The sequence below is a fragment of the Sphingomonas paucimobilis NBRC 13935 genome (assembly GCF_000739895.2).
GTDB classification, from domain to species: domain Bacteria; phylum Pseudomonadota; class Alphaproteobacteria; order Sphingomonadales; family Sphingomonadaceae; genus Sphingomonas; species Sphingomonas paucimobilis.
In genome coordinates, this window is record NZ_BBJS01000030.1 from 114166 (window position 1) to 344851 (window position 230686).

Here is a 230686-nt window from a genome sequence, read left to right on the forward strand (position 1 = left end):
CGCAGTTTCGTGCTGCGTGCGGCTAGCGATCCACGCTCGATGGCGGTCCTACGGGCAACGGTCGCGCTGGGGCACGAGCTGGGCGTCATTGCACATGCCGAAGGCGTCGAGACATCGGACCAACTCGCATTGTGTCGAGAAATTGGTTGCGACGCCGTGCAAGGGTATCACATCGGCCGTCCGCTCATCCCGCTGGTCGACATGGGTATGCCCCACTATGTCCACGCCGATAGGGTGGCTTGACGCGCGCCGAAGGCAATCCTGGGTGTAAACCGGCGATGCTTCAAAAGTGGGGTAGCCCAACTTGATTTTCGTAAGCATCCCGACATGCCCAATTTCATCTGCTGTGCCTGGGCATTACATACATGTCATAGATAATTGATTTACTTTGGTTTGTTACAAGGCGGATCCACTGGATGGATGGCCCCATGAAAAACATTTCAATCCCGAAAAAACTTGCGGTTGCGTTCCTTATCATCGCTACGGTCGTTTGCAGCGTAGCAGGTTTTTCGGCCATCCAAATCGGTAACATGAACACGGCCATCGGCTATGTGTCGAATGACCTCATGCCGAAGACAGTCGCCGCTCAGCAAATTGATACTGCGACGTCGGACTTTCGGATAGCGGAAGTGCAGCACATTCTGGCAACTCAGCCCGCTGATATGACGGCTGCCGAACAAAAGATCACCGCTGCGAGGAGCGTCGTAGAAAAAAATTACGCGGTGCTCGACCGAACCATAGTGCGGGCTGAGGCAAGGCAGCTTTTGATGGCATTCTACCAGAAGTGGAATGCCTATCTTCAGCAGCATCAGACAATCATTGCTCTGTCCCGTCTCAATCACAATGAAGAGGCGACCGCTATCATGCGGGGGCGAAGCGAGTTGCTGTTTGATGAACTGTCAGATCGTGTCAGTGCGCTCGTGTCCTTCGAAATGAAGCTGGCGACACAACAGCGTCAGGAGGCGTCCGACCTCCACTCGCACGTCGTTACCCTGCTCGCACTGGTCGTCGTGCTGGCATGCGCTGCCTTGGTCGGCATATTGCTTCTCCTGGTCCGGCAGATCGCACGTCCGGTGGACCAAGTGACTTCCGGTTTGACGGCTTTGGCCAGTGGCGACATGTCCATAACGTCGGTCGATCATGACCGCCGTGATGAAGTTGGGCGATTGGCGGGCGCCTTGAACAATTTGCGCGGGCAATTGCTTGCGGCCGATGAGGCCAAGGCAGCCCAGACGACATTGATCGTCGACAGCGTTGGGCGAGGACTGGGTGCGCTGGCCGACGGTGACCTGACCACGCGGATCGAAACCGATCTTACGGGGCCATTCGCCAAACTTCGAACGGACTTCAATCACGCCTTGGGTGCGATGAATGACGCGATGGCAGCGGTAACCGATGTGGCGAGCGGCATTAACAATGGCGCAGGCGACATCCGTCAGGCGTCCGACGACCTGTCACAGCGAACGGAGCAGCAGGCTGCCAGCCTGGAGGAAACGGCCGCTGCGATGCACGAGATCACCGAAACGGTTCGTGAGACGGCCGAGAATGCCAAGCGTGCGAATCAAGTCGTTACGGAAACCCGCACCGATGCCGACCAGTCCGCCGATGTCGTCCGCCAAGCTGTTGCGGCGATGCACGGTATCGAGCGATCGTCGAATGAGATCAGCGAGATCATCTCCGTAATCGACGGCATCGCCTTCCAGACGAATCTGCTGGCACTGAATGCAGGTGTCGAAGCCGCGCGTGCGGGAGACGCAGGAAAGGGCTTCGCAGTTGTCGCTTCGGAGGTCCGGGCACTCGCTCAGCGGTCGGCCGATGCGGCCAGGGACGTCAAGGAGCGTATTACCGCTTCGAGCCAGCAGGTCGATGCCGGGGTTCAATTGGTCGAGCAAGCGGGCAATGCACTGACCCGTATCACTGGACGGATCGGCGAGATCAATACGCTCGTCTCGGATATTGCCTCGGCCGCCGCCCAGCAAGCGACGGGGCTGCAGCAGGTCAATACCGCCGTTGCTGAGATGGACGGGGTCACCCAACAGAACGCCGCGATGGTCGAAGAGGCAACCGCTGCGGCGCGCACTCTATCGGCGGAGGCGGACGAGTTGTCCCGCCAGGTAAGGCGTTTTAAGGTTGCCAATGGTCGCCCGGCTTTGCCTGCCGTACATGAACTTCAAAAACGGGCTGTCAGTGCCGGCCGGAAGGTCGCTACTACAGCACCCGCACGTAATGCCGGCAAAGCCGCGCTTGCCGTGGTGCAGGACGATTGGTCAGAATTTTGACCTCAGTCTGACGGTTCGCATGGAAAAAGGGGGGCTCAAGTGTGCTCCCCTTTGTGTTTTCTCATTCCGGTGATTTGCCTGTTGCTCCTTCCTCTTCCATTCTGCGGTTCGCAGAGCAACATATTCTCGGAGGAATTGTACACGGCGCGGGCGGAAGCTGTGTTCGCCCCGCTCGATGGCCTCGATCCGGAACATCTCGAACGTTCGATGCGCTTCGCGCAATAGGCACCAGCCGACCAGCATCAGCGTGCGTGGACTGTAGGACATACCGAGCCGCAGGATCTGGCACTCGGTCCGCCGCCCGTTTGCGTCGCGATAGGCGATCCGGACGCTAAACTCCTCCCCGCAAGCTGTGCGGAGCAGATCGAGATCGAGATCGACGGCGACCCGCGAGCGAAGCGGATGCGTCCCCAAGGGCAGGCGCATTCGCACGGCGAAGCGCGACAGATATTCGCGTCTATTGAATTTATGAACGAACGTCCAAGGTCGGAAAATCGCATCACGCCCGGATGAGAAACCGGGGGATCGTCAGCTCGCCGAGTGTCCAAAAGTGGGTCTGGACGGGAGCTGGGGGCCAGGGCGTGTTTCGCCTTGGGCAGGACCCATTGATGGGAGAGTCGCGATCTGATTCAGGCTCTGCAAGCAGACCGGAATGAGCGACCTGTTTTGGCTGACGCACGAGCAGATGGCCCGGCTGCGGCCGTTCTTTCCCAAGAGCCACGGCAAGCCTCGAGTGGATGACCGGCGGGTGCTGAGCGGCATCGTGTTCGTCAACCGTAATGGGCTGCGCTGGCGAGATGCTCCCAGCGAGTACGGCCCGCACAAGACGCTGTACAATCGGTGGAAGCGTTGGGGCGAGGCCGGTGTGTTCACGCGAATGATGGAGGGGCTGGCGGCGAAAGGTGCCGAGCCGAATACGGTCATGATCGACGCGACTTACCTGAAGGCGCACCGCACGGCCTCGAGCCTGCGGGTTAAAAAGGGGATCTTGGCCGCCCGATCTGGCGCGCCAAAGGCGGCATGAACACCAAGCTCCACGCCGTCGCCGACGCGAACGGCCGGCCTTTGAGCTTCTTCATAACCGCTGGCCAGGTCAGCGACTACACCGGAGCGGCAGCGTTGCTCGACGACATGCCCAGGGCGCAGTGGCTACTTGGCAATCGCGGCTATGACGCCGACTGGTTCAGGGACGCTCTCCAGGCAAAGGGCATCCAGCCATGCATCCCGGGTCGGCGATCCCGCAACGAGCCGATCAGGTATGACAAGCGCCGCTACCGGCACCGCAGCCGCATCGAGATCATGTTCGGCGGCCTCAAGGATTGGCGGCGCATCGCCACCCGCTACGATCGCTACCCCACGGCCTTCTTCTCTGCCGTCGCCCTCGCTGCCACGGTCATCTTCTGGCTGTGAGCGACGAGTCCTGACCCTAGTCCAGACAGCATCCGCGAACCAAGTGAAGTCGTTCAAAGCTGTAACGCACGCAGCCAACATGAACGAGCGTCCGAAGGTGAGAAATGCCTTCGAGACCACAAACGTCCGCATTTGGGTCCAACCGTTCGGCCGTGTAAACGATCCTGTCCAGCGTGCGCCGCATAAGCCTGGTCCTGCGCTGTTGAGCGGCAGTGAGGAATGGGACGGACTGCCGCCCTATTGGATGGTAGCGGCAAGGACGTCATGACCCATTTTCGGCCATTCGCTGCTCGTATCCGGCTCTGCAATAGCGGACGTTGGTTCATTGGGCGCCACCTATCGCCAGAAGGCGCGATATACGGCACCGAGACGGCATGAGCCGCCCGGCCTTTCTTGCCCTTGCTCTGGCGGGGCTTTCCTGGGTCTTGGCTTTCCACTCGGCAAGTTAGGCACCGCGGGAACTCGACCCGGCGCATATGGTGCTGCTCCGCTTCATCGTTGCCAGCATCGACGCTTGTCCATTCGCCCTTGCCACGAACGAGACAAGAGCGCTGTTCCGTTCGCCGCCGGGACCGCAGATTTCCGAGGATATCGCCGACAGTAGCTGACGTGCCTCGGCTAGTGTTTCGAGGACCACTCCCTTTGCGTCCCGCGAAGGCGGTCAAGTCGCTTCGCGCCATACTGTCCCTAGACGCATGGTAACGTCATACCCGCTCCAGCATGAGGGCGATGCCCTGCCCCACGCCGATGCACATGAAGGCCATGGCGTAGCGGCCGCCGGTGCGGTGTAGTTCCTCCACTGCCGTCATCGTGATCCGCGCGCCCGACATGCCCAGCGGATGGCCGAAGGCAATCGCGCCACCGTTGCGGTTCACACGGGTATCATCAGGCGTAATGCCAAGGTCGCGCAAGGTGGCGATCGCCTGGGCGGCAAATGCTTCGTTCAACTCGATGACATCGATCTGATCCAAGGTGATCCCGGTGCTATGGCAGAGCCTGCGCGCCGCCTCGACCGGACCTGCGCCCATGATCCTCGGCGCGATGCCCGCCGCCGCCATGCCCAGGATACGCGCGCGGGGCGTAAGGCCGTGGCGGACGGCGGCGGCTTCGGTCGCGACCAGCATCGCCGCGGCGCCGTCGTTCAGACCGGACGCGTTGCCCGCCGTGACGGTGCCGTCCGCGCGCACGACGGGTTTCAGCTTCGCCAGCGCCTCCAGGCTGGTCGCGCGGGGGTGCTCGTCGCGGTCGAACAGCACGGGATCACCCTTGCGCTGGGGAATCGCCACCGGCACGATCTCCACCACCATCCGGCCGCTCGCCATTGCGGCAGCCGCCTTTTCCTGGCTGGCGAGCGCGAAGGCGTCTTGATCCTCTCGGCTGACGCCCCATTGGTCGGCGACATTCTCCGCCGTCTGCGGCATGGTGTCGACGCCGTAAGCGGCCCGCATCGCCGGGTTGACGAAGCGCCAGCCGAGCGTCGTATCCTCGATCTGCTGCCCCCGGTCAAAGGCCGTCGCGGCCTTGGCCATGACATAGGGCGCGCGGGTCATGCTCTCGACCCCGCCCGCGATCATCAGTTCGGCATCGCCGCTGCGGATCGCCTGCGCCGCGCTGCCGACCGCGTTCAGGCCGGAGCCGCATAGCCGGTTGACCGTTCCGCCAGGTACCGTCTCGGGCAGTCCGGCCAGCAGCACCGCCATGCGTGCGACGTTGCGGTTGTCCTCCCCCGCCTGGTTGGCACAGCCGAGCAGCACGTCGTCGACCGCTTGCCAGTCCACATTGGCGTTGCGCTCCATCAGGGCGCGCAACGGAATCGCGGCCAGGTCGTCGGCCCGGATCGTCGACAGCGCACCGTTCAGCTTGCCGATGGGCGTGCGGATCGCATCGCAGATAAAGGCGTGGGGCATCAGGCGTCCTGTTCCAGCATGTCGATGATCTTCTGCGCCTCGGCAAAACCGGTATTGGCGGCGGGTACGCCCGCATAAATGGCGGCCTGCATCAGCACTTCCTTCAGCTCGTCACGGGTGAAACCGCCCTGCGTCAGCCCGGCGCGGACATGGAGGGCGAACTCTTCCCAACGGCCCAGCGCGCAGGTGATGGCCAGAACGATCAGACGGCGCGTCCGGTCGTCGAGTCCGGGCCGCCCCCAGATTTCACCCCAGGCGATACGGGTGATCATCGCCTGGAAATCGGCCGTCAGAGAGGTGCGCCTGTCGAGACTACGCTCTACCCATGCATCGCCCAACACCCGGCGGCGGTTGACGAGCCCTGCCTCGAACAGCGTATCCGCTGCGGCCTCGACGGCCTCGTCCGCCCTCAGGAAGCGGCGGAGTGCCGTCGCCAATCCGTCGGGGGCCTCGATCGGCGGCAGATGGGCACCGTCGATCCCGACATGCCGCGCCCCTGGAATTGCTGCGATCAGATGCTCGCCATGCCCGGCATAGGGGGTCGACACATCGAGCATCGCGGTTACCACCAGCGTCGGTACCGCGATCGCAACGATGCGATCCACCAGTCCCATGTCACGGATTGCCGCCCCCGCCCCGGCATAGCCTGTATCGGCCTGCCGGACGATGCCGTCACGCAGCGAGTCCGCAACCTCCGGATGCCCTTCGGCGAAGCCGGGCGACAGGAACCGCCCGACCGCCATGTCGGCGATCGCCGCCGTACCCTGTTGCCGCACCGTGTCGATCCGCGCGGTCCACGCCGCCGGGTCCATCGTGGCGGAGGTGCAGATCAGCGCCAGCGCCGTCACACGCGCCGGATGGTTCAAGGCGATCTGCATCGCGACCATACCGCCCAGCGAAACGCCCGCCACCGCCGCATGAGGCAGGCCCGCATCATCCATGATCGCGACGACATCGGCGGCCAGCATGGCCAGGCTGTAATCGCCGTCCGGCGCATCCGACCCGCCATGCCCGCGGGCGTCGATCCGCAACAGGCGGAAGGCCGGCAGCAGGAGCGGCACGGTCCGGTCCCACAGGCCCATGTCGGTGCCGATCGAGTTGAGCAGCACCAGCACCGGCCGATCCGCCGCGCCCTCCAGCCGCCAGTGCAGACGGACGCCGTCACATAGGGTGAACGCCATGTCAGTCCTCTCCGATGCCGAGCAGTTCGGCGATGATCGCCGCGCTCTCCCCCATATCCTCGCCCATTCCGGCGGCGTCGCGATTGCGGGCGACGGCGTCTGCGTCCACGTCCAGCCCCTCGGCCACCACCGCCATGGCAGCGGCACTGCCCGAGGCAAGCAGGAACAGCTCGGCCAAGACCGGCCCTTCCGCCTGCCAGCCGCCCAGCCCGCGTTCCTGTTCCTGCGGAAGCCCGGCCAGCAGCGACGCCACCAGCCCCGGCGCACGGGTCGCTGCGGACAATGCGACCTGACAACCGGTGGGGTTGCGCTTGTGCGCCATGGCCGACGACCCGCCACGCCCGGCAATGACGGGTTCCTGTGCCTCGCCGATCGCATTCTGCGCCAGTAGCGAGACGTCGCGCGCCAGTTTGCCGAACGCGCCGATCAGCATGGCGACGCACGCCCCGATCGCCGCGACGCCGCCACGCCGCGCATGCCACGGGGGTCCCGTCATCAGGCCCAGCTCTTCCGCCATGCGGCGGGCGACGCATGCACCGTGTCCGCCCAAGCCTGCGCGTGTTCCCGCCGCGCCGCCAAACTGGATGATGGTATAGCGCGCCACGGCCGCATCGAGCTGGTCCAGCGCATCGGCGATACCCGCTGCGGCCTGCGCGAGTCGTAGCCCGAATGCGACCGGCATCGCATCCTGAAGCAGCGTGCGTCCGACCGCGGGGGTCGCCCGGTGCGCGATAGCGAGCCGCTTCAGCGCCGTGCGGACGCGGCGGGCGTCCTCGGCGATGATATGGTGGGCGGCGCGGACCTGCATCATCAGAACGCTGTCTGCCACGTCCTGGCTGGTCGCGCCGAAATGCAATGCCTGTGCCGCCGCCCCGCTCAGCGCGCTCCGCAAACGCGCGACCAGCGGAATGGCCAGCGTCCCCGCCAGTGCCACCTCATCAACCAGCTCGGCAGGTTCGATGCGCACTGCGGCGACGCCGGTCGCGATGGCGGCGGCGACATCTGGCGCGATCAACCCTTCCGCCGCCTGCGCGCAGGCCAGCGCGATCTCGAAGGCGCAGGCATGGGCGATGGTGGCGGTATCGTCGAACACCGCGATCATTGCGGGCGTGGCGACAGGGCGGCGGCGCAGCAGATCGCTCATAGTTCGAAGAACACCGTTTCGCCTTCGCCCTGCAGCACCAAATCCAGCGCCCAGCCACCCTCTTCCTGCGGCATGGCGATCAACGTGTCGCGGCGTTCGGGCGGCACCGATGCGAGCACCGGATCGTCGTCATTCCCGGCGGCCCCGTCGAAATACACCCTCGTCGCCAGTCGCTTGATGACGCCGCGCGCGAAGATTGACAGGGCGATGTGCGGTGCTTGCCGGGTGCCGCCCGGCCCCGGCACCCGCCCCGGCATGATCGTGCGAAAGCGATAGCGGCCATCCTCATCGGTCGCGGCGCGGCCGAAGCCCACGAAATGCGGATCGAGCGGCACATCCTCTCGCGCATCATCCACGCTGCGATAGCGACCCGCCGCATTGGCCTGCCAGATTTCGATCATCGCATCGGGCACGGCCAGCCCCTGTCCGTCGAACACCCGTCCGGTCAGTTCGATGACCTCGCCCTCGGGCGAGCCGGTGGGTGCGGACAGGTTCAGTACATAATGCGCTTCCGGCATCAGTTCGGGACGTGCGCCCATGTCGGACTGCCCAACCAGGTCCGCGCCGCCCTTCCAGGGTAGTCCGTAGTGAAAAAACGGCCCGACCGTCTGGCTGGGCGTCTGGCCGAACAGCGCCGGATCCTGATTGTCGGCCCGCGCTTCGGGACGGCGGTCGGCAGGATCAATGGTCATGATGATCGTCCTCGAACGGCGTCTGCTCTCGCCCTTTCAGCACCACGTCGAAGCGGTAGCCGAGCGCCCAATTGGCCTCGGTCACGTCCATGTCGAGCCGCGCGACCAGCCGCTGGCGGTACGGCATGGGCACCGCATTGGCGATCGGGTCGATCTCGATCAGCGGATCGTCGGGGAAATAGAGTTGCGTCACCAGCCTCGTTGCAAAAGCAGGCCCCAGCAGTGACAGATGGATATGCGCGGGGCGCCACGCATTCTTGTGGTTGCCCCAGGGATAGGCGCCCGGCCGCACCGTGACGAAGCGATAATGCCCCTCCGCATCGGTCACCACCCGGCCAGCACCGGTGAAATTGGGATCGTGCGGCGCGTCCCACTGATCCTTGGCATGGATATAGCGCCCGGCGGCATTCGCCTGCCAGATCTCCATGACCGTATCTGGTACCGCTCGCCCCTGTTCGTCGAGCACGCGCCCCGCGACGATGATCCGCTGGCCCAGCGGCTCGGCCTTGTGCTGCTTCGTCAGGTCGGCGAGCGCCGACCCCATCAGCCGGTCCCAGCAACCACCGGGCCCGGTGGTCTCGGTCAACGTCTGTGGTATCGCGATCGGCGGCTGAAGCGGCGCCCGCGCCATCGTGGAGCGATAGTCAGGCACCAGCAGCGAGGGCGAGCCGGCATCGTCCTTCGTATAGCCGATCATGCCAACTGCTCCGCAAACGGCGCACCCGTCTTCGCCCGCACCTCGTCGAGCGTCACGCCGGGTGCCAGTTCGATCAGCCGCAGGTCCGGCTTGTCGCAGGCCATGACGCACAGATCGGTGACGATCAGATCGACGCACGCCTTGCCGGTCAGGGGCAGCGTGCATTCGGGCAGGATCTTGGGGCTGCCCGTCTTGCTGGCATGGTCCATCACGACGACGATGCGCTGGACGCCCGCGACCAGGTCCATCGCGCCGCCCATGCCCTTCACCATCTTGCCGGGAATGGTCCAGTTGGCGATGTCGCCGCCTTCCGAAACCTCCATCGCGCCCAGCACCGCCATGTCGATATGGCCGCCCCGGATCATCGCGAAGCTGTCGGCGCTGGAGAAGAAGCTGGAGGTCGGCAGGGTCGTGACCGTCTGCTTGCCCGCATTGATCAGGTCGGGGTCCGCCTCCCCGTCATAGGGAAAGGGACCGATGCCGAGCAGACCGTTTTCGGACTGCAACGTCACATCGACGCCCTCGGGCACGTAATTGGCGACCAGCGTCGGAATGCCGATGCCGAGATTGACGTAGAAGCCGTCCTGCAGCTCGCGCGCGGCACGTGCCGCCATCTCATCACGGGTCCAGCTCATGCCGCATTCTCCCGTGCGCGGGTCGTCAGTTTCTCGATGCGCTTCTCGTTGATCGTCGAGCGGACGATCCGGTCGACGAAGATGCCCGGCGTATGGATGCCGTCGGGATCGAGCGCGCCTGCTTCCACGATCTCCTCGACCTCGACCACCGTCACCTTGCCGGCCGTCGCCATGTTGGGATTGAAGTTGCGCGCGGTCTTGCGGAACATGAGGTTGCCCGCCGGATCGGCCTTCCACGCCTTGATGATCGACAGGTCGGCGCGCAGCCAGGTTTCGCGGACATAGTCCTGCCCCTCGAAACGCTCGACGGGCTTGCCCTCCGCGACCACGGTGCCGACGCCGGTCTTGGTGTAGAAGGCCGGGATGCCCGCGCCGCCTGCCCGGATGCGCTCGGCCAGCGTGCCCTGCGGATTGAGTTCCAACTCCAGTTCGCCGGACAGATATTGCTGCTCGAACAGCTTGTTCTCCCCGACATAGGACGAGATCATCTTGGCGACCTGCCGGCTTTCCAGCAGCATCCACAGGCCGAAGCCGTCCGCCCCGGCATTGTTGGAGATGACGGTCAGCCCCTTCACCCCACTGGCCCGGATTTCCGGGATCAGGCTTTCAGGATTGCCCGACAGGCCAAATCCCCCCGACATGATCGTCATGCCGTCGAACAGCAGCCCAGCGAGCGCCGCGGAGGGGTTGTCGTAAATCTTGCTTTTCATGCCATCTCCAGGGGCAGGCCCACATAATTCTCGGCGAGCGTGCGCTGTGCGGCGGGCGAACCGCGCAGATAGTCGAGCTCGGCCATCTGGATGCGTCGGTCGAAGCCATCCATGGTCGGGAAACGGTGAGTCACCGACGTGAACCACCAGGAAAAGCGTTCCGCCTTCCACACCCGCGACAGGGCGCGCGCGGAATAATGGTCGATCCCGGCATTGGAACGCTCGCGATAATGTTCGGTCAGCGCGGCGCCCAGCATCGTCACGTCGGACACCGCCAGGTTCATGCCCTTGGCCCCCGTGGGCGGCACGATATGCGCTGCGTCCCCGGCCAGGAACAGCCGCCCCCATCGCATCGGCTCGGCGACGAAAGAGCGAAGCGGCGCGATCGCCTTTTCAAACGATGGGCCGCGCGTGACCTTCGAGGCCGTCTCCGGGCCCAGTCGAAGGCAGAGTTCGTCCCAGAAGCGATCGTCGGACCACTCCGCCAGGTCCGCGTCCAGCGCGCACTGGATATAATAGCGACTGCGCGTCGGCGACCGCATCGAGGCAAGCGCAAAGCCGCGCTCATGATTGGCATAGATTAGTTCGTGATCGGCGGGTGGCACGTCGGCCAGCACCCCCAGCCAGCCAAACGGATAGACCCGCTCGAAGACCCGCAAGACGTCGGCGGGAATGGCCGTGCGGCTGACGCCGTGATAGCCGTCACAGCCGACGACAAAGTCGCAATCGAGGTGTTGTTCCACGTCATCCTGCCACCAAGTCACACTCGGTCGCGCGCCGTCGAGCCCCGCGAGCACGACATCGCGCGCATTCCACGCGATCGACAGGCCCCGATCCTCAGCGGCATCGAACAGGTCGCGCATCACTTCCTGCTGGCCATAGACGGTGACGGTCGCCCCGCCGGTCAGCGCCGCCATGTCGATGCGGAAGACCTCGCCATCTAACGCCACATTGGTCCCACCATGGATCAGTCCCTCCCGCTCGAGCCGTGACGACAAGCCCAGGCGGCGCATCAGCGCGACCGTGCCTTGCTCCAATACGCCCGCGCGTACGCGGCCCTCGACATAATCGCGGTCTCGCCGTTCGATGACGACCGCGTCGATCCCCTCGGCGTGCAGCAAATGCGCGAGGAACATGCCCGCAGGCCCTGCCCCGACGATCGCCACCTGTGTCCGGTGCCTCATGCTATCCTCTCAACCCGACATTGTTCGCCGTATCGCCGGCATCATGCCTTGGCACACGCAGAGGGACGATGGACGACACGCGCAAAAAGTTGGACGATTCGATCGCACCGCGTTAGCCATGACCCATGGTGGCGGTGACGATTCCAAGCTTCTATCTCTACGGTGAGCCGCACCGGGCCGTGGAAGATGGGTTCGTTCATGCCGAGCGGCTGGACGATCGTTCCCGCCCGCACGAATGGACGATCCTTCCGCACGCCCATGCCGATCTGGTGCAGCTTTTTCTGCTGGAGCGGGGCGGCGGCGTGATGCGTGCCGAGGCGGACAGCTTTCCCGTCACCGCCCCCGCCCTGCTGATCGTCCCCGCCGGGATCGTCCATGGTTTCGACTGGTATCACGAATCCGAGGGCGCCGTCGTGACCTTGTCGGTGCGACATCTCGCGCTGCTCGACAGCCGCTATCCCGGACTTGCCGCAGTGTTCGATCGGGCGGGCGTGGTCTATCCGGACGAGGCGGCCATCGCGACGATCGGCGGGGGGATTGCGACACTGATGCGTGAACTGGGGTGGTCCGCACCGGGACATGGCGCGGCGGTGGATGCCGCGCTGCTGACGGTCCTGGTCGAGACATTGCGTGCTTCGGGCGTGATGCAGGGCGGCGCGCGGTCCGCACCCGGCCATCATCACAGCCTCGTCGCCCGCTTCCGGGCGCGGATCGACGAGCGTTTCCGACTGCGCGAACCGATCGCCGTCTATGCCGAAGCGCTCGGCACCAGCGAAAGCCGCCTGCGTGTCGCCTGTGCCCGGATCGCGGCATTATCGCCCGCCGCGATGCTCGACCAGCGCGCCATGCTCGATGCCAAGCGGGCGCTCCTCTACACCAACTTATCGGTGGCGGAGGTGGGCTATTCGATCGGCTTCTCCGACCCGGCCTATTTCACGCGGTTCTTTACCCGCCATGCGGGCGTGTCGCCGCGCGCCTATCGCCAAATGGACAACGCCTGATCCCACGGGCGATCAGATCGCGCGCTCAATTGCTACACGCAGTCCATAACCCTCCAGTCCGATCAGCGGGTGGCGGCTATTGGTCAACAGGATTGTTTCCCGTTCGCGATCCTCATCATTGACCAGAATGGGCAGGCCCCCGTTGCGCGCTTCGTCGAGGATCTCCCCAAGCGTCGACAGAAAGGCGTGGCCGCCGGTCATGCGCTGACGACGCGCTGGTCGATCGAACCGAATAGCGGACCGGCCCGCATCGTGACCCGATCACCGAAGGACAGGAACGGCGTGAGCGGCGCCCCGCCCTCGATCATCTCGATCGCCCGGCGCTCGGACAGGCAGGTGGAACCGACCCGCTGATGCTCGACGTTCGACACCGTGCCAGAGCCGATGATTGTCCCCGCGGGCAGATCACGAGTCCGCGCGGCATGTGCGATCAGTTCATGGAAGCCATAGGCCATCTCATCGCCCACCGGGTTTCCGAACCACGCGCCGTTGACCTCGACCGTCAGCGGCAGGCAGACCCGGCCATCGCGCCAATCATCGCCAAGCGCCTCGGGCGTGATCGCGAAAGGCGCGACGGAGCAGGCGGGTTTCGCCTGGACCCAGCCGAAGCCGGTCTTCATCTCGACCGGCGCAATCGCGCGCAACGACCAATCGTTGAGGAGCAAAACCAGTCGAACATGGCCGAGCGCCTCCTCTGGCCCACACCCCATCGGCACATCGCCCGTCACCACCGCGAATTCGCCCTCGAAGTCGATGCCGTCGGCCTCGCTGGGCAACGACACATCCTGCGTCGCCGATAGGAAGCGGTGCGACATACCTTGATACATCAGTGGCTTGTCGGTTTCGATCGGCGGCAGCTTGAACGCCTTCTGCATCAGTGCGCCGTGCGTCGGGAAGGCCGAGCCATCGAGCCATTGCCAGGCGCGAGGCAAGGGCGCCAGCAATGTGGCGCCGTTCAGCGTCTCGCCTTCCGCGTCGACCCGCCCGGCCAGCGCGCGCAGGGCAGGTTCGACGTGCGTCCAATCGTCCAGCGCCGCCTGCATCGACAAGCCTGCGGGCAAGCAGCGGCTGCCGTCGGTCGACACCACCACCAAGGCGCCATCCCGGCTGCCATCATCTCGGGTCGCAAGCCGCATCGCGATCAGCCCTCGAAGATGGCGACGGCGCGGCACCAGCCCGCCGACCCGCCCTTCACCTTGACCGGCAGGCAGGAGACGGTGAAGCCGGTGGACGGAAGCTCCTCCAGCCGGGTCAGCTTTTCCATATGGCAATAGCCGATCTCTCGCCCGGCCTTATGCCCTTCCCAGACCAGCGAATAGTCGCCCGTCTGGGCGACGCGTGCGGCGGTGTGGCTGAACGGCGCGTCCCAGCTCCAGGCATCGGTACCGGTCACGCGCACGCCGCGCTCCGTCAGGTACATGGTCGCCTCATAGCCCATGCCGCAACCGCGCCCGAGAAAATCGGGCTGGCCCAGCGCCGCGCCGGCGCCGGTGTTGACCAACACGATATCCAACGGTCGCAATTCGTGCCCGATCCGTGCCAGCTCCGCCTCGACCTCAGCCGCCGTCACGACATGGCCATCGGGCAGATGGCGGAAATCGAGCTTCACGCCGGGCTGGACGCACCATTCCAGCGGCACCTCGTCGATCGTGAGCGCTGGCCTACCACCACCGCCCAACGCCTCGTCCATCGTCGGATGGTAATGCCAAGGGGCATCGAGATGCGTGCCGTTATGCGTGCTGAGCGTCAGCATCTCCGAGGCCGCGAAGCCCTCACCCCCCGCCATGGCCTCGGCGGTGATGCCGGGGAAGAACATCGCGGCCTCCGCCACCGTCTCGCGATGGGTCTGGCGCGTGATGCTGGGGCGCATGAAGGGTGGGTCGGTGATGACCTCCGGGTCGATCGCGATCGACAGGTCGACGATGCGGCGCATCATGCCGTGTGCCCTCCCAATGTCTCGGCGAACCAGTCGGAAATCAGGTCGCGACCATATGCCATATTGTCGGCTCCGACATGCTCGACGCCGCCCTCACGCGACGTGAAGACGACCTTCTCGCGACGCGGCGAATTCACGAGCTGGTCGTAAAGGTCGTCGGCATATTTCACGTTGATCTGGCGGTCGTTCGCGCCGTGGGTGACGAGGAACGGCACCGCGATCCGGTCCATATGGCCGTTGAGGTTCATCGCCTCGGACTTGGCGAGAAAATCGTCCTGATCCTTCGCGCCGAACGCCCAGTGGACATGCGCCCAGTAATGCGGGACGGGGTTTTCGCCCTCCCGCGCCAGGCGCTTGTCCTGAACCTCGCGCCAATTATGGTTCGCCCCCCACACCGCGCCGCTGGCGAAGCGCGGCTCATAGGCGACGGCACGCGGCGCAAAGTGACCGCCCAGCGAAATGCCGGTCATGCCGATCCGCTTGGGGTCGACATCGGGCTGCTGCTCCAGCCAGTCGACCGCCGCGCTGGCCCAGTGTTCGCTGTGCGGGTCGACCGGCAGGCCTTGAAGCCGCAGGGCCTCGCCCGAGCCCGGCTGGTCGACGCACAGGGTCGAAATGCCACGGCGCGCGAGTTCGTGCGGCAGCCGCGTCCAATAGAGCAGTTCCTTGCAGCTATCGAGACCGTTGCAGAACACGACGACCGGCTTGCGACCGTCGCCCCGCGCGCGGGTGTAAAGGGCGGGCATGGTGCCCATCGCCAACGGGATCTCCACCCGCTCCCGGTTCAGTCGTCCCAGCGCCGTCGAACGATCGAACGCATCGCGCGCCCGTGCATAGGTTTCGCGGCGGCCCGGATGGCCATGCCCCTGCATCCGTTCGGCGGTGATGAGGTAGAGGCTTGCACGCTCCAGCTTGTTGGAAGCCGAAAAGGCCCGCCCCTTCGCCTCGTCCTCCGCGGCCAAGTCGATCAGCTTGTCGCCCATCGCCGCCCAGGCCTTCATGAACATCGGCGTTCCGGCATCGGCCCCGTTTGCCGCCGCGTCCTTGATCGGCTGGCACATATCGATGATCTCGCCGAGTTGCGCACCCGACTCCATCGCGATCGCGACCGACAGATTCCAGATATAGTTGGGAAAGGGTTCGTAGAGCGCCATCGGGGTTATACCGAAACCGGCTGGAACAGCCCGGCATCGGGCTTGGGATGCGGCATGGTCTGCGGACCGCCGACGCCGATGCCCCATTGGTCCATCGTGCCGGGACCGGGGACATGCACCTGATGCTCGTGCGTCTCGAAGTCGACATGCTCCAGTTCCGAGGTGTATTCGACCGCGAAACCGTTCGGCGTCGTGAAATAGCTGAAGGTGTTGTTGCCCGCCGTATGGCGGCCAGGGCCCCAGCGTATGTCGGTCCCCGCCTGCTTCAGTCGCCAGATGCCCGCCATCATGTCGTCGACGGTCAGCATGTCATAGGCGACATGGTTGAGGCAGGGCGGCCCCGGCAGGATCGCGAGGCGATGATGCGCCGAATTGCAGCGCAGGAAGCACATGAAATCACCCAGCCAGTCCGATACGCGAAAGCCCAGCACGTCGGTGAAGAAGGCCACCATCGCGCGGTGATCGGGCGAATGCAGCACGATATGGCTGATCTTCTGCGGGATGCCTTCCCAACGGCTGAGCGTGCGCGGCGTGCGGCGCTCAACATCCGCCGAAATTTCGAAAGGCAGACCGTCGGGCGAGAAGAACCGGAAGCCATAGCCGCCGCCCATCGTCGTCAGGTCACGAGGGGCGAAAATGACCCGGCAACCGGCGTCCACCACCTTGCCATGCAACGCATCGACATCGGCGCGCGTGTCGGCGGCGAGTGCTATGACGTCGATACGGTTGGCGTCGTCCTGCCGCAGGCGGACGACATAGGCCTCGTCATGCCCCTCGGCGGCGAAGTGATACAGGCCATCCTGCTCGCCCGCCTCCACCAGTTTCCAGTCGTCGCGATAAAAGGCGCGCTCGGCGTCCAGGTCGGCGACGCCGTAGCCGACGTAACGGATCTCGGTCACTCTTGCCATGTCATGCTCCAGGGGCTGGGTCGTTCCCCGGCGGTGGCGACACGCCCCGCCGGGGACAGTATCGTCAGAAGCGGAATGTGCCCTGCACGCCGTAGGTGCGCGGCTGGCCGAAATTCCAGTTATAGATGTTGATGCCGCCGCCGGTGAACCCGGCATAGGTCTTTACCCGATTGTCCTCGAGATTGCGGACATAGCCCTGAATGCTGAACCGGTTGTTCGGCATGTTCAGCTCGAGGCTGAGATCGGTGGTGGTGAACGCATCCACTTCGTCGCCCTTGTAGTTGAAGGCGGTGAGGAAATAGCGCGACTTGAACCGGCTGAAGCCGTTGGCGACTAGCTTGTACCCGTCACCGAGCTCGATCGTCTTGGTATAGTTGATACCGATCGTCCATTTCGGCGCCTGCGGCGCGACGTTGCCCGCCAGGTCCAGCGTCAGGCGCGGAACGTTCGCCGGAGGATTGGCCAGCGTCGGGGCCGGGATGCCCGCGAACTGTTGCAAACGCGCGTCGATATAGTTGACGATCAGGCTGACCCGATCATTGGGTGACAGCCGCACGGCGGTATCGGTCTCGATACCCCAGACCCGGCTCTTGCCCGCATTGAAGGTACGCGCACCGACCGTGGTGTCGATATAGACCTGAACCTGCTGGTCCTTATAGTCATAATAAAAGGCGCTGGCGTTGAATTCGAGCCGGTTGCCCATGAAGCGGTTCTTCGAGCCGACCTCATAGGCGGTCAGATTTTCCGCATTGAACGATCCGACCAGATCGAAGCCGCCGCTCTTATAGCCGGTGCTGACCTTCGCGTAGAGCAGGTTGTCGCGGGCGGGCTTGTATTCGACACCCGCTGTCCAGGTGATCTTGTCTTCCTTGTAGGTCGGATAGCGGATCACCGCCCCTGCCCCGCTGCCGTCAGCGGGCGGCCGCGCCATGGTCGGCGAGCGATAGAAGCCGTAATTGATGTATTTCGCGTCCTTCTTGTCATCGGTGTAGCGAATGCCGCCGGTGAAGCTCAGCGTGTCGGGCACGACCCAATAGGTCGCCTGGGCGAAGGCCGATTTCGAGTCCGACGTCACGTAAGGACGATAGAAGAAGTTGGCGAAGGCACCCGCCACGGGCAGATAGAGACCACGCTCGATGATCTGGTTCTCGTGGAAATAGAACCCGCCGACCTGCCAGACGAACTGACCCTGGGTTCCGCCGTTCAACCGCACTTCGTGGCTTTGCGTACGCGTGTCGTAGCGATCGTTATAGAAGGTGAACAACTCCGGCAGGAAGCCGTTCTGCGGGATGACCGCCTGATTATCGACATGCCGATAACCGCCGATATAGCTGAGCGTCGCGCCCCCGAAATCATAGGAGATGCGGCCGCGCACCGCATATTGCTGGCTCTTGAAGCTGCCCATCCGGCCGAGCGGGAAGCTCGCGGGATCGAAACCCTGAGGCACGTCGACAAAGGACGGGACCTGGCGCTGGGCGAGCGTGGTATAGGTCGTGGGCGGGGCGATTGAGGCGGGCAGTTCGGTTACACCCGGCGTCGACCCGTTGACCGCCAGACCATATTGCATCGGCCCGGTCTGGTCGATGTCGACATATTCACCGGCAAGATAGACCTCCAGTGCCCCCGGCGCGAACAGGATGCTGCCGCGAACCGCATCGACATTGGCATTGTCACCGCGGCCCGCCGGGCCGTTGTCGACATAACCGTCATGCTGATTGTGCAGCCCCGCCACACGGATCGCTACCGTGTCGCCCAACGGCACGTTGACCGCGCCCGTCGCGTAGATGGCGTCGTAATTGCCATACCCCGCTGTTGCCGAACCCTCGAAGCTCTGGAGCACCGGCTTGGCCGCCACGATGTTGAGCGCGCCCGCCGTCGAATTGCGCCCGAACAGCGTCCCTTGCGGCCCGCGCAGAACTTCGATCCGTTCCAGATCGAAGAAATTGGCGTTCAGGCCGACTGGGCGATTGATATATTCGCCATCGATCGAAACGGTCAGTGCGGGATCGGCGCTCTCCGAAATATCCTGGCTGGACACGCCGCGAATGGCGATCTTGGTGAACACGGAGTCCGGGGTGATACCCAGATCGGGAGCAAGACGCTGCAGCCCGCTGACGTCGGTGACCTGCGCCTTGGTCAGATCCGCACCACCGATGGCACGAATGGCGATCGGGGTATCCTGCAACCGGGTCTCGACCTTGGTTGCGGTAACGATGATATCCTCGGACTGAGCCGCATTATCGGGCGCTGCCGCCGTCGTCCTGTTGGCCGACGTCTGCGGCGTGGCACCCGCCGGATCAGCGACCTGCGCGAACGCGGGGTGAGCCACCCACATGGCGGTGGTGGTAAGCGCCGTGGTAGCGACGCGACGGAACCTCTTCATACGATCCCCTCTCCATGATCGGAGGCGTGTCCGCCTCTCGTTTAGAACTAGAATGATTGTTCTATTTATTATTCGAGTCAAGCGCTGATATGCGGTCGAACGCGATTAATTTGCGTCGCCGATCAGAACATGGGATGCGGATTGCGCGACGCCGTCGGCATCGGCTGGATGACGTCCCAATGCTCCACGATCTTTCCGCCCTTCAGGCGGTAGATATCGGCGACCGCGCCACCGGCCGAGGTCGGATCCGTGCGCCCATGCAAGTGTATGACCGCCATATCGCCATCGACGATGATCCGCTTCACGTCGAAGCGCGCACCCGGCATTGTAAATTTCGGAGCGAGCGCGGCCACCGCCGCATCCCGACCATCGGCCAGCCCCGGATTATGCTGGATATAGTCGGGCACGACATAGCGCTGAAACGCCCCCGCCACGTCGCGCCGAGTATAGAAGCGGTCGGCGAAATCGGTCATGATCGCGCGGTTGCGCTCGGTCAGCGTGGCGCCCGATCCGGCGATTGCCGCTGGAGCCAGGAAGGGCACCGTCAGGACAAACGCGTGAAACAGGGCCTTCATATCGTCACCTCGACGGTGAAGGGCAGGTCATCGCTGGCTCGACCAACCGCCACGACCGCACGATCGCCCGGACTCTGCCAGCCGTGATCCCCCCAGATACGGAACAGGCGCGGCTCGGGCGTCACGCGAACAGTCGCGCTTTCCCCCGCCGCCAGCGTGACCTTGGCGAACCCCACCAAAGCGAATTCGGGATTTTGACGATAGAGCTGCACGACTTCGCTTCCGACGCGATCGCCAGCATTGCGCAGTCGGACCAGGACATCGCCCCCCTCGGCCTCGACGCCCAGCCACTCGAAACGGGTATAACCCTGCCCAGCCCCAAAGGCGTAGAGTGGGGTCGTTCCCCGCGCTTGTAGGCCCCGATAGCCGATCAGCACACCATCGTCATAAGGCAGGTCGCCCTGCCCGTCCGGCTGAAGCGACAAAGCGGGATAGTCGCCCTCCCGCTTGGCCAGCGTCACCGGCAAACGGCCGCCGGGTTCGATGTCCCCCGCCAGCACCGCGGCCAGCGCCGGCCCGAAACCCTCGCCAGGATACCAGGCGGACATCAGCGCTGACGCCTGGTCGCTCCACGTCGCATCAAAGGCGTGGCCGATATTGGCAATGATCGCGGTGTTGGGGTTGGCCGCGCAGATCGCGTCGATCAGCGTGCGCTGCTCCGGCGCGATGGCGGTGTCGGGCCGATCCTTGCTCTCGACGCTGGAATCCGATGTTTCGCCGATCATCAGGATCACCGCGTCGGCACTGGTAGCGGCCTCGATCGCGCGCGCCAGCATCGCCTCTGCGCTGTCGGGGCCACGAACGCCATACCAGAGGCCGTGCACGCGGGCGCCGTCATAGTGGAAGTCGACCTCGACCAGCACCCGTTGCCCAGCGGCAAGCATCATCTCGGCGCTGTCGGCATCGCCCCGCTTGAGCGAGCCCATGACGTCGGACGCCGCCATCCGCTCGGGCTGTTCGATCAACGACTGGCCATCGACTTTGAGGGAGACCGCGCCGGTCGCGCCGACATAAAAGCGGTGCGCACCATCCGCGACGGCCGTGAACCAGCCACTGGCACGAATGGCGGCCGGACGGTCGAAGACGCCCTGATCGTGCACGCCGACGAACCATACAAGAGAGTTGGTGTCGCGCACCTCCTGCCCGATGGGCTGACCCGACAGATCGCCATCGGCGAAATATTCGACCGTCATGCCCGGCCCGTCGCCCCGCACGGGCTCGACGGGCATGGCGGGCAGCCGCGGTTGCGGATCGACGCCAGGTTCGTAGACGATGTCCGCCACCCCGGCATAACGCGCGGTGATCGCCTCCAGGGGACGCGCCGCATCCGGCGAGAGCGCGATCTTGGCGAAGGTCCCGCCCTGATAGCAGGGCGCGGCGGCATTCGGGCCGATCACAGCGATCCGGCGATGCCGGCCCGGCGTCATCGGCAACAGATCGCCCTCGTTGCGCAACAGCACCATGCCGGCCGCCGCCGCCTCGACCAACAAGGCATCGGCATCCTCGACAGGCGCCGATTTCGCACCGGACCAGCGGCGGGCCGCGCGTGCCACCCGCTCGGCAGCATCCGCCACCCGCTCGGTCGCGACCTCGCCCGCCTCGACCGCCGCGACGGCCTTGATACCGACAAAGCGGGCCGGCCCGGGCATCTCCAAGTCCAGCCCGCCGTTCAGGCTGCCCACGGTCGAATGCGTGCCGAACCAGTCGCTGATGAACGGGCCGTCAAAGCCCCATTCCCGCTTCACGATGGTTGAGATATGGCCATTCTCGGCGCACCAGTCGCCATTGACCCGATTATAGGCGGTCAACATCGCCCCCGCCCCGGCCGCCGCACACAGCTCGAACGGCAGCAGATAGATTTCGCGCAAAGTCCGCTCGTCCACCACCACGTTCATGCGGTCGCGATCGGTCTCGCTGTCGTTGCAGACCAGATGCTTGACGCAGGCGCCGACCCCGGTCGACTGGAGCCCGCGCGTCCATGCCGCTCCGGCCAGGCCCGTCAGCAGCGGGTCTTCGGAAAAATACTCGAACGCCCGTCCGGCAAGCGGACTGCGCGCCATGTTGACGTTGGGGGCGAGGACAAGATCGACCCCCATGCGGATCGCCTCACCACCGACCAGAGCCGCGACCCGCGCGATCAGCGCGACGTCGAAACTGGCCCCGAGCGCTGTTGCGCAAGGCGACAAGCGCGCGACGTCGCGTTCGTCGACCCGACCGCTGGCGATGCCCATCGGGCCGTCGCTCATATGCAGCGACGGAATACCCACCTCCGGGATCGCAACCGAGCGCCACATCGCCGCGCCGGCGGTCAGGCTCGCCTGCTGTGCGAGGGTCAGCGCCGTCATGCGACCGGCTCCAGACGGAAGGCCATGATCTGCTGCGCCTGGGTTGCGATCTGCGCCGCCACGCCTTCATCGATGATCGTGCCTTCGCCGTCGAACGGCTTCTGGGCGATCGAGTTGATCGCGATCCCCGCTGGGGTCGGCCAGCCTCGCATCGCATGGACGATCCCGCGCAGCGCCGCCAGCGTGACGCCGCCCGCCTGCCATCCCGCCGCCGAGACGATCAGCCCCACGGGCATGCCGTCGAAATAGATCCGCTCGTCCCCGCGCAGATCCTCGAGCAGGTCGATGGCGTTCTTCACCACACCCGAGACGCCGCCATGATAGCCGGGCGTGCCGATGACGAGACCGTCCGCCTCGCGCAGCGCGGCGACGAAGGCGGCCTCTTCCTCTGTGCGTTCGGGACGTTCCGGATTGAAGTGTGGCAATGCCGCCAGCGCCGGACCGTCGAACATAGTGGTTTTCGCCCCCATGCGCCCGCATTCTGCCAGGACCGAGCGGACCAGCATCTCGCTCGACGAACGGGGTCGGAAGGTGCCGCCAATCCCCACGATATGCCGCGCCATCGGATCAGGCCTTCTTGAACGCGGGCATGACCTTTTCGGACAGCAGCCGCAGTGTCTGGTCGCCTAGCCGCAGCCGCTCGTCGGTCAACGGCCCCGTGGTCGTGCCGCACAGGATATTGCCGATGCCCAGTTCCTCATAGGGCTTGAGATGCTCGATCACCGTCTCGGGCGAACCGTACAGGCACCAGGTGCCGATCCAGTCCTCGGTCAGCGCGTTGGGCGTGCGGTCGGTCTTCCTGTTGGCCTCGTTCGACTCGGCGCGGGCATTGAATTCGGCCTCGCGCTCGATGGCGTCCTGATAGGCGCGCAGGATGGTCATCATCTCGTCACGCGCCTGTTCGTCGGTGTCGGCCAGATGGACCAGCTGATAGGTATGGGTCGTCCAGTCGAGCGCGCGGGCGACCTTCTCCGGACTATGCCCGGCTTCGTCCAGCAAGGCGCGATAGATGCCAAAATATTTGGCGACGTGCTTCATCGGCTCGGTTCCGCCGATCTGCGGCGGGGTGAAGGCCGGGATGAAGGCGGGCCAGGCGTTTTCGGCAGCGCGGCGCGCGCTCGATTCCTTCATCGCCACCGGCATCAGGCGCGCATGTCCCTCGCTATAGGCCGCAGGCGCGATCCGTTGCAGCACCCGGCCCTGGTGCGGGCCGTTGTCGATCTCGACCGCCGGATCGTCCATCGTCTTGGCCCAGAGCTGTTCGGCCAAGGCGAGGTTCTTTTCCGAGATGGCGCCCGCATCACGGTAATCGACGCCGAAGCCGATCATCTCCTCGGGCGTGGTGCCTGAGCCGACACCCACCAGCAGCTTGCCGTCGGTCAGTTGGTCGAGGATGTTGATCCGCTCGACGAAGCGCACCGGGTGATGCAGCGGCACCGAGGTGACCGAAAAGCCGAAATGCATGTGCGGGAATTTGGCCGCCAGATAGGACGCGAACATATAGCTGTCGCTGGCGATCGGCATGTAACCGTTGAAATGGTGATCCGGCATGAAAAGCGCATCGAAACCAAGCGCCGCGGCACGCTCCGCGTGGCGGGTCAGGCCATGGATCAGCGCGCGATCCTCGTCGGGCGCCATCGACCGTGCATTGAGGAATACCGAGAAACGCATCCAACCTCTCCCTTTTATCATGCCCGCCGTGGCCCGGCGCGTTGCCGCATTGATGCGGTTCGTCTAAAATAAAATTAGAACTGCAATTCTGATATGACGGTCTCCTATGGGCTGTCAATGGGGTGGTGATGGATATCGAGACGATCTTGGCGAAGGCGCGCGCGCCGCAGCAGGGCCGCAGCAAAGCGAGTTTCGAGCGGATGCTGGCCACCGCCGAGGAATTGATGACCCAGCGCGGGTCGGACGAATTCACGCTGAACGAGGTCGCCAAGCACGGCAAAGTGTCGATCGGTTCGATCTATTGCCGCTTCGACAGCAAGGACGACCTGGTCCATGTCGTGCAGCTACGGGTGCTGGAACGAGTGGACGCCGACATGCTGGCCGTGATCGCAGAGCTGAATGCGCGCGGCGGCGGCCTGATCGACATGGTGCACGACTTGGTCGAATCGGTGGCCGAAGTGTTGCGGCGCTATGCCGACGTGATGCGCCCGCTGATGCTGCGCGCGAGCGCCGATCCGGTGATCGCCGCCATCGGCAAACGCAGCTACGGCCGCACGAGCGAGGCGGTGATCGCCGCGCTGCTGACCAATCGCGACTCGATCCGCCACCCCGATCCCGAGCACGCAGCCGATGCGGGCTTCCGCATTCTTTACGCCTCGATCGCACGCTATCTCGGCTTCGGCTCGTCGATCGACGCGGCCGGCGAAGGCGATTGGACGGAGTTGAAGGCCGATCTGGCCGACATGCTCGCCGCCTATCTGTCGACCAGTCCCAAGGCACGCCCTGCCCGCGCTTAGCGCTTGCGCCGCCTTCCGAATCGCCTTACTAGAATAATAGTTCTAATTACAGTCGCTGACAAAAGCGGCGTAGGCGAGGATGAGGCACGTCATGGCCGATACGGGCTTGGCTCGGCGCGAGATATTGGGAGGGGCGGCACTGTTCGCGATGGCGGTGGGCATTCCCGCCGCCGCCGTCCGATGGACCGACACGGCAGAGGTCGTCACCGACCGGCAACGTGCGCTTCTGCGCGATGTCGCCCAGCGCGTCCTGCCACGGACCACAACCCCCGGCGCGGGCGAGATCGGCGCGCATGACTTCGTCATCCTAGCGCTTGCCCATGGGCTGGACGGCACCCGCGCCCCCGCCGCCGGGGCGGCCCTGCCCGCGACGATCACCCGCCATCAACGCCGGGACGGAACGCTCGACTATCTCGACTGGCTCGAATGGCAGCTCGATGCCGGGACGCACGGCGACTATTTGGCCGTCCCCCCCGCCGGGCGGGAAGCGGCAGTCGCGGCGATCGACAAGGCGGCCTTTGCCGATGCCGGACCCGACGCGGTCGAATCCCCCTGGCGCAAACTGAAGGGTCTGATCCTCACCGCCTATTACACCTCCGAGGTCGGCGGCTCGCGCGAACTGCAATACGAACTCGTCCCCGGTCGGTGGGACGCCGACATCCCTTACATTCCCGGAAGCCGCGCCTGGTCGAGCGACTGGACCGCAGTGGAGTTCAGCTAATGGCGCAACATCCCGTTTTCGACGCCATCGTGGTGGGCTCGGGCATCACCGGCGGGCTGGCGGCCAAGGAACTGACCGAGGCCGGGCTCAAGGTGCTGATGATCGAGCGCGGGCCGATGATCGAGCATGGCAGCGGCTATACCCGCGAGACGCTGGCGCCCTGGGATCTGGAGTTTCGCGGGGTCGCCGACGCCGAACTCTACGACAAGGATTATGCCGTCCAGCGCAAGAACCGGCACTTTACCGAGTTCACCCAAGACCATTTCGTCAACGACCGTGAGAACCCCTACACCACCGAAGGCGAGACAGCGTTCAACTGGTGGCGCAGTTATCAGCTGGGCGGGCGATCACTGACCTGGGGACGGCAATGCTATCGCTGGTCGGATTACGACTTCGACGCCAATCGCCGCGATGGCCATGGTACCGATTGGCCGATCCGCTACGCCGATCTCGCGCCCTGGTATGACAAGGTCGAGGAGTTCATCGGGGTCGCGGGCATGGCGGAGGGCCTGCCCCAGCTTCCCGACGGGCGCTTTCAGCCGCCCATGGCGCTGAATGCCGTCGAGCAGCACACCCGCGAGGTGATCGGCCGCCAATGGCCCGGTCGTCGCCTGACCATCGGGCGCAACGCCAACCTGACCGAGGCCAAGCCCGATCAGGGGCGCGCGGCGTGCCAATATCGCTCGATCTGCGCGCGCGGCTGTTCCTATGGTGCCTATTTCTCGACGCAGAGCTCGACGCTGCCCGCCGCGCAGAAGACCGGCAATCTGACGCTCGTCACCGACGCGGTGGTCGAGGCGGTCGAGCAGGACCCGGCGACCGGCCGCGCCACCGGCGTGCGCTTCATCAACACCAAGGACGGCACGCGCCAGCGCGCTTATGCCCGGATCGTGTTCCTGAATGCCGGTTCGTTCAACAGCGTCGGCGTGCTGCTCCGCTCGGCGAACGAAGCCAATCCCCACGGTCTCGCCAATTCGAGCGGCGTGCTGGGCACCCACATCATGGATCATGCCCAATCGGTCGCCGGCATCGCGATCATGCCGGGGTTTGAAAGCCACACCTATTTCGGCAATCGCCCGACCGGGGTGGTCATCCCCCGCTTCCGCAACCTGGATACGATCGACGGCAAGGGGCATACGCGCGGCTTCTCCTATCAGGGCGGCGCATTCCGCGCGGCCTGGACCGGTGGCAAGCGCGCCGCCGGCGTCGGCAAGGATTACAAGGACAGCCTTCGCGACCCCGGCATGTGGCGTATGGTGCTGGTCGCCTTTGCGGACTCGATGCCGCGTGCGAGCAACCGCATCACGCTCGACCCGGCCGTCAAGGACGCCACCGGTCTTGCCGCCCTGCGCATCAACTTCGCGCACGGGGCGCAGGAACATGCCGCACTGGCCGATGCCAAGACGGAAGCGGCCGCGATGCTGACCGCTGCGGGGGGCCATGTCATCATGGGGATGGATACGCCCAATCCGGGGGGCTCGGCCATCCACGAGATGGGCGGCGCGCGCATGGGGCATGATCCCCGGACGAGCGTGCTCAACAAGTGGAGCCAGGCGCATGACGTGCCCAATCTGTTCGTCACCGACGGTGCGCAAATGTCGTCCTCGGCCTGCCAGAATCCCTCGCTGACCTATATGGCGCTGACCGCGCGGGCCTGCGCGAACGCGGTGTCAATGCTGAAGGAAGGCGCGATCTGATCCTCATCCGTCAGGTACGACGATGCTGGGGGCGGTCTTTGAATGAAAGGCCGCCCCTTTTGTTGGCGAAGATGAATGGGCTGGACAAAAGAAAGGGGCGGCTTCCCGATCGGAAGCCGCCCCCCTCATCCGCCGAACCGGCGTTCAGCGCAGCGTCAGCGTCTTGGCGTCCTTCGTCGTCGGCACGAACGGCAGGTAGGAGATGCGCATCGTCTCAGCCAGTTCGATCCGATGCTCGCCGGGCGCGAGCCCCCCGGCCCGCTTCACGCCCACCAGCGCCTTCTCGCCGAAGTTCCAGCGGTCGCCATATTCGGTTTCCATCTCGTCCAGCGTCCAGGTGCGCCCCCGCAGCGACACGGTGATGTCCTCGCGCGGTATCGCTTCCCCATCGACGCTGACCGCCACATTCTCGATCATCGACAGGCCCAGTCCCCGATAATAGGGCAACCGTGCCTCGATGGTGAAACCGCTATCGGTCGCCTTCAGGCTGTCTTCCACGATCATCTTGTTGTCGAACATCGGCAGGTCCTTCAGGCGGCGATGATGGTGTTGGCGGGCACGTCGATCAGTCGCTTCAGCATGTCCTGATGGCGGCGGACCTGCTCGACCGAGTCGACCTCATACGCGTCCTCGATCCAGCGATTGCCCTCATATTCCGAACAGATATAGCCGTCGTAATTCCCCTGCTTCAGCACCCGGACGATCTCGTCATAGGGGATGCTGGGTTCGACCAAATCCTCGTCCATCTGGTAGAATTTGCCGTGCACGTTGTGGATGCGGTGCATGTAATCGAGCATCCGCTTCGGCTCGAACGCGGCATTGTGCCGCAGTGTCTCCGCCATGGCGATCGACGGGCCAACGCCGCCCATCTCGCGCACGTTCAGGATGACGTACTCGCTGAGAACCCGGTCCTCATAGGCCTTGGTGATATAGTCGGCGATGTTCTGGGGCACGCCGTTACGGATGAAGCGCTCCTTCCATACCGGTGGGAACTGGAACAGGAACATGCCCATATCAGGCAGGAAGCCCAGCGCGTCGCTGCCGGACTTCTCGAAGGCCTCGGCATGACGGACGATCCAGGGATGGTCGAAGTGCAGCGGAGCATGCACCTCGATCAGGATCTTGATCCCCCTCTCCTCGGCATAAGGCGCGGCGGCGACCAGCACCTCGGGTGCGATCGCCACCAGCGCACGGACATATTTGACGCCCAGCCTTGCCGCGAATTCGATATCCTTCCGCACGCTCGCGACCTGCTCGTCGAACGGCATCTCACGGCCCTTGTAGCGCTTATAGTCGAGCATGAAGTCGTGACAGACCGGCACCGCTCCATATTTCCCGATGAGATGATGCCACTCGGCAATCTTCTCGTCGGCGACCCCGGCTTCGGGCCAACCCCAGAAGGTCTGTTCGCCGATGACCTCGATCCCGTCGGCTCCGAAGCCGACGGTGGTGCGGATGCAATCCTCCAGCGTCATTTTGCCGAGGAAGGTCTCGTTCTGATAGCTGTAGAGGCTGACGCCCCGCTTGATCGTCATGGCATATCGTCCTGAATGTAGGGAATGGGGTTCAGGCAGCGGCCGCAACGGCGGGCGTACCGCCGTCACGACGGGCTGCCGCGATAAGGAAGGCGGCCACCGCGCCGACGACTCCGGCGGCGCCCATGATCAGGAATGCCGCCTGCATCGTACCCGTCTGGGTCCGGAACATGGAGACCAGGAACGGGCTGGAAAATTGCCCAAAGAAGAAGCAGGCGGTCCACACACCCATGCCCCGACCGCGATGCTCGAAGGGCAGTTTGGTCTGCGCCCACGCGATCAACGTCGGCACCGCCATGCCCGCGCCGGTCTGCTGCACCACGAGGCCCGCGATCATCCAGCGCCAATCCGGTGCCAGCCCGATGGTCGCGAGCCCACCGCCGATCAGCGACAGGAAGATGCCGAGTTGCACCACCGGACGTGCCCGCCCCGTCGCCCAGAAGATCGCGGAACCCAGCATCACGAACAGGCTGGGAATGAAGGTCAGCTTGCTCAGTTCCTGCGACGACTGAATACCGACTTCGCGGAACGCCATGCCGCCGTTGATGATGAAGACGTAATATAGCGCCGAGGCGAACAGGGTCACGCCGCCGATCAAGGCGACCGACGCCATCGGGAACGGCGTGCGCGCGGGCGCCTGACCAATGCCCAGCATCTTGCGGGCCGTCGCATCGCTTTGCGGCTCATAGAGGAACTTCACCGCTGCGATGAAGATCGGAAAGGCGACCAGATAGATCAGGAATATCCCGTTCCAGCGCAGCCCGGTCAGAAAGCCCGATGCCAGGATTACCCCGCTGGCCAGGAACGGCCCAGCCAGTCCCTGCATGGTCAGCCAGTTGCGCCGCCCCTTCTCGTCCCAATAATCGCCGATCAGCGTATTGAGCGTGGTCAGGATCACCGCCTCCGACACGCCCAGCAGCAGCCGTGAGGCATAGATGCCATTCAGGCTGTCGAGGAAGAACGGTGCTGCGCCGAACAGCGCGTAGAGCAGGGTCGCGGCCAGCATCAGTTTGCGCCGCCCGAAGCGATCAACCAGGATCCCTGCAAACAGCGCGACCACCGCGATGGTCAGGCCCGGCGCCGAAACCATGGCGGGCACTTTCCACGAGGCGGACGGGTCGGCCGAGAAATGGTCGATGATCGACGGCACCGCCGGAAACAGCGAAGCAATGGCCAGGATCGGCAGAAAGCCGGCGGTGATGACCGTGATGCCCTGACCTATACCGGGTCGGCGCGCCTCGGGGCTTTCTGGCGTGATGGCCATCGGCTTCTCTCCCTATCGATTCGCCGTTCTTACGGCTTAATTAGAACTTGCATTCTGATACGTGGTATCGCCATGACATGCCGCTCTGTCAAGCAAGGATCATCACGGTGGCGACACGCACGGTTTCGGATCGGTTGAGCGAGCGGCAAAGGACGCTGGCGTTCGCGACGGTGCTCCTCGCCTTCGTCATGGACGTGGCGGACTCGACGATCGTCAACACCGCACTGCCCGCGATCCAGCAGGGATTGGGAGCCTCCGACCGCGCCATGCAATGGGTCGTATCAGGCTATTTCCTGACCTTCGCCGTGTTGCTGGTCGTGGGCGGCCGGCTGGGCGACCTGTTCGGCTATGCGCGGATGTTCGCCATCGGCGTGGCGGGGTTTTCCATCGCGTCGCTGGGATGCGGACTGGCACAGGACGCGACGACCCTTGCCATCGCGCGTTTGTCGCAAGGCGCCGCGGCCGCGATCATGGCGCCCCAAGGCGTTGCGTTGATCCAGCTTCTCTATTCGCCTAGCGAGCGGATCGGCCGATTGGCCGCCTTTGGCGTGGTCGGTGGGCTGGCGGCAATCGGCGGCCCGGTTCTTGGCGGTTTGCTGATCCAACTCAACCCGCTCGATCTCGGCTGGCGTAGCGTCTTTCTGATCAATTTGCCCTTCGGTGCGCTGGCCCTGATCGCGGGGCTGACACTGCTGCCGCCCGGACGCTCGGGCCATGCGCTGCGTATCGACGGACCGGGATCCCTGTTGTTGTTCCTTGCGCTCGGCACGCTGCTGCTCCCCCTGATCGAGGGACGCAGCGCGGGCTGGCCTGTGTGGACGGTCGGGCTAATATTGACGAGTGCCGGCCTATGGTGGGGATTCTGGCACTATGAGCGCTCGCGGCGTATCCGGCTGGGATCGGCGCTGATCGAACCGTCGCTGTTTCAGGATCGTAGTTTTCGGATCGGGCTGGCGGCGACGGGGGCCTTTGCGATCGCCTCGGGCGGATTCCTGCTGACCTTCAGCCTGACGCTGCAACAGGGACTCGGCTACAGCCCGGTGGATGTCGCGCTGCTCCACATACCTTTCGGGATCGGGGTCATGGCCGGGATCAGCCAGATCGGGCGCAAGGCCCTTCCCATCCATGGGCGGCGTGTGCCGATGACGGGCGCAATCCTGATGGCGCTGGCGTGTTCGGCCACGGGGCTCGCCGTGCACATCGCCCTGCCGAGCGTGGTCATCGGAGCGCTGCTGCTGGTCGCGGGGGTCGGCATGGGGACGCTTAGCGGTCCGCTGGGACCGATCACCCTGGCGAGGGTCGATCGCAATCATGCGGGTGTCGCAGGGGCCATGCACAAGACGATGCAGCAGATCGGCGGCGCGATGGGCACCGCGCTGATCGCCACCGTCTATTTCTCGATGACGGGCGACCATCGGCCGCCCGTGACCGCCTTTTTGATCGCGACATGGGTGGTGGCGGCGGATTTGCTGGCCATCGCGTTGCTGCTGACCCGCCTGCCCGAACGGCTCTTCGATTGAGGGGGCACTTGCGCCCCGCCCCTCAGTCGTAAATGGGCCGCAACTCCTTATCCAGATGGTATCGGGTCAGCGCCATCGACGCGAGCAGGTCCGGCGATCCATCATATTCGACCGACATCCAGCCCTTAAACTGATACATTTTCAACAGGTGATACAGGCCCTTCAGGTCCAGCTCCCCCAGGCCGGGCTCCCAGAACCAGCGAGTGCCATCGTCCGTGATCTCGGGGTCCTGAGCATAGCGTATTTCGTCGGGCAGGCGGATCGATGCCGCGTCTTTCAGGTGAAAAGTGCTGATCCGGTCGTGATAATCCTCATAGAAGGTCAACAGGTCCTCGCCCATGATCGCCACCTGCGCCGTATCGATGCAGTAGTGGACGAGTTTGGGGTCGGTGCTTTCGATGAATTCGCGGTGGTTGGGCAGGTTGATCGCGCAGAAAAACTCGTTGTGCAGACCGATCTTGACGCCATGGTCGGTCGCATAGCGACCGATTTCGTTGATCGTCCTGGCGCATTGCCGAACCTGTTCGCGCGTCAGCGGGCCCGACCCGTAATAGTTGTTCGTCGGACATGTGTTCATATAGGTTCCGCCGAACTTCACGATCGTATCCACGGCCTCCCGCCCCGACCGCACCGCTTCCTCGAAATGGTCGGCGGCATGAGAGGCATGGGCGCCATGGAACATCCCGATCACCTCGACGCCGCGCTCCTTTGCAAACGCGGTGAACGCCTCGGGCGAGCCGAACAGCGGCAGGATGTCGGCCAAGTCCCAGGGCGCGATCTCAATGCCGTCGAAGCCCAGCGCCGACTGGTATTTCAGGATCGTATCCCAGTCGGAATAATAGGCGGTGTTCGTCTTGTCCTCATAATAAAAGTCGCGGAAGTTCTCGATCTGCCGATAGGGGATCGCCTTCCAATGGCTCATATTGGCGTAGCGGATATTGGGCATCACAGGGAACTCCGTCCGGCCTGGTTCGGCAGTTGGTTGAGGAAGGCGCGGGTGCGCAGCAGGGCGCGGAACGGATCGCGTGTCTGGCGGGCGCTACAAACGACCGGTCCGTCATAGCCCAGGCGATCCAGCAACTGGGCGATCTGCGACAGATCGACCGATCCGGTTCCTGGATCGCGGAACACCTGCGTGGCGCGTCCGGCCGGGAATTCCGGGTTCGGGCTCTTCCATGTCTCGTCCGTGTCGATGAAATCGGTGTCGGTCAGGTGCACGCAGCCGATCCGGCCGATATGGGCGCTGATGAACTCGGCGGGTGAAACGCCCGCGATCGTCAAGGTCGCGGTATCGATGTCGAGCGTCACGCTTTCGGGCAAGGCGTCGAGCAGTTGGAGGACTCGCTCGCCCCGGAAAAGGCCCCAATATTCGTTCCGCAGCACCAGCGTCACACCCGCCTCTTGCGCCTTGGCGGCAAGGCCCTGAAGCAGTTCGGTGACACGCGCGGCGATGTCGTCCTTCTTCGCCTCTAGATCAGGGTGATAATGCGCCATCCGCCCGTAATAGGGCGAAGGGCTGATCGCGAGATAATCGGCACCGAGGTCGGCGGCATGGGCCAGTGCTTCGCCCGCGAAATCGCCGCTAGCGCCGAAGAAGAAGCCCAGATTGTCATTTCGCATGAACAGATTGGGATCGAAGGTGACACCGACGACCCGGTCGATGCCGCTCCGACGGAGCACGTCCCGATAGTTGGCGGCGCTGTCATACTTGGTGTCGATGCAATAGCGGTTCATGGGCACGCCGCTGCGACCGCCGAACTGCCAGACCGGCTCATAGGGAATTTCGATTGCGCGAAAGCCGCCCGCGCTGATCAGCGGATAAAGCTCCTCCCAGAAATACTTGCCTTCAAACCGGTTTCGGTTCGGTTCCTGATAATGCCGATTGATCAGATCCAGGCTTATCCCGATCGTATCTTTGTTCATGACGGTTTCCATCGTTTTCAAGGATGTGTCGCGGCGCGACATCCGAATGTGCGTGATTAGGGCCTGCCCTGTTCGGCCCGGGGCCAGCAGAGGACGACGAGCGTCTGGATCGCGAGCACCACCACCGCGCCGCCGCTATAGGTCCAGCGAATGGCCTCCCGCGCCGCGTCGCTGACATGGCCGGGGGCATAGTCGAACGCGCCCAGCACATAGGCGAAGCCCGCCGTACCCAGTGCCATGCCGAGCTTCGTCGAAAGGCTGATGCCCGCCGATAAAAGCCCTTCGCGACGGGCACCGAACTTCGCCTCGTGATAATTCACGGTTTCCGCGATCATCGCATAGGTCGAGGTGATCGTGATCGAAGTCGACAGGCAGCCCGCGATATAGAAGCCCAGAAACAGCGGCACATTGCCCTGAAGGAAGGGCAGCGCACCGAACAGCACCGCCGCGATGGCCAGCGCCGCCGCCGTGCCGTTGCGCAAGCCGGTGCGCGTCAGGATCGCCGGTGCGACGAAGGCGGACAGAAGCAGCATTCCGGCGACCGCGGGCAGCATGACCGAGATCATCCAGGGTCGCTGCATGACGTCGATGGCGAAATAGGCCGTGGCGGCCATCATCATGCCGAAGCGCGCGAAATAGAGCAGGCAATGGAAGAAGACGACCAACCAGGCACGGTTGCGCACCATCTCGCCGACGGCGGGAAGAATGGCGAAGCCCGGCGGGGCATCATCCTCATACCGCTCCTTGCAGTTGCGAAAGAGCGCCAGCGTGCAGATCAACCCCACACAGGCGAACAGCAGGGCGACGAGCGTGAAGCCGCGCTGTTGGTTCCCGCCGCCCAGCACACCGACCAATGGCATGACGGCCGCCGTTCCCAGCACGACACCGGTCGCAGTGCCGATCGAACGGAGGCCTGACAGCCGCAGCCGTTCCTTGCCGTCCAGCGTCATCATCGGCATCAACGCGGTATAGGGTATCGCCTGAAGCGACATGACGATGCCCAGCGCCTTGAAGGTGACGAAGGCGTAGACGAGCTGTGCGCCCTGGCTCCAGGCCGGCATCGAAAAGACGGCAACGGTCAACAGCGCATAGGGAATGGCCGTGACCAGGAAATAGACGCGGGTGCGTCCCCAGCGGGTGCGTGTCTTGTCGACCCCGATACCGACCAGGACATCGACCACGGCGTCCAGCAGCCGCGCGACCAGAAACACCGTGCCGACCGACGCAGCGGGCAAGCCCACGACATTGGTATAGTAGAACAGCAGGAAACCGCTGGCCATATTATAGGCCAGACTGGTTCCCATGTCGCCAAAGCCGTAACTCAGGCGCTCGACGAAGCCCAATTCGCTCTTTTGCATGACGATGACCCGTTCAGGACTTGGAGCAGCGGATGCGCGTCAGTCGGCCTCGGCCAACGCTTTTAGCGAAAGCGCGCGTGATTGCTCCATGGGCAGCGTCGGGAAATATTCGAGACCGATGGCGCCGGTATAGCCAAGGTCGCGCAGGGTCTGCGTTACCTCCTTCCAGTCGACGGTGCCGGTCCCCGGTTCGTTACGGTCGGGCATATCGGCGACCTGCACATGGGCGACCAGTTCGATACGCCCGGTGAGTACCGCGCGCATGTCCTCACCCATCACGGCGCTGTGCCAGACATCATATAGAAGGCGCAAATTCGGGCTGCCCACCGCCTCGACCAGATCGAGGCCGAGCGTGGTACTGACCAGATACATGGTGGCGAAAAGCCGGGTGTTGAGCGGCTCGAGCAGAAGCAGGACGCCTGCCTCCTCGGCCAAATCGGCGGCGGCACGCAATGCAGCCACGGCATGGTCGAAATGCTCCGCCTCGCTCATGCCCTCGACCCGGAAACCCGAGGCGACGATCAGGGCGGGCTTGCCGAGCTTGGCGGTGGCTGCGATGGTTTCGCGAACGGCGGCGACCATCTCCTCACGCTCGGCGGGATCGACGATCGAGCGGCGCGGATCGACGCACAGGCTGGTCAGCCGCATCCCCGTGTCGGAGAGCGCCGTCGCGAGCGCGTCGATAGGCTTGTCACGCCAAAGATGGAACTCGGCCAGTTCGAACCCGGCCGCCTTGGCGGCGCGAAGACGCGCATCCAGCGCACCGGCTTCGGCGAACTGCCATTCAATGCACGACGATAGTGAATAGACCGCAGACATAGGACCCTCTCCCATTCTACGGCCCCGTGGTGCGTTCGCACTCGTATGCCTGGCGGGTGGATCCCCGCTATTTTGTTTCCCGATTAGTCCCTCATTTGATCATCCAATGCAAGCCGAATGCGGCCCCGTTGACGGAAATGCGGCAAACACGCTTCAAATCGCCCATAATGGCCCCCACCCCGACCGTCCTTGCCATTCGCAACGGCACTTCACCTAGCTTATCATTTGGCGAAGCCGTGGCTTAAGTCCCTCTCGCCTGAGGATACTGGCCGTACCGCATGTCGTCGGGGGCATACGAGAGTGTAAGCCGTGTGCCCAGATCAATGGGCGAGCACCGCGATCCAGGAACTCTTCGGCCAGCTACCGGCTCGTTCGGATCTGGCAGTGAACGACCCAGATTGGGTATTCTCAAAACTCCATTCCAGTGGGAAAACCTCGGTGTCTTCTTGATGATTTCCCATCGGGAACGCCGGTCGGGGGCTAAGTCTTACGCGACTCCTCCACATTATAGACGCGCAGATCACGATCTCCGATTTCGAGGTTCGGCCAAGCGGCGCGCCACTCAGCGATGTGCGCCGATGCGAAATGACGATCGAGTGCTTGTTGGTCGGTCCACAACTCTTTGACGTGAATGAGGCCTGGGTCGAACAGGTCCTCCGCGTAACCATACTCGACGCAGCCATTCTCGGACCGGCTAGCGTCGACCATATGTTTCATAACTGGTCGGGCAGCATCCATATTTGCGGCCGGCAAGCGAACGGTTCCTACGATCAGCAACATTCTCCATCGTACCGTGGCAACCCTGTCGGGGAAAGGCGGCCGCTTACCTATTCGGGAGTATCGAGCATCGCACCGCGATCTGGATGAGGCGTTGTCTCACCTTCATCGCCGCAGCTACCGAGCCCCTCTCCCATTTCGCCATTTCCCGTAAGAACGGCGATCACCTCAGGGAGCATCCGGAGGCGACGGAGCGAACCACAAGCGAATCTATCCACACCAGAAAAACAGCTATTTCGTAATCCCCATTAATCCGATCGATATTCTTCGCGAGACAAAAACGAGAAGGATAAGGCATGAGCCAGACCCCCGATCCAATCCGTTTCGCCTACTGGGTCCCGAACGTCAGCGGTGGCCTCGTCGTCAGCAAGATCCAGCAGCGCACCAGTTGGGATCTCGACTACAACATCAAGCTAGCGCAAATCGCCGAGGCTGCCGGTTTCGATTACGCGCTCTCCCAGATCCGCTTCACCGCCGGCTACGGCGCCGAGTTCCAGCACGAGCCGGTTTCCTTCTCCCAGGCGCTACTGGGCGTGACGACACGGTTGAAGGTGATCGCGGCGCTGCTGCCGGGGCCGTGGAACCCGGCCGTGGCGGCCAAGCAAATCGCGACGATCGATCAGATCAGCGGCGGTAGGATCGCGGTCAATATCGTCAGCGGTTGGTTCAAGGGCGAGTTCACCGCGATCGGCGAACATTGGCTTGAACATGACGAGCGCTATCGTCGATCGGAGGAGTTCATCCGTGCGCTGAAAGGCATCTGGACGACCGACGCCTTCAGCTTCCGCGGCGACTTCTACCGTTTCACCAACTACACACTCAGTCCGAAACCGCTCCAGCGCCCCCATCCCGAGATTTTCCAGGGCGGCAGCTCGCGTGCCGCCCGCGACATGGCGGCGCGAGTGTCGGACTGGTATTTCACCAACGGCAACACGATCGACGGCGTGCGCGCGCAAGTGGAGGATTTGCGTGCCAAAGCGGCCATCGAGGGTCGCGAGGTGAAGGTCGCGGTCAACGCCTTCGTCATTGCACGCGAAAGTGAAGAGGAGGCGCGTGCCGTCCTCGACGAAATCATCGAAAAGGCCGATTTCGAAGCGGTGCAGGCCTTCGGGGCGGCGGTCAAACAGGCCGGCGCGGCTTCTCCGGAAGGGGAAGGCAATTGGGCGAAATCCACCTTTGCCGATCTCGTCCAGTATAATGACGGGTTCAAGACGAACCTGATCGGCACGCCGGACCAGATTGCAGAAAGGATTGTCGCCCTGAAGGCGGCGGGTGTCGACCTTGTGTTGTGCGCCTTCCTCCATTTCCAGGAGGAGGTCGCCTGGTTCGGCGAACATGTCCTGCCGCGCGTGCGTGCGCTTGAAGAAACGCACGTCCCCGAACCCGCCTGATCGCCCTTCCCTTTCAGCAGCGAGCAACGACATGGCGACAAACCCCAAATTCCCGGCTGCGCATGACGAAGGCGTGCCGGCGGTGCCGCGTCCAAGCGCACCGGCCCACATCATCCGCACCGATGCCGAGGCGATCGCCACGGCCGAAGCACTGGCCGCCGACTTCAAGATTGGCGCGGCGCAACGTGATCGCGAAAGGCTATGGCCGCTCGCCGAACTCGACGCCTTCTCGCAAAGCGGTCTGTGGTCGCTCAACGTGCCGCGCGCCTTTAATGGACCCGAGCTTTCGTATCGCACGATCGTGAAGGTCATCGAGATCATCTCGGCCGCGGACCCCTCGCTCGGCCAGATTCCCCAGAACCATATCGGCGTCGTGGCAGCGATCCGCACCACGTCGCCGCCCGAACAACAGGCTCTGCTCTTCGATCGTGTGCTGGCCGGCGAACGCTTCGGCAACGCCTTTTCCGAGTTCGGGACGAAGCGCGCGGCCGATTTCGCGACACGCTTTCAGGAGGATGGCGATCACGTCGTCGTCACCGGCCGCAAATTCTATGCGACGGGCGCACTGCTCGCCCATCTGGTGCCGATCGTCGCTGTGGATGGCGACGGGCGGGCGTGGTACGCGATCGCCGAACGTGATGCGCCGGGGCTGACCGTGATCGACGACTGGTCCGCCTTCGGCCAACGCACGACGTTGAGCGGTACGGTCGTGCTCGATGGCGTGCGCGTGCCCAAGACGCATCTCGTGCCCGGCTGGAAGGGGTATGAGAAGCCGACCGCCGACGGCCCGATCTTCCAGATCATTCAGGTCGCGGTCGATACCGGCATCGCCGCCGCGGCGATTGCCGACACCATCGAATTTGTCCGCACCAAGGCTCGGCCCTGGGTGGACGGCGGTGTCGATCACGCCTGGCAGGACCCTTATGTCATTCACGCTGTCGGCGATCTCGGCCTCAGGCTGAGCGCCACGCGCGCACTGCTCGATCGTGCCGCGATCGCGGTGGACGAGGCGGTCGCAGCGCCGAACGCGCAAACCGTTGCCGCCGCGCAGGTCGCCACTGCGGAAGCCAAGGTGCTCAGTACCGAACTTGCCATCGAGGCGTCGAATAAGCTGTTCGAGCTGTCCGGCGCGCGCTCCACGCTCGCCGAACATGGGTTTGATCGCCACTGGCGCAACGCCCGCACGCACACGCTGCACGATCCGGTGCGATGGAAATACGCGATACTCGGCAATTTCTACCTCAACGGCGAAAAGCCGCCCCTCCATGCCTGGAGCTGAACCATGAGCCAGACGGTTCCGTCCGCCATCAACGTCCTGTGGTTCCTGCCCACGCACGGCGACAGCCGCTACCTCGGCACGCAAGAGGGTGGCCGCGCGGTCGACCTGCCATATCTGAAACAGATCGCACAGGCCGCCGATACGCTGGGCTATTATGGCGTGCTGCTACCGACGGGACGGAGTTGCGAGGATAGCTGGGTGGTCGCCTCCGCGCTTGCCCCGCAGACCGAGCGGCTGCGCTTCCTGGTCGCGGTCAGGCCCGGGCTTCAGTCGCCCACGCTCGCCGCGCGCATGACGGCGACCCTTGACCGCATCTCGAACGGGCGACTGCTGATCAACGTCGTGACCGGCGGTGATCCGGTGGAGAATGGCGGCGACGGCATCTTCCTGTCCCACGACGAACGCTATGCCGTGACCGATGAGTTTCTGCGCATCTACACTGCCCTGCTGCGCGGCGAGACCGTCGAGCATGAGGGCGCGCATTTCCGCATCGAAGACGGACGGCTGCTGTTCCCGCCCGTGCAGTCGCCCTATCCGCCGCTCTATTTCGGTGGCTCGTCCGACGCGGGCAACAGGGTCGCCGCGACGCAGGTCGACAAATATCTGACCTGGGGCGAACCGCCCGCCGATGTGGCCACCAAGATCGCGACGCTCCGGCAGCTGGCGGCGGCGGAGGGCCGAGTGCTGTCATTCGGCATCCGCCTCCATGTCATCGTGCGCGAGACACGCGAAGAGGCATGGGCCGCAGCCGATCGCCTCATCAGCCGACTCGACGACGAGACGGTCGCCAGCGCGCAGAAGGTGTTCCAGCGCATGGATTCGGTCGGTCAGGCAAGGATGAGCCGGTTGCACAACGGCCGCCGTGACAAGTTGCAGATCAGCCGGGATCTATGGGCGGGCGTCGGCCTTGTGCGCGGCGGGGCAGGCACCGCGCTGGTCGGCGATCCCGAAACGGTCGCGGAGCGGATCGAAGAGTATCGAGCGCTCGGGATCGATAGCTTCATCCTCTCGGGCTATCCGCATCTTGAGGAGGCGTACCGTTTCGCCGAGCTGGTCATGCCGCGCCTGCCCCTCGCGCATCCGTTGCCCGGCCGGGGTGCGAGCAGCAATATGGGGCCGTTCGGTGAGACCATTGCTGGCGATCACCGCCCCGCACTGCGCGTCTCGCAATCTTGAGCGGCGGCTGTTCAGTCGCGATCGTCGGCGGCGGCTTCTCGGGGGCCGCCGTTGCGTTCCACCTCGCGCGCGGCGGCTGGGACGGGCCGATCACGGTCTTCGAGCCGCGCCCCTTGCTGGGCGCAGGGCTCGCCTATTCGACCATGGACCCTGCGCATCGCATCAACGTGCCGGCCACGCGGATGAGCCTGCTGCCCGACGAGTGGCCCGAGCAGTTCGCGGATTGGCTGCATGATCGACCGGAACTCGCCGCCGATCCGGCGGCCACCCTCCCGGACGGTCGCGTGTTCCCCGCGCGAAGCCTGTTCGGCCGCTATGTAGCGGACCATCTCGATCCCTTTGTCCGTATGGGAGCGATCGTCCATCGACGCGACGACGTGATCGATGCGAAGCCGGCCGGGAATGGCTGGCGCCTGCTGACGGGGCGCGGCGAACGTCATGCAGCCGATACGCTCGTCCTGGCGAACAGTCATCCACCACCCGCCGTCCCGCGCGCGCTGAATGGGCTCGTCGGCCATCCGGGCCTGATCGCCGATCCCTGGCAGGCCGATGCGCTTGCCGCCATCGAGCCGGATGCATCGCTATTGATCGTCGGCACCGGCCTGACGATGGCGGACGTCGTCGCGACACTCGATCGTCGCGGTCATCGCGGGCCGATCCTGGCCATCTCGCGCCGAGGGCAGCGATCGCGCGGCCACGGCGTCGGCACTGTCGAACCGGAGGGGGATTTCAGTGGCCAGGCCATTACGTCGGCGGCCGTGCTGCTGCGCCAAGTTCGTTCGGCCGTCGCCCACGCGAATGGCCACGGGCGAAGCTGGCATGGGGTGCTCGACCAGGTACGTGTACAGGGGCCGACGATCTGGCAGGCCCTGCCCGCACCACAAAAGGCGAGCCTCCTCCGCCATCTGCGCCCCTATTGGGATACGCATCGCTTTCGTATCGCCCCTCAGATCGAGAGTGCGATCATGCGTGCCATGGCGCGCGGGCAGTTGCGCATCGAGGCAGGCCGAGTGATGGCCGCGCGCGACGCTGGGCAGATACAGGTGGAGTTGGAAGGGCGGCGCGGCGCCTATGCGCATCGAATATTCGACACGGTCATCAATACGACCGGCCCGGGCCACGCGGAGATCGTCGGCACCAGCACGCTTCTCGGCAGCCTGGCCCGACAAGGAGCGATCCGCCCAGGCCCGCTTGGGTTGGGCTTGCTTGCCGATGGCGCCAGCCGTGCAATCAGTGGCGCAGAGCAACGCTTGCGACCATTCGTCGCCGGCCCCCTCGCGCGGGAATATTTCGGCGAGCTGATGGGCTTGCCCGAGGTTGCCCGCCATGCACAGTTGGTGGCTGACGGGGTGCAATTGGAAGGGCGGTCAAGAAACGCGCGCGCCTAATAGCAGCGGGCATGATTCCGTTCGGCCAAGGATCAGCGTTGCGGCTCCACCGCCCGCACTGGCAGATCAGATCGCCCCTATCCGGCACACATCATTCTGCTGTCTCCATTCCTATCGCTTGCCCTGGATGTTGCGACGGATCATGCTCTCGACACGAGCCATTTCGCAGCCGATCCGGAAGCGTAGGGGCGGATGTCGGTTAGGGTCGGACGCGCCCGACCACGCCGGTCGAGATGTTATCCGCCGACCAAGCGCTCGGACGAGGACAATGCCGTCACGCCTATATCCATGACGCCCCACCAAGGTGGCAGCAGCCTTGCCACCGAACGACATAATGCTGTAGTTTCCGCATGTAAGCGTCTTGGATACTCTTGGGCCGAACGGCATTTGACCATCGTCCGATGGCTTCGGTCTGCCGCGAGAAAGAGTGAAGGAGGGCATATGCCGGATCGATTGCAGACATACCGCAATCAGGTCAGTGATGCAGTGGATGCGTGGCAGGCCAATGTCTGCAACCCATACATCATCGCTTATAACACCGCCTACAAAAGCTATTTCGAAACCTTCAACAAGCAGAAGGACAGCGACAAGGCACGGGCCGAGCTGTTCGTCACCGCCGCCGCGATCCTACCCGGGTCGATCCTGATGGCCACCGCCGCCACCTCTTCGCTGCGCGTGATCGCGCACCGCTCGGCATTGCGCCTGCTGGCTGGGCGCAGCACCAGCCGGGCGCTCGGCGTCTATAATGCGGTGGCCAATAATGCGACCGCGACCTTCGCGATCGGCAAGGCGCTCGACATCGTCAAGGACGAGACGGGCAAGGCGATCAAGGATTCGGTGGTCAAGGCGATGAGCAACAGCCGCGACCTGCTGGCCACCGATCCGCTCAACCGGGACAAGCAGCTCAATTCCTGGCTGATCAATCACAAGTTGCTGGCGTTCGACGCCGCCGACGCGATCGAGCGAAGCCGTTCGATGAGCGAGCGCGACAAGGAACGCGCCTATGCCAGCCTGCGCGCCGCGCCGATCGCCAACAGGCCGAACGGCAAGATTGATCCGGCGCGGCTGTCGCCCAAGATCGAACTGGGCTTCTACATGGTCTGGCTGCTCGATTCGGACGAACTGTTCACCGAGACGGTACCTGCCGGCCCCTATGGCGGCGGCGGTCAAGCCACCGGCAAGCCGATCGACGTGCTGCCCAGTTCGAAGGACTATCCCCGGGGCAATACCGACCCCCGGCGCGGCCCGGTGCAATGGGTCGGCGTCACCCGTCCGGGCGGCGATGTCGAGGACCAGATCGACAAGCTGCACAAGCAGGTGCGCGGCAACGCCTTCTACAGTCCCGGCGGCTGGTTCGGCAAAAGCGATGCCGGCCATGCGCGGCTGAAGGAAGTGGCGGCAGCCGAACGTGTGCTCACCTGGCTGTCCGACATGACCCAGCCACTGGCGCCTCTGGGGCTGCGCACGTGACGCGCGCGCTGGTGGCGGGACTGGCACTGCTCGCGGCGTGTAGCGAGGGGGCAAGCGAGCCCAAGGTCTCCACCGATGGCGCGATCGCGCAGATCCGCGAGCAGGTCGAAGGGCAACGGCAATGCGCCCCCCTGCTGTCGGGCCGTTGGCCGATCGAATTCAGTGCCGATGCGCTACAGGGGCCCAAGGTCGATGCGCTGGTGGCGGCGGGGCTGGTGCAAAGGATCACGCTGCCCGCTCAGGGCGATCGCCCGCGCGTGCGGATCGAACCGACCGCGGCCGGCAAGCGCGATATCTGGCTGCGTCAACTGGACCCGGCGAGCCCCGCCGAACCACTGCTCTGCTTCGGTCGCAAGGCGGTGGTCGCGGTGCGAGAGGAAACCGCGCGGACCGGGGCGGAAACCGGCCCGGCTACCATGGGTCAGGTGCTCCGCTACGACTATCGCATAGTGCAGGCGCCCGCCTGGACCCAGCGCGCCGATGTACGCACGGCCTTTCCCTTCCTTTCCCAGGCGCTGGAGAAGGTGCATACGGCAGAACAGGTGGCAACGCAGGAACAGGGCCGGTGGAAGCTCGCAGGGGATACCGGGCCCGAGGCCAGCGCCGAACTGCCATCGGATCAGGGCTTCTTCCCGCAATAGGCCAAGGCTGAGGCAGGGCGTGGCGGGCGGGATCGTTCGTGCCCGCCATGCCCCTGATACTCAATCCTTCGCGTCGTCGACCGAGCGGAACCAGATCATGTCCGCCTGCCAGCCCCGCTCGGCCGCACGCTCGACAAATGTGGTGCGCCAGGCAGCGTCCCGTGCGCCCAGCGGTGGCGCGATGACCGAGGCATCGAACGGCCCTTTGCCGGTGATGAGCAACAGCCCCGACCAACCCTGATGATCCAGATCGAGTTGCAGGCGATAGCGGTCGCCGCCCAGATCGGTGATGGGGACACCGTTGCGCGACGCTCGCATCTGTTCCTCAAAGGCCGCGCGGTTGGGGATCAGCATGTCGATCGCTCCGGACGGCTCCAGCCCGACCAAGGCGAAGTCGAGCGACGGATTGCCGATCGTGATTCCGATAATGGCGTTCGCGGCGAGCTTGCCCGCATAGGCCGAGCCGGGCGGCTGGGTGCGCATCTCGAACCGGCGCTGCGGCACCGACAGTCGATTGCGGCCTGTGGCGCGGATTTGGCGATAGGCATCCAGGGCGGCACAGCCCGATTGGGTGATCGGCGACACATCGGCGAAATCGATCGCGCTGGCGGTCAGCCCCTGGGCCTGGAGCGTACGGACAATCTCCGATTGCGCCTGGGTCGGATTGCCCGCCACACCGGTCAGGGCGACCCGCGGGCCGGCGGCGCTCTGCGTCACCGCAACGATACGCAGCCAGGTACAGCTCACCGAGGGCAAGGCCGCATCGATCGCATCGCGCGCACGCGCCACCGGATCGCTGGTGACCGCAACCGGTGTGGATGACGGGGTGGCCGACGGCTTGCCCCGCAATATCAGCCAGCCGAGCAGGATCGCCAACACCAGCCCACCGACCAGCACCGCCGGCCACCAGCGCGGCCATCGCCCCCCGCTCGCCCCCGGAACCTCGGCCGCGTCGAGCGCCGCCAACACCGCGCCCATGGTCTGGAAACGGTCGGCCGGGTCCGGGCGGACCATGCCCGCCACCACCGATCGCAGCGGCTGCGGCACCGCAGAGAGATCGATGCCTGCGCGCCGCTTGTCGACCGCATCGACCAGCGTCCCGCCCAGCCCCAGATCGCTTCCCCGCGCCACGGCGGCGATCACAAGGCCAAGGCTGTAGACATCGGTCCACGGCCCCATGGCGCGGCCAAAATCCCCGAGTTGCTCGGGCGCGACATAGCCGAGCTTGCCCGCGAAGCCATCGCCGATCACCGTCGCGGTGCCGGGGTCCAGATCCTTGGCGATGCCGAAATCGATCAGCTTCGCTGCGGTCAGCCGACCGCCGGGCATCAGCACATTGTCGGGCGACACATCGCGGTGGATCGCGCCCAGCGCATGGGCGGCGGCGAGCCCCGATGCCAGCCGCCGGAGCAGCGCCCCCAGTTCCTGCGCACTGGGTTTCAGGCTGGACAGCACATCGGACAGGCTGGCCCCGTCGATATATTCGGTGACGATGTAGAGGACGCCGAGTTCCGGTTCCTGCGCCAGCACGCGATATTGCACCACCGCCTCGTGATGCAGCCGGGTCAGCGTCTGGGCCTCGCGCCGGAACAGAGTGATGACGTTGGGGTCGGCGGCCAGCGCAGGGAGCATCACCTTGATGGCGACCCGCTCGTCCGTGATGATATTGGCGCCGACGAAAACCTCGCCCATGCCGCCCCGCGCCAGGAAGCCGGTAACGGCGAACATGTGGTTCAGGACATCGCCGACCTTGATCGCGGTGCCGCCGGGGCGGGGCCTGGGTGCAGCGTCCCCCGCGCTTCCGGCGTCGAAGACGGTACGATCGGGATCGAAGACGGTCCGGTCGTCATCCCCCTCGTTCGGCGTCATGATCGTCCCCCACCCGCATCGGCGAAGGTCAGCCGCGTGGCTTCCTGCGCGGCGACGATGATGGCGGTCACATTGTCGGGCGCCCCGCGTGCGAGCGCCTGGGCGAGCAAGGCCTCGACCGCCTCGGACGGCGCATGCCGGACCAGCGACTGCCGCAGTTCCTCGTCCGCCACCGGCCCCGACAGACCGTCGCTGCACAACAGGAAGCGATCGCCCGGCTCGACATTGTCGGCCACCACATCGACCGCGATGCGCGCGCCCACCCCAATTGCCCGCGCCAGCACATGGCCGCGCGGATGATGCGCGGCCTCCTCCGGCGCGATCAGCCCACGATCGACCATTTCCTGCACCTGGCTGTGATCCCGGGTCAGCGGAACGAGCATATCATCACGCAACAGATAGGCCCGACTATCCCCGACCCACAAAGCCGCAAAGCGATCGCCACGGATCAGCAGCGCGACGACGGTCGAGCCCATCTGCTGCTCGCGGCGCTGCGCCTCAGCCCAGATGCGGCGATTGGCGCTGTGGACGCCGTCGGCCACCGTCTGCACTGCGGCATCGAAATCGGCGGGCAGCGCCACGCCCTCCAGCGCCTGCACCACCGCATGCGCCGCCCAATCGCCATGGGCATGGCCGCCCATGCCGTCTGCCACGACCCACAGGCCGTCCTCGGCACGCTCGCAATGGCGATCCTCATTGACCCGGCGAACCAGGCCGGGATGGGTGGTGGCGACGCTGACGAGGCGGAAGGGCATGTTCATGCGACCGCACTCGACAGCATCGCGGTGACGATATCGAGCGGATAGGCGTCGTCCCGTGCCATGCGCCCGTCCAGCGACGTCCAGCGGGTCACCGAGCCGGACGGCCCCGTCCCCATGGCCTCCATCACCCGATCGGCATCCCAGCGCTCGGCGATGGCCGCATAGACCAGATCGTCGAGCCCCTCGCTCTCTTCGCGCAACAGGATCAGCGGATAGCGCCGCCCCGCCATATCCTGCGACGCAGCGATGATTCCGCCCGCGCCCGGCCCCGTACCGATCCACGGATGTGCGCCATCGAACCGCTCGGCGAAGGCCGTGCCGAACCGTTGCTGAGCTTGCTCCATCGACGCGGTGAGCCAGGCATCGAGCCTCGCCCGTTCCTCACCCGAACACCCCCGCACGACGAAATCGCCATGAGCGGGCAGCTTGCCGAACAGCCGGGCCGTCATCACCATACCCTCACAGGCTGGCCGGGCAACGGAAGGACCACAGGCCCGCCCGGCTGAACGGATTGGCGGTACCCGGCAACTGGATCAGCAGAACGGTCCGCTGCGCACCTTCTCCAAAGGCCGCGCGGATCGCCTGCGCGCCCGCATTCTGTTTGTCTGCACGGTCCATCAGGCGGAACAGCGCCCAGGGCCCTTCAGTCTCGATCCGTGCCGCCTCGACGCCCGGCGCGGCGTCGGCATTGGCGACGGGTTGGGCAGCGCCAGGGCGGTAGAGCACGACCGAAGCCTCGGGCAGGCTGCCCGTTGCCGACCAGATCAGCGGCTTGGGCTTGTTGTCCCGCGGAGTGAAGCGATGGCGGGTGCCGCCGCTCGCCACTTCCACCGTGCCGATATCGCTGCCGAAGCTGGCGACCGATACCTTGATCGGCAGCCCCGCCGTGAGCAGATCGCGCAGCTTGACCGCGCGCGCCAGCGTTTCCGGCGTCGCGGGGTTCAGGGCCGCCGCCACCGGATCGCCCTCCCGCCAGCGCCAGACCGCGCCCGATGTGTCGATCATCGGCATCAGCCGTTGCTGGACGAAGCCATCGAACACCCCGCCCATGCCGAAGACGCGCAACGTGTCAGCCATGGGGGCATCCGCCTTGGCGCCCCCGAAAAAAGGGTAATGCTCCTGGGCAACCTCCCGACAGGCTGGCAACACGGTCTGCGCATAGGCGTCGCCGACCGCGCCGCTCGCCGCACCCACCTGTGCGCGGGTGCCGCCGCTGGCGGCGGCATTGACGAAGCCCTGCAATTGCGGAGGCGCGCCTGCCGCCGCCGCCCGAACCGAGGCGAGCGCCGCCGCCATCTGGGCCTGAGTGGTGTCGGAGCCCCCACCCCCGCCGACCGAGCGTGCGGCGATCACCGCCTGCCCCGCCGCCTTGATCCCCGCCACGAAATCATCGATCGGCGCACTGCCGCGTCCATCGCCGACATAGTCGTGGAGCGAGGCGAAATAGGCGGTGATCTCGTCGCCCGCATCGATGCCGCGCGCCCGGTCGCGGCCGATCTCGTCGGCGACGCGCCCCAGCCGCGAACGGTTCATGCCATAGCGCCCCGCCCGGGCCAGTCCGGCCTGCACGCCGCCGCTGAAGATCGTGTTCTTGCGCAGCTCCAACAGCACGCGTTTGAGTGGCGACGGGCTCTTGGTCAGCGCTCCGAAGGCGGCGGTGTCGGTGAAATAGGCCGCCGGCTTCATCGCCGCGACCACGCCTTCCCAGGCGGCGATATAGTCCTTGGCATAGAGCCCCGCGACGCCCGGTCGGACGTTGCTGAGCTCCTGTCCGACACCCGCCTCTTCCGCGCCGCCCAGCACCCACAGGTCGCGCTTCAAATCCTGCTGCACGGTGGCGAGGCCGGGCAGATAGGCTTTCTCATACCCCGCCCGCGTGAAGAAATAAGGAATGCGCATCGCCAGCAACTGATCGGGCGCGGTAAAGGCGAGCGCGTCCCCCTGCGACAGGACATTGGCGACTTCCCAGGCCGGGCCCGCCGAGGCCGCCTTCTGCTTCATCACGGCATAGGCCCGGTCGGCGAGGCTGAGCGTCTGGACGGCCGCCCGCGCACTGGCGACCAATTGCCCGTCGAGCGGCGGCTGGCGGTTGGGCCATACCGACGCCATGTCGCGATCCTCCAGCAGCGCGTCGAGATGTCGGGTCAGCGCCGCCCGCTCCGCCTGACTGTCCGCTCCCGGATACAATTCATTCGCCCAGTCCGTCGTCACCCAGGCGCGCACCGCCTTGGCGTCCATCGGCCCCTGCTGGCCCAGCATCAGATAGACTTTGAGCGGCTCGTACAGGCGCATCGGATCGCGCCCATCGGCCTTCATCACCGCCTCAAGCCGCAGCAGCAGGCGGGGCAGCATCACCCGGCGCAGCGCATCGCGATAGGTCTCTTCCGCCCGTTGGCTGAGCCCGCGCTGGTACAGTCCGAAGGTCATGGCCAGCGACGGCCCACCCCGGCGCCGTTCGGCATAGCCACGCGGCAGGTTGCGCAGGGTATCGAGCGCGGGGATGGCCGCGCGCAGGTCGGCATCGTCCTCGCGCACCTGGGTCAGATCGATGCCCGCTTCGCGAAACTGTTGTTCGGCCCGCGCGCTGGCCTCGGTCAGGGCCGATTGGAAGGCACGGTTGCGGGCATAGCTGACACCCCAGGCCGCGAGCACCAACGCGCTCGCCAGCGCGATGCCGGCCAACGCCGCGATCATCTGGCCGCGACGACGCCCCTTGGCCTTAGGATCGGTGATGACCAGACCCGCCTCGGGGAACATCACCTCGGTCAGCAGGCGGTTGAGGAAATAGGCCCGGCCCCGTCCCGGCGCGGGGGATTCGACGGGCTGTTCATAGACCTGCGCCATCGAGGCCAGGATGCGATCGAGAGCCTCTCCCTCCTGCACGCCGCTGGTCAGATAGAAGCCGCGCAGCACACCCGCGGCCTCGTCTCCCGCCACGAACGCGCCATCCGCAAAGCGCATCAACCGTGCGCGCAGCGACCGCAACTGTGCCGGAAAGCCGATCATCATGCCGCGGCGGCGCTGATCCACTTCCTCGAACAAGCGCCGCGCCTGCCGATCCGCCACCGCCTGGGTCGCTTCGTCGAATGCATGCGCCAGTGCTTCGGCCCCGGGCCGGCCATCCGCATGGGGCATCGTCGCGCCCAGCACGGCCCGGCGACCCTCGACATCCAGATCATCGAAATAGTCGGTGAAACCCGCCAGCAGATCGGCCTTGGTGACCAGCAGATAGACCGGCACCGCCGTTTCCAGCACGCGACGCATCTCGACCAGACGCCGGCGTACCGCGCGGGCATGGGCGTCGATCGCGGCGCAGTCGCTGCCGACCAGCGTATCGATGCCGATCGCGACCAGCACACCGTTGATCGGCTGGCGCGGGCGATGGCGCTTGAGCAGGTTCAGGAACGCGCTCCATCCGGCGGCGTCCACCGTCGCGTCGCTGTCCTGCGTCGTATAGCGGCCCGCCGTATCGACCAGCACCGCCTCATCGGCGAACCAGAAATCGAGATTGCGGGTGCCGCCGATCCCGCCGACCGCCTGTTCGACGAACGGAAAGCGAAGGCCCGAGTTGAGCAGTGCCGTCGTCTTGCCCGCGCCGGGCGGCCCGATGATGACATACCAGGGGCGGCTGTAGAGATAATCGCGCCGCCCACCCGAGGCACCGCGCAGCTTGGTCAGCGCCTCGCCCATGCGGCGACCGAGCGCCTTGCCCTCCTCGTCGGCGGCATTGGGGCCCGCCAGTTCGGCCGCGATCGCATCGGCCGCCTTGCGTGCGGCACGGTGGCGCAGGAACCACCACAGGCCCCAGGCCAGTGCGACCAGCAACACCGCCGCGATCCGCACCGGGATCGGTCGGAAAAAGGCGACGAACAGCGGCAAGCCGAAAGCGAATAGTGCCGCCAGCAACACCGCCGCCGTGATGGTCACGGCATACCAGTTCCGGAAGAAGCTCCGCATCAGTAGCGCCTCGGCACGACGATCTCGACCCGGCGGTTCTGCGACTTGCCGGCGGCGTCGGCATTGGAGGCGATCGGCACGGTATCTCCCAATCCCTTGGTCGTGACCCGCGACGGATCGGACAGGTCGCTGCGGATCAGCTTGGCCACCGTCTCGGCGCGCGCCTCGCTCAAGGCCATGTTGTCGGGGAAGCGGACGGTGGCGACGGGGGTATTGTCGGCATGGCCCTCGATCACCACCCCGCCCTTCTCATCCTCGATCGCGCGACCGATGCGGTGGAACAGCGGTTCGCGCCCCGGCTCCAGTTCGTCGGAGCCCGATCGGAACAACTGGCCGATGGTGGTGCGGGCGCGGACGGTTTGCGCATCCTCCTCCACCTTCACCAGCCCCTCGCGGATTTCGGGTTCCAGGAAGCGGCGCAGCTTGCTCGCCTGCGCGCTGCTCGCGGCGGGCATCGCGGCGGCGGGGCGGGACAGGGTCAACCGCGCCTCCGGATTGAGCGCCGCCAGGCGGGTCGAGGGCGTATCGCCGCTCGACGCCAGCATCAGCCGCAACACGATATAGACCAGCAGCAGAAGCGCAAGCGCGCCCGCCCCGGCCAGCGCCAGCACGCTGAGGCCGACCCGGCCGACCGGCGCGGTCTCGCCCCGCCAGTGCGGCACCAGCTCGACCTGCGAGAGCGACCGGACATGGGGCAAGGCACCCTGCAACCGCGTCATGATCTCATGCAGGCGACGGCGGCCATCGGGCATTACCCGGAACCGCCCCTCGAACCCGGCGGCCAGGCAGGCGTGGAACAGCTCGATCAGGTCGAGATTGTCGTGCGGCACGCGCAGCATGTCGTCGACGAGCTGCCAGAAGCGGTCGCCGCCAATATTCTCCTGGAAGAAGGTGACGACCATCGATCGCCGCGCCCATTCGGCGCCATCCGTGCCGATGCCGGGCAGGTTCTGGGCGATGTCGTCGGCGGTGGCGCAGACGGCATATTTGGCGCGCTGGCGCTTTTCCTCGGGATAATGCGGCTGGATCGCCCGCTCGAACCGGCCGATGGCCGCGGCGCACTGGCGATGAAGTTCGGGCATGGGCAGGCGGACGCGACCGGCGCGCACCGCTGCCAGCAGGGCGAGCACCGGCTCGGCCTCGGCCAGCATCGGATTGCGGATCACAGGCGGCGTGGCGGGCAGCGGCACATCGTCCTCGCCAAGCCGCGACGGCACCGGCCCCGGCGCGACGGGGGTCGCAGCCCGCGACAAGGGCGGCGGCGCGGCATAGCCCTGCACGGGCGGCTGCGCCTGCCCCGTGCCACCCCAGGGCGCGGAAGGCGGCGGCGGGGTCGCCGTCTCGCCCCGCTTCAACCCTTGAAGCGGCGACGGCCGGAATACGGTCTTGTCGCCGTCCTCGCTCATCGTCCGCTCCGTTTGACGCACCAGAGTTCGAGCTTCAACTGCGGCCAGTCACCCGCGACGTGTAGGCCGAGCGCGGTCGCCTGCTGGAACTCGCGCCAGTCGGGGACGCCGCGATCCAGTTCGAAATAGACGAAGCCCGGCAGCACGCGCAGTTGCGGCGGTGGCGTCGGGGTGTGGCGCAGGGGTACGCCCGGCAGTGCGGAGTCGACGATCTGCCGCATCTTCTGGACCGGGCCGATCTTGGCGACCGAGGGAAAGAGCCCCCGGATTTCTTCGACCGGCGAGGCGGACGAGACCGCGAGGTAGAAATAACCCGTCTCGTACAGGCCATGATCGGTGATGCGTGAGACATAGGCCCCCGGTCCCGCCTGATCGAGCGGCATCTGCAACGCTGAACGCTCGAACACCGCCGACAGCATCGACTGGAGCAGGTCGAACACCGGCTCGAAGCAGGTTTGCGGATTTTCGTGATCGTAGCGCGGCAGCGGCGGGGCCTTGCGCTCTGGACGGATCAGCGTCGCGATCTCGCCCGCCATCGAGATCAGCGTCTCGAACAGCCGTTCGGGGTGGACCACGGGCAGGAATTGCAGATGCTCCAGCACCGGCAGCCAGCGGTTGAGCGCCTGAAGCAGCAGGAAGCTGGCAAAGGTGTCCGACCCGCCATCGGTCGCCTCCACCGCGCGCAACGCCAGTTCCTCGGCCCGTTGGCCTGCACGACCGACGATATCCGATAGCCCGCCGCGCAGACGCGGGGCGGCGGCCGAATCGAGCGTCGGCGCGATATAGCGGTCGTCGAACATCACCCGCCGGTTCTGCACCTCGCGTACGCGCGCGAGCCCCAGTGTGACGCGGCCGTAAATCTGGTCGCGGGTGATGCCGAAGCGGAGGTTCGGGCGACCCAGGCCGATCGGTTCGCTGGTCCGATCGTCCGAAAAGGCGTCCGCCACCTCGGCCTCATCGACCAGATAGCGGGCGTCGTGGCTACGTGCATCGATGTCGCGGAACTCGACCGCGCCGACCTGCGCGGCGGGAAGCGTCAGATAGACGACCGCGTCACGCGCATCGCCCGGCACGTCGAGCGGCTCGGGCGGCGGCAGATCGTCGGGTATGGCAAAGGGCGTACCGTCCGGCAGGATACCCACCGCCCGCGACACGGCGAACTTGCCGAGCGCGGCCAGATCCTCATCGATGGTGAGTGCGGTCAGCCCCCAGGCCCAGGGACGGATCGAATCGACCCGGGCCCCCAATTGTGCCTCGACAAAGCGGTCCTGCGCCTGGAAATGCTGTGGCCGAAGGAACATGCCCTCATGCCAGGCGACCCGATTTTTTCCAGCCAATTGCTCTCCCCAAACAGGCTGACGGGCAGGCATGGAAACCCATGACCGCCCACCCGGTTATTGCCCCAGGCGGTAAATGGGGCAATGCTTATGTCGCGTGTGACAGAACAGGATGCCTCCCGGAGGCCCATGGCATATCCCCACGACGAAGAACCCTCATTCGACCCGCGATCATGGATCGAACGACGGGCCGTTTCGGTTCCACAACTATCGACCCATGATAGGATAAGTGGAACGCCCGATGCAGCCCGGCGTCGGGGCCATGCCCTTCCCTGGATCGCAGGACTGGCCATCGCCGCCTCCGGGGCCATGGTCGCGATACTGGCGCATCCGGATCGGGCCGATGCCCCCGTCGCCGCCGCGCCGATCGCCCGCGATGCGGAAACGCTGGAAAGCCGGACGCTGGTGCTCGCCGGCCCTGCCGATTTAGGCCCGACGCTGACCGCCGCGGGCGTATCCGCCGCCGACACGGCCGCGGCCCTCGGCGCGATCGGTGGCCGGTTACAGGGCAAGGGCGACATCCGCCTGAGCTTCACGCTGGGGCATCGTGGCGACGCCGTTCGCCTCGCCACGCTCGATGCGACCCGCGATGATGGGTCGGGGATGACGCTGGCGCAGAACAGCAGCGGCTTTGTCGCCACGCCGGTCGCGGCGCATCTGCGGCGTGTGACACGGTTCGTTCGCGGCGAGCTGGACGGCGAAAGCTTCTACAGCTCGGCCGTCGCGGCCGGCGTCAGCGACGTGCTGATCGGGCCGTTCGTCAATGCCTTCCGCTATGATTTCGACATGCAGCGCGAAGTCGCTCCCGGTGACGTCTTCGAGGCGGGCTTTGCCCAGCGCGTCACCGCCGAGGGCGAGCCGGTCGGGACGCCCGAACTCGTCTATGCCTCGCTGTCCACCGCCGCCAAGTCGCGTGCGCTCTATCGGTTTCAGGCACCGGGGGACGGGCAGGCCGAATGGTATGATAGTAGCGGCCGGAGCAGCCGCACGGCGTTCATGCGCACCCCGGTCGAAGCGGCGCGGATCAGCTCGGGCTTCGGCATGCGCGGACATCCGATCCTGGGCTTCGTCAAGATGCACAAAGGCACCGACTTCGCCGCGCCGACCGGTACGCCGATTTACGCGGCGGGCGACGCCGTCGTTACCTTTGCGGGGCCCAAGGGACCGAATGGCAATTTCGTCCGGCTGCACCACGCCAATGGCTGGGACACACTGTATCTGCACATGAACCGGATCATGGCGGGGATCATGCCGGGCAGCCATGTCGCGCAGGGGCAACAGATCGGCGAGGTCGGGACGACCGGACGCTCGACCGGTCCGCATCTCCATTATGAAGTCCATATCGACGGCCAAGCAGTCGACCCCATGTCGATCAAGGTCGATGGCGGCCGCGCGCTGACCGGCGAACCGCTGAAGCGATTCCGGGCGCTGCGCGACCGGATCGATACGACACGGGTGGCGGCGGCGACCTGAGTCCGTTGGCTCCATCATGCCGCATCGCTCTGCCGCATTGCCATCCGACCGGCAAGCAGCCAGCCGACCACCAGCGCCAGCAGCGACAGGCTCATCGCCCAGCTCCCGTTCAGGCCCTGATCCGATCCACCCCACAGGGGAACGCCACGCAGATCGAGGTCGACGACTGCCCCAAAGACCCCGACACCCGGATTGGGGTCGAGTCCCAACAGCAACTGCTCGCCCGCATTCCAGGCGAAATGCGCCCCGAACGCCCCGGCCAGGCCCAACCGACCGGCCGCGATCAGACCGAACAGCATTCCACCCAGGAACAGGTTGAGCAGGGCCACGCCCCCACTGGCGCTCCCCGCCAGGAGATGCAGGCCAGCGAAGATGCCAGCGACCACCGGCACCGCGACCCGTCGACCGATCAGCGACAGCAGCACGGGTTGCAGCCAACCGCGAAACACCCATTCTTCTGCCGCCACCTGTACTGTGATGACGCTCAGGCCTAAGGCGAGCAAAGGCCCGACCATGCTGCCCTGTGACCGGATCAGCGTCCCCGCCAGCCCCGTGTAGCCGGTCGCCAGCAACAGGCAGCCCAGCCCCGTTACGGCCCCCAGCCCCAGCGAACGCCACGCCAATCCACTCGGGCCCCTGATTCCAGCCAGACGCCGTCCAGCCCAACCGAGCAGGAGCATCGGGCCGAACAGCGCGACGGTGAACGCACTCTCCCCCCACGCGCCTCCGCCGGCCCACGCGCCCACTAAGGCCGGTCCGACGCGCAGCCAGAGCGCGACCAGGACCAGCCCGATCAGCGCCGCCACCGCGTTACGGACCGGCCCGGTCACCACCTGGTCCGATTCAGCGGGCCGCGATGCGGGCGCTGGGATTTGCGGCCGACAAAGCGGTCTTGCTGCTATCCCCGACCAGGAAATAGGGCGCCCAGTAGAAGGGATGCGAATAGGTCGGCAGCGCGATCAGAGTCTGCTGCGCCACCTGCATCGCCTCGCCCAGCGTGCCGGTGCGCGCGCGGGTGTAGAAGGCCCGGATGAACTCGTCGCTCTCCTTTTCCGCCGACACTTGCCAATAGGTCGCCAGCACCGCACGGGCATTGGCGGCCAGGAAGGCACGGACCAGTCCTTCCAGCGTCGCGCCCGCCTCCTCCTGCCCCGCGCTACGCGCCAGGGCTTCGTCGCGGACCCCCGCCACGGTATCGCAAGCAGACAGCACGACGAGATTCGCGTCTAGCTTCAACTCGGCAATCTCTGAAAAGCTCAGCAGTCCATCGGACTGCGCATTGCCGAACGACGTCACCAGCGCGGGCGGCGATTGGGAACAGCCCCAGACACCCTCGGTCAGGCCGTGGGTGGCGAAATGCAGCACTTCATAATCGTTGAGGTCATCGCGGCTCTCGACCCCGGTATCGGTGAAGGCCGGGCCGATCAGCATCTGCGCCGGCCGGGCCTGGAGCGCAGCGGCGGCGATATCGATCTCCCGCGCGCTGATCGGCTTCAGGCTGCGCGAAAGACTGGCCAGGCGACCATAATCAATCATGCAGCCATAGCCGACCGGGACGGGCCGCTCCGCCGCCGAGCCGCTGACCGCCGCCGGGGCGACATGCTGGCCGAACCCGAGAAATGGCTTGGGCGCGCGCGACGCCGGCGTGCTGCGCGCGACCAGGAAGGAACGCGGCGACAAGGCATTGGAGATCGCCGCCCCGCGCGCCAGAAACGCCGTCTGCGAAAAGTCGAACGGGTCGGGCTTCACCGCTTTGGGATCATAACGCGTGACCAGCACGCCCAACGGCAGCGTCGCCAGCGGCCCCGCCGGATCGACCACGATCGCACGCGATGCCTGTAACGTGGCGGCGGCGGGCCCCGCGATCAGGCGATAAAGCGTATAGGCCCGCGCTTCGTCGAACGGCACGAGCTTGCCGACGTTCAGATCGCCGTCGATCGAAGCGCGAAGTTGCTTGCCCAACGTCTCGACCGCGCGGGTCGCTGCCTCGCTGCCCGCGACATGGTAGATGAAGGTGGCATCGCGCGTGACGACCAGGCCGTAGATACGCCGATTGAGCCGGGTCAGCTTGATGAAGCTCTCGCCCGGCCGCAGGCCGGCGCGCAGCTCGGCAAGCGTCGCAGGGGCGTCGTCCAAGGTGCGATAGCGCGGATCGGCGGCGAGTTGCGCATCCACCACCAGCAGTCGCTGTTCGGCGGCGGCACGGGCCCGTTCCAGGTCGGCCGGAGCGCCCTGCCCCGGCGCGGCGCCGGCAATGGCATAGCGTAACCGGGTGATCTCTCGCTCCAGATCCGCCCGCTCGCGCAGAGCCGTCGCCACCGTGCCGCCCGCCGTAACCACCGAACGCAACTGGGTCAGTTGTCGTGCGACGGCGGGCTCGCCATTAGCCTGCACCGCGCGAAAGAATCGGTCATAGGTATCCGGCTGCGGCTTGGCGGCCTCCGCCACCAGCATGTCGAGATAATCCTCCATGCCGAGCGAACTGCCCAGCGACGTCCCCCGGGAGTCGATCAGTGCATCAACCGCCTCTCCAAAGGCGTTGCGCACGGCGGAACGCGGTGCGCCGGTGCGGGCATATACGGCGGCACGGTCCAGTTGCGCCTCGGCGATGGCGGGTTCGTTCCCTGTCCCGGCATTGGCGATCGCGCCCCGGCGCAGCATGTCGACCGCGCTCGTAAAGCTGTCATAGGCGTCGCTGTAATCGCCCCGCTGCGCCTGCAACCGTCCTCGTTGCCGCGCGATCCGTGCGCCCAGCCACAAGAGCTGGCTCTGGTCGAAGCGGTCATTGGCCAACGGGCGATAGGTGGCGGCCGCCCGCTCGATCGCCGCCTCCGCCGCCGGTCGATCGCCTTGCGCCAGCAGGGCGACGCTGCGCGCATATTGGGTCTCGATATCGAGGACCAGTTGCGACAGCGCAGCGGCATTGGGCACGGCCAGCGCGGTGGCGGTGCCGTTCCGGTTGGGCTGGTTCAACAGACGCAATACGCCCGGATCGCGCAGCGGCTGATCGGCCGACAGGGGCGCGCTCGCCACCCGGTCGAGGGTCGCCAGCGCCTCGGCAAAGGCATGGCGGTTGATCGCGTCGAAGGCGACATAGGTATCGCGCTTGCGTGCCAGAAAGGCACTCCGCACCGCAGGTTCTGCGGTGAAGATCGCATCGGCGGCGGCGAAATGGGCCGCTGCCGCATCGGGAAAGCGGATATTGGAGTCCGCGAGCCCGGCCTCAAGTTGCAACTCGGCGCGCAGCGGCGCGGGCGTCGAGGGATCGAGACGGCTCAGCGCGTCATTGAGCACGCGCGAGGCGTCGACGTGCAGCCCCTTGTGGTTCAGGCTGATCCCCTGCGCCAGTGCGCTGGCGATGTCGAAGGGCGCGACGCTGTCCAACCCATCCGCACCCGGCAGAGCCGCCCCCGGCCGGGGTGCGAAGGCGGTCAGTGCGATCGTCGCTTGCGGCGTACGCGTCGTGTCGGCGCTCAGCGGCCGGATCTCGGCGATGACTGCCAGCGCCTCTTCGAGCAGCGGCAGGAGCGCGGGGGTCCCCGCCGCGACATAACGCCGATCGCCCCTCACCATGTCGAGCCGCAGCGATTCCAGACCGGTCACCCGGTCGAAACAGCGCCGTGCGCTGCCGCTCTGCCCGGCGATGACGACCGCGTTCTCCGGGCCGCAATCGAACTGTGCATCCAGGGTCGCCTTGGCCTCCTCGGTCGCGCGCACCGCCCGCACGGTGCCGAGCGGACGGCTGGCCGCCACGCCGGAACAGGCGATGGTATAGGCACGGTCGAAGCGATCGGGCACGCCGGGATCGGCCCAGTTGCGCGTCGCGACGCAGGTTTCCCCCGCCATGTTGCGGCCCAGCCCGATCGTCTCCATGCGGGCGATCGGCGTGAGGCCGGCCCCCTGAACCAGCGCGGAGCTGCCCAGTGCCGCGATCATCAGGGCGTGACGGGGACGAAGCATCATGCGCGGCATCGTCATTCGCTTTCCTGTTCGTTGGGAGCCTGGGGCGCCAGTTCGGGCAGCCCGCTGAGCAGTTCCTCGTTATTGGCGCCGATCACCGGCGAGAAGGGCACCGCCACGTCGCGGGCGATGCCGAACACCTCTTCGCTGTTCCACTTGAACACCTGCAGGGTCGGCTGGATGACGATGGTGGTGATGCACCCCGCCCCCGATCCGGCGAGACAGCCATTGATGCGGCTGCTCGGCAACAGCGTCGGGTCGATCGCAATCACCGGATTGCCCAGCAGCGCGGCACTGGCCCCGCCGATGCCGTTGATCGTACCGAACAGCGCCACGCCATTCTGCCCCGGCGTCCCGAAGCTGCTGATGCGCAGCGCGGGCGACACCGGCGCGCCGGGCGTGCCGCCGATTTTCAGCCCCGAAAACTCGCCGGGCACCGCCGTATTCTGGAACAGGGCATAATCCCCGAACCGGACGGTCAGCGAACGCGCGGACAGCGTCGTCGTGGCGGAGGGATCGTAGAAGCCGCCGCCCAACTGCGCGTTGTAGAGCGTGGAATTGCCGTTGCTGATGAGCGACTGGGCCTGGATCAATCCGGCATTGCCGGGTTGCAGCGTGTCGATAAAGCCGGGGGCCAGCCCCATGGCGATACGGTTGCCGCGCAGCTCGACATCCGACCCGTCGAACAGCAGACGCCCGCCGCCATCGCGCGTCGCGACGACATGGATGTTGGCCGCATTGCCGCCATCCGTGCCGCCGCCGATCCGCACCATGCGCCCGGTCCCCTCGGTGACGACGGTACCGACCACCCGGACATCGCCCGTCCCCAGCATCTCAACCGTGCGGCCGCTCGTGCTGCCCAGCGTCAGGGCGCCGACCTCCATCGCGCCATTGCCCGCATCGAAGCGCAGCGTATCGGCCGACACCTGCCGGACCTCGGCGTCCGACAGGCGCAGGCCGTCGCCGCCCGTACCGTCGCCGACACGCAAGCTCGCCGTGCCCGGCTGTCGACTGACGAAGGCCACGGTCTGCGCCCGCAACGGGCCGGTCAGGGCCACGTCATTGGCGGTGATCGTCGCGGTGGATCCGGCACTCAGACTGCCGATCGTCGCCAGCCCCGCCACGTCAAGCGCTGCCGAGCCGCCCGCGCTGCCACCGGTCAGCGTCAGGTCGCGGCTGCTGGTCAAGGACAGCGCATCGCCCGCCTTCGCTCCGGTCAACGTCACGCCCGCACCATTGGCGGTGATGCTGGCCCCCTCGACCGATCCGGCGTTCAGCGCTTCCCCGGCCTTCAGGGTGACGGCACCGCCAGCCGCGACATCCCGCAACGTCAAGGCCGCGCGCGCCTCGGCGAGCAATTGCCTCGCCGCGGCCAGACGCCCGCCAACATCGATACGCTGCCCCTTGAGCGAGGCCGCGCCGTCGCTGGTCACGGCACCAGTCGTCAATCCTTCGCCGCTGGCGAGATCGACACTGCCACCGCGCAGATCGCCCAGCGCCATCGCCCCCGCATCGCTGCGCAGCGCCACCGCACCGGATGCGGCGATCTTGCCCAGCGCCATATCGCCGCGCGACAGGGTGACCGAAAGGCTTCCCATCGTCAGATCACCGGTGGTCAGGTTGGCGTCATGCGTCAGGCCGCTCGCCACCGCGCTACCATCGAAGCTGCCGATCCGTGCCGCCTCGACCTGGCCTAGCTGGATCGCTCGTCCACTCCCCGCACGCAGGCCCAGGGCCGCGCCACCGCCGGGCCGCGCCTGAAGCTTCGTGCCCGTCAGGCCGATCTGTCCGGCGGCGTCCAGGACCAGCGCCTCGGCACCCGCGCCGTCCGCATCGCTGGTCAGGGTCAGCCCGCGCGCGGCATTCACATCACCCGCCAGCGCCGTGATCCGCACGTCCCCGGCTGCCTTCTGGACGATCCCATCCTGGCCACCCAGCGTCACGCCGCTGCCGGTCACGCGGTATCCGCCCCCCGCCGTGACGTTGCCGGTCACATTGGCGACGCCCTTGGCGCTCAGCACGGCATCGCCGCCCGACGTCAGGCTGCCGAGCGATAGGTTGCCACCGCTCGCCGACAGGGCGAGGCCCGCCCCGGCGCTCGCACGATCGAGGCTGAGCGAACCACCGCGCAGCGACACGGCATTGGAAGCCTGCGCCGAGCCGCCGGTGATCGCGCCTGTGGACTGGCCATCGATCGACGCGCCGGCGAGATCGCCGAACGCCACGCTTCCACCGGTCAGCTTCAGCGCGCCGCTGGCCGTGACTTGCGTCAGGGCCATGTTGCCGGTCGCGCCGAGCGTCACGTCCGTGCCGGTGGTCGAGCCGGTCAGCTTCAGGTCACCGCTCGTGGCGGACAAACCGACACTGCCTCCCGATGCCGTGCCAAGCCCGACGCTTGCCCCGGTCACGCTGACGGCATTCGAAGCTTTTACCGAAGTGCCGTTGACCGCCCCCGCCGAGGTGAGCGTCACCGATGCGCCCACCAGATCACCGAAGCCGACACTGCCCCCGCTGAGCGACAATGCTCCGCCCGCCGTCACCTGCCCCAGCGCGGCATTGCCGGTCGCGCCCAGCGTCACGTCGTTACCGGTAACCGGCCCGCTTACCCGCAGATCGCCGCTCGTCGCGGACAATCCGACATTGCCGCCCGAAACCGTACCCAGCCCGACGGTCGCGCCATTGACGCTGGCGGCGCTCGTCGCCTTGATCGAAGTGCCGTTGACCGCACCCGCCGACGCGATCGTGACCGATGTGCCCGCCAGATCACCGAAGCCGACACTGCCGCCGTTGAGCGACAATGCTCCGCCCGCCGTCACCTGCCCCAGTGTGGCGTTGGCGGTCGCACCCAGCGTGACGTCCGTGCCGCTCACCGGCCCGCTTAACGTCAGGTCGCCACCGGTGGCCAAGGCGCTGACCGTGCCGCCCGATAGCCCGGCAAGCTGTATGCTGGCGCCCTTCACGCCGATCGCGCCGCCGGACGTCACGCGTCCGCCGCTCAAAGCCCCCGCCGATGCGATATCGATCGTGGTCCCCGAGACGTCACCAAAGCCGATCGTGCCGCCCGTCAGGGTCAGTCCGCCCTTGGCGGTGACGTCGTTCAGGCTGGTCCGTCCGCTCGCCCCCAGGGCCACGGTGCCGCCCGTCACAGGCCCGCGCACCGTCAGATCGCCGTTGGTCGCACGCAGCTCCAGCGCCTCGTTGCCGGTATCGACCCGGCCCGCACTGATCGAGGTGGCGACGATGGTCAGCTTGCCCCCGACCACATCGCCCAGCCGCGCCGCCGCGCCGATGGTCAGCGAAAAGGCACGTCCCGGCCCCGCCCCCAGGGTGACGCCCGAGCCGGGCAGATAGCCGCTGAGTTCGCCATTGGGGGCCGCGACCGTCAGATCGCTCGTCCGGCTCACAATCTGCGGCGCGCGGACATTGCCGGTGGCCGAGACGCTGGCCGCCCCCACCGCGTCCAGGCCGTTGACCAGCAGGATGTCGGCATTGCCACCCGTTGTCGTCAGTGTCGCCGCACCGCCAGAGGTCACGCCCACCGCGTTGAGCGTTCCGGCCGCGCGAACCGTCACGTCCCCCGTCGCGGTGGTGATCTGCCCCAGATCAGCCGTGCCTTGCGTCGCCGACACGCTGACCGGCCCACTGGTCGAGATATCGCCCGCGACCAAATCGCCGCTGGAAGCGGTAGCGGTCAACGCCGTCGCATTGATCGCGCCGACATTGACGCTGCTCCCGCCCAGGCTGGTCACACCGCCGGCATTGATCGTGCCGAGCGTCAGCGCCCCGGTCGCGTTCGCATTGGCGGCCCCCTGGGTCGTGATCGCACCGCCCTGAAGCGCGCCGGTCGCCGTTGCCGAGAGGGATGTGCCCGACACCCGGCCGAAGCGGACATCGCCACCGCTCAGCGTCGCGCCGCCGCTCAGCGTCAGGTCGCCCAGGTTCAGTGCATCGCTGCCCGTCACGGCGGAGAGATTGGCGGCGTTGATATTGCCCGCCGTGATGCTTCTGCCCTGAAGCACCGTATCGCCCTGCGTCGCGATCGCGCCACCCGTCAGGGTGCCGTTCGCGGTCGCCTTCAACGCCTTGGCGCCAACGCGCCCGAAGGACAGGGCTCCGCCGTTCAGCGTCACCGCGTCACCGGCATCGATGGCTCCGGTGGTTAGCGCGCCGCTGCCCGCATCGATCGCCACGCCGCCGGTGCCGACATTGATCGCCCCGGTCGCGACCCCGCCGGCCGCCGCCAGCGACAGGCCACTGCCAAGCGTCAGATCGCCGGTCCGGATGCTGGAGGCGCCATTGGCCGTGAAGCCGGTCGCGGTGACATTGCCCACCCCGATCGCGCCGCCGCTGGTGGTCAGCGTGACCGCCGATGTCCCGTTGCCGCCGCCCAGGCTGCTGCTCGGGTCGAAGGCGATATCGCCGGTCGCGGTCAGGCTCAGCGCCTTGCCGCCCAGGCCGTTGCTGTCCGACAGGATCGACGTGCCGTTCGCCGCCGTGATGCCCCCTGCCGTGCTGGTAATGGCATAGGATCCGGTGGCGCTATGCACCCCGGCCAGCGACACGGCCTTGGCGCTCACCGCCACATCGCCCCGCGCCTGCACGCCGCCGAGCAGCGCGGCACCGCCCCCCGCATTCACGGTCACGCCGGCACCCGACAGCGCTCCGCCAACCCGAACATCGCCGGTCGCGGTCAGCGCCACCGCGTCGGTCGCGGTCAGGGCATTGCGGATCGCCACCGCGCCGCCGGTCGCGCCGACCGTCACACTGGTGCCGCTGATCCCGCCGACCTGCACATCCCCCGCACTCGCGGCCAGCGCGACCGGCCCGCCACGCACCGCATCGACGCTCACCTGCGTCCCGCTCGCACTCGCGCCCAGCGCACCATTCAGGTTGGCAAGCTTCACCGCCCCACCGCTGGTCAGGGTCACACGACCATCGCGGCTTTCGACGGTCCCCAGGGTCAGGCCGGTGCCGCTGACCAGCGTCACATCACCACTGGTCGACAGGGTGTTCTGGACGCTCAGCGCCCCCTTGGCCGCGCGCAGGCTGATCCCCTGCCCATTGCCCGTCACCGCGATCTGACCGACGCTGAGATTGCCGTTCAGGCTCTCGGCGGCGAAGCTGTCGACCAGGTTGAGCGCACCGAACGCCAGCGAACCGTTGGACAGGATCGCCCCGCCCGCTCGGGTCGCATCGCCATTGGCGGCCGACAGCGCCGTCAGCGACCTGGCAGTGACATCGCCCAATCGTACCGGTGCGTCGGCCGAGGCGTTGAAGATACCGACGCGCAGCGCCCGGTTCGTGCCGCCGGTGATACTGCTGCCGCTCGCAAAGGCGATGCCGTCCGCGCCATTGGCCTGAAGGCGGATAAAGTCGTTCGCCTGGTTGCTGGTCGAGGCGACCGCCAGCGCACCGGTGCTGGTGATGCCGCCGCTGGAGGCTCGCAGGTCGATCGCGCCTCCGCTGCGCAGCGTATCGCCCGCGAAGCCGAGCGACGCGGCCGACAGCGAGACCGGCCCGCCGCCCGTCACGTCGCCGCCAAAGCTCGCCGCTCCCTGCCCGCTGACCGAAACAGCGTCCTGGGCCGACAATGTCCCAACCGTCACACCTTGCGCCGACGTGATGCTCACGCTCCTGGCCGAGTTGACCGCGCCCGCCGTCACATTGCCGGTTCCGGCGGTCAGCGTGATGCCGCCATTGGAACTCGTCAGATCCCCGGTTGCGATCGATGCGCCCTGCGCGGTCAGGTCGCCCAGGATCGACACATTGCCCAGTTGCAACGCGCCCGCGGTGTTGAGCCCGGTCAGGTTCGCCGCGCGTACCGCACCCAGCGTGATCGGGCTTGCGGGATCGGACAGGTTGATCGCGACGTCGGTTCCACGCGTCGGACCACCGAGGAGGGTCGTATTGCCCGCAAAGGCGATCCCGGTGGCCGAGGGTGCGGTCAGCGCCAGCGTCAACATGCCGCCGCCGAAATTGTCCGAATCCGACTGCAGCGTCAGGCCCGGCGCGCCGATGATCCCCCCGGCTCCGGCGGTGATGGTGACGTGATATTTCGCCACCTGGGCAACCGGCGTGGTGCCGCCCAGCGTAACGCCGCTGCCTGAGACGAGATACTGCATCCCCGACGTCACCGGCCCGGTGACCGCCACGGCGCCGCTGCCCGCGTCGATCCGTATGTCGTTGGTTGCCGACAGTCCCGCCAGCGTCATGGCGCCGTCGCGCGTGACCTTCAGGTCCGCGGTAAAGCCGTTCGCCGCGATCGTGCCGCCAATGGTCGTGGGACCGCTGCCGGTCAGGGTGACCCCGCCGCCGCGCGCCAGGATCGACCCTGTCGCCAGCGCGCCATTGGACGCGATCGTCACGCCGCGATCGGAAGCGAGCGACCCGGCGGTCAGCCCGGCGGCGTTGAGCGCCAGCGCGTCCTGCACATCGACATTGCCCAGGACCAGCGCGTTGGTCGTCGTCACGCCATTGGTGGCCGCGCCGGAACCGACCGACTGGCGCAAGCCGCGTGCCGTCACATTGCCGAGCGCAATGCTGTTCCCCGCATCCCGCTGGCGGATATCGACATAGCCCTGCCTGTTGTCGCCGCCGATCAGGCTGCTCGTCGGGTCGAGCACGATGTTGCCCGCCGTCGTGCCCGTCGTCGCTAAGGTCACAGCCGAGCTGCCGCCCGATTGCAGCGTAAGCCCCGCCGCGCCGGTCAGATCGCCATTGTTCGACGTCAGACGAACCGTGCGCCCTGCGCTCTGGACCAGTGTCGCGCCATTGCCCAGCGCGATCCCGGTGCCTGTGGCGATATAGTCGCGGTCCGCCGCCACCGCTCCGGTCACGCTCAGACTGCCATCCGCCGACAACAGGATATCGCGCTGACTGGACAACGATCCGGTCAGACCCATCGTGCCGCTCGCCCCGGCGATGATGTCGCTGCCGTCGTCCCTGACGGTCAGGCCGCCATTGACCAGCAGATTGGCCACCCCGCCGATATCCGCCGCCGCCCCCGATACCGTGACCCCGCCGACCCCCGTGCCGGGCTTGCCTGCGGACAGGATGATACCGCGCTCCCCGGCCGTGGCGGTGGTGACGCCGGCATCGATCTGCAGCAGCGCGTCGGTGACGGTGGATTGCGAGGCGAGCGCGAACAAGGCGTCCTGCCCGCCGACGGTGCCCCGCACATATTGGCTGCGCCCCGACACCGGCGTGCCGCGATTGATCGTCACGGACAGGGGGCTGCTGGAAGAATAGGACAGGGTCACGTCGGTCGCGGTGACGAAGGCGACGTCCTGCCCAACCGCTTGGAAATTACCGTCCGCCTCGATCTTGGGCGCGACCATCACCAGCCCGCGATTGCCACCCTGCACCCTGATCTGCGCGCCGTTCAGAACGGTGATCGCCGATGTGCTGCCGCTGCCCGTGCCCAGCCGGTAATTGCTGCCGCCGGCCAGGAAATCGCTGCTGTTCACGTCTAGCGTCGACAGGACCAGCGAGCCGGTGTTGAACGACGCCTTCGACCCCACCAATATGCCGTTGGGATTATAGACCCAGACCGCGACGCCCGGATCGCTGGTCAGCTTGCCTAGCAGTTGCGATGCATTGCCCGACACGTCGCGATTGAGGACGGCGATGTTGCGCGAAAATGTGCCATTCTCGAAATTGGCCGTCCTGTTTTCCGGGATGTTGAACCCGTTCCAGTCGATGACCGTGCTGTTCGCGCGTAGATTGACGTTCAGATTGCCATCGGAATTGCTGAGCTGCGGATCGAGGCCCAGCAGGTTGGTCTGGGTTCGCACTACATCCGCGCGTGTCGGAATGGTCTGCGCGATCGCAGACGTGCTCAACCCGCCCAGGGTCGTGGTACCCAGTGCGCTGCTCAGCACGAGCATCAGGCGGAGGCGGCGGACGGGCGACGAGGCGTCGGTCATGATGGACATCCTATCGGGCGCGATCACGGAACTGGACGGTCAGCGAAACCAGGACACGCGCGGGCGGGCGCTGCTTGTCGAGCAGCAGTGCACGGTCGAGCGGCTTGGCATAACCGACGTCGAGGACCAGTCGATTGGGGAAGGACAAGCGCACGCCGCCGCCCACGCTTTCGAAACTGCGCGGTCCTTCGATCCGCGTGCGATCGAGATTTTCGAGATAGAGATGGTCGAAAAAGCCGTAGAGTTGGGTGCCCAGCGCCGAGGTCAGCGGCAGATCGGCCCGCGCCTCGACATGGCCACCCACCGCGCGATCACCGCTGTTCGAGCCGGGATCATAGCCGCGCCCGATGGTCAGGCTGCCCAGCGCGAACTCCTCATAATTGAGCAGCGGATCGTTGGTCCATTGCACCTGCCCCAGCCCCGCGATGCTGAAGATCGGGCCCAGCGCCATCGTGGCATCGACCACCCCGCGCACGACCAGCGCCCGGGCATTGCCCTCCAGCCGCGAGGTCAATTGGCCACTGGCGAAACCCGAACGGCTGGCATCGAAAATGCCCAGCCCCTTGCGCACCTCCAGCGAGGAGGCGAGCGACAGCCAGGGACGCCCATCGGCATCGAGGAACTGCTTGTCGGCGTCGATCCCGGCGAACAGGATGCGCAGCCGGTCGCGGGTCAGCGTCACCGCCGCATCGCCGCTGCCGACGCGCGAAATCTGGTCGACCAGATCGAATCCGGCCCGCGCCCGCGCATTGCCGCGCACCGATCGGATCAACGGCTTGGTCAGGTCGATCCCGGCGATCAGCGTATTGGTGCGCAGGTCCAGCGCCCCCAGATCGGGCCGTGACCAGGCATAGGTCGCACGGCCGCCAAAGGTCGCACCGCCATCGTCCAACTGGAAGATATGGCCGCCCTGGACGATGATCTGTTCCTTCAGATCGGTCGTGGTCGATGCGCCCAGATAGGTGATGTCACCCAGCCCGGTCAGGCCATAGACTTCACCGCGCGCATAGACGGTCTCGCGCCCCAGCAGGGCGGAATTGTAATTCTGCGCATTGGCGAACAGCGCGAAGCGGCGCGAACTGATCGTCAGGTCGCCGATCACCGTCCCTGCCTCGCCGCCCGAAGGCCGCAGCGACAGTGCCACGTCGAGCCCCGGCACGTCCCCGGCCAGCAGCAGGATGCGCTCGGCTTCCCGCTCGTTCAGCGGATCGAGCGCCTGGATGGCGGCGATCCGCCGCCGCAGGAACGGCTCGTAACGGCCCGCATCGCCGCGCACCCGCACCTCGACGATCCGCGCGGTCACGACCTGCAGGCGCAGCACGCCATCGGTGATCTCCTGCGCCGGGATTTGAACCGAGGCGACCCAGCCCTTGCGCCGCAACGCCGCATTGGCGGCATCGCGCACCGAACAGACGATCGCGATCGGCTGATCCCCCGTCGGCGTCTCCAGTCCCGACAGGGCCTCGGCAATCTGCGGCTGGAGCGGCGATCCGTCGGGACGGGTGAACTCGACACGTTGCAGGGACAGCCGCAACGGCGAAGCATCGAACGGGCAATTCGCCTCGGCCAGTGCGCCGCGCGAGTCGACGCTGGCGGTGGAATCCGTGCGCGGCTGCGGCGTCGGCGGCGTCACCTCCTGCCGCGTCGGCAGGCCGACCTGACCTGCGACCTGCGCCGCCGCCGGATGGGCGAGCACCCCGGCGATCACCCCCGCCAGCGCGCCCAGCTTTACGCGTGTACCTCGTCCCAAATCCCGTCCCCTGAAATCCGCCGCGCTCCCTGCGGCGTGAATGATCGGCCCGTCGGGCCATGACGGCGGTGCCGTCATCCTTCGTCGTAAAGCTCCGTCAGTCGCCAGCCCGCCTTGCCGCGCGCGAACACCAGATTGCCAAAGCGGAAATGGTCGGCCGGCTGGGCGTGATCGCGCTGCGGCACCGGCGTCGCTTCCAGCAGGATACGATGCGGCCGTCCCGCCGGATCGACACCGTCCGGCTGGCTCATGATCTGGGCCAGCACACCCGGCACCCGGGCGGCGGGAAGCCGGATCACCGGCACATCATCGCGCGTACCATGCTGAAGCACGACGGGTGCGCTGAGCGCGCGAATGGCCGTCGAATCGCCTTTCAGCGCGGCGCGCCGGAACCGGGTCCAGAATGCCTGCAAGGATGCCGCATCCGCAGCGGTCGAAGCCCGCACTGCCGGCCGATGTGACGCAGGCGGGGTCTCTGCGCGCCCAACGGACCCGATCAGCGCTATCGTCAAAAGAGCAACCCGACTCCACCCGGTCATAGCCTATCACACCCGCTCGACATTGCCGGGTCATGCCGACCCAGCGAAGCGACAAGCCTCCGCCCAAAGGAAAGCCCACACCCTGTCAGCAAAGGCATAATCCAACTCCCGACATTGCCCGAAGGAGGCAATATCGAAAGCGACGGCTTTCCCCTTTTACGACCTATCATCGTCAGGCGCACGACATGCTCCCTCAGCTCGTGTCTTGACCCTAGCCCCGTACCAACTTGCTGGCAACATGAGGATATTTGCAAAATATCCGCAACATGCCGACGATTATTGCGCAGCTTCCTCCATCTCCGTCCCGTCATCGAAACCCATCGGCGGATCGAAGCTATAGGTGAAGCGCCCCTCCTCCACCTCGACCGCGATGGCCGCCACCTCTTCGCCACGCATCTTGCGTGCGAGCAGCGCCACCGACATGTCGGGCAGCATCGTGTTGGTCAGGATCGCGTCGATCATCCGACCACCCGAGGCGATTTCCGTGCAGCGTTCGACGATATGATCGACCACGGCCGGATCGATCGTCACCGCAATGCCGTGATTGTCGGCGATCCGCCGCTCGATCCGCCCGAGTTGCAGCCGGACGATCCCGGCCAGCACCGTCTTACTCAGCGGGTAATAGGGCAGCACCTGCAACCGCCCGAGCAAGGCGGGTGGAAACACCTTGAGCAGTTCGGGACGCAGCGCGGTCGCCAGCCCCTCGGGCTCGGGCGCCATCTCCTCATCCTCGGCGAGTGTCGCGATCAGGTCGGTGCCGACATTGGAGGTCAGCAGGATCACCGTATTGCGGAAATCGATATGCCGCCCCTCGGCATCGTTCATGAAGCCCTTGTCGAACACCTGGAAGAACATCTCATGGACGTCCGGGTGCGCCTTTTCGACCTCGTCCAGCAGCACGACGCTATAAGGTCGCCGCCGCACCGCCTCGGTCAGCACACCGCCCTGGCCATAGCCGACATAGCCCGCCGGTGCGCCCTTGAGCGTGGAGACGGTATGCGCCTCCTGAAACTCGCTCATATTGATGACGATCATCGAATCATCGCCGGAGAAGAGCAGTTCGGACAGGGCATGCGCCGTCTCCGTCTTGCCCACGCCGGAAGGGCCGCAGAGCATGAAGACACCCACCGGCTTGCCCGGATTGTCGAGCTTGGCACGGCTGGTCTGGATGCGCTTGGCGATCGCTTCCATGGCATGATCCTGGCCGACCACCCGTGCCTTCAACGCATCGGCGAGCTTCAGGACACTGGCGATCTCGTCCTTGACCATCCGGCCGACCGGTATGCCGGTCCAGTCGCCGACAACTGAGGCAATCGCGTCGGCATCGACCACCCCGAACACCATCGGCGCGTCCCCCGCCGCCGCCCGAGCCTCTGCCAGGGCCACGTCCAGGGCATCACCGCCCTTCTCGCGCGCGCTCCGCACCGCCTCCAGCGCGGCCTTTTCCCGCGCCCATTTGGCCTCGACCTGTTCGACCGCCTCACGCGCCTCGGCAATGGCATCATCCAGCGCGCTCAGATCGCCGGAGGGGCGATAGCGTGCTTCGATCTCGCGCTCGGCGACACCGCGTTCGACTTCGAGCAAAGCCAGCCGCCGCCGTTGGTCTTCGACCGGCGCGGGGGTGGCGTTCTGCGAAACCGCAACTCGGGCGGCGGCGGTGTCGATCAGGCTGACCGCCTTGTCGGGCAATTGCCGTGCGGGCACGTAACGCTGCGACAAGGTGACCGCCGCCGCCACCGCATCGTCCAGGATCACGACATCGTGATGTGCTTCCATGGCAGGCACGACCGAACGCAGCATGGCGATCGCCACCGGCGCCTCGGGCTCGGCAACGTCGACCGTCTGGAACCGGCGGGTCAGCGCCGGGTCCTTCTCGAAATATTGGCGATACTCGGCATAGGTCGTCGCCGCGATCGTCCGCAGCCTTCCCCGAGCAAGGGCGGGCTTCAGCAGATTGGCCGCATCACCGGTCCCCGCCTGCCCGCCGGCCCCGATCAGCATATGGGCTTCGTCGATGAACAGGATGACCGGGGTAGCGGCCCCCTCCACCTCATCGATCACCTGGCGCAGTCGCTTCTCGAACTCGCCCTTCACGCCCGCCCCGGCCTGCATCAACGTCACATCGAGGGCACGCACGGTCACGTGACGCAGCGCCGGGGGCACGTCGCCATCGACGATCCGGCGGGCAAAGCCCTCCACCACCGCCGTCTTGCCGACGCCCGCCTCCCCCACCAGGATCGGATTGTTCTGACGTCGGCGGAGCAGCACGTCGATCAACTGACGGATTTCGGCATCGCGGCCGACGATCGCGTCGATCTCGCCCGCGCGCGCCTTGGCGGTCAAGTCCACCGAATAGCGGGCGAGCGCCTCGCCTGTCGCGGCGGCGGGCGTCATGGGGGTGTCCGGAGCTTCGTCCGGCTCCGCCGATACGCCGACGATGGCGGCGAATTCCGCCCCCAGCCGCTCGACCTCGACCTTGCGCCACTCATTGCTGGTCGCGAACAGCGCGTTGCGCAAGGTCGGCGTGCGCAACATGCCATAGATCAGATGGCCGGTCCGGATCTTGGCCGCCCCGAATTGCAGCGAGGCATAAAGCCAGCCCTTCTCGATCGCCTCCTCAATCTGTGGTGCAAAGTCCGAAATCGCTGAGGCCCCGCGCGGCAGGATGTCGAGCGATCCGACCACGTCCCGCGCCAGCTTCGCGTCATCCAGCCCGAAGGTCCGCCGGATCGCGGCGACATCGCCCTGCGCATCCTGCACCAGCAGGTGGATCCAGTGGACGAGTTCGACATAAGGGTTGCCACGCATCCGGGCGAAGCCGGTGGCGGATTCGATCGACGTCAGCGCCGCAGTGTCCAGTCGCCCGAACAATGATGCGCGGCTGATCTCGGTCATGCTCTCCCCCCGGAAATCGATCGGGCCCAGCCCGGTTTCGGGTGTGCAACGATCTCGATGACAGAACGTTGCATGGTTTGACGGTGGTTGGTCCGATATTGCGTGCAAAATCAGCAGGAACCTGGCTTGGGGGCCGGCAAGGATGGACACGCATCCTCTATCCGTTCGCTCGAACATTTGACATTATTTGGGACGGACATTCCGTTCGTGATCATGGCTGCACCTTCCCATGACACGCTGGTCATTCTGCGGTCTTGCTCCGCCGTTCTCGGCTGGCAAACCCTTTCGTACATTCGTCCCAGGATTGGGCGGCCATGGTCCGAACGGTATCGCGATCATCATGGTATCGCTTCCTTTATTTCCGTCCTCGCCCCACTCCCCCGCCGCCGCAGATGCGCGTCCCCCCGCACGCCCTCGCCACCACCGCCCAGCCAGCCGCTCCAGCCGAGCCGGGTCGTGCCGTCTAGCCGCGCCGGGCGGGCGTCGCGACCTTCGACCTCCAGCGCGACGTCCCATTCCAGGTGGCTGGGAGCAAAAGCGGTCAGCGCCTCCGACAGGATCCGAAACCGCGCGCCGGAGGGCAACAGTGCCTCATAATCGGCACGCGAGCGAGCGCGGATGACCACGCGAAAGGCGTCGGAGGCGATCTTCGCGCGGCCGCCCAGCATCGCCTCGTTCCCCAGTCCGCAAAAGGACCGGCCCAGCCGCGTCCGGTCGGCTTCGTCGATCTCGCGCCACCGCGGCTGGAACTCGAGCACCTGGACGGGCTGGCCCAGCAGATGCGTCATCGCATCCTCGATCGCCCCTGCACTACGCCGCGAGGCGAACAGCGCCGCGTAATGAAGACGCGCGCGGGCCGGGAAATCATTGGCCGCCCCCACGCCTTCGGTCGCGCCCGTCAGGCGGGCGACCTGATCGGCGAAACGATCATCCGCCGGGCGATCGGCCTGCGCCGCGGGTTGCGAATCCGCCCAGGCGCGGTAGAAAAACTGGAGCATCCGCCCCGCAAGCAGGTCGAGCCAGCCGCCAAAGGGGCGCTTCTTGGCATAACGCCGCTCGAACACCGCAAATTCGGTCATGTGCGAGGGCAACGGCCCCATCGGCCCGGTCAGTCCGAACCAGTATCCCCCGATCCTGGCCCGCCCGCCCCGAACTTCCACCTCCTCCAACGTCGAATCCGGAAAGGCGAGCGTCGGCATCTGTACCATGTCGGCTATGCTCTGGTCCGGCCGGCGAGCCAGCCCGATGCGTGGGAGGTGCGGCGCGCGCGCCTCCGCCCCCCGGGCGATCGGAAACAACCCGAAACGCTTCCGCGCAGCCACCGCCGCCGCAAGGAAGCTCAGATGCTGTGGCGGCGGCCGATCCTCAGCGGCCATCGCTGGAATTCCCCTTCATTGATGCTGGAAACATGGGTTTCGGTGAAGGCGTTGATGCTCGCGAACTCCGCCAGGAAGCGTTCGAGCACGGCCGAGAAAAGGAACATCCGCCCCTTGTCGAAGGCGGCATCGTCCAGCGTTACGTCGATCCGGTGGCCGCGTGCGATCGCCAGGCGGTCCATGCCGGGCACGCGCCGCGCGACCCGGGTCGAACGGATCGCCGTCACCCCATCCACCTGACGGCGCGAGGCGGCATCGTCCTGCCGCCCGTACAGAGCCAGGTGATCGCGAAGCACCTGCGGATCGTCACCATCCTCGGGCGCCAGGGTCATGTAATTGGGGGTGAGATGGCCGATCACCCGCCAGGCCGCATCGCCCATGCCCATTGGCGGCCTGGGCCGGGTCGGCGCGCGCAGCACCGTCACCGCCCGGGCCGGGACGCCGGACGCGACGAAATGCTGGTCGCCACGAAACTGGAGAAGTTCGGGCAGTTCGCGATTGGTGACGAGCGCCCGCACCGCCAGTTCGTCGATCTGGTCCAGCCGCGTGGCATCGCCGGGCGCGGTCAGGCTGATCCACGTCTCCGTGCCGGTATATTCGCCGCGCCGCCGCAGCTTCTGTTCGCGGGTGGACAATCGGCGCGGCCGAAGCTGCGTCGTGTAGAACAGCGCCTCGTTCCAGTCGTACAGCAACGCGCCATAGGCATAGAGCGGCGCGACCGTCCGCGCATCGGTGTTGTTCGCCGAATAGGCCTGCACATCGAGCAGCCGGAACACTTCGAAATCGAGCGGACGGGCACGGTCGGGGATGACGTGATGCTCATGGTCGAACTGCGAGACGCGCACACGCCCCAGTTGCTTTTCGAACAGGTTGATCGCTGGCGTCGCGAACAGGCGCAGATTGCCGGGCTCGACGGCATTGTGCAGCACGGGTGCGGAGCGCTGGAACAACAGCACGACGTCGCACGCCTTGGGGCTGTCGGCAAAGGCCCGATCGAGACGCGGCAGGTCGACGAACAGGAAGCGTTCGGGGCAGGCGAAATACTCGCTGAGCAGCCGGTAACCGCGAAAGGAGCGTAGTTCGGCAGGAAGCAACGCCTGATCATCCTCGAACCCGACCTGTTCGGGCAGCGGCAGTTTCTTCCATCCCTCCGCCCCTGATGCCGCATCGGCCGAACGCGCGATCACGGCCAGCGTCTCGCCGATGATCTGGCGATAGAGTTCGGCGGGCAGCGCCTCGGACCCCGCCAGATAGAGGGGGAGCGACCGGGGCAGGACCTGCGGCAATGCGGCGCCGCCGGTCGCCTCGAACCGGATACGCAGTCCCGCCTCGGCGCGGACATTGGCGGCGCTGGCAAAGGGCGCGACGGCGGCGCGACTGGCGAGATACTCCACCTGCGCAATGCGCAGCGGCCAGAGTGTGACATCATGGCCGGTGCGGAATTCGACCGATACGCCGTCCTGCTCCGTGGCGGTCGCGATCAGCGGCGTACCGCGCGCGACCTTGTGCCCCTTGACCAGGATCGGGTCGCCTTCCTTCGGCTCGAACCCCGCCACGCACATGGAGGGCATCGGCGCCAGATAATGCGGCTGGACCGCATGGAGCAGATGCTGGGTGAACTCGGGATATTGGTCCGCGATCTTCAATTGAACGCGCGCACCCAGATAGGCGACGCCCTCCAGCAGCCGTTCGACATAAGGGTCGGGGTCGGTCGGGGTCTTCAGGCCCAGCCGTCCGGCGACGGCCTCATGCTCTTCGCCGAACGCGCGCGCTTCCTCGCGCAGATAGGCGAGCTCGTCATTGTAAAAGCGCAGCAGGCGCGGATCGATACCGGAGGATGGGGCGGACATGGGAGCCTATTCGCGCACGTTGACGGTAGCGGTTTCCGCTTCCACCTCGGTGCGAAACTTGACCGGCATCACCTGGGCCGCGGCCGTGATGTCGCCCTGGATCAGGAAGGTCAGCGCGTGCGGGTCATCCTTGTCCTCGACCGGATCGACGGTCAGGCCTTCCCGCGACAAGCGCGGCTCGAACAGGCGGACCGCCCGACGGATTTCCCGCGCGCGCGCCAGGACCGCGCGTCGGTTGAGCGTCCGCCCCGCCAGATCGGTCAGGCCATAGTTGAGCACCGAATCCCGGACATGCGGATAAGGCTCCAGATCGACGAGCGATTCCAGATTCGTCGTGTTGAGCAGCCAGGCCAGATCGCGACGGATCGTTGCGCGCAACGCGGTTTCGTTGAACCGCTCCAGCTTGGGTACCGAATAATAACGAAATTTCTCGCGGCTGACCTCCGGCGTCTCGTCGCTCATGTCGCGCAGGCCGGAAATTTCCAGATCCGCGACGAGCTTGTCGTAGAGCGTCGGGGTCAGGCGCTGGGTGACCGCCATCGCCGCCTTATCCGAACCGCAGCGAACGGAGCGTCAACAGACCATGATCCTGGTCGTCGGACGTCACCAGCACGCGCTGGCCTGAGCCACGCCCCTCCGCGTCCCATCCCGTGGCGCGGGCGAGCCTCTCAGCGGCATCGGTGGAAGCACCGGGATAGCGGGTGGGAATCAGGGCCGCGATACGCGGTCCGCTCTTCAGCGTGATCTCGACCGGATACCAGATGATGTCGCGCAGATCGCGCGGACCTTCACTGACGATTTCGGTCACGCGGTCGAAGGGAAGCAGGCCATAGCGGCCGCCGATGATCGCCTCCAGCGTCGGACCGAAACGCGGATCGGCATCCGCGATCCAGTCGAAGGGGGCATCGTCGAAATGGCCCGGCGTATCGGGGGCGGCGTCGAACGCGCCCTGACGCAGGCGTTCGGCGTCTTCGGCGCGGCCTTGCGCTTCGGCCTGGATCGCCTCGGCCAGCGGCGTGGCCCACTCGGCCTCGCCTTCGGCAGGCGTACTGTGAATCTCGGCGCGCAGCGTACCGGCAAATACCGCCTCACGCTGCCGCTCGGCGTCGATGGCCTGGCCGTAGACCACGGACAGCATCTGCGCCTCGGGCGACATCTGCGCCAGCGAGCCCAATTGCGCCTTCGCCTTGTCCCATTCGCCGGTCAATGCCAGCAACTGGAACAGGAACATGCGATTGGGGACATTCCCCGGCTCGCGCCGGACGACCTCGATCAGCGCCGCTCGTGCACCGTCGAGATCGCCCGCACGGAGACGATCGTCCGCTTGGTTCATATCGGCCTCCTGCGGACGATCGACGGGGTTTAGCCCGCCTCGTTCTGACGAATGTCGTAATAGGCGGTGACGACGCCGCCATCCTTGCCGCCCTGCGCGTTCTGCGCCTGATAGTCGAAGGTCACCTTGGCGCAGTTGAACGTCACCGATTCCATGATCGCATCGCCGCCCGACGCGCCGTTATTATGGATATCGGAGACGATGATGTCTTCCAGCTTGATCTTGTAATAGGTCAGTGGCGCCGAGCCGTCGCCGGCCTTCTGCGAGTAGATGACCGCTTCCTTGATATGCTTGCCCGAGGCGCAGGCCTTGAACAGCAGCGGCGACGACTTGTCGACTTCCTTCTGGATACGGATGTCGGAGATTTCGGCCTTGCCCGAACCGCCGCCGGCACCACCGGTATGAAACGATCCATGCTGCACGGCGCCGAAGTCGAACGAGATGATATCGATCTCGCCCTGATGGTTCTTCTTGCTCGATTCGCCGTGGATACCGTCAATTTTGAGGAAAAGATCGACTGCCATGAGTTTCTCCTGTCTCTACTTCTGATGGGGGCGCCGGATCAGCCCGACGTCTTGGGGAGGCGCGAAACCATGCTGAGCGTCACGTCCATGCCTTCCAGCTGGTAGTGCGGCACGAACATGAACTTGCCCTTGTAGTAACCCGGGTTCTCCTCGTCGGGGATCACCTCGATCTTGGCCTGCTTCAGCGGCAGGCGGGCCTTGGTTTCCTCGTTCGACGTCGTCGGCGAACCGTCGACATATTGGAGGACCCAATTGTTGAGGTCGCGTTCGAGCTGCTCGGCCTCGCGCGAGCCGCCCACCCAGTCGCGGACCATGCATTTCAGATAATGGGCGAAGCGGCAGCTCGCGAAAATATACGGCAGGCGTGCCGACAGGTTCGCATTGGCGGTCGCTTCCTTCTTGTCGTAATTGGCCGGGCGATGCACCGTCTGGGCGCCGATGAAGGTCGCCTGATCGGTGTTCTTGCGATGGACCAGCGCCATCAGGCCCGCCGACGACAGCTCCGCCTCGCGCCGGTCGCTGATCGCGATCTCGGTCGGGCATTTCTGATCGATCCCGCCCTCGTCCGTCGGGAAGGTCGCGGTCGGCAGTTCCTCGACCGTACCGCCCGATTCCACGCCGCGGATGCGCGTGGTCCAGCCATAGGTATTGAACGCCTGGGTGATGCGCGTCCCCATCGCATAGGCGGCGTTCAGCCACAGATGCTGGTCATGCGCGCCGCCGGTATCCTCCTCGAAATCGAACTCGTCGACCGGATCGGTCTTGGCGCCATAAAGCGGCCGCCCCAGGAAGCGCGGCAGCGCCAGCGCCAGATAGCGGCTGTCCTCCGACTGGCGGAAGGACCGCCAGGCGGCATAATCGGTCGCCTCGAACAGCTTGCCCAGGTCGCGCGGATTGGACAGCTCGGTCCAACTGTCCATGCCCAGCAGGCTGGGCGCGGCGGCGGCGATGAAGGGCGCATGGCTCGCCGCACCGATCCGCGACAGGCCCCGCATCACTTCCAGATCGGGCGCGCTGTGATCGAAATAAAAGTCGCAGACAAACGCGCCATAAGGCTGGCCGCCCAACTGGCCAAATTCGGACTCATAGACCTTCTTGAACAGCGGGCTCTGGTCCCAGGCGGCGTCGCGATACTGGCGGAACATCCGCCGACACTCTTCCTTGGACATGTTCATCACACGGATTTTCATGTCCTTGCCGGTCGAGGTGTTCATGACGAGGTAGTTGAGACCCCGCCACGCCGCCTCGAGCTGCTGGAATTCCGGATGATGGATGATCTGATTGATCTGCTCGGTCAGCTTCCGGTCGATCGCAGCGCGCATCGCATCGACCGTGGCGAACACGTCGCCGCCGATGATCCTGGCATCGCCCAGGGCCTGCTGCGCCAGCGTCTGGACCGCCTGTTCGATGCGGTTCTTGCGCTCGTCATTGGCGGGGCGGAACTCCTTCTGGAGCAACGCCTGGAAATCGTCGAGTTCCCCTGCGGTCGCGGGGGCTGCTTCACTGGACTGCCTGAGCGCTTCTTGCGCCATGGTACCGCTCCGATCCGTTAGATGGACAAGGCCCCTGCCGGGCCACCGCTAATTGTCAGTCTTCCTTCGCCTCGGCCATCGGCGCATCCTCGCCCGTCTGGCGCGCAGAGGAGATAGCCTGAAGCAGCGCCGGGTCGCGCAGCACTCGGTCCAGCAAATCCTGCGCGCCATGCTTGCCGTCCATATAGGACAGCAGATCTTCGAGCTGGGTCCGAGCCTCGAGCAGCTTGGCCAGCGGCTCGATCTTGCGCGCGATCTCGCCCGGCGAAAAATCGTTCATCGAGTTGAACGTCATGTCGACCGCGATCTTGCCCTCGCCGTTCAGCGTGTTGTCGACGGCAAAGGCGACGCGCGGCGCGATCGCCTCCATCCGCTGGTCGAAATTGTCCATGTCGACATCGATGAACTCGCGCGATTCGGCCGCCTTTTTGTCCTTCAGGCTCTTGCCCGATAGGTCCGAAATCACCCCCATGACGAAGGGGAGTTCGATCTTCTGGCGCGCGCCATAGGTCTCCACCTCATATTCGATATGGACCCGAGGCTTCCGATTTTCGCGGATGAACCGCTGACCGCTTTTGATCGCCATGTGCTCCGTCCCGTTTCCCAGCCTCTGCGGGCTTCACCCGCATAATGTTTCAGCGCCGTAATGGCTCCGTGATCACGAACCGCATCCTCTTGATCTACATTAGATCCGCCGACGCTTCGGCCTCCGCCCGCGCGCGCAGCACCGCCGTCGCATCGCTGACGCTGCCGGGCGCGATGTCCGCCAGGATCGCCATGAAATCCATGGTGATCCAACCCTTTACCCGCCCCAATGCAACCGGGATCGGACTGGATGGCTCGACCCGACCATAATAATCGATGACCGCATCGAGGGCGCGGGCGACATCCTCGCGCGATTGGATACGCCCGACACCGCCCGAGCCCATGGGCCTCGGCCCGTCGGACAGGGTAATCGGCATAGCGTCGTCAGCCGCCGCCGCTTCGCCCGTCTGGCGGACAAAGGGAGTCAGCGCATGGACGATCCCCTCGATCGCTTCATAGGTCGGGCGGAAATTGGTGCCGGTCTGCCCGACCTCCTCCGCCTTTTCCGACAGGACCGCATCGGCCCGCTGCAACGCCGCCTCGATCCGGCGGAACCGGTCGACGATCGCCTCGATCCGCTCGACCGGCGTGTCGGCCAAGGCAGCGCGGAACGGGCCATAGCCATCGGCCATGCCGTCCTCGCTGAAGCGTTCGACATCCGCGCCGTCATATTGGCCCAGCCGCGGATGCACGATCAGCGGCACGCGGCGGAGCGGCGCCAGGAACTCGCCGATCCGAACCAGAGATTCGCAGGCGCCCTTGCGCCCCTCGATCCCATATTCCTCGATCGTCGGATGCGCGCTGTCCCAAAGCCGTTCGAACAGCCCGGCCAGCAGTTGCACGCCCGTTTCCACCACGGCCAGATCGCCCGCCCGCGCGCCTGCCCGGGCCAGATAGACGGCCAGCCAGACGTCGCGGGTCTGCCGCGCCTGCGCCTCGATCATCACGATGGTACGCGGCCAGTCGACCTCATCAGCCGGATCGCTGAACGCCTGTTCGATCGCCTGGCGCGCCGGGTCATAGGACAGGTCCGGCCCCGCCGGCGCATCGGGCGCGATCGGCGTCAGGAGATCGGCAATATCGATACTGGGGGCCATGTCCGACACCAGTCGCGCCTCAGGAAATCAGCTCGGCTTCGACGCGACGATTGACCGGGTCCGCCTTGCTGTGCCCAGGCAGCGGCATCGCCGAACCGAAGCCCCGCGTTTCCAGGCGGCTGCGATCGACACCCAGCGTCACCAGATAATCCGCAACCGCCTTGGCACGTGCCGTCGACAAGGGCCCATTGATCCGGGCGCCGCCGCGCAGGTCGGTATGCCCCTCGATCAGGAAGCGCTTGTCCTTCAGCTCGGGCATCAGCAGCGAGCGGGCGAAAACCTGCGCCGCGCGCGTTCCCTCCGCCGACAAGCGTGCGGAATTGAGCTCGAACCCGATCATCAGATCGGCGCGCGGACGCTGTACCGCACCATAATTGACGGCCGGCGCGGATGGCGCGGTATAATGGGCACGGCGCAGCGACGAGCGACGCGTCGCACGATCGACACTGCGCGGCTGCGAGGTGACGGTGGCGGCCACGCCGCTCGCCTCGCCCGAAGCGCTCGGCTTGGCCAGCCGGAAACCCTTGGTCTCCGGCGCATCGCGCGTCACCACAGGTTGCGCCCCCTGCACGCCATCGCACTTGCCCGCAAAGGCGCAGAGATAGCTTTCGACGCTTGGCCGCGTCTTGGAGGACGCCGCCTCCTGCGCATGGGCCGAGGGGGCGACCAGCGTGGTCGCCAAACAAACTGTGAGCATCCGCAACGACATGGCTTACTCCCGTGCATGCACTCGGTGCTGATTCACATTAGGCCGTGCGCCGATGCGAAGCAACCCATATGGCAGCACTTCCGCCCTAAGACCATTCGACCGACACCTAACATCGGTTAGACTTGCCCTATACGCATCAAGAGGTATATTTGTTTCATGACCGTCACGAAATATCTTGTCCGCATGGTCCCGATCTTCCGCGCGTCTTGCAACTGACGGGCGCGCCGGCCATTGTACCCCCGGAACGAAGCCGATAGGATCAGCGCCTGCGCGCGGTTCGGCGCGATCGGCGGGAGTGGTTGGTGACAGACACGACGCAACGCCTGACGCAGATGGCGATCGACGTGGGCGACGAACAGGTCGTCTTGGAACGGATCAAAGGTTCGGAAAGGCTGAGCGCGCCGTTCGAGGTGCTGGCCGATATCATTTCGCCTTTGGAAATCGACCTTCAGCCGCATCTCGGCAAACCCGCATCGCTGGCGGTGCTGGAGGATGGCGAACTCCTGCGCCGCTTCCACGGGCTGGTCACGGCGGGCGAATATGTGAAGGAGACCCAGTCGGGGCATCATTACCGCCTGTCGATCCGCCCCTGGACCTTCTACCTCGACCAGAACCGGCAGATGGCGATCTATCAGGACAAGACCGTCGTCCAGATCGTCAAGCAGGTGTTCGAAAATGCCGGGGTGCAGGATGTCGACTATACGCGGCTGGTGCAGCCCCGCGTCACGCGCGGCTATACGGTGCAGTATCGGGAGAGCGATTTCGCCTTCGCCTCGCGCCTGATGGAGGAGGAGGGAATCTATTATTTCTTCCGCCACGACGCCGATCGTCACGTCATGATCCTGTGCGAGGGTCCCGCTTCGCATCAACCGGGCAAGCCCGCGCGGTTGAAATACAATGCCAACAGCGTGTCGGTCTTCACCACCGACTCCAAATCGCGGTTCGGCGCGCAGGGCGACTACCTGCAAAGCTGGATCGAACGCGTCGCCTCCACCGCCGAGGCCAAGGTGACGGTGCGCGATTTCGACTTCGAATCGCCCGACCAGCCGCTGTCGGCCGAGGCGAGCGGCGAAGGCGCCCATCCGCGCGACGATCGTGAGATCTTCGTCTATCCCGGCCGCTACACGCGCGAGAAGACCGGGCGCGGCGACCAGGAACAGACGGGGCGCGACCGGGGCCAGGCGCTGCTCGACGCACAGCGGGCCGCGCGGCGGACCTTTACCGGCACGTCACAGGCAACGGGCCTGACCACCGGCTACCGCGTCAATGTCGAGGATCATCCGGCGGCGCGGATGAACGGCGCTTACCTCATCACCGCGGCCGAGCATTCGATCGCGGCCGAAAGCTACCGCTCCGGCCAGCAGGAGGACGAGGACGCCTATAATGTGAAATTCGAGGCGATCCCCGCCGACACCGTCTTCCGCCCTCGCGCCGACACGCCACGTCCGCGTGTGCAGGGACTGGAGTCAGCGATCGTCACCGGACCACCGGGCGAGACGATCTATACCGACGAATATGGGCGGGTGAAGGTCCGTTTCCACTGGGACCGCGCCGACACGCCGGGCGAGCGATCGACCTGCTGGATACGCGTGTCGCAGACCGGCGGGCTGGGGAACGTCATCCTGCCGCGCGTCGGGCATGAGGTGCTGGTCGACTTTCTCGACGGCGATCCCGACCGCCCGCTGGTCGTCGGGCGCGTCTTCAACAAGGCGCATATGCCGGTCTATGAACTGCCCGCGAACAAGACGCGCGCGGTGTGGCGCACGCTGACCTATGGGCCCTCGGGACAATATCCCGAGACCGAGGATCTCGACAGCGGCACCAACCGGACTTCCAACGAAATCCGTTTCGAGGACAAGGGCGGCCAGGAAGAGCTGTTCATCCATGCCGAGCGCGACATGAACAGCCGCGTTCGCTTCGACGAAAGCCGCCATGTCGGCCACAACCAGCAACGCCGGGTCGGACTGGATCGCACGACCAATATCGGTCGCGACGACACCAAGACGATCGGGCGTGACCGCAACACCCATGTCGTGGGCAAGGACGACCTGTTGGTCGACGGCACGCTGTCGATCGAATCCAAGACGTCGATCACGCTGCGCGTGGGTAATTCGGTGATCGTCATGAAGCCCGGCGAAATCGTCATCCAGTCGCCGCATGTCGAAGTGCAGGCGACCACCGATGCGATCGTCAATGGCGGCGCAACGACCAAGATCAACGGGACGGCCACGCTGATCCTGAATGGCGGCACGACGCAGATCAATCCCGAGGGACTGGGCGAGGGTAGCTTCGGCACGCCGATGACGCTGGGACCGGCGGCGGGCGAAGGCTGACCGGATGGTGGGTCAAGAAACGAAAGGCTGGGACGCGGTGCGGCTGACCGAGGCGCGGCAGGTGCTGGCGCTGATGGGTGTCGATCGCGACGAATGGCCGCCGGCCACGCTGTCGGTCATCGCCCATTATGACGCCCTGCGCGCGGCCAACCGACGCTCGGCGGCCCTTGATTATCTGGCCCATGCCCTGCCCCGCCTGGAGGCGATCGGCTGGGCCGCTCGGGTCGTGTCGGATGCGGCCCGCCGTGATCCACCGCCGCCGCGCCGCCGGCACGCGCTCGACGTCGCTCTGCGCTGGCTGGATGCACCGAGCGAAGAGCATCGCCGCGCGGCGGGTGACGCCGCCGACGTGATCCCACGCCCGGTGCCCGAACGGCTTCTGGCCTCCGCCGTATTCTTCTCCGGCGGTTCGATCGCCGCCCCCGGTCAGCCGGCCGTGCCCCCGCCCGAGCATGTCCCCGCCCGGTACGTCGCCGGAGCGATCGACGCCACATGCCGCCAGGCCTCCGACCCCGCTGCCGCATTCACCGCTGCGCTGGCACTGGGGGAAGCCGTGGCCGCTCAGGGGCTGGCAGCCTTCGACCGATGACCCTGACCCTTTCCATCGAAGGCGCGCGTCGCCTCGACAATGGCTCGCCCGCTGAGCTCGTCCTGCATCGCCGGGGCGCGATAATCGGCCGCGCCGCCACCTGCGACTGGGCGCTGCCCGATCCGACCCGCCATGTCTCATCGCGGCATTTCGAAATCCGCTATGATGGCGGCCAATATGTGCTGATCGATTGCAGCACCAATGGGACGACATTGGCGCAGACCGGCGAACGGCTGACGGCCCCGCATCGCATCGCCGATGGCGATCGCTTCCATGTCGGCGCGTTCGTGATCGCGGCGCGCCTGACGGGCCGGGCTGATGGATCGCAACCCGCAGCCGCAGAAAACGCCGAGCCGGTATGGCGCGGCTGGGACGATGCCGTCCCCGCACCCGGCATCGCCCCAAGCCAAGCCACGCCGCCACCGGCCAGCGACGGATGGGGCCCCGCCCCCACCCCGGCCGGCTCGAGCCCTGGGTGGGATGCGGTGCCGACACCGCCTTCGACACCGAGCGGTTCGAGGTGGCAGCCTCAGATCGGCCCGAGCCTGGCGCGCCCCGACGACCACCGCGCCGCCGCCGGCTGGGACGCACGGCCGACGCCGCCCGCGCCCCCGGCCCGTGGCGGCTGGCAACCCGATGCCGCCGCCGCGCTGCCGCCCGTCGCCTCGACCTGGGAAGCAGCGACCCCGCCACCGCCGCCCGCCTCTCCCTGGTCCAGCGCGGCGCCGTCGCATCCGACCCCTTTGTCCCCGGACGATCTCTGGGGACGGATTGCGGAGGGCAATGTCGTGGACTGGGCGCGCGGCGGCTTCGGACAGCCGAGCGAGCCGGTTCGCGATCCCCTGGGCCTTGCCCCCGCATCGGGTGCGGCCGCCCTGCCGCCCGAGCGACCGGTTCCGCCACAGGCGCCCGCCGCGCCATCGGCTGGCCCCGATGCGCTGACCGCTTTCGCCCAGGCGGCAGGACTCGATCCGTCTCGCTTGGGCCCCGACGACGCGGCCCGTGCGGGCGCGCTGTTCCGGCGGCTTGTGGCGGGCCTGGTCGTGATGGTCGAGGCCCGCGCGCGCGCTAAGGCGCAATTGGGGGCCGAGGCGACCGCCTTCAGTCCCGGCGGACATAATCCGCTCAAATATGCCCGCACACCCGATGAGGCGGTGGCGATGCTGCTCGGCCCGGCGCAACCCGGCTTCATGGACGCCGACCAGGCGATCGAGGATGCGTTCCAGGATCTGCAATCGCATCAGGTCGCGACGCTGCGGGCGATGCAGGGTGCCTTGCGCACCACGCTGGAGCGCTTCTCCCCCTCCGCCATCCGGGCTCGTGCCGAGGCTGGCGGTGTGATCGAGCGCATCCTCCCCGCCGCCCGCGACGCCGCGCTATGGCAAGCCTATGAGCGCGAATTCGGCGGCGTCGCGCAGGGCTCGGACGAGGCGTTTCTCGACATGTTCGCCAAGGAATTCCGCCAGGCCTATAATGAGCAGTCCCGCCGCAAAACGACCTGACACCCGGACCGAGGCCGTTCCGCCAAATACGTTATCCTGAACAGCGGCGTAGGATGCTGCCGCGAAGTCGGTGATCGACGGTTTTGGGCGCGATAGGATCATGATGCTCAAGCGTCGCATAAGGATGCACGACCAAATCGAGCGTATCTGCCTTCCTGATATTCCAGGCGGCCGTGGAAACTACATACCCGCATCGTTAGGATCGGGCGCTTGCGGGGTTACCATGTCTCGTAACGGACATGAGCCGAACAGATCCGCGTCGCACCAAAGGACGACATCGCCCATAAGATTACACCTTGCAGCACCCTGCTGATCGCCGCTGCCGGCCCCGCTACCGCGCAGGCTCCCGACCACACGGACAGGGGTGTTCGGGCTATAGCGGTCAGGTTTCAGCATGCGATCCGCCACCGGGCCAAGGCGGAGTTCCTGTCACTCTTTCTCAATCTGGCTGCCACCAACTGGCAGGAGGTCATGAATGTGAGGGCCGTGGCGACAGACGCCTCAAGCAAGGGCGTCAAGGCGGCCTATTTCCCCGGAAACAATCCGGTCGCGTTCATCGACAGCATCGTTGCCCGAAAGGGGAACGCCGACGAGAATTTCAGCAACATCCGTATCGCAGGCGATGGTGGATCGGCTGCGATGTCGTTCGACTATGCGTTCAAGATCGACGACGTGGTCCCGAACTCTGGCATGGAACATTGGCTTCTTGTAAACACGAACAATGGATGGCGGATCGTATCGGTGGCTTGGTCGGTGAAATGACGATGGTCGGACAATGAATCGCCGCGATCTGATGCTGTCGATTGGCGCGAGCCTGGCCTTGGGAGGTCGCGCTGACGCGGGGACGTCCATGCGCGATCCGACCGCCCGTCTCCGGGCAATCGAGCGGGCGTCGGGCGGCAGGCTAGGCGCGTTCGTTCTCGACACCGGTAGCGGACGCAGCTTCGGATGGCGCGCCGACGAGCGCTTCTGTCACTGCTCGACGTTCAAATTGTCATTGGCCGCCATGGCGCTCCGGGAAGCCGATGCCGGCCGCCTCGACCTGATGGAGACGCTCGCCTTCAGCCGAGCCGACATCGTCGCCTACTCCCCGATCGTCGAGGAAAATCTGGATAAGGGCAAGCTGCCGATCCTGGCGCTGGCGCAAGCCGTGCAGATCACGAGCGACAATGCCGCTGCGAACGTGCTCATGCACCGCCTGGGAGGGCCCGCCGCGCTCACGCGGTTCTGGCGCGAAATCGGGGACGCCGTGAGCCGGCTCGACGGCTACGAACCCGCCATCAACGTGATCCCGCCCGGCACGCAGGAGAACAGCACCACACCAAGAGCGATGGCCGAAACGGTGCGGCGGATCGTCCTTGGCGACGTGCTACGCCCAGCCAGCCGCGATCGGCTGCGCAGCTGGATGGCGGCGACGCAGAGCGGATCGAAGCGCATACGGGCGGGCCTTCCTGCTGATTGGCATGGATTCGACAAGACCGGCACGGGCATGCGTCCCGGCATCGGCAACAAGACCAACGACCTGGCGGTTCTCATGCCGCCAAAAGGTCGCAGCCCCCTGGTCGTGACAGGGTATTTCGAAAACCCGTCCTTCTCCGAGGATGTGCGGCCGGCGGACGAGGCGGTCCTGAAGATGCTTGGCAGATTGGCCGTGGCATGGAACGGGTAGGCTCATTCCCCAAATAGCATTCCAACGGGAAAGGCGTCGCCGCCATGGCGGAATGGCGAGCCGCTTCCGCTTGGATCCGCGAGTCCGATCAACTGGAACCAACATTAGGCCAAGGGATCGGCGATGATCGCGTCTTCCATATCGGTGCAGTGATGCGGAGCTGATGGGGTCAGCCACGGTTGGCCGCACCCTGCTACGACCGGTAGCGACACCTGCTGACACCGCAAACGCCTGGATCGCCTGCCAACCTCCCGCAGGGAAACCAGGACATGGCGCTACCATTTCAAGACGTTCGCGTTCGTCCTTTTATGCCGACGACCCCAGATAATCCTTATGGATCACCCTCGGCTGGCGGCGAAACGCTCGGACACCGTCTTCCAATCGACCACCTGCCACCAGCCATCGAGATATTCGGCCCGGCGGTTGCGATGCTTCAGATAATAGGCGTGTTCCCAGAGGTCGTTGCCGAGCAGCGGCGTGCCGGGCACCTCGGCCACGTTCATCAGCGGATTGTCCTGGTTGGGCGTCGAGGTGATCGCCAGCTTGCCGTCCTTCCCCACGATCAGCCACACCCAGCCCGAGCCGAACCGCCCCGTGCCGGCCGCGCCAAACGCCGCCTTCATCTTCTCCATCGATCCGAACGCGGTCTCGATCGCGCGGGCCAGTTCAGGTGACGGTTGGCCACCGGTGCCGGGGCGGGTCATCGTCTTCCAGAAAAAGCCATGGTTCCAGTGGCCGCCGGCATTGTTCCGGACCGCCGCCGGCACCGATCCGGCCTGTGCCAGCAAGTCCTCCAGCGAACGGGCCGCCAGTGCCGGATTGGCCGCAACCGCCTTGTTGAGAGCATCGACATAGGCCTGATGATGCCTGTCATGGTGCAGCGTCATGGTTTCCGCATCGATCACCGGCTCCAGCGCGGTCGCCGGATAGGGCAGCGGCGCCAGCGTAAAGGGGGCGGTCACCGCCCGCTCCTGCGCGGCGGCGGGCATGGCGATGACGGCGAGGCAGGCGAGCCAGTATTTCATCGAGATCGTCTCCGCTTTAGAGTCCTTTGCTCGGTCCTGGCCCGATCGGCGCCGAGCGTCATTCCGCGGCCTGCAACTGGCGCTCACCCCATGCGGGGAACGGATCGCGCAGCCCCGTCCACAATGCCGGGGTGAACGCAGCCGTAGGCACCAGACAGGCATCAAGCCCCTGCCGGATGCGCGCTTCGTCCATGCCGATACCGATGAACACCAGTTCCTGGCGCCGGTCGCCCCAGACGGGGTCCCAGTGCCGCGCGACGAATTCCTCGAATTGTCCGTCGTCGGGCCATTGGCTCTTCGGGACCGACGCCCACCAGCGGCCCATGCGCGACGTCATCGTCTGGCTTCCCGCCACCGCCAGTTCGCCGACCCAGTCGGGCCGTGTCGCCAGCCAGAAATGGCCCTTGGCCCGCACCACATGGTCGAGCCCGCCCGTCGTCAGAAAGGCGTGGAACTTCGCCGGATCAAAGGGCGCGCGGGCGCGATAGACGAAGCTCTCGATGCCATATTCCTCCGTCTCGGGCTGGTGGTGCGCATAGCCATAGAGTTCCTTGGCCCAGAGCGGGTGACGCGCCGCCTTCTCCTCATCGAACAGGCCGGTGGCGAGCACGAGGTCGAGATCGACGCGGGCCTGATCGGCCGCCACGATGACCGCATCGGCATTGAGGCTGGCGACCAGCTTCTTCACCACGGCGAGTTGTTCGGGCGACACGGACGACGCCTTGTTGACGACCACCACATCGGCGAATTCGATCTGTTCGACCAGCAGGCCGACCAAGCTGCGTGTATCGTCCTCACCCAGCGTCTCGCCGCGATCGGCGAGGAAATCCTGGCTGGAATAATCGGCAAGCAGATTGATCGCGTCGACCACGGTCACCATCGTATCGAGCCGCGCCGCATCGCCCAGCGACACGCCATCCTCGTCACGGAAGGAAAAGGTGGTGGCGACCGGCAGCGGTTCGGAAATGCCGGTCGACTCGATCACCAGATAGTCGAACCGCCCGGCCTCAGCCAGCGCGCGAACCTCGGCCAGCAGATCGTCGCGCAGCGTGCAGCAGATGCAGCCATTGGTCATCTCGACCAGCGCTTCCTCGGAGCGCGACAGTGCCGCCTCGCCGCCGCGCACCAGGTCGGCGTCGATATTCACTTCCGACATGTCGTTGACGATCACCGCCACCCGTCGCCCTTCACGATTGGCGAGGATGTGGTTGAGCAGCGTCGTCTTTCCTGCGCCAAGGAAACCGGAAAGGACCGTGACCGGCAGGCGGCGATCGGATTGGAGAAGGGTTGCCATAGCGATCATCCAATGAGATACGTTACAACATTACATATACGGAGAAGTGAAACGATGTCCAGTGGCCTTCAGATGACGGCTTTGGTCCTGTGCCCTGATATCCCCTGCTCACTGAGGCCCATATTCTCGACCTGCCCCGCCTATCTGTCGGGCGACGACGCATGAGCGGCACCCAGGCGGCGATGGCTGCGCGCATCCCCGTGTCGGTGCTGACCGGTTTCCTCGGCAGCGGCAAGACGACCGTTCTCAATCATCTGGTCCGATCACCGGACATGGCGCGGGCGCTGGTCATCATCAACGAGTTCGGCGCGATCGGGCTGGATCATGACCTAGTCGCACGATCGAACGAGGATCTGTTGGTCGAAATGATGGGCGGATGTCTGTGTTGCACCATTCGTGGCGACCTGGCGCGCACGCTGCGCGACGCGCCATGGCGGTTCGCGCGCGATGGGGAATGCTGGTTCGATCGGGTGGTGATCGAAACCACCGGACTGGCCGATCCGGCACCGATCCTCCACACGCTGATGACCGATCCGCAACTGGCGCGCCTCTACCGGCTGGACGCCGTCATCGCGACCGTGGACGCCGCGGCGGGCATGGCGACGCTGGACGCTCAGCCGGAGGCGGTGAAGCAGGCGGCGGTCGCCGACCGGTTGCTGCTGACCAAGACCGATCTCGCCGAGGAAGCGACGCAAGCCGCGATACGCACCCGGCTCGCCGCGCTCAATCCGGGCGCGCCGATCGTTCCGGTCTCGAACGGGGTGGTCGATCCCGCACTCTTGTTCGATGTCGGGCTGTGGGATCCCGCCAGCAAGAGCGACGACGTCAACCGCTGGCTGGCGGATGAGGCCTATCATGCCGGTCATCATCATCACCATCACCACGATGTGAACCGGCACGACAAGGACATTCAGGCAACCTGCCTGACGTTCGACACGCCGCTGGATCCGGTCGCCTTCGACCGCTGGCTGGGGCTGCTCACCATGTTCAAGGGTGCCGATCTGCTGAGGGTGAAGGGCATCATCAACATCGCCGGGCATGACGCGCCCGTGGTCGTTCACGGCGTGCAACACGTCTTCCACCCGCCGATCGAACTGGAGCGATGGCCGTCGCAAGATCGGCGTACGCGAATGATATTCATCACCCGTGGCATCGATCCCGAGGAACTGCGCGGCACGCTGGCGCTGATGACGATGGGGTTGAACGAGGTGGAGCTTCAAGGCCTGGTGGAAAGCGTGGCCGCCACCATGCCGGCCTGATACGCCATCGCTGCCACCAGAACGGGCCCGCAGCTCGAGGATGGTCGAGCGTGGCGTGGAGAGTGATTCGCAATGAGCGTTTATATGATCGAATCGCATGCGTGCCGGGCGGCCCATGCACGCACTGGCTTTATAACAGGGATGACATGGGGGTATTTGAGGCCATTCGGATACCGGCCCCATAATTTTTCTTCGCGCCGATCAGGATCGGCAGGGCGAGCCACATTTGCCCTTCCCGATCAGTATCTTGTCGCCAAACGTAGTCACCGAATTTACTGATCAAAACCAGTTTTTTAGTGAAAACGTCACGGAAAAAGAACTCTATATTAAATTTATGTCATTCATGCGTCCCCTTAAGGCTCAAGCGAACCTTGCCGATCTTGTACGGCGGCATCGTCCAGTGATGTGATCATCCCACTGATTTCACATCATTTTTAACTGTGTGCGCCACATTTTGTGAACAGGGGATAGAGATATGCGTGCCACCATAAAAATGAAGCTGGTCACGACATTTGCGATTGTACTTACGATGCTGGCGATCATCGTGGGGTTCAGCGTCAATCGCCTGTCCACGTTGAACGATGCGATGAGCAACATGGTCGATGACCCGGCCGCATCACTCGATCGCATTCAGCAATTCAACGATGCCATCACATCCTCGGTCGTCGCGCAGAAGAACCTGACGATGAGCGACGATCCGAATTTCATGTCCGATCAGCTCGCCGAACTGCGGCGGCAACGCGCCCGTGCGGATCGGCTGATTACCGAGGCTTCGCGCGTGAATGATGAGACGGATCGCGAAATGTATGCCGAGGCGCTGCGCGGATGGACCGATTATAAGTCGATCGCCAACAAGGCGGTCGAACTGGCACTGGAAAATCGTAACGCCGAGGCCTCGGTCATCTCGCTGGGAACCGCCAACAAGGCCGCCGTCAAGGTCGGCGATATGGTCGACGAGATCGTCAAGCGGCAGCGAAACGAGTTGAAGGTCGCGAACGAGGCCGGCGATACTCTTTATGCCCAATCGCGCCTCATGCTGTTCATCGTGGCCGGGGCGGCCTTCCTGCTCGCCATGGCTGGCGCCCTATGGATCAGCCGCATCGTCTCGCAGGGTCTGAACCGCATCTCCGTCGCGCTGGGTGCGGTGGCGATCGGCGATCTGGACCAGCGGGTCGAGGTGAGCAGCAATGACGAGATTCGCGATCTGGTGGTGGTCGTCAATCACATGACGGACAATCTGCGGACCTCGGCCACGCTGGCCGATCGGATCGCGCAGGGCGATCTGACCGCCGAACATGCCCCGCTGTCCGACAAGGACAAGCTGGGCCATGCGCTGGTCTCGATGGTGGATCGCCTGCGCATCGTCGTCGGCGAAGCGACCGAAGCGGCCTCCGGTGTCGCGGCGGGCAGCCAGCAGCTGTCGTCCTCATCCGAGCAGGTCAGCCAGGGCGCGACCGAGCAGGCCGCCGCTGCTGAGGAGGCCTCGGCTTCGATGGAGCAGATGGCCGCCAACATCAAACAGAATGCCGACAACGCCACCCAGACCGAGAAGATCGCCCGCCAGTCGTCGCAGGACGCCGAGCAGAGCGGTGCCGCCGTGCAGAAGGCCGTCGTCGCGATGCGTACCATCGCCGAGAAGATCGGCATCGTGCAGGAAATCGCGCGCCAGACCGATCTCCTCGCGCTGAACGCGGCGGTCGAGGCGGCCCGGGCCGGCGAACATGGTCGCGGCTTCGCGGTCGTCGCCGCCGAGGTCCGCAAGCTGGCCGAGCGTAGCCAGACGGCGGCCGCCGAGATCAGCGGCATGTCCTCGGACACCGTCACCGCCGCCACCCAGGCGGGCGAGATGCTGACCAAGCTGGTGCCCGACATCCGCCGCACCGCCGAACTGGTCGCCGAGATCAGCGCCGCCTGCCGCGAACAGGATATCGGCGCCGTCCAGATCAACGAGGCAATCCAGCAGCTCGATCAGGTGACGCAGCAAAATGCCAGCGCCTCCGAAGAGATGTCGGCAACCTCTGAACAGTTGGCGGACAAGGCGAACGAGCTCCAGTCCAGCATCGCCTATTTCCGGATCGATGCGGCCACGCAAAAGGCCATCGCGCATCGGGCGACCAACCGCCCCGCCGTCCGCAAACCGTCCACCTCCACCGTCCTGCGATCGGCCAAACCAGCGACCCCGTCGCGCGGTTTCGGGCTCGACCTGACGATGGGCGGCCCGGACGATGACGACCGCGCATTCGGGCGTGCGGCATGAGCGGGGAAACCGAAGTGGTCGTCTTCGGGATCGACGACACGCTGTTCGCCCTGCCCGTAACCGTGGTTCGCGAAATTCTGGATCGGCGTCCGGTATTTCGCGTCCCCTCCGCGCCAGACTGGCTGGTCGGCTTGATCGACCTGCGCGGACAGTCGGTGGCGTTGATCGACCTTCGCTCTTTTTCCAGCTCGAAGGCGACGGAGATCGGACCTGACGCACGCATCCTGATCGTCGAAACCGGGAAGGACGGATCGGACGTGAACGACCCTTGCCTGGGCCTGCTGGTCGATCAGGTCCTCGACGTCACCCGCCTGATGCGTGAGGATGTGGAGAATGTACCCGCCATCGTGCCGCAGCATGGCCCGTGGCGCCTGTCCGGCGTCCTGCGCCGCGACGAGCAGTTCGTCGGACTGCTCGACATGAAGGCGATTTCGGCATTGGCCGACGACGCGCTCTACGCCTGTGAGGCGGTTGCGGCGTAAAAATGGCGGGCGGGGGCCATCGCTCCCGCCCGCCGATCCTTTCCCGGGTGGCGGGGCTTGGCGCGGTCACCCGCCGGCCCACCGCCCTCGTACAATTCCCAATGCAAGGCCTGCTCCAGGGCACCTAAGCTCTTCGCACCATCCCAACGTGCTGGAGGGCGGACAATGAAGAACATTCTCCTGTTTGTGCACGACGATAGCGGTCAGGAGGCGCGGTTCCAAGTCGCGCTGGACCTGACCCGCGCGCTCGGCGGGCATCTCCTGTGTCTGGACATCACCTATGTGCCCCCGCTGGTCGGCAGCGGCTATTATGACGATGGCTATGTCATGGCGAACCTCTTGGTGGAGGAGTCCGAACGCGAGGGCGCGAACAAGCATCGCTTGCAGGAGCGCCTGAAGCTGGAGGATGTGAGCTGGGAATGGAAGGACGTCAGCGGCGATCCCGCGACCGCGCTGCGCCAGGCCGTCGGCTTTCCCGACCTGATCGTGGTCAGCCGTCACCTCAAGGACGAAGCCCTGATGGACATGCGGCGCATTGCCGCGGAATTGATCGTCCGGTCGGCCAAGCCGGTGCTGGCCGTTCCCGCCTTCTTCAAGGCGTTCCGGCGTGACCATGCGCTGGTGGCGTGGGACGGCTCGCCCGCCGCGATGGCGGCGCTGCGGGCGGCGGTGCCGCTTCTGCAACTGACGGCCGACACCACGATCCTGCAGATCGAAGACGATTCGATCGCGATGCCGGCCGAAGAGGCGGCGGCCTATCTCTCCCGCCACGGCATCCATGCCCGGATCGACCATGTCGCCCCCGGGCGGGCGGCGACCTCCGATATCCTGCTCGAGGAAGTCCGGGCCAGAAGGGTCGATTATGTCGTGATGGGCGGCTTCGGCCATGCACGTCTGATCGAGACGATCCTAGGCGGGGCCTCCCGGCTGATGCTGACCGAAAGCCCGGTGCCGGTCCTGTTCGTCCATTGAACCATGAGGAGCAGGGGGATGCCCCCTGCTCTGCCCCCTAACGGATCATCGGGTGCCGGTGGCCCGCCCGTGCCCGGGTACACCCTGCCCCGATCAGAGATCGCGACGCACGACACATTCCGCGCCATCGCTGGAGACGGTTTCGAACCCCATCTCATGCTCCAGCGACAGGGCCGCGCGATTGTCTGCGCTTTCCAGCGACTCGATCGCCTCGATACCCTCGGCGCGGGCATAAGCGATGACATGCTGCATCAGCGTCCAGCTCACGCCGCGTCCCTTGAACGCCTGATCGACCGCCAACGCGACCTCGGCCCGCTCATGGTCGGGGTCAGTGACGAGCATCGCGCTGGCGACGAGCAGGTCGTCGGCAAAGGCCAGGAAATGCATGGCCCGGCGATAATCGATCTGGGTCATCGCCACGAGCCGATCGCGCCCCACTTCGCGCAGCCCGGCCAGGAAACGATGATGCAGATCCTCCGACGATACGCGGTGGAAGAATTCGGCCAGAAGCGCCTCGTCATCGGGCCTCACCGGGCGGACATGGAGCATCACCCCGCTCCGTGTGGTCAGGTCGGCAATCCATTCCGCCGGGGCGGGGCGGATCGCCATCCGGCTTGTGGTGGCGCGTGAGGCTATGCGTATCTTCACGCCCAGCGCGGTCACCCGGTTGCGGCCGACCAGCAGCGGATCGATATCCAGCTCCATGATGTCGGGCAGGTCCGCGACCATCGCCGACACCGCTTCCAACACGCGCACCACCCCGTCGCGGTCGGCGGCCGGCACATCATAATCACCCACCAGCAGCCTCGCGATGCGGGTCCGCGCGATCATGGCGCGGGCAAGGTCGTCGTCCAGCGGCGGCAGTTCGACCGCACGATCGTCGAGGTGCCGTCCGGCCTTGCCGCCCGCCCCGATGCTCAGCACCGGCCCGAAGATGGGATCGTCCGCGACACCGACCCGGAGTTCGATGCCCTCCGGTTCATCGACCATGGGCTGAACCTCGAACCCGATGATCCGAACCCAGGGATGATAGGTGGTGACATGATGCTCCACCTGCCTGGCGGCCGCCATAGCCGCCGCCGTATCGGGCAGGTTCAGGACGACCCCGCCGACATCCGACCCGTGGCGCAGATCGGGCGAGTCGATCCTGATCGCATAGGGGGCCGCCACCTCGTCACACGCCTGCGCGACGCAGGCGACCGTCCGCGCCAGGCGCCCGGGTACCATCGGCACCCCGTAGGCGGCGAGGATCGCCCGCGCCTCGGTCGCGAACAGCCATTCGCGGCCGTCGAGCCGAGCGCCGGTGATCACCGCCTGGGCACGCTCGCGATCATGGTCGGACATATGGGAGCGCGACGGCTGCTTCAGCGCCGCCGCGCGGCCGGCCGCGGCCCGGTGGAGGTGGCCGAAACCCCGCACACCGCCCTCGATCGTCTCGAAAAGGGCAAGGCCGGCGGCATCGAACGACGCCCTCGCCGCCCCGGCATCGCTCGGCCCCAGCCAGCATCCGATCACCGGCTTGTCGGAACCGGCGGCGGCGCGGATCACCGCCTCCGCCATCGCCTCGCTTGTCTCCAGGCCGGTGGGGCAATGGACGACCAGGACCGCATCGACCTCAGGATCGGCGAGCACCGCCGCCGTCGCCATCTCGACCCGGTCGCCCCTGGCATCGCCCAGTACATCGACGGGATTGCCTTGCGACCAGCCAGACGGGAGCCCCTGGTCCAGCCGCTTAATCGTATCGGCCGCCAGAGACGCCAATCGCGCGCCCACCATGTCCAGCGCATCGGCCGTCAGGACCCCGGCCCCGCCGCCATTGGTCACCACCGCGACGCGGCTCCCCGAACATGGCCGATAGCGCGACAGCACCTGTGCCGCGTCGAACAGGTCGGCCATCATGTCCACCATGACGATCCCACCCCGCCGAAAGGCGGCGGCATAGGCATCATAATCGCCATGCATCGCGCTGCGATGGCGTGGGTCGGTGCGGTGCGAGGCCCAGGTCCGGCCCGCCTTGATCGCGATCACCGGCTTGATCAATGTCGCCGCCCGCGCGGCCGACAGGAAGCGCGCCGCGTCGCCGATCTCCTCGACATAGAGCAGGATCGCATCGGTATGAGGATCGGCCGTGTAGAGATCGATCAGGTCGGCGAAATCGACGTCGATCATATCGCCCAGCGCCACCACGCCGGAAAAGCCCACGCCTCGCGCGTCCGCCCAGTCGAGCATCGCCGTGACCAGCGCCCCGCTCTGCGACAGGAAGGCCAGCCGTCCGGGTCGGGCCGCCCGCGCGGCGAAGGATGCGTTGAGACGGACGGACGGCACGAGCAGCCCGACGCTGTCGGGGCCCAGCAACCGCATGCCATGCGCCTCGGCGATGCCGCGCAGTGCGCCGCGTGCGCCCCTGTCACCCAGGCCATCGGCCAGGATCACACCCGTTCGCGTACCCCGCCGCCCCAGGGCTTCGACGATCTCGGCGAGCTTGGGCGATGGGCAGCAGATGACGGCGATATCCGGCGCACTCGGCAAATCGGCGATATGGCTGACCCAGGTCACGCCCGGTCGTTCGACGGGTTCGGGATGGACCGCGAAGATCGGGCCGCCGAATCCGCCCGCGATGACGTTCCTCAACACGGTATCGCCGATCGAACCCGGGCGTGTCGACGCACCGACAATGGCGATACTGGCAGGGGACAGCAGTGAGGCAAGCGGAGGACGGCTCATGATCGACTCCCATCGGTGGGGCGCGCCATCGGCGTGCCGGGGACGATCCAGCGGATGCGCCAGCTCCGGCCCGGCCGCCTATCCGTAATGTCCCCGATCCAACGCCATCCCTAAGCATCATTACGAATGGCCCGCACCCGGACGACGGGGTCAAGCTGCGCTCTGCTTTCAAGCCGGAGTGAGCGACATGATCGACTGGTTTCGTCAAAGGGCCCGCCAGGAGCGGGCGATGGTCATACAGGCGCCAGGCCATGAAGCGCGCCATGCGCATCGTGAGCTTTACATCAGCCTGTTACGGCAATGCCGCGCTCAGCCCGACCGGTCTGACAGCCTGTGTGCGACGTGCGATCTCCGCGCCCCTTGCTGGACATTGCTGGCGTTGCCGCTGCGTGGCGAGGCGGCCTGAGACCCCGCATCACCATGTTCTTTCGATTCCCGGATCGCGGAGGCCGATCCGGATTCGGCAGCGGATAGCAGGGAGACAGGGTCATGGTCCGCACGGTCGTCGCCATCGCCCAGTTCTTCGTCATCCTGGGCCGCCAAGCGGTCATCGTCGCAGGGTTCTTTGTCCTGGCGACGGTGACGGTCATTGCCATGGTCGCCCTGGCGGTCGAGATGATCGCTCACCTGGCCTGTTCGCACTGGCTTGGGCCGATTTCGCGGAAACCACCGGGCGGCGTGCCGCGTCGATGACCGAGGAAAGCCGGCGCGTCCCCGAACGCGCCGGCCAGTGTCACGGCTTATGCGGTGGCCATCGCCGGCGCAGTGCCGCTCAGCGGAGCCGGCGCCGCAGCAAGGTCCAGCACCACACGCCCCTCGATCGCACCGCGCCGCATCCGGTCGAAGACATCGTTGATGCTCTCGAGCGGCTCCATCTGGAAGGTCGCCCGCACACGGCCATGGGCGGCGAAGTCCAGTGCCTCCTGCAGGTCAAGCCGGGTGCCGACGATCGATCCGCGCACCGTCACGCCGTTCAGCACGGTGTCGAAGATGGACAGCGGGAAATCGCCGGGGGGCAGGCCGTTGAGCACCACGGTCCCGCCACGCCGCGCCATCCGCATCGCCTGGGCAAAGGCCGTCGTCGATACGGCGGTGACGAGGACGCCGTGCGCCCCGCCGATCGCCGCGCGGATGAAGGCGACGGGATCGGTGGTCCGCGCATTGACCGTCAGCGCGGCGCCAAGCTGGCTCGCCAGCCGCAGCTTGGCATCGTCCACGTCGACCGCGACGACATGCAGCCCCATCGCCACAGCATATTGAACAGCCATATGGCCCAGCCCACCAATGCCGGAGATGGCGACCCAGTCGCCCGGCTTGGTATCCGTGACCTTCAGCCCCTTATAGACCGTGACACCCGCGCACAGCACCGGCGACACCTCGGCAAAGCCCAGCCCGTCGGGTATGTGCCCGACATAATTGGGGTCGGCGATCACATAGTCGGCGAAGCTGCCATTGACCGAATAGCCCGTATTCTGCTGGCTTTCGCATAGCGTCTCCCACCCGCCGAGGCAGTGCGAACAATGCCCGCAGGCGGAATAGAGCCAGGGAACGCCGACCCGGTCTCCTTCCCGCACGAAGGTGACGCCCGTCCCCACGGCGGCGACGGTCCCAACGCCTTCATGCCCCGGAATAAACGGCGGCTTGGGCTTGACCGGCCAGTCGCCTTGAGCGGCATGAAGATCGGTGTGACACACGCCGCAGGCGGCAACCTTGACCAGTATCTGACCAGGCCCCGGTCGCGGCACCGGCATCTCCTCTATCACCAATGGTTCGCCAAATGCGCGGACCACCGCGGCCTTCATCGTCTTGTCCATGACCTCATCCCTCGAAAAGAGCCTGGTGCTCGATCATCGCCACGAGGATGCATGGGCCGGTCCCGAGGTACCCCCGAAGACCGCTTCAAAACCGACGGAAGCGGCGACTGCGCAGAGACGGTCGCTTGATCCGGGGCGCCATGCCGCTCGCGGTCCCGGACTTATGGAAGGTCGATCATGGCCTCACCATCCGTAGACTCCCGGATGGCCGCCCCATCCGGAAGATTACGAATACGCGGGAATGCAGGGCCCGGGCATTCAGCGGCCGATGACACGGCGGATCGGCCGGGTCGTATCCGCAGGAGGCTGCATGACGCTGCTCATCGCGATACCGAGGGAAACCGAACCCGGCGAATGTCGGGTCGCCATGACCCCCGCCACGCTCGTACGCGTGCTGAAACTCGGCACCAGCGTCGTTATCGAAACCGGTGCCGGCCAGGCGGCCGGGTTCACCGACGAAAGCTTCGCAGGCGCGATGATCGCGCGATCCGCGGCCGAAGCCGTCGCGGCGGCGGATATCGTCCTCACGGTTCGCCCGCCCACGCCGCGCCTGATCGCGTCGATGAAAGCGGGTGCGGTGCTTCTGGGCTTTGTCGAAGCGGCGGATCATGCCGATCTGGTCACCGCCTTGCGCGATCGCCGCGTCACCGCGCTGGCCATGGAAAAGGTCCCCCGGATCAGCCGGGCACAGGCAATGGACGCGCTGTCCAGCCAGGCCGCCCTCGCCGGCTATTACGCGCCGCTGCTGGGGGCCGTGCACCTGCCCCGCATCCTGCCGATGATGACGACGGCGGTCGGATCGCTGCGCGCCGCCCGCGTGCTGGTCATGGGCCTGGGCGTCGCGGGACTGCAGGCGCTAGCGACCGCGCATCGGCTGGGGGCGGTGACCAGCGGCTATGACGTGCGCCCCGAAACCGCCGAGCAGGCCCGCTCGCTGGGTGCCAAGTTCGTCGAGACCGGTGTCGATGCGCGCGGCGAGGGCGGCTATGCCCGCCCGCTGACGGAGGAGGAACAGGCGACCGTCCGCGACGTGCTGACCCGGCATATCGCCGAGGCCGATCTGATCGTCACCACCGCCTCGATCCCGGGCCGCAAGGCGCCCCGGCTGATCGACCGGTCGCAGGTCATGGGCATGAAGCCGGGATCGGTGATCGTCGATCTGGCGGGGGATGGCGGCGGCAATGTCGAAGGCACCTTGCCCGGCGAGACGGTGATCGTCGGCCCCGCGATGATCCTGGCGCCCAGCAACGTGCCCAGCCGCCTCGCCGAGCATGCCAGCGAACTCTATGCACGCAACCTGCTGGCGATGCTGGGCGTGTTGATAGACCAGGGCGCCATCCGGATGGACCCGGCGGACGAGATCGTCGCCGCCATGCGCGTCGCCACCGAAGGCGTGAACAACCACGCCCCGGCGTCGCCCCTCATCGCGTTCAAAGGAGGCAAGGCATGAACGGGATCGTCGCCCTCTATGTCTTCATGCTCGCGGGCTTCACCGGCTATGAGGTGATCCGGCGCGTGCCATCCATCCTGCACACGCCGCTGATGTCGGGATCGAATTTCGTCCATGGCATCGTCGTCGTCGGCGCGCTCGACGCGCTGTTCGGCGCGACCTCCACGACCGGGCGGGTGCTGGGTTTCCTGGGCGTGCTGCTCGGCGCGGCCAACGCCGCCGGCGGCTATGCCGTGACCGAGCGGATGCTCGCCATGTTCCGCACCAGCGCCAAGGAGGCGAAGTGATGGCAACGGTCGTTCCGCTGCTCGTCGGGCTGTGCGGCTTCGTCGCCGCGCTGCTCTTCATCCTCGGGCTGAAGCGCATGTCTTCGCCCGCCTCGGCCCTGTCGGGCATCATGATGGCGGGGATCGGCATGATCGCCGCGATCGCATCGAGCGTGATCATGCTGGCCGACCTGCCCGGCCCGGCCCGCGCCGCATGGCCGCTCAATGGCGGGCTCGCGCTGCTCGCGCTGGTCCTGGGGGGCGGCTGGGCCTGGTGGCGCGGGCGGCGTGTCGCGATGACCGCCATGCCACAGATGGTGGCGCTCTATAACGGCATGGGCGGCGGTGCGGCCGCAGCGGTGGCGGCCGTGGCGCTGACCGACGCCGTCCGGCCGATCGGCGTCAATCTGGCGGCGACGCTGGCCGGTGCGCTGATCGGCGCGGTGTCGCTCTCCGGCTCGGTGATCGCTTGGGCCAAGCTCGACGGACGCATGGGAAGCGCATGGCGTTTTCCGGCGCAGCGGCTGCTCAATGGCATCGTCATTCTCGCCGCGCTCGCGCTGGGTGCGCTGGTCGCGACCTGCCCAACGCCGGAGCCATGGCTGATCGGCGGATTCTTCGCCATGGCGCTGCTGTTCGGCATCGCCATGACCCTGCCGATCGGCGGCGCCGACATGCCGGTGGTCATCTCGCTCTACAATGCCTTTACCGGGCTGGCGGTCGGGCTGGAGGGCTATGCGCTGGGCAACCCCGCGCTGATGATCGCGGGCATGGTTGTGGGCTCGGCCGGCACGCTGCTGACGCTGCTGATGGCCAAGGCGATGAACCGCAGCCTGACCAATGTGCTGTTCAGCGACTTCGGTGAAACCGGGGCGAGCACCACCGGCGCCGGTGCGACGAAGCCTGCCAAAACGGCCGAGGCGAGCGATGCCGCGCTGACCATGCGCTATTCGGGGAGCGTGGTGATCGTCCCCGGCTATGGCCTGGCGGTAGCCCAGGCGCAGCAGAAGCTCTATGAACTGGTCAAGCTGCTCCAGGCGGCGAGCGTGGACGTGAAGTTCGCCATCCACCCGGTCGCCGGCCGGATGCCGGGCCATATGAACGTGCTGCTCGCCGAAGCGGGCGTCCCCTATGACCTGATCTTCGACATGGACGAGATCAACGACGATTTCGGGGCGGTCGATGTCGCGCTGGTCATCGGTGCCAATGACGTGGTCAACCCGGCCGCGCGCACCGACAAGGCCTCGCCCATCTATGGCATGCCGATCCTGAACGTCGATCGCGCGCATCAGGTCTATGTCATCAAGCGCGGCCAGGGCAAAGGCTATGCCGGTGTCGATAACCTGCTGTTCGGGCTCGACAATTGCGCGATGGTCTACGGCGATGCCCAGGCGGTGCTGGCCGCCATGGTGCAGGCGCTGAAGGACAGCGGCTGACCCTTCCCCTCTCCCTCCCCCTGGCGGCGCCCGCCGTTCGACGGAGCCGCCTTTTTTCTTCCATGAAAGAAAGGTGTTGTTCCCATGGCCTATGCGACGACCAATCCCTTTACCGGGGAGATTGTGGCGACCTTCCCCTTCGCCACCGATGCCGAAGTCGATGCCGCGATCGACGCCGCCCACGCCGCCTTCGAGCAATGGCGCGAGACCGGCTTCGCCGAGCGGGCAACGGTCATGCATCGCGCCGCCACCATCCTGCGCCGTGATGTCGAGACCTATGCCCATGTCCTGACGCTGGAGATGGGCAAGCTGATCGGCGAGGCCCGGGCCGAGGTCGAATTGTCGGCGGCGATCTTCGACTATTATGCCAGCAACGCCGCCGCGCTGCTCGCCGCCGAGCCGCTCCCCGTCGCGGATCCGACCGAGGGCGAAGCCGTGCTGGTCTGCGAACCACTGGGCGTCCTGCTGGCGATCGAGCCGTGGAACTTTCCCTATTACCAGATCGCCCGGATCATCGCGCCGCAGCTCTCGGCGGGCAATACGATGCTGCTCAAGCACGCCTCCAACGTGCCGCAGAGTGCCGCACGGTTCGAGGCGCTGATGCGTGAGGCGGGACTGCCCGAGGGCGGGTTCACCAACCTCTATGCCACGCGCGACCAGATCACCCGGATCCTCAACGATCCCCGCGTGCATGGCGTGGCGCTGACCGGATCGGAAGCGGCGGGTGCCGAGGTCGCCCAGATCGCCGGTGCCGCGCTCAAGAAATCGACGATGGAGCTGGGCGGCGCGGACGCCTTCGTCGTGCTGGCGGACGCCGATATGGACAAGACCGTTCAATGGGCGGTGTTCGGCCGGCACTGGAATGGCGGACAGGTCTGCGTCTCCTCCAAGCGGATGATCGTGGTGGACGAGGTCTATGACAGGTTCCTCGCCAGCTACACCAAGGGGGTCGCAGCGCTTCAAATGGGCGACCCGCTCGACCCCGCCACCACGCTCGCGCCTCTGTCGTCGCAAAAGGCCGCCGATGACTTGCGCGCGATGATCGAACAGGCGGTCGAGCATGGCGCGACCGCGACCCCGGTCGGTCCCGACATTCCCAACCAAGGCGCCTTCGTCCAGCCGACGATCCTGACCGATGTCGGCGAGGACAATCCGGCCCGCTATTGGGAATTTTTCGGCCCCGTCTCGATGCTGTTCCGCGCGCGTGACGAGGCGGATGCGATCCGCATCGCCAATGATTCGCCCTATGGCCTGGGCGGGTCAGTCTTCACCGCCGACACGAAGCGCGGCGCGGACGTGGCGCGCAGGATTTCGACCGGCATGATCTTCGTCAACCATCCGACGATGGTGAAGGCGGACCTGCCCTTCGGCGGCGTCCGCCGCTCCGGCTATGGCCGCGAACTGCTGGGGCTCGGCATCAAGGAGTTCGTCAACCACAAGCTGATCAACGTGGTGGATATCGATGCGCCATTTTGATGGGCCGACCGCTACTCGACGGCGATGATAGGCCACTTACCGACGCCGTGACGACAGCCCGTCATGGCGGGCATGGTGAAGCTGTTCCGTGTTTCGGCAGGACGCCCGGGATTGCTTCGCCACGCTCGCCATGACGGATTTACGCTAAATTGCTCATCCATCCGGCCATCACATCAGGAACGCCCTGTCCCTCATCCCCTGGCCGGAAGAGGAGGCAGGGATGCCGCGACTTTCGCGATTTCGGCGCGCAGCGTCGCCAAATGCCGGAGATTGTCGTCGCGGCCGACCGCCTCGATCAGCGGATTGTGATCCTCCGCGCGTTCGCCCTGCCCGTCGAGCACCGCGAACCAACTGGCGTCGCGGAACAGCTCGTCGCTGGACAGGACGATGCGCCCCGAATGGCGGAAATGCGCGATCCGCTCCGCAAGGCTATCTGGGATCGTCATCGCCTGCCGCTCGCGCCACATCGGTTCGTCGCGGCCCGCCGTCGCATGATAATGCAGGATCAGGAAGTCGCGCACATCGTGCATTTCCTGTCCGAACACCCGGTTGAACTGCCGCGCCAGCAGGGGCGAGCAATCGGCGGCCGGGAAGAGCGACAACAGCTTGGCGATGCCGCTCTGGATCAGATGGATGCTGGTCGATTCCAGCGGCTCCAGGAAACCGCTCGACAGGCCGATCGCCACCACATTGGCGCGCCATGCCTCGCGCCGCATGCCGGGCGTGAAGCGGATCAGCCGTGGATCGGCGAGCGGCGGCCCGTCCATGCCCGCCAATAGCGAGGCGCGCGCGGCGTCTTCGTCCTGAAAGCGGCTGGCGAAGACATAGCCATTGCCTACCCGGTGCTGCAGCGGGATGCGCCAGCGCCATCCGGCCTCGGCCGCCGTCGCCCGGGTGAAGGGCGTCAGACTGGTCTCGGCTGCGCTCGGCGCCGCCCAGGCCCGGTCGCAGGGCAGCCAATGCGACCAGTCGTCATAGCCAACGCCCAGCGTTTCGCCGATCAACAGCGCGCGCAGTCCGGAGCAGTCGATGAACAGATCGCCCGCGACCGTCCGTCCATCCTCCAGCGTCAGCGATGCTATGAAGCCGCTCTCGCCTTCCTGGCCGACCGACGCGACGATCCCCTCGATCCGCGTCACGCCCGAACGCTCCGCCAGGCCGCGCAGGTAACGCGCGTAAAGCCCCGCATCGAAATGATAGGCATAGCCCAGCGTCGACAGCAGCGACCGGCGGTCCGCCACCGGCCGCGCGAAGCGACCTGCCTTCGCCGCCTGCGCCGTCAGCGAATAGGCCTCGGTCGGCGCCGCGTCGCCATCGGCACGCCCCCGGATCAGCCGGTGCAGGAACATCGCGCCATCGCCGGGCGGCCCGAACGTGCCGAAAGGATGGAAATACCGGCTGCCCGCCCCGTTCCAGCCGACGAACTCGATGCCCAGCTTCACCGTCGCCTTGGTCTCGGCCATGAACTGCCGCTCGTCCAGACCGATGATCTGGTTGAACCAGTGGATGGTGGGAATGGTCGCCTCGCCCACCCCGATCGTGCCGATCGCGTCAGATTCGATCAGGGTGATGGTAACGCCTTGCCCGGCCACTGCGCGTGACAGGGCGGCGGCGGTCATCCAGCCCGCCGTTCCCCCGCCCAGGATCACGATCCGGCGAATGCGATTGTCCGTCATGCCGGCCAGCCTATCCGATCACCCCTGCCCGAGCGAGCGTCATCCGGCGGAGCACGCGACCCCGTTCCCGGCCGGGCGACGCAGCGCCAGATAGACGGTGCTCCAGAGCTGGGCCGCGTTGGACTCGTCGACGTCCGCGCCGGCCGCGCCAAAGGGCAGGACCTGGTATCGACCATCGGCATAGCGCCAGGACCACAGTTCCGAACTCTGCACGGCGCGCGTCGCCTCGATCCCGTCCCACAGGCAGGATTGCGCGCGGGCGAGCGCGGTACGGACATTGGCGGGCAGGTCACGCCGTTCCAACTGCCGCGCCAGACCGGCGGCGACCAGCGCCTGCTGCCAGCTCCACACCACCGTGCCGTGATAGGCGTTGGGCGAGAATTTGCGCTGGATCGCCTCGTCGGCAAAGGCCGGGTTGGCCACCAGCATCCCCGCCCCCGTGCGCAGCCCGGCCGGAAAGGCGTCGGTAAAGCTGCTCGCCATCACCCGCAAAGCCGCCGCCGACGGCTGGGCGAAGAGCAGCGCGAAGCCCGGATCGCTGTTCTGCACCGGGATCGGCCGCCCTTGCGCGTCCAATGCGATGGCCGGGAAACGGACTGCCTCACGCCCGATCGCCGCCAGCGCCGGCGCGTCCGGCACGCCGATGGTTCGGGCATAGCGGCGGATCGACTGCCGCGCCGCTTCCGGAGATAGCGTCACGTCGAACAGCGGCGGCGCCTTGGCCCGCCAGACATCGGCGATGGCCCGCGCCTGGGCGAAGTCCTTCGCATCGCCGGCTGCCAGATAGGGATGCAGCAGCCCGCTCGCCTGCAAGGCCGCCGTCGAATCCAGCGCGGCGGGGACCAACACGGCATTGACGTCATAGGGGATACGGCCACCCGCCAGTCCGTCGTTGCTGTCCCGCCATTCGCCGGCATCCATGCCGGGCTTGAGCGCGACCAGGTGCGCAGGCACGGGCTCGCGCGCGAAGGGCGTCGCCTGTCGCAGCACGAAGCGCAGGTTGCGGACCATCCGCGCGCCCAGCGTCTCGCCGTCCACCCGCTGCGCCAGAAACGCCGCCGCCCGGGCCCGTCCGCGCGGGTCATCGAGCAACCATGCCCGCGCGACGGGGGCCAGCATATAGTCGCTGTCGACCATGTTGTAGTTGTACACCGGCGCATCCGACGAGGTACCGTCCGCCTTGCGATGGTCGAGGATGGCGAACTCGCCGATATCCTCCTCATGCGCGACCTCACCCCGTGCAGAGAGGCGCGCGAGCACCGAGGACAGTCCCGTCTCCACCGCCGCCGGTTGCAGCGCGGGCATCAGCAGCCGCACCGACATCAGCGTGTCGCGCCCGAAATAGGTGTCGAACCGCCACGATCCCGCCAGAAACTTCTCGGCATAGCTGAGGAAAGTCAGGGCATTGCGAGCGCCCATATCCGCCTGCGCCTTGCCGTTGAGCAGTTGGGCACCACCGCGCGGAGTCAGCGGCGTCTCACCGGTCAGCGCGGTCACGGCGAAGCGGATCGTCCCGTCCTTCCCCGCCAGGATCGCGCCGTCCGCGATACGGCCATTCGTGACGGTCATCGCCAGGTCATAGCCCGGCGCGCCATCCAGCCGGTCGCGCGACCAGCGAAGCGCGGATGCCGTGATCCGGGGCGGGGTCAGCACCTCGGCGGGGGCGGTGCCCAGCGCCTGATAGTCGCGAATGACGCGGATGCTCGACAGCACGGCCTGACGCGGCACCAGGCGAGGCGCAGCGATGGTCACGGCGAAGCGGACACCGTGGAGCGGCCGCCCCTTGGCGTCGCGCTCCGTCACCGGCTGCGGCGCGCCCTCCAGCCGCCATTCGGCGTCCCTGGCCAGCGGCTCGAACCAGAGCGCGGTGCCGCTATTGCCTGCCGGGAAAGCAACCAGCAGGCGTGGCTGCTTTCCCGAGCGCAGCACGACATGCGCCGCGACCGGACCGGCGCGCGTGAAGCTGTTGATGTTCAGCCCCTCGCTCACCGTGTAACGCTCGACCGGATCGGCCCCGCGCCCGGTGCCGGTCAGGGCCAGCACCGCCGCCAGCCCCAAGGACAGCCGGATCGCCGCCCGGCGCTTCACAGCTTCAAGGTCGCGCTGAACAGCGCATTGCGGCCGACGATCGCGCGGCCATAGAAATAGCCGTCGACGATGGTCTGGGTCTGCCCCTGACGCGGATTGCCCTCGGTAAAGCCCTTCACATTGGTCAGATTGTCGACGCTGACCGACAGGTTCAGGCGCGGCGTGGCGTCGATGCTCGCGCCGATCGAGAACACGCCGTAATCGGGCAGCGCGATGCCGTTGCCGCTGTCGGCGAAGATCTTGCCGATATATTTGTACCGGCCGTAAATCTCGCCCAGCCCACCGGGCAGGATGAAGGACGGGGTGACAGTCAACAGCTTCTTGGGCGTCCGCTCGGGCGTATTGCCGTCATATTGCGGCTGGGCGACGCCGTTGAAGCGCAGGTTGCTCAGCTTGGGGTCCTGATAGACGCCCTGCACGTTCAGGCTGAAATACTCGACGGGGCGCAGCGTGGCGTCGACCTGGACGCCGTTGGTGACGTTGTCGGCCAGCGCATTGCTCGCCACCGCCGGGTTGGCAGGGTCGATGAACTGGTAATTCTGATTGCGGAATTCGGTCCGGAAACCGATGATCGAGGCGTTGAATCCGGTCGCCTTGAACCGCACGCCGCCTTCATACAGGGTCAGCCCGGTCGGCGCATGGGTGCCGCCCGTATCGCCGCCATTGGTCTGGAAACCGTGCGCGCCGCGCACATAGAGCGCGACATGGTTAGTCAGCTCGTAGTTGATGCCCGCCGTATAAGCCCAGTCGGAATAATTGGCGGTCTGGCGTGTATAGGTGCCTCTGAACGTGCTGCCGACATTGTCGTACAGGCCCGGCGTGCCAGCGGGCACCGCAGCGTTGACCGCAGCCGTATCGCCGATGTCGACACGAACATGCTGATGCTCGTAACGCGCGCCGAAATCGATGTGCAGCTTGTCGCCGATGGTCAGTTCGTCGTTGAAATAGGCCGAGAGCGAGGTGACCTCGTCGTTGAACAGGCCCTGGCCCCAATTGCCGTAATTGACCATGCCGTTGTTGGTCAACGAGCCCAGCACGCCGCCCGCCGCGTTCAGCGCGACCATGTCATAGACGTTGGAGTCGTTGCGGACATCGTTCAGCACCGTCGCAACCGCCGACTGGTTGTTGCGGCGACGGACATTGTACACCATGCCGCCAACGGTCAGCGAATTGTCGATATTGCTGCCCCCGGCATCCCATTTCACGCCGAAGTCGCTGCCAAAATCCTTGGTCGCCAGCGTCTGGTGGTTGAGCACCGTCTGTTGCAACAGGCCGTTGCCGTTGAGGCCATTGAGCGCGGCGGTATTGGACGCGGCGATCACCTGGCCCGTGCGGATATTGCGCAGACCATATTGCGCGACGCCGGGGAAGCGCAGTGCGGCAACCTGGAAATAGGTCAGCGGCGAACCCTGAAGCGGGGTCAGCCCGGCGAGCGGCGAGGACGCAGGCGTCAGATAGTTGAGCGCCGAGGTCAGGCCCGCCGTTCCCGATCCGCTGCCCGGAAAGATGCCATTGAAGTCATAGGACCCGTCCAGATAACGCGCCCGACCGAACAGGCGGACGCTGGGGCTGACCGGCACTTCGACATCGATGCGATAGGTCGTCGCCTTCACATGGACGCCGTCCGCCGAGCTGAACCGGCGCAGGCTCTCGCCGGTGGCGGGCGCATTGGGCACCAGAAACTGCGTGAAGCCGCGACCGCCGACATCGTCACGCTTCAGGTCCAGGCCCGGCACGCTGGTGATGTCGCCGCTGGCCGACACGCGAAACGGCATGTCCGCATAATAGGGGAAATGCTTGTCGCCATGTTTGACGGTGAAGCGCACCAGCCCGCCATTGGAGAATTTCTTCTCCAACATCGCCTTCACGTCATAGGCGTTGAAGGTGAACGGCGTGCGCCGCACCCCCTTTTGCGAGGTGACATAGCCGCCGACGTTGAACGCCCAGCCATCGGCGATCGGCGCGGAGAAATAGCCATCGGCGCGCAGATCGCCATAGGTGGTGCCGGTGTAGCGGACCATCGCGGTCGCCCGGTCGTGATTGGGCTTCAGCGAGATGAAGTTGATCGTCGCGCCCGCGCCATTGGGGGCCAGCACGCCCGACGTGCCGCCCTCGACCGCTTCGAGGCGGTTGATGGTGATGTCGTTCTGAAAATAGAAATCGGCGCCCGCCCCGCCATAGAGGATCGGCATCCCGTCCTCTTCCAGCGTGATGAAGGTCTGGCCACCGCCGCGCAGGCCGCGTACCGAATAATTGTTGGAGATCGGCCCCGCCGTCCCCTCGACGAAGACGCCGGGCACCAGCTCCAGCGTCTCGGCCGTCGACCTCGGCGCCTTGCGCTGCAGATCGGCCGCGCTCGCCAGGGTGACGTTGGACGAGGAGTTGAACAGCGTGCGCCGGTCCGATGTATTGCCGGTGACGATGATCTCACTCTGCGTGCCGTCATCGCTCTGCGCGGTTTCGGTCGGCGACGTCGTGGACTGGGCTCCGCCTGTCGCCGCGCCCATATCCTGCGGCAAGGTATAGCCGACCGTGCGAACCCCACCGGGGCCGCCCGCGCCAATCACTGCCGTGCGACCGTCGAACGAGATCAGCCGAAGGCGGCTGGGCCCGATCAGCCGCCGCAGCCCTTCCTCGATGCTGAGCTGTCCCTTCACGGCCGAGACGGTCTGGCCGCGCGTCACGTCGCTGGGCGCCAGAACCTGAATCCCCGCCTGCTGGGCGAAGCGGACGAGGCCGGTCGCGGCCGCCTGGCGCGGCACGTTGAAGTTGCGGACGGTCGACTGGGCGGCGACGGCGGGCGACGCGATGACTGCGGCGATCGCCACCATCGACACGCTGAGAATATGGCTGTTGCGCAAGGCACCCCTCCCTTGAATTTTTGACGCGCTTCATACGGCGCTGATCCAAGGATGATCGGCCACGACATTTCCGTCAGCCGCCGTCGCTTTTCCGAAGGATTTTTTTCAGGGCAGGATGCGGGTGACGTCGCCCTCGCCCGGTCGCTCGACATGCTCGACGCGGCCCCCGACCATCGCCGCACTCGCCGAGGCGAAGCCGTCGACGTCATAGATGCGGAACCAGCCCACCACCCGCCGTCCGGCAAGCTGTGGCGCGACTTCCAGTCGGTTGACATTGTATCGGTTGAACTCCGCCACCGCCGCGCCCAGCGTCATGTCGTCCAGCACGATCCGCCCCTCACGCCAGGCCAATTGCTGATCCGATGCCTGTGGCGGCAATGCCTTGGGCGTGACCGCGTCCCCCTGCCGCAGCACCGCCCATTGGCCGGCCGCGACATGCTTCGGCGGCCGGCCGCTATCGACCGACCAGATTTTGACGACGCCCTTGGTCACGACGACCTGCGCGGCATCGCCCTCGCGCCGCACATCGAAGGCGGTGCCGACCGCCTGGACGCGGAACGGACCGCTGGCGACGATGAAGGGGCGCGCCGGATTGTGCGCGACCTGAAACCACGCCTCGCCCCGGCTCACCTCGACATGCCGCTCGGTGGGGGTGAAGGCGACGCGCAACGTCGTGCCGCTATTGACCATGGCGACCGACCCGTCGGCAAGCGGCATCCGCCGGATCTCGCCGATCCGCGTGTCGATCCGCTCGCCCCCATCGGGCCAGAGCCCCAGCCCCACCGCCGCGACCAGCGCCGCCGCCATCGCCCCGCCGCTGACACGCCACCAGCGGCGCCGGTCCTGCCGAACCGGCACCCCGTCGCTGACGCCCGACAGCGCCCGCCCGCGATCGAGCAGACTGAGCGCCGCCGTCGCGCGCAGCAGCGCGCCGCGATGCCGCCGATCCTCCTCCAGCCAGGCCGACAGGTTCGCCTCTTCCGCGGCATCGAGCCCCCGGTCGAGCGCGGCGGCCCAGCGGCAGGCGATGTCGTCGATCATCGCCAGCGCCCCTTCCCCCGATCGCGATCCGGGCGCGCCAGCGCATCCCGCCGCCGCCGGATGGGCAGTTCGGCCTTCTCACCCTCGGTCAATTGGTCGAGGATACGCCGCAGGCCCCGCGCTACGTCATTCTCGACCACCGTCTCCGGGACGTGCAACTGCAGGGCAATGTCACGCTGCGCCACGCCATCGATCTTGCGCAGCCGGAAGACCTGTCTTGCACGGTCGGGCAAGGCGTCGATCAGCCGTTCGATCCGGGCAAGCATATGCCGCCCGGCGACGATCTCCTCGGGCGACTGGCCCAGATCCGGGGCGCTATCCAACTCGGCCAAGCCGCTGGCAGCGTCGATGCTGACCACCCGTTCGCGGCGAATCTGCTCCAGCACGACGTTGCGCGCGGCATGGAAGAAATAGCGGCGGGGGTCGTCGATATGCTCGAACCGATCGAGCGCGCTGATCCGGCAATAGGTTTCCTGCACCACGTCGTCCACGTCCACCGCCGGGAATGCCGCACGCAGCCAGACGCGCAACCGCCGCTCATGCGGCAGGATATGGCGACCGACCCAGGCGACAAGCTGATCCGAACTCACTGGCTCCCCTCACACGCCAAGATGAAGCAGCGAAGCATTTCCGTCGAGCCTGGCCGCAAATTTGCGACCAGCCGAGCGCGGACGAGCCTCGCCAAGCCGTTGATTGTCGGGCGCAAGGTTCCAGCAGGGACCGACCTATCGATCGGACAGCCGCTTTCCTGACCGTCTGTGCGCTATAGGTATCTGCCCATTTCGCCCGCTTGTCACTTGACAGAAAACCCGTCGACATATTTTGTATACTAAATACAACATATGGGGGTTAGGGACATGATCGATCGAAAGACGGCATTGCGCGCGGCCTTGATGCTGGGAAGCGCTTGTTTTGCGCAGCAATTGTGCGCCCAGACGGAAACACGTGTGCCATCGGAAACCGAGGCAAAGGCCGAGGACAGCGAGATTCTCGTGACCGGCTCGCGTATTCGTCGCGATGCAAAGGACAGTCCCGCCCCCATCGCGGTCGTGACCGCCGCCGACATTCGGACGGTCGGGTCGCAGCAGATCACCGATGTCGTCAACCAGCTTCCCGCGCTGGCGATCACCCAGACCAACCAGACCAGCAATCTGGCGGGCAATGCGGGCATCAATGCCCTCGACCTGCGCGGCATGGGCACGCAGCGTACGTTGGTGCTGGTCGACGGCCATCGCCAGGTGCCCGCCATCCCCGGCACCTCTGCCGTCGACCTCAGCAATATCCCTTCCAGCCTGGTCGAGCGGGTCGAGGTCGTGACCGGCGGCGCCTCCGCGCTCTACGGCGCGGACGCGGTGGCGGGCGTCGCCAACTTCATCCTGAAGAAGAATTATCAGGGGCTGGAATCCAACGTCCGCTACAATGCGTCGACCCGCAACGACATGAACCAATATGGGTTCGACCTGCTGGCCGGCACCAATTTCGCCGACAATCGCGGCAACGTGACCTTCTACGCCTTTTACGACAACGTGCCGGAAGGGATAAGCGGTGCGGACCGCCCCTGGACCGCGCAGGGCTATCCCTACTATGCACGGCGCAACACGACCGACAAATACACGATCTTCGACGGCAACTATAACATCTACACGTCGGACTCGGCGCAACTGATCCTCAACGAGCAGCTTTACGCCGTTGCCGCCAATGGCACGCTGCGCGCCCCCAATCTGGGGCCGCAGGGGTTCCTCAACCCGCGCGTCGTCAACATGGCCAATACCAGCGAGGCGCTGGGTACGCTGCTGGCGGGGGACGGCAGCGAATATCATGGTCGCTATGACGGCTGGCTGTTGTCGGTCCCGTCGGAGCGCTTCTCCAGCCGGATCGCCAGCCATTATGATTTCAGCGAGGCGTTCAAGCTGTTCGGCAATGTCAGCTTCGCGCGCAACTATTCGACGGCGGCCTATGCCCCGCTGACCGCCTTCGGCTATGACGCGGTTCCGGCCGACAGCCCCTATATCACGCCGCAGATGGTCGCGGCGGCGGGCGGTACGGTGCCAGACGGTGGCATAAACTTCGCCCGGCGCGTGCTGGAGGTCGGCACGCCCGAGACCCAGTATCGCCGCAAGACCATCCAGGCGGTGGCCGGCGCCGAGGGCGACTTCCGCCTGTTCGCGCATCCGTGGAACTACACGGCCTATTATACCTATGGCCGTTCCGAACAGCAGGTGCGCGACTTCAATGCCACCTCCTATACCCGCTGGTATCAGGGGCTCGATTCGACCACCGACGCGGCCGGCAATCCGATCTGCCGCAGCACGCTGACCACGCCCAATGACGGCTGTGTGCCGATCAATCCGTTCGTCCGGCTGACCCAGCCGATGATCAACTATATCCAGTACACGTCGAACTGGGCGAAGTCGGTCATGACCCAGCAGGTCGTCTCCGGCTATATCTCGGGGGGACTGTTCAACCTGCCCGGCGGTCCGGTGCAGGCGGTGATCGGCGCCGAATATCGCAAGGAACGCAACGATATCGGCGTGGCGCCCGAATATAATGCCGACAGCCCCCGCTACGATCCGACGCTGGGCGTGACGCAGATGCCGCTGATCGGCAACTACAACGTCAAGGAAGCCTATGGCGAAGTCCATGCCCCGATCCTGCGCGACACGCCCTTCTTCGACAGGCTGTCACTGGACGGTGCAGTGCGCCTGTCGGATTACAGCACGGCGGGCCACACCACGACCTGGAAGCTGGGCGGCGAATGGGCACCGATCCGCGACATCCGCTTCCGCGCGACCTATGGCCAGGCGGTGCGTGCGCCCAATATCGGCGAGCTGTTCACGGCGAGCAGCATCGGCGGCATGTGGGTGACCGACCCCTGCAACGCCTATAATCTCGCCAACCGTATCGCGCGTACGCAATATACGGCGGCGAATTGCGCGGCGATCAAGCCGACCGATCTCAACAACTACTGGATCTACCGCGACATCATCTCGAAGGGCAATCTGGCACTGAAGCCCGAGACCGCACGTACCCTGACGGTTGGCGGCGTTCTGGAGCCGCGCTTCATCCGAGGGCTTTCGCTGACGGTCGATTATTACGATATCGACCTGCGCGACGCGATCGATGCCTTTGGCGCACAGACGATCATCGACAAATGCGTCGACCAGCCGAGCCTGACCAACGTCTTTTGCTCGCTGGTGACCCGCGATGCGGGCAACAACATCAAGTCGGTCGTTACCCAGAAGCTGAACCTCGCCCAATATCTGACGCGCGGTATCGACTTCGGGTTGAACTATGCGACTGATCTGGAGCGGCTGGGCTTGGGAGCGGATGCCGGCAAGCTGTCGATCAACGCCAATTACACGCGGCTGCTCAACCGCCGCTACACGCTGGACCCCAGCGATCCCAACACGATCACCGAATATCGCGGCGTCTTCGGCAGCCCGACCTGGAAGGGCGTGATCCGCACCACCTATGCGCAACCGACCTGGGGCGCCACCTGGACGCTGCGCCACTTCTCGCCGATGAAGGCGGCGACCACCATCACCTCGGCCAAATATGATCCGACCTTCACGCCCAACGTCTTCTACAACGACTTTTTTGGCTGGGTGCGCCTCACCAAGAATATCGAGCTGTCGGGCGGCCTTAACAATGCGTTCGACCGCAAGCCGCCGCGCATTCCGGGAGCCGAAGCCGGCGGCGCGAATTTCGAGCTGAGCTATCAGGCCGGTGTCTATGACGTGATCGGCCGGACCTTCTTCGTGGGGCTACGCTTCACGCGCTGAGCGTCGTGCGAACAGGGATGTTGCCGGCCGCGTGCCGGCGACATCCTTGGCGAAACGCCATCAGCCGCCGACGGCCCGACGCAGGCGGACGGGGATGGACTTGTAGGACGGGGTGCCGCTCTCGGCGTCGTGATCGTTCAGCGCGATCAGGTGGTTGGCCTCGGGATAATAAGCGGCGACCGATCCGCGCGCGATGCTGTGCGCCACCGCCACCTGCCGCTCCAGAACGCGTCCGGCACCCGCGACCACGTCAATCAGGTCGCCATGACGCAGCCCCGCCTCGGCAAGATCGTCGGGGTTCACGAACACCACGTCCCGCCGCCCCGTGATGCCGCGATAGCGATCATTCTGGCCATAGATGGTCGTGTTATACTGGTCGTGGCTGCGGATGGTGGTTAGCACCAGCGGCGCATCCGCATTGCCGCCCGCACCGTCCGCATCCGGATGGACGATGAAATGCGCCTTTCCGTCGGGCGTATTCCAGACGCGGTTCGACGGCCCCACGGTCAGCCGGAAGCCATGTTTCTGCCGGACACGCGCGTTGAAATCGCCGAAGTCGGGAAAGACCTCGGCGATCTTGTCACGGATGCGATCATAATCGGCGACCATCGCGTCCCAGTCGATCGTCCCTTCGCCCAATGTCGCCTTGGCCAGCCCCGCCACGATCGCCGGTTCGGACAGCAGTCCCTCCGCCGCCGGCTTGAGCCGACCGCGCGAGGCATGGACCATCGACATGGAGTCCTCGACCGTCACGAACTGCGGGCCGCTGTCCTGCATATCCTGTTCGGTACGGCCGAGACAGGGCAGCACCAGCGTCTCGCGCGCCTGAAGCAGACAGGTGCGGTTGAACTTCGTGACGATGGTGACCGACAGGTCCATCGCCCGAAACGCCTCGAAACACGCCTCCGGATCGGGCATCGCCACGGCCAGATTGCCGCCGAGCGACAGGATCGCACGCGACCGGCCCTCACGCATCGCCTTCAGCGCCTCGACCGCATTATGGCCGTGACGGCGCGGGCTGCTGATCCCGAAGGCGGTATCCAGCCGCTGGAGGAACGCCTCGGTCGGCAGTTCGGTGATGCCGACGGTCCGGTCGCCCTGCACGTTGCTGTGCCCGCGCAAGGGGCAGATGCCCGCGCCGGGCCGCCCGAAATTGCCACGTAGCAGCAACAGGTTCGCGATCTGTTGCACATTGTGCGTGCCGTGCCGATGCTGGGTGATGCCCATGCCATAGCAGATGATCACCCGCTCGGCGCGCGCATAGGTGTCGGCCATGCTCTCGATCTCGGCGCGCGGCAGGCCGGAGCGGCGTTCGATCTCCGCCCAGTCGGTCGCGGCGATGTCGGCGGCCAGCGCGTCGAAACCCGTGGTATGTTCGGCGATGAACGCGCGGTCGAGCACTCCCGCCCCGCCCGCCGCCAGATCGGCGGCATCCATCGCGAACAGGGCCTTCATCATGCCCTTCAGCATCGCCATGTCGCCGCCCACCCGGACCTGATGATAGGCGGAGGCGAGCGGCACGCCTCCGGGGCGCACCATGTCGCCGACATGCTGGGGCGACTGGAAGCGTTCCAGCCCGCGCTCCTTCATCGGATTGGCGACGACGATCGCCGCGCCACGCTTCGCCGCATCGCGCAGCGAGGACAACATGCGCGGATGGTTGGTGCCGGGATTGTGCCCGATGCAGAAGATCGCATCGGCATGCTCGAAATCCTCGAGCGTCACCGTGCCCTTGCCGATACCGATCGACTGGGGCAGCCCGGTGCTGGTCGCCTCGTGGCACATGTTGGAGCAGTCGGGGAAATTGTTGGTCCCGAACGCCCGCACATAGAGTTGCCACAGGAACGCCGCTTCGTTGGAAGTGCGGCCCGAGGCATAGAATTCCGCCTGATCGGGATGGTCGAGCCGTTTTAGCGCCTCACCCGCCAGCCGAAACGCCTCGTCATAGCCGATCACTTCATAGCGATCGGTCGCGGGATTGTAGCGTAGCGGATCGGTCAGCCGCCCCGCCCCCTCCAGATCATGGTCGCTCCACGTCCATAATTCGCTGGCGGAATGGCGGGCGAAGAAATCGGGGTCGACGCGCTTGGCGGTCGCTTCCCAGGTCACCGCCTTGGCGCCATTCTCACAGAATTCGAAGGACGAGCTTTCGCGCGGGTCGGGCCAGGCGCAGCCCGGGCAGTCGAACCCGTCGGGTTGGTTGACCGACAGTAGCGCGCGGGCATCCGCCATCTGCGCGCGCACCGCCGCCGCGACGGCGCGCAGCGCACCCCAGCCGCCCGCCGGGCCGCCATAGTCCTTTACGCCGTCGATGCGTTCATCCGTCACATTGGGTCCTTCACGTCGTCAGGCTTCGACCTCCACGGGGCCGAGCGGCCGGGAGCAACAGGCGAGGATGTAGCCTTCCTCGACCTCGTCATCCAGGATGCCGCCATTATGGGTCATCACGACCTCGCCGGAGACCTTCATCGTCTTGCAGGTGCCGCAGATGCCGGACTCGCACGCCGCGGGGATACGCACCCCGGCGGCCCGCGCCGCCTCCAACACCGTCTGGCCCGGCAGGCAGGTGCCAGTCACACCCGAATCCGCAAAGATCACCGGGACGGTCGCATCGCTGGCCTCACCCGCATCGGTGACGACCGCGACCTGTTCGGCGGGGGCGTCGGGGGGGACTTCGCCAAAGCTTTCCTGATGGTAATGCGCCATGTCGAAACCGGCATCGCGCAGGAAATCCTGGACCAGCGCCATGAACGGCTCCGGCCCGCAGCAGAAGATTTCCCGCTCCATCAGGTCGGGGACGAACGTCGCCAGCATCGAATGGCTGATCTGCCCGCGATGCCCGAACCAGCTTTCGCCCAGCGAATTGGCCTTCACCATCACGCTCAGCGACAGGTTCGGCATCTGCCGATCGAGCAGTTCCAGTTCGTGGCGGAAGATGATGTCCTTCGGGCTACGGGCGCAGGTAACGAAGGCGACGTCGCTCTGTGGCGCGAGATCGGCCATCCAGCGCAGCATCGACATCATCGGCGTGATGCCCGATCCCGCCGACAGGAACAGATAGCGCCCGGCCGGATGCCCGATATGGGTGAAATGCCCGTTCGGACCATAGGCCTTGATCCGCATGCCGGGGCGCAGATGATCGAACATCCAGCGGGTGCCGATGCTCCCCTCCTGCGCCTTTACCGTCACCGCGACCGAATAGGGCCGCGACGGCGTGGACGACAGGGTATAGGTGCGGAACAGCGGCTCCGCCCCTTCGACGGGCAGTTCGAGCGTGACGAACTGGCCCGGCTTGTACCGGAACCAGCAGTCACCGTCCGGCCGAAAGGTGAAGGTCTTCACCGCCGGCGCTTCGTCCACCACGCTGACCACCTCCAACGCGTGGAGGCGGTCCGTCCATGGGATCAGTTCGTCCAGGTGCCGATGCGGAGCCATGGTCATGACAGGCAACGCCCCGAACCGGTCACGCGACGCGCCGGATATGCGATTGGCCCGAACCGCCCAGCCGCGTCTCGACGAAGCGCGCATACCAGTCGACGAACTGGATCACGCCGCCTTCATGCACCTGCGAATAGGGGCCGGGCTCATAAGCGGGCGAGCGGATGCCGAAGGCGTTTTCCTCGACGATGCGGCGGTCCTGATCGTTGGTCTGGGTCCAGACATGGGTCAGTTCGTCGAGATTATAGTCGACACCCTCGACCGCATCCTTGTGGACCAGCCATTTGGTGGTGACCGCCGTCTCATTGGGGCCGATCGGCATGACGCGGAAGGTCACCGCATGGTCGACCAGCACATGGTTCCAGGTCGTCGGATAGTTGAACAGCATCAGCGCACCGATCCGCTCGGCCTGTACCGCGTCCGACAGCGGACGCGTGACGGCGCGCTTGCCCGACATGGTATAGCTTTCGGCTTCGCGCAGCAGCGGGGCGCGGATCGCGCGGAACTGGCCGCTGTCATGGATCTGGAATTTCGCCGGTAGTCCGGCCGCCTCGCAGCGCGCCCAGTGATCCGCCATCTCCGGGTCCTCGCCGCCGCCGCTGACGCCGGTGACGTTGGGCGATTCCGAATAGGTCTTGCACAGCTCCGGATGGCTGCCCGCGCAATGATAGCATTCGCGGTTGTTTTCCCAGACCAGCTTCCAATTGCCCTTTTCGACGATCGTCGATTCGAAGGCGATCTTGGCATCCTTCAGGTTATGCGGCGCGAAATAGGGCTGCATCAGTTCGCGGAACGGCGCGAAGTCGGCCGGTTCGTTGGCGAGGCAGATGAAGATGTAACCTGCGACGCTTTCGCACGCGACGGGTTTGAGCGAATGCTGACTGGGGTCGAAATCCTCGCCCATCTGCCGCGCAAAGGCGAGCGAGCCGTCGAGATTATAGGTCCACTGGTGATAGGGACAGACCAGCTTGGCGGTCGTTCCCCGGACCGAGGTACAGACCCGGCTGCCGCGATGACGACAGCTATTGTGGAAGGCGCGGATCTGTCCTTCGCGGTCGCGCAGAACGACGACTGGATAAGACCCGACCTGAAGCGTGAAATAGCTGCCGGCTTTCAGCAGTTCGCAATCATGCCCGGCGAACAGCCAGTCGCGGTACCAGATCAACTCCAGATCCAGGTCGAAAAATTCCTGATCGACATAGAAGGGCTGCGGAAGGGAATAACCCTCCTTGCGCGACCGGATCAGGTTCAGCATTTCACTGCGTGCGTCCACCTCGTCATCCTTTCCGTTGCTGAGCCGGAACAATCATCGCCGCCGTATCGAGGCCAATCGAACATGGGGCGAGAGCGGTTCACCGCTCCTCCTGTCGCTTTTCTATTTACCCACCCGTGCGTCGCGATCCACCGGGCTTCGTATCGAGCAAGGCTATTCCTCCGCTCTCTCCAGCCAATAGGATGATTGCGTCAACGAGCCCTGCGTTTCGCGACATGCGCGGCCGCCGCCGGGTCGCTCGAAAACCGGCTGCGGCCATGCCACCTCGACCTCGACATGGTCAAGCACACCGCGCACCGGCGCATTGGGCTTGCGGATGACGATGCGCGCGCGGACGATCTGGACGAAGCGATCGCACAGCGCACGAGCGACATCGAGCGCCAGCGCCTCGATCAGGAAACGGCGCGGGCCCGACAGGATGCGCTCGATCTCGACAAAGACCAGCCCGTAATCGACCGTCTCCCCGACATCGTCGGTATCAAGCGCGGGCAGCGCGTCGACATGGATTTCGGCATCGACATGGAAACGCTGCCCCAGCGTCTTCTCTTCGTCGAACACGCCGTGATTGGCGAAGAAGCAGCAGTTTTTCAGCCGGATGACATACATGACAATTCGCTTGTCGCCGGGGAAGATCGTCATGGGCGGCGCTGGCACTCGCCGCCCATGGGTCGAAGCCGGATCAGCTCTTCGGCTTGCGGTTTTCCGGGTCGTAGAGCGGCTTGTACCCGACCGACGCCACCTCCACCGGATAGCGTTCGCCGAAATACTCGACCTCCAGCTTGCGCCCTTCCTGGCAATGCGACCAGGGCAGATAGGCCAGCGCGATATTCTTGCCGATCGACGGGCCATAGGCGATCGAGCTCGTATAGGAACGCCGCCCCAGTTCATCGACCAGCGTCTCGCCCGTTTCGGGGTCGAGGACCGGCAGGATACCGACCGGATAGCGCTTCACGCCCTTGGCATCGACATTGTCGGTCATCACCAGCGTGCACAGCTTGGCGGGCTGATGCTCACGGGCGCGATGTTCCAGATGCTTGGCCTTGCCACGGAAGTCCGCCTCCTTGGCCTTGGGGCGCGCCAGATCGGCTTCGAGCAGGTTGTAATGGGTCAGCAGGTCGGCGTTCTGGAGGCGCAGGCTCTTTTCCATGCGCCGCGAATTGGCATAGGTCTCGATGCCGACCGCGATGACGCCGGTGGAGCGGAGCGCGTCCCATACCTCCAGACCATCCTCATAGGCCATGTGCAACTCCCAGCCCTGCTCGCCGACATAGGAGATGCGAAAGGCCATCACGTCCTTGCCCGCGATGCGGACCGGGCGGATCGCGGCGAAGGGGAAATTCTCCAGCGACAGTGCCTCGGGGTCCTCGACCACCTTTTGCAGGTTCACGCGAGCGTTCGGGCCCCAGATGCCGACCGTGACATATTTCTCGGTCACGTCGGTCACGGTCACGTCCAGCCCGCGATCCTGCGCGACGCGGCGCATATACTGGACATCGCGCGGCCCCGCGTCGGCGCCGTTCACCAGCCGACAGCGATCGGCGAGACGGAAGACGGTGAAGTCGGCGCGGACATTGCCCTCATCGTCGAGGAAGTGGGTGTAGATGCCCTTGCCGATGCTGGCATCGCCGCCGACCTTGGCCGCGCACAGCCACTCCATCAGCGCGACATGGTCCGGCCCCTCGATATCGGTGATGTGGAAGTGCGACAGGTTGATGAGGCCGCAATCCGCGCTGAGTTCGAGTTGCTCGGCGTTCGACACGCGCCAGAAATGGCGATTGTCCCATTCATTCTCGCGCACGGGCACCTGATCGGCATATTTCTCCAGCAGATGCTCGTTCGCGGCATAGCCATGCGCGCGCTCCCAGCCGCCCAGTTCCATGAAATAGCCGCCCAGATCCTTCTCCCGCTCCCAGAAGGGCGAGCGGCGGATGCCACGACCGCCGGCAAAGGGCTCGCGCGGATGGACCGGCGGGTTATAGATTTTGGCCGCGGTTTCGAGGCAGCGTTCCTCGATGAACTTGGCCTCCAGCTGGAACGGGTTGAAGCGGGCATAGTCGATGCTGGCATGGTCGATCGCGGTGCGCCCGTCGGTCATCCAGTCGGCGATCAGCTTGCCCATGCCCGGGCCGTCCTTCACCCAGATGCCGACCGCATACCACAGGCCGCGCACCTTCTGGCTCTCGCCCATCGACGGGCCGCCATCGGTGGTGGTCTGGAGCAGGCCGTTGAACGAATGGCTTTCGTTATAGCCCAGCTCGCCCAGGATCGGCGTCAGCTCGATCGCGCGCTCGAGCGGTTCGAGCACCTGCTCCATCTCCAGGTCGCGCTGCGACGGCGACAGGCGGGCCTGTTCCTTTTCCAGCAGGTCGCGCGGATGGACGAGGCGGGGCGCATGTTCCTCATAATAACCCCATTCGATCTGGCCGCCCTCGGTCGTCTTGGGATCGCCCGTGTCGCGCATATAGGCCGAATTGCCCTGGTCGCGGAGCAGCGGATAGCCGATGTCCTTGCCCGTCCCTTCGAACTCCTTGTACGGGCCGAAAAAGGTCAGCGGGTGGTCGACCGGGAAGACCGGCAGGTCCTCGCCCGCCATCTCGGCGATCAACCGGCCCCACAGGCCGGTACAGACGACGACATAATCGGCCATGATCGTGCCGCGCGTCGTCTCGACGCCCTTGATCCGGCCCTCCTCGATGATGAGCGACAGGGCCGAGGTGTTGGCGAAGACCGACAGCTTGCCCGCATCGACCGCCTGATCGACCAGCTTGCCCGCCACCGTCTGCGAGCGGGGCACGACCAGACCGGCATCGGGGTCCCACAGGCCGCCCTGCACCAGGCTTTCCTCGATCAGCGGGAACTTCGCCTTGATCGTCGCCGGGTCGACCAGCTCCGCGCGGGTGCCGAACGCCTTGCCCGAGGCGACCTTGCGGCGGATTTCGTCCATCCGCTGATCGTCGCCCACGCGTGCGACCTCCAGCCCGCCGATGCGTGAATAATGGCCCATCTTCTCGAAGAAATCGATTGAGTAGAGGGTCGTCCACGTCGTCAGATAGTCATGGCTGGTCGCGTAGCAGAAGTCGGACGCGTGCGCGGTTGAGCCGATATCGGTCGGCACCCCCGACTTGTCGATGCCGACGATGTCGTCCCATCCGCGCTCGACGAGATGATGGACGATCGACGCGCCCACGATGCCGCCGACGCCGACGATCACCACACGGGCCTTTTGGGGAAGGGCAGCCATTTCTCAATCCTCTCGTTCGGAGATCACGGGGTCGGGCAGGCCGGCGCGGCGATGCGCGGCGAGCACGGCATTGTGCATCAGGGTCATGATCGTCATCGGGCCGACGCCGCCGGGAACCGGGGTGATCGCCCCCGCCCGCTCCTTGGCGCCGGCGAAATCGACGTCACCGACCAGGGTCTTGCGTCCGTCGCGCTCGACCCGGCTGGTGCCGATGTCGATGACGGTCGCGCCGGGGCGTATCCATTCGCCCCGGATCATTTCGGCGGCCCCCACCGCCGCGACGACGATGTCGGCCTGCGCCACCTTGGCGGGCAGGTCGCGGGTGCGCGAATGGGCGATCGTCACGGTGCAATCGCGGGCGAGCAGCAGCTGCGCCATCGGCTTGCCGACCAGGATCGAGCGGCCGACGACGATCGCATCGCGGCCGGACAGCGACCCCAGCGTCGCCTCCAACAGCATGATACAGCCCAGCGGCGTGCAGGAGACGAGGCCGGGCAGCCCGGAGGCGAGCCGCCCCGCACTCATCGGATGCAGGCCGTCGACATCCTTGGCGGGGTCGATCGCCTCGACCACCGCCAGCGAGTCCAGCCCCTTGGGCAGCGGCAACTGGACCAGGATGCCATCGACCCGGTCGTCGGTATTCAACCGCGCGACCAGCGCCAGCAACTCGGCCTGGCTGGTCGTCTCGGGCAGGACATGCTCGAAGCTTTCCATGCCCAGCTTGCGGGCCATGCGCCCCTTGCTGCGGACATAGACTTCGCTGGCCGGATCGGTGCCGACCAGCACCACCGCCAGGCCGGGACGCCGGCCGGTCCTTGCCGCGAAGGCGGGGATCGCCTCCGCGATCCTCTGTCCCAGTCCTTCGGCGAAGGCTTTGCCGTCAATGATGGTCGCTGTCATCGTCGGGTCTTTCGAAATCGGGTCACGCGGCGGCGGGGCAAATCTCCCCAAATGCTCCGCCGCCGCGCCACGTCACGACAGGTCCGCGCCGGGGTCAGGGCGCGAACACCACCGTTCGGTGACTGTTGAGCATCACGCGCCCTTCAAGATGATATTTGACGGCACGGGCGAGCACGCGGGATTCGATGTCGCGGCCGGTCGCCACGAAATCCTCGCTGGTCAGGCTGTGGCTGACCCGCTGGGTTTCCTGTTCGATGATCGGCCCCTCGTCGAGGTCAGGCGTCACATAATGGGCGGTCGCGCCGATCAGCTTCACGCCGCGATCATGCGCCTGATGATAGGGCTTGGCGCCCTTGAAGCTCGGCAGGAAGGAGTGGTGGATGTTGATCACTCGGCCGTACAGCCGCTCCGACAGGTCGTTGGAGAGGACTTGCATGTAGCGGGCGAGCACGACCAGTTCCGCACCCGTCTCGTCGACCAGATCGAGCAGCTTCTGTTCCTGCTCGGCCTTGTTCTCCTTCGTCACCGGCCAGTGATGGAAAGGGATGCCCTCGATCTCGGCGGCGCTGCGCGCGGCATCATGGTTGGAGACGATCGCGACGACATCGGCGTTCAGCCAGCGGACTTTGATCTGGTAGAGCAGATGATGCATCGCATGGTCGAATTTCGAGACCATGATGATGATCCTGGGCCGTTGGTCGACGTCCGTCACCTTCAGGTCCAGCGCGAAGCGGTCGATGGCGGGCTGCACCGTGCGTTCCACCGCGTCGCGGGTCACATCGGCGGGCACGGTGACCGCGATGCGCAGGAAGAAATGGTCCGCCTGCCGGTCCCAGAACTGGTTGGATTCCAGGATATTGGCCCCCAGCGACGCAAGCGCGGTGGTGATGGCGGCGACGATGCCCGGCTGGTCCTTGCAGCTCAGCCGGATGACATAGGCTTTTTCACTCATGGATCGGGCTCCCCCCGGAAAATGGCGCAGTCTCGAATGGCGTCGTCACGGTCACAGGGCGCGTTCGAGTTCGGGGACCAGTTCGAACAGGTCGCCGACCAGGCCGTAATCGGCGACCTGGAAGATCGGCGCGTCGGCGTCCTTGTTGATCGCGACGATCACCTTGGCGTCCTTCATCCCCGCCAGATGCTGGATCGCGCCCGAAATGCCGCAGGCGACATAGAGGTCGGGCGCGACGACCTTGCCGGTCTGGCCCACCTGCCAGTCGTTCGGGGCATAGCCCGCATCGACCGCCGCCCGCGACGCGCCGACGGCGGCCCCCATCTTGTCAGCGAGCGGCAGGATGGTCTCGCGGAACTTCTCCTCCGATCCCAGCGCCCGGCCACCCGAGACGACGATCTTGGCCGAGGCGAGCTCGGGCCGATCGCTGGCGGCGAAGCGGTTCTCGACGAAGCGGCTCTGGTCCGAACCCTCGCCCGCCGCCGTCTCGACGATGGGGGCGACGTCCGCCCCGCTTTCGGCGGGGGCGAAAGCGGCGGTGCGCACCGTCACGACCTTCTTGGCGTCGGTCGTCTGAACGGTCTGGACCGCATTGCCCGCATAGATGGGCCGCTTGAAGGTATCGGGCGCGACGACCTCGATCGCCTCGGACACCTGCATCACGTCGAGCAGCGCGGCGACGCGCGGCAGCACGCTTTTGCCGGCGCTCCCGGCGGGCGCGATGATCGTGTCATAGTCGCCGGCCAGCGACAGGATCAGTGCCGCGCTCGGCTCGGCCAGGCGTTCGGCCAGCGCGTCGCTTTCGGCGAGCAGCACTTGGCGCACGCCCTGCAACCGCGCGGCCTCCTCCGCCACGGCGCGGGCACCCTGCCCGGCCACCAGGATGTCGATATCGCCGCCGATCGCGCGCGCCGCGGTCAGCGTGCGGGCGGTCTGGTCGGCAAGGGCTTGATTGTCATGTTCGGCGAACAGAAGAATGGGCATCTCGGACGCTCCCTGGAGATCAGTTTAAAGGACGGCCGCCTCGACCTTGAGCTTGGTGACCAGTTCGGCGACGCTGCCGACCTTCACCCCGGCGCTGCGCGCGGCGGGCTCCTCGGTCTTCAGCACCTTCAGCCGGGGCGCGATCGACACGCCGAAATCGGCGGCGGTTTTGTCCTCCAGCGGCTTTTTCTTGGCCTTCATGATGTTGGGCAGCGAGGCGTAGCGCGGCTCGTTCAGCCGCAGATCGACCGTCACCACCGTCGGCAGCGTCGCCTCGATCACCTGCAGGCCGCCATCGACCTCGCGGGTAACGGTGGCGCGGTCGCCATCCAACTTGATCTCGGAGGCGAAGGTCGCCTGCGACCAGCCGAGCAGCGCTGCCAGCATCTGGCCGGTCTGGTTGGAGTCGTCGTCGATCGCCTGCTTGCCCAGCAACACGAGCTGCGGCGCTTCGGTCTCGACCACCGCCTTCAGAAGCTTGGCGACGCTCAGCGGCTCGACCGCGTCTTCGGCCTTGATGAGGATCGCTCGATCCGCCCCCATGGCGAGCGCGGTGCGCAGCGTGTCCTGCGCCTGGGCCGGGCCGATCGACACCACGACCACCTCCTCGGCGGCGCCCGCTTCCTTCAGACGGACCGCCTCTTCGATGGCGATCTCGTCGAACGGGTTCATCGACATCTTGACATTGGCCAGGTCGACCCCGGACCCGTCGGGTTTGACGCGGATCTTGACGTTGTAATCGACGACCCGCTTGACCGGCACGAGAATTTTCATCCGTCACCTCTCCAATCTGGGCGATGCGCCGCCTATCGGTGGCATCATCGGAACAGCGCCCGGCACGGCCGGGTGCTCGCATGACAGGACCGGGGTGGCCGCGCCCCGCCATCGCGGAGCCGGCCGGTTGCAGAACCGGTCATTGATCGTGAAACTATGCCCTATCGCCCGGCCGGCTCACGGCGCCGGACATAAGGTTGGCTATCGAACGGGCCCCGGACCACGTGCATCCGTTTGCCGTCGATGGAAGTAAATTTGCGCCACCATCGACAGGAGCGAAAGAATATTTGCGTCAAATGGCCGCAAACTCTACGACATGAATGAAAGAGCATAAGATCGGATGCGCATCATGGGATCGTTTTCGCCACCGCCTTTCAACACGGGCTTTCATCACCGGACCGGGGGCCCGCGCCTGTCGGTCGGCTTCCTGCTCACCAAGCGTTTCACCCTGTGCGCCTTCGCCAATTTCGTCGACGTGCTGCGGCTGGCTGCGGACGAAGGCGACCGCAGCCGCCACATCCTGTGCGACTGGAAGATCCTGTCCGATACGAGTGCGTCGATCCCGTCCAGCTCGGGCGTCTCGGTTCAGCCCAATGAGCGTTTCGGCGATCCGACCCGGTTCGACTATATCGTGGTGATCGGCGGCCTGATCGACGAGATCGACGATTTCGGCAGCGAATATATCGATTATCTGCGCCAGGCCGCGCGCGCGGGCGTGCCGCTGGTCGGCGTGTGTACCGGCGCCTTCCTGCTCCACCGGGCGGGGCTGCTGCACGGCTATAAATGCTGCGTGAGCTGGTTCCACCATCGCGACTTTCTGGAGCAGTTCGACGGGCTGAACCCGGTGTCGGACCAGATCTTCGTGGTGGACCGCGATCGCCTGACCTGTTCGGGCGGGGCCAGCTCGGCGCATCTGGCGGCGCATCTGGTCGAAAAGCATGTCGGGCGGGCGCAGGCGAGCAAGAGCCTGCACATCATGATCATCGACGATCCGCTGACCGCCGACAAGCCGCAGCCGGGCCTGCCGCTCGACTTCAAGACGCAGGACCCGATCGTCCTGCGCGCGTTGCTGATCGCGCAGCAGAATATCGAGACGCCACTGTCGGTCGCCGACATTGCCGAGCGGATGAAGATCAGCAAGCGCCAGCTCGAACGCCGCTTCCAGAGCGCGCTCGGGCTGTCGCCGCAGGTCGCCTTCATGGACCTGCGCCTGACGCTGGCGCGGCACCTGCTGGAGACGACCGACCGGTCGATCACGACGATCGCCGTCACCTGCGGCTTTTGCGACTCCTCGCATATGAGCCGCATGTTCCGCCGCCGCTTCGGCCATTCGCCGTTCGAGACCCGCGCGGGCCTCTCCGGCGGCGACCGGGCCGAAGCGGCGGACGATCTAGAAATAATAGCCCATCAGGATCAGTAACGACGTCTTGACCCTGTTGTCGCCGCCCTGCGCCGCGCCGGAGACGAACTGGCCCGCCCCGACATAGGGGTCGTTGCGCCCGATCATCAGGTCGGACCAGATGCGGATGCGGTGCGTCGCCTTGTCGGTCCAGAAGGCGCCCAGGGTCAGCCGCTCGCTGTCGGGAAAGCTGCCCTGGCTTTTCAGGAAGCGCGCATAATTGCCGTATAGGCTGAGCTCGAAGGGCAGCTTGCCGGTGTCGATCGAGCGGCCCAGTTCGCCGAAGAGCATCGTGCCACGCGCGGCGATGTTATAGGATGCGTCATAATCGCCGACCGAGACCCGGTCATTGGGCCCGGGCCCGCGCGGATCGATAATCTGCCGCGCCGCCAGCAATTTGCCGTGCCAGCGCCCATCCTCCACCTTGGCGCTGAACGCGGCGGCATGGCGATAGCCGTCGCGCCCGGTCTCGAAATTGCGGACCGAGGAGATCCAGCCCGAGCCGGTCAGGGTCAGCTTGGCAGTGGCCGACAGCGGCACCTGATATTTGGTCCGCCCGACGATCATGTTGCGCTCGGCGGTCTGGGTGCCGCCGGGGACATAGCCGTCGGCACGGACCAGATTGACGGTGAAGCGCGCGCTGTCCCTGCTGATCCCGAAGGCATTGGGCGCCGCGCCGGGAAAGAAGCCGATATCGAACCCCGCCTTCTTGCCCTGATGCGAGGCGCTGATACCCAGATTATAGACCTCTTCCATGCCATAGACAAAGCCCAGGCTGTTGAAGAAGGCCGATCCCCACCAGCGATCGTCGAACGGCACCGGTTGCAGCCCCACCGTCACCTTGTCCTCGGCGCTCAGTTTCGCGCCGACATAGGCGTACATCGGGAAACTCACCTCACCCGGATAGACGTCATAGCCATTGGCGCGGCCATAGATGAAGCTGCCGCCATAGAAGCGATATTGCGCCGAACCGAAGATCACCGAGGAATCGTAATCGGCGGTCAGCAACAGCGTGTCGAACGACAGATGCTGCGACGTTCGCCGCTGGCCGTCCGCGCCCACATCGTTGAAGCGCAGATCGTAACGGCCCCGAATCGCCCCGCCCAGTTTCAGCTTCGCCTCGGACGCTGCTGCGGGTTGTGGCAAGGCGATCTTGGCCGGGGCGGGCTTGGGGGGTGCCACTCCGTCCGGCGGAACATTCGTCTGCCCCGCGTCAGTCGGTGGCGCCCCCGTCTGGGCGGCTTCGGGTTGGGGGGATGGCGGCGTCGCAGTCTGCGGCGGAGCCGTAGTGGCGAGGATGAGCGGGATCAGCACGAGCGCATCCACGCGCCCATGGTCGGGAATCGCGATACCATGCCCGTTTCCTTCAAAGGAGGAATGTCGATGGCGGGATGGGGCAGGGCGCCAACGCCCCTGCCCCATCCCCCGCCGGTTACGCCGGGACGCCCAGCCCGTGATGCTCGGGCGCGCGCGTCAGCAGGCTGGTCGTCGGCGAACCCGACAGCAGCAGATAGCGCTCGAACTGCGACAGGATATCGGCGATGACCTGCTCTTCGCTCAGCCCCATGATGTCATAGCCCCGGCCGCCACAGGCGAAGAAGGTCCGCGCCTCGTGCCGCACCTGCGGATCGAGCGTCTCCAGCGGGGTAAAGGCCGCCAGCGCCCGCTCCGCCGGTCGTACGCCATAGAGGAAGCCGCGATGCCCATCGCCCGCTGGCGAGACGAGGCAGGTTTCGCGACCCTCCTCGACCATATGGGTCGGGCGACCGCGCTGGGTCAGTTCGGCGGCGACGGCCGCCAGCGCCGGCTTGACGGTCGTCGCGATATAGCTGGTCACGTCGCGCGCCTCGGGCTTGTTGAGCGCCAGCGACAGACGCGTCTGCCAGGACGGCTCGACGCCCGGCGAGGTACGCCCTCCTCCCATGGCATATTGCGCCTGGTCCGCCCGCATCCCCTTGAACAACCCGACCAGCAGCGCCAGCATCACCAGCGCGAACGGCAGGGCGGCGATGATCGTCGCGGCCTTCAGCGCGGCGAGCCCGCCCGCGATCAGCAGGATGATGGTGACCAGCGCCTCCAGCACGCACCAGAACAGCCGCTGCATCTTGGTCGTCTCGGTCCGGCCGCCCGACCCGATGATGTCCATCACCAGCGAGCCCGAGCTTTGCGACGAGATGAAGAAGATGCCGATCATGAAGATGGCGAGCGCCGTCGTCGCGCCGCTGAACGGCAGATAGGCGAAGAATTTGAACAGCGCGATCGAGACATTGTCGGCCACCGCCGCCGAGATCGCTCCGGCCGCGACGCCCTGATCCAGGAACAGCGCGGTGTTGCCGAACACCGTCATCCAGAGGAAGGTGAAGGCCGATGGCAGCAGCAGGACGGCCAGGATGAACTCCCGCACCGTGCGCCCGCGCGAAATGCGCGCGATGAACATGCCGACGAACGGCGCCCAGGACATCCACCACGCCCAGTAGAACAGCGTCCAGTCGTTGATCCACGGCGTCGGCTTATAGGCATAGAGGTTGAAGGTGCGCGGCACGAAGCTGGACAGATAAAGCCCGATATTCTGCACCAGATCGCGCATGAGCTGGATGGTCGGCCCGGTCGCCAGCACGAAGAGCATCAGGCCGATGGCGAGCAGGATGTTGAGCTCGCTCATCCGCTTGATGCCCTTGGACAGGCCCGACAGCACCGCCAGCGTCGCCACGCCCGAGATGATGACGATCAACAGCACCTGGATCGGCACGCTCATCGGCAGGCCGATCAGATAGTTGAGCCCGCCATTGACCTGCTGCACGCCCAATCCCAACGAGGTCGCCAGCCCGAAAACGGTGCAGCAAATGGCGAAGATATCGACCGCATCGCCGATCCGTCCTTTGATCCGCTCCTTGAGCAGCGGATAGAGACCCGATCGGATGGTCAGCGGCAGATTGTAGCGATAGCCGAAATAGGCCAGCGACAGCCCCACCACCGAATAGATCGACCAGGCATGAATGCCCCAGTGGAAGAAGGTGATGCTCATCGCCTCCTGCTGTGCGGCGATGCTGCGCGGCGTGGCGTCGGGCGGCGTGGTGAAATGCATGATCGGCTCGGCCACCGCATAATACATCAGGCCGATGCCCTTGCCCGCCGCGAACAGCATCGCGACCCAGGACACGAAACGGAAATCGGGTTCGCAATCGTCCGGCCCCAGCTTCAGGTCGCCGAAGCGGCTGAAGCACAGGATCGTGACCGACAATAGGAAGACACCGACCGCAAGTAGGTAGAACCAGCCGACCTGGGCCAGAATGCCCTTTTCGACGACGGTCAGAAACGCATCCGCCTGTTGCGGCAAGAACGTGCCCACCCCCAGCAGGACCATGATAATGCCGACCGCGCCGAAAAAGACGGGTCGGTTGATGACGAAACCGGACATATCATCCTCCTTCATCCCATCCGATCATCACGGTCCCGCAGACACGGCCCCCCGGCCCCCCGCCCCGCACCGGGTGGAGGATGACATGATCGGAACTTCGATGCGACGGCCCGGGCACCATTACCCGGACCGTCCGCCCGCCATCACGCGGCGGCGAGCATATCGTGCGGATCGAGGACGAACTTGGTCGCCGCCCCCTGATCGAATGTCTCATAACCCTGCGGCGCGTCGTCGAGCTTGATGACGCGCGCATTGACGATGTCCGCGATCGGCAGGCGATCGTGGAGAATGGCCTGCATCAACTGGCGGTTATATTTCAGGACCGGCGTCTGGCCGGTGTGGAAGGATTGCGCCTTGGCCCAGCCGAGCCCGAAGCGTAGCGACAGGCTGCCTTGCTTGGCCGCGCTGTCGACCGCGCCGGGATCTTCGGTGACGTAGAGGCCCGGAATGCCGATCGAGCCCGCCGCGCGGGTGATCTCCATCATCTGGTTGAGCACGACGGCGGGCTGCTCGCCGCCGGTGTGCCCGCGCGCCTCGAACCCGACGGCATCGATCGCACTGTCCACCTCGTCGGTACCGATCACCTCCGCGACCAGATCGCCCAGACGATCGCTCTTCGACAGGTCGATCGGCTCGAACCCGACCTTGGCGGCATGGGCGAGGCGATCGGGGTTGAAGTCGCCGATCATCACGACCGCCGCGCCCAGGATGCGCGCCGAGGCGGCGGCGGCCAGCCCGACCGGGCCCGCACCCGCGACATAGACGGTCGAACCGACGCCCACCCCAGCCATCATCGCGCCGTGGAACCCGGTCGGCAGGATGTCGGAGAGCATGGTCAGGTCGCGGATCTTGGATAGCGCCCGGTCGCGATCGGGCAGCTTCAGCAGGTTGAAATCGGCATAGGGCACGGTGACATAGCGCGCCTGACCGCCGATCCATCCGCCCATATCGACATAGCCATAGGCACCGCCGGCGCGCTCCGGATTCACCGTCAGGCAAACACCGGTATCCTGCGACTTGCAGGTGCGACAGCGACCACAGGCGACGTTGAACGGGACCGAGACGATGTCGCCGATCTCCAGCATCTCGACGTCACAGCCCTTTTCGATCACTTCGCCGGTGATCTCATGGCCCAGCACCAGTCCGGGCGCAGCGGTGGTCCGGCCGCGCACCATATGCTGGTCCGACCCGCAGATATTGGTGGAGATGACCTTCAGGATCACCGCATGCTCGATGCGGCGACCGTCCGGGGCCTGCAATTTCGCATCATCGATGTCGCGCACTTCGACCTTGCCCGGTGCGACATAAACGACGCCTCGATTCCTGCTCATGGCTCTCGATCCTCTCGTTCGGATTTCGCTCGCGGTCAGCGCGGTTCGATGTCCGGCCGATCTCACGAGGAGGAGAGGACCATAGCGGGCAACCATCGCACCATCAGAAGTGCGACATGCAGGGTCACAAATGCGTCACCAATAAAAAGATATCACGGGCTCGTGACATTTTGAATAAAAATTGTGCAGCGCATAAAAAAGGGGCAGCATCCTGGCCCAATCCCAGGATACTGCCCGTCAGGTGTACTGAGGGATTAGTCTCAATGGCCCTAGTCAGGGCAGGGTGACGACCCGTACGTCATGGCCGAGCTTTTCCAGCCATACCTTCAACGGGACGAAAGGCAGCGCGACGGTCGCGGTATTGCGGAGCGGATGGACGGCGATCGGCGCATCCGAACGGAAACTTTCGTCGAAGACCAGCCGGACATCGCCCGGCGTCACATTGGCGATCGCCAGCGGCGTGACCGCACCCGGCGTCACTTGCAGCAGGCGCTCCATATCCTCGGCACTGCCGAAGGAGAATTTGCCCGCCTCTAGCCGCTCGGCCATGCCCTTCAGGTCGGCGCGGCGATCATACGGCAGAACGACCAGCCAGAAACGCTTCTGCTTGTCCTTCAGGAACAGGTTCTTGGTATGCGCGCCGGGCAGCGCGGCATGGATGTCCGCGCTCTCCTCGACGGTGAAGACCGCGGGATGCTCCAGCTTTTCGAACGCGATGCCTTCGCGCTGGAAGGCGGCATAGATTTCGTCTTCGGTCATCATCACCCTGGCAAGATTCGGGGTCAACATTCGGGGAAACTGACGGCCAGACCGCCCTGCGAGGTTTCCTTATACTTCGCATGCATGTCCGTGCCGGTACGCATCATCGTCTCGATGACCTGGTCGAGCGAGACGATATGGGTGCCGTCGCCGCGCAACGACAGCGAGGCGGCGTTGATCGCCTTGACCGCGCCGAACGCGTTGCGCTCGATACAGGGGACCTGCACCAGCCCCGCGATCGGATCGCAGGTCATGCCGAGATGATGCTCCATCGCGATCTCGGCGGCATTCTCTACCTGACGGTCGGTCGCGCCCATCGCGGCGGCAAGCCCGGCGGCGGCCATGGCGCTGGCGGTACCGACCTCGCCCTGGCACCCCACCTCCGCGCCAGAGATGGAGGCGTTGAGCTTGGTCAGCACGCCGATGGCGCTGGCGGTCAGCAGGAAGCCATGCATTCCCGCCCGATCCGCGCCTGGCCAGAAGTCGCGATAGTAACGGAGTACCGAGGGCACCACGCCCGCCGCGCCATTGGTCGGCGCGGTGACGACCCGACCGCCCGCCGCATTCTCCTCGTTCACGGCGATGGCGAACAGGCTGACATGGTCCATGATGCTGTGCGGCGCCTGCCGGTTGCGGAAGCGGTCGCCCTCCAGTTTCTGGCGCAAGGCCCGCGCCCGGCGCGGCACCTTCAAGCGCCCGGGCAAGATGCCTTCGGCCTGCATCCCATGGTCGATGCAGGTCATCATCACCTCGATCACCCGGTCGAGATAGGCGTCCAGCTCGGCTTCCGAGGTGCGGGCCAGCTCATTGGCGCGCATCACCTCGGCAATGCTCAGCCCGTGACAGGCACAGATCGCCAGCAGTTCGGCACCCGTGCGGAACGGGAAAGGCGGCGCCACTTCCTCATCGTCCAGCGCCGGATCGCCGACCATATCCTCCGGCGCGATGAAGCCGCCGCCGATCGAACACCAGCGCTCGGCCAGCACCTCCGCCCCGTCGCCATCGAAAGCGGTCAGGCGCAACGTATTGGGATGAACCGGCGTCTCGCCCACCCGGTCGAACACGATATCGGCGTCGGCATCGAAACCGATCGTGCGTCCGCCGACGACCAGACGACGCTCGCTACGCGCCTGTTCGACGATCTGTTCGATCTGCTCCGGCGCGATCGTGTCGGGCAGGAATCCGGCCAGTCCCAGCATCACCGCCCGGTCGGTCGCATGGCCCGTCCCCGTCCAGGCCAGCGAGCCCAGCAGGTCGCATTGCACCCGCACGAAATGCCGCCCGCGCAACGCCTCGGCGAAGCTGTGCGCCGCCTTCATCGGCCCTACGGTATGCGAGGATGACGGCCCGATGCCGACGCGGAACAGGTCGCGGACGCCCAGCATCGTCTCAGACCTCGTGCTCCGCGACGCGCAGCAGTTCCTCGACATAACGCGCGAAGGACCGCCACACCTCGATATGAAAGGCATCGGGGGCCAGCCGCCACAGCACGATCTCCGCCTTGTCGTACATGGTGCGGGTGCACATCCCCTCCGGGAAGCCCGCCAACGACAGGTCGAGCGCGCAGCCGCTGGCGAGGATCGTCTCGGCCTCGGGCCCGCGTACCGCCAGTGCGACCTGACGATGGCTGACATCGACCAGCGCACACAAGGCGTCGCCCAGCCGGGCCTGAAGCTCCGGCACCCAATCGTCGCTGGCATCGTCGGTCAGCAGCAACCATTCGTCCGGCCCCAGCCACAAGGCGGCCAGCTTGCCCTCGATCGCCGAGCGGCAGGCGGTCTGCGGCAGAGTGATGCCTAGCCGCTTGCCGACGATATCGACCATCGCCGCCGGACAGCGAAGTACGGCGCGACTGAAATGCCCCAGCGGCTGGACCGCCCGGCTGCTGCCGGAAAAGGGCGAGGCGGGGAGGTGTTCAGACATTGACGCGGGTCCCTTCCGGGTCGAGGAAAACGGGCTGGACGATCTCAACGGGGATCGCGCCGCCCGGCATCGGGATGTGGAGCGTCTCACCCATCCGCGCGCGACCGCCGCGCACCAGTGCCAGCGCGATCGGCGCATCCAGCACCGCGCTGTAATAGCTGGAGGTGACGTGCCCGATCGGCGTGCCGGGAGCCGACGGCGCCACGACCTGCGCGCCTTCCTCCAGCACCGAGCGGCCATCCTTGCTGCGCAGGCCGACCAATTGCTTGCGGTCGGGCGCGGCCATGGCGGGCCGGGCCAGCGAGCGCTTGCCGACGAAATCGGGCTTGGCCTTGCCGATCGCCCAGCTCAGGCCGACATCATCCGGGGTCACCGTGCCGTCGGTTTCCTGGCCGACGATGATATAGCCCTTTTCGGCGCGCAGGACGTGCATCGTCTCGGTGCCATACGCGACCATGTCGCAGGTCTTGCCCCGCTCCCAGATCGCCTCCCACACCATGCGGCCGTAGCCGCTCGGCACATTGACCTCGAAGCCCAGCTCGCCGGTGAAGCTGACCCGCATCAGCCGCATCGGCACGCCGCAGATGCGCGCGTCGGCGATGCTCATATGCGGGAAGGCCTCGGCCGAGACGTCCAGCCCCTCGATCAGCGGCGCGATCACCTCGCGGGCGCGCGGGCCCTGCACGGCGATGACCGACCATTGCTCGGTGGTGGAGGTCAGCCAGACGTTCAGGTTGGGCCATTCGGTCTGGAGATAATCCTCCATCATGTTCAACACCCGCGCCGCGCCACCCGTGGTGGTGGTGACGTGGAAACGGTCCGCCGCCAGCCGTCCGACCACGCCGTCATCCAGCACGAAGCCATCCTCGCGCAGCAGCACGCCGTATCGGCACTTGCCGACGCCCAGCTTGGTCCAGGCATTGACGAAGAAGCGGTTCATGAACTCCGCGGCGTCCGGCCCGACCACCTCGATCTTGCCCAGCGTCGAGGCATCAAAGATGCCGACGCCGCCCCGCACGGCCACGCATTCGCGGTTGACCGCCGCGTGCATATCCTCGCCGGGACGCGGGAAATAATGCGCGCGCCGCCAGTTGCCGACATCCTCGAATGCGGCCCCATGCTCCTTGGCCCAGTCGTTGATCGCGGTGATCCGCGCCGGATCGAACAGATCGCCGCGCGCATGGCCCGCCAGCGTGCCGAAGGTCACCGGGGTATAGGGCGAGCGGAAGGTGGTCAGCCCGATCTCCGGAATGCTCCGCCCCGTCGCCTCGGACACGATGCCCAGCGCGTTGATGTTGGACAGCTTGCCCTGATCGGTCGCCATGCCGGTGGTCGTGTAGCGTTTGACATGCTCGATCGACAGGAAGCCCTCACGCGTGGCGAGCCTGATGTCCTTGGCGGTCACGTCATTCTGCCAGTCGACGAACGCCTTGGCCTTGGACAGATCGGCCGAGGTCGGCGCGGCGCCCATATAGCCGCCATGACCTTGGGCATGGCGGACGGTGATGACCGGAGATGGCTGGGTCGCCTGTGCCTCACCGCCATTGGCGCGGATCGCCGCGCGACCGGCCTCACGCCCGTCCTCTAGCGCCGCGTCGAGCGCGAAGCGGCCCCGGCACGCACCCGCCGATTGCAGCGCCTCGGGCGAGCTGTCGGGCAGATAGGCCTGGAGGTTCTCGTCCCAGCTCAGCTTGCCGCGCGATTGCGAGAAGAGATGGACGCTGGGCGTGAAGCCCCCCGCCATCAGCACCGCGTCGCAGCCATGCTTCACCGCCCGGCCATTGGCGGTGATGGTGATCGAGGCGACCCGCAAATTGCCGGTGGTCCCGTCGATCCGGGCATCGTTCACGACGTTGAGCCCGGCCTGCGCGGCGCGGTCCGACACCACCGATGCCGGACGGATATCGGCGACGACCACCACATTCACGCCGGCCGCGTTCAGTTCGTGCGCGACGCGATAGGCATTGTCGTGCGCGGCGACGATCGCCACGCGCTCGCCCACCGAGACGCCATATTGCTGAAGATAGGTGCGCGCCGCCTCGGCCAGCATGATGCCCGGCCGATCATTGTCCGGGAAGACCAGCGGCCGCTCGATCGCACCCGTCGCCAATACGACCTGCCGCGCCCGCACCTGCCAGAGCCGCTCGCGCGCAGCCCCCTTGGCCGGGTTGGCGAGGTGATCGGTCAGCTTCTCGGTCAGGCCGATCCAATTGTGCGGATAATAGCCGAACGCGATGGTGCGCGGCAGCAGCGTGACATTGTCCTTCGCCGCCAGCACCTCCAGCTCGCGCTTGACCCACTGATCGGCGGGCAGGCCGTCGATCACCGTATCGACGGCGGCCAGCAGCGACCCGCCCATCCGCGCGCGATCATCACACAGCATCACCCGCGCGCCCGCATCCGCCGCCTCCCGCGCCGCCGCGATCCCTGCCGGGCCCGCGCCGACGACCAGCACGTCGCAATGCGCGTAACGCTGGCTGTAATGGTCGGGGTCGGGCTCGGTCGGTGCGACGCCCAGCCCCGCCGCTTCGCGGATGCGCGGCTCGTACAGCGAGTCCCACGCCTTTTTCGGCCACATGAAGGTCTTGTAGTAGAAGCCCGCCGGGATGAAGCGGCTCAGCAGCTTGTCGTTGACCGCCATGCGGTCCTTTTCGAGGCTGGGGTGCCGGTTCTGGCTGACCGCGTCGAGCCCGTCATAGAGCTCGATCTGCGTTGCCAGCAGGTTCGGGGCATAGCGCGCCCGGTCGCGGCGGATACCGACCAGCGCATTGGGCTCGTCCGCGCCTGCGCCCAATATGCCGCGCGGCCGGTGATATTTGAACGAGCGCCCGACCAGATGAACGCCATTGGCGAGCAGCGCGGAGGCGAGCGTATCACCCTCCATGCCCGTATAGCTCTTGCCATCGAAGGTGAAGCGGATCGGCTGGCCGGTGGTGACCGTGCCCTGCGCGATACGGTGGGTGGTCGTCTTCATGCGCCCTCGCCCTTCGGCGCGGTTTCGCCGACTTTATAGGTGGTCACGAACATGTCGGTCCGCGTGTCGCGCACCGCGTTGAAGAAGCGCGCGCAGCCATGGATGTGGCGCCAGCGCTCGGCATGCAGCCCCTTGGGATTGGAGCGGGTGTAGAGATAGGTGTTCCACTCCTCGTCGGAGAGGTCGGCGGGCTGCACCGGGCGGTCGATATGCGCCTCCCCGGCATAGGCGAACTCCAGCTCGGGGCGCTCGCCGCAATAGGGGCATCGGATGATGAGCATGGCGTCCCCCCTTTAGTGCGCGACGGCCGCGGCGGCGGCCTCGTCGATCATGAAGCCGTCCCGGAAGCGCTCGATCGTATAGGGCGCGTTGATCGGGTGCGGCTCGTCCTTGGCGATGGTGTGGGCCAGCAGATGCGCCGCGCCGGGCGTCGCCTTGAACCCGCCGGTGCCCCAGCCGCAATTGACGTACAGCCCCTTGACCGGCGTCTTGGCGATGATCGGCGAGCGGTCGGGCGTCACATCAACGATCCCTCCCCAGCTGCGCAGCATCCGCATCCGGCGGAACTGCGGGAACAGCTCGCAGATCGCCTCCAGCGTATGGGTCGCGATATGCAGGCCGCCCCGCTGGGTATAGCTGGTATAGGCGTCGGTGCCCGCACCGATCACCAGCTCGCCCTTGTCCGACTGGCTCATATAGGCGTGGATGGTGTTCGACATGACGACGCAGGGGAAGATCGGCTTCACCGGCTCCGACACCAGCGCCTGGAGCGGATAGCTTTCCAGCGGCAGGCGGACTCCGGCCATGCCCAGCACGACGCTGGTATGCCCCGCCGCCGATACGCCGACCCGCTTCGAGGCGATGAAGCCGCGATTGGTCTCCACCCCCGACACCGCGCCCGAGGCATCGCGGCGGATGCCGGTGACTTCGCAATTCTCGATGATGTCGACGCCCAGCGCATCGGCCGCACGGGCATAGCCCCAGGCGACCGCGTCATGCCGCGCGGTACCGCCGCGCCGCTGCAATGCCGCGCCCAGCACCGGATAGCGCATGTTGCGCTCGATATTGAGCGGCGGGCAGAATTCCTTGGCCTGTTCGGGCGTCAGCCATTCATTGTCGACGCCGTTGATCCGGTTGGCGTGGACGTGGCGCTTGAACACCTGCACGTCATGGATGTTATGCGCCAGCATCATCACGCCGCGCTGCGAGAACATGACGTTGTAGTTGAGCTCCTGGCTCAACCCCTCCCACATCTTCAGCGCATGATCGTAGAGCGCGGCGCTTTCGTCGAACAGATAGTTGGAGCGGATGATCGTGGTGTTGCGGCCGGTATTGCCGCCGCCGATCCACCCCTTCTCCACCACCGCGATGTTGCGCATCCCGAAGGACTTGGCGAGATAATAGGCCGCACCCAGCCCGTGCCCGCCACCACCGACGATGATCGCGTCATAGCTGGGCTTGGGGGTGGCGTTGCGCCACTGGGGCTTCCACCCCTTATGACCGCCAAGCCCCTGGCGGAAAAGCGAGAATGCCGAGAAACGCTGCATGATCCCCCCTGTCAACCGCGCGCGGTGTCGTAGATCGGATAGCGGTTGCACAGGGCGACCACCTCGCCACGCACCTCGCGGACCAGCGCATCGGGCACCTCGCCCTCCGACGCGGCATCGAGGATGCGGTTGATCAACCGACCGACCTCCTCGAACGCAGCCTTGTCGAAACCGCGGCTGGTCAGGGCGCCGCTCCCCAGGCGAATGCCGGATGTCACGGCGGGTTTCTCCGGGTCGAACGGAATGCCGTTCTTGTTGCAGGTGATGCCAGCCTCATCGAGCACATGCTCGGCGCGCTTGCCGGTCAGCTTCTTCGGCCGCAGATCGACCAGCACGATATGCGTGTCGGTGCCGCCCGAGACGATCGAATAGCCATTGGCCGCCAGCACCGCCGCCAGCGTCTGCGCATTCTCGACGACGCGGCGGGCATAGTCCTTGAACGAGGGGCGTAGCGCCTCGCCGAACGCCACCGCCTTGGCGGCGATGACATGCTCGAGCGGCCCGCCCTGGATGCCGGGGAAGATCGCGGAGTTGAACTTCTTGGCCAGCGCCTCGTCATTGGTCAGGATCAGGCCGCCGCGCGGTCCGCGCAGCGTCTTGTGCGTCGTGCTGGTCACGACATGGGCATGGTCGAGCGGATTGGGATGCGCCCCGCCCGCGACCAGCCCGGCGAAATGCGCCATGTCGACCATCAGCAGCGCATCGACCGAGTCCGCGATCTCTCGGAACCGGGCAAAGTCGATCCGGCGCGGATAGGCCGATCCGCCCGCGATGATCAGCTTGGGATGATATTCGTGCGCCAGTTCGGCGACCGCGTCATAATCGATCCGCTGGTCCTCTTCGCGCACGCCATAGGGAATGGCGTTCAGCCACTTGCCCGAAAAGGTCGGCGCGGCGCCGTGGGTCAGGTGCCCGCCATGCGCCAGACTGAGGCCCATCAGCGTATCGCCCGGCTTCAACAGCGCGAACTGCACCGCCATGTTCGCCTGTGCGCCCGAATGCGGCTGGACATTGGCGAACTTGGCACCGAACAGTTCGCGGGCGCGGTCGATGGCGAGCTGCTCGGTGACATCGACATGCTCGCACCCGCCATAATAGCGGCGACCGGGATAGCCCTCGGCATATTTGTTGGTCAGGACCGAGCCTTGCGCCTGAAGCACGGCGGTCGAGACGATATTCTCCGAGGCGATGAGTTCGAGCTTATCGCGCTGCCGGCCCAGTTCCGCCTCGATCGCCGCATCGACCTGCGGATCGCTATCGGCAAGCTGTCCGCCGAAAAAGGCCGCCTCGGCCGTGTCCACGATGCTGGGGTTGGTCGCCATCGAAAGTCCTCTCACACCTTTCGATGCAGGATGATGACTCCCTCCCCTCCCCGCCGGGACGAGCGCGGCGTAGACCTCGCAGATTTGCGACATGGATGTCGCACATCGCCCCCGAGCGGGGCGCTACGCTAAAACGCCATCGCCACGCCCAGACGCGCACTCACCGGCCGGAGGGGGGTGGTCTGGTCGCGCGCGCTCAGGATCAAGGGGTTGCCGGAGGCGAAACGGTTGCCCGTCGTGTCGAGCGCATTGTCGACCGACAGGGTCACGGTCGTCCGGCCATGCGTCCACCAAGCCGAGGCGTTGGCCACGCCGTAACGCCCCTGGGTAATGTCGAACAGATCGCCCGCGCCCAGTACCGATCGGCCGACATAGGAGGCTATGGCCGCCACTCCCAGCCGGTCCTGCGCGCCCGCAGCCCATTCGTAGCGTAGGCTGCCGCTGGCGGCGATCGGCGGCGTATCGGGCAGACGGCGATTGTTGCGCAGCGACGTATCGGCCAGTGCCCCGCGCACCCGATTGCCGGTGTAGAGGAAGGACAGGGTTGCGTTGAACCCGGGGATCGGTACCCAGTCCGCCGTCCCCTCCACCGCGCCGATCCGGGCGTCGCCGATATTGGCCGTATAGGGCAGCCCCCGGCGCGTCACGAGGTCCGCCTGGATGTCACGCCACCGCGCCTGGGACAGGGTGGCGGTAAGGGCCAGGCCGGTGGGGCCTTGGCGCAGGCGGCGGATGCCGAGTTCGGCCAGGGCGATCGCGTCGGGGCGGAAGTCGGCGACGCGGCCGATCATACGCGCCACCGCCAGCCCGCCGGTGCGGAACCCGGTCTGCATCCGCCCGAACAGCGCGAGTTCGGGTGCCATCTTCCAGGAAAAGGCGACGGTCGGATCGACGCGCCGGGTCAACTGGCCGGCAATGAAATTCTGCGAACGCGGCCGGAAGGACGGGTCGCCATCGGTTCGCGCCTGCGTCGCGCGCAGGCCCAGCGTCACGGTCAGGTCGGGCCGTATCGCCAGGCTCGCCTCCCCGAACAGCGAGGCGCTGCGTGTGCGATTGGTGACGCCGATAATCTCGATCGGCGCGGCGACGAAGCCGAAGGTGCGGTTCTGGCTGTCGCGATTGTCGAGCAGGGTCAGGCCGACGACCCAGGAACCACCGCCCTCCCCATGCCGCGACAGCCGCATTTCATGGCTGAACAGGCGCTTGTCCCGTTGGGTGTGATAGATGATCGCGGCCCCAGCCCCCGCCTGCCGCCGCGAGGCATCGAACAGGTCGTTCGCGGACGCCGTCGCCAGCCCGGTCACCGACACGAATTCCAGCCCGCTGTCGAAATGCCGCGTGATACCGACGCTGCCGAGCGCGATGTTATTGTCATAGGGCTGGGCCAACCCCGATCGGCGGGCAAGGTCACCCACGCGGCGCTCGGCATATTGCGCATCAGCGGCCCGGATCGACTGGTACAGGCCGCCCAGATCGACCGTCCAATCGCCCCCCGGCACAATCCGCAACGCCAGCCGGCCGCCCTGCGTATCGACCGCATTGACGTTCGTCGCTCCCCGATAGACATCGTCGACATAGCCGCCATCGCGCACCCGGTAGAGCGTACCGCGAATCCCTGCGACCCCGGGGGCCAGCGGCAGGTTCAACGTCGCCGCCAGGTCCGCGCCGGGCCGGCCACCGCGTGTCAGCGTCGTGCCAGCGGAAAGGCTCCCGCCGAGATGGTTCAGCTCAACGGGATTGGGCGTCAGATGGATGACGCCCCCGATCGCACCAGCGCCGTAAAGGGTTCCCTGCGGCCCCTCCAGCACTTCCACTCGCGCCATGTCGTAGAGGCGGATGGCAGGGTCCGCCCCCGAAAAGCCGAGTTGGACATCGCCGAAATAGACGCTGGCGGTCGACTGGGTCGCGCCGACGAAGCTGCTGTCGGCGATGCCGCGGATGAACACCTTGTCGCGTCCGGGGCCGAAGCCGGTGGTCTGCAGGATGGGCGAAACGCGCGCCAGCGTCCCCAGATCCTGTGGGGCCGCGCCGGGCGGCATGGCGGGGCCGACCGCCGACAGGCTGCCCGGATAGCGCAGCAGCGACACACGCTGTTTGCTGGCCGTGACGATGATGTCGCCGCTGGATATGGCGGGGCGCGGTGTGGTCGGCCGTGGAGCAGGTTTTGCGCTTTGGGGCGGCGGGACGCGGCGAACCAGCGCGATGTCACGCACCACCCGGAAGCTGTGCGCATCGACGGGAACCGCGCGATAGCCCGATCCCCGCAGCAATTGGCGCAGCGCCGCCGCCGGTGACAGGGGCCCCGCCACCGCCGGCGTGCGGATTCGCGACAGGCCGGGATCGAGGCTGGCGATATCGACGCCCGCCTGCCGGCCCAGCAGCGTCAACGCATGGTCGAGCGTCGTGGCGGGCAGAGAAATGCGAGCAGCACGCTGGGCGCCGGCGGGTGTAGCGAGGCCGAAGACAAACGCAGCGAGGATCAGCGAATAGCGGTCAGCGCGACGAGCCGACCGGCGCCCCGATGATCCAGTCCTCTCCATCGTGTCGCCAGTCCGCCCCGATAAGCGCCGCCAGATGTGGCACGTCGCGCTCCGCCTTCCCCGTGAGCACGACCATGCCGGTAAACGGGCGTTGCGCCAACGCGTCCATCAGAATCAGGCGCGTCCCATACAGGCGTCGCCAGGCCGACGCCAGATCGCCGAGCGTGGCATCGGCCAGCGCGATCCGGCCCTCTCGCCAGCTGCCGACATCCGCCGCAGCGACGGTGCCACGTACCGCCCGGCCGGTGCTTTCATCGGTGGTCAGCGTCTGGCCGGGGGTCAGGGTGATGCGGTCACGGTCGGGCTGAACCATGACCGATCCCGAGGCGACCTGCACCGCCAGCCGGGAGCCGTCGCGCGCGACGTCGAACACGGTCCCCAGATCGCGCACTGCCACCCCGCCCGCCGTCAGGGTGAAGGGGTGTGCGGCATCGTGCCGGACGGTGAACAGCGCCTGCCCGCGATCGAGCGCGGCGATGCGGTTGTCATGATGGTCGAGCGTCAACCGGGTGCCGCCGCTCATCTCGATCCGGGTGCCGTCACCGAGCGTCAGGACGCGCCGCTGCCCGGCGGCCGTCTCGACGCTGTACGGATCGGATCGTTGCGACATCAGCACGGGGGTCAGAAGCGCGGCAACCACAGCCGCCGCGATCGATCCGCCGATCACCCGGCGCCAGCGGCGGGGATGCACCGCATCGTCATTGGCGGCCTGGAACGTCGGGGGAGCCGCCGGCATGTCGCGGTCGACCATCGCCACCGTATCGAACGCGGCGGCATGGGCGGGGTCCGCCTCCAGCCAGGCGACGAACTCCAGCCATTCGTCGGGCGTCATCTCCGGCTGGCGCAGATGCCAGTCGATCGCCCTGTCGATGATCGTCGCGTCCGTGGTCACCCGCCTGTCCCTTCATCATCATGACGACGCCGATCGTGTAAATCCGCACCATCGTCTTCGACGGCCTCGACGAGTTTGCGAAAACCCCGACGCAGCAGCTTTTCGACGCCGCTGACGCTGATCCCCAGCGTCTCGGCAATGGCCCGCTGCGGCTGTTGCTCGAAACGGGACAGGCGCAGCGCGGTCTGCATCCGCTCGGGCATCTCGGCCATCGCGCCTTCAATCCGTGCCAGCCGATCACGCGCGATCAGCGCCCGCTCGGTATCGGGCAGTTCTTCCGCACGCGGCTGGGCCGCGTGCCACGCGCTGTCGCGGGCGGTGCGCCGCTGCATCGCGATCCGCCGGTCGGTCGCGAGGTTGGCGGCGACCCGGAACAGGAAGGCGACGGGCTGGTCGATCGGACGGTCGACCATGGTGTCGATGCGCAGCCACATGTCCTGCAGCACATCCTCCGCCTCGGCATGGCTCCCCAGCCGGGCGACCAGCAGACGGAGCAGCGCCGGTCGCTGTTCGAGGATTAACGCCTTAAGACCGCCGCTCATTATGGGCGCTGATGGCGCATTCAGACGGGAAAGGTCAAACCCCGATCCGCGGCAATCTGCGCGAGCGGCAGGCGGCGCAATGCCTCCGCCTCGACGGGCCGGGCCGCCGCGATCGCATCCCCCGCGCGCGCGCCTGTGCCCGGATGGCACATGACGAGGTGCGCCTGCCCGGGATGGCGCAGAAAGGCGGGGAACAGTGCGGCATAATCGCCGCGAAAATCATAATGGCCGGCAAAGCCGTGATTGCACGCCAGTCCCCGCCGCGCCGCCGCCGCGCGAAAGCCGCGCGAATGCCAGGCGCTGGCCAAGGCCTTGCCCCGGAACGGGCGGGCGAGAAGCGCGGGCAGTGCCTCCTCATTGGTGCGCAGCCACGCTTCCGGCGCACGGCGCGCGGCGATGTCGAGCACCACCTCGCGGATCTGCGGGAGGGCATGGCTATGCTGATGCCCGTCGATGAAATCCGGCGCACGGCCCATCGCCTGCTCGAACCGATCGAACTGCGCCTCCACCTCGGCGGCGATCTCGGCGAGCGGCAGACCGGGCTTCGTCGCCTGCCGCTCCAGCGTCTGGATGGTCGGCAAGGTGCCCGATGGCGCCAGCCCCGGCATCGCGGTGACGGACTGTTCCTCGGTCAGCACCAGATGCAGGCCGATCGCCACCTGCGGCGACAGGCCGGTCAGCAGGGCGCTGTCCGCCGCCCAATTGGGCATCACCGTCATGCAGCTCGTGGCGTTCAGCCGCCCCTCACCCGCCAGCTCAGCGATGGTCGCACTGACCGAAGGCGAAAAGGCGAAGTCATCGGCACACAGGATCAGTCGCGGCATGATCGAAACTTCAGGCCAGCGCGGGCTGAGCGGCACTCAGCGCCGGGATCGGCTCGGCCGGCTGAAACACCTGTTCACGGATGCTGCTGCTCACCAGCCGACGCCGGGCCAGACGCGGGCCGAGGAAGCGATAGAAGAACCAGTCGCCCGCGCGGGGCGCACAGGCGCTGTAGGCCAGCCGCTCGAACAGCGTCCAGCGGATCGACACCCGGTCGCGCTTGCGGGGCGAAGGCGCACACCACAGGTCCATCGCATAGCGCATCGTGCCGAATTTCATCAGCCGGTGGATAATCTCATGATCCTCCAGCACATAGCCCCAGATGGCCGGATCGAAGCCGCCAGCGGCGATCAGCGCGTCGGTCCGGAAACTCTCGCCCGCGCCGCCCGTGTGACATTGACGCGGCAGCGCGCGCGCCTGCGTCAGGATCAGCCGCCCCGGCCCCTCGCGCGCGGCCGGGTCGGAATCGGCCGGTGCCCAGTAAGCGCCGGCAACGACACAGCCATCCTGTCGCAGCAGGGTTTCCGCCGCTTCCAGATAGTTGGACGGATAATAGGTGTCGGCATCGCAAGTCGCGACATAGGGGGTATGGACCCAGGCGAGCCCAGTCTGCAACGCCTGCACCTTGCCCGGCCGCCGCTCGGTCAGCAGCAGATGGTCGAGCCCCAGTCGTTCGCACGTCGCCCGCGCGGTCGCGGCGCTGGCATCGGTCGAGCCATTGTCGATCAGGATCAGCCGCGCCGAACGGGTCTGCGCGGCCAGGCTTTCGATCGTCGCCGCCAGATAATCCTGTTCGTTGAAAAAGGGGATCAGGATGGTCCAGTCATGCGCCGGATGCACGGTGGCAAGTGCGGCCATGGCAAGGGCGTCGGAGCATTTGGTGACGTCGAGCAGCATCGTTTGCGATCCATCGGCTTCTCGGTCGATCACCTGGGGCGTGGAACGGATGGGCATCGCCCTTCCCTTCCCCGTTCAGTCGAATGCCCCCCGGCAACCTTCCTCCATGGTCATGACGACGCCGGTTTCGCCGAACCGCACCGAATAGATGAAAAATTGTTGAATCGATTTCCGGGCGCACCGGCCGTACAGAGCGGGGCACCGTTCGCGTCCGCGCGGTCGCCTCTTTTCACCCCGTCCGAGACATGATGCGAACCCACTCCGTCGCCCGGTCACCGCTGCCGCTGGCCCTGTTCCTTCTGCTGGTCGCGGTGCTGCTGCGCGCCCATGACTTCGGCAATCCAGTCATCCATGTTGACGAGCAATATTATCTCCTCGTCGGCGACCGGATGCTCCATGGCGCCTGGCCCTATATCGACCTGTGGGACCGCAAGCCCGTGGGGCTGTTCGCGCTGTTCGCGGCGATGCGTCTGCTGCCCGGCGACGGCATCCTCGCCTATCAGTTGACCGCGACGCTGTTCGCCGCGGCGACCGCCTTCCTGATCGCGCGCGGCGCGGCGCGGCTGGGCGCCGGAGCGGGCGCGGCACTGGCGGGCGGCATCGCCTATCTCCTGTGGTTGCCGCTGTTCAGTGGTGGAGGCGGCCAGTCGCCGGTCTTCTACAATCTGTTCGTCGCGGCGGCCGCGCTGCTGACGCTGCACCTGCCCCAATGGGCGGCGCGGGGTGATCGGCGCGCGATCCTGTTGAGCGGCGCGGCCGCCTGCTTCCTGTCGGGACTGGCGATCCAGACCAAATATACGCCGGTGGTCGAGGGGGCATGGTTCGGCCTCGCGCATTGCTGGTATGCCCGGCGTGCAGGGCTGGGCTGGGGCTTGCTGGCACTGGCCGCCCTGGGCTGGATCATGCTGGCCCTGCTGCCGACACTGGCGGTGATGGCGGTCTATTGGGAGCGGGGCCCGGCGGCGTTCGAAGCCTTCTGGTTTGCCAATTTCGCATCGATCATGCTGCGCAAGGGCTATCCGGTGGCCCGGACCGTGGGCCGACTGGCCGGCACATGGTCGCAGCTCTCGCCTTTCGTGTTGTGCGCGATCCTGGCGCTACGCACGCGGCCATGGCGGGCGGAACTGGGCCTGGCCTTTGGCTGGCTGGGCGCCGCGCTGATCGCCTATGCGATGATCGGCGTCTTCTTCGACCATTATGCGCTGCCCGTGCTCGTGCCACTGACGATGATCGCGGCGACCATGCTAGGCCGGCGGCGCTGGGCGATCCCGTTGCTGCTGGGCATCGGCCTGATCCTGTTCGTCGTCCGCGTGCCCCTCGTGTCGCGCGATGCCGCCGGCGCGCGCATGGTGGGCAAGGTCGTCGGCGCGAACAGCGGTCGCGAATGCCCCTATGTCTTTGCCGGCGATTCCATCACCTATCTGCTCGCCGGCACCTGCATCCCGACGCCGCGCGCCTTTCCCTCGACCCTCGCCTATGATCCCGAACGCGGGGCGAGCGGTGTGGACGACGCAGCCGAGGTCCGCCGTATCCTCGACACGCGCCCGCCGGTCATCGTGACGCTGGACAAACCCTTTGCAGACTGGAACCAGGCGACGGTGGCGCTGGTCCGCGATGCGATCGTGCGTGACTATCGGCTGGTGCTCCGCGTGCCCCGCGAGGAAGGGCACAGCCTGGTCTATCTCCGCCGTGACCGATCGTTGATGCAATAACGGGCTTACACCGGCCGCAGGCGCTTCACATCCGATGACGGGGCTTTCCGCCACAAGGCGAGCATCCCCAGCGCCACGAAGCAGCCGACGATCGGCAAGGTCGTCGCACTCAGGGGTAGCAGGGCCGTGTCTACACCCGGCACCGAGATAGGCCCGGCGGCGACGATCCCGGCGAACAGCATGTTGCCGAGCGCGGCGGCGGATTTGAGGACCGCCAGGAACAGGCCGACCGGGGTCGCCTCCGCGCTGGCGCCGGCCGCCATCGACCGATGCACCGTCTCGGTCAGAAGCGCCCAGATGGCCAGGTTCATGCCCCCCATCGCCGCGCCGAACAGCGCCAGCATGGGCAGATCGAAATAGCCGGTGGGCGCGATCGTCAGCCCGGCCATGGCCAGTATCGCCACGCCATGGGCAGCCATCGCGATGCTTCGCGACGAACAGCGACGCGACACCGCCATCCAGCCGGGAAGCACCAGCGACTGGGCGAGGCTGATCGTCAGCAGCGCCGGACCGGCCCAGCCCGGGTCGTCCCGTACGGCGGCGCCATAAAAGGGCAAGGCCCGCTGGAACAGCGGCGCCATCGCGGCCTGGACGGCGATCAGGCACAGGAGTTGCCGGAACGGCCGATTACGCCCATAGCTGCGCAACGGCTGTCGCGATCGGGAATGGCCCGCGCCCGCCGATGGCGGCGTCAGGCCATGCGTCGCCCACAAGGCGATAAACAGCGTGCCTACATAGAGGCCTGCCCCGATCAGCGCAGCGGCGGCGAGCGACTGGCGCTGCGCCATGGGCTCAGCCAGCGACAGGCTGAACCCCGAGGCCAGCGCCAGCAAAGCGACGCCCGAGGCGCTGAATAACAGCCGGAATCCCGATACCCGCGCGGCATCGCCGGGTGCACGGGAAACACGGATCAACAAGGTGTTATGACCGACATCGCACAATGAATAGCCGATCCGGCAGGCGATGATCGCGACCGCCACCGCCCATGAGCTGGGCAGAACGAAGATCAACCAGAAGCCAATACCGCATAACGGCGCCCCCGCCAGCACCAGCTTCGCCAGGCCATTCGCCGCCCCCCGATAATCCGTCCAACGGGCAATGGCGAGATCGAACGCCGCGTCCCATAGCAGCGAGACGGCAAGCAGCATCCCCGCCATCAGCGGGCCGAACCCCGCGATCGACACCATATAGAACAGCATGATGCTCTCGAAGCTGGTCCACACCACGCTTTTGCCGAGATTGGCGACGCTATAGCCGAGCTGGATCGCCAGGGAATGCGATTGCAGGGGCGGTGTGTCGGAGCCGGGGATCGCCATGATCCCCCGCCCTTAGCCGCCTGGACTTTCATTTATTTGACACTACGCAAATATATCGATCCGCCATGGCCCACCCTCATCGTCCGCCAATCCTGTTGAACGAGCCGCAACGCCGCCTCCTGATGCAGTTGCGGATCGAGGGGGCCGCGCCCCGCACGCGCCTGGCCCAGCTATTGGGCATGAACGGCGCGACGATGACGCGCCTGACCCAGTCGCTGCTGGCGCTGGACCTGATCGAGGAACTGGACCCGCATGATGCGCAGGTGCGCGGGCGGCCGATGGTGCCGCTGACCGTCTGCGGCCGGGGCGGCTGGGCGATCGGTGCGACCCCGCATCCTGGCTGGCTGGAACTGGTGATCGTCGATTTCCGGGGGCGGCCGCTGGTCCATGACACGGCTCCGTTCGACAGCCCCGACCCGCGCGTCTTCGCGCAAAGCGTCGAGGCGCGGTTGCAGGTGCTGGCCGCGACCCATGGCTTCATGCGCGGCCGGTTCCTGGGCATGGGCGTGGCGGTGCCGGGCTATGCCGTTCCCGGCGACCGCAACCGCCGGATCGTCGTCGACCGGGTGGCCGGGTGGAATGAGGTGCCGCTCGCCGACATGCTGGGCGACGCGCTGGGCATGCCGGTGTGGATCGAGAATGACGCCAGCGCGGCGGCGCTGGCCGAATATTATCAGGAGGGGGTCATCGGCCGCTACCGATCGGTCCTGACGCTGTTCCTGGGGCACGGCATCGGCGGCGGGCTGATCGCCGAACGCGACCTGTTCCTGGGCGAACACGGCAATGCCGGGGAGGTTGGACGGCTGTTTCCCGGCCATGGCGAGCGGCCATCGGGGATCGACCTGCTCCGCGTCCTGCGCGAGGCCAGGGTGTCGATCGATTCGCTCGCCGATATCGAGGGCCTGCTCAATGCACAGGCGCCGCTGATCGCCGCCTGGACCGATCGGGTGATCGAGCAGTTGGACCAGGCCGTCATCAGCGGCACCGTCTGGCTCGATCCCGGCGCGATCATCGTCTCCGGCGCGCTGCCCCTCGCGCTGCTCCGGCGGATCGCGGAGGGGTTGTCGGTTCGGTCACGCAATCGCAGCGATGGCTATCGATCCACTTTGCCCATGATCCATGCCTCGTCGATCGGCAGCCGGGCGGTGGTGATCGGCGCGGCGATGATCCCGGTGCATGCCGTCACCGCCCATCAGGCGGGGATTTAATTACATGTAAGCAAATAAAACTGTCATCGATTGCAGCCAAAGCCCCCTCATCCAGACCATCGGGGGTTTACCATGAAGAACAGATTGTTGGTGGGCGCGGCGCTGTGCGTCACGCCGATCCTGACTCAGCCCGTATCGGCCCAGACCCGGGCGGCCGCGACGACCGCCAAGCCCGACGCGGACGCGCCGGCGCAAGATGAGGCCCATTCGGACGTCATCGTCACCGGCTCGGCCCGTCAGCAGCGTCGCTTCGACGTGTCCTACGCCGTCAATTCGCTGTCGCAGACCGATATCCAAAAGCTCGCGCCCAAGAGCACGACCGACCTGATCGGCACGCTGCCCGGCATCCATGTCGAGGCGACCGGCGGCGAGGTGCAGAACATCACCCGCGTGCGCGGCATTCCCACCGATCGCGGCTTCCTTTATTACCAGCAGGACGGCCTGCCGCTGTTCCAGGAACTGGACGGCTGGTTCTTCAACCAGGGCGACGGCATGAACCGCCTCGACCTGATGACCGACCGGATCGAGGTGGTGCGCGGCGGCCCCTCGCCCATCTATGCCAGCACCGCCGCCGCCATCGCCAATGTCATCACCGTGACCGGCACCGCTACGACGCGCGGCAAGGTGCAGGCGACGCTCGGCGATACCGGCTATTACCGCCTCGACGCCTATCGGGCGGGGCCGCTGAACGACGACACCTATTATGCGGTCGGCGGCTTTCTGCGCTATCATGACGGCTATCGCGATTCCGGCTTTCCCAGCGATCGCGGCGGTCAGATCCGCGCCAATATCAAGCATGACCTAGCGAACGGCTTCATCAAGCTGTCGGGGCAATATACCGACGACCACAATGTCTTCTATCTGTCGATCCCGACCAACGATCCGCGCAATCCGTCGGTCAGCCTGAACCGCTATATCGACTATTTCACCGGCACGCTGAACACGCCCGCGCTGCGCAATGTCAGCATCGGTTATCGCGATGCCTTGGGCACGATCCAGACCCAGCGCGGCGACCTGGCCAATGGTCGCCACATGCAGTTCGGCAATGTCGCGGTCGATTATGAAGGCGATCATGGCGACTGGCACGTCTCCGCCAAGGGCGGCTTGACGATGGGCAAGGTGCATTTCGACGCCTTCTACTCGACCTCCAACCCGGTCGATGCGAAGACCTTCGCCGGCAATTACCTCGCCGCCGCGACCACCGCCTTCGGGCCGAACGTCGCGCGCATGGGGTACAGCATCGCGGGCAGCAGCGCCCTGACCGCCTATGATCCCTATGCCGATTCCGGCCTGGTCATGCAGGCGCAGTATCGCTCGATCCAGACCGACTTCTACGCGACGCAAGGCGACCTGTCGGTCACGCGCAAGTTCGAGACCGGTATCGGCAGCCATGACATCCGCATAGGCACCTATGGCTCGCTCTGGGGCCAGAAGATGTTCACCGCGTACCAGAATTATCTGGTTCAGGTGAAGTCGCAGCCCCAGACGCTGGACCTCGCGGCCTATTCGGCGAACGGCGCGGTGCTGGGCTATGTCACCGACAATGGCTCGCTCAACGATGCGGTGTCGCTCAACGCCGGCAGCGTCGATGGCCAGATGATCGCGCTTTACGGCACCGACACCTGGGACATCACCGACCGGCTGCGCTTCGACGCGGGCATCCGCCACGAATGGTATAGCTATAGCGGCCTTGCCCGCCTGACCGGCTCTTATAATCTGGGCAATGCGACGACCCTGGCCGACAACAGCACGCGCGGCTTTACAGGCGCGGTCGGCACGCTGCGGCTGAGGCAGCAGGCGAGCAACTGGACGGTCGGCGCCAATTACGATGTGAACGGTCATATCGGCATGTATCTGCGCGCCTCGCAGCTCGAAGTACCGTCCAACACCACGATCGCCTTCAGCTATCCCACGCCGCCCGCGATCGCGACCAAGGCCAAGCTGTACGAAGCCGGCGTCAAGCTGGCCTATGCCGGGTCGTATCTCTACGTCACCGGCTTCTACACGAAGTTCGATCCGCTCAATGCGAGCTTCGCCGGGTTCAACCCGGCCACGGGCCGCGCCGACGTGACCACGACCTTCATCGGCACCGCCGAGACCAAGGGCATGGAGGCGGACGGCCGCCTGAAGCTGGCAGGCCCCTTCTCGCTCGCCGGCTCGGTGACGTGGCAGAATCCGCGCTACCTGAACTTCAGCAGCAACACCGGCCTCGACGGCAGCCGCGCCAATGGCAAGCAGATCATCCGCGAGCCCAAGCTGTTCCTGAACGTGCGGCCCACCGTCGACTTCCAGATCGGCGGCGCGGAGGTCAGCCTTTACGGCCGGTACGACTATGTCGGACGTCGCTATACCGACTTCTTCAACTCCACCGATCTGCCCGCCTATGGCGCGTTCGGGCTGGGCGGGATCGTGTCGTCGGGCGCGTGGCAGTTCCAGTTGGTCGGCGACAACATCACCAATGCCCACGGCTTCACCGAGGGCAACACGGCGGGCGACCGGTTCGGCCAGGGCGTGCCGACCGCGATCTTCGGCCGGCCGCTGTTCGGCCGCAACGTGCGCCTGATCGTCAGCCGCAAATGGTGAGCCGCGCCTGACCCTCTCGACAAGGTGGGCGGCCCGATACGGCCGCCCGTCCCTCCCGTCCTTTCCGAAAGCCCGTCATGCACCGTCCGCTTCTGGCCCTTGTCGCCGCCTGTTCCGCCTGCACCGCCGCCCATGCCTCGCCCATCGACACGATGCACCGCATCCGTGATCCGCTGGGCGGCCTGATCGTCATCGCTCATCGCGGCTGTCACGAGGCGGCTTCGGGGCACAAGCTGGCCAGCACGCCCGAAAACTCGCCCGCCGCGCTAATGCAATGCGTGGCGCTGGGGGCCGATGTGATGGAAACCGATGTGCGGCGCAGCCGTGACGGTCATCTCGTCATCATGCATGACGAGCGCGTCGATCGGACGACCGACGGAACCGGCAAGATCGCCGACCTGACCCTGGCGCAGTTGAAGGCGCTTCGGCTGCGTCAGGACGAAGGTGGCCCGACGGCCGCGATCACGGACGAGCGTGTCCAGACGCTCGACGAACTCCTGGCGCTCGCCAAGGACCGGATCGTCCTCAACCTCGACGTGAAAGATGCCATTTATGGCGAGGTCGTCGATGCCGTGCACCGCGCAGGCGCGCAGGACCGGGTGATCGTGAAGACCTTCGCCGGGGTCGCCTCGGTGCCGCTCGCCGCCATCGCCCCCTATGACCGCGTGCCGTTCGCACCGATCCTGATCACCGCCGATCCGGACGCGGTGGATGTACCCCGGATCATCGACCAGCAGATGCGCGGAGCGGTCAAGCCGATCGCCGTCGAATTGCCGGTGCTGCCGGTCACCACCCTGCCCTCGGTCCTGCGCCGCGCCAAGGCGCTGGGCGTCCCGGTATGGATCAACACGCTGTTCCACGGCTTCGTCACCGGCATGGGCGGCGATCCCGAGGCGCGTCGCGATCCGGCCGCCGTCTGGGGCCGTCTGGCGGATATGGGGGTCCGGCTGTTCCAGACCGATGCGGTGGAGACGCTGCTCGATTATCGTGCCCGCCGCGCGCGTGACGCCATGAAGTGACGCGAGCCCTGGGCCCCGCCGTTCAAGGCGCGTTCGGATCTGTGGGAGCCCGGATCGCTCCAGTGCGTTTCTGACCCGAAATGAGGGAGTAACGCATGTATAAGCGACTGGGCACGCCGTTGGTGTTGGGATTGCTGCTGGCGGCTTGCAGCGGTCAGGGAGCGCAGGACCAGAACGGATCTTCCGCGACGAATGAGGCGGCGGGCCCCGCGCGGTGGAGCGACCGGACCAAGACCCAGTTGCGTCAGGCGATCGATGCGCGTGCCGCGCACGGGCTCGATCATATGACCTTCAATATCTCGTCCGGCGATGACGGCGCCGTGACCGATGAGGCGCTGCGCTTCGCCTCGGCGCTGGCGCGCGGGGCGACCGATCCGACCAAGCTCTACGAAGTCTATACCATTCCCAGGCCATCGCCCGATCTGAAGGCCGGGCTGGCCAACGCGCTGCGCTCGGGCGATCTGACCAAATGGCTCGATGGCCTTGCGCCGCAGGACAGCAACTACAAGAAGCTGTCCGACGCCTATCTCAAGCTGAAGCAACAGCCGCAGGGCAATGACGGCCAGGTCGTCGACACCGGCGAGGCCATCAAACCGGGGGCAAGCGATCCCCGGATGCCCGCGATCGTGCGGGAACTGGTCATCCTCGATTACCTCACCCCCGATGCGGCGCAGGGGGATCGCTATACGCCGGCGATCGGCGATGCCGTGCGCCGGATGCAAGCCGATTACGGAATGAAGCCCGACGGGATCATCGGCAATGAGGCACTAGCCATTCTCAACATGTCGGATGCCGATCGCGCGCGGGCCATCGCGGTCGCGATGGAACGGCTCCGGTGGCTGGAACGCACCCCGCCCGCGACGCGGATCGACGTCAATATCGCGGCCGCGCGGCTGAGCTATTGGCGGGACGGCAAGATCGTCGACAGCCGCCGGGTCGTCGTCGGCGAGCCGGATACCGAGACGCCGCAGCTGGGCTCGCCCATCTTCCGGCTGGTGGCCAATCCGACCTGGACCGTGCCCCGCTCGATCCAGAAGAAGGAACTGGCGCAAAAGGGCGCCGGCTATCTGCGCGCGAACAATATGGAATTGAAGGACGGCTGGATCGTCCAGCAGCCCGGGCCTAAAAACTCGCTCGGTCTGGCCAAGTTCGACATGCAGAATGACCATGCCATCTATCTGCACGACACGCCGGCCAAGCCGCTGTTCGCCATGGTCCAGCGCCAGCGTAGCCATGGCTGTGTCCGCGTCGAGGATGCGCTGGGCTTTGCCGAGATGCTGGCCAAGGACGAGGGCGTGGTGGACGAATGGCACCGCGCTCGCGAGACGGGCAAGGAGACCTTCGTCAAGCTGCCGCGCCAGATCCCGGTCCGGTTGCTCTACCAGACCGTATTGTTCGACAAGGACGGCGAGCCGATCGTCCGCAACGATCCCTATGGCTGGGACGATCGGGTCGGCTCCGCGCTCGGCTTCAAGGCCGGCAAGGCACTACGCGTCCAAAGCGGCGCGGCTGATGTCGGGCCCTGATCAGGCGGAGAAGGGATTGGCAAGGCACGATCGGGTGCCTTGCCCCCGGGCCGTGTGGGAACCACGTGCTCCATGGGGCAAAATCCCTATCGAAAACAGGCGGATGACGCGCCGCATAATGCAATCGATGACAGTGATCGGGTTATCCCGTTTTGCCGAATGAACCCGGATTTCTAAGCCGGCCCCTGACGAAAACGACAATCAAAGGGGTCTTATGCCGATTGCACCCATTTCCCTGATCGCTCTGGCGGCCGCACTCGCCGGCGCGCCGCAGCAGGTCGAAGGTCCGAAGCCGAACAAGGCCGCCACCGCCGCCAAGACCGTCACCCAGGATCCGCCCGCGCCGGTCGTCGCCAAGCCCGGCGGCATGACCAACCGCGACTGGTGGCCCAGCCGCCTCGACCTGACGGCGCTGCGCCAGCATGAGGACACGCGCGCCAATCCGTACGGCGCCGATTATGACTATGTGAAGGAATTCAACAGCCTGGACATGGCGGCGGTCAAGGCCGACATCCGCAAGGTCCTGCACACCTCACAGCCCTGGTGGCCGTCCGACTATGGCAATTACGGCCCCTTCTTCATCCGCATGGCCTGGCACAGCGCGGGCACCTACCGCGCGGGCGACGGGCGCGGCGGCTCGGACGGTGGCGAGCAGCGTTTCGACCCGCTCAACAGCTGGCCCGACAATGTCAGCCTGGACAAGGCCCGCCGCCTGGTGTGGCCGATCAAGCAGAAATATGGCCGCAAGCTCAGCTGGGGCGACCTGATGGTGCTCAGCGGCAATGTCGCGCTGGAGGATATGGGCTTCAAGACGGTCGGCTTCGCTGGCGGTCGCGTCGACGCCTGGCAGCCCGACGTCGTCTTCTGGGGCCCCGAGACCAAAATGATGGGCACCGAGCGCTCCAACCCGGACGGCTCGCTGAAGCGTCCGCTGGCGGCGACCACCATGGGCCTCATCTACGTCAACCCGGAAGGACCGAACGGCAACCACGATCCGATCGGCGCCGCCGCCGACATCCGCCGCGCCTTCGGCAACATGGCGATGAACGACGAGGAGACGCTGGCGCTGATCGCGGGCGGCCATACCTTCGGCAAGGCGCATGGCGCGCATGCCCAAAAGGCTTGCCTCGGCGTCGAGCCCACCGCCGGCGCGATCGAGCAGCAGGGCATGGGCTGGGCCAACAAGTGTGGCAAGGGCAATGCCGAGGACACGATCACTTCGGGTCTCGAAGGCGCCTGGTCGGCCACGCCGACCCAGTTCACCACCCAATATATCGACAATCTCCTGAACTTCGATTGGGTGAAGACCAAGAGCCCGGCGGGCGCGACCCAGTGGGTGCCGACCGATCCGGCGGCGGCGCAGCTCGTCCCCGACGCGCATCTGGCCGGCGTGCGCCACGCACCGATCATGTTCACCACCGACATGGCGCTGAAGGATGATCCCGCTTTCCGCAAGATCCTGGAAAGCTGGCAGAAGAATCCCGATCTGTTTGCCCAGGCCTTTGCCCGCGCCTGGTTCAAGCTGACCCACCGCGATCTGGGGCCGCGCGGCCGCTATCTGGGTAAAGATATTCCGGGCGAGACCTATAACTGGCAGGATCCGCTTCCGGCCGCCAGCTTCGCACCCATCGGTGCCGAGGATCAGGCCAAACTGAAGGCGATGGTGCTCGCCTCGGGCCTGTCGGGTCCGGCGCTGATCCGTGCCGCCTGGGCCTCGGCCTCGACCTTCCGCAGCACCGACATGCGCGGCGGGGCGAACGGCGCGCGGGTGCGACTCGATCCGCAGCAGGGTTGGGCGGTCAACGATCCGGCCGAACTGAAGACAGTGCTGACCAGGCTGACCGCGATCCAGAAGGATTTCGCGCGCAGCGGACGCCAGGTGTCGATGGCCGACTTGATCGTGCTGGGCGGCAACGCGGCGGTCGAGCGGGCGGCGCAGGCCGGCGGCGTTCCGGTCAGCATCCCCTTCACCCCCGGCCGTGTCGATGCCACCCAGGTGCAGACCGACCCCACCTCCTTCGCCCATCTGGAACCGGTCGCCGACGGCTTCCGCAACTATTACGGGCCCAAGGCGGAGGTCAGCGCGCCTGTGGCGCTGGTCGACAAGGCCGATGCGCTCGACCTGACCGTGCCGGAAATGACCGTGCTGGTCGGCGGGATGCGCGCGCTGAACGCCAATAGCGGCGGGTCGAAGAACGGCGTGCTGACCACCCGTCCGGGGACTCTCAGCAACGACTTCTTCGTCAATTTGCTGACTATGGACACGGTGTGGTCCAAGTCGGCGACGCCGGGCCTGTATGAGGGCAAGGACCGAGCGACCGGCGCGGCCCGCTGGACGGCGACGCCGGTCGACCTGATCTTCGGGTCGAACAGCGAATTGCGCGCCGTGGCGGAGGTCTATGCCGCCGACGACGCCAAGGAAAAGTTCGTGAACGACTTCGTCGCGGTATGGACGAAGGTCATGAACGCCGATCGCTTCTGATCGAAAAGGGGGCCGGCGAGGTTTGCCTTGCCGGCCCCCCATTTCCTCCCCGTGCAGGGGCGGAAGAGTTTAGATCAGCTTGAGGATCGCCTGCGCGGTCTCGGAGATGTCCCGAGCAATCAGCGTCGGCTGCGGAATGCCTTCCAGAGGGATAGCCGCGTTCACACCCCGCGTGATCAACGCCGCCTTCCACCCGAAGGATTGTGCCCCGATCGTATCCCAGACATGCGCGGCGACCAGCCATGTCGTCTTCGGATCGGCCTCCATCTCCTTCTGCACCAGCGCATAGGTAGCAGACGCGGGCTTGAAGCAGCGCACGGTATCGACCGTGAATTTCCTGTCGAACAATTCGCTAAGCCCGGCCTTGTCGAGCGGATCAGGACCGCTGCTCTTCGGTGAATTGGTCAGCGTGACCAGCGAACACCCCGCCTCTTGCAGAAGCCTCAACCCGGCCGCGACGTCACCGTGCACCGGCATGTCGCGCAACAGGCCCTTGAGTTCCTCGACATCGCTATCGGCAATAGCCACACCGTGGATCCGGCCGAGCATGTGCAGGATGCCACCGCCCAGCTCTCCAAAGGGCAGATAGGAGCCCGTCAACGACAGCGACTGCGAATAGAGGATCAACTGGGCGAACCATTCCCGCATCCGCCCTGGAGCACCGAACAGGCGGGCGAAGAGCGGTTCGAGCGTGTCGATGTCGAGCAGGGTCTCATTGACGTCGAACACGATCAGCGGACGTTTCGTCAAACGCGAGCCCTCTCACATAAAAAACTGCGCCACCAACTCGGCGGCGCAGGCGAAGTTTCCGGGACTGCCGGCCGGGAGTGCACCGGCCGGCTCCCCACGCTCAGTCTTCGATACGGCGGCGGAAGGTCTCCGGCAGGAAGACGATGCCGATCGCCAGCGTGATCGCAGCCAGCACGACCGGATACCAGAGGCCGTAATAGATATTACCGGTCGCCGCGACCATGGCGAAGGCGGTGGTGGGCAGGAAGCCGCCGAACCAGCCATTGCCGATATGATAGGGCAGCGACATCGAGGTGTAGCGGATGCGGCTGGGGAAGAGTTCGACCAGCAGCGCGGCGATCGGGCCATAGACCATGGTGACCAGGATCACCATGAACCACAGGATCAGAACGACCTTGGCCTTGTTCATCCCCTCCGCCTTGGTCGGATAGCCCGCCGCCGTGATCGCAGCCTTGAGCTGGTCCTGATAGGCGGTGATCGCAGCCGCACGCTCGGCCCCGGTCACCTTGGCCGGATCGGGCGCCGTGAAGCTCTGCCCGCCGATCCGCACCGTGGCGATGGTACCGGCCGGCGCCTCGATATTGGTGTAGTTGATGCCGTTCTTCGCCAGGAAGGACTTGGCGATGTCGCAGGACCGCGCGTCGAACTTGTTCTTGCCCACGGGGTCGAACTGGAACGAGCAGTCCGCATCATGGCTGACGACCGTGACCGGCGACGCCGCCTGAGCGCGGGCCAGCGCCGGGTTGGCGGCGTCGGTCAAAGCACCGAAAAGCGGGAAATAGGTCAGGCAGGCCAATGCACAGCCCGTCATGATGATCGACTTGCGTCCGATCCGGTCGGACAGCCAGCCGAAGAAGACGAAGAAAGGCGTACCGAACAAGAGCGCCACCGCCATCAGGACGTTGGTGGTCGCGCCATCGACCTTCAGCATCTTTTCGAGAAAGAACAGCGCGTAGAATTGCCCGGTATACCAGACGACGCCCTGCCCCATCGCCGCGCCAAACAGAGCGATCAGGACGATCTTCAGGTTGGACCAGCGACCGAATGCCTCGGTCAGCGGCGCCTTGGAGACGGTGCCCTCATCCTTCATCTTCTGGAAGACGGGGCTTTCGGACAGTTGCAACCGGATCCACATCGACACGCCGAGCAGGATGATCGAGACCAGGAAGGGTAGACGCCAGCCCAGATCGCCGAAGAATTCCTCACCCAGCGCGGTACGGAAGCCGATGACGACCAGAAGCGCCGCGAACAAACCCATGGTCGCCGTCGTCTGGATGAAGCTGGTATAGAGACCGCGACGGCCGGCGGGCGCATGCTCGGCGACATAGGTCGCCGCCCCGCCATATTCGCCGCCCAGCGCGAGCCCCTGAAGGATGCGCAAGAGCACGAGAATGATCGGCGCGGCCACCCCGATCGTGCTATAGGAGGGGAGCAGGCCGACCGCGAAGGTCGACAGGCCCATGATGCCCATGGTGACGAGGAAGGTGTTCTTGCGCCCCACCATGTCGCCGATCCGGCCGAACACGATCGCGCCGAACGGCCGCACGGCGAAGCCCGCCGCGAACGCGCCCAGCGCCAGGATAAAGCCCGTCGTCTCGTTCACGCCCGAGAAGAAATGCCGCGAGATATAGGTCGCGAGCAGGCCGTAGAGATAGAAGTCATACCATTCGAACACGGTGCCCAGCGACGAAGCGCCGATCACCAGCTTGTCATTCTGCTTTACGGCGGAGCCATGCGCCCCGCCGCTATCATAGGTCGTCGCCATGCGATCGCTCCTCCGTCTAGAAACCATATTTGAAGGCGAATTCGATGCGATCCAGCGCACCCCGGTCACCCGAGGTCAGCTCGCGGATCGCGTGTCGGTATTCGACGCCGATGTCGAAGCCCTTGCCGGGCGACCAGAACAGGTTGGCTGCCCCGCTATACGCCTTGGCATTGGCCAGGCCGGTCAGCAGGAAGCCGTCCGGATAGCGCGCGTCCTGATAGCTGCCCATGAAGGTCGAGCGGATCGTCGGCGTCCAGCCCAGCTTGAGCGCGGCGAAGGCGGCGAAATTGCCGATCGTGCGCAACCGGTTGCCGACCGCCCCGCCATAGATCGCGTCGGGCACATACCCCAGGCCCAGGTAACGACCGATACCGTCGCCATAGGTGACCATGAAGCGCAGGTCGCTGAGCTTGCTGAGCGGCACCTTGCCCGAGCCGGACAGGCCCCAGCCAAAGGCCGTGTCGCCGACGCCCAGCGTCTCGGTCCGCAGCTGGCGTGCGATACCCGCTAGCGCGAAGTCGCCGAAGGAGGGTTTCCAGTTGAGCCGGGCGACGATGTCTGGGACATTGTCGTCATCGGTATCGACCAGCGCCGGATTGTTCGGCAGCGCCGTCTCGGTCTCCGGATTCTCCAGCGCGACCTGAAGCGTCAGCTGCTTCGACAGCGGCGTCGAATAGCGGATCAGCGCCTGGCGGTTGAACACCGTGCCGTCGAGCGGGCCGACGAAATCGGTCGTCTCGGGCAACACGCCGATATTCTGGAAGGTCGACCATTCCTGTCCGACCAGCAGGCCGCCATATTCGATGAACCCGCGCCGGAAGGTCGGCACATAGGGATTGGTCGCCCGCTGCGCGCCGACCGGCGCTGTGGCGAGCGCGAAGTCGAATTCGACCAGTGTCTTGGCCTCGATGCCATTGACCGGCGTCGCGGTGCTGACCGACAATCGCGTCTGCCGGGCCGAGAAGAGGAGGTCCTGGCTGGAGAAATTGCCGCCGACCGGGATCTGCTGCGGCAGGAAGAATTCCTTGCCCAGCCCGCCGACCGCGACCTCGCCCGCATTATAATGGCTGCCAATCACGTTGAGGCGGACGAAGCCGCCGATCTTGACCGTGGTGTTGCCGACCCGGAACCCATCGGTGGGGGCTGCGGCCAATGCTCCGACACTGCTTTCCGAACGGCGGCCCTGCGGTGCCGGACCGGTCTGGGCGGCGATGGCGGGCGTTGTGGTGGAGGCGCCTGCCCCCGTCCCGCTCGGTGCGACCTGGGTGATCGCGACGGGGCCGGTTGCGGGCGCCGCCGGCCGATTGCGAAGTTCGGCGCGCAGATCCTGAACGGCCTGCTCCAACATCTTGAGCCGCGCTTCCAGCTCGGCCTCTCGCGCGGTCTGGGCCATGACGGGCACCGGCACGCTCGCCGCCAGCCCGACACCCGTCCACCACGCGACTTGGCGCGCTCGCCATGCACCTTTCTGCACGCGATCCTCTCCTTGGTGGTTCGGCCGGCCCTCATGATCGGGGCTCGGTCCATATCGCGTAGCGTGGGGGATGAAGGGTGCGCGGGTAAATGCGACCAAAGTCGTAGGGCCCGGCCCGGTCGTCCGGCTTGACCCCCCGCCCCCGGCTGCGAGAGATTTGGGGCAAGGAGAGAATCATGGCTGATGTCCGCCCCGCGCCGAACGCTCCGGCCGGCAGCATTGATCGCGAAGACTATGAACGCCGCTACCAGCGCGCGACCACCGACCCTGAAGGCTATTGGCGCGACCAGGCCAAGCGGCTCGACTGGATAACCCCGTTTGAGCGCGTGAAGGACGTCTCGTTCCACGAGGCCGATTTCCGTATCCGCTGGTTCGACGACGGCGAACTCAACGTGTCGGCCAATTGCCTCGATCGGCATCTGGCGACGCGCGGCGATCAGCCGGCGATCATCTGGGAGGGCGACGAACCCGGCGAGAGCCGGACGCTGACCTATCGCGAGCTCCATGCGCTGACCTGTCGCTTCGCCAATGTGCTGAAGGACAATGGCGTCGCCAAGGGCGACCGAGTCACCCTCTATCTGCCGATGGTCGCCGAGGCGGCCGCCGCCATGCTCGCCTGTACCCGTATCGGCGCGATCCATTCGATCGTGTTCGGCGGCTTTTCGCCCGACAGCCTCGCCAATCGCATCCAGGATTGTGATTCCAAGCTGGTCATCACGGCGGACGAGGGGTGCCGGGGCGGCAAGCGCATCCCGCTCAAGGCCAATGTCGACGCTGCGCTAGAGAAATGTCCGGGGGTCGAGCGCGTCCTGGTGCTGCGCCGCACGCACAAGGACATTGCGATGACCGAAGGCCGCGACCTGTGGCTGGACGAGGCGCTGGCCGCCGCGTCGGAGGAATGCGCGCCCGAGCCGATGGCGGCCGAGGACCCGCTGTTCATCCTCTATACCAGCGGCTCGACCGGCAAGCCCAAGGGCGTGCTCCACACCACCGCCGGCTATCTCCTCTGGGTCACCCAGACTTTCCGCGACGTGTTCGACTATCGCGATGGCGAGATCTTCTGGTGCACCGCCGATATCGGCTGGGTCACCGGGCATAGCTATGTCGTCTATGGCCCGCTCGCCAATGGGGCGACGACGGTGATGTTCGACGGCGTGCCCAGCTATCCCGACCATGGCCGGCTGTGGGAGACGGTGGACAGGCTGGGCGTTAACATCCTCTATACCGCACCCACCGCGATCCGCGCGCTGATGCGCGAAGGCGACGACTGGGTCACGCGCCATTCGCGCCAGAGCCTGCGTCTGCTCGGCACGGTCGGCGAGCCGATCAACCCCGAAGCCTGGGAATGGTATTGGCGCGTCGCCGGGGACGGACGCTGCCCGATCGTCGACACCTGGTGGCAGACCGAGACCGGCGGCATCCTGATCGCCCCCCTGCCCTATGCGACCGACCTGAAACCGGGCTCGGCGACCAAGCCGCTACCCGGCGTGTTGCCGCAGATCGTCGATGCCGAGGGCAAGGTGCTGGACGGCGCGGTCGAAGGCAATCTCGTCATCGCCGATAGCTGGCCCGGGCAGATGCGCACGGTATGGGGCGATCATGAGCGCTTCTTCCAGACCTATTTCACCACCTATCCCGGCAAGTATTTCACCGGCGACGGATGCCGCCGCGACGAGGATGGCTACTACTGGATCACAGGCCGGGTCGACGACGTCATCAACGTGTCGGGTCACCGCATGGGTACCGCCGAGGTCGAGTCCGCGCTGGTCGCCCATGCCAAGGTCGCAGAGGCCGCCGTCGTCGGTATGCCGCACGACGTGAAGGGCCAAGGCATCTACGCCTTCGTCACGCTGAACACCGGTGAGGAGCCTGGCGACGCGCTTCGTGACGAACTGCGCCAATGGGTGCGCCGCGAAATCGGCCCGATCGCGAGCCCCGACGCGCTGCAATTCGCGCCCGGACTGCCCAAGACGCGTTCGGGCAAGATCATGCGGCGTATCCTGCGCAAGATCGCCGAGAACGACACCGGCAATTTGGGCGACACCTCGACGCTAGCCGATCCTTCGGTGGTCGACACGCTGGTCGCGGAGCGGGTCCACTGACGCGAAAGATCCTGATCGCCGACGACCATCCCCTGTTTCGCCAGGCGCTGGGGATCGCGGTTAGCCGGATCGCGCCCGACGCCGATGTGGTCGAGGCCGGGACCCTCGACCGCGCCGGGGCGGTGGTGCGCGAGGCGGGGGAAGATCTGGCGCTGATCCTGCTCGACCTCAACATGCCGGGCGCGGTCGGCTATTCGGCGGTCGCGCTGCTCCACGCGGAGGTCCCGGCGGTGCCGATCCTGGTGATCTCCAGCGCCGACCTCGCCGCCGCCCGGCCGCAGGTCGCGCGGTTCGGCGCGGTCGGCTTTCTGGGCAAGGACGAGAGCCTCCAGACGATCGAGACCGCGATCGGCGCGGCGCTCGCCGGTGAGCGCATGGCGATCGACACCAGCGCCGCCGATCACGACATCGCCGAGCGCGTCGCCTCGCTGACTCCGACCCAGCTCCGCGTGCTGATCGGGGTTCTGGCGGGGCGGCTCAACAAGCAGATCGCCTTTGATCTCAGCATCAGCGAGGCGACGGTGAAGACGCATATGACCTCGGTGCTGCGCAAGCTGAACGTCGGCAACCGTACCCAGGCCGCGCTGGCCGCGCGAGCGCTGGGGCTGGAGACGGCAGGCCACGGGGTTTAGTTTCCAAAACTTCCTCCCCTGTAAGGGGGGGGTGGCAGGCCGAAGACCTGACGGAGGGGTGTCGCCCCTGGCCAGGACCGACTTCCTCACGAGCGCTGACACCCCTCCACCATGCTTCGCATGGTCCCCTTCCCCTTACAGGGAAGGATTTTCTGCGTGTCGATCCTGCACGACGCCGGAGAGCCACTCCTCCAACAGAACCGGATCGACCGGCTTCAATAACAGTGCGATCCCGGACGCCGCCGCCCGCTCGGCCAGGGCGGGACTGCCATCCGCGGTGATGATGATGGCGGGGAGCAGCGGCGCATGTCGGCGCAATTCGGCGATGAGAGTCAGGCCGTCCTCCTCGCCGAGATCATAATCGACCAGCGCGGCGTCGATCCCCTTCGCCGCCACCCTAGCCGCTGCCCCGTCAGCGACGGCCCGAACCGCATGGCCCGAACGCCCCAACAACGCCTCCATGCCCCCGCGCACGGCCGGATCGTCATCGACGACGAGCAGCGTCAGGCGCGGCGTCGGCGATAGTGTCATCCGATCCTGAGCATCGGGCCGCTTCACCGCCGCTCCATCCACCGTCGTCTCGGCGATGGGTAGCGACAGGGCAAAACGGCTCCCCCGCCCCACCACGCTGTCCAACTTCAGGGTGAGGCCCAGCAGCCGCACGGTCCGCTCGACGATCGCCAGCCCCAGGCCGACGCCGGCATCCTCGCCGGTATCCAGCCGCTCGAACTCCCGAAAGATCACCCCGCGCCGGTCCTCGGGGATGCCGGGGCCGGTATCGATCACCTCGATCCATACGAAGTGCCCGCGCCGCCGCACGCCGACGATCACGCCCCCCGACATCGTATAGCGGACGGCATTGCCGATCAGGTTCTGAACGATCTGACGCAACAGAACACGATCGGTCTCGACCACCGCATCGGGTCCCCCGACATGCAACCGCAGCCCCTTCGCCGCCGCCTGCCCGCCGAACCCCGCAACCAGATCGTCGAGCAGCGCACGCAGCGGAAAGCGCGTCGGGTTCGGGACGATCCCACCCGCATCCAGCTTGGAGATGTCGAGCAGCGCGCGCAGCAATTGCTCGGCGGCGACGATCGAACGATCGATCCGCTCGACCAGCGGCTCCTCCCGCTCGCGGGCGAGCGCCGCCGCGAAGAGACGCGCCGCATGGAGCGGCTGGAGCAGGTCATGGCTGGCGGCCGCGAGGAAGCGCGTCTTGTCACGGGTCGCGGCGGCCAGCGCCGCATTGGCCTCCGACAGCGCGGCGGTGCGTTCGCGGACGCGGGTCTCGAGCGCATCGCGCGCCGCCTCCGCCGCCGCCAGCGCCGCCGCCTCGGCGGTCGTGTCGGTAAAGCTCATGACATAGCCGCCGCCCGGCATCGGTCCGCCGACCGTCTTGAGCACCCGCCCATCGGGACGGATGCGGACGAAGCTGTGCGGGGTGCCGCGCCGCATATGCGCCAGCCGCCGCTCGACATGGTCGCGCACCTCGCCCGGCCCGCACTCGCCGGCCAGTGCGTTGAAGGCGATCGCGTCGGCGATCGGTGCGCCGACCCGGATCAGCCCCGGCGGAAAATCGAACAGCTCCAGATAGCGCCCGTTCCAGGCGATCAGGTTCAGATCGGCATCGACCACGCTGACCCCGGAATCGATATTCTCGAGCGTCGCCGCCAGCAGCCCCTTGGAGAATTGCAGGCTCTGCCCGCTTTCGTCCAGCATCCGGGTGACGTCGTCGACCGACATGGCCGCGCCTGAAAGTGCGGAGGCGACCAGCACGCGGGCCGAGGGTGCGCCCACCACCTCCGCGATCAGCCGCTCTGCACGACGCGCGGTCTGCTGGTCGACGCGCTCGCCTTCTCCCAGCACCGCGACGGCGCGGTCCATACCAACGAAGCGTCCGGCCAGCCGGATCAGATCACTCCGGTTGCGGATCGTCGCGATCCGGTCGCCCCGGTGGAAGACCAATCGCGGCGCCGGGATGCGCCGCGCGAGTACCGCGCCATGGACGAGCAGGTTGACCAGCAGGCTGGCCACCGCTCCCTCCGACACGAAATCAAGGCCCGCAATGCCGATATGCGGCAGGATTGGGCGACCGATGATCGTCGGCACGAACAGCATGATCGCCCACATCGCCAATCCGGCCGTCAGCCCCGCCTTAGCCGATACCGGATCATGCCCGCGCGCCCGGACCGCCAGGATCAGCGCGGGCGCGAACTGCGCCATGGCGGCAAAGGCGACGAGGCCGATCGCCGCCAGCCGCTGCTCGGGCGGAATGGCCAAGGCATAGGCCAACGCCACCGCCATCAACAGCAGCATCACCACGCGGCGAACCCAGAGCAGCGCGCCGCCGATATCGGATGCCTTGGCGAGGCGAGGCGAGCGCAGCAGGATCGGGCCGACCAGATCGTTCGACACCATCGTCGCCAGCGTGATCGTCTCGACGAGGACCATGCCCGTAGCGGCCGAGAAGCCCCCCAGAAAGACGAGCAGCGCCAGCCAGGATTCGCCGCGGGCCAGCGGCATGTCGATGACCAGCAGATCGGGGTCGGCAATCGCCATCGTGCCCAGGAAACCCGCCAACGCGATCGGCACCACCAGCAGCGCAATGACGGAGAGATAGGCGATCAGCGGCCAGCGCGCGGCCATCGGATCGCTGGGCGAGGTCGCCGCGACCACCCCGACGAAGAACTGGCGCGGCAGGCAGATGATCGCCGCCGCCGCCAATAACGTGATGACGACAAAATTGGCATCGAGCGCACTTGGTGCGAACCGCCCCGCCAGCGCCGTGACGGCGGCCGTGCGGTCGGCGGGGACGGCCTGCGCGATCAGCACGAGCGAGAACAGGCCGATCGCCACGAAGGCCGCGAATTTGACGACGGACTCGATCGACACGGCGACCAGCACGCCGTCATTGCCCCCCGCCCGCTCGTGCCGCCGGTTGCCGAACAGCATGGCGAACCCCGCCAGCACGATCGCGGTGACGACGATCGGCCCGCCGCTATTGGCGCTGCCCGTCAGATCCGCATAGGTGGTGCCCACCGATCGCAATTGCAGCGCGAGATACGGCACCGTGCCGAACAAGGCGAGAATGGTCACCAGCGCCGCGACGCCCCGGCTCTTGCCGAAGCGGGCGCCGATGAAATCCGCGATCGACGTCGCCCCTTCCTCCTGCGCCGCCTTGACCAGCCGCGCGAGAAAGCCCGGCATCAGCAGAAAGACGAGGATGGGGCCGAGATAGATAGGCAGATAGGCCCAGCCGGTCGCCACCGCGCTGCCGACCGCGCCGTGGAAGGTCCAGCTCGTGCAATAGACGGCCAGTCCGAGCGTATAGACGATCCGCCGCCGCGCGCCGCGCAGCCGCGCCCGCTCGCTGAGAAAAGCCACGCCGGTTAACAGCCCGGCATAGGCCACCGCGATCAGGAACAAGACCAGCCCGCTCAGTCCCCTATCCTCCCCCGATCATATCTGGGCGCGACGGCCATCCGCCTTTGCGCCTGTCATCAATTGAGACCAGAGCGCGATGATGACAAGCGCGTTTTCCGATCGGGCGGAACGCCCTGGGCGAGGCTCGAAGCCGACGATCCCCGATTACGCCGCCAGCAACCGGCTGGCGCAGCTCTGCACATGGTCGGCGATCAGTTTGAAGGCCGCGCTCATCGGGGATTGCCGCCGCCACGCAATGGCGATCGATCGATGAACCTGCCAGCCCTGGACGGGTAGGATCTTCAACCCCGCGGCACCGCCCATGGATCGCAGATAGAGGCTGGGCAGAAGCGCCAACCCCAGCCCGCTCGCCACCATCTGGTGCAGGCTTTCCAGGCTGGTGCCGTAATAGTCCGGCGCGATCGTCATCCCATATTGCTCGGCGACGTCCGCGGCCTGTCGGGCGAGGTGATGACGTGGGTCGAGGGTCAGGAGCGGGCTACCGGTCAGGACCTCGCGCGACACCTCCGCGCCCGCATCGATCGGATGGTCGAGCGCCGCGACCAGATGCAGCGGCTCGCGAAACAGTGGTTCGATGGTCAAATCGTCGCCCGTCATCGGCAGCGGCCCGAGCACGACGTCGATATTGCCGCGCGACAGCTCCAATATCTGCTCGTCGGGAATCCCCTCACGCACATGCAGGCGCAGATGGGGTGCCATGCGATGCAACTCGGCGATGATCGGCAACAGGAGATAGGGCCCCAGCGTCGGCGTGGTGCCCAGCTTCAACGTGCCGGTAAGACTGTTGGAGGATCCCGCCGCCAGCGCGACGATATCGCTCGCATCGCTCAACATGCGGCGTGCGGTCGCCACGATGCTGCGACCGACAGGCGTCAGCACCGCCCCCGCCGCACTGCGTTCGAGCAGCCGGGCGCCCAGCCGCTCCTCCAGCGCCCGCACCTGCTGGCTCAGCGTCGGCTGCGAGACATTGGCGACGCGCGCGGCCAGCGCGAAGGAGCCGGTATCCGCGATAGTGACCAGATATTCGAGCTGACGCAGCGTGGGCATGGCTTGCTATAGCCGCTCGCTATAGCCCCGGCACCAAGATTCCGATTGGCCAGACCCATGATATGTCGTTACCCTGACATCACATGGATTAAACCGAGGCGTACCTTTTTTAAGAGCCCAGCAAAGATTCGGCAAAGTTTCGCCACTATCGGCTCGCTCGAGGTACACGAAGGGGGACTATTTTGGCAGCGGCACGACTGGGATTTCGGGACGCGGTGGGTTGGCTGGCGCAGATCATAGGCCCGGATTCGGCCTATGTGCGCCTCGGCATTGTCTATACCATCGCGATCAGCCTATTGGCCCTGGCCACACCCATTTCGGTGCAGTTGCTGATCAACAGCGTGGCCAATACCGCGATGCCGGCACCGCTCTGGGCGCTGTCGGGCGTGCTGTTGATGCTGCTCCTGCTGGTTGCGGGGCTGAGCGCGCTGCGAGTGTGGATCATGGCCGCGTTCGAGCGGCGGCTGTTCTCGCGCGTCGTGGCCGAGGTCACGCTACGCGCGGTGCATGCGCAGGACCCCTTCTTCGCCGACGGCAATCGCGGCGACCTGTTCAACCGCTATTTCGACCTAGTCGTCGTCCAGAAATCGGTGCCCAGCCTGGTCATCGGCGGCTTTACGATCGTGTTGCAGGCGGTGATCGGGCTGACGATCACCAGCTTCTACCACCCCGTCTTCCTCGCCTTCAACGTCGTGCTGGTGGCGGCGCTGTTGCTCGTATGGCTGTTGTGGCGGCGGGGCGCGATCAGCGGGGCGGTGGCGCTGAGCCATGCCAAGCATAATGCCGCCCGCTGGCTGGAAAGCGTCGGCGGATCGAACGGCTTCTACAAATCGCTGCGTCATCTCGATTTCGCGATGACCCGCTCGGAGGCGATGACCGCGACCTATGTCGACACGCATCGCCGCTATTTCCGCTATCAGTTCGCACAGACGGTCGCGTTCCTGCTGATCTATGCCTTTGCCAGCGCCGGCCTGCTGCTGCTGGGCGGCATGCTGATCCTGCGGGGGCAGTTGTCGCTGGGCCAGCTCGTCGCGGCGGAGCTGATCCTGTCGGGCGTCTTCTACGGCATCTCCCAGCTCGGTATGTATCTCGACACCTTCTATGATCTGGTCGCCAGTTCCGAGGAGCTGTCGCTGCTGTTCGCCATTCCGCAGGAGCCCAAGGTACGCGGCGCCAATGGCCCGCACGATGGATCGGTGAAGCTGACCGACGTCGTGCTGAACGACGCCCATTACAACCTCACCCTCGAGGCCGGAGAACAGCTCGTCACCGTTGCCGAACCGGGTGCCGAGCGCCGGCTGGCCATGCTGCTGAAGCGGCATGCCCTGCCCGAACGCGGCCTGGTGCGGATCGGCGGTGCCGATCTGGGCTCGTTCGACATGTATCATCTGCGTTCGGACGTGACGGTGCTCGATCGTTCGACGATCGTCGAGGTGACGATCCGCGAATATCTCCGTCTCGCCTCGGGCGATCTGGCCCAGGGTGCGATGGAGGCGCTGGCCATGGTCGGGCTGGAACGCCGCCTGGCCAGCCTGCCGCAGGGGCTGGACACGCCGCTCGGCTCGACCGGCTATCCGCTCAGCGTCGGCGAGACCATGGCGCTGAAGCTCGCCAATGCGCTGCTGGTCCGCCCCAAGCTGTTGCTGCTGGGCCAGTTATACGACCTGTTGCCACCCGAACGGCTGCTGGCGGCGCTACGCCTGCTCAAGGCGCATGGCACGACCGTGCTCCTGTGCACCGGCCGCCCCGAGGATTTGGAACTGGACGGCTATCTCCATCTGGGCCTGACCGAACAGCGCCGTTTCGCGCAACTGGCCGACCTCCGGACCGCCTATAGCCAGGAGGGCGCCGATGTCGCATCTGCCTGAACATCTCGCTCATTTCCGCACCCTCGGCTCGCTGCGCCCGCCCCGGGTGACCGTCGCCATCGCCTGGATCCTGACGGTCGGTGTCGCGGTGGCCATATTCATCCTGTTCTTCGTGCCGTGGCTGCAAACCGCGCAAGGGCGTGGGCAGGTGGTCTCGCTCGATCCGCAGGACCGTGCGCAGGACGTGACCGCGCTGGTGCCCGGCCGCGTCGAGCGCTGGTATGTCCATGATGGCCAGCAAGTGAAGCGCGGCGACCCGATCGCCCGCATCGTCGACCTCGATCCCAACCTCCTCTCCCGCCTCGCCGCCGAGCGCGCACAGGTGGAGGCTGAAATCGCCTCCGTCCGCCAGTCGCAGGCGGTCGCCCAGATCGACGTCAACCGCACGCGGCAATTGTTCTCCGAAGGGCTCGCCTCACGGCGCGATTACGAACAGGCGCAGATCAAGGTCGCGGATTCGGGTGCCAAGCTGGCGGAATCGCGCGCCAAGCTCAACCGCATCGATGTCCAGCTCAACCGCCAGTCGGCGCAGTTGGTCCGCGCCCCGCGCGACGGCCGCATCCAGAATCTCAACGCGGCCGCTGGCGGCGCCTATGTCTCGGCTGGCACCGCACTCGCGGTGGTCGCGCCGGAGCAGGTCGAACGCGCGGTGGAACTGATGATCGACGGCCGCGACGTGCCGCTGCTGCGGCCCGGCCGCCCGGTGCGGCTGGAGTTCGAGGGCTGGCCCGCCATCCAGTTCAGCGGCTGGCCCTCTGTCGCCTATGGCTTCTTCGACGGTCGCGTTCGCACCATCGATCCGAACGCCAATGCGCAGGGCCTCTTCCGCATCCTGGTCGAACCCATGCCCGGCAAACCCGCCTGGCCCGAGCGTCAGTTCGTCCGGCTGGGTGGCAAGGTCCAGGGCTGGGTCCAGGGTGAGACCGTCACCGTCGGCTATGAACTCTGGCGTCAGCTCAACGACTTCCCGCTGGAATTCGGTCAGACCGCCACCGACAAGAATGCCGGCAAGGACGACGACAAGAAGATCGCGGCCAAGGCGGGCAAGCCGAAATGATCCGGTCGCTCCTTCTTTCCGCATTGATCATCGCCCCCGTCCTGGCCGCGCCGGCCACGGCCCAGCGTATCCGGGCCAACCCGGCGCCGGCCGCGACGCCCGGTTCGGCGCCACTGACCCTGGACGAAGTGCTGCGCGCCTCCGCGCGTGCGGCCCCGCAGATCGTCGAGGCACTGGCCAAGATCCGCGCCGCCGAGGGACGCGCGATCACCGCCAATGGCGCGTTCGACACCGTGTTCGAGGCCGAAGGCCGCTCGCGCGCGCTGGGCTATTATGACGGGACCGTCGCATCGGCGAGCGCAACCCGCCCGCTGAGCGACAATGGCGGCTATGTCTATGGCGGCTACCGCGTCACCCGGGGCGACTTTCCGGTCTATGAGAACCAGAACTACACCAACCGCCTGGGCGAGGTGAAGGTCGGGGCGCTCTATGCCCTGCTGCGCGACCGGTTGGTGGACGAGCGCCGGACGCGTCGCACCCTGGCAGCGGGCGATATCGACATCGCGCAGTTCGAGCGTCAGGCGGTGGCGATCGGGGTGCAGCGGCGGGCGATCGACGCCTATCAGAACTGGGTCGCGGCCGGCCTGCGGCTGCGCGCCTATCGCGACCTGCTGGCGCTGTCGGAAAGCCGGCGCGGGGGCTTCGCGCGTCAGGTGCAGCTTGGCGCGCGGCCGGAGATATTGCTGGCCGAGAACGACCAGAATCTGGTCCGCCGCCGTGCCCTGGTGGTGCGCGCCGAGGGCGATTTCGACGCGGCGGCCAATGCCCTGTCGCTCTATTTCCGCGATGCGGCGGGAGAGCCGGTACTGGTCGGGTCGGAGCGTCTGCCCAGCGATGCCGAAGCCTTGGCCGGCGTGGCGGCCGTCGCGCGCGACAATTTCGAACAGCAACGCCCCGATCTGCAGGTGCTGCTCGCGCGGATCGATCAGGGGTCAGCACGTCTGGCACTGGCGCAGAATGAACTTCGCCCCCGCCTCGACCTGCGGGGAGAGATGGGCAAGGATATCGGGCCGGTGGGCCTGGGCGGACCGACACGCACACCACTCGAAGCCGCGGTCGGTTTCCGCTTCTCCATGCCGCTGCAGAACCGCGCGGCGAAGGGGCGCATCGTCGAGGCGCGGGCGGAAATGGACGCGCTGGCGGCGCGCAGCCGCTTCCTGCGCGACCAGATCACCGTGGAGGTGGAAGGCATCTCCATCGGCGTCGGCGCGGCCGAGAAACTGGCGACGATCGCCGAGCAGGAACGCCAGCTTGCCGAGCGGCTCGCGGCGGCCGAGCGGCGCCGGTTCGAACTGGGATCGAGCGACTTCTTCCTGGTCAATCAGCGCGAGGAGACCGCGAACGATGCCCGTGTCCGCCTGATCGACGCGCAAGCCCGGATCGCGGCGGCCCGCGCCGAACTCGCCGCCGCCACCGCCGACCGTGCGGCCCTGGGCCTGGAGCCGTGATAGATGCAGTCAGTTCTGAGCCGTCGGCCGTGTCGCAATATATAATGCGCAACCGGCCATCACGAGTCCCACGAGGACAATGCCGATGACCGCCGGATGCGCGGTCAGCAGGAAGATCGCATAGCCGGTCGCCATGCCGCCGCAGGCCATCCGCTTGGCCCGGCGGCTCATCGCCCCGTCCCGCCGCCAGGCGCGCAGTGTCGGGCCGAAGCGGGGATGGTGCAGCAACCGCGCCTCCAGACGCGGCGAAGAACGCGCGAAACATCCCGCCGCCAGGATCAGGAAGATGGTGGTCGGCATCAGCGGCACGATCGCCCCGATGATGCCCAGCCCGACACAGGCGAACCCCAGCGCCAGCCAACCGAGGCGCGCCGCTCGCCTGACCGGGCTGTGCCGGACGGGCTCACGCAAAGCTGTCATCGGCCAGCATCCGGACATGGGCAAAGGCATCGCGGGCGCCGTTCAGCATCCGCGCATCGTCCACCTGATCCAGATCGAGCGCATCGACCGCTCCGGCAAAGCTCTTCCAATATTTGCCACGCCCCCCGGGATGGCCTGCGAGGTGACGCGCACCGAACTCACCATCGAGGCCCAGGGCCGCCGCACGTTTCAGCAGCGATGCCGCGCCCAGTGTCGACCCTTCCGCCACCCATAGCCAGCCGATCGCGGTGGCGGAATCGACCCGCGCCATATTCGAGGGTTTGGAGGGATGTTCGCGCGGCGGCGACTGGCCGAGATCGACCAGATCCTGCCGCACCCGCTCCAGCCGACGTCGGGAAGGCAAGTCCAGGCTGGCCGGCAGCGGCAGCGCCGTGGTGTAGAGCCCGTCGATGGTCTGGTAGAAATGATACTGCATCCGCAACAGCCGGACGTACCGATCGCGATCGCGAAACGGCTCGGCGCTGATGATTCGGGTGTCGAGCCCGTCATGCGCGCTGCGGGTCGCCTCCATCAATCGCTGCGACCGGGATATGGGGCGGGCCGGTATGGCCAGGGCGGCATGGATCATGACGGATATCCTCAGATGATGGGAAAGATCAGCGGCGCAGGGCGAAGTCGATCGGCACCTCGACGGTGACCGGATCGCCAGCAATGGCGGCATCGACAGCGGGCAAGGGAGAGGCGCGGCGCACGGTCGTCCGCGCCTCCATATCGAGCAGCGGATAGCCGCTGCCATGGACCAGCTCGACTGCGATCACCTCGCCCGAGCGGTGCAGGGTGATGGCGACGCGCGCCACGCCCTGTTGCCGCGCCGCCTCGGCCTGGCGCGGATAACGGCGATAGCGCTGGAGGTGGCCGAGCAACCGCGCCCGCCAATCCGCTGCCGCCGTAGCGCTGGATGCCATCGGCGTGGCCGGTGCGGCCGGGGCGGCGGTGTGGGCACCTTCCGCAGGTTTCGCGGTCAACGCCGGTGCCGAGGGCAGGACGATAGCCGATGCCGGTTGGGCGGGTGACCCGGGGGATGCGACCTCCACTGCCGGCGAGGTTGGGATGGGAGCGGCATGCGAGGGCGAAGTCGTCGCCATGGCAGGCTTCCGGGGCATGGGCGGCGGCGGCTCCGTCGGATGTGGCGCGTGGGGCTCGGCCGGCTGATCGACCGGAAGCGACTCCGTCACGAAAACCGCCATGGGGCCCGCATCGATTGCGGGCGTAGGCGGTGTCATCAGGCGAAGGCTGGACAGCAGCGCGAGGAACAATCCACCCGCCGCCAGCGCCATCGTTCCGCACGCCCGCGCCTGCACGGGCTGGCGATAAACGGACGGGCGGGCATCAGAGCGCATGTTCGAGCCGGAAGCTCGCCGCGGTGCGATGAAAGGAATAGAGCCAGTCGACATTGCTCGTCACCCGGTTGTGCTGAAAAAGGATGTTCGGCGTCAGCCCCGCGAAGCGCAGTTTGGGCAGGCGCAGGACGGCGGTCAGGTTGGTCTCGCGATCGTGGCGGACCGCCTCCAGCAGTTCGCTATAGGCGCGGTAATCGCGCTGCCGGGCGGAGGCGATGAGGGTCAGTTCCGCCCAGTCGGCAAAACCGTGCACCATCCCCAGCCGCGCACCGATATGGCGATAGGCATTGGGGCGGGCATCCGCCTGCTTGTCCCCTGCATCCAGGCCCGCGAACAGGCTCCAACCGCGCGGCAGCGAGAGCCAGCCGGTCAGGTTCGCCTCGGTCAATGCGCCGTCGAGATCGTCGAAACCGCGATGATAGTCGAAAATCCGGCGCGTGACCTCAATCCGCAGGGCCGTATCGGGCGACGGGGTGACCATCGCCTCCGCCCGCAGGCCCGGCGCGGCATAGAGCAGCTTGTCGCCCAGGCTCGCCAGATCGATGGTCGGCGACAGGGTCAGACTGCGTCTGGCGGTCTGATGGTCATAGCCGATCTGTGCGCTCAGCGTCGCCTGGTCAAAGTCGCCATGGCCGGGCCACAGGTCGCCGTAAACGAAGGCGCGGGCGAGCAATCCCCCCTGCCCCTTCAGCGCAATCCGGCGGCTGAGATTGCCCTCGATATTGATGCCGACCGACGCGATCGCAGACGGCAGGGTGCGGTCGATCAGGCAGGTGCCGTCCTCACCGGTCAACAGACAGGTCTGGCTGGCCGAGCTCTGGTTCAGGTTGCTGCTATAGCCCGGCCCGATAGCGATCATGCCCTGCCACTGATCGCGACGGTCGAGCGCGGTGAGGAAGGCGTCGACATTCCGGCGCACCCCGGCGGCGCGATCATCCTGTCTCGCCAATTCGTCGCGGATCGCGCGGAACAGGCGGCGCGCCTCGCGGTCTTTGCGGTTCTCGAACAACAGGCGGCCGAGTTCGAGCCGGCCGGGAAGAAAGTCGGGCTGGATCGCCAGCAGCGCGCGATAATGCCGCTCGGCCTCGCCCAGCCGCCCCTCGCTGCGCGCCAGACCGCCGCGTGCCCAGGCGACCAGCATGGGATCATGCCCGGACAGCGCCACATAGCGCGGCAGAAAACGGCGGACATCGACCCAGGCCTTGCGCGAAACCGACAGGTAGATCGCACGCCCCAGATCGTCGAGCGTATCATCGACCCGATAGACCTCGCCGTCGATGGTGATGCTATCCGATGGCGTGGCGGCTTCGATCGCCTCGCGTTCCTGCGGCGTCGTACGGCGATCGATACCGGGGTCGAGACGCAGGCGGTTGTCCTCGCTGCGCGCGCTCTGGGCGAAGGCGGGCATGGCAAGGGGACAGGCGATCAGGGCCAGGATCGAAGAAAGGGCGAAGTATCGCATGGGGGATCGTCGCGAAGCCGGGGCTCCCGCAAGGGAGAGACGGGAGCCCCGACCGTTCGCGTCAGTTCTTCGTGCCGCCAAAGGCGGTGTCGTGCTGCCGCGCACTCGCAAAGCGAATGGTACCGGCCAAGGCTGCCGCATCCGCGCCAAAGAAACGACCATTCACCAGACCGTTGGACGCGACCGTCGATCCCGATTGGGTCGCCGTCGCCCCTGTACCGGTGAAGGTCGCATTGCTTTGGATCGTCGCCGTGCCGATACTGACCCCCGCACCGGTCGAGGCGTTGGCAAGGCTGCCGGTCAATGTGCCCGACGTGCCCGAACCGAAATTGGCGGTCAGGGTGCCGGTCAAAGCGCCCTTATTGGCATAGTCGCTGATCCCCTTGACCGCATAGGTGGCGGTACCGCTGGTCGGGACGGTCGTGCCGCTGGTGTTGCCGACATAGTAAACCGTATGGTCGCCCGCCGAGGCATTGCCCGTCTGCGACCATTCGCCGAACCACAGATCCGCCGTGCCGACCCGCGCAAAGCGGAAATCGCCATAGCTGCTGTGATCGGCGACGTCGCTGGTCGCCATGTTCAGATGGCGCACCCCGTTCAGGTCGGGCGCGGCGTAGAGGCTCAGCCCCTGGAAATCGACGCGCCGTCCATTGGTCCCCGGCACGCCGATCCCAGCCCGGCCCGCGACATGGGGGCCGCCATTCACATCGCTGGCACCCACGGTCACCTTGCCGGTATCGCTCGATCCGCCCGCGAACTGGGCCTGGGCCGCCCCGCTGGTCAGAACGGCGGCGAGGCCAGCGAGAAGGATGGTCTTCATCTGGATGGAGGTCATGCTATTACTCCTGCGGTTGTGTGCGCCCGATGGCTTCGGGCGCATCGATCCGGCCCCGCTGGCCATGTCCGGCTTTCAGGAAGGACTAGGGCGGCGGGGTCGAATTTCGGGATCATCAAAAGCGGCCCGTCAGGCTCAGCCGAACGGTGCGCCCGGGTGCGGGCATCAGCGAACGGGTCAGCGGGTCCGCATAATAACGATCGTTGAGGTTGGTCCCCACCAGCTCGGCCGAGAAACGGTTGTTGAGATTGTAGCGGACATAGGCGTCGGCGGTGACGATCGCGCCCCAACTGAAGGGCACGTTGAGCGAATAGACATCGATCTGCTGCTCGCGCGGCAGGTTCGCGATCCGCTCGAAAAAGGGATTGTTGTAGCGGCTGTAATAGGTCAGCCGCCCACCCAGTTCGAGCCGCTTGTCCAGGAAGCGCCCTCCCATCGTCCAGTTGACCGTCTGCTCCGGTGTCGCCTGGGTCAGCAGGAAGCCGTCCGGGAAGCCATATTTGACGCAATCGGGAACGCTGCCGTTCTTGCGATCGGCCAGCGCGGCGGCACTTTCGTCGCAGACTTGGTTGGTGGTCATGAAGGCTGCGCCGACTTGGGTATAGAAACCGCCCGTATCGATCCGCGCCTCGGCCTCGATCCCCGCGATCGTCTGTTCGCGGATATTGCTGAACTGAAGGTTGGTCGACCGCTCCACCACATTGGAGATGCGGTTGCGATAGAAGGTCAGCTTGATGTCGGCGCGCTGATCCTCCTGATTGAGGTGCAACAGGCTGCGCAGATCGCGCACCAGACCGACCTCGTACAATCTGGCATGTTCGGGCTGAAGCGGAGCCAGTGGATTGAACGAAGCCGAAAAGCCCAGCGTGCTCTCGAACATGCTCGGGAAGCGCCACGTCTCGATATAGCGGGCATAGGCGCGCGTGTGCTCGTCGGCATAAACGGTGGCGGACAGGCTGGGGGCCCAGCGATGATCCGACCGGCGCGGTGCGGTGATCGGAACGACCTCGACGATATTCTGCAGACGGCAGGTTCCGTCATTGCCCGCGACACTTTTGAGCGACCCGTTCAGGCAGGGATTACCGGCGCGGGAGTAGCGCCCCTGCGCATCGGGCCGCCAGACCGGCCCGGCTTCCTCCCAAGAGAGTTCATAGGGGCTTGCGAGATAATCGGGCAGCATCATTCCGATGAACTGATCGACGTCCTCGGTCGGTAAACCGGTCAGAGCCGTGCGCCAATATCGCTCGAAGTACGCCTCACCCGTGCCCGAGACATTGAAAAAGGACTCATAGCCTCGATAGGCGACTGATCGCAGGTTCGCATTGCCCTTGGCGATCTGGCTCCGCGCGAAATCGTCCACCGCCCAGTAACCGGCATAGCTGACCCCCGCGTTCAATTTCAGGAAGCTGGTGGGCCGCCACTCTCCGTCCAGCCGGACGAGGAACTCCTCGCGTCGTCCCGCGCGCGGAAATTGCCGCCAGCCCTGGAAGCGCGCAGCATCATAGACGTCGTGCGACGCCAGCTTCTCATGCTGCCAGTTGCCGCTCAGCGTCAGGTCGAAGGTCGACCCGAACCGCACTGTATTGCTGGCGTTCAGACCATAGCGATTGTTGATCGCATTGGCGCGGGCATTGTCGATGATGATCGGATCGTTGAACGTCGCGAAATTGGGCATGCCACCAGAATTATAGGTATCGCTCCTGGTATCGGTGGCCCAGAGATTGGCCTTCAGGTCGATCCAGCGGCTCTCCGGCTGCCATTTATACTCCGCATTATAGGCGCGGGCATGGACCTTGCTGAGCGGCCATTGCACATTGCCCGTATCGATCGGGATGCGCGACGGCATGATCTCGCCATAGCGGGTGACGCTGTCGCGCAGGCTGACCAGCAGATACTGGTCGTCGGCGATATGCCAGGTCGCCTTCAATAGGACGGATTCGAGATCGCTCGATGTATTGGGCACCTCGTTGCCCGGCGCGAAGCCGAGCGCCATGCGGCGGATGCGGTTGAGATTGTTCGAGGGCAGGTCCGACTGTTCGTAATAGCCGGCCTCGCTGGTGCCGGAGAAATAATTGCCCCGCTCGCGATACGCATAGGCGCCGAACAGATCGAGCCCCTCGATCCGGATCGCTCCGGCCACCCGCACCGCCCGGTCGCCCAGCGAGACGAAGTGGTTGTCGTCCCGGGTCCGCGGGACGATCACCAGCGACGGATCACGCAATGCGAAGCTCGGCGAGCTTTGCGGGAAGCCCGGCACGGTGCGATAGTCGCGGCCCGTGAGCAACGTCGGCAAACGCGGGTCGGTCGAGTTGTTGCCGCCCTCCACCCGCAGATCGAGGCCGAAATTGCGGCCGGGACGCAGGACGTCATCCGCGTCCAGCGTGTTGATGACGACCGTGCCGCCGGTCGAGCTGCGGATATTGCCCTGATCGGTGGGCCCGCGCAGCACCTGCAGCCCGGAGATCAGATTGGGGTCGACATAGGCCCGGTTGCTCGCGCCATTATAGCCACGCCATACCGTCAGCGCCTGTTCGGTGCCGTCGATCACCACGGGCACGCGCCCCGGCCCCTGAATGCCGCGAATGCTGGGGTCGAGCGCGCCGCTGTTGCGCGCATCGCCGCTCAGCACATTGACCATGCCGGTCAACAGGTCGGAGGTGGTGACGCCCTTATAGCGTTCGATCTCGGCGCGGTCCTTATACCCGCTGGAAAAATCGGCGTCGAAGACCGTGTCATGGCCGCGCTCCGCCCGCACTTCGGCGACATCGCGCGGGGCATCGCCGCCCTGCACCCGCAAGGCATCGGTGACGAGCGGCGCCTGTTGCTTTCCCGGCGTCACGGGTGGAACGGGCCGCCGTTGCAGCGTCAAAACGCCGTCCGCCAGCCGCCAGTCGAGCCCGGTGCCCGCCAGCAGCCGATCAAGTGCCAGCGCCCGGTCCACTCGCCCCGTCACGCCCGGCGAGTGCAATCCGGCGACCAGCGCGGCATCGACGCCTAGCTGTATATCCGCCTGTTGCGCAAACTGGGCCAGCGCATCGCCCAATGGCTGTGCCGGGATGTTGACGCGCACTGGCGCCGGCCGTGCCTGTGCGGCCAAGGGCGTGGCCAAAGCGGGTAGCGCCGCTGCGCCCAGCAACATTGCCAGCGCCAAGCGCCTTCCCCGAAACTCACGATATCCGTCGATCACATCGTCCCCCGATTTCCCAAACAGAACGATTGCTATTGCGTATCGTTCGCATTCATAGGGTAGACGATGGCAGTGTCGCTTTTTTCGAAACTTTTTTATCTGGTCGAGAAAATGCCGCTCAGTCGGCAGTGACGATGACCAGCCAAGGGGTGATCTGCCACACGGTCGCGCCATGGGCCTGGCGAAGCGCGGCCAGCGCATGATCGGGATGGCGCAGATCATAGACGCCCGTCACATGCCGCCGCATCCCCGCACCGCGCGCGACCAGCATCCCGACAAACCAGGGGCGAAGCGCTCCGACGACATCGGCCAAGGGGCGATCGGTGACGACAAGCCGCCCGTCCGTCCAACTCGCCACCGTCGATGGAGGCGCGGCCGATCGGCGATAACGGCCGGCCGCACACTCTACCAAGGCCATGTCGCCGGGCCCCAGATCGGCCGGGCGGAGACCGGCATCGCGGCAAGACGCGCGAACTCGCCCCTTGCGCACGGCAATATGCGCCCCGGCGCCTTCGCGTCGCACCTCGAAGGCGGTGCCGAGATCGGTCGCCAGCACATCCCCCGCCAGCACGCGAAAGGGATGTACCCGGTCATGCCGAACGTCGAAATAGGCGGCGCCCCGCAGCAGTCGCACCCGGCGGTCGCCGATCGCCACGGCGCTCTGCGGGGCCAGGGTGACGCGGCTGCCATCGGCGAGACGCAGGCTACGCACCTCGCCGGTACCGGTCGTCAGGTCGGCCTGTACGATGGGCAGCACCTCGCGCCCCAGGAACAACGCCGCGATACAGGCCGCCATGGCAAGCGGCACCAGCATCGGCCAGCGGCGCATGGCAGGAGACGGCGGCGCGAGGCCCGACGTTCCGGCCTGTCGGATCAGCGCATCGACATGGCCCAGTTCACGCCAGGCCGCGTCCCCTCCGGCCGTCCGCCGCCATTGCCGGAATCGCGCGTGCACATCCTGATCGTCCGGACGCTCGCGCAACAGGATCATCCAATCCAGCGCTTCGCCCCGATAGCCTTCTCGCTCGCTCATCCGCCCCCCTCCGCCTGTCTTATGCAGAGGGACGAACGGGACGCCGTCTTTTTCGGCACGGTGCTCAATGGCGGGCCGAGCGGAGGCATTGGCGGCACCGCTCCACCCCTTCCCTTACCAGCGCATGGGCGGAGGAGATCGATACGCCCAGTTCCACCGCGATCTCGCGAAGCGGCGTTCCCGACAGGCGATGCAATTCCACCGCGCGGCGCATGCGTGGTGGCATCCGCCGAAGCTCGGCCGTCACCAGTGCCAGTTCCTGTCTTGCGATGACGGCGCGGTCCGCTCCGGCGGCGTTGGAGGCCAGTGCCTCGGGATCGTCGGCGGGATCGAGCGTCATCACCTGCTCGCGGCGCCGCCTCTGCCGATATTCGTCGAGCGCCAGGTTGCGCACCACCCGCCGCAAATAGCCGACCGGCTCGGCGATCCGGATATCGACGGCATTTTGCGACAGGCGTATCCACGCCTCTTGCACGACATCCTCCGCCGACGCCATATCGCCGGTCAGCCGCGTCGCCTCGGCGATCAGCCGGCGACGCTGCCCGGCGAACAGCGCCAGCAGGCGGGCGGGCCGGTTCTTCACCATTGCCGCGCCTCGGCCATGGGATCACCCGACCGGATGGACAGCCGACATCGCCTGCGTCCGCCCAATTGCGAACACGACGATCCCGGTATCCCATAGCGCATCACCCCCGCCATCCTGGTTCAGCGCGGCGATAGGCGCTGCCGATAGCAGCAGAGCGATGGTGCGATGCTTATCCATGTTTCCCCGATTGGCATGCGTCACGCTTGCCGAGCATATTCTTGATCACGCTCTCCAAGGGGCGGCTACATTCTCCGTTAATGCGAGTCAATCTCATCAATGCCGACAGGGCTTGGCCGATTATCGGACTGAGGAGCATTCTCTAGCCGATCGCCTATCGATCCTACGGGACTGTAAAATGGAACACAGGCTCGCAAGCATCGCCAGCCATGCCAGCCGCCGGGGTCCATGCACGGAGGGGCCGCCGCCGCCCAAGAATAGGCGGCACCCCTCCGTGCATGCTTGGCATGTTCCCCGTGAACCGGAAAATTTCGGGGCCTTCGGATGAATGTCGATCGGTGCTTGCCGGGATCAGAGCGCGCTTCCGCTCCGCCACAGCATATAGGCCGCGACGACGAAGATCAGGATCGCGAACACGGTGGTCAGCGCCCCCCGGCTCTCCGACAAGCGGCGCGCCGCCGCCAGGCCCACCAGCCCGCCGGCGATACCGCCCGCGATGAACACACCGGCCAGCGGCCAGTCGACCATCCCCGACCAGGCATAGTTAAACGCCGTCGTCAGACCGAAGGCGGCGACCGCGACCAGAGAGGTGCCGACCGCATTGAGCATTGGCATCCGCGTCGCCCCGATCAGGCCGGGCACGATCAGGAAGCCGCCGCCAATCCCGAAAAAGCCGGAGAAGATGCCGGTGACGAGGCCGAAGCCCAGCACCTTGGGCGCATTCTCCCGATTGCATTGCGCACCCGGCACGCCTTCCGCCTTGCGACCGCGCAGCATGACGATGCCGACCGCCACCATGACCAGCGCGAACAGAAACAGCAGATGCGTGCCGTCAAAGGCCTTTCCCGCCGTCGATCCGGCAAAGGCCCCGGCGATTCCCGCCGCCGCATACATGCCGCCGCAGCGCCATTTGACCGTCCCGGCCCGGGCATGACCGATCAGCCCGGTTGCGGCATTGACGGCCACCGCCAAGGCGCTGGTGCCGATCGCGACATGCGCGCTGGGCACGCCGACCAGATAGACCATCAGCGGCACCGCCAGGATCGAGCCACCGCCCCCAACCAGCCCCAGGGTGAAGCCGACCAGGCCGCCCGAAAAGCCGCCCAGCAGATATTGGATCGGCTCCAGCATCATGACGCGGCACCGATCCGATGCGGCCGGGCGAGCAGTTCGCGCCCTTTCAGCATCCCCTGCCAGTAAAGCGGAGGCAGCATCCTTTCCTTCAGGAACCAGGCCGCCCGCGTCGGACGCGCCCCGTCGACCAGCCATTTGGGGAAGGTCGGGAGCAGCTTGCCGCCATAGCCGAACTCGGCCAGCACGATCTTGCCCCGCTCGACGGTCAGCGGGCATGAGCCATAGCCGTCATAATCGGCGGCCGGCGGCTTGCCCTCCAGCGCGGCGAGAACGTTGACCGCAACGACCGGCGCCTGCTGCCGAGCGGCAGCCGCCGTCTTGGCGTTGCTGGTCCCCGCCCCGTCACCCAGGGCGAAGACATCGTCATAGCGTTTGTGGCGCAGCGTCGCCTCATCGACGTCGATGAAACCGCTCGGTGCGGCCAGCGGGCTCTTCGCCACCCAGTCATGCGAGACATGGGGTGGAACGACATGCAGCATGTCGAAGGCCCGCTCGATCGTCTCGGTCCTGCCGTCCCGCTTGCACTCAAAGGTCGCGACACGGCGCGCGCCATCCACGGCGACCAGATTGGATTCCAGCCGCAGGTCGATGCCATAGCGCGCGATATAGTCCATCAGCGCCGGCACATAGGTCGACACCCCGAACAGCACCGCGCCGGCATTGTGGAACTCGACATCGATCCCGGGCAACAGGCCGGCGCGGCGCCAGATATCGCAGGACAGATACATCGCCTTTTGCGGCGCGCCAGCGCATTTGATCGGCATCGGCGGCTGGCTGAACAAAGCGCGGCCGCTCGTCATCTCCTGTACCAGCCGGTGCGTATAGGGAGCCAGATCATAAAGGTAATTGGAGGTGACGCCGTTCCGCCCCAGCGTGTCCTCCAGCCCGGCAATGGCCTCCCACGCCAGCCGCAGGCCGGGGGCGGCAACCAGGACGCGGTAGGTCAGCATGCGCCCGTCCGCCAACGCGACCGCATGGCGGTCCGGATCGAAACCCGTCGCGGCGACCTGCAGCCAGGTGACGCCCTTGGGCATCACATCCGCCTCGGCACGCCGCGTATCCTGGGCGCGGAAGACCCCGGCCCCCACCAATGTCCAACCGGGCTGGTAATAATGGTCCTGCGCCGGGTCGACGATGGCGATGGTCAGCCGGGCGTTGCGCTTCAGGATGCTCGCCGCCGTCGCGATCCCCGCCGAGCCGCCACCGACGATCACCACGTCGAAACTGGCACTCGGCGATGGAGCGCGCAATCTGGGGGCCAGCGCGGCCAGATCATAGCCCGCGGCGGCCGCCTTATCGATCAGCCTATCGGCCGAGCCTTGCCCCGCCTTGGACAGCGCCCACAAGGTCGCCGAGCGCATGCCGCTGCGGCAAAAGGCGAGGATCGGCTTGGGCAGGGTTTCCAGCGCCTGCGCCATCGCCGCGCTGTCGATGGGCGTCGCCTTGCCGGGAGCGATGGGGATATGGGTGAAGGTCAGGCCATGACGTTCGGCCTCGGCCCGAATGGCATCGGCGGTGAGTTGCCCGGCCTCCTCTTCATCGGGTCGGTTCGAGATGATCGACCGATAGCCCTGTCGTGCGGCCTCGGCCACGTCGTCCAGCGTGATCTGCGGCGAGACGGCGATGCCGTCATCCAGGGGTTTGAACGCCATGTCGCTCTCCCATCCTTTGCTATTTTGCAGGCGGCAGCAGGCGGAACAGCCCGAAGCCGATCGTCATGAAGATGATGAAGATCAGCGCCGGCCCGGGCGCGATCGCCAGCGCGGCGACGGCCGGACCGGGGCATAGCCCGGCCAGTCCCCAGCCGATCCCGAACAGGACCGCACCACCCACCAGCCGTGCGTCGATCGGTCGCGTCGGTGGCAGATGGAAGGCATCCGCCATCATCGGCCGGGCCCTTCGCCGAACGATCGCCCAGGCCACCGCCATCGGCACGAGCGCGCCGCCCATCACGAACGCCAAGGTCGGGTCCCACGCGCCCGTCACGTCCAGAAAAGCCTGCACCCGCGCCGGATCGACCATCCCCGACAGGGCCAGCCCCATGCCGAACAGGATCCCGCTGGCCAGCGCGACGAGAAACTGCCGCATCACGCCACCCATCCGACCGAGCGAAGCACCGCCACCGTCGCGATACCCGCCGCCATGAAGGCCAGCGTCGCGACCATTGATCGCGGCGACAGGCGCGCCATGCCGACTACGCCATGCCCACTGGTACAGCCCGAACCGAGCCGTGTACCGAACCCGACGATCAGCCCCGCCACCGCCAGCAGAGCCCAGGAGTCCGGGAAATGCGACGGCGCACCGACCAGCCATGCGGCGATTCCCGCGCCGATCGGCAGTCCGAGCGTGAAGGCGATGGCGACCCCGCGCGGCGCGCCGGTGCTCGCCAGCCCGGCGGCGCGAGTGAACATCCCGCTGCACCCCGCGACCCGGCCATTGCCCAGCAGCATCAGCGCCGCCGCCAGGCCGATCAGCAGCCCGCCGACCAGCCCATGCATCGGCATCGCGTGAGGAAAGCCCGGCATCACAGCACGTCCAGAGGGATGCGCATATAGCGGGTGCCATTGTCCTCCGCCGGGGGTAGCTTGCCGCCGCGCATATTCACCTGGATCGATGGCAGGATCAGCCGTGGCATAGCCAATGTCGCGTCGCGTGCCTCACGCATCGCGACGAACGCGTCCTCGCTCACCCCGTCATGGACATGGACGTTACCGGAGCGCTGCGCGGCGACGGTCGTCTCCCAGGCATAGACGCCGCGCCCCGGCGCCTTATAGTCATGGCATAGAAACAACCGAGTCTGCGGCGGCAGGCTCAGCAGGCGGCGGATCGAGCGATAGAGCTGCCGCGCATCGCCGCCCGGGAAATCGGCCCGCGCCGTCCCATAGTCCGGCATGAACAAGGTGTCGCCGATAAAGGCGGCATCACCGATGATGAAGGCCATGTCGGCCGGCGTATGGCCCGGGACATGAAGCGCCACCCCTTCGAGATTGCCGACCATGAACCGATCGCCATCAGCGAACAGATGATCGAAATCGGACCCGTCGCGCGCGAACTCGGTGCCCGCGTTGAACAGCTTGCCAAAGACATTCTGCACCTGGGTGATCGCACTGCCGATCCCCAGTTTTCCGCCCAGCTTTTGCTGAAGATAGGGCGCCGCGGACAGGTGATCGGCATGGACATGCGTCTCCAGCAGCCAGTCGATCGTCAGTTCCTGTTCGTGGACATAGGCCAGGATCGGATCCGCCGGTGCGGGGGTCGTGCGACCGGCGGCGGGGTCGAACCCCAGCACGCTGTCGATGATCGCCGCCCGCCCCGTCTGTGGATCGGACACGACATAGCTGACCGTGTTGGTGGCCTCATCGAAGAAGGATCGCACGCGGGGCGTGGTCCGCGTGGAAACCGCGCTTCCGATCTGGCGCGAGGCGATCTCCCGTGTGACGTCGAACACTTACACCTCCATTGTCTTTCACTTTACGTAAGTATGTATGTATGTTGCGTCAAGGCGTTTCCGCTGGCATGGCAGGTCCATGGACGCCCCTTATCCCTTCAGGCCGCTTCGCATCGGCGACCCCGCGCCCGCCTTCACCGCGCGCACCACGCATGGCGAGGTCAGCCTCGACCAGTATCGCGGACGCTGGCTGATGTTCTTTTCGCATCCGGCGGACTTCACCCCAGTGTGCACGAGCGAGTTCATCGCCCTGTCCAAGGCCGCACCGATGTTCGAGGCGATGGATTGCGCATTGCTCGGCCTGTCGGTCGACAGCCTCTATTCGCATGTCGCCTGGGTGCGGGCGATCCAGGCGCTAACGGGAATCGAAATCCCGTTCCCGGTGGTCGAAGACCCGTCCATGGCGGTAGGCCGCGCCTATGGCATGATCGATGCGCATGCGACCGACTCGTCGGCCGTCCGCGCGACCTATTTCATCGATCCCGATGGCATCATCCAGGCGACCAACTGGTATCCGATGCAGGTCGGCCGTTGCGTCGAAGAGATGCTGCGCACCATGCAGGCGCTGCGGCGCACGGCGGATGGAAGCGTGTTGACGCCCGCCTGCTGGCGACCGGGGGACGACATCCTCCTGCCCCCCTCGCTGCCGACCGACGACTCGCCCGACTGGTTCCACCGGCTGCGACCCGACGCATGAGCGAGCGCCTTCCCCGTTCCGATGCCGATGCAATCGCCGAGCAGTTGCGTATCTTCGCGCAGCCGCAGCGGCTGATGATCCTCGCCGAACTGCTCGGGGGCGAGCGTTCGGTCGGCGAGATCGAGGCGGCGACCGCGATCGGTCAGCCTGCGCTCAGCCAGCAACTGGCCGAACTGCGCCGCGCCGCGCTGGTCGACACGCGGCGCGAGGCGCGGATGATCTTCTACAGCATCGCCGATACGGATGTGGAGGCCCGCGTCCGCGCATTGCTTTCCGTCTTTGACAGCGGCTTTGCCGCCCCCCGCCCCGCGACGCGGCCGCCCAGCACCCGGCCCTCGCTGGTCGGCGCGGCCTCCTTCGCACGGATCGGCTAGCGCGCTTTCCGCCTAGCCGTAGGGGAACGGCCCGCTGCCGTTGTCAGGCCGTCACCCCCTCGCCCGATAGGATCAGCGCCACGCCGATCGGGTGACGGGCACCGCCGGGCAGTGTCACTTCCAGCGCATCGTCCGTCCGGCGGAAGGCCAGCGGCGTCGGGCCCCCCGGCATGGTCACGCGACGCACCTCGCCGGGCATCGTCGGGCTGTTCCGCCGCAACAGCGTCATGCGGACGATATTGTCGTCGGGCCAGCCGAGCACCAAGGCATGGAGGTTGCCGTCCCGTGTCGCATAGCGCACGTCGCGCGCGGTATAGGGCGATTTCGGACCTCCTTCGGAGAACAGCCCGGCATTGCCCCGCGTCGGCCCTTCGCCGTTCAGCTTCCACGGCCGGGTGGCGTAGATGGCCTCGCCGAAGCGCCGCATCCAGCCGCCAATCTCCTCTACGATCCGCTCTTCCTTGTCATCGATCGTGCCATCGCCGCGCATCGGCACCGAGAGCATGAGGTTGCCGTTCTTGGACACGACGTCGCACAGCGTATGGATGACCGTCGCCGCCGATTTATAGCCGTCACGGGCATAGAGATCAGCGTCGTAATGCCAATTGCCCAGGCACGTATCGGTCTGCCACGGAAAGCGCTCGATATAATTCTTTCCGCCACGCTCGACATCGTCGACAATTCCCATGCGGCGCTGCGGCGGCGTCATCTTGGCCGTTACCACCGCCTCCAGCCGGCCATCATGCCATGCCATCGACTGGTTATAATACCAGGCGGCGAACGCCAGCCCATATTGCTCCAGGGGTAGATCGAAATTGTCGAAATAGACCATGTCCGGGCGATGTTGCTCGACCAGATCCTGACAGCGCAGCAACCAGTTCCGGGCAAAGTCGCTACCGGCGGGAACGCCCTCGCTCCACAGGCGATCGGTCGCCTCGTGCCACATATTCGCCTCGTCGACCGTGCAGATACCGTCAGGCATCGCCATGTGCCGGCCGGTATAGAGCTGCTGCGGGTCCAGCCCCTGCCACCATTTGCCCCGCCCCTGCGCCGCCGTCAGCTTGTAGGCGTCATAGCGCTGGCCGGCGCGCGGCCCCTCGGGGTCATAGCCATAGGCGGGCTGGTTCCAGTGCCAGGCATGGGCCGAATGGTTGGACACGGCAAAGCGCAGCCCCCGTTCGCGTGCCAGCTTCGCCCAGGTGCCGATAATGTCCTTGCGCGGGCCGACGCGGGTCGTGTTCCAGGGATGGTAGCGCGAGGCATAGGTATCGAGATTGTCGTGATGATTGGCCAGTGCCATGAAATATCTAGCACCCGCCCGCTGGTAGAGATCGAGCTGCCGGGCCGGGTCCCATCGCTCGGCCTTCCAGAGGTTCTGGATTTCCATGAACCCGACATCCGCCGGATGACCATAATGTTTCAGATGATGGGCATAGGCGCGCGATCCCGGCAGATACATTTCGCGCGCATACCAGTCGCCCGCTTCCGGCACGCATTGCGCGGTCCAATGCGCCCAGATCCCGAACTTGGCGTCACGGAACCAGTCGGGCACGCTGTAACCGGCGGTCAACGAGGCCCAGTCAGGGGTAAAGCGCGCCGGCGGCGGCACCTTCAACGCGCGGCCCGCCCCCATCGGCGTCGGGGCAGTCGTCACGGCGGAAACCGCGGCCGGCGCCAGCGCAGCGGCCGCAACGCCCCCGCCGATCATCGCGCGTCGTGTCGTCTCCATGCCCGTCTCTCCCGTTCTTCACGCCATCTCAGCTCATGCACGCACGACGCGGCCGGATGGGCCGCACCCATCATGGAAGCGGGATCGAGAGGGCAAGAAGCGGCACCGCGCGCAAAAGGCCCCAATTCACAATCCTCCCACCGCCGCCACGGCGACCATCATCAGCTTCAAGACTTTTGTGAGTGAGAGTATTCTTTCATATGTAACGGCAGTCAATGTCTGACTTATGAGAAAGCGACACAGCGCGCGGCGGCGAGCGTAGGACCGAGCTCAGTGGCTCGACCAGGCGATCCGGAACCGCAGGCCCAGCACCAGCGCATCGTCGATCGTCGAGTCCGCCGACGGATTCAGGACATATTGGATATCGGGCTGGACCGAGATGCCCTTTATGATCTCGTCGCTATAGGTCAGTTCGAAGATCGTCTCGCTGCCATCCAGCCGTGGCGAATCGACCGGATTGCCGGCGCGGTAGTTGCGGGACAGTGCGCCATTGCCCGCGCCCAATGACACGGCGCTGGCCGGCCGCGATGCGAAGGGGCGCTCCCACAGCACGCCGCTCTGCCAGCCACCTCGAAACGGCGTCGTCCGCCCGTCCGACAGGCCTAAACGTACAAAGCCGACCAGATGGGTACCATCACCCTCCGCCGCGCCGAGCAGATCCTGTTCCGCAAGCAGATAGAGGCCTTGTGAAAAATAGCGCTCTTCGGTGTAGGGGATCATGAACTGTCACATCGTGGGACGGTGGGATTGGGCGGGCCATTGTGGGCTATTCTGGGATGGGAATGGCTGAAAACGGGGCTTTTCTCGGCTGACCACCAGAAGTGTCACGGTTGTGACAGTTTGAGGCCATAAATCGGCGTTGCAATGCCTCTTCAGCCCTTGTGCACGCCACGATGTGACAGTTCCCGTGCGCCCCCCTTACGGCGTTTCCATGTCCTCAACTGTCACGACATCGATCGCGGATCGGTTGGCGTCGAGATAGGCCAGGAGCTGGTCGAAGGCGGGCTGCCAATTCGACATCGATCCCGACAGGCCGTCGTGAAAGACGAGGAAGCCCACCCCCTTTTGGGCTATCGCGCGGTCAACGTGGTTCTTCCAATAGGTCGCATAGATCGCGCTGTTGTTACCCCATTGAAACTCGCCTGCGCCCATCGCGCGGATGCGCATGGGGTCACCCCAGGGATAGGTCTCGACCTGTGCGAACTCGCCAAAATAATAGGCGCGCATCGATCGGAACGCCTGTCGAAACATCGGGTAGGCGATCATGTCGGTTGGGCCGACGTTACTGAAATAGCTGCCATGGCCGCCGCCGGTCAGGCCGATGGCATTCTGCCAGTTCCGGAGCTTCGCCATTTCGGCCGTGCGCTGGTCGGCCGTCATGACATCAATGCCGCCGGCTCCGGTGGCGTTCTCGGTCGAGTAGGCTTGGCTTGCGATCTGCCAACCGAGATTGTCGTGCAGCGCCTTGATCTGGGCGACGGGCAGCTTGCCGGTCTTACCCGCATCGATCGCAGGCGATGCATATAGCACGCCCCTGAAGCCATAGCGGGCCATGGCGCGCGATGCGTAGTTGATGGTGGCGGGATACTGATCGTCGAACGACAGGATCAGCTTTGCCCTGGTCAGGGCATTTGCCACCACCTCGACGTTGCCGACAGCGATCGTCATCCCGGCGGTGCTGTTCGCCTGCACCTCGACCAGCGCCCAAGTCAGGGCGGACAGGTTCGCACCGTTGCCAACGGAGGTGAACGCGCTGACCGGGATGGTGAACGACCCCCAGCGCTGCTCAGCGTTCTTCTGGCCTTCACGGATCAGCCCAGCGGCGTTGAACTCGTGATAGTTGCCCCCCGGCGACGACGGGCTGCCTTCCGAAAAGAGCCGGATTTTGTAGCCGTTCAAGCGAGGATCGACGTTGACGATCGGCTTCGTCCAGATGCGGATCAGCTGCCCGGCGGCGCTGATCGGGACCGCCTGGACGACGGCGGGACGAAGCTGGCGGGCATTGAACGACGCGAGCGTGACCGTCAGACGGGTGTCGCCATAAAGCGGATCGCCGGCAACGTCGCTGGCCTCGCCGGGTGCATTGGTCAGACGGCCGACCTGATCGAACGAGGCGAGGACGCCGATGGGCGCGGCGATACGGTAGCGCTGATAGATGCGCCCACCGATCGCGGGGGCCTTGTCACCATCGGCGGGTTGCTGCGCCCATTCCGGACTGGGCAGGGCGATGGACGGCAACTGGCTGGGGGTCTGGACCTGCACCTGGGCGGCGGCGGCGGAACAGGCGAGCATGGCGGCGATCGTCACGATGAGGTTGCGGGTCATCACGGTATCCGATTGAGGGTAACGGAACAGCCGGTCGTGCCGCTCAGGGCGATATCCACGGTCTGACCGGAGGCGAATTGCACTGGCGTGCCGCCATTCGCATCGGCAGCGACTCGCGACAGGAGCGGGAGCATCGTCGCGCCGTCCGCCGCCCGGTATCGCAACGTGACCGATCCATAGCCGGTGCAGAACTGGTTCAGGACATAGCTGCCGCCGTAGAGCGCGACAGCTGCGCTCGTGACGTTGCCGGTCGCCAACGTCACCGGCTCGATCGTGCCGACAGGCAGCGGGGTTTCGCGGGTGACGGACGTGGCGGCCTTGCCGCTACCGCCATAGGCCATCGCCGATTGCGGCACGAATGCGCCAGGCGCGGCGACCGGCTTGGACTGGGCGGCGGCAAACCCCGGCACCATGAGCAGGGCGAGGCCAAACGCCGCCTTGCGGTAGAGATATTGGATAGACACACTAGCCTCCAGATTGAGGCCTTGAACCTTGGCGTGGATTTCCTCGGTTGTCGGGATGCACTGACGCACCTAAATAGTAAGTGCGTCGCGCGTGACACGGTGAAACTGGCGGCCGTAGGACCGGAGCAATCCGGGATCGCTTGCGAGGGACTGGCAGTCCTCGTCGCGCGACGCACCCACCTTCACCATGGCATGAAGGTTTCCAACAGCGATGACAGTTCCTCGGCCTGCAACACGCGCAGGGCGATGATCTGCAACAGGCTGGGGCCGGGTTGCAGACGGACCATCATGATGCGCCCACCGACATTGCGGACAAGGATGGTTTGCTCGCCGTCGCGCAACACATGCTCCGGCTCATCGGCGACCGATCCCGCCAGCAGGAGGTCCGCGCCGATCGCGGCCAGGCCGTCACTGGTGACCTGGGCGATATTGGTCGGCGCGCCGATAAGGCGGCGGATATCGTCTGCCAGCGCGAGGGCCGGCGCTTGCCCCAACTGCTCGACCACGGCGGCGAAGCGATCCGACGCGATGAAGCGGTCGAGCGCGGCTTGCGTCGCCACGGGGTCCGCCTTGGCCGCCGCCATGAGCTTTTGCATCGCCACACGGGCGGTCTTGCGGCGGACAGAGGCGTCCAGCGTCTCCAGCGCCGACGACGCCTGCGCGACAGGATCGCCCGTCTTCGATCCGGCGCGACGCTCGGCAAGCCGCTCCAGCGCGCGAGCATAGTCGGCGGCGGCATCGGCCTTGCCGCCGACACGGTTGCCCGCCTCCAGTTCGCGCGCCAAATCCTTCCACGCGCCCCGGCGATAGCTCTGGAGATACATCGCATCGCCATTGGCGGTGACCTTCACCGTGGCACGCAGCAGCCCGTCATCGTCCTTCCAGATCACAACATGGTTGCCGCGATCGCGCAGGATATGGTCGGGCTCGGCTCCGACCATGGGCAGCTTGCGATAGTCGGCAACCGTCAGGTCGGGATGGCCGGCGCTACGCGCCGTCTGGCCGAGCTGCTTGGCATAGCTGTCGCTCGACAGCACCACGACGTGGTTCTTCGCGCCCAGCGCGGTCCGTGCCGCATCGTCCAGGACCATGACCGGAAAGACGCCGCCCGGCTCCGCCAGCGTCTCCAGAAAGGCGTCGCTCTTGACCAGATCGCTCAGCACCGCGCGCGCCGCCTTCGGATCGAGTGGGGCCATGTCCTCCAGCGACCGGGTGGCCTTCTCGGCGACCGCCTGCATCCCGAACGCGCCGGGGTTGTAGGCAAAGCCCGGCCCGATCCCGACCGGGACCGCCTCGGGCTTGTCGGCCCCTTTGCGCCAGAAGGTGCGCAGCCGCCCCCCGACCTGACCATCGGCGGTCATCCATCCCATACGAACCAGCTGGTCGTCGGTGGTGACGCGGTAGCCCAAGCGATCCATGTCGGCCTGGGACAACTGCCGAACCGTGCAGCGACACCCCCAGTCATTGGGGGGATAGAAGACAGCCCAGGCGGGATGATCGACGGGCAGGATGATACGGAACGGGAAGGCCGGGTCATTGCCGCCCCAGCGCCGGTGCAGCGGGCGGGTGCGGTTGTCGCCGATCGACACGTACATGAGGTACGGCCGAACGTCTTTCATCTCCTGGATGCGCTTCCACCGCCCGGCCGCCCGGCTGATGCGCAGGTTCGTGTCGTAGATGGTGCGCAGGCGACGGCCGCCGACATAGACAGGGTCGGTGGTGCCGGTCAGCGCTTCATTCTCGACCATGCCCCACCACCCTGCTTTCTTCAGCTCGGGGATGAGGCCCGCCTTCCATTGCTCCAGCGTGCCGCCGTCGCGCATGACCTTGTCCAGTGACTGGCGGATGGTGGCGAGCAGGTCCAGGTTCGCCACCTTGGCGACAGTGAAGGCGCGGGCATGGTCGGCCTGCCACATCTCGGTCCAGTGGACGGTCGGGCGCAGCTTGTCGCGCGCCTCGAACGCGGCGACCGTATCATCGGCGGGCAGGTTGATGGTGGCGCGTAGCTCAGGCATCGGCCGTCACCCCAAGCTGACCGATCCGGGCAATGGGTGTCTCGCCGGGTACGCCGTGATGCAGTTGTTCGTCGCGGCCGGCGACATGACCACGCAGATAGTCGTTCAGGGTACGACGCCCGGCGGACGCATCGCGTCCTTCGACCGTCGTCAGGGTCGGATAATGCCGTTCGACATAAAGCCGAATGGCGGCGTCATCGAAAGAAAGAGGGGCCAGCTTGGCGACCGCCTTGCGAACGGCGTTAGCCCAACCCTCGCAAAACGCATCCGCGCGGGCACGTTTGCGCGCGAGTTTGCAGCGCCGCAGCTTGCTCTTGATATAGGCAGCTCGGGCATCCTTCAGGCGACGGTGTAGCGCGACGAACGCATAGGCGGCGATGTCAGGGGCGGCCCCGCGCCCGATATACGTGAAGTCGAGGTCAAAGTTGATGATGACCGAAACGCCAAGCGCTTCCTCGATCGCCGTGGACAGTGTGCATTCCCACATAGGTGGGCGCTGCCTCCGCGAACCCCGCGCCGACGACTCGCCAATCTCCGACGCCGCAATATCGGCATCGGTCACGCCATGTTCTTCCATGAGGGCGCGGGCCATTGCCAGGGCATTGGCGGCCTCATGCTCGTTCGAGCTGGCCGACAGCGCCAGACATTTGCGGATGCGACGGAGAAGCGCGTCGTTCACGCCAGAACCTCGTAGAATTCAATATCGTGGGGGTGGCCGGTCAGCGACCAGCGGCATCCGGTCCGGCCATCGGCAGGCCAGCCGGGTGGACCGAAGCGGTCGCCGTTGCGCAGCGTGCCGGTGACGCGCTTGTCCCTCGCCTCGGCCGGGCAAAAGCCGGGGTTGCGCTTCACAAGCGACCCTCGGCCTGGGCTTCGCGATATTCATCGCGCAGGTCAGCCATGCGGTTCTGGAACCACGTCCACGCATAGTCTGGACCTCGGTCACCGGTCGCCAGGACGTAGAAATGCAGCGCGATCGCGCTGGAGCGCTTAAGCTTGCCCGGCTCGGAATGCCGATCGAGAAAACGGCGCGCCTTATCGAGCTGCGCTTCCATCTGCGCGGCCTGATCGTCCCAGCGCTGGCGGACGGCGGCGCGACGGTCCCAGCCGACCAGCCAGTAACGGACCAGATGGCGCGGGCATTCGCTCGGGGGCCGGTCGCGACTGGGCGCTATCCAGCCGATGGGCCGCCGGACCTCGGAGGGATAGGTATCGTCCAGGTCAGCGATGCCGCGCCTGATCCACGCGGCGGCAAGCTCGCCGTCGTCGGGCTGGCGCTGGCGGCGGGGCGGCGAACGCCGCTTCACGGCTGCACCGTGTCGAGCAGGTCGGCCCCGGCCTGCGACAGGCGCAGGAACGGCATGGACTCGGCATTGAGCGACCATGTCTTGAGGCCCAGTTGCTCGATCAGCGCCGGTCGGCCGCGCTGGCGTTGCAGCAGCGTTGCAAGGGTGCTCCAGCGCACCCCAGTTCGCAGCACGTCGGGGACATGGCGCGGAGAAGTCGGATGCACCGCCAGCATCGCCCGGCGCTGGGCAGGCGACAACGATGCCCAGCGGGCACGGCGCTTGGCATCGCACGCCTCGCAAGAGCAGCGATCCTTGGGCGGAATGTGCGGGAGCGTGTCCCGGTCCCAGCGCGCGGCCATGGTCAGCGCCCGTCCCGACACGGCGCACAACGCCCGCCGACCAGGCGCGGCCAGTCGCGCCCACATTGCCGGCATTCGCCCTTCACACCGACCGGAACCGGCTGGATCGCGTTGGCGATCAGACGATCGAGTTCGCGCATGCCGACCGCGACGGCGAGGTCCATTTCGTCGGCCATCAGTGCGGCTCCGATCCGGTCAGCGCCTGCACCTGGGCCGCGAAGGTTGCGCGCGCCATGCGCTGGGCCAGCTTCTCGGCGGCATCATCGGCGGCGGCAGCCTCCAGCGTAGCAATCGCATCCTCGACCGATCCCGCCCGGCGCAGACGATCGACCAGCGGCGCGATCATCGCGGCGGCCGACGCGGTCCATCCTTCGTCCGCCATCATCACGTCCACCGCGCCGTCGATATCGTCGCGATCCAGGCGGGCGGCCTGTTCGGCAAGCGCGATCGCCGGATCGACGGGCGCATCGTCATTGGCGGCCGGGTTGGCGGGGACGGTCGCGCCGGCCGGCGCGGTGGTTGCCGGAGCCTTGCGCTCATAGCCATCGCCATAGCGATCCTTGAACGACTCCTCGGTCCGGACCCAACCCAGGTCGGCCAAGACGGCGTCGGTGTCGGCCGCCTTCTTGAGGTCGTCCTCTTCCTCGACGATCCGCACGACCTTCGGGCTGGCGACATCGGGACCGTAATTGAGGTCGGTCCACCAGCGCGACGGGCCGGAATTGAAGCTGTCGGCGAGCAGGTCGGCGTCGGCCTTCACCACCTCCAGTTTTACGTCGGCGTGGACTTCGCCCTGGGCGCGGCTGGAGCCGTTATCCGTCGTCATCGTCTGCGACAGGATGATCTTGGCGATGCAGGCGTCCATGTACCGACAGACGGCAGCGAAATCGGCACCCGACTGCGCAAGGTGCAGCAGCTCGACATCCATCCCCGCCGGGATGGCAAAGCCGCTATCGTTCGCGATCGCCTGGATCGCGGTCAGGAGCTTGTCGATGTCTTTTTGCGTGGATCCGCGCGGATAGGTGCCCTTGGCGGTGGGCACCGAGAATTTATCGAGGAAGATGTTCCAGAAGCGAACGCCGTTCCGCTTGAACAGCGTCGGCCAATACAGCCATTCCGCCAGCCCCTCGCCGTAAACCTGGTCGTCGTCGGTGCCGCCGGCGCGCACGACCCAGAATTTGCGATCGGGGAGTAGCTCGCCGTTTGGTGCGGCTCGGGTCAGCAGGCGCAGCCGGTCGTCCTTGTCGAAACGGAACCGGCGGGCATGGCGGACGTGGATCGCGCGGGCCTTCGCGCCCGGCACCCAGTCCAGCAGGCCATCCAGGCTGCCCCAGTTCAGTTCGCCGACCGAAATGCCGTAGAAGCTGGCCCACAGCATCTTCTCGGTGACGAGGTCCCAGCCGATCCGCTCCAGCGTGTCGGTCATCGCCTCGGCCGCCTCGACCGAGCGGGGATCGTTCTCGTCGCCGGGCAGCACGTCCCAATCGCGGCTGACCACCGCGCGGATGCGCTGTTCCATGCAGGACTTGACCTGATCGTCCTTGCGGATGCGTTCGTACACCCCCCAGTCCACCACGCCCCACAGCTTGGGGTCGCGGGGCTGTTGCAGCTCCAGGACATAGGGGCGAGTGATATCGCGGCCGTCACCGGTCGAGGCGACCTCGTTCAACAGCTCGGACGGAAGCGCCGCCGTCTTGCTCGCGCCCCGCTTGTTCTTTTTCGCCATCACCAATCCCCCGCACGGCCGAAGTCATCGCGCCGCCGGACCGTGCCGAAGCCGGTATCCGTATGTTCGTAGTTGCCGCCCATCGATCGCGGCTGGTCGGCGGTGTGGGTGTCGACCGGCTGGACATCTTCGTCGGCCGCGCCGACCAGGTTCATGAGCGCGATCGAATAGTCGCCGTGGCGCTTGCCCTTCTCGCCGTCCGCCTTGCTGGCGACCCGGTCGACGATACGGGGCACGCCACGCACCATCTTGACCTGCCGCAGGTCATCCTTGACGCCTTCGTCGCGCGGTATGAGCATAGTCCGGTCCTCGAACCGGCTTTTCATGCGCGGCATCCGCGCAAGGTACGTCGCCTCGGTCGCCATCACCGACTCGATGCGGTCCACGCCGTATCGCTCCTGCATGTCCTCGGCGAGTTGCTGGCCGTTACCGCGACCATCCATCTTGCCCGCCGCCCACAGCGGCAGCGTGTCGCACAGCCAGCACAGGATTTTGAATTGCGCCCAAAAGGGCACGTTGCGCATCTCCAGCCCGAGCCGATTGTGCAGCACACATGCCGCATCCTCTTGGCCCGCCGCGATGACCGACAAGTCGTTGCTGCGCGCGAAGTCCTGACCGAAGAATGACGGGCGGTGCGGATCGAACAGCGCGACGATCGGCACCAGTTCGCGCTCGATCCATTCGTCCAGCCATTTTTCCCGCCATTCGCGGACGGCTTCGCGCAGATCGTCGCCGATCGGTGAGGCGACACTGTCGGCGGCGACCAGCATCCCGCCGGCCGTGTCCCATTCCTTGCCGAGCGTGAGGCGCACGACGTGATGGTCGGGCGACATACACGCGTCGATGGTCGCGGCAGGCAGGTAGATACCTGAGCCCTTGGCTGGGATCACGTCGAGTTCTTCGTCCGCGCCGTCCGCGTAGAACTTGCGCAGGTCGGCTTCCCAGGCGGCTTCGCCCTCTGGTGTCCACGTCACGCCGGTGCGCAGGCAGATACGCTTGTAAAGGCCCTCGGCCATCGCGCGGGCCAGCGTCACCTTTTGGATGATGCCCCCCCGCTTGCCGGCGCGGATGTTCTCGATCAGCTCGGCAAAGGGATTGTCGGCACCGTCATGGGTGGAGATGACGACGACGCGCCCGCCCCACATGGTCAGCGCCATGGCGGCCTTGATCACGCCGTCCAGGTCGTCGTGGAAGGCGGCTTCATCAATGATGACGCTGCCCTGCATACCGCGAAGGCTGCGCGGCTTGGACGACAGCGCGACGATCGACTTGCCCGATGGGAAATCGATGCGCAGCGACAGGATGCCGCGCTCCGATCCGTCGTCGAACAGGAATTCGTCCGACGCGCTCGCGGCTTGGTTGAACGCCTTCGCGAAGTCGGCGCAATAGCCGATGAATTCGCGGGTCATGTCCTTGTTGTAGGCCAGATAGAAGACGTTCTGGGGCCGCTCGGCCGGCGACGCGATCATCACCGCATCGGCAGCAAAGCCATAGGTCAGGCCGGTGCGGCGCGACTTTTCCGACACGAACAGCTTGGTCGTACGGCTAAGCTCGATCGCCTCGATCTGGTAGGGCAGCAGGACAGAGGTCGTCACGCGTCGAACCCGAGGATGCGGGTGCGGATCGCCGACAGGGTCGCCTCGCTGGCGCCGGCCGCACGGCCCGCCTCGGTGGCATCGGCGGCGGCCTTCTCACGGGTGCGGCGCGCCTCTTCCTCACGAATTTTGGCCTCGCGCTCGATGTCGATCTTGGACGAACTGGTCACGTCCTTGACCGCCTTTGCGAGGCGCGACAGCGCCAGCGTGTCGAGACCGCCGCCGCCTCCCTCGTCATCGTCGCCATCACCGGCCGAGAGTTCTTCGGCGCTGGCGATCGGGATGATGGCACGGGTCATGACGCTGGTCATGAGCTGATTCATCATCCGGACCTGGTTGTCGCCGGACTGGCCGAATTCGTTGCCGAACGCCGCCGCGATGCTCTGGACGCGGCGCTGTTGCTTTGCCAGCTCGGCGAAGTCCTTGGCATAGCGGCCCACGGCCGAGCGCGACCGGCCGCTGCCCAGATCGCGCAGCAGGCCGCAGATGTCGTCGATCGTCTCGCCGCGTCCGATCGCGTCGTGGACGGCGTCGAGGACCTGGGGCGGCAGACTCTTCAGGGAGGAACGCCCGGCCATCAGCGTGCCGTGCCGACCTTGCGCCGCACCGCATGACGGTGGACGCCGTCATAGAGCAGGTGGCCGTTCGCCACATCCTCGCCATCGGGCAGGATCTGGGCGAGCACGAAGGGCTCGACCTCTTCGATCGACACCAACCCGGCATCGGCCAGCCAGCGCAGTTGCTCGACGATGGTCCGACGGGCGACGGGGTGGCCGCGCTGTTTCAGCAGCAAGGTCAGCGTGTCGTCGGACTGTTCGCCACCGATCTCGCACATGAAGTCGAGGATGGCGCGGCGGATGACGGAATTGAGGGCATCGACGCTCATCGCGCGGCCCCTTCGGTCAGGAGTGCGCGGAGATAGTCGTTTTGGGTGCCAAGTTGAATGCTGACGCCGTCAACGCCGCGTTCCACGGACGAAAGGCGTTCCGAAACCTTGCCCAGTTTGTCGTTGATTTCATGACGGGTGGGCGGCGATGCACACTCTTTTTCCAGGAGGACAATGCGGGTTTCGTGCCCCGCCAGTTCCTTGTCCTGCACGGCATTATGCCGGGCGACCTCAGTTGCCAGAGCGGCCAGTTCGGTCTTGAGCGCAAATTGGTTGCGCAACCATAGTACGGCCAAGCCGATCAGTATTGGCGTCAGAGTCGACGCGATGGGCCAAATGACCCGAACATAATCCATCCAAAGCACGTGCCGGGTCCCCGTTGGCTTGCAAGCGGGAAAGGGATGGCACGCGCCCTGGATTTAGTCGGGATGCACTGGCGCAGGCGGCTCGGGGAACATCTCTATCTGACGACTGTCGACGGTGCGCCTGGGCACGAAAACGGGAGCGTCATCGGCTTCATTGGTCTGATTGGCAAGATATGCAACATATCTTCGCGATGACCCGATCATTCGCGCCGCCTCATTGCGGGTCAGGCGGCCGGCGCGAACGGCGGCGATCACCGGAGCCCGGCGCGCCCGCGCCAGCGCCTCGCGCGCGGTCGGGATTTTAAGTCGCTCCCGGCCATAGACACGGGAAATCGTCGCGACTGTGTCGGCAGGCAACACGTCGAGGAACGGGCTGTTCTCGACCGCGATCGGAACATAGATGTCCTGCCCGCCGAAGCGATCGACCAGCGTCAGGATATGCTTGGGCGCGATATGCGCCGCCATCTCCAGCATGAAGGGGCTCCACCCCCGCCCGGGCTGGACGGTGTCCGGGATCGGCAGGTCGGCCAGGCGCGGCAGGTCATCAGCCATGAGTCGTCCCCTCTCGCAGCATCCGGCCCAGGAAGCGGATCGCCTCGTCGGTCTGATGGTCGGTCCAGCGCCGGGGCGGCAGGCGCAGCGTCTCGATCAGGAAAGCATCGGCGGTGTTGCCGGTGACGCGGTTGCCGACCAGCAGTTTGGCCCAGATCGCGTCTACAACCGCGCGGCGATCGGCCTGGGGGCAAGGCGGCACGCTCCATTCGACGCCCTCGCGCGCGGCCCAGGCTTTCAGCGCCTCGATCACGGCGACCGCCGACTTATGGTCGAGGAAGCGGACGGCATCCACGCCCGTCTGGCGCTTGACCCAGGCGTTGAGCGCGGCTTCCTCGGGCCGGTTGACGGCGCGCAGCCAGTAGAGCGACCACCACAGCGCCCAGATCTTGCCGACATGCGCGCGGGTCGAGCCGACCGGCCGATCGCGCCGGCCTGCACCGGTGCCCCGGATCGCGGTCAGCACCTTGTCCATGTCGGCGATGGTCATGCCGGTCAGCGACGGCTTGCCGGTCGCGCGCAGCTGCACCGCGCGACGATCGTCCTCGTCCAGGCCGGCTGCCTTGGCGGCGGCGAAGATCGCCCGGCGGCGGGCGTTCAGCGGATTGGCGGCGGTCATGCGTACACCTGCGATGCCTGGGGTGTCGCCAGATCGAGCGCGGTGCCGCACCGGCCGCATTCGGCCGACTGCCGCCCGACCAGCCAGGCCGTCGAACCGCATCCCGGACATGCGGTCATGGGGCCGGTGTAGAGGAAGAGCGGTCCGCGCGTGGACTGCGCCGCGACGATGGGCAGCGTGACCGGCATGACCAACAGCTTGGCCCGGTCGCGATGCTTGGTCGTACCGCCCCAAAACATTTCGCCGGTCGCCATGCAGTAGGCGTCGGGATAGCGGGTAGTGACGAACCGGACCGAGGTGGGGGAGTCGACGACCGGTCCGGATGCCACCATGGCGCGGTACTCGGTCTTGAAGCACAGTTCCCCGTCGAAGAGGAACGGGCCGGGCGGACAGTCGGCCAGCGTGACGCGGCCCAGGGGGTCAGTCATCGGTCTTGCCTCCAAAAGCGCGCAAGCGATCGGTCAGCGCGCGGAAGTCGGGGTGAAGTTCGCGCCGTGCATCGGCGGCGCGCAGGGCGGTGTGGATGGCGGGATGACCGCGCCGCATCGCGCGGCCGATCGCGGGCAGCGATGCAGCGGTCGCCGCCCGCATCGCCCAGATCGCGGCCTGACGCGCGATGACCAGCGGCTTTTCCCGGCACGGACGGTGCAACTCGGCCACGGTGAAGCCGGTGGCGATCGCGGCGGCGGCGAGGATTTCGCCCAACTGGCGGTCCAGGGCGGCGGTCATTGCACCGTTCCCCGGACTGCGCTGGCGTCACCGCTGGTCATCATGTCGGCGACCATGCCCAGCAGGCGGTCGAGGCCCGCCATCGACAACGAGGCGACCAGCATCGTGCCATCGCCGTGGCGAAGCGACAGCGACACGATGGCGTCGTCGCCGACCCCGTCGAAGCCGACCGCGATCGCGCCGACCTGCCCGGCATGAGGGGCGGCGCGCTCCTGCGCGATAGCGGCGGTGAAGCCGCGCATCGGCACCATGCGGATGGTGTTATCCATGGCGGCGCAGCCTTTCGGTCATGCTGTTCGCAGGATAGCCGGCGGTCGGATCGAAGACCCAGCCATCGAACATCTCGTTCAGGAAGCGGCTGGCAACCCAAAGCTCACGCGACTGGAGCGCCATGAGCATCGCAGGCGTTTCCTCGCCGCAGACGAAGCAATATACGGCGCTGTCGGGCAGGGCGGCGTTCTGGCCTTCGCGAGCCAGGTAGGCGATCGTATCCACGTCGGCGGGATGGGGCTGGTGGTGATCCAGACCAGCCAGCGCCGCCTCGACGGTATCAAGATGCGGCCCCCAGTAGATGGGCACCATCAAACCGTCCGGATCGTCGACGATGAAACCCACGCCCGGCTCGAAATGGTCGGTGCCGTTGTCCTCATCCATCCAGCGCGCTGCCTGGATGATTTCGGGATACTGGTCGCGGGTGATGCGGACCATGGCATCGGCCGTGACTGGCGGCACGGCATCGAAGGCGGCGACGATTTCGCGGGCCTCAATGATCCGGGCCTTGTCGGGTCCCTTCGCAAAGCGCGGGTCCCGGCGCGCGTGCAGGCGGACAAAGCCGATCGCCAGTGCGACCGGGTCCGGCGACTTTCCTTTCGTCATGCTGCGCCTCCGTTCCGTGTGGCGTCATCGTCCAGCAGCGCGTCGACCAGATTATCGTCGGCCAGGACGATCAGGAGGTTGCGCGCGAGGGCGACGACGCTGATCCCGCGCCGTGCGGCATGAGGTCGCAAGGCGCGCAGCGTGTCGGCATCGATCGCGACCGTATTCCAACTGGGCAGGTTCGATCCCTGCGTCCGCGACGTGTCACGGCGGTTCTGGCTCGCCTCCAGCGCGGAGACAGTCTTGGGCTCGATCCCGACGCGACGGGCGATCTCGCGCGTGGACTGGCCCTGGGCGCGTAAGGCGGCGATCGCCTGCGACCGGCTGTCATAGCCGAGGCATGGAATGGGGCCGCCCATCAGCTTGTCCTCCCGGCCTTGGGTGCGGGCTCAGCCCGCAGATCGTGGAGCTGGCGCAGGAGGTCGGACAGCGCGTAGCCGTCCTTGGCCGACAGGTGCACGACGACGGTCGTCGCCTTCGCTTTGCCGGTCAGGGTGCGGAAGCTGTCCACCCGGACATGGTCGCGGTCCCAGTGCATGGACCGGAACATGCTGTCGTCGAAGCGGCTCATTGGACGATGCTCCGATCGTTCGCCTGGGCGTGGGTCAGCTGGGCGGCGGTCAGCTCGATCGCGAAGGCGGTGGCCTGGTCCTCGTCGAGGGTGACCATCATGGTGCCCGCCGGACAGGAAATCGTGATGCCGATCACGCTGCCGACCCTCGGCATGTCGGTGAGCTGCACCCCGATCCTGACCGCGTTTTGCGGATCGTGCGAGACTGCGACCGGTGCGGTGATGATGACGCTCGGCCCCAGCGTGGCGTCGATTTTGTGGTGGTCGATCTTCATGCGTGCCCCTCCACCATGCGTGCGACATCGCCGGTCAGGCGGTGGCGCTGGTGGGCAGCCAGGCGGGACAGGTCTGCGGCCTTGTTCTCGATCCCGTCGAACAGGTCGCGCAGAACCAGCCCGGCGACGGTCTGGGCGGTATCGTGGCGGCGCGCGTCGTCGGCGATCGCCGACAGGTTGCGGCGCATGATTTCCAGGTCCGCCCGGCCCATCGGCTTGTTGGCGGCGATCGCGGCGGACACGTCCGCGATCAGATTTTGCAGATCGGTTGCAAGCGTCATTCAATCCTCCTGTTCGTGGGGGCGGTCGGTGTTGTTGGGGCAGGTCGGGCACACGCGGGCGAACTGGACATGGAGCCAGTTCACGGGCTTCTCGCGCCGGCGATTGCGGATGCAGGTCTTGAGCGGCATCTGGCCGTAGGCGGGGCAGACGACATCCTCGTCGGCCAGGGTCGCGCGCACCAGTTGCTCGGCCTCGGGATAGGACCCGGCATAGCTGTGGTTGATGAGGCGGCTGATATAGCCGCTCGACTTGCCGAGCTGGTCGGCGACGCCGCGCTGGCTGGTCCGGTCGCAGGCATCGGCCAGGACCAGCACCCAGGCCGGCGCATCCGCACCCCAGGCGGCGACGGCTTTCGTTCGGTTGTTATTAAGGTTACCAAACATGGTTAACCTACCCCCCCGCCCGCCAGGGCCTTCGTCGAAGGTTTTCGGAGCGAGGTAGCCGAGGGCGAAATGTCGACGGTCCGGCCGTTGTTGTTGTCGGCAAGGATCGTGGTCGTCGCGCCGCGCGGTCGCCGCGTGGTCGGGCAGTTGGGACCGGAGTTGCGTTGCAGCCGGTAGACCGACAGCTTTCCGGTATTGGAGGAACCGCGCTCCACGACGCGGATATACCCGCCGCGCTGCAACTGGTTGAGATAGGTCGCCACGCCGCGTTCGGTGGCGTTCGCCGCCATCCGGAGCGTGGGAGCGTCAAAGGTCTTGAGGACGCGCATCGCGGTCCAGATGCGCTGACGTGCAGAGCGCTGCCGCATTCTCGTTCGTGCCTCTTCGCTGCGCCCATCAGGGGGCGTGTCGGTGCGGATGGTGGGGGCCAGACCAAAGCGCAGCGGCTTGCCCGGGTGGCGCACGATCGCGCCCCGCCGCTGCCACCGCTTCAAGGTCGCATGGAGTGAGTCGTAGCTGACCGGGCATTCGGCCTGTAGCTCTGCGATCGTGCGGGGGGCCGATGCCGACCGCAGGATTTGCCAAAGCGGCATCCCGACGATCGCTCGGCTTCGTGCGGAATGGAGGGCCGCGCTCGCCATCACGCGACCTTCCGGATGGGGATATCGCCGGTCGAGAACGGCCGGGTTCCCCAGGCGGCACGGTCGATCGTCTCGCGGCCGTCGCCGATCGCGCGCGCCTGCACGTCTTGCAGGTTGGTGACGATACGCCGCGTCACGCCGCGCGTGGCCTTGACGATCGCGTCCACCAGATCGTCGGCGACCGCGACGCGCGGGCAGTAATAGTCGCGCAGCAGACAGGCATCGGCGATGCTCGACGGCTGGGCGGGGGTGGCGATCAGGATACGGTTATCGAACCGTTCCCAGTCCTTGAGCTTGGCGGGCAGCGCTTCCTCGCCGATCAGCATTACGGGGACACCGGCATGGTCGAGGATGTCGCGGATGATCTCGATGTTCTTGCGGTGAACGACGTGGTCCGTCTCGTCGATGATCACCGGCTGGGGTGCCACCTGGAGATGCTCGATCACCTGGACCAGCACGTCGTCGGCGGTGCGGCCGAGCCGCACGATGCCCAAATCCTTGGCGATCTCGCGCAGCATGGACTTTTGCGTCCAGGTCGAGCGGGCGACGACGTAAGCGGCGTTGAAGCGCGCCGCGACCGTGGCGGCGGCAACCGACTTGCCATAGCCGGAGGGGCCATAGAGCAAGCCAAGGCGCGGGCTGCCCAACGGGGCTTCCACACAGCGCAGCATGGTCGCCAGACCCAGGCGCATGTTCGTGAGCTGCGCCGGTTCGAGGATGTTGGTCAAAGCGAATTCTCCTTAAGCGAAGGGGGTGTGGCGGACGCGTTGCGTCGCGCGGTGAAATCGGCGGTCAGCATCTTCTCGGCGCGATATTCGTAGGAGCCGGAGAAGATGCGGGCGCGGGACAGGGCGGCCGGATCGACGGGCTTGCCCGCCGCGTGGTCGGCCATGATGCGGTCGGTTTCGGCCATGCGATCCTGGAAGGACTGGGGTGCGCTGGCGGACGGTGCCGGGTAGCGGGCCTGGGCCGTCTCGATCTCAGCGGCGCTGGGCAACTGGGCCGGGGCATCCGCGATGCTGGCGATGCTGACCGTCTCGTGAACGGTGGTGCGCACGGGCAGCGTGACCAGCTTGCCGGCTTCCTCGGCATCGCGGCGCAGCCGCGCATCGCGGGCGTCCTCGAACGAGAATTTGCGTTGCTTCTCCCGCAGCTCGGCCCGGTGCGCATTCATCAAGGCGGCCTGTTGGCGGCGCGCTTCGACCGCAAAGTCCCGGTCCGACAGGCCGGAGCGTTGGGCGTTGACGGCGGTGCCGATAAAGCGTTGGTCCTCGTCGAAGACGAACAGCGCGCCCAGATCGTCCTCGTCGCGGCGCAGGATGACGGTGCAGCCGACATGCGCGGCAAGCGGCGCGGTCCAGTAGCGACCCTTTTTCCAGGTGATGCCGCGCTTCGTGACCTGCGCCTGCCCGACAAGGGCGGAAAGCAGCAGCTTAAGCGTGCCCTCGTCGGGCGCGCCGCGCGCAGGCCGCGGGGAATTGGTCCAGCGCGCCATGGGCGTCACGCCCAGGCTGGAATGCTCGCGAACGTGATAGACCCCGTCGAGCCAGTTATTGATGATCGCCTGCAATTCGTCGGCCGACAGCTTGGGAACGATGACCGGCCGCGTCGTCTCCTTGCGGGCACGGGCGCGCAGCACCTGGGCCTCGGCGACATTGTGGCCGATGAAGCCGTCCAGCAGCTCGGCACGCTCGCGGGTGAAGGTGCCGAACATGCGCTCGACGAACGGCTTCTTGTCGCCGCTGGCGGGCGGTACGGGATCATGCGCGATGCCGAGCAGTTCGCAGGCGGTGCGGATCGTCTGGTTGATGTAGCCCGAGCCCTGGTCGGTGCGCAGGACTTCCGGCATCACGCCCCAGGCCAGCATACACGCGACCAGCGTGCGGCGGACCGACTGGGCCGACTCGCTGTCCACCACCAGATAGAAGGTCCGGCGCGACCAGACATCGACGATGCCCAAGATGGACTTGCGCCCCTCCTTGGTCATCACGTCGGCCTTGGTGGTGTCGATCTCCCAAATCTGATGGGCATAGGACACGCCTGCGTCAGCGCGCCCGAGCGCCACCCGGTACTTGCTCTTATAGGCGTCGGGGTCGCGGAAGCTGGCAAGCAGTGCCGGCTTTGTCTTCTCCAGCTTGGCCAGATAGCGCCGGACGGTGTGGACCGACGGGACGGACGGGAACCGGACCTCCAGCAACTCCAGGATCGCGACAGCGGACAGGTCGCGCGTGGCGAGCCATGCCTCCACCGCGTCGGCGGCATCACGGTTAATGGTGAAATAGTCGGAGCCCTTGGGCCGGCCCCGTACCGCCGCAACCGGCGTCGCTGCCGTACGATCGGCATAGTCGCGCCGTGCCGCCTCGGGCAAATCGGCAACGGCAAAGAGCCGCCCGCCGCCATGACCCTGCCGCTCGATCCAGCGCCATTCGCCACGGCTGGCACGATTGGCGATCGCCGTACGGTTGGTCGGCAAGCCGTCCAACTCCAGCGAGGCAATCTCCAATGCCGACAGGTACTCGCGACCGAGCAGGGTCACTGGCGCGTCTCCTGCCGAGACACATTCGATGGCTTGCCGAAGCGCGCTTGCGTCCGGTAGTTATCGACAGGTTGAGCAGAGCAGCGTGGGGCCTGCGAACCGCATCGGATGGACCGAATGACCAAAAGACACATGATCAGGGAGCCGATCATCGGTTCGCACTCCGACCCTTGGAGGCCCCAATCGCCGATTTTTCGGTTTTCTCGCGAGGTGCGTGCGTGATCGCGGCCATTATGGCGCGCTCGATCCGGGCGCTGGTACTGCCTCGCAGGACATCACTCACCGATTTTTCGGGCAAACCATTGGCGCGTTCGAAGGCCGCTAAACTGCCGTACCTGCGGCAGATTTCTGCCTTTACGCCGTGTCTGTCCGTCAGTGTGAGTGCCACATGATTTCCCCGAAAATTCGTGCCGAAGATTCGGGTAATCCGAGAACTCGGGGGCGTCAAGCTTCTCCCACCGAAAATCCGGTTGGTGCACGCATATTGTCTGCGTTGGGGGACCGGTCACGGAAGTGGCTCGCGACCGAAGCGGACCTCCCTGAGAGCACCGTAGGGGATGCCATTCTGCGCGGCCCAGCCAAGACGGACGTGGCGCTCAAGATTGCTGACGTTCTGAACGTCAGCCTGGATTGGTTGTTAGGAAGAGCTGGCGAAGACGGCACCGCTCAAATTGTAATCTCTCATGAACAGTCGAGCCATGAGGGGGGCGATATAGTTAAAATTCCCGTCCATGACGTAGAAGTCGCTGCGGGGGCCGGGAGGTTAATAAATCGACTTCCGCCGCCCATATACTATTGGACATTTTCCAAGCGGTGGCTTGAAACTAATCTGTTTGGGGTAGGCCACCTCATAATGGTCTATGTTGCCGGATCGAGTCAGGAGCCCGAGCTTTCAGATGGCGACGTTGTGGCAATCGATCTACATCAGAACCGTATCCGCGAAGGGATGTTCGTCGTTCGACTGGATGACACACTGGTATTGAAGCACATCCAATTGGATGGCCGCATTGTGAAATTGGTAAGCCGCAATCCTCTATATGACCCCGTATCGATCGACCTTACCGAACCAGATATCGAAAATAGATTTGAAGTTGTCGGGCGAGCGGTTTGGGCAGGGAAAATGCTTTGAAGTGGATATTCGGGGTTCTAGCTGCGATCGCCGCAGGGGCGGCAGTCTGGTGGCTTTATATACGTTCGGAGCGACCCGACCTGCTCGCCTGTGAAGCGCATATCCGCGCGCGGGTATCCGACGCTTCCGGGTACAAAAGACTTAATGTGACGCGGGTGGATACTGCGCCACTGACGGCTGTCGAGTTCAAGAGGCAGGCTGGGCGGTCAGCGTCTGCTATCGGCCTCAAGGAGGTGGAGCGCCTTCAAGATATCGCCGATGGCATATACGCTCGAAGCGGGACGTTGCAGCTAAGGTTGCTGACAATCACCTACTCGCTTTGGGATGGCGCGCCTGTCGAAAAGGCATGCGCATTCCGATTGATAGACGGCGAGCTGCAAAGCGTTGATACGTTGATGTCTAACGCGGTGGATGACCATCTCAAGGAACTTGATACCTTGGCGATCGTACGTGGCCGCAGCCGAGTTTCGAGGCCTAAGCATACATGCTGCCTATAGGGGTGGCGCTCCAACCCCGTCTGACCCATCGATGAGGGACGCCCAGGAAGCCGCCACAGCGTGCCTCCTGGGCGTTTTGGCATGATCCCCCATGAAAATGCCGCAACCCTATTCAGAGGCCGTGTGCAGAGCGCACACGGCATGTCCGGTCGCGGGACGTGCATCGCATCTGGACAACGCCACGTGGATTGCTTCATGTTCCTGCTTTGTTCTCATGGGAGTCGGAATGATGAAACAGGAATTCGGGTCATGGCTGGTCGCGCAGCACAATCGTGACGATTGGGTAGGGCTGCTCGGTTTCCAGGCCAGGCGCGACCGGGCGTTCCCGACCGGCGGTGACCCGGATGATGTCCGGGCGTACATGCAGCGCAAGGGTGCCGATCACGACACGCTGGACATGCTGGACACCGCCGAGCTGGAATGGGGGCGTGCATGACTGCGCAGCTGGCTTGTCAGTCGATCGAGCCGGACCCAGTTGCCCAGCCCAGCGATGCGCATCCACGGTGGCGACTGCGCGTCTTCGATCGGGTGTGGCCTTGGCGGGCAACCCGGAAAGAGGCATTCCGCGACGCCATCGAGAGCCGCAACGCATGGCGGTGCCCCGATGACCGCCTGATCTATCTGGACGCCGTCGCTTCCATCCAGCGCGATCCGCCCTATGCCTATGACCAGTGGCGGATGCGCATGATCCAGCATTGTCGCCGCTCATAGCCAACCCTCTTGCGCCGCGTCGGTGCCTGCCCCTATCAGGCACGGCGCGGCCCCGCATTGCCATATAGGCGGATGCACTGGCGCAGGCCGACTTGACCTGCCTGCCCCGATATCCCGGCGGTCATGGCACCGCCCCCCATCAAAATCCTACGCCCCGGCACCTTCACCGACATTCACGGGACGAAGGTCACCTTCACCCAGTCCGATCTGGATCAGGTCATCGCCTCCTATGACCGGGAGAGCGACCCCGCGCCGATCGTCGTCGGTCATCCCAAGATCGATGCGCCCGCGTTCGGCTGGATCGGCTCGCTGGCCATGGAAAACGGCGTCCTGGTCGCGCACCCCTCCGAGGTCGTGCCCGCCTTCGCCGAGGCCGTGGAGGCCGGGCACTACCGCAAGATTTCCCCCCAGCTCTATCCGCCTTCGAGCCCCAACAACCCCAAGCCCGGTAGCTGGTATCTCCAGCATGTCGGGTTCCTCGGCGGTGCGGCTCCGGCGATCAAGGGGCTTGGGACCGTCGCCTTTGCCGATGCCGTCATCGGCGTCGTGACGCTTTCCATCGAAGAGGACACCATGAGCACCGACACCAACACCCCGGCGGACGCGGTCGCGTTCGCGGAGCGCGAAGCCGCGCTTGCCGAGCGTGAGAATGCGCTGAAGACGCGCGAGGCGGACGAGGCCAAGCGCGCTAAGGACGCCCGCCACGCCGAGCATGTCGCCTTTGCCGAGGGCCTGATTGCGGACGTGAAGCTCGCCCCGGCCGGCAAGGACAAGGTCGTCGGCCTGCTCGATCTGCTCGATGCCGGCCAGTCGGTGGCGTTCGGCGAGGGCGATGCCAACACCATGACGCCGCTCGCCGCCTTCAAGTCGCTGTTCGACGGCGCGCAGCCGGTCATCGCGCTTGGCGAGGCGGCCCCGCGCGACAAGAAGCCCGCCGACGCCCCCAAGCCCGGCGACATCGCGCGGCGTGCCCAGGCCTATGCCGAGAAGATGCGCACAGCGGGCAAGCCGATCACGACGCAGGCGGCGGTCCGCTTCGTCACCGACAATCCTGACGCCTGATCCGGCGTCAGCGATCCCCAGACTCGTACAACAGGAGCTTTTACCATGGCCGGTGGCCGGACTGACGGACTGACCAAGAACTTCCGCGCCGGGGCGGCGATCGCCCCCTATCTGATCCTCAAATTCGGTGGCGACGACCAGACGCTGGTCCCGGCGACCGGCCCCGGCGATGACCTGATCGCGACCAACGTCGAGCTGGCGGCGAACGCGGGCGAGCGCTTCGATGCCGCCATCGGCGGCTTGCCCGAGGTCCGCTACGGCGGCCCCATTGGTCGCGGCAAGCCGATCACCTCCGACGCGTCCGGCCGCGCGGTCGAGGCCCTGCCCGCCGCCGGTGTGCGCGTGCGCATCATCGGCTTTTCGCTCGCGGCCGGCGTCCTGAACGATGTCCTCGCCTACCGCCCCGCCCCCGGTTTCATGACCGGCTGACCCTTTCCTTCAACCCCGTTTCATAACCTCTTCAGGACGCTTCCCATGGCACAATCGCCTTATCCCATCGATCCGCATCTGACCGCGATCGCCATCGCCTACAAGAACCAGAGCTACATCGCCGACATCGTCCTGCCGCGCATCGAGGTCGGCAAGCAGGCCTTCACGTTCATCCAGTACGGCATGGACACGTTCTTCAACACGCCCGACACCCTGATCGGCCGCCGCAGCCAGGCCAACCAGGTCACGATGGAAGGCGTCGAGATCACCGACGCGACCGAGGACCATGGCCTGGAAGCCCCGGTGCCCCAGGCCGATGTCGACAATGCCGATGAACGCTACGACCCGCTGGGCAATGCGGCGGCGCTGACCTCCGAGTTGATCGAAATCCGCCGGGAAATCCGCGCGGCGGCGATCATCTTCAACCCCGCCACCTATGACCCCGCCCTGCGGACAACGCTGGCGACGACCGACGTCCTGGACAATCCCAACACCGACGCCGTGTCGCTGATTTCGGACGCGCTCGACAAGCCGCTGATGCGGCCCAACCAGATGACCTTCGGTCAGCGTGGCTGGACCAAGTTCCGCCGTAACGCCGGCGTCATCAAGGCCATCCGTGGCACCAATGGCGGTGGCGTGGTCACCAAGGAAGAGGTGGCCGCGCTGTTCGAGGTCAACGAGGTCGTCGTGGGCCAGGCCTTCGGCAACCAGGCGCGCAAAGGTCAGGCGGCATCGATGTCGCGGCTGTGGGGCAACCATCTGGCGCTGACCTACAAGGCTCCCGTCATGTCGCGCGAAACGCCGACCTTTGCGGGCACCTTTACCTGGGGCGACCGCATCGCATCGCAGCGCGAACTGAAGGGGGGCGAGATGGGCCTGCGCGGCGGCACGGCCGTCCTGGTCGGTGAGAGCGTCAAGGAACGCGTGATCGCGTCCCAGGCGGGCTATTTCTTCGAGAACGCCTTCTCGCAGGGTTGATGCCCGGTGGCGGGCGGCGATCCGGCCGCCCGCCTGTTTCCCTCGATGTGAAAAGAGTTTGCTATGCACCCGTACAAGGTCAATCGCACCGTCATCTTCGGCGGCAAGGAATATGAGCCCGGCGCGCCGATCCGGTTCGATCTGGAAGAGCCCGGCCATGACGAAGCCCGCCGCGATCTGCTCGCACGGCTTGCGATCGAGGACGATCCGATCTTCGCCGAGAACATCCTGCTGCGCGAACAGGCCGCCGCCGCCCAGGCCGATGCCCACTTCCGCTACGCTGATCCGCGCTCTGTCGCCGACCTCGGTGCCGGCCTCGGCGAGGTTCGTGCTCGCGTCCTGGGCCTCGCCGATCGCGAGATGGTGCCCGACACCCGCATCGCCACGCCCCCGGCGCCAGTCGATCAGGCCGCTTCGCTTGCCGAGCCGGTGCCGCCGCTGACCCCGCCAGCGGCCCCGCTTGCCCCGCCTCCGTCGCCGGCCCCTGCGGCCGAGCCGGTGCCGTTGGGGAAAATGAAAAAGCCCGAGCTGATCGAACAGGCAGCGCGCGAGCAGGTTGAAATTCCCAAGGACGCATCGGTCCAGGAGATCATTGCCGCGATCGAGGCGAAGCGTGCGGCGGCATGATCGCTACCCTCTTGAAACAGCCGGGCGAGACTCTTCGCCCGGCTGTAAATTTTACCGGTGGTACTGGCAGCGGTTCGATTACGGCGATCCGCGACGTGACCGTCATCGCGCGCGGCCTGGTGCCGGGAGCTGCCGCGCTCGCCGCCAGCGCTACGCTTGCCAATGGTATCGTCACGCTCGCGCTGTCCGGTGGCGGCGACGGGGAGCGTTACGCCGTCACGGTACGGGCCGACGACGCAGACGGCCAGACGCTGGAGAGCGAAGTCGAGGTCGTCCTGATCGAGTCGACATGGGCGACGCCGGATGGCGGCGCAGGGTGGTTGTCGATCGCCGCCCTGGTCAAGCGCTTCACCCTGGACGAGGTGGTGCGCATGACCGATCCGGACGGCTCCGGCCGGATCGACCGCGACTTGCTGATCGGTGCGCTGATCGATGCCCAATCGATCGTCGAGGCGCATGTCGCCAGCCGCTACGCGCTGCCCCTCGCCACGGTGCCGCGCATCCTGGAAATGGCTGTCGGCGATCTGGCGCGCGCGCGACTCTATCCGCGCGGTGTGCCCGAGGGGATCGCGGACCAGGCGAAGGCGGCGATGGCGCTCCTGGTCCGCATCCAGAAGGGCGACGCGACGCTGGGCCTGCCCGCCGCGGCAATCCCGGCCGAGACGGACAGCGATGCGCCCGTCGTCATCGCCCCCGGCCAGCGCGCTTATCCCGATTGGTTGCGGAACTATTGATGGTCGATCTTGTGATCACCATCCGAGAGGATGTCACCGCCGCCATGAACCGGCTGGCGGCGGACGGGGCCGACATGACCACGGCGATGAAGGACATCGCCGGCCACCTCTCCGACACGACGCGCGAGCGGTTCGAGACCGAGACCGATCCCACCGGCGCGAAATGGCTGCCGTCGCAACGCGTCGTCGAGCATGGCGGCAAGACCCTGACGCTGTCGGGCGACCTGGGCAATTCGATCACCGAGGACTGGGGCAAGGATTATGCCGCCGCCGGGCCTGAGCGGTCGGGCGGTGCGGGCGTCTATGCGCTGATCCACCAGATGGGCGGCGAGATCCGCCCGCGTGAGAAAAAGGCGCTGTCGTTCGGCGGCCGGATCGTGTCCAAGGTCGTCATCCCGGCGCGTCCCTATCTCGGCTTCACCGAGGTCAACGCCGACTATGCACTGGGCGCGCTCGCCCGGCATCTGGGCTTCGCAGGGTAACATCCATGCTGACCATCAAACCCATCGTCGATCATCTCCTGCACGGCGGTTTCAAGTCCGTGGAAGGGGTTCTGGAAGCGCCGACCCAGGCGGACTTGCCGAACGCCTTGCCCGCGCTCCACGTGGTGCCTGCGACCGAGTCGGCGGAGGCCAGCCAGATGGCGGGTCGGCGCGACCAGCGCGTGACCTTCGCCTTTTCCGTCTTCGTCACCGTCGGCACCCGGCTCGCGCGCGGTGCGGTGTCGGACGAACTTCAGAAGCAGGTCCAGGCGGTCAAGGACACGGTCGTCGGCTGGACCCACCCCCAGGCATCGGGCGAGGTCGATCTGCTCGGCGGACGGCTGGCGAACGTCAGTCCGGCATCGGTGACGTGGGAAGTGCGGCTGTCGTGCCGCTATCACTACCGCAAGTGAATTAAATCGGCGCGGCCTGCACTGGCGCAGGACGCGCGCGCGCGCGCGATCGGGTCTGACTGTCGGCACAATCACCGACATCCGACAGAGGACCGCCGCCATGGCTGCAAAGCCGACCACCAAATCCGACGCCGCCCAGGCTGATACGGCCCAGGCTGACGCCACCCAGCCCCGCCCGGTCGATGCGACCGGGCGGACGCTCGACCAATGGGGCCTCCCCCTGTCGGGCCCGGCGCGCCTCGCCGCGCTGGACGGCAAGCCCGACCCCGCGCTGGACGCCGATGCGACGCCCGCGCCCGTCTCGCCTGCCACTCCCACCGACAAGGACTGATCTATGGTAGACGCCGTCAAGGTCCTCTTTTTCAAGAAAGAGGCCGTATACGCCACCGACGCCGCGCCGACCGGTGCCGTCAATGCCGCACTGACCCGCAACTTCACCGCCAAGCCGGTCGTCGTCGATCGCATCCAGCGCAACCTCGACCGTCCGGTTCGCGGTAGCTCGAAGGACGCGCCGTCCAACGAACGCCAGACCTTCAGCTATGAACTGGAACTGGCGGGCTCGGGCGCGGCCGGCACTGCGCCTGCCTGGATGGAGCATCTGGAGGCGTGCGGCATGGCCGCGCCCGCCCTGACCGCCAATACCAGCGCCGTGCAGCGGTTCGCCGCGATCGGCGCGGCTCTGTCCTCGGCGACCGCCTATCACTGGCACGGCAACCAGAAGCGCATCGGCCTGGGCGGCCGTGGCACGTTCGGCTGGGATTTCACCGCCGGGGCCTATCCGTTCATCAAGATCGACATGACCGCACTCCTGCCCGCCGCCGGTGCCATCGGCGACGCGGCTCCGGGTGCCGTGGTGTTCGACCAGTGGAAGGACCCGGTCGAGGTCAACACGACCAACACCGACTTTCTCCTGGGCGGCTATGCGCTCAACCTGCGCAGCTTCACCGGTGAGGCCAATGCCGAGATCACGCCGCGCAACCTGGTTGGCATCAACTATATCGGTCGCGGCAATCATGGCCTGACCTGTCGTATCCTCGGCGAATGTCCGACGATCGGGGCCAAGGACTATTTCGCCACCCTGCGCAAGGGCGATGAAATCCCGGTGCAACTCGATCACGGCACGCAGGCCGGCAACATCATCGGGTTCAAGTCGGATCACCTTCAGATCACCGACATCGAACTGTCCGAGGAAAATGATGTCCTGATGATTTCGATCACCGGGCGCATGAATGTCGGCACGACGCCCGACGACCTCATCATCACGGCGAAGTAATCATGACCCAGCCCATCTATCGTATCGTCGCGCAGCCGCGTGCCTGGACCCCCGTTACCTTCCCGGTCGTCATGGAGGACGGCACCGTCCAGACGTTCGTGATCGAGATGCGCTTCCGCCTCCTGAAGGTGGACGCCGCCACCGCGTTTATCGCCGAGGTCGTCCGCGTCCAGGAGCTGGAGGCGGAAGGCGGCGTCGATCAGGCGCAGCTCTATACCGAGCTGGTCGCCCAGATCGCGACCGACTGGCGCGGCGTCCATGCCGAAAACGGCGATCCGCTGCGCTTCGACGTGGCGGACAACTGGCTGACCGACGTGGACGGCGACGGCAAGCGCAAGGCCCTGGTCGCGCCGAACCTGCGGTCGCTGATGAACGAAGGGTCGATGTTCATTCATATCTTCGACGCCTTCCGCGCCTGCCTGTCGGGCCAGCCCAAGACCCGCGCGGGAAACTGAAAGCCGTCGCGACTGGCTGGGCCAAGGGTCGCGGCGGCGGGAAATCGGCCGAGGATGCCGCCACCGACAGCGCGGCCGCCGCGATCGCCGCGATCGAGGCGCGGCGCGCGGCCGGCCGGCGGGACGATACGGTGGAGATCGGCCCCGACGAAGTGGACGTGGTCACCCTGTTCATGGCGCTGACCAGTCAGTGGCGGTTCCACGCGATGGGCGGGCGGTTGGGGATCGAATACGCCGCCGTCCGCCCCACCGCCGACATGCTGGAGATCGTGATGACCACCAGCCTTTTCCTCGACCTGCAAATGATGGAGCGCGCGGCCCTTGTCGCGCTGGCGTGACATGACCCGTGACCTGATCGTATCCGTTCGTCTGAAGGCCGATGGCTCCGGCCTGGTCGGCGCGGCCAAGGATAGCGCCGCCGCCATCGCCGGCATCGGTACGGCGGCTGGGGGTGCGGTGGTGCAGGCCCGCGCGCTGGTCGCCACGATCGGCGAGGCGTCGCGCGCGGCGGGGATCACCACCACGGCGCGGGAGGCATCGACCGCGCTCCAGGGCACTTCGCGCGCCTCGATCACGGCGGGTGGCTCGGCGAAACAGGCCGCGACCGCGATGGCCTCGCTGACCGACCAGTCGAAGAAAGCAGCGGGCGGCGCGGACGAGCTGGTCGCCGCCGCCGGCCGTGTTGCCCGTGCGCATACCGCCACCACCGCCAAGGCCGCCGAGGCGGCCCGCGCCGCGTCCGATCTGGCGAAGGCCGAACGCGACGCCGCGCGCGAGGCGGTGACGGCGGCCGAGGGACGGCTGGCGCAGGCGAAGGGACGCGTCGAGCTGACGGCCGACAATCCGACCATCACTCTGAGCCCCGGTGGCGGCAGTGCACGCGCGGCCGGCGATGCCAGCGCGATCGCGGCGGCCAGCACCGAGTTGGCCCAGGCCCGCCAGCGTGCCCAGGCGGCCGAGGAAGCATATTCGCAGTCGCTGCGCGACAGCGCGGCGGCGTCCACCACCGCTACCGCCGCCGTAACGACGCTTGCCAGCCAGTCCCAGGCGAGCGCCGCCGGTAGCGGCCAATTGGCCGAGGCACTGGAGCGTAGCGGCGGGGCGGCCGACGCCACCGCCCAGGCCGCCCAGGCGCTGGCCGATGCTTCCGCCACCTCATCGGACGCCGCGCGCCAGCAGGCGACCGCGACCGATCAGGCGACCGAGGCGGCGGAGGGATCGACCCGCGCGACGGGCGCGCAGAACCAGGCGCGCGGTGCAGCGGCGCGGGAAGCGGCCGAACTGGCGGCAGCCGAGACCCGGTTGGCGAACGCCACCAACCAGACCGAGCGCGAGGAAGCCGCCGCCGCGATCGCCGCGATCCGGCTCGCCCAGGCGCAGCGGGAGGCTGCGCGGCGGACGCGCGAGGCCGAAGCCGAGGCGCGGCGCAACGCCTTTGCCGTACGCAGCATGGGCCAGCAGTTCGGCGACTTCGGCTTGCAGGCGGTGACGACCGGCGACGTGGTGCGCTCCTTTACCCAGCAGATGGGCCAGATGGGCTATGCGATGTCCGAGATGTCCGGCCGGGCTGGCAGGGTCGGTGCGTTCCTGACCGGCCCGTGGGGTATCGCGCTGACGGTCGGGGCGGCCGTCATCCTGCCGTTCATCGAGAATTTGTGGAAAGCCGAGGAAGCGCAGGAGGCGGTTAGGCTCGGCGCGGACGGCCTTGCCGAGGCGCAAAGCGCGCTTGGCAAGATGTTCGACCTGACCACCGGCAAGTTGAAGAAACAGAACGAACTACTGATCATCAATGCCCGCCTGACTGCGATCAATAACCGCGCCGAGGCGCTGACCGCGCGCGAAAGCTCGCGCAAGACGTTCGAGGATGCCGGATCGATCTCGACGGAAGGTCGCATCAAGGGCCTTTTGGAAGGCGGTGGTGTCGGCAATTTCCTGACCGGTGCATTCGTCGGATCGCAGCGTGCGCAGCAGAACGCCCGCAATTTGAGCGCTGTCGTCGCCGACTTGCAGGCTGGCAAGACGACGAACGAGGCGGTTATGCGCGCCGCCGAAAAATTGGACTTCACTGGTCTCAAGATCAATAGGACCCAGTTCATTGAGGCGATCAGGGATCGTGTCGCTGCGGAAGCAAAGGAGCGCGTCGCCGATCTAACGGATCAATCGCTGGACGATGGTGTCTTGGCCAAGGAACTACGCCAGGACGCCAAGGCGAAGAGAACCAAAAAGCCGAAGTCCACCGAGGCGCGCGACGAGTTCGGGCGCGATGCTGCCGCGCGGATCGCGGGCATCACCGACCAGTTCGACCGGACGCCGCCCGCCGTGCGTCAGGCCAATGCCGCCATCCGCCAGCTCGACGACATCATGGACGATCTGGCGCGCAAGAAGCCGCCCCAGTTCAAGGAGCTGATCGGTCAGGCGCAGGAAGCCAAGGGCGTGGTGCGCGAGGGGTTGAACCGGCCCATCCAGGATTTCGTCGAAAGCCAGCGCGACGCGTTCGCGGTGGGGCAGGAGATGCTCACCGGCCACCGCGACCAAGCTGAAGCGCTGCGCACGATCCAGCAGCTGGAGCGCCAGCGCGGCCCGCTGACCGTCGAACAGAAGGAAGCGATCCTCGCCGCCAACCAGGCGCTGACCGCCCAGGAGCGCCAGCTGGAGCGCATGACCCAGCGCCAGCGCATCTATCTGGCGGGCATCGCCGATATCCGTGGCCTCCTGACCGCCACCATCTCGGGCGACTCCGGCATCGAGAAACTGCCCGAGCGCCTGATGCAGGCGTTCAGCCGGGTGTCGGCCGAGCGCATCGTCGACAACCTGTTCGGTGACCTGTTCCAGCAGCTTGAGGACAGCGTGACCGGGACCAGCGTGGTCGAAGATGCGTCGGCCCGCATGGCGCAGGCCGTGGACATCGTCACCGCACGCACCGGGCAGGCCAGTGCCGCGCTCGATAGTCTGACGCGTGCCGCCAGCGGTGCCGCCGGTGCGGTGCGGGACGGGCCACAAGGCGGCCAGCCCGGCGCGTCCGCACCGATGCCGCCGGAGGCCGGGGCCAGTGGCGAGTTCACCGTGACCGCGCCGCGCCGTGGCACGCGCAACCCGCAGGAGCTGTTTACCAGTGCGATCGGCGGCATCGCCACCAAAACCATCGGCCTGTTCACCAACCCCGAAACGGCCTCCAGGATCGGGCAGGGCCTGGGCAAATATGCAGGCAAGGGGCTGGCGGGGGCGTTCGAAGGGCAGGCCGCGACCTCGCTCGCCAGTCTCGTCGGCATAAAGACCAACGGCACCGGCTCGGCGATCGGCGGGGCGATCGGTGGCCTGACCGGCATTCCCGGCGCTGGGGCCGCACTCGGCCTGATCGGCGGGCTGGTCGGCAACCTGTTCACCCGGCCGAAGTCGGGCAGCGCCACCATCACGTCGGTGGATAGCGCCGCGACGATGCGGGGGGCCGAGTCGGTCACCGAAAAGCTGTCTGGCACCGCCAAGTCCGTCCAGGACGGCATCCAGAAGATCGCCGACCAGCTCGGCGCGCAGACGGGGGCGTTTTCGGTCTCGATCGGTAAGCGCGAAGATTATTTCCGCGTCGATGGCGGCGGCAGCGACCGGGTGTCGAACAAGCATCCGGGTTCGGGCCTGCTCTATAACGGCAAGGATGAGGCCGTCGCGATCGAGATCGCAATCCGCAACGCGATCGCGGACGGCGCGGTGAAGGGTCTGTCCCCGGCCGTTGCAAAGGCGCTGCAATCCTCGTCCTCGCTCGACAAGGCACTGGCCGAGGCGCTGAAGGTCCAGAACCTGGAGCGCAGCCTGGGCGGGCTGACCGGTCAGCTCAAGAGCATCTTCGACAGCTTCGACCAGACCGCCAGCGAGCGGGTGCGCATCGCCAAGACCTATGGTCTCGACCTGCTCCGCGTCGAAAAGCTCAATGCCGAGGAACGCGGCAAGCTGCTCGAAGACACGTTGAAATCGCGGGTCGGCAGCCTCAAGGACTTGCTGACCAGCATGACGAGCGGTGACCTGTTCGAGGGCTCGGCCGTCGATCGGCGTCAGACCCTCCTGAAGGACATCGCCGCTGTCCGCGCCGATGCTGAGGCGGGCAAGGATGGCGCGGCCGACAAGGTCGCCGAACTCTATCGCCAGTTGCTTTCGACCAGCAAGGAAGCGTTCGGCACGGGCGGCGATGAATATGCCAGCGATCGCAAGGCGGCCGGCGACGCCGCCCGGGCGCTGATCGATATCGAGACGAACCGCGTCAACTCGGCCGCTGGCGTCCAGGCCGCGCAGACCAGCGCGATCGAGGCGGGCAACGCGCTCACCGCGCAGATGGTTAAGGCGGCCGACGCGCAGACCGAGTTGCTCCAGACACTGGTCGATCAGGGCCGGTCCCGGTCGGGTGGCGGCGTATCGCCCAACCTTGGCCTGATCGCCCGAGAGATCGCGCAATGAAGACCGTCATCGTGGAAGCGCGCCCCAGCGACGCCGCCGGTCAGCCGGTGGACATCCGCCTCGCTGGTGGCGGGCGCGGGCATTACCTTTTCAAGGATCAATTCGACTGGCGCGCGGGCGTCATCAGCCTGCCGCGTATCCAGTCGTCGCTCGGCTTCGGCAAGGATGGTTTCACCGGGGGTGCGGTGGCACAGGCCAGCGCCATCGGCTTCTCGCCCGCCATGGCGTCCACCCGCGCCTTGGTCGCCGGGCTGGTCTGGAACGATGCCGCGATCACCGTGTCGGTCGCCGATGATGACGCGGCCGACCCGTCGTTCAAGGTGCGACTGGCGGGCACGGTCGCCGGCTATTCGATCAGCGCCGGTCGTTTCGTCTTTACCCTGTCCGACATGGCGGGCCGCCTGGGCGAGCCCCTGGTCAAGGATAGCTTTGCGGGCACCGGCGGCATCGAGGGCGATGCGGCGGCCAAGGGGCGCGTCAAGCGCCGGAGCTGGGGCCGGTGCTGGAACGTCGAGGGCCGCGTCCTCCTTGCCGCCTGGAACATCTATGAATTTGGCGACCCGGCCCGACCGCTCGGGGCGTTCGACGCGGTCAAGGATAAAGGCCGCCCGGTCACGATCGTCACGGTCGCCTGGGCCGGCTCGATCGCCGCCACCCTCGACGCGCTGAAGGCCGTCGCGGTGCCCGATGGCGGGTGCGCCGCCGCACCCTCGATCGCGTGTGTGAAGTTCTGGACCCAGCCCTCCACCCTGACCGGTGACCTGCGCGGCGAGCTGGGCACTGGCTATGTCGAGCACGTGCCCGGCATCGCGGCGGCCATCTCGGCCGCCGCCGAGGGGCCGGACCTGGACGACCTTGCGGCGCTGGCCGCGCTCCGCCCCGATCCGGCCGGGCTTCATGCCGACGACGCCAGCGAGACGCCCGCCCAGATGCTGGACCGGCTTTGCCTGCGCGCCTCGCTGTCGTGGGGCGTGACCGCCGATCGCCGACTGGCGCTGCGCCCCATTGCCTTTGCCGACCCGGTTGAGACAGTGGCATTCGAGGATGTCGAGCGCCGCGCCGCCTATGCGCCGATCGCGAGCGTCAAGGTCGGTTTCCAGAAGAACCACCGGGTCCATACCGATGCCGAGATCAGCGCCGCCGTGCTGGCCGGCGAGGTCGTGTTTCCCGATGGGCAGAAGCTGGCTGACCTTCAGCCCGCCCAGCCAGGCGCGGACAAGACCAGCGACAACACGTCGAAGGACACGAAGGCTGTGGACGGTATGCCTGCCCCGCAAGTCCGGGCGGAGCTGGCGCGGATCGCGCCGATCGCCGTCGATACCGCCGACCTGAAAAAAGCGCAGAAAGAATTGGACGAAGCGGTCGACCAGCTGCGCGCGCGCGACGGCGCGGCCGAGGCGGCGCTTGCGGCGCTTCGCGGCATCGTTCTCGACGGCGCGGCCACGCAGCGCCAGCTTCAGCGTGCCGAGGGGCAGCTGAGCGCGGCGGCCCTCCAGCTGGTGCTGATGCAGGAGAACGCGGACCGCCGGATGCGCGACGCCGGCTTCATCGTCGATCCGTTGACCGGCAAGGTCTACGCCTACGCGATCGACACGCTGGGGGAGCGTCAGAACAAGGTCGAGACGACGCTGGACGCGCAGGCCGCGCAGATCGCGTTGCGCGCGACCAGTGCCGAGGTCGACGACAAGATCCTGCGGGCGGTGCTCGACCCGTCACAGATTGCCGAACTGGAGCCGCTGATTGCCCGCGTGGCGGCGGTCGAGACGGTCTATGATGCGCTTCGCGCAGAGGTCCGCACGAAGGCTGAACTGGTCGAACTGACTAGGGCGGTTGCGCGCGTCACGGACACGGAGCAGCGGATCAGTGCAGCCGAGGGGCTGATCCGCACGAAGGTCGAGCAGACGACCTTCGACCAGGCGGTGACCCGCATTGGCGCGGCCGAGCAGCTGCTGCGATCCTATGGTGATGTCTCCAGCTACAGCGTCGAACTGCGCCAGTCGCGGGTGGCGCGCCGCCAGACCGACGCCGCGCTGCTGGCGTCCGTCGTGGGTGAGCATCAGGCCGAGGAGCTTCGGTTCACGGCGCAGGCGCTGTTGCGGAACGAGCTTTACACCAAGATCGTCGACGATGTCGACGGGGTGAAGCGGGCGGAGGCGCGGGCGCGGCTGGAGTTGGCGCTACAGGTCGGCGCGCTTGATGCGCGGTCGTTGCAAGACCGCCAGTTGGTGATCGAGGGTGATCGCCTGTTGGGGCAGGCCATCGACGCACTGGGGGTCCGCAACGAGCAACAATCGGCCGAGATCGCCGGATTGCAGCGAACGTCGATCGCCAATGGTCTCGGCATCGCCGGCGTCGAGCAGACGATCCGCCAACAGGCCCGGACGCAGGCGCAGGCCGACGCGGCGGTTCTTGGCGACATCGTGGCTGGGGACCGAGCCGAGGCGCGCTTCATCACGTCGCTGACCGAGATCCATTCGCAGCTCACGACGACGCTTCTCGCGGGGTTCGAGGCCAGCGCGACCGCCCGACTGGCCCTGCGGTCGCGTATCGATCTGGCGGACGCGCGCTTCGATCAGGAGACACGCACGACGGCCGATCGCTTCAAGGCGGTCACTGAACTGGTCGTGGCGCTGACCGCGCAGTACAACGATCAGGCCAGCGGTCTGGCGGCCACGCGGTCGGACCTGAGTAATCTTCAGCAGGTGACGGCAGAGGCGTCGCAGACGAACGCGCGGACGATCGCGCAGCTGAAGTCGGTGGTCGACGATCCCGCCACCGGGTTGACCAGGACACGGGCGGAACTGGCGGCGCTGACCGAGACGGTGGCGACGCAGAACATGGCGGCCGTCCGCCGGCTGGAGACGCTGGAGGGGCGGGTCAACGATCCGGTGACCGGGTTGACCGCGACGCGGACGCAGTTCGCGCAGGAGATCAAGCTGGCGTCAGAGGCGAACGCCGCCACGGCCAGCAAAACCTCTGAACTGTCCTCACAGGTCAATGATCCGTCGACCGGGTTGCCCTGGGCGCGCAGCGCGATCGGCGACCTCGCACGGGTGACCAACGACCGGGACAACGCCAATGCGGCGCTGATCCAGCAGGTTCGCACGATGCTGGACGGCATCGGCAACGTCGGCATCCAGCAGGCGTTCGAGGCGGTCATCAATCGGCTGGGGAAGATCGAAGGGACGATCACGTTCCAGATCGACGTGAACGGCAATGTGACGGGTCTTCAGCTGGTTGGCGGGGGGCAAGGCGCTGGCTCGCTCAACCTGTTCAATGCGAACATTCAATTGGGGACCGGCCTCATCATTAAGAAGGCTGGCGCGTTCATGTCCGTCGAAGGCGTCGAGTTCGGTGCCGCCAAGGATTTGATCGAGTGGTTCGGCCCTGTGATGGCGGTCGACAAGTGCAGCCGCGCCAATGCTATCGCCTACAAGGCGACCAACGGCGACATGTATACCGGCGGCAGCTTCAGCATAGGCACGCTGCGCAATCCCGGTGCGTCCAGCAGTCTGGCAGCGGACGCAGTCGCGGAGGTGCCGTCCTTCGGCTCCAACGGCAAGCCGGTCAAATATGTATGCAGCTGGTTCTACTACAGCGAATACACCCGCGATTTCTCGGCCGACAACGACGGGGTGAAGTTCTTTCAGCAAGCCGTCGATGCGTTCGGGGCCACCTCCGACGATGGCGGGTACGTCTGGTTCGGCACCAAGAATGTCGAGCGCGTCAATTCAACGATCACGCTTAGTCGCGCCTTTGCCGGCGCAGCGTATGCGCAGCTCGAACAGCGCGGCTTCACAACCGAGCAAACCACGTTCCGCGGCCTGAAACCGACGCCCGGCGATGCGCCCGGCCGCGCCACCTACACCGAAACGATCGGGGGCGGCTTCACCGTCACCGACCCCGTCCAGTCCACCGCGAACAGGGCGCTCAAGCTCGCTCTGTCGCGCGGCTTCAACCTTTCCGAGGGCGTGATCCAGCGTCTGACCATCGTCGCGATCGAGGAGTAAGAGCATGTGGTATATCGGAATTGCGAACGTCACCACGAACAGCGTCGAGGTGATCGGTGACGCCAACGTCGACTTCGTCAACAATGTCGAGCCGGGTGATGCTTTCATCTCGACCGGCAACGGTCTGACGCTGGAAGTCCTGCGTGCGGAAAGCCGGAACAAGCTGGTACTGGCGCGACCGTACACCGGCCCGACGGGCAGCTTCGCCTTCTCGGTTCAGCCGACGCAAGATTTCAATCGCGTGACCGCGAACGCGATCATCGACCTGCGGAACACTTACGGCGGTTACCGCGACACGATTCTGCAGGGCATGTTCCCGGCTGGCTCGATGGCGGCCCCCGGCGTTCGGTTCGTCAGTGATCAGGATACGGGCATCACCGTCTACGGTCCGAACCTCCTTTCCGCCGTCGCTGGCGGGCTCGAACGGATGCGGTTCGGCGAGGTCAATTCGTCGCTCGCTCCGCTGGTCGCCACCGCAGGGGTCACCTGTCAGCAGACCGGCGTCGCCGGATCGTTGGTCCTCCCGCTCGATATTTACGGTAATGTCGGCGGTGCCGTCACAATGCGCGTGCGATTTGGATCGGCCGCGAACGGACTGAACACGCACAGCTTCATCGAAGCACAGACGTTGACCAGTACCGCCAGCGACCTTCGATTTGGTACTTCCGGGACCGAGCAGGCGCGCATCGATAGTGCGGGCAACTTCCTTGTTGGCATAGCGTCGGCACCTGAACACACTATCGCGAAAGGGGCAGGTCAAGGTTCTGCTGTTCTACGGGTCCGTTCGAACGCTGCGGGCGCACTGGACAGCTTCGTGGTTGCAGCGGTCAGCGCGTACAGCCCGAACGGCTCGGGCGCGGCCGTATATCTCGGTCACAGCACTGCCACTGGCCGGTCTATGAACGCCAGCGGCACGGTGAACGCCAGCGGCGCGGACTATGCTGAGTATGAAACGAAAGCGGACGGATGTGGGACGATCGCGGCCGGCGACGTGTGCGGGGTGGATCGCGACGGGTTGCTGACCGACCGATGGGCCGATGCAATCGTGTTTCGCATCAAGTCGACGAGCCCGTCGATCGTCGGTGGCGATACATGGGCGGCCCATCTCGGCCCGCGACCGGAAGCGCCAGCCGCTGAGCCGGTCGCACCGGCCGTGCCCGGTCCCGCTCCAGCTGCCCCTGTCGAACCCGGCCCCGAGCCGAGCGAAGAGGGGCCGGCCTATGTCGACTGGCTGCAAGCGCGCTTCCGCTATGCTGTCCAGCTTGGCGAGTATGAGGCGGCGCTGGCGTGTTGGCAGGCCGCGACGATCGCCTATCCGGCCGCCCGCGCGCAGTTCGAGGCGGAACATGCCGCCTGGGTGGCCGCCACGGCCGCCTATGATCGCGATCTGCCGATCTATGAGGCAGCGCTTGAGGCGGAGCGGCAAAAGGTCGACCGGATCGCCTATTGCGGCAAGGTCCCGGTCAACATGACCGGCTCGGTCGAAGCTGGCGACTATCTGATCGCCGCGCAGGATGGCGATCGGATCAAGGCGGTCGCGGTCAAGGAAGCGGATATGACGCTGGCGCTTTATATGAAGCGTCTGGGTCGCGTGCTGTTCATCCGCGACGGCCGCCCGTGGATCGATGTGCAACATGGCTGATGTGTCGGCCGGCTACGCGGCCCAGCTCAAAGCGGCGCAGCGCGAATTCCCGGTCGCCACGGCGGCAGCGGCGCGCTTTCCGAAGGGGCGGACGATCACGTCCGCCTCGCCTTTTGCGACCGAGGCCGGCGCGCAGGCCGAGGGGGCGCGGCTTGCCGCCTTCCATGGTTTTCCGCTGGTCGAGGACGTGGCGATCGTGGCGGGCGCGCGGGCGGAGTTGCAAGGGCGCTGCATCGCCGCTGACTGCACCCGCCTGGATTACCAGCCCGGCGACCTCGTCTTCGTGATCGAAGCGCAGGAGCTGGAGAACGGGACGACCTCGCTGACCATCCTGAAGCGTGTGGCGGCCTGATGCTTTCGATCGTTCATCCTGTTGCCTTCACCCCCGATGCCGGTCGGTCGTCGGCGGGGACCGGCCTTGCAAATTTGGCTACACCATCGCCGCGCGAAGCCTTTGCCGCCGCCAGCGCCCAGGCGACGATCGTACTCGATCTGGGCAGCGCCCAGGCAATCGATCATGTGGTCCTGGGCTTCACCACCGCCGGCGCGGCCGACAGCTTTGCGGTCGTGCCGGGCCTGGACGGGGCGGCGGTGCCCGGGGCCTTCGCGCATAGCTATCGGCGCGCGCCGGTTCTACGCCATGGGCTTTGCGTACTGCCCGCCCCGGTTATCACCCGCTATGTCCAGCTTCGCATCAACACCGCCACGCCCATTCGTGCCGGGGTTGCCGTCGTCGGGCAGGCAATGCGCTCGGCCTATGAATATGGATCGGGCCGCCCGCTGGTCGATACCGGCCGGTCCGAAAGGCTCTGGTCGGGCGGCTTCGGTGGCGAGGACGGGGCGGTCGCGGGCGGCTACGCCTGGACGATGGTCGATCTGACCGATGCCTTGCGTGACCGGCTCTATGCGATGCACCTCGATCTTGGGACGACCGGGGATTTCCTCGTCGTCGAGGATGGGGCTGCGCCCGAAGGCTTGAACGAGCGTATACATTGGGGCCGCTTCCCCAAGCTGGAGACATTCGAGCGGCAGGCGGACGGCACGTCCAAGTTGCCGATGGCGATCACCGACTGGGCCTGATGCGCCAGCGCACATCCACGCGGCGCTGGCGAAGGGTCTATCGGTGAGGCATGGTCACGCTGTCCCCCTTCGAAGAGGCCGCCTCGCATACACTCGGTATCGAGGGCGGCTATAGCGATCACCCCTCCGACAGGGGCGGCAAGACCCAGTGGGGCATCACCGAGGCTGTCGCCCGCGCCGATGGCTACACCAGCGCGATGGCCGACCTGCCCAAGGCCCGTGCCCTGTCCATCTACCGCCGGCTCTACTGGGATCGGATCGGCCTGGACTGGATCGCCGCCGTCGATCGCGACATCGCGGCCGAGTTGTTCGACACCGCTGTGAATATGGGTGTCGGCGTCGCGGTCGTCTTCCTCCAGCGCGTCTTGAACGCGTTGAACCGCCAGGGCCGGGACTATCCCGACCTGAAGGTGGATGGCAGCGCCGGCCCCGCCACCGCTTCCGCCCTGCGCGCCCTGGTCGCACGGCGTGGCATCGTCGGCCGCAATGCCGTCCTCATCTACCTCAACGCCCTCCAGGGCGCGCGTTACATCGAGTTGGCCGAACTGCGCGCCGCTAACGAGGACTTCGTCCTGGGCTGGGCCGTCCGCGTCGCCTTCGATCTTCCCCCCACAATCAGGAAAGCCGCATGACTCCGCCACTGCGCGACAACGGTTCCCCCTCGCCATTCGATGGCGGGACGCATGACTCGGCCGGCCTGCCGCCGCCGATCCCCTTCGACCAGGCTACGGCGGAAGGTCTGCGCCTGGGCAGCGCGGTCGCTATCGATACGCTCGACCTTGGCCCCGACGCGCCCGCCTGGATGACCGCGCTCGCTCGCTCGATCCGCCCCTTGTGCGTCGGTGCGCTGATGGCGATCCCCACGGCCGGGGCGGCATCGGTCGGCTTGGTCGCGATGGTGTCGCCGCGCACCGCCGCCGCGATGGTCGCCGCCTCGACCGCGTTTCTCGCCGGTATTCCGACCGACATCGTCGTCCTGATCGGCACGCTGGCGTCCGGCTATGGCCTGGCGCGATCCATTGAAAAGGTCCGGGGCAAGTGAGGGGCGCGATGGAAAGAGTATTGGCCGCCCTGCCGCTGGCAACGGTGGCGGTCGCGTTTACGCTCGCCACCCTCCTGCCCGGATGCGTCGCTGGCCGGGATGACCACCGGCTCGCCAAGCAGGCCGCGCTATCGGTGGAACTGGCGTATCAGGCGGCGGCGATCGGCACGCTGGCCGCGTTGCAGACCGGACGGTACGATGCCAACCAGCGTCGGTGCATCGGCAAGCTTGACGATCAGGCCTACGCCGCCGTCCAGGTCGCGCGGTCTGTTTCCGGCCGGCTGGATAGCGCAGTCGCCGGCGACGTGGCGCTGGCTCGCAAGGCGGTGACGAAGCTGCTCGATCGGGAAGGGTGCTGATCCATGGACCTCGCCACCATCATCAAGGCGATCGAGATCGTCGGCGCGGCAACGCCCGCTGCAATCCGGTTGTACGAGGGTTTCAAGGTGCTTGTCAGCGAGGCCGACCAAGCCGAGTTGCAGGCCGTCTTGGATCGGGCGATGGACCAGAGCGATCGGCTCCACGATCAGGTCCAAGCCGCCGCGCGGTGAATTAATGCTCGTTTTACCGATTTAATGCTCGGAATTTTTGCGCGGCTACATTCGGTCAATGTCGCGCCGGGGGGGATGACGCCGGGCTGCTTATGCGTATAGCGCCAGGCCCCTAACGCCAGCTTGCCCCGCCCCGTCCAGCCCGCTTCGGCAATCACCAATGCGCCCTCGCGGCCAGAGAAATCGATCCCCTCCTCGTCGCCGATCGTACCGGCCTTGGCATTGACCACCGCGACCGCGCCATAGACATTGCCGGTCGCGGCCTTCAGCCGGACGGCCAGCGCGGTCGAGGGAAAGATGGCCGGCCCGTTCGTACCCGTCGCCGCCAGTTCCGACCCGACCCCGAACATCGGCGAGATCAGCAGCCCGGCGGCGTCGTTCTGATAGAATTCGC

Annotated in this window: 199 protein-coding genes and 1 pseudogene (2 of these 200 running past the window's edge); 68 read left to right on the forward strand and 132 right to left on the reverse strand. The window is 66.2% G+C overall.

Features of this window, described 5'->3' with window-relative positions:
- Nucleotides 1-243: the end of a bifunctional diguanylate cyclase/phosphodiesterase gene (locus SP6_RS10230; protein ID WP_139063038.1), read on the forward strand. 2169 nt of this gene lie to the left of the window's left edge; only the last 243 of its 2412 coding nucleotides appear in the window; its start codon lies off the left edge, out of view; its stop codon occupies nt 241-243.
- A gap of 185 nt (nt 244-428) precedes the next feature.
- The gene (locus SP6_RS10235) at nt 429-2279 is read left to right on the forward strand and encodes a methyl-accepting chemotaxis protein (protein WP_037569177.1); all 1851 of its coding nucleotides are present in this window, start codon (nt 429-431) and stop codon (nt 2277-2279) included.
- On the opposite strand, the gene SP6_RS20410 is transcribed toward SP6_RS10235, so the two are convergent.
- The gene (locus tag SP6_RS20410; RefSeq protein WP_050794202.1) at nt 2268-2705 is read right to left on the reverse strand and encodes a WYL domain-containing protein; all 438 of its coding nucleotides are present in this window, start codon (nt 2703-2705) and stop codon (nt 2268-2270) included. The genes SP6_RS10235 and SP6_RS20410 overlap by 12 nt on opposite strands.
- 226 nt (nt 2706-2931) lie before the next feature.
- Here SP6_RS20410 and SP6_RS20415 point away from each other — a divergent pair.
- Nucleotides 2932-3689 (forward strand): IS5 family transposase gene (locus tag SP6_RS20415; RefSeq protein WP_086011124.1). Its coding sequence is split into 2 segments (ribosomal slippage): nt 2932-3265 and nt 3265-3689, totalling 759 coding nucleotides; the frame shifts between segments, so codons are not numbered across the junction.
- Nucleotides 3690-4393: 704 nt separating this feature from the next.
- Here SP6_RS20415 and pcaF read toward each other — a convergent pair.
- From pcaF to pobA, 8 genes are read right to left on the reverse strand one after another with little or no spacing between them, the layout of a single operon-like run.
- Nucleotides 4394-5596 (reverse strand): 3-oxoadipyl-CoA thiolase, encoded by a 1203-nt coding sequence (gene pcaF / locus SP6_RS10250; protein WP_007404980.1) that lies wholly within the window; start codon nt 5594-5596, stop codon nt 4394-4396.
- Nucleotides 5596-6777, reverse strand: coding sequence for a bifunctional 3-oxoadipate enol-lactonase/4-carboxymuconolactone decarboxylase PcaDC (pcaDC, locus tag SP6_RS10255; protein WP_007404879.1), 1182 nt, complete (start codon nt 6775-6777; stop codon nt 5596-5598). Before pcaDC ends, pcaF begins: the two co-directional genes overlap by 1 nt.
- Before the next feature lies 1 nt (nt 6778).
- Entirely contained in the window at nt 6779-7921 is a 1143-nt protein-coding gene (locus tag SP6_RS10260) for a lyase family protein (protein ID WP_007404923.1), read from the reverse strand.
- Nucleotides 7918-8613 carry a protocatechuate 3,4-dioxygenase subunit alpha gene (gene pcaG / locus SP6_RS10265; protein ID WP_007404876.1) on the reverse strand — a complete coding sequence of 232 codons (696 nt, stop codon included), beginning with the start codon at nt 8611-8613 and terminating at the stop codon, nt 7918-7920. The genes SP6_RS10260 and pcaG overlap by 4 nt, the downstream gene beginning before the upstream one ends.
- Nucleotides 8603-9310, reverse strand: coding sequence for a protocatechuate 3,4-dioxygenase subunit beta (gene pcaH, locus SP6_RS10270; protein ID WP_007404875.1), 708 nt, complete (start codon nt 9308-9310; stop codon nt 8603-8605). The genes pcaG and pcaH overlap by 11 nt, the downstream gene beginning before the upstream one ends.
- Nucleotides 9307-9945 (reverse strand): 3-oxoacid CoA-transferase subunit B, encoded by a 639-nt coding sequence (locus SP6_RS10275; RefSeq protein WP_007404896.1) that lies wholly within the window; start codon nt 9943-9945, stop codon nt 9307-9309. The genes pcaH and SP6_RS10275 overlap by 4 nt, the downstream gene beginning before the upstream one ends.
- Nucleotides 9942-10655, reverse strand: coding sequence for a CoA transferase subunit A (locus tag SP6_RS10280; protein WP_007405018.1), 714 nt, complete (start codon nt 10653-10655; stop codon nt 9942-9944). Before SP6_RS10280 ends, SP6_RS10275 begins: the two co-directional genes overlap by 4 nt.
- On the reverse strand, nt 10652-11839 hold the full coding sequence (gene pobA, locus SP6_RS10285; protein ID WP_037568534.1) for a 4-hydroxybenzoate 3-monooxygenase: 1188 nt from the start codon (nt 11837-11839) through the stop codon (nt 10652-10654). Before pobA ends, SP6_RS10280 begins: the two co-directional genes overlap by 4 nt.
- A gap of 125 nt (nt 11840-11964) precedes the next feature.
- On the opposite strand from pobA, the gene SP6_RS10290 reads away from it, so the two are divergent.
- Nucleotides 11965-12840: a helix-turn-helix domain-containing protein gene (locus SP6_RS10290; RefSeq protein WP_007405007.1), complete on the forward strand. Its 876-nt coding sequence runs from the start codon at nt 11965-11967 to the stop codon at nt 12838-12840.
- A gap of 12 nt (nt 12841-12852) precedes the next feature.
- Here the strand turns inward: SP6_RS10290 and SP6_RS10295 are convergent, their stop codons facing one another.
- The 10 genes from SP6_RS10295 to SP6_RS10340 all read right to left on the reverse strand — a co-directional run bounded on the left by SP6_RS10295 (nt 12853) and on the right by SP6_RS10340 (nt 23812).
- Complete coding sequence (locus tag SP6_RS10295) at nt 12853-13041, reverse strand: hypothetical protein (RefSeq protein WP_007404873.1); 189 nt, start codon at nt 13039-13041, stop codon at nt 12853-12855.
- A complete protein-coding gene (locus tag SP6_RS10300; protein WP_007404999.1) occupies nt 13038-13976 on the reverse strand; it encodes a fumarylacetoacetate hydrolase family protein in 939 nt (312 codons plus the stop codon). Before SP6_RS10300 ends, SP6_RS10295 begins: the two co-directional genes overlap by 4 nt.
- A gap of 5 nt (nt 13977-13981) precedes the next feature.
- The gene (locus SP6_RS10305) at nt 13982-14776 is read right to left on the reverse strand and encodes a cyclase family protein (protein WP_037568532.1); all 795 of its coding nucleotides are present in this window, start codon (nt 14774-14776) and stop codon (nt 13982-13984) included.
- Nucleotides 14773-15930 (reverse strand): alpha/beta hydrolase family protein, encoded by a 1158-nt coding sequence (locus tag SP6_RS10310; protein WP_007404941.1) that lies wholly within the window; start codon nt 15928-15930, stop codon nt 14773-14775. The genes SP6_RS10305 and SP6_RS10310 overlap by 4 nt, the downstream gene beginning before the upstream one ends.
- Before the next feature lie 5 nt (nt 15931-15935).
- Nucleotides 15936-16838 (reverse strand): VOC family protein, encoded by a 903-nt coding sequence (locus SP6_RS10315; RefSeq protein ID WP_037568530.1) that lies wholly within the window; start codon nt 16836-16838, stop codon nt 15936-15938.
- A gap of 64 nt (nt 16839-16902) precedes the next feature.
- Nucleotides 16903-19221, reverse strand: a complete 2319-nt coding sequence (locus SP6_RS10320) for a TonB-dependent receptor (protein ID WP_007404948.1) — start codon at nt 19219-19221, stop codon at nt 16903-16905.
- A gap of 122 nt (nt 19222-19343) precedes the next feature.
- Nucleotides 19344-19796, reverse strand: a complete 453-nt coding sequence (locus SP6_RS10325; RefSeq protein WP_007404931.1) for a nuclear transport factor 2 family protein — start codon at nt 19794-19796, stop codon at nt 19344-19346.
- Nucleotides 19793-22141, reverse strand: a complete 2349-nt coding sequence (locus tag SP6_RS10330) for a beta-glucosidase (protein WP_007404877.1) — start codon at nt 22139-22141, stop codon at nt 19793-19795. Before SP6_RS10330 ends, SP6_RS10325 begins: the two co-directional genes overlap by 4 nt.
- Entirely contained in the window at nt 22138-22704 is a 567-nt protein-coding gene (locus SP6_RS10335) for an NADPH-dependent FMN reductase (protein ID WP_007404881.1), read from the reverse strand. The genes SP6_RS10330 and SP6_RS10335 overlap by 4 nt, the downstream gene beginning before the upstream one ends.
- A gap of 4 nt (nt 22705-22708) precedes the next feature.
- Nucleotides 22709-23812: an LLM class flavin-dependent oxidoreductase gene (locus tag SP6_RS10340; RefSeq protein WP_007404915.1), complete on the reverse strand. Its 1104-nt coding sequence runs from the start codon at nt 23810-23812 to the stop codon at nt 22709-22711.
- A gap of 128 nt (nt 23813-23940) precedes the next feature.
- Here SP6_RS10340 and SP6_RS10345 point away from each other — a divergent pair, with 128 nt between their 5' ends.
- The 3 genes from SP6_RS10345 to SP6_RS10355 all read left to right on the forward strand — a co-directional run bounded on the left by SP6_RS10345 (nt 23941) and on the right by SP6_RS10355 (nt 27027).
- Nucleotides 23941-24609, forward strand: a complete 669-nt coding sequence (locus tag SP6_RS10345) for a TetR/AcrR family transcriptional regulator (protein WP_007404937.1) — start codon at nt 23941-23943, stop codon at nt 24607-24609.
- Between the two features lie 91 nt (nt 24610-24700).
- A complete protein-coding gene (locus tag SP6_RS10350) occupies nt 24701-25330 on the forward strand; it encodes a gluconate 2-dehydrogenase subunit 3 family protein (protein ID WP_007404894.1) in 630 nt (209 codons plus the stop codon).
- On the forward strand, nt 25330-27027 hold the full coding sequence (locus SP6_RS10355) for a GMC oxidoreductase (RefSeq protein ID WP_042468929.1): 1698 nt from the start codon (nt 25330-25332) through the stop codon (nt 27025-27027). The genes SP6_RS10350 and SP6_RS10355 overlap by 1 nt, the downstream gene beginning before the upstream one ends.
- Nucleotides 27028-27171: 144 nt before the next feature.
- On the opposite strand, the gene SP6_RS10360 is transcribed toward SP6_RS10355, so the two are convergent.
- Genes SP6_RS10360 through SP6_RS10370 form a run of 3 tightly spaced genes read right to left on the reverse strand, consistent with a single transcriptional unit; the run spans nt 27172 to nt 29826 of the window.
- Nucleotides 27172-27546, reverse strand: coding sequence for a C-glycoside deglycosidase beta subunit domain-containing protein (locus SP6_RS10360; protein ID WP_007404939.1), 375 nt, complete (start codon nt 27544-27546; stop codon nt 27172-27174).
- Between the two features lie 11 nt (nt 27547-27557).
- Complete coding sequence (locus tag SP6_RS10365) at nt 27558-28562, reverse strand: sugar phosphate isomerase/epimerase family protein (protein WP_007404924.1); 1005 nt, start codon at nt 28560-28562, stop codon at nt 27558-27560.
- 31 nt (nt 28563-28593) lie between these two features.
- Nucleotides 28594-29826 (reverse strand): MFS transporter, encoded by a 1233-nt coding sequence (locus SP6_RS10370; protein ID WP_007404986.1) that lies wholly within the window; start codon nt 29824-29826, stop codon nt 28594-28596.
- Between the two features lie 107 nt (nt 29827-29933).
- On the opposite strand from SP6_RS10370, the gene SP6_RS10375 reads away from it, so the two are divergent.
- Nucleotides 29934-31346, forward strand: a complete 1413-nt coding sequence (locus tag SP6_RS10375; RefSeq protein WP_007405011.1) for an MFS transporter — start codon at nt 29934-29936, stop codon at nt 31344-31346.
- A 22-nt stretch (nt 31347-31368) separates the two neighbouring features.
- On the opposite strand, the gene SP6_RS10380 is transcribed toward SP6_RS10375, so the two are convergent.
- The 5 genes from SP6_RS10380 to SP6_RS10400 all read right to left on the reverse strand — a co-directional run bounded on the left by SP6_RS10380 (nt 31369) and on the right by SP6_RS10400 (nt 36226).
- Nucleotides 31369-32292: a sugar phosphate isomerase/epimerase family protein gene (locus SP6_RS10380; protein WP_007404979.1), complete on the reverse strand. Its 924-nt coding sequence runs from the start codon at nt 32290-32292 to the stop codon at nt 31369-31371.
- Nucleotides 32292-33269 carry a sugar phosphate isomerase/epimerase family protein gene (locus tag SP6_RS10385; protein WP_139063028.1) on the reverse strand — a complete coding sequence of 326 codons (978 nt, stop codon included), beginning with the start codon at nt 33267-33269 and terminating at the stop codon, nt 32292-32294. The genes SP6_RS10380 and SP6_RS10385 overlap by 1 nt, the downstream gene beginning before the upstream one ends.
- Nucleotides 33270-33325: 56 nt before the next feature.
- Complete coding sequence (locus SP6_RS10390; RefSeq protein WP_007405023.1) at nt 33326-34627, reverse strand: MFS transporter; 1302 nt, start codon at nt 34625-34627, stop codon at nt 33326-33328.
- 39 nt (nt 34628-34666) lie between these two features.
- Entirely contained in the window at nt 34667-35446 is a 780-nt protein-coding gene (locus SP6_RS10395; protein WP_007404904.1) for a TIM barrel protein, read from the reverse strand.
- 480 nt (nt 35447-35926) lie between these two features.
- Nucleotides 35927-36226 carry a putative quinol monooxygenase gene (locus SP6_RS10400; protein WP_037568525.1) on the reverse strand — a complete coding sequence of 100 codons (300 nt, stop codon included), beginning with the start codon at nt 36224-36226 and terminating at the stop codon, nt 35927-35929.
- A gap of 293 nt (nt 36227-36519) precedes the next feature.
- On the opposite strand from SP6_RS10400, the gene sfnG reads away from it, so the two are divergent.
- The 6 genes from sfnG (at nt 36520) to SP6_RS10430 (ending at nt 43568) form a co-directional block, all read left to right on the forward strand.
- The gene (sfnG, locus tag SP6_RS10405) at nt 36520-37614 is read left to right on the forward strand and encodes a dimethylsulfone monooxygenase SfnG (RefSeq protein ID WP_007404977.1); all 1095 of its coding nucleotides are present in this window, start codon (nt 36520-36522) and stop codon (nt 37612-37614) included.
- A 31-nt stretch (nt 37615-37645) separates the two neighbouring features.
- Complete coding sequence (locus tag SP6_RS10410) at nt 37646-38893, forward strand: SfnB family sulfur acquisition oxidoreductase (RefSeq protein ID WP_007404929.1); 1248 nt, start codon at nt 37646-37648, stop codon at nt 38891-38893.
- Nucleotides 38894-38896: 3 nt separating this feature from the next.
- Complete coding sequence (gene ssuD / locus SP6_RS10415) at nt 38897-40069, forward strand: FMNH2-dependent alkanesulfonate monooxygenase (protein ID WP_007404914.1); 1173 nt, start codon at nt 38897-38899, stop codon at nt 40067-40069.
- On the forward strand, nt 40066-41457 hold the full coding sequence (locus tag SP6_RS10420; protein ID WP_007404899.1) for an FAD/NAD(P)-binding protein: 1392 nt from the start codon (nt 40066-40068) through the stop codon (nt 41455-41457). Before ssuD ends, SP6_RS10420 begins: the two co-directional genes overlap by 4 nt.
- Nucleotides 41458-41898: 441 nt before the next feature.
- Entirely contained in the window at nt 41899-42927 is a 1029-nt protein-coding gene (locus tag SP6_RS10425) for a hypothetical protein (protein WP_007404906.1), read from the forward strand.
- Nucleotides 42924-43568 carry an SEN1982 family lipoprotein gene (locus tag SP6_RS10430; RefSeq protein WP_007405027.1) on the forward strand — a complete coding sequence of 215 codons (645 nt, stop codon included), beginning with the start codon at nt 42924-42926 and terminating at the stop codon, nt 43566-43568. Before SP6_RS10425 ends, SP6_RS10430 begins: the two co-directional genes overlap by 4 nt.
- Before the next feature lie 60 nt (nt 43569-43628).
- Here SP6_RS10430 and SP6_RS20075 read toward each other — a convergent pair whose 3' ends face one another.
- The 6 genes from SP6_RS20075 to tssK are packed head-to-tail and all read right to left on the reverse strand — an operon-like array spanning nt 43629 to nt 52862.
- Complete coding sequence (locus SP6_RS20075) at nt 43629-45437, reverse strand: serine/threonine-protein kinase (RefSeq protein WP_007404885.1); 1809 nt, start codon at nt 45435-45437, stop codon at nt 43629-43631.
- Nucleotides 45434-46198 (reverse strand): PP2C family protein-serine/threonine phosphatase, encoded by a 765-nt coding sequence (locus tag SP6_RS10440; RefSeq protein WP_007404957.1) that lies wholly within the window; start codon nt 46196-46198, stop codon nt 45434-45436. Before SP6_RS10440 ends, SP6_RS20075 begins: the two co-directional genes overlap by 4 nt.
- On the reverse strand, nt 46195-46647 hold the full coding sequence (gene tagF / locus SP6_RS20080; protein WP_007404976.1) for a type VI secretion system-associated protein TagF: 453 nt from the start codon (nt 46645-46647) through the stop codon (nt 46195-46197). The genes SP6_RS10440 and tagF overlap by 4 nt, the downstream gene beginning before the upstream one ends.
- A gap of 10 nt (nt 46648-46657) precedes the next feature.
- A complete protein-coding gene (gene tssM, locus SP6_RS10450) occupies nt 46658-50155 on the reverse strand; it encodes a type VI secretion system membrane subunit TssM (RefSeq protein WP_007404920.1) in 3498 nt (1165 codons plus the stop codon).
- Nucleotides 50155-51561: a type VI secretion system protein TssL, long form gene (gene tssL / locus SP6_RS10455; RefSeq protein ID WP_037568521.1), complete on the reverse strand. Its 1407-nt coding sequence runs from the start codon at nt 51559-51561 to the stop codon at nt 50155-50157. Before tssL ends, tssM begins: the two co-directional genes overlap by 1 nt.
- Nucleotides 51558-52862 carry a type VI secretion system baseplate subunit TssK gene (gene tssK / locus SP6_RS10460; RefSeq protein ID WP_232252395.1) on the reverse strand — a complete coding sequence of 435 codons (1305 nt, stop codon included), beginning with the start codon at nt 52860-52862 and terminating at the stop codon, nt 51558-51560. Before tssK ends, tssL begins: the two co-directional genes overlap by 4 nt.
- Before the next feature lie 345 nt (nt 52863-53207).
- Here tssK and SP6_RS10465 point away from each other — a divergent pair, with 345 nt between their 5' ends.
- Entirely contained in the window at nt 53208-54371 is a 1164-nt protein-coding gene (locus SP6_RS10465) for a M23 family metallopeptidase (RefSeq protein WP_050794177.1), read from the forward strand.
- Nucleotides 54372-54385: 14 nt separating this feature from the next.
- Here the strand turns inward: SP6_RS10465 and SP6_RS10470 are convergent, their stop codons facing one another.
- The 15 genes from SP6_RS10470 to SP6_RS20085 all read right to left on the reverse strand — a co-directional run bounded on the left by SP6_RS10470 (nt 54386) and on the right by SP6_RS20085 (nt 80446).
- Complete coding sequence (locus SP6_RS10470; RefSeq protein ID WP_139063027.1) at nt 54386-55201, reverse strand: CPBP family intramembrane glutamic endopeptidase; 816 nt, start codon at nt 55199-55201, stop codon at nt 54386-54388.
- A gap of 13 nt (nt 55202-55214) precedes the next feature.
- Nucleotides 55215-58334: a CHAT domain-containing protein gene (locus SP6_RS10475; protein ID WP_167541258.1), complete on the reverse strand. Its 3120-nt coding sequence runs from the start codon at nt 58332-58334 to the stop codon at nt 55215-55217.
- Between the two features lie 11 nt (nt 58335-58345).
- On the reverse strand, nt 58346-66256 hold the full coding sequence (locus SP6_RS10480; RefSeq protein ID WP_158005312.1) for a two-partner secretion domain-containing protein: 7911 nt from the start codon (nt 66254-66256) through the stop codon (nt 58346-58348).
- Nucleotides 66257-66266: 10 nt separating this feature from the next.
- Nucleotides 66267-68006 (reverse strand): ShlB/FhaC/HecB family hemolysin secretion/activation protein, encoded by a 1740-nt coding sequence (locus SP6_RS10485; protein ID WP_007404930.1) that lies wholly within the window; start codon nt 68004-68006, stop codon nt 66267-66269.
- A 74-nt stretch (nt 68007-68080) separates the two neighbouring features.
- Nucleotides 68081-68419, reverse strand: coding sequence for a hypothetical protein (locus SP6_RS10490; RefSeq protein ID WP_037568515.1), 339 nt, complete (start codon nt 68417-68419; stop codon nt 68081-68083).
- A gap of 402 nt (nt 68420-68821) precedes the next feature.
- Entirely contained in the window at nt 68822-71440 is a 2619-nt protein-coding gene (tssH, locus tag SP6_RS10495; RefSeq protein ID WP_007404880.1) for a type VI secretion system ATPase TssH, read from the reverse strand.
- Nucleotides 71441-71778: 338 nt separating this feature from the next.
- Nucleotides 71779-72816, reverse strand: a complete 1038-nt coding sequence (gene tssG / locus SP6_RS10500) for a type VI secretion system baseplate subunit TssG (protein WP_037568584.1) — start codon at nt 72814-72816, stop codon at nt 71779-71781.
- Nucleotides 72780-74666: a type VI secretion system baseplate subunit TssF gene (tssF, locus tag SP6_RS10505; RefSeq protein WP_007404891.1), complete on the reverse strand. Its 1887-nt coding sequence runs from the start codon at nt 74664-74666 to the stop codon at nt 72780-72782. Before tssF ends, tssG begins: the two co-directional genes overlap by 37 nt.
- A gap of 6 nt (nt 74667-74672) precedes the next feature.
- Nucleotides 74673-75206: a type VI secretion system baseplate subunit TssE gene (gene tssE / locus SP6_RS10510; RefSeq protein WP_007404984.1), complete on the reverse strand. Its 534-nt coding sequence runs from the start codon at nt 75204-75206 to the stop codon at nt 74673-74675.
- Nucleotides 75207-75213: 7 nt separating this feature from the next.
- Nucleotides 75214-75999 (reverse strand): type VI secretion system accessory protein TagJ, encoded by a 786-nt coding sequence (locus SP6_RS10515; RefSeq protein ID WP_007405026.1) that lies wholly within the window; start codon nt 75997-75999, stop codon nt 75214-75216.
- A 29-nt stretch (nt 76000-76028) separates the two neighbouring features.
- On the reverse strand, nt 76029-76523 hold the full coding sequence (locus tag SP6_RS10520) for an Hcp family type VI secretion system effector (RefSeq protein ID WP_007404883.1): 495 nt from the start codon (nt 76521-76523) through the stop codon (nt 76029-76031).
- Between the two features lie 38 nt (nt 76524-76561).
- Nucleotides 76562-78055: a type VI secretion system contractile sheath large subunit gene (tssC, locus tag SP6_RS10525; protein ID WP_007404992.1), complete on the reverse strand. Its 1494-nt coding sequence runs from the start codon at nt 78053-78055 to the stop codon at nt 76562-76564.
- A 55-nt stretch (nt 78056-78110) separates the two neighbouring features.
- Complete coding sequence (gene tssB, locus SP6_RS10530; RefSeq protein ID WP_007404907.1) at nt 78111-78641, reverse strand: type VI secretion system contractile sheath small subunit; 531 nt, start codon at nt 78639-78641, stop codon at nt 78111-78113.
- 94 nt (nt 78642-78735) lie between these two features.
- Nucleotides 78736-79737 carry a type VI secretion system protein TssA gene (locus tag SP6_RS10535; RefSeq protein WP_037568513.1) on the reverse strand — a complete coding sequence of 334 codons (1002 nt, stop codon included), beginning with the start codon at nt 79735-79737 and terminating at the stop codon, nt 78736-78738.
- A gap of 19 nt (nt 79738-79756) precedes the next feature.
- Nucleotides 79757-80446 carry an OmpA family protein gene (locus SP6_RS20085; protein WP_082052479.1) on the reverse strand — a complete coding sequence of 230 codons (690 nt, stop codon included), beginning with the start codon at nt 80444-80446 and terminating at the stop codon, nt 79757-79759.
- A gap of 302 nt (nt 80447-80748) precedes the next feature.
- Between SP6_RS20085 and SP6_RS10545 the strand changes: the two genes are divergently transcribed.
- The 5 genes from SP6_RS10545 (at nt 80749) to bla (ending at nt 86539) form a co-directional block, all read left to right on the forward strand.
- Entirely contained in the window at nt 80749-82779 is a 2031-nt protein-coding gene (locus tag SP6_RS10545; RefSeq protein ID WP_128130557.1) for a type VI secretion system Vgr family protein, read from the forward strand.
- 7 nt (nt 82780-82786) lie between these two features.
- Complete coding sequence (locus tag SP6_RS20090; RefSeq protein ID WP_139063026.1) at nt 82787-83368, forward strand: DUF6931 family protein; 582 nt, start codon at nt 82787-82789, stop codon at nt 83366-83368.
- Nucleotides 83365-84870: a type VI secretion system-associated FHA domain protein TagH gene (gene tagH, locus SP6_RS10555; protein ID WP_007404933.1), complete on the forward strand. Its 1506-nt coding sequence runs from the start codon at nt 83365-83367 to the stop codon at nt 84868-84870. The genes SP6_RS20090 and tagH overlap by 4 nt, the downstream gene beginning before the upstream one ends.
- A 486-nt stretch (nt 84871-85356) precedes the next feature.
- Nucleotides 85357-85632: a hypothetical protein gene (locus tag SP6_RS10560; RefSeq protein ID WP_007405006.1), complete on the forward strand. Its 276-nt coding sequence runs from the start codon at nt 85357-85359 to the stop codon at nt 85630-85632.
- Nucleotides 85633-85645: 13 nt separating this feature from the next.
- Entirely contained in the window at nt 85646-86539 is an 894-nt protein-coding gene (gene bla / locus SP6_RS10565) for a class A beta-lactamase (protein WP_007404909.1), read from the forward strand.
- A gap of 338 nt (nt 86540-86877) precedes the next feature.
- Here the strand turns inward: bla and SP6_RS10570 are convergent, their stop codons facing one another.
- Together SP6_RS10570 and SP6_RS10575 are read right to left on the reverse strand one after the other, a co-directional pair.
- On the reverse strand, nt 86878-87564 hold the full coding sequence (locus tag SP6_RS10570) for a superoxide dismutase (RefSeq protein WP_007404994.1): 687 nt from the start codon (nt 87562-87564) through the stop codon (nt 86878-86880).
- Nucleotides 87565-87622: 58 nt separating this feature from the next.
- On the reverse strand, nt 87623-88858 hold the full coding sequence (locus SP6_RS10575; protein ID WP_007404927.1) for a GTP-binding protein: 1236 nt from the start codon (nt 88856-88858) through the stop codon (nt 87623-87625).
- Between the two features lie 161 nt (nt 88859-89019).
- Here SP6_RS10575 and SP6_RS10580 point away from each other — a divergent pair, with 161 nt between their 5' ends.
- The 4 genes from SP6_RS10580 (at nt 89020) to SP6_RS10595 (ending at nt 93828) form a co-directional block, all read left to right on the forward strand.
- The gene (locus SP6_RS10580) at nt 89020-90117 is read left to right on the forward strand and encodes a CobW family GTP-binding protein (protein WP_007404889.1); all 1098 of its coding nucleotides are present in this window, start codon (nt 89020-89022) and stop codon (nt 90115-90117) included.
- A gap of 475 nt (nt 90118-90592) precedes the next feature.
- On the forward strand, nt 90593-92374 hold the full coding sequence (locus tag SP6_RS10585) for a methyl-accepting chemotaxis protein (protein ID WP_007404922.1): 1782 nt from the start codon (nt 90593-90595) through the stop codon (nt 92372-92374).
- Complete coding sequence (locus SP6_RS10590) at nt 92371-92856, forward strand: chemotaxis protein CheW (RefSeq protein WP_007405014.1); 486 nt, start codon at nt 92371-92373, stop codon at nt 92854-92856. The genes SP6_RS10585 and SP6_RS10590 overlap by 4 nt, the downstream gene beginning before the upstream one ends.
- A gap of 165 nt (nt 92857-93021) precedes the next feature.
- A complete protein-coding gene (locus tag SP6_RS10595; protein WP_007404897.1) occupies nt 93022-93828 on the forward strand; it encodes a universal stress protein in 807 nt (268 codons plus the stop codon).
- 93 nt (nt 93829-93921) lie between these two features.
- On the opposite strand, the gene SP6_RS10600 is transcribed toward SP6_RS10595, so the two are convergent.
- Nucleotides 93922-96552, reverse strand: a complete 2631-nt coding sequence (locus tag SP6_RS10600; protein ID WP_007404890.1) for a bifunctional acetate--CoA ligase family protein/GNAT family N-acetyltransferase — start codon at nt 96550-96552, stop codon at nt 93922-93924.
- A gap of 187 nt (nt 96553-96739) precedes the next feature.
- Here SP6_RS10600 and SP6_RS21380 point away from each other — a divergent pair, with 187 nt between their 5' ends.
- Nucleotides 96740-96958, forward strand: a complete 219-nt coding sequence (locus SP6_RS21380) for a hypothetical protein (RefSeq protein ID WP_126053237.1) — start codon at nt 96740-96742, stop codon at nt 96956-96958.
- An 83-nt stretch (nt 96959-97041) separates the two neighbouring features.
- Entirely contained in the window at nt 97042-97245 is a 204-nt protein-coding gene (locus SP6_RS10605; protein ID WP_007404944.1) for a hypothetical protein, read from the forward strand.
- A 47-nt stretch (nt 97246-97292) separates the two neighbouring features.
- Here the strand turns inward: SP6_RS10605 and adhP are convergent, their stop codons facing one another.
- The gene (gene adhP / locus SP6_RS10610; RefSeq protein ID WP_007404872.1) at nt 97293-98366 is read right to left on the reverse strand and encodes an alcohol dehydrogenase AdhP; all 1074 of its coding nucleotides are present in this window, start codon (nt 98364-98366) and stop codon (nt 97293-97295) included.
- A gap of 310 nt (nt 98367-98676) precedes the next feature.
- Here adhP and SP6_RS10615 point away from each other — a divergent pair, with 310 nt between their 5' ends.
- From SP6_RS10615 to SP6_RS10630, 4 genes are all read left to right on the forward strand, one after another.
- The gene (locus SP6_RS10615; protein ID WP_007405017.1) at nt 98677-99816 is read left to right on the forward strand and encodes an NAD(P) transhydrogenase subunit alpha; all 1140 of its coding nucleotides are present in this window, start codon (nt 98677-98679) and stop codon (nt 99814-99816) included.
- On the forward strand, nt 99813-100103 hold the full coding sequence (locus tag SP6_RS10620) for an NAD(P) transhydrogenase subunit alpha part 2 (RefSeq protein ID WP_007405004.1): 291 nt from the start codon (nt 99813-99815) through the stop codon (nt 100101-100103). Before SP6_RS10615 ends, SP6_RS10620 begins: the two co-directional genes overlap by 4 nt.
- On the forward strand, nt 100103-101518 hold the full coding sequence (locus tag SP6_RS10625; protein WP_007404942.1) for an NAD(P)(+) transhydrogenase (Re/Si-specific) subunit beta: 1416 nt from the start codon (nt 100103-100105) through the stop codon (nt 101516-101518). Before SP6_RS10620 ends, SP6_RS10625 begins: the two co-directional genes overlap by 1 nt.
- Before the next feature lie 84 nt (nt 101519-101602).
- The gene (locus tag SP6_RS10630; RefSeq protein ID WP_007404988.1) at nt 101603-102994 is read left to right on the forward strand and encodes an NAD-dependent succinate-semialdehyde dehydrogenase; all 1392 of its coding nucleotides are present in this window, start codon (nt 101603-101605) and stop codon (nt 102992-102994) included.
- A 191-nt stretch (nt 102995-103185) separates the two neighbouring features.
- Here the strand turns inward: SP6_RS10630 and SP6_RS10635 are convergent, their stop codons facing one another.
- The 5 genes from SP6_RS10635 to SP6_RS10655 all read right to left on the reverse strand — a co-directional run bounded on the left by SP6_RS10635 (nt 103186) and on the right by SP6_RS10655 (nt 111250).
- The gene (locus tag SP6_RS10635; RefSeq protein WP_007404945.1) at nt 103186-104670 is read right to left on the reverse strand and encodes a tryptophan halogenase family protein; all 1485 of its coding nucleotides are present in this window, start codon (nt 104668-104670) and stop codon (nt 103186-103188) included.
- Between the two features lie 39 nt (nt 104671-104709).
- Nucleotides 104710-106758, reverse strand: coding sequence for a glucosidase family protein (locus SP6_RS10640; protein WP_007404916.1), 2049 nt, complete (start codon nt 106756-106758; stop codon nt 104710-104712).
- Nucleotides 106755-109619: a TonB-dependent siderophore receptor gene (locus SP6_RS10645; RefSeq protein ID WP_007404965.1), complete on the reverse strand. Its 2865-nt coding sequence runs from the start codon at nt 109617-109619 to the stop codon at nt 106755-106757. Before SP6_RS10645 ends, SP6_RS10640 begins: the two co-directional genes overlap by 4 nt.
- Nucleotides 109620-109724: 105 nt before the next feature.
- Nucleotides 109725-110660, reverse strand: coding sequence for a FecR family protein (locus SP6_RS10650; RefSeq protein ID WP_007405025.1), 936 nt, complete (start codon nt 110658-110660; stop codon nt 109725-109727).
- Nucleotides 110657-111250, reverse strand: coding sequence for an RNA polymerase sigma factor (locus SP6_RS10655; RefSeq protein ID WP_007404960.1), 594 nt, complete (start codon nt 111248-111250; stop codon nt 110657-110659). Before SP6_RS10655 ends, SP6_RS10650 begins: the two co-directional genes overlap by 4 nt.
- A 267-nt stretch (nt 111251-111517) precedes the next feature.
- Between SP6_RS10655 and SP6_RS10660 the strand changes: the two genes are divergently transcribed.
- The gene (locus SP6_RS10660; protein WP_007404969.1) at nt 111518-114442 is read left to right on the forward strand and encodes a TonB-dependent receptor plug domain-containing protein; all 2925 of its coding nucleotides are present in this window, start codon (nt 111518-111520) and stop codon (nt 114440-114442) included.
- Nucleotides 114443-114502: 60 nt separating this feature from the next.
- Here SP6_RS10660 and SP6_RS10665 read toward each other — a convergent pair whose 3' ends face one another.
- From SP6_RS10665 to SP6_RS10705, 9 genes are all read right to left on the reverse strand, one after another.
- Nucleotides 114503-116770, reverse strand: a complete 2268-nt coding sequence (locus tag SP6_RS10665; protein WP_007404971.1) for an FdhF/YdeP family oxidoreductase — start codon at nt 116768-116770, stop codon at nt 114503-114505.
- Between the two features lie 18 nt (nt 116771-116788).
- A complete protein-coding gene (locus SP6_RS10670) occupies nt 116789-117883 on the reverse strand; it encodes an FAD-binding oxidoreductase (protein ID WP_007404932.1) in 1095 nt (364 codons plus the stop codon).
- Nucleotides 117884-117905: 22 nt separating this feature from the next.
- Nucleotides 117906-119153 (reverse strand): aromatic ring-hydroxylating oxygenase subunit alpha, encoded by a 1248-nt coding sequence (locus SP6_RS10675; RefSeq protein WP_037568571.1) that lies wholly within the window; start codon nt 119151-119153, stop codon nt 117906-117908.
- Nucleotides 119154-119306: 153 nt separating this feature from the next.
- Nucleotides 119307-119792 (reverse strand): dihydroneopterin aldolase, encoded by a 486-nt coding sequence (gene folB / locus SP6_RS10680; protein WP_197913051.1) that lies wholly within the window; start codon nt 119790-119792, stop codon nt 119307-119309.
- Between the two features lie 40 nt (nt 119793-119832).
- A complete protein-coding gene (locus SP6_RS10685) occupies nt 119833-122394 on the reverse strand; it encodes a GcvT family protein (RefSeq protein ID WP_037568505.1) in 2562 nt (853 codons plus the stop codon).
- 3 nt (nt 122395-122397) lie between these two features.
- A complete protein-coding gene (folD, locus tag SP6_RS10690; RefSeq protein WP_007404995.1) occupies nt 122398-123294 on the reverse strand; it encodes a bifunctional methylenetetrahydrofolate dehydrogenase/methenyltetrahydrofolate cyclohydrolase FolD in 897 nt (298 codons plus the stop codon).
- 94 nt (nt 123295-123388) lie between these two features.
- Nucleotides 123389-124246: a formyltetrahydrofolate deformylase gene (gene purU, locus SP6_RS10695; RefSeq protein ID WP_007404962.1), complete on the reverse strand. Its 858-nt coding sequence runs from the start codon at nt 124244-124246 to the stop codon at nt 123389-123391.
- Nucleotides 124247-124297: 51 nt separating this feature from the next.
- Nucleotides 124298-125230, reverse strand: a complete 933-nt coding sequence (locus SP6_RS10700) for an electron transfer flavoprotein subunit alpha/FixB family protein (protein ID WP_007404956.1) — start codon at nt 125228-125230, stop codon at nt 124298-124300.
- Nucleotides 125231-125254: 24 nt separating this feature from the next.
- Entirely contained in the window at nt 125255-126004 is a 750-nt protein-coding gene (locus SP6_RS10705) for an electron transfer flavoprotein subunit beta/FixA family protein (RefSeq protein ID WP_007404998.1), read from the reverse strand.
- Nucleotides 126005-126353: 349 nt separating this feature from the next.
- On the opposite strand from SP6_RS10705, the gene SP6_RS10710 reads away from it, so the two are divergent.
- A complete protein-coding gene (locus SP6_RS10710) occupies nt 126354-127424 on the forward strand; it encodes a GlxA family transcriptional regulator (RefSeq protein WP_007404973.1) in 1071 nt (356 codons plus the stop codon).
- On the opposite strand, the gene SP6_RS10715 is transcribed toward SP6_RS10710, so the two are convergent.
- The 15 genes from SP6_RS10715 to SP6_RS10785 all read right to left on the reverse strand — a co-directional run bounded on the left by SP6_RS10715 (nt 127395) and on the right by SP6_RS10785 (nt 146427).
- Nucleotides 127395-128717 (reverse strand): hypothetical protein, encoded by a 1323-nt coding sequence (locus tag SP6_RS10715; RefSeq protein WP_126053161.1) that lies wholly within the window; start codon nt 128715-128717, stop codon nt 127395-127397. The genes SP6_RS10710 and SP6_RS10715 overlap by 30 nt on opposite strands.
- Before the next feature lie 118 nt (nt 128718-128835).
- A complete protein-coding gene (locus SP6_RS10720) occupies nt 128836-130821 on the reverse strand; it encodes a BCCT family transporter (protein WP_037568563.1) in 1986 nt (661 codons plus the stop codon).
- A gap of 143 nt (nt 130822-130964) precedes the next feature.
- The gene (gene fdhA, locus SP6_RS10725; RefSeq protein ID WP_007404951.1) at nt 130965-132152 is read right to left on the reverse strand and encodes a formaldehyde dehydrogenase, glutathione-independent; all 1188 of its coding nucleotides are present in this window, start codon (nt 132150-132152) and stop codon (nt 130965-130967) included.
- Nucleotides 132153-132425: 273 nt separating this feature from the next.
- Nucleotides 132426-132911, reverse strand: a complete 486-nt coding sequence (locus SP6_RS10730; protein WP_037568561.1) for a prolyl-tRNA synthetase associated domain-containing protein — start codon at nt 132909-132911, stop codon at nt 132426-132428.
- Nucleotides 132912-132934: 23 nt separating this feature from the next.
- The gene (locus SP6_RS10735) at nt 132935-134296 is read right to left on the reverse strand and encodes an L-serine ammonia-lyase (protein WP_007404975.1); all 1362 of its coding nucleotides are present in this window, start codon (nt 134294-134296) and stop codon (nt 132935-132937) included.
- 4 nt (nt 134297-134300) lie between these two features.
- Nucleotides 134301-134834: a sarcosine oxidase subunit gamma gene (locus tag SP6_RS10740; protein WP_007405010.1), complete on the reverse strand. Its 534-nt coding sequence runs from the start codon at nt 134832-134834 to the stop codon at nt 134301-134303.
- A complete protein-coding gene (locus SP6_RS10745) occupies nt 134827-137808 on the reverse strand; it encodes a sarcosine oxidase subunit alpha family protein (RefSeq protein ID WP_007404991.1) in 2982 nt (993 codons plus the stop codon). The genes SP6_RS10740 and SP6_RS10745 overlap by 8 nt, the downstream gene beginning before the upstream one ends.
- Nucleotides 137805-138089, reverse strand: a complete 285-nt coding sequence (locus tag SP6_RS10750) for a sarcosine oxidase subunit delta (protein ID WP_007405003.1) — start codon at nt 138087-138089, stop codon at nt 137805-137807. The genes SP6_RS10745 and SP6_RS10750 overlap by 4 nt, the downstream gene beginning before the upstream one ends.
- Nucleotides 138090-138101: 12 nt before the next feature.
- Nucleotides 138102-139355, reverse strand: a complete 1254-nt coding sequence (locus tag SP6_RS10755) for a sarcosine oxidase subunit beta family protein (protein ID WP_007404947.1) — start codon at nt 139353-139355, stop codon at nt 138102-138104.
- A gap of 11 nt (nt 139356-139366) precedes the next feature.
- Complete coding sequence (glyA, locus tag SP6_RS10760) at nt 139367-140677, reverse strand: serine hydroxymethyltransferase (RefSeq protein WP_007404950.1); 1311 nt, start codon at nt 140675-140677, stop codon at nt 139367-139369.
- 128 nt (nt 140678-140805) lie between these two features.
- Nucleotides 140806-143217, reverse strand: coding sequence for a TonB-dependent receptor (locus SP6_RS10765; RefSeq protein WP_082052480.1), 2412 nt, complete (start codon nt 143215-143217; stop codon nt 140806-140808).
- Nucleotides 143171-144109 carry a FecR family protein gene (locus tag SP6_RS10770; protein ID WP_007405008.1) on the reverse strand — a complete coding sequence of 313 codons (939 nt, stop codon included), beginning with the start codon at nt 144107-144109 and terminating at the stop codon, nt 143171-143173. Before SP6_RS10770 ends, SP6_RS10765 begins: the two co-directional genes overlap by 47 nt.
- A complete protein-coding gene (locus SP6_RS10775) occupies nt 144106-144651 on the reverse strand; it encodes an RNA polymerase sigma factor (protein ID WP_007405002.1) in 546 nt (181 codons plus the stop codon). The genes SP6_RS10770 and SP6_RS10775 overlap by 4 nt, the downstream gene beginning before the upstream one ends.
- Nucleotides 144652-144671: 20 nt before the next feature.
- Nucleotides 144672-145475, reverse strand: coding sequence for a ChbG/HpnK family deacetylase (locus SP6_RS10780; protein ID WP_007404895.1), 804 nt, complete (start codon nt 145473-145475; stop codon nt 144672-144674).
- 10 nt (nt 145476-145485) lie between these two features.
- Nucleotides 145486-146427, reverse strand: a complete 942-nt coding sequence (locus SP6_RS10785; protein ID WP_227876609.1) for a glycosyltransferase family 2 protein — start codon at nt 146425-146427, stop codon at nt 145486-145488.
- A 191-nt stretch (nt 146428-146618) separates the two neighbouring features.
- Between SP6_RS10785 and SP6_RS10790 the strand changes: the two genes are divergently transcribed.
- The gene (locus SP6_RS10790; RefSeq protein WP_037568554.1) at nt 146619-148082 is read left to right on the forward strand and encodes a hypothetical protein; all 1464 of its coding nucleotides are present in this window, start codon (nt 146619-146621) and stop codon (nt 148080-148082) included.
- A gap of 5 nt (nt 148083-148087) precedes the next feature.
- On the opposite strand, the gene SP6_RS10795 is transcribed toward SP6_RS10790, so the two are convergent.
- Entirely contained in the window at nt 148088-149398 is a 1311-nt protein-coding gene (locus tag SP6_RS10795; protein WP_007404985.1) for an MFS transporter, read from the reverse strand.
- A 65-nt stretch (nt 149399-149463) separates the two neighbouring features.
- Between SP6_RS10795 and SP6_RS10800 the strand changes: the two genes are divergently transcribed.
- The 5 genes from SP6_RS10800 to katG all read left to right on the forward strand — a co-directional run bounded on the left by SP6_RS10800 (nt 149464) and on the right by katG (nt 158216).
- On the forward strand, nt 149464-150606 hold the full coding sequence (locus SP6_RS10800; RefSeq protein ID WP_042468936.1) for an ROK family transcriptional regulator: 1143 nt from the start codon (nt 149464-149466) through the stop codon (nt 150604-150606).
- A 72-nt stretch (nt 150607-150678) separates the two neighbouring features.
- Nucleotides 150679-153189, forward strand: coding sequence for a TonB-dependent receptor (locus tag SP6_RS10805; protein WP_042468937.1), 2511 nt, complete (start codon nt 150679-150681; stop codon nt 153187-153189).
- A 77-nt stretch (nt 153190-153266) separates the two neighbouring features.
- Complete coding sequence (locus SP6_RS10810) at nt 153267-154208, forward strand: glycerophosphodiester phosphodiesterase family protein (RefSeq protein ID WP_007404874.1); 942 nt, start codon at nt 153267-153269, stop codon at nt 154206-154208.
- Nucleotides 154209-154303: 95 nt separating this feature from the next.
- Nucleotides 154304-155734: a L,D-transpeptidase family protein gene (locus SP6_RS10815; RefSeq protein ID WP_007405000.1), complete on the forward strand. Its 1431-nt coding sequence runs from the start codon at nt 154304-154306 to the stop codon at nt 155732-155734.
- A gap of 214 nt (nt 155735-155948) precedes the next feature.
- A complete protein-coding gene (gene katG / locus SP6_RS10820; protein WP_037568498.1) occupies nt 155949-158216 on the forward strand; it encodes a catalase/peroxidase HPI in 2268 nt (755 codons plus the stop codon).
- Between the two features lie 69 nt (nt 158217-158285).
- Here katG and SP6_RS10825 read toward each other — a convergent pair whose 3' ends face one another.
- The 3 genes from SP6_RS10825 to SP6_RS10835 form a co-directional block, all read right to left on the reverse strand.
- Nucleotides 158286-158966, reverse strand: a complete 681-nt coding sequence (locus tag SP6_RS10825; RefSeq protein WP_007405029.1) for a haloacid dehalogenase type II — start codon at nt 158964-158966, stop codon at nt 158286-158288.
- 100 nt (nt 158967-159066) lie between these two features.
- A complete protein-coding gene (locus tag SP6_RS10830; RefSeq protein WP_007404925.1) occupies nt 159067-160731 on the reverse strand; it encodes an MFS transporter in 1665 nt (554 codons plus the stop codon).
- A 16-nt stretch (nt 160732-160747) separates the two neighbouring features.
- Entirely contained in the window at nt 160748-162205 is a 1458-nt protein-coding gene (locus tag SP6_RS10835) for a DcaP family trimeric outer membrane transporter (protein ID WP_007404902.1), read from the reverse strand.
- Nucleotides 162206-162381: 176 nt separating this feature from the next.
- On the opposite strand from SP6_RS10835, the gene acs reads away from it, so the two are divergent.
- Nucleotides 162382-164307: an acetate--CoA ligase gene (gene acs / locus SP6_RS10840; RefSeq protein WP_007404949.1), complete on the forward strand. Its 1926-nt coding sequence runs from the start codon at nt 162382-162384 to the stop codon at nt 164305-164307.
- Entirely contained in the window at nt 164304-164939 is a 636-nt protein-coding gene (locus SP6_RS10845) for a response regulator transcription factor (RefSeq protein ID WP_037568550.1), read from the forward strand. The genes acs and SP6_RS10845 overlap by 4 nt, the downstream gene beginning before the upstream one ends.
- A gap of 135 nt (nt 164940-165074) precedes the next feature.
- Here SP6_RS10845 and SP6_RS10850 read toward each other — a convergent pair whose 3' ends face one another.
- Nucleotides 165075-168365, reverse strand: a complete 3291-nt coding sequence (locus SP6_RS10850; RefSeq protein ID WP_007404892.1) for a hybrid sensor histidine kinase/response regulator — start codon at nt 168363-168365, stop codon at nt 165075-165077.
- A gap of 162 nt (nt 168366-168527) precedes the next feature.
- A complete protein-coding gene (locus tag SP6_RS10855; RefSeq protein ID WP_007405022.1) occupies nt 168528-169430 on the reverse strand; it encodes a LysR family transcriptional regulator in 903 nt (300 codons plus the stop codon).
- Nucleotides 169431-169612: 182 nt separating this feature from the next.
- On the opposite strand from SP6_RS10855, the gene SP6_RS10860 reads away from it, so the two are divergent.
- Genes SP6_RS10860 through SP6_RS10870 form a run of 3 tightly spaced genes read left to right on the forward strand, consistent with a single transcriptional unit; the run spans nt 169613 to nt 173803 of the window.
- On the forward strand, nt 169613-171298 hold the full coding sequence (locus SP6_RS10860; RefSeq protein ID WP_007405016.1) for an ABC transporter transmembrane domain-containing protein: 1686 nt from the start codon (nt 169613-169615) through the stop codon (nt 171296-171298).
- On the forward strand, nt 171282-172355 hold the full coding sequence (locus SP6_RS10865) for an efflux RND transporter periplasmic adaptor subunit (protein ID WP_007404964.1): 1074 nt from the start codon (nt 171282-171284) through the stop codon (nt 172353-172355). The genes SP6_RS10860 and SP6_RS10865 overlap by 17 nt, the downstream gene beginning before the upstream one ends.
- Nucleotides 172352-173803: a TolC family protein gene (locus SP6_RS10870; protein WP_037568493.1), complete on the forward strand. Its 1452-nt coding sequence runs from the start codon at nt 172352-172354 to the stop codon at nt 173801-173803. Before SP6_RS10865 ends, SP6_RS10870 begins: the two co-directional genes overlap by 4 nt.
- Nucleotides 173804-173812: 9 nt before the next feature.
- Here the strand turns inward: SP6_RS10870 and SP6_RS10875 are convergent, their stop codons facing one another.
- The 14 genes from SP6_RS10875 to SP6_RS10935 form a co-directional block, all read right to left on the reverse strand.
- Complete coding sequence (locus tag SP6_RS10875) at nt 173813-174223, reverse strand: YbaN family protein (RefSeq protein ID WP_007404961.1); 411 nt, start codon at nt 174221-174223, stop codon at nt 173813-173815.
- Nucleotides 174207-174812 (reverse strand): biliverdin-producing heme oxygenase, encoded by a 606-nt coding sequence (locus tag SP6_RS10880; protein WP_007404901.1) that lies wholly within the window; start codon nt 174810-174812, stop codon nt 174207-174209. The genes SP6_RS10875 and SP6_RS10880 overlap by 17 nt, the downstream gene beginning before the upstream one ends.
- Nucleotides 174813-174840: 28 nt before the next feature.
- Nucleotides 174841-175209 (reverse strand): energy transducer TonB, encoded by a 369-nt coding sequence (locus tag SP6_RS21385; protein WP_197939090.1) that lies wholly within the window; start codon nt 175207-175209, stop codon nt 174841-174843.
- 364 nt (nt 175210-175573) lie between these two features.
- Complete coding sequence (locus SP6_RS10890) at nt 175574-177046, reverse strand: surface lipoprotein assembly modifier (protein WP_007404878.1); 1473 nt, start codon at nt 177044-177046, stop codon at nt 175574-175576.
- A 61-nt stretch (nt 177047-177107) separates the two neighbouring features.
- Nucleotides 177108-177881, reverse strand: coding sequence for a Slam-dependent surface lipoprotein (locus SP6_RS10895; protein ID WP_007405009.1), 774 nt, complete (start codon nt 177879-177881; stop codon nt 177108-177110).
- Between the two features lie 115 nt (nt 177882-177996).
- On the reverse strand, nt 177997-181032 hold the full coding sequence (locus SP6_RS10900; RefSeq protein WP_007404966.1) for a TonB-dependent receptor: 3036 nt from the start codon (nt 181030-181032) through the stop codon (nt 177997-177999).
- A 154-nt stretch (nt 181033-181186) separates the two neighbouring features.
- Nucleotides 181187-182101: a FecR family protein gene (locus SP6_RS10905; RefSeq protein ID WP_007404978.1), complete on the reverse strand. Its 915-nt coding sequence runs from the start codon at nt 182099-182101 to the stop codon at nt 181187-181189.
- 64 nt (nt 182102-182165) lie between these two features.
- Nucleotides 182166-182687 (reverse strand): sigma-70 family RNA polymerase sigma factor, encoded by a 522-nt coding sequence (locus SP6_RS10910; RefSeq protein ID WP_007404917.1) that lies wholly within the window; start codon nt 182685-182687, stop codon nt 182166-182168.
- Between the two features lie 21 nt (nt 182688-182708).
- Entirely contained in the window at nt 182709-182864 is a 156-nt protein-coding gene (locus SP6_RS20950; protein ID WP_007404888.1) for a hypothetical protein, read from the reverse strand.
- A 351-nt stretch (nt 182865-183215) separates the two neighbouring features.
- Nucleotides 183216-183998 (reverse strand): sulfite exporter TauE/SafE family protein, encoded by a 783-nt coding sequence (locus SP6_RS10915; protein ID WP_007405013.1) that lies wholly within the window; start codon nt 183996-183998, stop codon nt 183216-183218.
- Nucleotides 183995-185650, reverse strand: a complete 1656-nt coding sequence (locus tag SP6_RS10920; RefSeq protein WP_007404953.1) for a bifunctional protein tyrosine phosphatase family protein/NAD(P)/FAD-dependent oxidoreductase — start codon at nt 185648-185650, stop codon at nt 183995-183997. Before SP6_RS10920 ends, SP6_RS10915 begins: the two co-directional genes overlap by 4 nt.
- 19 nt (nt 185651-185669) lie before the next feature.
- Nucleotides 185670-186086 carry a DUF6691 family protein gene (locus SP6_RS10925; RefSeq protein ID WP_007404970.1) on the reverse strand — a complete coding sequence of 139 codons (417 nt, stop codon included), beginning with the start codon at nt 186084-186086 and terminating at the stop codon, nt 185670-185672.
- Nucleotides 186086-186526, reverse strand: coding sequence for a YeeE/YedE family protein (locus SP6_RS10930; RefSeq protein ID WP_007404987.1), 441 nt, complete (start codon nt 186524-186526; stop codon nt 186086-186088). Before SP6_RS10930 ends, SP6_RS10925 begins: the two co-directional genes overlap by 1 nt.
- A complete protein-coding gene (locus SP6_RS10935) occupies nt 186523-187446 on the reverse strand; it encodes an MBL fold metallo-hydrolase (RefSeq protein ID WP_037568491.1) in 924 nt (307 codons plus the stop codon). The genes SP6_RS10930 and SP6_RS10935 overlap by 4 nt, the downstream gene beginning before the upstream one ends.
- A gap of 79 nt (nt 187447-187525) precedes the next feature.
- Between SP6_RS10935 and SP6_RS10940 the strand changes: the two genes are divergently transcribed.
- Together SP6_RS10940 and SP6_RS10945 are read left to right on the forward strand one after the other, a co-directional pair.
- The gene (locus SP6_RS10940) at nt 187526-188143 is read left to right on the forward strand and encodes a peroxiredoxin (protein WP_007405001.1); all 618 of its coding nucleotides are present in this window, start codon (nt 187526-187528) and stop codon (nt 188141-188143) included.
- On the forward strand, nt 188140-188517 hold the full coding sequence (locus SP6_RS10945; RefSeq protein WP_007404898.1) for an ArsR/SmtB family transcription factor: 378 nt from the start codon (nt 188140-188142) through the stop codon (nt 188515-188517). The genes SP6_RS10940 and SP6_RS10945 overlap by 4 nt, the downstream gene beginning before the upstream one ends.
- 43 nt (nt 188518-188560) lie before the next feature.
- Here SP6_RS10945 and SP6_RS10950 read toward each other — a convergent pair whose 3' ends face one another.
- The 30 genes and pseudogenes from SP6_RS10950 to SP6_RS11090 form a co-directional block, all read right to left on the reverse strand.
- The gene (locus tag SP6_RS10950) at nt 188561-190246 is read right to left on the reverse strand and encodes an alpha-L-fucosidase (protein WP_007404913.1); all 1686 of its coding nucleotides are present in this window, start codon (nt 190244-190246) and stop codon (nt 188561-188563) included.
- Between the two features lie 270 nt (nt 190247-190516).
- Nucleotides 190517-190966 carry a carbohydrate porin gene (locus SP6_RS10955; protein WP_053003282.1) on the reverse strand — a complete coding sequence of 150 codons (450 nt, stop codon included), beginning with the start codon at nt 190964-190966 and terminating at the stop codon, nt 190517-190519.
- Nucleotides 190967-191164: 198 nt separating this feature from the next.
- Nucleotides 191165-192571 carry a polysaccharide deacetylase family protein gene (locus SP6_RS10960; RefSeq protein WP_042468941.1) on the reverse strand — a complete coding sequence of 469 codons (1407 nt, stop codon included), beginning with the start codon at nt 192569-192571 and terminating at the stop codon, nt 191165-191167.
- Nucleotides 192571-193035 carry a hypothetical protein gene (locus SP6_RS10965; protein ID WP_128130555.1) on the reverse strand — a complete coding sequence of 155 codons (465 nt, stop codon included), beginning with the start codon at nt 193033-193035 and terminating at the stop codon, nt 192571-192573. The genes SP6_RS10960 and SP6_RS10965 overlap by 1 nt, the downstream gene beginning before the upstream one ends.
- Nucleotides 193036-193217: 182 nt before the next feature.
- On the reverse strand, nt 193218-195050 hold the full coding sequence (locus tag SP6_RS10970) for a phage head morphogenesis protein (RefSeq protein ID WP_082052482.1): 1833 nt from the start codon (nt 195048-195050) through the stop codon (nt 193218-193220).
- Nucleotides 195043-195612: a DUF7168 domain-containing protein gene (locus tag SP6_RS10975; RefSeq protein WP_232253974.1), complete on the reverse strand. Its 570-nt coding sequence runs from the start codon at nt 195610-195612 to the stop codon at nt 195043-195045. Before SP6_RS10975 ends, SP6_RS10970 begins: the two co-directional genes overlap by 8 nt.
- 6 nt (nt 195613-195618) lie before the next feature.
- Nucleotides 195619-195729, reverse strand: a pseudogene (locus SP6_RS21705) (DUF2786 domain-containing protein); the annotation flags it as partial.
- The gene (locus SP6_RS21250) at nt 195726-195902 is read right to left on the reverse strand and encodes a hypothetical protein (protein ID WP_167541259.1); all 177 of its coding nucleotides are present in this window, start codon (nt 195900-195902) and stop codon (nt 195726-195728) included. The pseudogene SP6_RS21705 and the gene SP6_RS21250, both read right to left, overlap by 4 nt.
- A complete protein-coding gene (locus SP6_RS10980; RefSeq protein ID WP_042468946.1) occupies nt 195899-196357 on the reverse strand; it encodes a hypothetical protein in 459 nt (152 codons plus the stop codon). The genes SP6_RS21250 and SP6_RS10980 overlap by 4 nt, the downstream gene beginning before the upstream one ends.
- Nucleotides 196354-196698, reverse strand: a complete 345-nt coding sequence (locus tag SP6_RS10985; RefSeq protein ID WP_042468947.1) for a hypothetical protein — start codon at nt 196696-196698, stop codon at nt 196354-196356. The genes SP6_RS10980 and SP6_RS10985 overlap by 4 nt, the downstream gene beginning before the upstream one ends.
- A gap of 2 nt (nt 196699-196700) precedes the next feature.
- Nucleotides 196701-196874, reverse strand: coding sequence for a hypothetical protein (locus SP6_RS10990; protein WP_042468949.1), 174 nt, complete (start codon nt 196872-196874; stop codon nt 196701-196703).
- Nucleotides 196874-198424, reverse strand: coding sequence for a DUF935 domain-containing protein (locus SP6_RS10995; protein WP_042468950.1), 1551 nt, complete (start codon nt 198422-198424; stop codon nt 196874-196876). The genes SP6_RS10990 and SP6_RS10995 overlap by 1 nt, the downstream gene beginning before the upstream one ends.
- Nucleotides 198424-200019, reverse strand: coding sequence for a terminase large subunit domain-containing protein (locus tag SP6_RS11000; RefSeq protein ID WP_042468952.1), 1596 nt, complete (start codon nt 200017-200019; stop codon nt 198424-198426). The genes SP6_RS10995 and SP6_RS11000 overlap by 1 nt, the downstream gene beginning before the upstream one ends.
- Nucleotides 200016-200597: a phage protein Gp27 family protein gene (locus tag SP6_RS11005; RefSeq protein ID WP_042468954.1), complete on the reverse strand. Its 582-nt coding sequence runs from the start codon at nt 200595-200597 to the stop codon at nt 200016-200018. Before SP6_RS11005 ends, SP6_RS11000 begins: the two co-directional genes overlap by 4 nt.
- Nucleotides 200597-200905, reverse strand: a complete 309-nt coding sequence (locus SP6_RS11010; RefSeq protein WP_042468956.1) for a hypothetical protein — start codon at nt 200903-200905, stop codon at nt 200597-200599. Before SP6_RS11010 ends, SP6_RS11005 begins: the two co-directional genes overlap by 1 nt.
- Nucleotides 200902-201261, reverse strand: a complete 360-nt coding sequence (locus SP6_RS11015; RefSeq protein WP_042468958.1) for a hypothetical protein — start codon at nt 201259-201261, stop codon at nt 200902-200904. Before SP6_RS11015 ends, SP6_RS11010 begins: the two co-directional genes overlap by 4 nt.
- A 63-nt stretch (nt 201262-201324) precedes the next feature.
- Nucleotides 201325-201822 (reverse strand): hypothetical protein, encoded by a 498-nt coding sequence (locus tag SP6_RS11020; RefSeq protein WP_053003284.1) that lies wholly within the window; start codon nt 201820-201822, stop codon nt 201325-201327.
- Complete coding sequence (locus SP6_RS11025) at nt 201815-202441, reverse strand: regulatory protein GemA (RefSeq protein WP_053003285.1); 627 nt, start codon at nt 202439-202441, stop codon at nt 201815-201817. Before SP6_RS11025 ends, SP6_RS11020 begins: the two co-directional genes overlap by 8 nt.
- Nucleotides 202438-202869, reverse strand: a complete 432-nt coding sequence (locus tag SP6_RS20955; protein WP_128130552.1) for a hypothetical protein — start codon at nt 202867-202869, stop codon at nt 202438-202440. Before SP6_RS20955 ends, SP6_RS11025 begins: the two co-directional genes overlap by 4 nt.
- Nucleotides 202862-203170, reverse strand: coding sequence for a helix-turn-helix domain-containing protein (locus SP6_RS11040; RefSeq protein ID WP_042468960.1), 309 nt, complete (start codon nt 203168-203170; stop codon nt 202862-202864). The genes SP6_RS20955 and SP6_RS11040 overlap by 8 nt, the downstream gene beginning before the upstream one ends.
- Nucleotides 203167-203439, reverse strand: a complete 273-nt coding sequence (locus SP6_RS11045; protein WP_042468962.1) for a hypothetical protein — start codon at nt 203437-203439, stop codon at nt 203167-203169. Before SP6_RS11045 ends, SP6_RS11040 begins: the two co-directional genes overlap by 4 nt.
- Nucleotides 203432-204046 (reverse strand): hypothetical protein, encoded by a 615-nt coding sequence (locus SP6_RS11050; protein WP_042468963.1) that lies wholly within the window; start codon nt 204044-204046, stop codon nt 203432-203434. Before SP6_RS11050 ends, SP6_RS11045 begins: the two co-directional genes overlap by 8 nt.
- The gene (locus SP6_RS11055) at nt 204043-204405 is read right to left on the reverse strand and encodes a hypothetical protein (protein ID WP_042468964.1); all 363 of its coding nucleotides are present in this window, start codon (nt 204403-204405) and stop codon (nt 204043-204045) included. Before SP6_RS11055 ends, SP6_RS11050 begins: the two co-directional genes overlap by 4 nt.
- Nucleotides 204405-204617, reverse strand: coding sequence for a hypothetical protein (locus SP6_RS11060; protein ID WP_042468966.1), 213 nt, complete (start codon nt 204615-204617; stop codon nt 204405-204407). The genes SP6_RS11055 and SP6_RS11060 overlap by 1 nt, the downstream gene beginning before the upstream one ends.
- Entirely contained in the window at nt 204614-204892 is a 279-nt protein-coding gene (locus SP6_RS11065; protein WP_042468967.1) for a hypothetical protein, read from the reverse strand. The genes SP6_RS11060 and SP6_RS11065 overlap by 4 nt, the downstream gene beginning before the upstream one ends.
- Nucleotides 204889-205173, reverse strand: a complete 285-nt coding sequence (locus SP6_RS11070) for a hypothetical protein (protein WP_042468969.1) — start codon at nt 205171-205173, stop codon at nt 204889-204891. The genes SP6_RS11065 and SP6_RS11070 overlap by 4 nt, the downstream gene beginning before the upstream one ends.
- Nucleotides 205174-205557: a hypothetical protein gene (locus SP6_RS11075; RefSeq protein ID WP_042468971.1), complete on the reverse strand. Its 384-nt coding sequence runs from the start codon at nt 205555-205557 to the stop codon at nt 205174-205176.
- A 2-nt stretch (nt 205558-205559) separates the two neighbouring features.
- A complete protein-coding gene (locus SP6_RS20100) occupies nt 205560-206198 on the reverse strand; it encodes a hypothetical protein (RefSeq protein WP_053003286.1) in 639 nt (212 codons plus the stop codon).
- On the reverse strand, nt 206198-206926 hold the full coding sequence (locus SP6_RS11085) for an AAA family ATPase (protein ID WP_232253971.1): 729 nt from the start codon (nt 206924-206926) through the stop codon (nt 206198-206200). The genes SP6_RS20100 and SP6_RS11085 overlap by 1 nt, the downstream gene beginning before the upstream one ends.
- Nucleotides 206923-208734 (reverse strand): DDE-type integrase/transposase/recombinase, encoded by a 1812-nt coding sequence (locus tag SP6_RS11090; protein WP_042468973.1) that lies wholly within the window; start codon nt 208732-208734, stop codon nt 206923-206925. The genes SP6_RS11085 and SP6_RS11090 overlap by 4 nt, the downstream gene beginning before the upstream one ends.
- Before the next feature lie 388 nt (nt 208735-209122).
- On the opposite strand from SP6_RS11090, the gene SP6_RS11095 reads away from it, so the two are divergent.
- The 23 genes from SP6_RS11095 (at nt 209123) to SP6_RS11210 (ending at nt 230292) form a co-directional block, all read left to right on the forward strand.
- Nucleotides 209123-209863 carry a LexA family transcriptional regulator gene (locus SP6_RS11095; RefSeq protein WP_082052485.1) on the forward strand — a complete coding sequence of 247 codons (741 nt, stop codon included), beginning with the start codon at nt 209123-209125 and terminating at the stop codon, nt 209861-209863.
- A 726-nt stretch (nt 209864-210589) separates the two neighbouring features.
- Complete coding sequence (locus SP6_RS11105) at nt 210590-210796, forward strand: hypothetical protein (RefSeq protein WP_042469048.1); 207 nt, start codon at nt 210590-210592, stop codon at nt 210794-210796.
- A complete protein-coding gene (locus SP6_RS11110) occupies nt 210793-211071 on the forward strand; it encodes a hypothetical protein (RefSeq protein ID WP_053003287.1) in 279 nt (92 codons plus the stop codon). Before SP6_RS11105 ends, SP6_RS11110 begins: the two co-directional genes overlap by 4 nt.
- Before the next feature lie 123 nt (nt 211072-211194).
- The gene (locus SP6_RS11115) at nt 211195-212133 is read left to right on the forward strand and encodes a hypothetical protein (protein ID WP_042468976.1); all 939 of its coding nucleotides are present in this window, start codon (nt 211195-211197) and stop codon (nt 212131-212133) included.
- A gap of 45 nt (nt 212134-212178) precedes the next feature.
- On the forward strand, nt 212179-212562 hold the full coding sequence (locus SP6_RS11120) for a hypothetical protein (protein WP_042468977.1): 384 nt from the start codon (nt 212179-212181) through the stop codon (nt 212560-212562).
- Nucleotides 212563-212607: 45 nt separating this feature from the next.
- Nucleotides 212608-213540 carry a hypothetical protein gene (locus SP6_RS11125; protein WP_042468978.1) on the forward strand — a complete coding sequence of 311 codons (933 nt, stop codon included), beginning with the start codon at nt 212608-212610 and terminating at the stop codon, nt 213538-213540.
- A 63-nt stretch (nt 213541-213603) separates the two neighbouring features.
- The gene (locus tag SP6_RS11130) at nt 213604-214167 is read left to right on the forward strand and encodes a hypothetical protein (RefSeq protein WP_042468980.1); all 564 of its coding nucleotides are present in this window, start codon (nt 213604-213606) and stop codon (nt 214165-214167) included.
- Entirely contained in the window at nt 214164-214901 is a 738-nt protein-coding gene (locus tag SP6_RS11135; protein ID WP_042468982.1) for a DUF1320 domain-containing protein, read from the forward strand. The genes SP6_RS11130 and SP6_RS11135 overlap by 4 nt, the downstream gene beginning before the upstream one ends.
- Nucleotides 214901-215383 carry a phage virion morphogenesis protein gene (locus SP6_RS11140; protein ID WP_053003288.1) on the forward strand — a complete coding sequence of 161 codons (483 nt, stop codon included), beginning with the start codon at nt 214901-214903 and terminating at the stop codon, nt 215381-215383. The genes SP6_RS11135 and SP6_RS11140 overlap by 1 nt, the downstream gene beginning before the upstream one ends.
- Before the next feature lie 5 nt (nt 215384-215388).
- Nucleotides 215389-215796: a phage tail terminator protein gene (locus SP6_RS11145; protein ID WP_042468984.1), complete on the forward strand. Its 408-nt coding sequence runs from the start codon at nt 215389-215391 to the stop codon at nt 215794-215796.
- A gap of 100 nt (nt 215797-215896) precedes the next feature.
- Nucleotides 215897-216127, forward strand: coding sequence for a hypothetical protein (locus tag SP6_RS11150; protein ID WP_042468985.1), 231 nt, complete (start codon nt 215897-215899; stop codon nt 216125-216127).
- 3 nt (nt 216128-216130) lie between these two features.
- Nucleotides 216131-217069, forward strand: a complete 939-nt coding sequence (locus SP6_RS11155; protein WP_042468986.1) for a phage tail tube protein — start codon at nt 216131-216133, stop codon at nt 217067-217069.
- 2 nt (nt 217070-217071) lie between these two features.
- The gene (locus SP6_RS11160; protein WP_042468988.1) at nt 217072-217524 is read left to right on the forward strand and encodes a hypothetical protein; all 453 of its coding nucleotides are present in this window, start codon (nt 217072-217074) and stop codon (nt 217522-217524) included.
- A gap of 131 nt (nt 217525-217655) precedes the next feature.
- Nucleotides 217656-217862 carry a DUF1799 domain-containing protein gene (locus SP6_RS11165; RefSeq protein ID WP_042468989.1) on the forward strand — a complete coding sequence of 69 codons (207 nt, stop codon included), beginning with the start codon at nt 217656-217658 and terminating at the stop codon, nt 217860-217862.
- On the forward strand, nt 217846-221967 hold the full coding sequence (locus SP6_RS11170; protein ID WP_156146119.1) for a hypothetical protein: 4122 nt from the start codon (nt 217846-217848) through the stop codon (nt 221965-221967). Before SP6_RS11165 ends, SP6_RS11170 begins: the two co-directional genes overlap by 17 nt.
- On the forward strand, nt 221964-225977 hold the full coding sequence (locus SP6_RS11175; protein ID WP_042468991.1) for a coiled-coil domain-containing protein: 4014 nt from the start codon (nt 221964-221966) through the stop codon (nt 225975-225977). Before SP6_RS11170 ends, SP6_RS11175 begins: the two co-directional genes overlap by 4 nt.
- A gap of 4 nt (nt 225978-225981) precedes the next feature.
- Nucleotides 225982-227619, forward strand: coding sequence for a hypothetical protein (locus SP6_RS11180; protein WP_042468992.1), 1638 nt, complete (start codon nt 225982-225984; stop codon nt 227617-227619).
- Complete coding sequence (locus SP6_RS11185; RefSeq protein WP_042468993.1) at nt 227612-227971, forward strand: hypothetical protein; 360 nt, start codon at nt 227612-227614, stop codon at nt 227969-227971. Before SP6_RS11180 ends, SP6_RS11185 begins: the two co-directional genes overlap by 8 nt.
- Nucleotides 227971-228699 carry a hypothetical protein gene (locus SP6_RS11190; RefSeq protein WP_232253965.1) on the forward strand — a complete coding sequence of 243 codons (729 nt, stop codon included), beginning with the start codon at nt 227971-227973 and terminating at the stop codon, nt 228697-228699. The genes SP6_RS11185 and SP6_RS11190 overlap by 1 nt, the downstream gene beginning before the upstream one ends.
- 50 nt (nt 228700-228749) lie before the next feature.
- On the forward strand, nt 228750-229331 hold the full coding sequence (locus tag SP6_RS11195) for a glycoside hydrolase family 108 protein (RefSeq protein ID WP_042468998.1): 582 nt from the start codon (nt 228750-228752) through the stop codon (nt 229329-229331).
- Nucleotides 229328-229741 (forward strand): hypothetical protein, encoded by a 414-nt coding sequence (locus SP6_RS11200; protein ID WP_042469001.1) that lies wholly within the window; start codon nt 229328-229330, stop codon nt 229739-229741. Before SP6_RS11195 ends, SP6_RS11200 begins: the two co-directional genes overlap by 4 nt.
- Nucleotides 229742-229749: 8 nt before the next feature.
- Nucleotides 229750-230100, forward strand: coding sequence for a hypothetical protein (locus SP6_RS11205; protein ID WP_156146120.1), 351 nt, complete (start codon nt 229750-229752; stop codon nt 230098-230100).
- Nucleotides 230101-230103: 3 nt separating this feature from the next.
- On the forward strand, nt 230104-230292 hold the full coding sequence (locus SP6_RS11210) for a hypothetical protein (RefSeq protein WP_042469003.1): 189 nt from the start codon (nt 230104-230106) through the stop codon (nt 230290-230292).
- Here the strand turns inward: SP6_RS11210 and SP6_RS11215 are convergent.
- Nucleotides 230268-230686: the 3' portion of a carbohydrate porin gene (locus SP6_RS11215; protein ID WP_232253963.1), read on the reverse strand. It continues 415 nt past the right edge of the window; only the last 419 of its 834 coding nucleotides appear in the window; the start codon falls outside the window, past its right edge; it ends in the stop codon at nt 230268-230270. The two genes, SP6_RS11210 and SP6_RS11215, sit on opposite strands and share 25 nt — an antisense overlap.

Excerpts from the sequence above, each read along its gene's own strand:
- SP6_RS10235 (WP_037569177.1), top strand. The coding sequence starts at position 429 with ATGAAAAACATTTCAATCCCGAAAAAACTTGCGGTTGCGTTCCTTATC.
- SP6_RS20410 (WP_050794202.1), bottom strand. The coding sequence starts at position 2,705 with ATGCGCCTGCCCTTGGGGACGCATCCGCTTCGCTCGCGGGTCGCCGTC.
- pcaF (WP_007404980.1), bottom strand. The coding sequence starts at position 5,596 with ATGCCCCACGCCTTTATCTGCGATGCGATCCGCACGCCCATCGGCAAG.
- pcaDC (WP_007404879.1), bottom strand. The coding sequence starts at position 6,777 with ATGGCGTTCACCCTATGTGACGGCGTCCGTCTGCACTGGCGGCTGGAG.
- SP6_RS10260 (WP_007404923.1), bottom strand. The coding sequence starts at position 7,921 with ATGAGCGATCTGCTGCGCCGCCGCCCTGTCGCCACGCCCGCAATGATC.
- pcaG (WP_007404876.1), bottom strand. The coding sequence starts at position 8,613 with ATGACCATTGATCCTGCCGACCGCCGTCCCGAAGCGCGGGCCGACAAT.
- pcaH (WP_007404875.1), bottom strand. The coding sequence starts at position 9,310 with ATGATCGGCTATACGAAGGACGATGCCGGCTCGCCCTCGCTGCTGGTG.
- SP6_RS10275 (WP_007404896.1), bottom strand. The coding sequence starts at position 9,945 with ATGAGCTGGACCCGTGATGAGATGGCGGCACGTGCCGCGCGCGAGCTG.
- SP6_RS10280 (WP_007405018.1), bottom strand. The coding sequence starts at position 10,655 with ATGAAAAGCAAGATTTACGACAACCCCTCCGCGGCGCTCGCTGGGCTG.
- pobA (WP_037568534.1), bottom strand. The coding sequence starts at position 11,839 with ATGAGGCACCGGACACAGGTGGCGATCGTCGGGGCAGGGCCTGCGGGC.
- SP6_RS10290 (WP_007405007.1), top strand. The coding sequence starts at position 11,965 with ATGGTGGCGGTGACGATTCCAAGCTTCTATCTCTACGGTGAGCCGCAC.
- SP6_RS10295 (WP_007404873.1), bottom strand. The coding sequence starts at position 13,041 with ATGACCGGCGGCCACGCCTTTCTGTCGACGCTTGGGGAGATCCTCGAC.
- SP6_RS10300 (WP_007404999.1), bottom strand. The coding sequence starts at position 13,976 with ATGCGGCTTGCGACCCGAGATGATGGCAGCCGGGATGGCGCCTTGGTG.
- SP6_RS10305 (WP_037568532.1), bottom strand. The coding sequence starts at position 14,776 with ATGATGCGCCGCATCGTCGACCTGTCGATCGCGATCGACCCGGAGGTC.
- SP6_RS10310 (WP_007404941.1), bottom strand. The coding sequence starts at position 15,930 with ATGGCGCTCTACGAACCCTTTCCCAACTATATCTGGAATCTGTCGGTC.
- SP6_RS10315 (WP_037568530.1), bottom strand. The coding sequence starts at position 16,838 with ATGGCAAGAGTGACCGAGATCCGTTACGTCGGCTACGGCGTCGCCGAC.
- SP6_RS10320 (WP_007404948.1), bottom strand. The coding sequence starts at position 19,221 with ATGAAGAGGTTCCGTCGCGTCGCTACCACGGCGCTTACCACCACCGCC.
- SP6_RS10325 (WP_007404931.1), bottom strand. The coding sequence starts at position 19,796 with ATGAAGGCCCTGTTTCACGCGTTTGTCCTGACGGTGCCCTTCCTGGCT.
- SP6_RS10330 (WP_007404877.1), bottom strand. The coding sequence starts at position 22,141 with ATGACGGCGCTGACCCTCGCACAGCAGGCGAGCCTGACCGCCGGCGCG.
- SP6_RS10335 (WP_007404881.1), bottom strand. The coding sequence starts at position 22,704 with ATGGCGCGGCATATCGTGGGGATTGGCGGCACCTTCCGACCCCGTTCG.
- SP6_RS10340 (WP_007404915.1), bottom strand. The coding sequence starts at position 23,812 with ATGCGTTTCTCGGTATTCCTCAATGCACGGTCGATGGCGCCCGACGAG.
- SP6_RS10345 (WP_007404937.1), top strand. The coding sequence starts at position 23,941 with ATGGATATCGAGACGATCTTGGCGAAGGCGCGCGCGCCGCAGCAGGGC.
- SP6_RS10350 (WP_007404894.1), top strand. The coding sequence starts at position 24,701 with ATGGCCGATACGGGCTTGGCTCGGCGCGAGATATTGGGAGGGGCGGCA.
- SP6_RS10355 (WP_042468929.1), top strand. The coding sequence starts at position 25,330 with ATGGCGCAACATCCCGTTTTCGACGCCATCGTGGTGGGCTCGGGCATC.
- SP6_RS10360 (WP_007404939.1), bottom strand. The coding sequence starts at position 27,546 with ATGTTCGACAACAAGATGATCGTGGAAGACAGCCTGAAGGCGACCGAT.
- SP6_RS10365 (WP_007404924.1), bottom strand. The coding sequence starts at position 28,562 with ATGACGATCAAGCGGGGCGTCAGCCTCTACAGCTATCAGAACGAGACC.
- SP6_RS10370 (WP_007404986.1), bottom strand. The coding sequence starts at position 29,826 with ATGGCCATCACGCCAGAAAGCCCCGAGGCGCGCCGACCCGGTATAGGT.
- SP6_RS10380 (WP_007404979.1), bottom strand. The coding sequence starts at position 32,292 with ATGCCCAATATCCGCTACGCCAATATGAGCCATTGGAAGGCGATCCCC.
- SP6_RS10385 (WP_139063028.1), bottom strand. The coding sequence starts at position 33,269 with ATGAACAAAGATACGATCGGGATAAGCCTGGATCTGATCAATCGGCAT.
- SP6_RS10390 (WP_007405023.1), bottom strand. The coding sequence starts at position 34,627 with ATGCAAAAGAGCGAATTGGGCTTCGTCGAGCGCCTGAGTTACGGCTTT.
- SP6_RS10395 (WP_007404904.1), bottom strand. The coding sequence starts at position 35,446 with ATGTCTGCGGTCTATTCACTATCGTCGTGCATTGAATGGCAGTTCGCC.
- SP6_RS10400 (WP_037568525.1), bottom strand. The coding sequence starts at position 36,226 with ATGTTGCTGATCGTAGGAACCGTTCGCTTGCCGGCCGCAAATATGGAT.
- sfnG (WP_007404977.1), top strand. The coding sequence starts at position 36,520 with ATGAGCCAGACCCCCGATCCAATCCGTTTCGCCTACTGGGTCCCGAAC.
- SP6_RS10410 (WP_007404929.1), top strand. The coding sequence starts at position 37,646 with ATGGCGACAAACCCCAAATTCCCGGCTGCGCATGACGAAGGCGTGCCG.
- ssuD (WP_007404914.1), top strand. The coding sequence starts at position 38,897 with ATGAGCCAGACGGTTCCGTCCGCCATCAACGTCCTGTGGTTCCTGCCC.
- SP6_RS10425 (WP_007404906.1), top strand. The coding sequence starts at position 41,899 with ATGCCGGATCGATTGCAGACATACCGCAATCAGGTCAGTGATGCAGTG.
- SP6_RS20075 (WP_007404885.1), bottom strand. The coding sequence starts at position 45,437 with ATGACGCCGAACGAGGGGGATGACGACCGGACCGTCTTCGATCCCGAT.
- SP6_RS10440 (WP_007404957.1), bottom strand. The coding sequence starts at position 46,198 with ATGAACATGCCCTTCCGCCTCGTCAGCGTCGCCACCACCCATCCCGGC.
- tagF (WP_007404976.1), bottom strand. The coding sequence starts at position 46,647 with ATGACGGCCCGGCTGTTCGGCAAGCTGCCCGCTCATGGCGATTTCGTC.
- tssM (WP_007404920.1), bottom strand. The coding sequence starts at position 50,155 with ATGCGGAGCTTCTTCCGGAACTGGTATGCCGTGACCATCACGGCGGCG.
- tssL (WP_037568521.1), bottom strand. The coding sequence starts at position 51,561 with ATGAGCGAGGACGGCGACAAGACCGTATTCCGGCCGTCGCCGCTTCAA.
- tssK (WP_232252395.1), bottom strand. The coding sequence starts at position 52,862 with ATGTTCCTTCGGCCACAGCATTTCCAGGCGCAGGACCGCTTTGTCGAG.
- SP6_RS10465 (WP_050794177.1), top strand. The coding sequence starts at position 53,208 with ATGGTCGCGATACTGGCGCATCCGGATCGGGCCGATGCCCCCGTCGCC.
- SP6_RS10475 (WP_167541258.1), bottom strand. The coding sequence starts at position 58,334 with ATGATGCTTCGTCCCCGTCACGCCCTGATGATCGCGGCACTGGGCAGC.
- SP6_RS10480 (WP_158005312.1), bottom strand. The coding sequence starts at position 66,256 with ATGACCGACGCCTCGTCGCCCGTCCGCCGCCTCCGCCTGATGCTCGTG.
- tssH (WP_007404880.1), bottom strand. The coding sequence starts at position 71,440 with ATGACCGAGATCAGCCGCGCATCATTGTTCGGGCGACTGGACACTGCG.
- tssG (WP_037568584.1), bottom strand. The coding sequence starts at position 72,816 with ATGGCCGCTGAGGATCGGCCGCCGCCACAGCATCTGAGCTTCCTTGCG.
- tssF (WP_007404891.1), bottom strand. The coding sequence starts at position 74,666 with ATGTCCGCCCCATCCTCCGGTATCGATCCGCGCCTGCTGCGCTTTTAC.
- tssE (WP_007404984.1), bottom strand. The coding sequence starts at position 75,206 with ATGGCGGTCACCCAGCGCCTGACCCCGACGCTCTACGACAAGCTCGTC.
- SP6_RS10515 (WP_007405026.1), bottom strand. The coding sequence starts at position 75,999 with ATGAACCAAGCGGACGATCGTCTCCGTGCGGGCGATCTCGACGGTGCA.
- SP6_RS10520 (WP_007404883.1), bottom strand. The coding sequence starts at position 76,523 with ATGGCAGTCGATCTTTTCCTCAAAATTGACGGTATCCACGGCGAATCG.
- tssC (WP_007404992.1), bottom strand. The coding sequence starts at position 78,055 with ATGGCGCAAGAAGCGCTCAGGCAGTCCAGTGAAGCAGCCCCCGCGACC.
- tssB (WP_007404907.1), bottom strand. The coding sequence starts at position 78,641 with ATGGCGATCAAAAGCGGTCAGCGGTTCATCCGCGAAAATCGGAAGCCT.
- SP6_RS10535 (WP_037568513.1), bottom strand. The coding sequence starts at position 79,737 with ATGGCCCCCAGTATCGATATTGCCGATCTCCTGACGCCGATCGCGCCC.
- SP6_RS20085 (WP_082052479.1), bottom strand. The coding sequence starts at position 80,446 with ATGTCGTTGCGGATGCTCACAGTTTGTTTGGCGACCACGCTGGTCGCC.
- tagH (WP_007404933.1), top strand. The coding sequence starts at position 83,365 with ATGACCCTGACCCTTTCCATCGAAGGCGCGCGTCGCCTCGACAATGGC.
- bla (WP_007404909.1), top strand. The coding sequence starts at position 85,646 with ATGAATCGCCGCGATCTGATGCTGTCGATTGGCGCGAGCCTGGCCTTG.
- SP6_RS10570 (WP_007404994.1), bottom strand. The coding sequence starts at position 87,564 with ATGAAATACTGGCTCGCCTGCCTCGCCGTCATCGCCATGCCCGCCGCC.
- SP6_RS10575 (WP_007404927.1), bottom strand. The coding sequence starts at position 88,858 with ATGGCAACCCTTCTCCAATCCGATCGCCGCCTGCCGGTCACGGTCCTT.
- SP6_RS10580 (WP_007404889.1), top strand. The coding sequence starts at position 89,020 with ATGAGCGGCACCCAGGCGGCGATGGCTGCGCGCATCCCCGTGTCGGTG.
- SP6_RS10585 (WP_007404922.1), top strand. The coding sequence starts at position 90,593 with ATGCGTGCCACCATAAAAATGAAGCTGGTCACGACATTTGCGATTGTA.
- SP6_RS10590 (WP_007405014.1), top strand. The coding sequence starts at position 92,371 with ATGAGCGGGGAAACCGAAGTGGTCGTCTTCGGGATCGACGACACGCTG.
- SP6_RS10595 (WP_007404897.1), top strand. The coding sequence starts at position 93,022 with ATGAAGAACATTCTCCTGTTTGTGCACGACGATAGCGGTCAGGAGGCG.
- SP6_RS10600 (WP_007404890.1), bottom strand. The coding sequence starts at position 96,552 with ATGAGCCGTCCTCCGCTTGCCTCACTGCTGTCCCCTGCCAGTATCGCC.
- SP6_RS21380 (WP_126053237.1), top strand. The coding sequence starts at position 96,740 with ATGATCGACTGGTTTCGTCAAAGGGCCCGCCAGGAGCGGGCGATGGTC.
- SP6_RS10605 (WP_007404944.1), top strand. The coding sequence starts at position 97,042 with ATGGTCCGCACGGTCGTCGCCATCGCCCAGTTCTTCGTCATCCTGGGC.
- adhP (WP_007404872.1), bottom strand. The coding sequence starts at position 98,366 with ATGGACAAGACGATGAAGGCCGCGGTGGTCCGCGCATTTGGCGAACCA.
- SP6_RS10615 (WP_007405017.1), top strand. The coding sequence starts at position 98,677 with ATGACGCTGCTCATCGCGATACCGAGGGAAACCGAACCCGGCGAATGT.
- SP6_RS10620 (WP_007405004.1), top strand. The coding sequence starts at position 99,813 with ATGAACGGGATCGTCGCCCTCTATGTCTTCATGCTCGCGGGCTTCACC.
- SP6_RS10625 (WP_007404942.1), top strand. The coding sequence starts at position 100,103 with ATGGCAACGGTCGTTCCGCTGCTCGTCGGGCTGTGCGGCTTCGTCGCC.
- SP6_RS10630 (WP_007404988.1), top strand. The coding sequence starts at position 101,603 with ATGGCCTATGCGACGACCAATCCCTTTACCGGGGAGATTGTGGCGACC.
- SP6_RS10635 (WP_007404945.1), bottom strand. The coding sequence starts at position 104,670 with ATGACGGACAATCGCATTCGCCGGATCGTGATCCTGGGCGGGGGAACG.
- SP6_RS10650 (WP_007405025.1), bottom strand. The coding sequence starts at position 110,660 with ATGATCGACGACATCGCCTGCCGCTGGGCCGCCGCGCTCGACCGGGGG.
- SP6_RS10660 (WP_007404969.1), top strand. The coding sequence starts at position 111,518 with ATGATCGATCGAAAGACGGCATTGCGCGCGGCCTTGATGCTGGGAAGC.
- SP6_RS10670 (WP_007404932.1), bottom strand. The coding sequence starts at position 117,883 with ATGACCATGGCTCCGCATCGGCACCTGGACGAACTGATCCCATGGACG.
- folB (WP_197913051.1), bottom strand. The coding sequence starts at position 119,792 with ATGACGATCTTCCCCGGCGACAAGCGAATTGTCATGTATGTCATCCGG.
- SP6_RS10685 (WP_037568505.1), bottom strand. The coding sequence starts at position 122,394 with ATGGCTGCCCTTCCCCAAAAGGCCCGTGTGGTGATCGTCGGCGTCGGC.
- folD (WP_007404995.1), bottom strand. The coding sequence starts at position 123,294 with ATGACAGCGACCATCATTGACGGCAAAGCCTTCGCCGAAGGACTGGGA.
- purU (WP_007404962.1), bottom strand. The coding sequence starts at position 124,246 with ATGAGTGAAAAAGCCTATGTCATCCGGCTGAGCTGCAAGGACCAGCCG.
- SP6_RS10700 (WP_007404956.1), bottom strand. The coding sequence starts at position 125,230 with ATGCCCATTCTTCTGTTCGCCGAACATGACAATCAAGCCCTTGCCGAC.
- SP6_RS10705 (WP_007404998.1), bottom strand. The coding sequence starts at position 126,004 with ATGAAAATTCTCGTGCCGGTCAAGCGGGTCGTCGATTACAACGTCAAG.
- SP6_RS10710 (WP_007404973.1), top strand. The coding sequence starts at position 126,354 with ATGGGATCGTTTTCGCCACCGCCTTTCAACACGGGCTTTCATCACCGG.
- SP6_RS10720 (WP_037568563.1), bottom strand. The coding sequence starts at position 130,821 with ATGTCCGGTTTCGTCATCAACCGACCCGTCTTTTTCGGCGCGGTCGGC.
- fdhA (WP_007404951.1), bottom strand. The coding sequence starts at position 132,152 with ATGAGCAGGAATCGAGGCGTCGTTTATGTCGCACCGGGCAAGGTCGAA.
- SP6_RS10730 (WP_037568561.1), bottom strand. The coding sequence starts at position 132,911 with ATGACCGAAGACGAAATCTATGCCGCCTTCCAGCGCGAAGGCATCGCG.
- SP6_RS10735 (WP_007404975.1), bottom strand. The coding sequence starts at position 134,296 with ATGCTGGGCGTCCGCGACCTGTTCCGCGTCGGCATCGGGCCGTCATCC.
- SP6_RS10740 (WP_007405010.1), bottom strand. The coding sequence starts at position 134,834 with ATGTCTGAACACCTCCCCGCCTCGCCCTTTTCCGGCAGCAGCCGGGCG.
- SP6_RS10745 (WP_007404991.1), bottom strand. The coding sequence starts at position 137,808 with ATGAAGACGACCACCCACCGTATCGCGCAGGGCACGGTCACCACCGGC.
- SP6_RS10750 (WP_007405003.1), bottom strand. The coding sequence starts at position 138,089 with ATGCTCATCATCCGATGCCCCTATTGCGGCGAGCGCCCCGAGCTGGAG.
- SP6_RS10755 (WP_007404947.1), bottom strand. The coding sequence starts at position 139,355 with ATGCAGCGTTTCTCGGCATTCTCGCTTTTCCGCCAGGGGCTTGGCGGT.
- glyA (WP_007404950.1), bottom strand. The coding sequence starts at position 140,677 with ATGGCGACCAACCCCAGCATCGTGGACACGGCCGAGGCGGCCTTTTTC.
- SP6_RS10765 (WP_082052480.1), bottom strand. The coding sequence starts at position 143,217 with ATGGAGAGGACTGGATCATCGGGGCGCCGGTCGGCTCGTCGCGCTGAC.
- SP6_RS10775 (WP_007405002.1), bottom strand. The coding sequence starts at position 144,651 with ATGAGCGGCGGTCTTAAGGCGTTAATCCTCGAACAGCGACCGGCGCTG.
- SP6_RS10780 (WP_007404895.1), bottom strand. The coding sequence starts at position 145,475 with ATGCCGCGACTGATCCTGTGTGCCGATGACTTCGCCTTTTCGCCTTCG.
- SP6_RS10785 (WP_227876609.1), bottom strand. The coding sequence starts at position 146,427 with ATGCCCATCCGTTCCACGCCCCAGGTGATCGACCGAGAAGCCGATGGA.
- SP6_RS10790 (WP_037568554.1), top strand. The coding sequence starts at position 146,619 with ATGCGAACCCACTCCGTCGCCCGGTCACCGCTGCCGCTGGCCCTGTTC.
- SP6_RS10795 (WP_007404985.1), bottom strand. The coding sequence starts at position 149,398 with ATGGCGATCCCCGGCTCCGACACACCGCCCCTGCAATCGCATTCCCTG.
- SP6_RS10800 (WP_042468936.1), top strand. The coding sequence starts at position 149,464 with ATGGCCCACCCTCATCGTCCGCCAATCCTGTTGAACGAGCCGCAACGC.
- SP6_RS10805 (WP_042468937.1), top strand. The coding sequence starts at position 150,679 with ATGAAGAACAGATTGTTGGTGGGCGCGGCGCTGTGCGTCACGCCGATC.
- SP6_RS10810 (WP_007404874.1), top strand. The coding sequence starts at position 153,267 with ATGCACCGTCCGCTTCTGGCCCTTGTCGCCGCCTGTTCCGCCTGCACC.
- SP6_RS10815 (WP_007405000.1), top strand. The coding sequence starts at position 154,304 with ATGTATAAGCGACTGGGCACGCCGTTGGTGTTGGGATTGCTGCTGGCG.
- katG (WP_037568498.1), top strand. The coding sequence starts at position 155,949 with ATGCCGATTGCACCCATTTCCCTGATCGCTCTGGCGGCCGCACTCGCC.
- SP6_RS10830 (WP_007404925.1), bottom strand. The coding sequence starts at position 160,731 with ATGGCGACGACCTATGATAGCGGCGGGGCGCATGGCTCCGCCGTAAAG.
- acs (WP_007404949.1), top strand. The coding sequence starts at position 162,382 with ATGGCTGATGTCCGCCCCGCGCCGAACGCTCCGGCCGGCAGCATTGAT.
- SP6_RS10855 (WP_007405022.1), bottom strand. The coding sequence starts at position 169,430 with ATGCCCACGCTGCGTCAGCTCGAATATCTGGTCACTATCGCGGATACC.
- SP6_RS10865 (WP_007404964.1), top strand. The coding sequence starts at position 171,282 with ATGTCGCATCTGCCTGAACATCTCGCTCATTTCCGCACCCTCGGCTCG.
- SP6_RS10870 (WP_037568493.1), top strand. The coding sequence starts at position 172,352 with ATGATCCGGTCGCTCCTTCTTTCCGCATTGATCATCGCCCCCGTCCTG.
- SP6_RS10875 (WP_007404961.1), bottom strand. The coding sequence starts at position 174,223 with ATGACAGCTTTGCGTGAGCCCGTCCGGCACAGCCCGGTCAGGCGAGCG.
- SP6_RS10880 (WP_007404901.1), bottom strand. The coding sequence starts at position 174,812 with ATGATCCATGCCGCCCTGGCCATACCGGCCCGCCCCATATCCCGGTCG.
- SP6_RS10890 (WP_007404878.1), bottom strand. The coding sequence starts at position 177,046 with ATGCGATACTTCGCCCTTTCTTCGATCCTGGCCCTGATCGCCTGTCCC.
- SP6_RS10895 (WP_007405009.1), bottom strand. The coding sequence starts at position 177,881 with ATGACCTCCATCCAGATGAAGACCATCCTTCTCGCTGGCCTCGCCGCC.
- SP6_RS10905 (WP_007404978.1), bottom strand. The coding sequence starts at position 182,101 with ATGAGCGAGCGAGAAGGCTATCGGGGCGAAGCGCTGGATTGGATGATC.
- SP6_RS10910 (WP_007404917.1), bottom strand. The coding sequence starts at position 182,687 with ATGGTGAAGAACCGGCCCGCCCGCCTGCTGGCGCTGTTCGCCGGGCAG.
- SP6_RS20950 (WP_007404888.1), bottom strand. The coding sequence starts at position 182,864 with ATGGATAAGCATCGCACCATCGCTCTGCTGCTATCGGCAGCGCCTATC.
- SP6_RS10915 (WP_007405013.1), bottom strand. The coding sequence starts at position 183,998 with ATGATGCTGGAGCCGATCCAATATCTGCTGGGCGGCTTTTCGGGCGGC.
- SP6_RS10920 (WP_007404953.1), bottom strand. The coding sequence starts at position 185,650 with ATGGCGTTCAAACCCCTGGATGACGGCATCGCCGTCTCGCCGCAGATC.
- SP6_RS10925 (WP_007404970.1), bottom strand. The coding sequence starts at position 186,086 with ATGCGGCAGTTTCTCGTCGCGCTGGCCAGCGGGATCCTGTTCGGCATG.
- SP6_RS10940 (WP_007405001.1), top strand. The coding sequence starts at position 187,526 with ATGGACGCCCCTTATCCCTTCAGGCCGCTTCGCATCGGCGACCCCGCG.
- SP6_RS10945 (WP_007404898.1), top strand. The coding sequence starts at position 188,140 with ATGAGCGAGCGCCTTCCCCGTTCCGATGCCGATGCAATCGCCGAGCAG.
- SP6_RS10950 (WP_007404913.1), bottom strand. The coding sequence starts at position 190,246 with ATGGAGACGACACGACGCGCGATGATCGGCGGGGGCGTTGCGGCCGCT.
- SP6_RS10955 (WP_053003282.1), bottom strand. The coding sequence starts at position 190,966 with ATGATCCCCTACACCGAAGAGCGCTATTTTTCACAAGGCCTCTATCTG.
- SP6_RS10960 (WP_042468941.1), bottom strand. The coding sequence starts at position 192,571 with ATGACCCGCAACCTCATCGTGACGATCGCCGCCATGCTCGCCTGTTCC.
- SP6_RS10970 (WP_082052482.1), bottom strand. The coding sequence starts at position 195,050 with ATGCCTGAGCTACGCGCCACCATCAACCTGCCCGCCGATGATACGGTC.
- SP6_RS10985 (WP_042468947.1), bottom strand. The coding sequence starts at position 196,698 with ATGGCCGCGCGCTGGGACCGGGACACGCTCCCGCACATTCCGCCCAAG.
- SP6_RS10990 (WP_042468949.1), bottom strand. The coding sequence starts at position 196,874 with ATGGCCGACGAAATGGACCTCGCCGTCGCGGTCGGCATGCGCGAACTC.
- SP6_RS10995 (WP_042468950.1), bottom strand. The coding sequence starts at position 198,424 with ATGGCGAAAAAGAACAAGCGGGGCGCGAGCAAGACGGCGGCGCTTCCG.
- SP6_RS11005 (WP_042468954.1), bottom strand. The coding sequence starts at position 200,597 with ATGGCCGGGCGTTCCTCCCTGAAGAGTCTGCCGCCCCAGGTCCTCGAC.
- SP6_RS11010 (WP_042468956.1), bottom strand. The coding sequence starts at position 200,905 with ATGAGCGTCGATGCCCTCAATTCCGTCATCCGCCGCGCCATCCTCGAC.
- SP6_RS11015 (WP_042468958.1), bottom strand. The coding sequence starts at position 201,261 with ATGGATTATGTTCGGGTCATTTGGCCCATCGCGTCGACTCTGACGCCA.
- SP6_RS11020 (WP_053003284.1), bottom strand. The coding sequence starts at position 201,822 with ATGGCTGATGACCTGCCGCGCCTGGCCGACCTGCCGATCCCGGACACC.
- SP6_RS11025 (WP_053003285.1), bottom strand. The coding sequence starts at position 202,441 with ATGACCGCCGCCAATCCGCTGAACGCCCGCCGCCGGGCGATCTTCGCC.
- SP6_RS20955 (WP_128130552.1), bottom strand. The coding sequence starts at position 202,869 with ATGACTGACCCCCTGGGCCGCGTCACGCTGGCCGACTGTCCGCCCGGC.
- SP6_RS11040 (WP_042468960.1), bottom strand. The coding sequence starts at position 203,170 with ATGACCGCCGCCCTGGACCGCCAGTTGGGCGAAATCCTCGCCGCCGCC.
- SP6_RS11045 (WP_042468962.1), bottom strand. The coding sequence starts at position 203,439 with ATGGATAACACCATCCGCATGGTGCCGATGCGCGGCTTCACCGCCGCT.
- SP6_RS11050 (WP_042468963.1), bottom strand. The coding sequence starts at position 204,046 with ATGACGAAAGGAAAGTCGCCGGACCCGGTCGCACTGGCGATCGGCTTT.
- SP6_RS11055 (WP_042468964.1), bottom strand. The coding sequence starts at position 204,405 with ATGGGCGGCCCCATTCCATGCCTCGGCTATGACAGCCGGTCGCAGGCG.
- SP6_RS11060 (WP_042468966.1), bottom strand. The coding sequence starts at position 204,617 with ATGAGCCGCTTCGACGACAGCATGTTCCGGTCCATGCACTGGGACCGC.
- SP6_RS11065 (WP_042468967.1), bottom strand. The coding sequence starts at position 204,892 with ATGAAGATCGACCACCACAAAATCGACGCCACGCTGGGGCCGAGCGTC.
- SP6_RS11070 (WP_042468969.1), bottom strand. The coding sequence starts at position 205,173 with ATGACGCTTGCAACCGATCTGCAAAATCTGATCGCGGACGTGTCCGCC.
- SP6_RS11075 (WP_042468971.1), bottom strand. The coding sequence starts at position 205,557 with ATGTTTGGTAACCTTAATAACAACCGAACGAAAGCCGTCGCCGCCTGG.
- SP6_RS20100 (WP_053003286.1), bottom strand. The coding sequence starts at position 206,198 with ATGGCGAGCGCGGCCCTCCATTCCGCACGAAGCCGAGCGATCGTCGGG.
- SP6_RS11095 (WP_082052485.1), top strand. The coding sequence starts at position 209,123 with ATGATTTCCCCGAAAATTCGTGCCGAAGATTCGGGTAATCCGAGAACT.
- SP6_RS11105 (WP_042469048.1), top strand. The coding sequence starts at position 210,590 with ATGAAACAGGAATTCGGGTCATGGCTGGTCGCGCAGCACAATCGTGAC.
- SP6_RS11110 (WP_053003287.1), top strand. The coding sequence starts at position 210,793 with ATGACTGCGCAGCTGGCTTGTCAGTCGATCGAGCCGGACCCAGTTGCC.
- SP6_RS11115 (WP_042468976.1), top strand. The coding sequence starts at position 211,195 with ATGGCACCGCCCCCCATCAAAATCCTACGCCCCGGCACCTTCACCGAC.
- SP6_RS11120 (WP_042468977.1), top strand. The coding sequence starts at position 212,179 with ATGGCCGGTGGCCGGACTGACGGACTGACCAAGAACTTCCGCGCCGGG.
- SP6_RS11125 (WP_042468978.1), top strand. The coding sequence starts at position 212,608 with ATGGCACAATCGCCTTATCCCATCGATCCGCATCTGACCGCGATCGCC.
- SP6_RS11130 (WP_042468980.1), top strand. The coding sequence starts at position 213,604 with ATGCACCCGTACAAGGTCAATCGCACCGTCATCTTCGGCGGCAAGGAA.
- SP6_RS11135 (WP_042468982.1), top strand. The coding sequence starts at position 214,164 with ATGATCGCTACCCTCTTGAAACAGCCGGGCGAGACTCTTCGCCCGGCT.
- SP6_RS11140 (WP_053003288.1), top strand. The coding sequence starts at position 214,901 with ATGGTCGATCTTGTGATCACCATCCGAGAGGATGTCACCGCCGCCATG.
- SP6_RS11145 (WP_042468984.1), top strand. The coding sequence starts at position 215,389 with ATGCTGACCATCAAACCCATCGTCGATCATCTCCTGCACGGCGGTTTC.
- SP6_RS11150 (WP_042468985.1), top strand. The coding sequence starts at position 215,897 with ATGGCTGCAAAGCCGACCACCAAATCCGACGCCGCCCAGGCTGATACG.
- SP6_RS11155 (WP_042468986.1), top strand. The coding sequence starts at position 216,131 with ATGGTAGACGCCGTCAAGGTCCTCTTTTTCAAGAAAGAGGCCGTATAC.
- SP6_RS11160 (WP_042468988.1), top strand. The coding sequence starts at position 217,072 with ATGACCCAGCCCATCTATCGTATCGTCGCGCAGCCGCGTGCCTGGACC.
- SP6_RS11175 (WP_042468991.1), top strand. The coding sequence starts at position 221,964 with ATGAAGACCGTCATCGTGGAAGCGCGCCCCAGCGACGCCGCCGGTCAG.
- SP6_RS11180 (WP_042468992.1), top strand. The coding sequence starts at position 225,982 with ATGTGGTATATCGGAATTGCGAACGTCACCACGAACAGCGTCGAGGTG.
- SP6_RS11185 (WP_042468993.1), top strand. The coding sequence starts at position 227,612 with ATGGCTGATGTGTCGGCCGGCTACGCGGCCCAGCTCAAAGCGGCGCAG.
- SP6_RS11190 (WP_232253965.1), top strand. The coding sequence starts at position 227,971 with ATGCTTTCGATCGTTCATCCTGTTGCCTTCACCCCCGATGCCGGTCGG.
- SP6_RS11195 (WP_042468998.1), top strand. The coding sequence starts at position 228,750 with ATGGTCACGCTGTCCCCCTTCGAAGAGGCCGCCTCGCATACACTCGGT.
- SP6_RS11200 (WP_042469001.1), top strand. The coding sequence starts at position 229,328 with ATGACTCCGCCACTGCGCGACAACGGTTCCCCCTCGCCATTCGATGGC.
- SP6_RS11205 (WP_156146120.1), top strand. The coding sequence starts at position 229,750 with ATGGAAAGAGTATTGGCCGCCCTGCCGCTGGCAACGGTGGCGGTCGCG.
- SP6_RS11210 (WP_042469003.1), top strand. The coding sequence starts at position 230,104 with ATGGACCTCGCCACCATCATCAAGGCGATCGAGATCGTCGGCGCGGCA.